The organism is Belnapia sp. F-4-1, from assembly GCF_000802185.1.
Classification (GTDB): Bacteria; Pseudomonadota; Alphaproteobacteria; order Acetobacterales; family Acetobacteraceae; genus Belnapia.
In genome coordinates this window covers 3105173-3322670 of the sequence record NZ_KN676113.1, presented here as the reverse complement: position 1 = coordinate 3322670, position 217498 = coordinate 3105173, and the positions used below count along the sequence as shown (strand labels likewise).

Here is a 217498-nt window from a genome sequence, read left to right as displayed (position 1 = left end):
GCGCAGCGCCGCCTCGGAATAATCGTCGCGCAGCCAGTCGAGGAAGGGCTTGCCCTCCCGCGCATGGGCTGCGGCATAGGCGAGGAAGAAGGCATCGAGGATGCCCGTGCGGCTTTGCCGGACATGGCCGTGCCGGAGAGAGAGTTGCGCCAGCGCCTCCGCCGGCGGCCGCCCCTGCAACAGGAGCCAGAGGCCGGCGGCGAGGCCGGTGCGGTCGGCGCCCGACTTGCAATGCATCAGCGCCGGCTCCTCCATGGTGCGGAAGATCTCGGCCAGACGAAGGATGCGGTCCTTGTGCGGGGCGCCACGGCTCTCGAAAGGGGCGTCGATATGCACGAGGCCGAGTTCCGCCGCCGCCGCCCGGCCAAGCCGGTCGGAGCCGCAGCCGGTGCGCTCGCCGCGCAGGTTGATCACCGTGCGCAGGCCGAAGCGGCGGGCGGCGGCCGCGAGCTGCCAGGGCATCGGGTGGTTGGAGCGGTAGAGCCGCCCGGCCTCCACCACCCCCCAATTCCGCCAGCCCAGGCGCAGCAGGGCGTGGTCCACGAACAGGCTGTTGAGCCAGAGCGGCGCGGTGCTGGAAGCAGGCATGGCGGGGGTATGCGGCGCGGCGCGGCGGATTACCAGGGGCGGGCGGCGGAACGCGCCGCGCCGGGGCGGCGTTGAGGGGGATCACACGCTAACAATGGGGGACGCCATGTCATCCAAGGCTCATCTGCCGCCGGTCCCGCCGGCCAACCGCAGCCCGCATGGCCCGGGGGCCCAGAGCCCCGAGGGCGACATGGGCGCCCAGCAAGCCGAGGCCACGAAGTCGAGCCGCGACCGCAACCTCGGCGAACAGGGCCGGCAGGGCGACATCAAGCAGAACACCACCCACCAGGGCTACCAGCAGGACCGGTAACCCCGGCGGAGCGGCGCCTCAGTCCATACGGGCGCCGGAGATGCGGACCATCTCCTTGAGCATCGGCCGCTGGCTCGCGGCGTGCTTCACCGCATCCTCCGGCGTGCTCCAGACGCAGCGGGCGCCGGTCTGCTCGAAGCGCCGCTGCATGGCGGGGTCCTCCGCCACCTCCTTCATCGCCGCATTCACCCGCTCGACGATCGGCCGCGGCATTCCCGCCGGGCCGACCCAGGCGCACCAGGAGGTGACGGTGAAGTCAGGTATACCGGCCTCGCCCATGGTCGCGATGTTCGGCAGGGAGGGCCAGCGCTGCGGGCTGGTCACGGCGAAGGCCTTCATCCGGCCTTCCTGGATCACCGGGATGTAGCTGGCCAAGTTGTCGATGGCGAAGGTCAGGTCGCCCGCCAGCATAGCCGGGATGATCTGCGCCGCGCCGCGGAAAGGGACATGCTGGCCGTCGATCTTCTGCCGGTCGCAGAACATGCTGCCGCAGAGATGCGCCGTGGTCCCGACCCCCGGGCTGCCGAAGGAGACGCCGTTCGTCCGGGCGCGGGCCCATTCGATGAATTCGCGGGCATTGTTGGCGGGGCAGAATTGCGCCGGCGCCACCAGCACGTTCGGCAGCTCCCAATGCATGGAGATGACCGAGAAGTCCTTCTCCGGGTCGAAGGGCAGCCGCGAGTAGAGGAATTGCGCGATGGAAAGGTTGGCGATGGTCGCCGGGCCCTGGGTATAGCCGTCCGGCGCGGATTTCGCGATCGCTTCCATGCCGATGTTGCCGCCGGCGCCAGGGCGGTTCTCCAGCACGTAATTCTGGCCGAGCTTCTGGCCGAGTTGCTCGCAGACCAGGCGTGCCAGCACATCGGTCGAGCCACCGGGCGGCCAGGGGATGATGGCTCGGATCGGCCGGTTCGGCCAATCGCCGAGGGGCTGGGCCAGGGCGGGGGCGGCGAGCAGGCCCGGTGCGCCCGCGAGCAGGGCGCGGCGGCGGATCATGTTGGTTCTCTCCCGGATTCGGTTTCGCCAGGGCAAGATGACCGCAGAGCCCTCGCCGGGAAAGGTGCCGCATGCTGATCTTCGAGACGGTCATCCTCCTGCTGCTGGCCGGCGCGTTGCTGGCGACGCTGGCGAAGCGGCTGCGCGCGCCCTATCCGGCGCTGCTGGCGCTCGCCGGCACCGGCGGCGCGCTGGTGCCCGGGCTGCCGGAGGTCACCCTCGATCCGGAGCTGGCGCTGGCCCTCTTCGTCGCGCCGACGCTGCTCGATGCCGCCTACGATGCCTCGCCGCGCGACCTGAAGGCCAACTGGCGGCCGGTCGGCGGGCTGGTGCTGGTCTGCGTGCTCTGCACCGCCTTCGCCGTCGCCTGGGTGGCGCGGCTGATCGAGCCGGGCCTGCCCTGGGCCGCGGCGATCGCGCTCGGGGCCATCGTGGCGCCGCCCGATGCCTCGGCCGCGGCGGCGGTGCTGCGGCAGCTGCGGCCACCGCACCGGGTGCTGGTGATCCTGGAAGGCGAGAGCCTGCTGAACGACGCGACGGCGCTGCTGCTGTTCCGCGTCGCGGTCGGCGCCGCCATGGGCGGGGCGGTAAGCGGCTGGCAGGTGGTGCCGCTGCTGCTGCTGACCTGCGGCGGCGGGGCGCTGTTCGGCATCGCCGCCGCCTGGGTCTGGCTCAGGCTGTCGATGCACAGGGAGGACCTGGCGGTTGCCGTGCTGGTGCAGTTCCTCGGCACCTTCGCGGTCTGGCTGCTGGCGGAGCGGCTGGGCCTTTCGGCCATCATCACCATGGTGGCCTATGCGATGACGATCGCCCGCCTGGCGCCGTCACGGATAGGGGGCAAGGAGCGAATCGCCAGCTATGCGGTCTGGGAGGTGGCGGTCTTCGTCCTCAACCTGCTGGCCTTCATCCTCATCGGGTTGCAGCTGCGCGGCATCCTCGACCGGCTGGGCGGGTGGCAGTGGCGCGATGTCGGCTTCGCCGCGGCCGCCTGCGCCGTCGTCATCCTCATGCGCTTCGCCTGGGTGATGGGCTATGTCTTCGTCGCCCGCCTGGGCAAGCGGACCGAGCGGTCACCGACCATAGCGGGCGGCATCGTCATATCCTGGTGCGGCATGCGCGGGATCGTCACCCTGGCCGCGGCGCTGGCCCTGCCGGAAGACTTTCCCTACCGCGACCTGATCCTGCTGACCGCCTTCGCCGTGGCGCTGGTGACCCTGGTGCTGCAGGGGCTCAGCCTGCGCTGGCTGCTGGAGCGGCTCGGCCTGCCGGATGACGGCGGGGTGGAGCGGGAGGTGGCGCTGGCCCGACAGGCGACGGCGCGGGCAGCACTCGAGGTGCTGCACGCCGCCCCACCGGGCCGGGCGGCGGAGGTGCTGCAGCGGGAATATCTCGCCCGGCTGAGCCCGGCGGAGGGCGGCGGCGAGGATCTCGCCGGCTTGCAACGCCAGGCGGTGGCGGCGCAGCGGCGGGTGCTGGCCGCGCTCCGCTCCTACGGGACGATCGGCGACGACGCCTTCCATGTCATCGAGGAGGAGATCGACCTCCTCGACCTCACCGCCGACCCGCGCATCCGCGACCTGAAGGCCCGGCCCGAGGGCTGACCGGCCTGGTCAGCAATCCAGCACGAGGTTGCCGATATAGGCGCCCTTCTCCACCGCATCCTGCGCCGCGGCGCAGTCGGCGAGCGGGGCATGGGCGGCGACCGCATGGCGGAGCAGGCCGCGCTCCAGCCAGGGGGTCAGCGCGCCGAGGGCGGTTGCGCGCTGGGCCGGGCTCAGCTCGTAGACGATGAAGAAGCGCAGCGCGATTCCGCGCAGGATGGCGGCGCCGAAATTGACCGCCGCCTCGGCGCCGTTCGCGCCATAGGCGGCGCAGACCCCGCCCGGGGCCATGAGGCGCGGCAGCAGCGGGGCGTTGCCGGTGACGTCGACCTCCACCACCCGGTCCACCCCCTGGCCGCCGGTCAGCGCCAGGACGCGGTCGGCGACATCCTCGCTGCGGTAATTCACCGCATGGTCGGCGCCGGCGGCCATGGCATGGGCCGCCTTCGCCTCGCCGCTGACGGTGGCGATGACCTGGGCAGCCCCGAGCAGCCGGGCGAACTGGATGGCGTAGTGGCCGACCGAACCCGCACCGCCGGTGACCAGCACCCGCTGGCCGGTGACCCCGCCATCGGTCAGCACGGCATGGAGGGCGGTCAGCGCCGGGATGCCGAGGCAGGCGCCCTCGGCGAAGCCGGTATGCTCGGGCAAGGGCACCGCCTGCTCCGACGGCAGGGCGATGTATTCCGCGGCGGTACCGAAGGGCCGCTTCCATTGGCCGTTCCAGATCCAGACCCGCTGGCCGATGCGCTGGCGCGGCACCCCCTCCCCCACCGCCTCGACATGGCCGGCGCCGTCGCTGTGGGGGATGACGCGGGGGAAGGCCATCGGCCGGCCGCGGCCGCTGCGGCTCTTCCAGTCGGAGGGGTTGACGCCGGAGGTGGCGAGGCGGACCAGCACCTCGCCCGGCCCCGGGCTCGGCGTCGGCAACTCGCCATAGGTCAGAACCTCGCCGGCTGGGCCTTGCCGGTCGTACCAGACTGCGCGCATCGGGCGTCTCCTCGGTATTCCGCCCCAGCCTGGACCAGGGCGGCGGGAGGCGGCAATGCGCCTGTCAGGGCCATTTCGCTTCCGGCGGCAGGGACATGAGGATCGCCTCCACATTCCCGCCGGTCTTCAAGCCGAACAGCGTGCCGCGGTCGTGGAGCAGATTGAATTCCACGTAGCGGCCGCGGCGGATGAGCTGATGCTCGCGCTCGGCCGGCGTCCAGGGCTCGCGCATCCGGTGGCGGATGATGGCCGGGTAGCTCTCCAGGAAGGCGAGGCCGACATCCTTGACGAACTCGAAGTCCCGATCCGCCCCATGGCCGGGCGTCCGGTCGCCGAGCCAGTCGAAGAAGATGCCGCCGAGCCCGCGCGCCTCGCCCCGGTGGGGGAGCCAGAAATACTCGTCGCACCAAGCCTTGAAGCGCGGGTAGTAGCCGGGATCGTGGCGGTCGCAGGCCGCCCGGTAGGCGGCGTGGAAGCGAACGGCGTCCTCCCCCGATTCGGGGGCGTCGAGCGCCATTGGGGTGAGGTCGCCGCCGCCGCCGAACCAGGCGCGGGAGGTGGAGAGGAAGCGGGTGTTCATATGCGCCGCCGGCACCCGCGGGCTGCGCATGTGGGCGACGAGGGAGATGCCGGTGGCGAAGAAGCGCGGATCCGCCTCGGCACCTGGGATCTGCTTGCGGAATTCCGGAGAGAACTCGCCATGGACGGTGGAGCAGTTGACCCCGACCTTCTCGAAGACCCGGCCCTTCATCACCGCCATGACCCCGCCGCCGCCGCCCTCCCGCGTCCAGGCGGTGCGCTCGAACCGGCCGGGCGGCATGCCGGCATGGGGGCCCGTGTCGCACTCCCGCTCGATCGATTCGAAATCGGCACAGATCCGGTCGCGCAGGCTCTCGAACCAGAGGCGGGCGGGCTCGGCCAAGCGATGCGCGGCGGGGTCCTGGCCGGGGGGCATGGTCTCGGTCACCGATTTCCTCTCCTTGGCGCCGGCGGGGCGAAACAATAGCCGGATGATTGCCCGCCCGGCGGATTGCCACCCTGCATAGCGTACCTTTATATGCGGCGCAGCGCGTCAGGGGGCACGATCCATGCTTGGCGGATCCTGTCCGACCCGACCGCAGCAATCGCATTCGGCCCTCCCCTCCCGCCCCGGGAGTAGGCGAGGGCCGCGATCAGGGACGATGAGGCATGGCCCATAGCATGGCGCAACCGGCGCCGCAGGAAGGCGAGACCCGCCGGGATTTCCTGCAACTCGTGGCGGGTTCCTTCGCGGCGGTCGGCGTCGGCGCGATCGCCTGGCCATTCATCAGCTCGATGAACCCGGCGCGCGACACGCTGGCAGTCTCCACCACGGACATCGACCTGAAGCCGATCGCCGCCGGCTCCGCCATCACGGTGGTCTGGCGCGGCAAGCCGGTCTTCGTGCGCAACCGCACCGAGGATGAGGTCAAGGCGGCCCGCAATGTGCCGCTCTCCGAGCTGAAAGACCCGCAACCGGACCAGACACGGGTCAAAAAAGATCAGTGGCTGGTCGTGATCGGCATCTGCACCCATCTGGGATGCATCCCGCTCGGGCAGAAACCCACCGACCAGCGCGGCCCCTTCGGTGGCTGGTTCTGCCCGTGCCATGGCAGCGCCTACGACACCTCGGGCCGCATCCGGCAAGGGCCGGCGCCGACCAACCTGGCTATTCCGAGTTACGCCTTCACCTCCGATACGCAGATCCGGATCGGCTGAGGAGCCCACCCATGGCCACTGGCCTTCACAAGAGCGACTTCCAGAACCCGGTCATCCGCTGGGTCGATGCCCGCCTGCCCGTCTTCACCATGATGCAGAAGGAGTACGGGACGTTCCCCACGCCCCGTAACTTCAACTACTTCTGGAATTTCGGCGCGCTGGCCATGGTCAACCTCGTGATCATGATCGCCACCGGCATCTTCCTGGCGATGAATTACACGGCGCATACCGGCATGGCCTTCGACAGCGTCGAGCGCATCATGCGGGACGTGAATTACGGCTGGCTGCTGCGCTATGCGCACGCCAACGGCGCCTCGATGTTCTTCATCGTCGTCTACATCCACATCTTCCGCGGGCTCTACTACGGCTCCTACAAGGCGCCGCGCGAGCTGCTGTGGATGATCGGCGTGGTCATCTTCCTGCTGATGATGGCGACGGCCTTCATGGGCTACGTGCTGCCCTGGGGCCAGATGTCCTTTTGGGGCGCGACCGTCATCACCAACCTGTTCAGCGCCTTCCCGCTGGTCGGCGAGAGCATCGTCACCTGGCTCTGGGGCGGCTTCAGCGTCGACAACCCGACGCTCAACCGCTTCTTCAGCCTGCACTACCTGATGCCCTTCATGATCTTCGGCGTCGTCTTCCTCCACGTCGCGGCGCTGCACATCACCGGCTCCAACAACCCGCTCGGGATCGACCCGAAGGGGCCGCAGGACACGGTGCCGTTCCACCCGTACTACACGGCGAAGGACAGCGTCGGCCTCGTCGTCTACTTCATCGTCTTCGCGGCGCTGGTGTTCTTCTTCCCGAACCTGCTGGGCCATGCGGACAACTACATCCCGGCGAACCCGCTGGTGACGCCGCCGCATATCGTGCCGGAATGGTACTTCCTGCCCTTCTACGCGATCCTGCGCGCGGTGCCGGACAAGCTCGGCGGCGTGCTGCTGATGTTCGGCTCCATCGCCATCCTCTTCGTGCTGCCCTGGCTCGACACCTCGCCGGTGCGTTCCATGCGGTTCCGCCCGCTGGCGCGGCCCTTCTTCGCGGTGTGGTGCCTCTGCTTCATCGTGCTGCTTTATGTCGGCGGCAAGCCGCCGGAGGAGCCCTTCGTCACCATCGCCCGGGTCGCCACGGCCTATTACTTCCTGTACTTCCTGGTGATCCTACCGCTGCTCGGGCGGCTGGAGCGGCCGCTGCCGCTGCCGGAGAGCATTGCCCGCCCGGTGCTGCGCGGCGGTGGGCCGCTGCCGGCGGGCGCCATGAGCAAGCCGATGGAGAAGGCCTGATATGCCTGCTTTCCCTAGCCTTCGGGCGCTGGTCCTCGGCCTCGGGCTGATGGCGGGGGCGACGCCCGCCCTCGCCGCCAGCGAATCCATCAGCTTGCCGGATACACGCTTCTCCTTCGACGGTCTGTTCGGGCATTTCGACCGCGCTTCGGCGCAGCGTGGCTTCCAGGTCTACAAGGAAGTCTGCTCAAGCTGCCACTCGATGCACCTGCTCGCCTACCGCAACCTTCGGCAGCTCGGCCTTTCCGAGGCCGAGGTGGCGGGCATCGCGGCGACGGTGCAGGTGATGGACGGGCCGAATGACGAGGGCCAGATGGTGGAGCGGCCCGGCCGCGCCTCCGACCGGTTCAGGAGCCCCTTCCCCAACGAGCAGGCGGCGCGGGCGGCCAACAACGGCGCCTACCCGCCGGATCTTTCGGTCATCACCAAGGCACGCGAGGGTGGGGCGGACTACATCCATGCCCTGCTGGTCGGCTATGAAGACCCGCCGGCCGGCATGCAGATCGCCGATGGCATGCACTACAACAAGTACTTCGCCGGCCATCAGATCGCCATGCCGCAGCCGATCAGCTCCGACGGGCAGGTTGAGTACCACGACGGCACACGGGCGACGGTCGACCAGATGGTAACCGACGTGACGCAGTTCCTGACCTGGGCGGCGGAGCCGGAGCTTGAGGAGCGGAAGGCGATGGGCGTGAAGATCATCCTCTTCCTCACCATCCTCGGCGGCCTCGCCTATGCGGTGAAGCGCAAGGTCTGGGCCGACGTGCATTGACCCCATGGCGGTGCCGCTGGGCGCCGGTTGCCACTCGATGACCGGGGCTTCGGCAGGGCTCGGGTTGTAGACAAGGAAAGGGCCGCCCTCGGGCGGCCCTTTGCAATTCAGGGGGTCGGCTTGGTGGGCAGGTCGGGCGGCGGCAGGGCGGTGCCGCGCTCGACGCGGTTGCTCTCCATCGGCGGCCTCGCGGGGCTGCAGGCGCCGAGCAGCAGGAGCAGGCAGGCAAGGCGGGCGGTCATCGGGCGACTCCGATCGGCGTTTTGCGGCACAGCATGGCCCGCCGCGTCCGGCCCGGCCACCGCCCGCGGTTGATCCCGCGACGCGGCTGGCCCAAAAGCCGCTCATCTTTCGGAGATGCACCCATGCCCGACATGATCGAACCCGTCATCGGCCTCATCGGCGGCTCCGGCCTCTACGACATCGACGGGCTGGAGGAGCGCGAGTGGCGCCGGGTGGAGACGCCCTGGGGCGACCCTTCGGACGAGCTGCTCTTCGGGCGGCTGGCCGGCGTGCGCTGCGTCTTCCTCCCCCGGCACGGGCGCGGCCACCCGACGCCGCCCTCGGCGCTGAACTACCGGGCCAACATCGACGCGCTGAAACGCTCCGGCGTCACCGAGATCCTGTCCCTCTCGGCTGTCGGCTCGCTGCGCGAGGACCTGCCGCCCGGGCATTTCGTCATCGTCGACCAGTTCATCGACCGCACCTTCGCCCGCGAGAAGAGCTTCTTCGGCCCCGGCTGCGTGGCGCATGTCTCGGTGGCGCATCCGGTCTGCCCGCGCCTCGGCGATGTGCTGGAGGGAGCGGCGCGCGGCCTCGGCCTGCCGGTGACGCGGGGTGGGACCTATCTCGTCATGGAGGGGCCGCAGTTCAGCACCAAGGCGGAGAGCGAGCTTTACCGGTCCTGGGGGTGCAGCGTCATCGGCATGACCAACATGCCGGAGGCGAAACTCGCCCGCGAGGCGGAGCTCTGCTACGCGACCGTCGCCATGGTCACGGATTTCGACTGCTGGCACCCGGACCATGACCATGTGACGGTGGACCAGGTGGTGAAGGTGCTGTTCGGCAATGCCGACAAGGCGCGGGCGCTGGTGAAGGCGGTGGTGCCGGAGCTCGGCCAGCCGCGCGGCCCCTGCCCGGCCGGCTGCGACCGTGCCCTCGACCATGCGCTGATCACCGCCCCCGAGAAGCGCGACCCCGCCATGCTGGCGAAGCTGGATGCGGTGGCCGGGCGTGTGTTGCGCGCGGCCTGAGGAGGATCCGAGGACCGGTGCACCCCACCGGTCGCACCGCGGGCTTTCGCCTTTGCAACGACCCGTGCGCCGTCTGGTAGGCGGCATGAAGGCAGCCCACCCTGGATGGATTGCTCACGACACCGTGCTTGCATAGTGCAGTACGAATCCGCAGAGTCCTGTCTTGAACCTGGGAGAACATCATTGGGCACTCCGGCCCCCCTTGCCGTGCGGCAGAGCCTGGCCTCCCTCTGCGGGAGCTGTGCCGGTTCCTTCCGCGGCCTGTGCCATGGGCTGGACGGGGCGGATCAATTCGCCCTGTCGGAAGCCTCGTCGCTCGTGCGGCTGCCGGCGCGGGGGGCGGTCTTCCGCGAGGGCGACCGGGCCAATGCGGTTTTCACTCTGGTCGATGGCGCCGCGAAGCTGCTGCGCACCCTGCCGGACGGGCGGCAGCAGATCATCGGCTTCCGCTTCCCGGGCGACCTGATCGGCTTCACCGCCCGCGAGCGCTACCCCTGCGATGCCGAGCTGGTCTGCGAGGCAACCGTCTGCCGCGTCGACCGCGGCAAGCTGGAGGCGATGAGCCGCGGCTGCTCCGGCATCAGCCATCGCCTGCTGCAGCTTTGCGCCGAGGACTTGGCGGCCGCACAGGAGCAACTGGCTGCCATGGCGCAACGCAGCTCGGAGGGCCGGGTCGCCGCCTTCCTGCTGATGCTGCGCGACGCCACCCGCCGCAATGGCGGCTCCGGCCTCGACCTCAGCCTGCCGATGACCCGGGCTGATATCGGCGACTATCTGGGCCTGACCATCGAGAGCGTCAGCCGGGTCTTCGCCGCCTTCCGCCGCGGCGGGCTGCTGCGCGAGCCCTCGCGCGGCGAGGTTCGGCTGCTGGACATGCCGGGCCTCGAAGCGCTCGCCACCGGCGAGGGTGCGCATTAGGGGCTCAGTAAGCCGCCTCGCGCTCGTCGAAATGCCGCTTGATGCAGCCGAACGCGAAGAAGGTGCCGAAGCCGAAGAGCCCGAGGCCGAAGGCCTGCAGGTAGTCATGCGCCGCGGCTGCGGCGAAGAGGCCGGTCACGGCGATCAGCACGGAAAGGACGAGGAAGAACGCGCGGCTCGGGATCATCGGGGCTGCCTTTCTGTGGGTCCGGTGTCGTCGAAGAGGATGCGGGCGCCGGCGCCGTCGAGATCCTCGTACTGGCCGCTGCGGAGCGCCCAAAGGAAGCCGAGAAGGCCGAGCAGCCCGAGCGCCAGGGCGACGGGAACGAGGGCGATCAGCGCATCCATCGGCCGGGCCTTTCCGCGCGCAATGCATTGAGGATCACGGCGATGGAGGAGCTGGCCATCACCGCCGCCGCGCCGAGCGGCGTCACCAGCCCGGCAACCGCCGCCGGCACCGCCACCAGGTTGTAGGCGAGGCTGAAGGCGATGTTCTGCCGTGCCAGTGCCTGGGCCCGGCGGGCGGCGCGGATCGCCTCCGGCAGGGCGAGCAGCGCCTCGCCGCGGAGGGCGAGATCGGCTGCGACCTGGGCCAGGTCCTGAGCCCCGGGAGCGGCGACGGCGGCATGGGCGAGGGCCAGCGCCCCGGCATCGTTGATGCCGTCGCCGACCATCAACGGGTGCCGGCCGGCGGCGCGCAGCTCGGCGATTCGGGCCCGCTTGGCCTCGGGGATGGCCCCGCCCTCCCAGGCCTCGATGCCCAGTTCCGCCGCGACGCGGGCGACCGTGGCGGGTGCATCGCCCGACAGCATCTCCACCGCTAGGCCGAGGCTGCGCAGTGCCTCGACCGCGGCCCGCGCATCCGGCCGCAGCGCATCGGCGAAGCGGAAGGCAACGGGCTCCGAGCTGCCATCGGTGAACCAGAGCACCGGCGTGTCGCCCTTCGCCGCCACGCCGCAGAAGCGGGCGCTGCCCAGGCGGGCGGCGCCGGCGGCCATGCCCTGGCCGGGATGCTCCACCGCATCGCGGCGCAGCGGCGCCTCGGGACAGGCGGCGAGCAGGGCGCGGGCCAGCGGGTGCCGGCTGCCGCGGGCGAGGCCGGCCGCGGCGGAGAGATCCTCGGGCGTCCAGTCGCCGGGCAGCAGGCACGGCCTGCCGCAGGTCAGGGTGCCGGTCTTGTCGAGCACGACATGGTCGATGCCGGCCAGCCGCTCGAGCGCGGTCGGCGAGGTCACCAGCACGCCGCGCCGGAACAGCGCCCCCACCGTCACCACCTGCACCGCCGGCACCGCGATGGCGAGGCCGCAGGGGCAGGTGACGATCAACGCCGCGACCGCCGGCACCAGCGCCGCCTGCCAGCCAAGCCCGGCGCCGAGCCACCAGCCGAGGAAGGTGCCGGCCGCGACGACCAGCACCGTCGGCACATAGAGCCGCGCCGCCTTGTCGGCCAGGGTGACGAAGCGCCCGCGCGCCGCCGCTGCCTGCTCCAGCAGCCGCGCCGTGGCGGCGAGCGAGCCCTCCGCGGCCGCCGCCGTCACCCGCAACACCGCCGGCGCGCCCATATTGACCGCGCCGGCCATCACCGCCGCGCCCGGGGCGACCGGCTGCGGCAGGCTCTCGCCCGTCGTCGCGGCGAGGTCGAAGAGGCCCGGCGCGTCCTCCAGCACCGCATCCAGCCGCAACCGCTCGCCGGCGGCGAGCAGGATGCGCTCGCCAGGCCGCACGGTGCCGGCGGGGACATCCTCGGCGCGGCCATCCGGCATCAGGCGGCGGACCATGCCGTCCTGCAGGGCAAGCAATTCGGCGACAGCCCGGCCGGCACGGCCGCGCGCGGTGCGGTCGAGCAGGCGCCCGGCGAGCAGCAGGGCGAGCAGCGTCGTCGCCCCGTCGAACCAGGTGAAGGGCCCGTTGCGCCAAGCCTCGGAGAGCGACATCGCCGCCGTCGCCAGCACACCGAGGCTGATCGCCACATCCATGTTGGTCCGCCGCGCCCGCAGCGCCGCCAGGGCCGAGCGGTAGAAAGGCAGGCCGGCGAGGGCTATGGTCGGCAGGCCGATCAGCGCGGCGAGCCAGTGCATGAAGCCGCGCGTCTCGGTGCCCATGTCGTCGCCCACCCAGACGGCAACGGAGACGAGCATGACGTTCATTGCCCCGAAGGCGGCGATGCCGAGGGCGCGGGTCAGGCTGCGCGTCTCGGCATCCTCGGCGGCGCGGAGGCAGGCCGGGGTGAAGGGCACGGCGCGGAAGCCGAGGCGGTCGAGCAGGGTGGCGAAATCCTCCGCCCTTTCCCGCTCGCCCCGCCAGCGCAGGGTGAGGCGGCGCGTCGTCAACGCGGCGCGGGCGGCGAGCATGTCCGGCTCGGCGGCCAGGGCCTGCTCCACCAGCCAGACGCAGGCGCCGCAGCGCAGGCCGGAAACCATCAGGTCGAGCCGCCAGAGCCCCGGCGCCTCCGCGACGGCTGCGGCGGCAAGCGGGACGGGCGGCGCGGCATCCGGCCGCAGCGCGCCATCGGCCGCGCTGCGCCGGCGGTAGAAGGCGTCGAGGCCGAGCCCCTCCACCAGCCCATGCGCCGCCTCGCAGCCAGCGCAGCAGTAGCGGGCATCGGCCGCCACCGTCCCGCCGCAATGGGCGCAGGCGGCGGTGGGGATGGCGATGCGGCCGATGACGCTCATGGCGCGATCACCCTCTGGCGGATGTCGAGATGCTGGCCGGCAGCGTCGAGCAGGGTAAGACGCGCCTCCCATTGCCCGGCGGCGGGCGGCTGGGCAGGGGCGGACCAGCGGCCTGGCGCCACCTCGGTGAAGTCGAGCGGCACGGTCCGGCCGTCGAGCGGGCGGAGCAGCAGGCCTGTGAGCGAGCCCTCGACCGGGGCGCCCACGCGGTCCGCCACGGCGACGGAGAGGGTGCCTTCCGCCAGCGTGACATGCGCCCGCCAGCCAAGCGCCGCCTGGCGCTCCGCCTCCGCGATGATGTGGTTGTAGGCGCGGCCCCGGTCATAGGCACGGCCGGTGGTGGTGCCGGTGAAGCTGCGCACGGCCGAGGTGATCAGCACGGCGTTCACGCCCACCACCAGCAGCATCATGCCGACGAAGACCCAGGGGATCCAGCGGCCACGGGCGGGGTCGAAGCTGCGGGCGGTCATGGTTGCGGTCCCAGGAAAACGCTCTCCGCCGCGGCGACGGGGACGCCGGTGGCATCGAGCAGGCGGAAGCGGATGGGCTGGCGCTCGGCCGCATGCGGGGCGGTGACGAGCGCGCGGAAGCTGGCGACGCCGTCGCCCTGCACCGGCAGCAGCGGCCGGCCGGCGGCATCCGTCGCCACGTCCTGCACCAGCAGCCGCAGGCTTGGCGCTTCCTCCAGCACCAGCGTGTAGCGGCCGCCCTCGCGGCTCTTATTGGCCAGCTTGAGCAGGTAGGCGTTACGGATGCCGCCATCGGAAAGGCGGACGAAGGGTGGGGCGCGCTCCGGCAGCACGGTGAGCGAGAGCGTCTCGCGCAGCAGCAGCGCGCCAAGCATGGTGGTGGCGACAACCGCAAGCACACCGGCATACATCAGCGTCCGCGGCCGCAGCAGGCGGAGAGGGCGCCGCGCGGCCATGCCGGCCGAGTGGCGCGCGGGGCCCGGCTCCAACGCCGCCGCCGCGGCGGTGCTGGCGGCGAGGTTGGCCAGGGTCTCGAAGCCGATCAGCCCCTGCGGCCGATGCAGCTTTCGCATGACGTCGTCGCAGGCGTCGATGCAGAGGCCGCAGCCGATGCAACCGAGTTGCTGGCCCTCGCGGATGTCGACCCCGGTCGGGCAGACCTGCACGCAAGCGCTGCAATCGACGCAATCACCGGAACCGGCATCGCGCGGCTTGCCGCGCGGCTCGCCGCGCCAGTCGCGGTAGGTGACGACCAGGCTATCGGCATCCAGCATCGCGCCCTGGAAGCGCGGCCAGGGGCACATATAGGTGCAGACCTGCTCGCGGGCGAAGCCGGCCAGCACATAGGTGGTCGCGGTGAAGAGCGCGAAGAAGAACCAGGTTTCCATCGAGGCGCCGAGGGGGGAGCGCATCAGCGTCGGCGCATCCTGGAAATACATCACCCAGGCTCCGCCCGTAGCCGCGGCGATGCCGAGCCAGGCGGCATGCTTGGCGAGGCGGCGCAGCGTTCGGTCGCGCGAGGGCGGGCCGGCATCGCGCTTCATCCGCGCGTTGCGGTCACCCTCGATGCGGCGCTCGACCCAAAGAAAAAGATCGGTCCAGACGGTCTGCGGACAGGCGAAGCCGCACCAGACGCGGCCGAAGAGCGAAGTCGCGGCGAAAAGGCCGATGGCGGCGAGGATGAGCAGCCCGGTGAGGAAGTAGACTTCCTGCGGCCAGAGCTCGATCCAGAAGAAGAAGAGGCGGGCATGCTGCATGTCCACCAGCACCGCTTGGTCCGGCACGCCCGGGCCACGGTCCCAGCGCAGCCAGGGCACCAGGTAATAGAGGCCGAGCAGGATGCCGAGCACCGCCCATTTGGCGCGGCGCACCCGGCCCTGTACCGAGCGCGGATAGATCTTCCGATGCGCGGCGTAGAGCGAGGCCGGGGGCGGTCCGATATCGGGCATGACGGGTCCCCTACTGCTCCCCGCCGCCGAGCGCGTGGACGTAGACGGTGAGCATGTTGATCATCGCCGCGTCGAGCCTGCCTTCCCAGGCGGGCATCACGCCGGCGCGGGAGTAGGCGATGCTGCGCGTCACCGAGGCCTTGTCGCCGCCATAGAGCCAGATGCGGTCGTTCAGCCGGGGGGCGCCGACCTGCCGGTTGCCTTCGCCGCGCTCTCCATGGCAGGCGGCGCAGTTATCGGCGAAGAGCGCGGCGCCCGCCGGATTGGCCGGGCCGGCGCCGGAGAGCGAGATGACGTGCTCGGCGAGGTCGCCGATCTGCGGCATGGTCAGCCCGGCTTGCAGGAAGGCGGGCATGGCAGTGCCGCGCGCCTCGGCAGCCTCGCCGTTGCGGACGCCGTGGCGGATGGTCGTGCGGATATCCTCGAGGCTGCCGCCATAGATCCAGTCGTCATCGGCGAGGCTCGGAAAGCCGCCCGGCGCGCCCTGCCCGCCCGCGCCATGGCAGCCGGCGCAGCTATTGGCGAAGGCGATGCGGCCGCCGGCCAGCGCGAAGGTGCGCAGCTCGGGCTCGGCGGCGATCGCCTCCGGCGTCGCGGCGCGGATGCGCGCCAGCATCGGCTCCGCCTTGGCCTGCTCGGTCGCCATCACCGCGGCCAGGTCGCCGCGCGCGGTGTTGCCGAGCAGCCCGCGGACGAAGGGAAGCGCCGGGTAGAACACCATCCAGACCAGCGCGAAGGCGATGCAGGCATAGAAGGTGTAGAGCCACCAGGAGGGCATCGGGTTGTCGAGTTCCCGGATGCCGTCCCATTCATGGCCGGTGGTGGCGACGCCGGTGACGGCATCGGTCTCGGTCTGCTTTGCCATGGTCCTGGCTTTCAGAGCTGACTGTCGCGGAGCGGGATGCTGGCGTGCCGATTGGCGGCCTCGCGGCTGCCGGGGCGCAGCACCCAGGCCAGGATCCCGGTGAAGAGGAGCACGAACCAGACCACCCAGATGGTGGAAAGGATCTCGTGCAGGCGCTGGATGTCCATCAGGCGCTCCTCAGGGCTGGCGCAGCTGGTCGGGCGTCACGTCCGAGAAGCGGACGAGGGTACCGAGCATCTGCAGATAGGCGACCAGCGCATCCATCTCCGTCACCACCTTCGGGTCGGCGTCGAAGGCCGCCTGGCGGGCATTCGGGTAGCGGCGGCTGAAGCCGGAGGCATCGGCCTCGGGCGTTGCCTGGGCGGCGAGGTCGTTCGCCGCCTCGGCGATCATTTCGTCGCTGTAGGGCACGCCGACGGCGCGCTGGGCGCGGAGATGGGCGCGGATCGCCTCGGCATCGAGCGGCCGGTCGAGGAAGGCGTAGGGCGGCATCACCGAGGCCGGCACGAGGTCGCGCGGGCTGCGGAGATGGGCGGCATGCCAGTCATCCGAGTAGCGGCCGCCGACGCGGGCGAGGTCCGGCCCGGTGCGCTTGCTGCCCCACTGGAAGGGATGGTCGTACATGCTCTCGGCCGCGAGGCTGTAATGGCCGTAGCGCTCCGCCTCGTCGCGGAAGGGGCGGACCATCTGGCTGTGGCAGAGGTAGCAGCCCTCGCGCACATAGATGTTGCGGCCCATCAGCTCGAGCGGGGTGTAGGGGCGGATGCCCTGCACGCGCTCGATCGTGGTTTCGACGAGGAAGAGCGGGACGATCTGCACCAGGCCGCCGATGGCGACCGTCAGCAGGGTGAGCACGCCGAGAAGGATGAGGTTCTTCTCGATCAGCGCATGGGTGAAGCGTTTCATGGCGCGGCCCCTCCTTACTCGGCGGCCATCGGCAGGGCGGCGGGGAGCGCGGCCGGCGCTTCCTCCTCCCTCGCCGTCACGGTGCGGTAGATGTTCCAGGCCATGATGAGTGCGCCGCTCAGGTAGAGCAGGCCGCCCAGCATGCGGATGACGTAGTAGGGATGCATCGCGGCGACGGTCTCGACGAAGGCGTATTGCAGGAAGCCGTGCTCGTCATAGGCGCGCCACATCAGGCCCTGCATGATGCCGCTGACCCACATGGCGGTGATGTAGAGGACGATGCCGAGGGTCGCGACCCAGAAGTGCCAGGAGACCAGGCGCTCCGAGTAGAGCTTCTTGTTCCACAGCACGGGGATCAGCCAGTAGAGCGCGCCGAAGATGATGAAGCCGTTCCAGCCGAGCGCGCCGCTGTGGACGTGGCCGATGGTCCAGTCGGTGTAGTGCGAAAGGCTGTTCACCGCGCGGATCGACATCACCGGCCCCTCAAAGGTGGCCATGGCGTAGAAGCCGACGGCGGTGACGGAGAAGCGCAGGCCTGGGTCGGTGCGCAGCTTGTCCCAGGCGCCGGAGAGCGTCATCAGCCCGTTGATCATGCCGCCCCAGGAGGGCATCCACAGCATGATCGAGAACACCATGCCGAGGGTCTGCGCCCAGTCCGGCAACGCGGTGTAGTGCAGGTGGTGCGGCCCGGCCCAGATGTAGAGGAAGATCAGCGACCAGAAATGCACGATGGAGAGCCGGTAGGAATAGACTGGCCGCCCCGCCTGCTTCGGGATGAAGTAGTACATCATCCCGAGGAAGCCAGCGGTCAGGAAGAAGCCCACCGCGTTGTGGCCGTACCACCACTGGATCATCGCATCCTGCACGCCGGAGGCGACGCCATAGGACTTGCCGATGCCACCGCCGACCGGCAGCGCCAGGTTGTTGACGATGTGCAGCATGGCGACGGTGATGATGAAGGCGAGCAGGAACCAGTTCGCCACGTAGATATGGGGCTCGCGGCGCTTGAGGATCGTGCCGCCGAAGGCGACCAGGTAGGCGACCCAGACGAGCGTCAGCCAGATGTCCACATACCACTCGGGCTCGGCGTATTCCTTGCCCTGCGTCACGCCGAACAGGTAGCCGACGGCGGCCGTCACGATGAAGAACTGGTAGCCCCAGAACAGGAACCAGCCCATCTCCTCACCGCCGAACAGCCGGGCGCGGCAGGTGCGCTGGACGATGAACAAGCTCGTCCCGATCAGCGCGTTGCCGCCGAAGGCGAAGATTACCGCGCTGGTGTGCAGCGGGCGGAGCCGCCCGAAGGTGGTCCATTCGAGGTCGAGGTTGAGCAGGGGGAAGGCGAGCTGCGCGGCGATCACCACGCCGGCGAGGAAGCCCGCGATGCCCCAGAACACCGTGGCGATGGCGAAGGCGCGGACCGGCGCCTCGACATCAAGCTCGGTGGGGGCGGGGGCGGCAAGCGCTGCCATGCGACACATCTCCGGGCCGGGGCGGTCGATGAGTCCCCGGCATTGACGCAAACTCGCCCGATCCAGGCGCCGCGTCCTTGATCCCGATCAAGGTCCCGGGGCGGCATCCATGCTTAGGCTCGGGCAGGACGCGGTTGAGGATGGAAGAATGCCGATCGAAGCGCTCAATGCCCCGCTGCGGAGCCGTGTGCGCCGCGTGGCGAGCGACCGGCCCTGGGTGTGGATCACCCTCGGCTGGCGGGACATGATGGCGCACCGGGCCATCAGCCTCGGCGCCGCCCTCGCCCTCTTCGGCTGGCTGCTGTCGCTGCTGCTGTTCGAGGCCGGGGCGCCATGGGCTATCCTGCCGGCGACGGCGGGCTTCTTCATCCTAGCCCCGCTGCTGGCCGCGCCGCTCTACGAGGTGTCGCGCCGCGCCGAGCAGGGCCAGGCGACGACGCTGGCGGAAGCGATGCGGGCCTTCCGGCCGCAGATCGCCATGATGGGCGTGCTGCTGCTCATTATCCACCTGTTCTGGGTGCGCGTCGCGGGGTTGCTCTTCGCGCTCTTCTTCGGCGGCGTGGCGCTGCCCTCGCTCGCGCAGCTGCCGATGGCGATGCTGCAGTCGGAGGCGCTGCTGCCCTTCCTTGTCACCGGCACGGGCTTCGGCTGCCTGTTGGCGGCGGGCAGCTTCGCCCTCACCGCCGTGTCGCTGCCGATGCTGATCGACCGCGACATCGCCTGGCTGGAGGCGGTGACGATCAGCGTCCAGGCGGTGATGGAGAACAGCCGCGCCATGGCGCTCTGGGCCGGGCTGATCGTGCTGTTCACCGGGCTGGCGCTGGTTCCATTCTTCCTTGGCCTTGTCGTGGCCATGCCGCTGATCGGGCACGCGACCTGGCATGCCTACCGGGACCTGGTCGTCCGTTAAGCCAGCCGCAAGGCGAGAGCCAGCAGCACCAGGGCGTTGAAGCCGTGGAGCAGCGGCGCGGCCCGACGCAGCAGCGGCTCCGCCCGCCGGCGGAAGAAGCGGCCGAGCAGGGCGAGCGCCACCAGCGCCGGCGCGGTGCCGGCCGCGAAGGCCAGCATGGCCAGGGCCCCGGCCAGCGCGCTGCCGCTCGCCGCGGCCGCCGCCAGCGCCGCATAGAGCAGCCCGCAGGGCAGGGCCGAGAGCATGAGGCCGAGCAGGAAGGCGCGGCTGGTTCCCGGCCCCTCCAGCAGCGGGCCGAGCCGCGGCGCGATCAGCCCACCGAATCCGCCGCGCGGCAGCCGCGCCGCGAGCGCCGGCACCGCCTGGGCCAGCATCGCCAGCCCCGCCAGGCCAAGCAGCAGGGGCGGCACCAGCCCGAGCCCCGGCAGACGCGCCGCTAGGGCCGAGCCCCCCCCCACCACGGCGCCGAGCGCTGCATAGCCCAGCCCGCGCCCGAGGTGATAGGGCAGCAGCAGCGCCCCGGAGAGCCGTGCCAGCCGCCCGCCGCCATGGCTGCCGCCCATTGCCATCTGCGCCAGCACGAAGGGCCCGCACATCGCCGCGCAATGGCTGGCGCCGCCGGCGAGGCCGGTGAGGAAGAGGGCGCCCATCAGCGCCGGCAGGCCGTCCGGGCCGAGGGCGTCGAGGGCGTGGAGACAGGATGCCAGCATGATCTCAGCCTGGGCCTTCGGCCGGCACCTGTCCTTGATCGGGATCAGTCCCTGGCCGGAGGACACAAGGGCGAGACTCCGCGCAGGCGTGATCCCCGCGCCGCGCCGTCCCGTGCCACGCGGTCAGCATGATGCGTGACCTCGCCACCCCTGCCCCCGCCGTCTCCATCCTGACGCCAGCCTTCGACGTCGCCCGCTATGTCGGTGCGGCGGTGGACAGTGCGCTCGCCCAGAGCTTTCCCGATTGGGAGATGCTGGTGGTCGATGACGGCTCCCGCGACGGCACGGCGGAGGTGGTGGCGGCGCGCGAGGACAAGCGCATCCGCCTGATCCGGCAGGAGAATGCCGGCGTCTCCGCCGCCCGCAGCCGGGCCATGGCCGAGGCACGGGGCGAAGCGGTGCTCTTCCTCGATGCCGATGACTGGCTCGCACCCGATGCGCTGGAGCGGCTGATGGTCGCCCTCGCCTCGGTGCCGGCCGCCATCGCCGCCCATGGCGCCTATGCGGTGATGGCCGAGGCGGCCAGGCCCGGCGACCCGCCGCTGCGCCTGAAGGGCGCCCCCGGCCTCTCCGGCGACCTGCTGGACCGGCTCCTGGTGCAGAACCTGTTCGTCAATGGAGGCCACCTGCTGGTCCGGCGCGAGGCGATCCAGGCGGCCGGACCCTTCCTGCCGCATCTCCGCTATGGCGAGGATTGGGAATACTGGATCCGCCTCGCCCTGCAGGGGCCTTTCGTTGCGGTGGAGGATGCGGAGCCGGTGCTTTTCGTCCGCGAGCGCCAGGGCAGCGCCTACCGGCGCATGGCGCGCGACCCGTCCGCCTTTACTCCGGCCATGGCGGCGATCTATGCCAACCCGCTGCTGGCGGAACGGCTCGGCCCGCAACGCCTGGCGCAGATGCGGCGGCGGGCGGAGGCCGAGAATGCCTGGATCGTCGGGCGGGAGCTGATCCGTCATGGCGACCGCGCGGCAGGGCTTGGGCGGCTGCGCGCCTCAGTGGCGGCGGCGCCCTCACCGAAGCGGGCTTTGCTGCTCGCCGCCGCCCATGCGCTGCCGCTGCTGCCGCGACCGCTGCACGGGCCTTTCGTCGCCTATCCGGGCTGATCGAGGCTCAGCCTTCCAGCGCCATTCGGAATCGGAGGCGTCGCACCAGCCGGTCCGCCAACGGCGGCGGCATCAGGGTTGACCGCATCTCAACAGGTTGACCGATCTGCGCGCTGGCCGCGGCAGGCCCCTCCGGCCGCCCATCCGGCCTTGTGCCGCCATCGATGCCGGCATTGGCGGCGATTGCTTCGATTTGCGCCGCCGCCTCGCGCACGTCGAGCGCGGCAGGCCCCCGCCGTCTCCTTGAGGCTTGCCACGCCCCGCGCGATCAGCCCCAGCTGCCGCCCCGGCCGCGCCAGCGCTGCACGAGCCTGCGCGATGCCCCGCTGATGACGGCATGGGTGATGCTTGCCTCGGCGGATATAGGTATCGTACTGTTTTCGTAACGTATAGTCGGGATGGTGGCGGAATGTCGGGCTTCGGTTAAGGCATCGTTTACAAACCCAAGGCTATAGGGGTGCGCCGGCCCGCCTGTCGCAGGAAGAATGCTTGTCCTTGGATGCCGCGAGGTGCTGGTCGGCTCCGGCCTGGGCGAGCGGGCCCGGCTGGTCTGCGGCGCCGAGGGCCAGTGGGCCGAGGCCCGGCCGCTACTTCGGGGCGGCGGCCTGCAACGCCCGTGAGCGGCGCCGCCCTGCCCGCGCCAGCCCGGCGCGGCACCCGGATGGGCGATGCCCTCGCCTGCCAGCTGCGCGTCATCGGCGCCTTGCTGCTGCGCGAGCTCAACACGCGGTTCGGCCGCGACAATCTCGGCTATCTCTGGCTCTTCGTGGAGCCGGCGCTGCTCGGCGGCGCGCTCGGCACCCTCCACTACTTCATCGCCCATGCCATGCCGGGCGGGCTGAACCCCTTCGAGTTCTGGGTGATCGCCTACATCCCCTTCTACCTGCTGCGCGGCGTAATCAACCGGGCACCCTTCGGCATTCCGTCCAACCAGTCACTGCTCTACCACCGCAACGTCACGATCCTCGACATCCTGCTGGCGCGGAACCTGCTTGAGGGTGCCGCGGTGCTCGGTGCGCTAGTCGTCTTTCTCGTTTTCTTCGGAATCGCCTTCGGCCACTGGCCGACCGACCCGTTCAAGATGCTCTTCGGCATGGTGCTGATGCTGCTGCTCTCGCACGGCGTCTCACTATTGGTCTCGGCCGGCGCCGTCTACACCGAGTTGTTCGAGCGGCTGGTCCATCTCGTCACCTACCTTTCCATGCCGCTGCTCGGTGCCTTCTGGATGGTGTTCTGGCTGCCCTATGACGCGCAGCGCCTCGCCCTCTGGATTCCGAGCGTCCATATCTTCAAGCTGATCCGCGACGGGCATTTCGGCGGCGCCGTGCCGACGACCTACGATATCGGCTATGTTTGCGCCTGGATCGCCGGCACCAACCTGCTCGGCATGGCGGCCATCCGCCGCGCCCGGCGCGACCTCGTGCTCTAGCCGATGATCCGCCTGCACGGCCTTCACAAGGCCTACAAAACCCATCTCGGGCCGCGGCCCGTGCTGCGCGGCATCGACGCCACCTTCCGGCCCGGCGAGAAGGTCGGCATCCTCGGCCGCAACGGCGCCGGCAAGACCACCCTGCTCCGCCTCATCGCCGGCGTCGAATACCCGACCAGCGGCAAGGTCGAGCGGCAGATGAGCGTCTCCTGGCCGCTCGGCTTCGCGGGTGCGATGCACTACAGTATCACCGGCGCCGACAATGCCCGCTTCATCGCCCGCATCTACGGCAAGCCGATCCAGGAGACGGTGGATTTCGTCGAGGATTTCTCCGAGCTCGGCGAATACTACCGCCTGCCGGTCAGGACATACTCTTCCGGCATGATCATGCGGCTCGGCTTCGCCCTGTCGCTCGCGGTCGATTTCGAATGCTACCTGGTGGACGAGGTGATCGCCGTCGGCGATTCCCGCTTCGGCGAGCGCTGCCGCAAGGCGCTGGCCGAACGCCAGGAAAGGAGCACCCTGCTCCTTGTCTCCCACCAGGCGGAAACGGTGCGGGCCTTCTGCACCACGGCCGCGGTCCTCAACGATGGTAGGCTGACCCGATATGACGATCTGGACCAGGCGATCGCCGTCTACCAAACTGTCTGACGCCGCCGCGCCGATCGACGGCACCGGCTGGTCCGGCCCCGTTGCGCGGCCGTCCCTCGGCGCCCGACTGCGCCGCTGGGCGAAGCGCCATGCCTACGGCCTCACCGTCATCCTGCCGACGGCGCTCGCCGGCACCTACCTGCTCGGCATCGCCGCCCCGCAATACGACAGCGAGGCGCGCTACCTGATCCGCGGACGCACTGCCGGGGCCCCGAGCATGGGCGGGCTCGGCGACATGATGTCCGGCGGCGGCCTCCGCCCCTCGGCCGAGGATGCGATGGGCATCCGGGACTACCTGCACTCCCATGACGCCGTCGCCTCGCTGCGCCGGAAGCTGCCGCTGGTCGACATCTTCCGCCGCCCCGAGGCCGACCCTGTCGCCCGCCTCTGGTGGGAGGAGCCGAATGCCGAGCGGCTGCTCGACTACGTCCGCCGCATGGTGACGGTCGAGTGCGACACGACCAGCGGCATTACCGCCCTGCACGTCCGCAGCTTCCGCGCCGAGGACTCGCGCGACATCGCCACCGCCCTGCTCGACCTCTCGGAGGCCATGGTCAACCGGCTGAATGAGCGCCTGCAGCAGGACAGCCTGCGCGTCGCCCGCGAGGAGCTGGTGCGGGCCGAGGCCCGGCTCACCGCCACCCAGCTCGCCATGAGCCAGTTCCGCGAGCGCGAGCGCGCCGTGGACCCGACCCGCTCCGCCGCCGTCGCCGCGGAAACCATCGGCAAGCTCGAATCCGCCCTCGCCCAGGCCCGTGCCGAGCTGGCCGAGGCCCAGCGCTTTGCCCGTGCCGACAACCCGCGCCTCACCACGCTCCGCAACCGCGTCGAGGCGCTGAATGCCCAGGCCCGCGAGGAACGGGAGCGCGTCAGCGTCGGCGAGTACGAGCGGCTGAACCTGGAGCGGGAGCTGGCCCGAGCCCAGCTTACCTCCGCCACCGCCTCCATCGAGAAGGCGCGGGTCGATGCCTAGCGCCAGCAGCTCTTCCTGCTACGCGTCGTCGAGCCGAACCTAGCGGAATATGCCCGCTACCCGAAGGCGACCCTCACCGTGCTCTACATCTTCCTCTCCCTTTCCGTCGCCTATGGGCTGGCCTGGCTGCTGGTCGCCGGGATGCGCTAACATGCGGCCTGATCGGATGCGCCCTGCCCTTCTCGCCGCCCTGCTCGCAAGCCTGCCGGCCGCGGCGCAGACCCCGCTGCAGGCCTGGCAGTCGAGCCAGCAACAGCAACTGCTGAACCAGTCGAATGCCAGCCTCGCCGCGCAGAACCGGGCCGGCATGGCGGCGCCGAGCAGCGGCGTGGTGCAGACCTTGCCGAACCTGCTGGGCTCGGAGCGCGTCGTCTCCCGTCCGGGCTAGGTGACTGAGTCGGAGGGCGGCCCGGTTGCCATCGGCCCGCTCGGAGACGGCCAGCGTGGCGCCGGCGTCACAGCCGTCTTCGGCGCCAGCCTCTTCACCCGGGAGGCGACCGCCGTCTCCGGCGCGCCCAACCCGAATTACGTCATCGTTCCCGGCGATCGCGTCTCCCTCCGCGTCTGGGGCGCCGTCGAGGCGGAGGCGGTGGGCGTCGTCGATCCTTCCGGCAATCTCTTTCTGCCGAATATCGGCCCGATCCGCGTCGCCGGCACCCGTGCGGGTGACATCCAGCGCGTGGTCGAGAGCGAGGTGCGGAAGGTCTACACCAGCCAGGTCCAGGTCTATGCCGTGCTGCTGTCCACGCAGCGCATCGGCGTCTTCGTCACCGGCTTCGTCCGCACCCCCGGCCGCTTCGGCGGCTCGGCGGCGGACAGCGTGATCGACTTCCTGGTCCGCGCCGGCGGTGTCGATCCCGGCCGCGGCTCCTACCGCGAGATCAGCATCCAGCGCGGCGGACGCAGCGTCGCCAATGTCGATCTCTACCGCTTCCTGATGGAAGGCACCCTGCCGCAGGTGCGGGTGCAGGAGGGCGACACCATCGTCGTCGCCCGCCAGCGCGCCGTGGTCGGCGCCGATGGCGCGGTGCGCAACAACTACTTCTTCGAGGTGCCCGGCCGCGCCATGACGGGGCGGGAGCTGATCGACTATGCCCGGCCCCTCCCCTCCGCCACCAATGCCGTGGTCCGTGGCAGCCGCAGCGGCCAGCCCTTCTCGCGCTATGCGACGCTGGCCGAGCTCGCCGGCCAGGTCCTGGCGGACCAGGACACCGTCACCTTCATCACCGACAGCCCGGCGCGGACGGTGCGCGTCAGCGTCGAGGGTAGCCGGATCGGCCCCTCGGTGCTGGTGGCCGAGCGCGACACCCAGCTCTGCCAGCTGCTCGACCACATCGCGGTGGACCCGGTGCTGGCCGATACCCGCTCCGTCTTGCTCCTCCGCCCCTCGGTCGCCCAGCAGCAGCGCCGCGCGATCGACGAGGCGCTTGATCGGCTCGAGCGGCAGCTCTTCCTCGCGGTCTCGCCGACCACCGGCGTCGCCGCGATCCGGGCGAGCGAGGCCAATCTCGTCTCCTCCTATATCCAGCGCGCGCGGCGCACCCAGCCGGAAGGCCGCGTCGTCGTCACCGACCGCGACGGCCGCTGCGCGCCGATCCGGCTGGAGGATGGCGATGTGATCGTCATCCCCGAGCGTTCGCAGACGGTGCTGGTGGCCGGCGAGGTCACGGCGCCGCATGCGGTCATCTGGCGGCAGGAGATGCGGCTCCGGGATTACGTCCGCGCCGCCGGCGGCTTCACCCCGCGCGGCAGCGAGGGTTCGATCATGATCCGCCGTGCCAGCGGCGAGCTCGTGCTGGACCCGCAGGAGGGCCCACGCCCGGGTGATGAGCTGATCGTCCTGCCCAGGCTCGATCCCAAGGCCTTCCAGATCGGCAGCGACCTGCTTGGCCTGCTCTACCAGATCGCCGTCTCGACCCGCATCTTCCTCTGAGCGGAGAGGGCTGACGAAAAACCCCTCCCGGGAGAGCGCCCGGGAGGGGTTTTTCATACCCGCGCGGCGAAGCCTGCCTCAGACGGCGACCATCCGCGGCAGCGTCGCGCGCTCCAGATAGTCGAGCCGCGCCACGACATCATCTCGCCGGCAGGCCCTGAGGCTGCGCAGGCCGATGGCGACCTGCCGCCCGTCCGGCAGCGTGACGCCGTGGTCGGACTCGATCTCCACCTCGATCTCGCCGCCGCGACCGCTTCGATTTCGAGCATGCAGAACAGCGCTTCGCCCGCCGCAGCGGCTACCTCGCGGAAGGCTCCCGGCGCGCCACCCCGCATCCCGGCTCGGATGCGGAAGGCCATGGCCTCCGGCGGCGCCACCAGTTCGAGATAGATCCGCAGCCGGCCGGCCTCGGCCTCCGCCTCCAGCGGCAGGCGCAGCAGGCTCTGCCCCGGGCTGGTCCAGACGCCCCAATCTTCCAGCCGATGCCAGGCTTCGCCCTCGCGCAGCACATCGGCGGTCGCCATGGCGAGGCTCGGCTCCGGCCCGGGCAGCAGGCGCAGCGCATGCACCTCGCCCAGGCGGCAGGCCAGGCGCTCCCGCGGCGGGGGCAGGCGCGTGCGCCCTGCCTCGCGGACCAGGGACTGAAGCTGGGCCGCGACCTCCGCCCAGCGCCGCGGCGGCGGAGCTTCGGCCAGCGCCGCCTCGCGCTCCGCCCGGAAGCCCGGCTCGAAGATCAGCTGCTCCAGCTTCGCCACCAGATCGGGCTCGCTCTGCGGAGTGAAATAGACGGCGCAATCCCGCCCCGCCTCGCGCAGCGAGGAGTGGTTCGGCACGAGCGGCACCTTCCGGGCTGCGAGGCTCTCCGTCACCGGCAGCCCCCAGCCTTCGTAGAAGCTGTTGTAGAGGGTGAAGAGGCAGCCGCGGTAGAGCGCGCCCAGTTCGCTGTCCGGCACGCCGTGCAGCAGATGCACCTTGGCCCGGAGCGCAGGCGAGTTGCGGTGGAGCTGCAGCGCCGCCTCGGCCAGCCAGCCCTGCTTGCCGACGCAGACGAGGTCCGGCACGGCCTCCGCCCCGTGCCGCCGCACCAGGCTGAGCCAGGCGTTGAAGGCGAGCAGGTGGTTCTTCCGCGATTCGATGGTGCCGACGAAGAGCACGTAGGGCCGGCCCGAGCGCAGCAGCGGCGGCAGGGCGCCCCCACCGGCCAGCGGATCGGCGGCGTCCAGCGGGACGGTGAAGGTGGGAATCTCGAGGCCCGGCAGCAGCCGCCGCTGCGCCCGCCGGAAATCCGCTCGCGTGCATTCGGAGTTGGCCAGCACCGCATCGGCATGCAGGCAGACCGAGGCGAACCAACGCGCGAATTCATCAACCAGTCCGCTCGAGCAATGCTCAGGCACCAGCAGGGGTATGCAGTCGTGGATGAAGGGGATGTAGCGCAGGCCGGAGCGCGCCAGGGCTTGGCGCACGACCCGCAGGTAGTCGGGAATCCACCAGGAGCTGCCGAGATTGACTAGGCTGGCCCCGGCGGGCGCCTCAAGCGGCCCGGCCTCCCGCAACGTCGCCTCGACCTCCCGCAGAGCCGCCTGCCAGGCCGGGTCCTCGACCGCGCTGCCTTCATGCGATAGCGCCGCGAGGCGCAGGAACAGCGCCGGCGCCAGCGGCTTCCACGTGCCGAGGCGAGCATCGAAGCCGACGATGGCGACGCCGCCCGGATCCGCTGCCGCCAGTGCCTCGCGGATGATGTTGAGCTGCACCCGTTGGATGTCGGTCGGGGCGCGGTTGTGCCGGAAATAATCGAGCAGGTCGGAGGCGTCGTAGAGCACCGACCCTGCGCCGGCCGGCATGTCCACCGGCACCACCGCCTGCGGCGCCACTGCGACCGGCGCCACTGCGACCGGCGCCTCAGCCTCCATCGGCTCTGCATGGAGTGCCATCAGCTCGGTCCGTGCGGCGTCACTGGCCGGGTCGAGAGTCAGTGTCCTGGCATATTCCTCAAGCGCTTCCTCCTGCCGGCCGAGCAGCTTGAACGCATGGCCGATCTGGAGATGGATGTCGGCATCCCCGGAGCACTGCCGCTCCGCCTCGCGGTAAGCGAGCAAGGCCGCGTGCGGATCCCCAGCATCCTTCAGGCAATGGCCGTACTGGACGCGGATCGGCCAGTCCCCGGGCGCAGGCGCAGGACGGCGGCGTAGGTGGTAGCGGCTTCGGCCCAGGCGCGGCTGTCGCGCAGGGCATCGGCCTGGCCAAGGATGTCGTCTGGGTCGGTCGCGGTGCCGGCAACACCGCTCCAGGCTACGATATCCACCCGAAGGCTCCCACCGCTTGCTCAAATCAGCCTACGGTTACCCGCTGCTGCGGGAGCGGTATCTCCTATTGGCGGCTTTCGCTCAAGAGAATGCGAGCAACAGAACGAAGATGGGCGACGTCAGCAACAGGACGGCGCTTGCGCGCAACAAGAGAACCGCGACATCCACCATCCCGACAGCCACCGCGCTGCGCAACGGGAGGGCGGCGTCAGCGGCCGCGAGGCCAATAACCCTTCCCGAGGACTGTGCCACATCAGGCTCCCGAACCAGCTGCGCGATAAGATACCCCACTTCAACGCGCCAAAAGGGATATCAGAGGGGAGATGAAGGTTTCGGAAATGCCAGGTCCCTTTATTCCTCTTCAACTTTCTGTGCATGTCGAAACCATGCCTCCGACCCGCAAGGCTTCCGCATGACATCCAAGCCCCAGCCCCGCCTCTTCCTCGACGGCTACAACCTCGCCCTCGGCCAAGGCACCGGAGTCGCTACCTATGCGCGCAACCTCAGCCTGGCCATGGGCGCGCTCGGCGCTGAGGTCGGCGTACTTTACGGCACTCGCGCCGCCCCCTCGCTCAACCCGCTGATTCGCGGGATCGCCTTCTTCGACGAGCGCGTCGGCGCCCCGCCGAAATGGCTGGTCGCCCTGCGCCGGGCGAAGCGCATGCTGCGCGCGCCCTTCGGTGAGGTGGCCGTGCCGGTGCCGATCACCGGGCAGGTCATCGCCACGACCTTCCGCGACCGGCTGCCGCATTTCGACGAGATCTGGAACACCCAGGACCTGTTCCAGCAAGCCCATGCGCATTTCCGCATCTTCGGCCGCGAATTGCGGGTGGCGATTCCTGACCGGCCGCAGCTGATGCACTGGATCTATCCGCTGCCGCTGCGTGCCCAGGGCGCACGCAACATCTACACGATGCACGACCTGGTGCCGCTGCATCTGCCCTACACCAGCCTCGACAACAAGCGCCGCTACTTCCGCCTGAACCGCCGCCTCGGTCAGCACGCCGACCATATCGTCACCGTCTCCGAAGCCTCGAAGCGGGACATCGTCAACCTCCTCGGGGTGCCGGAGGAGCGCATCACCAACACCTACCAGGCCGTCGATATTCCCCGTAAGTTCTCCGAGGTGCCGATGCATCAGGTGGCTGCCGAGGTGCAGGGCAGCTTCGGCCTCGAGGCCGGCAGCTACTGGCTCTTTTTCGGCGCCATCGAGCCCAAGAAAAATGTCGGACGGATGATCCAGGCCTTCCTCGCCAGCGGGGTCGAGGGCCCGCTCGTCATCGTCGGCAAGAAGGCCTGGAAGTCGGAGGAGGAGCTCCAGCTGATGTTCGACGACCACATCCGCTACCTGGTGCAGGAGGGCATGACGCTCCGCACCCCGCACAAGGTCATTCTGCTCGACTACGCCCCCTTCCGCCTGCTGGTGAACCTGATCCGTGGCGCGCAGGCAGTGCTCTTCCCCTCCCTCTACGAGGGCTTCGGCCTGCCCGCCCTCGAAGCGATGCTGTTGGGTACGCCGGTCATCACCTCGAACACCGCCTCCATGCCGGAGGTGGTGGGCGATGCCGCCCTGACCATAGACCCCTACGACATCTCGGCGCTGGTCCAGGCGATCCAGGCCATGGACCGGGACGAGCTGTTGCGTGCCCGCCTAGCCCAGGCCGGCCCAGACCGTGCCGCCCTGTTCAGCGCGGAGCGCTATGCCGACCGCCTTGCCGATCTCTACACGCGGCTCGGCGTCCCGCCAGCCAACGTGGAGCCACGGGCGAAGGAGTACCGGATGGCGGTCTGACCGCTTTCCCTACGCGTTGGCCGCTTGTCGTGGGTCCATCACATCCGAAGCTGAACTGGCGACCTCAACGGAACTTGAAGCCGCCGTCAGCGAGCTTGCTCTATATCACCGGTAGGCGTTCCGTCATCCCGGCTTCCATGCCAGGTTGAAACGTCGGTGAAACGAGGCGGCGATGGATCAGGCGCTGGAAGCACGCAACGGGATACGCGTCCTGGTGGCGGAGGATGAACCCCTCGCCGCCATGGTCGTCGAGGATGTCCTGACCGAACTCGGCTATGACGTGCTCCTCGCCTCGGATGGCGAGGAGGCCCTGCGCCTGGCGGAGGTCCATGGCTTCGACGTGCTGGTTACCGACCTGGCCATGCCGCGGATGACGGGGTGGGAGCTGATCCCCCGCCTCCGCACCCAGCGCCCGGACCTGCCCGTGGTGGTGATGACCGGCTTCCTCCCCTCCAACGGGCGAGAGGTCCTGCTTTCGGGCCAGACCGGCCCGCTCGCCCTGGTGCTGAAGCCTTTCGAGATCAATCACCTGGTACGGGCCATCGAGAAGGTCATGGATGGCCGCCTCCGGGCGAAGCCGCAGCCGGCTCTGCTGTCCATGTACTGAGGCAAGGGGGCGATCAGGCAGGCGGGCCGGGGGCGCGGGAGAGGGCGGCGTTCTGGTAGCGCGGGTCGTCGGTGACCTCATCACCAAGCCAGCCGGGGCGGTCGAAAGCTTGGTCGGCACTCGCCAGCTCGATCTCCACGAGGACGAGCCCCGCGAGGTGGCCGGCGAACTCGTCGATCTCCCAGGTCAGCCCGTCGCGGGCTATGCGATGCCGGGTCTTGTCGATGATCGGGGGCGCGCAGAGCGAGGCGAGCATCGCCTCCGCATCTTCGGGCGGGATCGGGTACTCGAACTCGGCGCGGGCGAGCAGCCCGGGCCCCTTGATGGTCAGGAAGGCCAACTCGCCGGCCTGGCGGATGCGCACCACCGGCGTGCCGGCATGGAGGTAGCCCTGGCGAAGGCGCGTGCCCGGGCCTGCCTCGGCGCGCCAGGCCTCGGAGGTGACCAGGAATTTGCGTTCGATCTCGGTGCCCATGCCCGTTCTTAGGGCATGGGACGACGAACGCTAAGTGGATTGGCGATCAGGCCGGCGGGATGCGGATCACCATGCCCGGGCCGGGCAGGCTGCCGCCGAGGATCGGGGCATTGGCGTCCAGCAGGCGGCGCTCGTCGCCGTTGAGGTGCCGGGCGGCGAGCGTCGCCAGGGTTTCGCCAGGCTGCATGGTATGGAAGAGGCTGCGGCCGGGGCCGAAGCGGGTGCCGGTTTCGATTTGCGCCTGGTGGATGGCGGTTTCCGCGGCTTCCGTGCTGGCGGCACCGGCCGGAAGCTTGGCGAAGGCGCCGAGGCTGTCGAGAAGGCCGGGCGTATGGGCCGGGGTCATCTTGTCCTCGACCCGGGCGACGCCTTGGAGGTTGCCGACGGCCAGCACCAGCAGTTCGGCAGCCTCGCCATCCGCGACCTGGCCCTCGAGCGTGACGCGGTCGCCCTGGCGCGCGACGCGGATGCCCTGATGCGGCAGGCCGATGCGGTCGAGATGGGAGGTGATCGCCTCGGCCGCAGTGCCCGGGGCGGGCAGGCCGGCCTCGGCCGGGAATTCATAGCTGGGCATCGGTCTCTCCTTCGGACCGGCAACGTATGGGAGGCAGGGCGGGTTGCGCCGGCGGCCAGGGCCCCTCACCTTCCGGCCATGGAACCGCCGCTTCTCGTCCAGCCCGATCCCGCCGATCCGCGCCTCACCCGCCGCGTCGCGGGCACCGACCAGACCGGGGCGCGGGTCGAGGCGAGCGTCACCGTGGAACGGCCGCTGACGCTCTTTCTGAACGGGCAGGAGATCGTCACCATGATGACGATCCTCGACCGCCCGGAGGATCTGGCGCTCGGCTACCTGCTGAACCAGGGGATGCTGCGGCGGGACGACGTGGTGCAGGGCGTCGAGTATGACGAGGATCTCGGCGTGGTTGTCGTGCGCACGGAGCGGCGCACCGACTACGAGGAGAAGCTGAAGAAGAAGACGCTGACCAGCGGTTGCGCCCAGGGTACCGCCTTCGGCGACCTGCTCGAGGATTTCGCCGCGCGGCGGCTGCCGCCGGCGGAGCTGCGCACTTCCTGGCTCTACCGGCTGCTGCACCGGATCAACACGCTGCCGACGCTCTACCTGGAAGCCGGCGCCATCCATGGCTGCGCGCTCTGCGAGCGGGACCGGCCGCTGGTCTATATGGAGGATGTCGGCCGGCACAACGCGGTGGATAAGATCGCGGGCTGGATGTTCCGCGCCGGCTGCGCGCCGGAGGACAAGATCTTCTACACGACCGGGCGCCTCACCTCGGAGATGGTCATCAAGGCGGTGCGGATGGGCATCCCCATCCTCGTCTCGCGCAGCGGCTTCACCGCCTGGGGGGTGGAGCTGGCGCGGGAGGCGGGCGTGATGCTGATCGGGCGTTGCAAGGGCCGGCGCTTCACCGCCCTCGCGGGGGAGGAGCGGATCGTCTTCGATGCCGACCTTGCCTATGTCGAGGAAGAGAGCGCGAGGCACTGGCGGAAGAACAGCCGGGATGAGTAGCACCGTCGCGGTGGTGCTGGCCGGCGGGCTGGCGCGACGGATGGGGGGTGGCGACAAGCCTCTCCGGCTGCTCGGCGGGCGGCCGTTGCTCGACCATGTGCTGGCGCGTATCCGGCCGCAGGTGGCGGGCCTCGCGCTCAGTGCGAATGGCGACCCGGCGCGCTTCGCCGCCTATGGGCTCCCGGTGGTGGCCGACCCGCTGCCCGACCATCCGGGGCCGCTGGCCGGGGTGCTGGCCGGGCTCGACTGGGCGGCGTCCACGCGGCCTGGGGCCGTCGACGTTCTCTCCGTGCCGGGCGATTGCCCCTTTCTGCCGGGCGACCTGCTCGTGCGGCTGGAGGCGGCGCGGCGGGCAGCGGGGGTGCCGATGGCCTGCGCCGCCTCGGGGGGCTGGACCCATCCGCCGGTGGCGCTCTGGCCGATCGCGCTGCGGGACCAATTGCGTGCGGCGCTGCTGGCCGGCGAGAAGAAGATCGATCGCTGGACGGCGCGCTTCGGCTGCGCCAGTGCGGAATGGCCGGCCGTGTCGGTCGATCCCTTCTTCAACGCCAATGCGCCGGAGGACTTGGCGGAGGCGGAGCGGCTCTTGTCTTCGGCCTCCAGCGGACCCATAGGACCCGCAAGCGCAATCAACCCGGGAGATTCGCCGTGAAAGCCTTCCTCGCCGGCCTCGTCGCGGCCGCCGCCCTCGCCATCGCCGCGGCAGTGGTGCTCGACACCGAGTTCCAGCGCAGCGCCGCCGACCACTTCCAGACCGAGGCGGTGCGGCTTTAGCTTCCCCTCCTCTCACGGGCGCCGCAGGATGCGTGCGCTACATGGGAGGAACGATCATGAACGGTACCTATCACGGGGCCTGCTTCTGCGGCGCCGTCGAGTTGCGGGTCAGCGGGGCGCCGCAAGCGATGGGCTACTGCCACTGCCGCTCCTGCCGGTCCTGGTCGGGCGGGCCGGTCAATTCCTTCACCATCTGGGCACCGGAGGCGGTCGAGGTGGTGAAGGGGGCGGAGCATGTCGCCACCTTCGCCAAAACGGAGATGAGCCACCGGCAGTATTGCCGGCTCTGCGGCGGGCATCTCATGGCGCGGCACCCGCCGCTCAATGCCATCGACGTCTTTGCGGCCACTCTGCCGGAGTTGCCCTTCGCACCGCAGCTGCACGTGAACTATGCCGAGACGGTGCTGCCGATGCGGGACGGGCTGCCGAAGCTGCGCGACTTCCCCAAGGAGTTTGGCGGCTCCGGCGAGATGGTCGCCGAATAGGACGAATGGCGCGATGATGGATGCGACGCATGATCCCGCGCTGCGCTCCTGGGTGGCGGCGTCGGAGGGCACGGAATTCCCGATCCAGAACCTGCCTCTTGGGACCTTCTCCCGGCCGGGGGACATGCCGCGCGCAGGCGTCGCCATTGGTGACCAAGTGCTCGACCTCCGGGCGGCCGGAGAGTTGGGTCTGCTGCCGGAGGATCTCGCCGGGCTGGTGGCGGGGCCGGTGCTCAATCCGCTGATGGCGCGGGGGCGGGCCGCCTCGGCGCGGCTCCGGGCGGCGGTCTCGGCCCTGCTCGCCGCCGGCGGCCGGGGACAGGCGGAGGCCACGCGGCTGCTGGTGCCGATTGCGGAGGCGCGGATGCACCTGCCGGCGGCGGTCGGCAATTTCACCGACTTCATGGTGTCGCGCGACCATTCGGCGCGGCTCGGGGCGCGCAAAAATCCGGCGGCGCCGCTGCCGCCGGCCTTCGCCCATCTGCCGGTCGCCTATCACTCGCGCGCCTCCTCGCTCTCGATCAGCGGGGCGCCGGTGGTCAGGCCGAACGGGCAGCGGGGCGAGGCGGATGGCACCGTCAGCTTCGGCCCGGAACGGCGGCTCGATTTCGAGCTGGAGCTGGCGATCTGGATCGCCGGCGAGAATGCGCTCGGCCGGCCGGTGCCGATGCGGGAGGCTGGCGACCGGCTCTTCGGCTATGGGCTGCTGAACGACTGGTCGGCGCGGGAGATCCAGTTCCTGGAAATGGTCCCGCTCGGTCCCTTCCTCGGCAAGAGCATGGCGACGACGGTCTCGCCCTGGGTGGTGACGGCCGAGGCGCTGGCGCCCTTCGCCGCGGAGCCGGCGGCGCGGCCGGGCGAGGATGGGCCGGTGCCGGCGCATCTGCGGGGCGCGGGGCGGCACGGCCTCGCCATCGCCATGGAAGTCTGGCTGGAGACGGCAGCGATGCGGCGGGCGGGAGATGGGCCGGCGCGGATCACGGCCACCGATTTCGCCGGTATGTACTGGACGCCGGCGCAGATCGTCGCGCATCACGCCTCCAATGGCTGCAACCTGCTGCCGGGCGACCTGCTCGGCAGCGGCACCTGCTCGGGGCCGGAGCCGGGGGCGCGGGCCTGCCTCGCCGAGATCATGCTGGAGGGGCCGCTCACCCTGCCGAATGGGGAAAGGCGCGGCTTCCTCGAGGATGGCGACGCGGTGATCTTCCGGGCGCGGGCGGAGGCGCCGGGGGCGGTGGCCATCGGCTTCGGCGAGTGCCGGGCCGAGGTGGTGCCGGCGCCGGAGTGGCCGCAATGAGGGCGCTGCTGGCGGCGCTCGCCCTGCTGGCCGGATCCGGCGCGGCGTGGGCGGAGTATCCGGAGCGGCCCATCACCATGGTGATGCCCTATTCGCCGGGCGCGGCCGATGTGCTGATCCGGGCGATGGGGGAGCATGTCCAGCGCGCGCTCGGCCAGGCGCTGGTGCCGACGACGCGGGACGGCGCCTCGGGCGTGGTCGGCATGCGGGTGGTCGCGGGGGCGGCGCCGGATGGCTACACCCTCGGCCACACGCCAATGACGGCGATCGTCGTGCAGCCCCACCTGCTGCGCGATGCCGGGATCGGGCCGGAGAGCTTCGAAGGCGTCTGCGGGACGAACGAGAACGTCATCACCGTCGCGGTGCGGGCGGACAGCCCGATCCGCGACCTGCCCGGCCTGGTGGCGGAGGCGCGGCGGCGGCCGCTGAGCTTCGGCAGCCCGGGGCCGAATTCGCTGCCGCAGCTGGCGGTCTGGCGGGTGCAGCGCGCGGCGGGGGTGGAGATGAACCACATCCCCTATCGTGGCGAGGCGCCGCATGTGAACGACACGCTGGCCGGGCGGATCGACTTCTCGGCGGCCATCGTCAGCTCGGTTGCCGAGCTGGTGCGGGCGGGGCGGATGCGGATGCTCGCGGTCTTCTCGGAGAACCGGCATCCGGGCTTCCCCGAGGTGCCGACGGCGCGCGAGCAGGGGATCGACGCGCTGCAATTCTCCCAGGTCGGCATCTATGCGCCGCGGGGGACGCCGGCGCCGGTGCTCGACCGGCTGGAGGCCGCCTGCCGCTCTGCGCTCGACGAGCCGGCGGTGCAGCGGGTGCTGGCGAGCAGCGCCAGCCCGGTGCGCTTCCTGCCGCGGCAGGCGCTGACGCAGATGATCCGGGAGGAACACGCCAATTACGGGCGGATCCTGCGGGAGCTCGGCGTGGAGCCACAATAAGGGTCAGCGCACCAACACCTGCGCCGCCTGCTTGGTCTTGCCGACGGCAGCGCTGGCCTCCTGCACTGCATCGGTGATCTCGCCCATGCTGTCGGAGACGCTCGACACGGTCTCCGTCGCGTTGCGCATGGTCTCGGCCATGCTGCGTGTCACGGCATTCTGCTCCTCGACCGCGGCGGCAGTCAGGGTGACGCTGTCGAGCACCGTCGCCACCGCCTCGCGGATGGCCTCCAGCGCGCCGGCGACGCTGGTGGAGGTGGACTGGATGCCGTCGATCTCGGCCGAGATCTGCTCGGTCGCCTTGGCGGCCTGGACGGCGAGGTTCTTCACCTCGCTCGCCACCACGGCAAAGCCCTTGCCGGCCTCGCCGGCGCGGGCGGCCTCGATCGTCGCATTGAGCGCGAGGAGGTTGATCTGGCTGGCGATGGTGCGGATCAGCCCGACGATGCCGCCCATGGCCTGCGCCGCCTGGGCAAGGCTGCCGGTGGTTTCGGCCAGGCTTGCGGTCTGGTCCGAAGCGCGTTCGGTGGCGGCGCGGGAGCGGGTCATGCTTTCGGCGATTTCGTTGATGGAGGCTGCAAGCTGCTCCACGCCGCCGGCTGCCAAGCTGACCTCCTCGGCGGTACGGCCGGCGGCACTGGTGGCGGTACGGGCGCTGTCGGTCGAGCGCGCGATGGCGTTGTCGATCTCGGCGAAGTTGCGGTCGATGAGCAGTTTGAGGTCGGCGAGGAGGCGCATCTGCACGGTGATGTCGGTGGCGAATTTCACCACCTTCGCTACCTTGCCATGGATATCGAGGATCGGGTTATAGGCCCCCTCGATCCAGACCTCGCGCCCGTCCTTGCCGACGCGGCGGAATTGCGCCGCCACATACTCGCCGGCGCGGAGCTTCCCCCAGAAGGCAATGTAGTCGGGGCTGTCGCGCAGCGCCGGCTCGACGAACATGCTGTGGTGGCGTCCGCACACCTCCTCCAGCGTGTAGCCCATGGCGCGAAGGAAGTTCTCGTTGGCGTTGAGGATGGTGCCGTCGACGCTCAATTCGACGACTGCCTGGGAGCGGCCGAGCGCCGTCATCTGCCCGGCATAATCGAGGTTGAGCAGGCGCTCCCGCGCATCGGCCCACTCGACCACGAATCCGATGCGCGTCCCGCCATCGAAGAGCGGCGTGACCAGCAGGTCGAGCACGCGGGAGCCGACGCGGATGGTGGCGGCATGGGGCTTGTCCAGCGCGGCGAGCATGCGGCGCTGGTGGCCGGGATTGCGGTGGAATACGTCGATGTTGCTGCCGATCAGCTGGTCGACGCGGAAGCGGGGGAGTTCCTTGCGCAGATCGGCCTCCGCCTCCCGTATCAGCGCCATGACCGCCGGATTCATATAGACAATGGTGAGATCCTGGTCGGCGACCATGACATTGGCCCGCAGGGCGTCGAGTGCCGCGATCTGGGTGGCGAGCTCGCGCGAGCGGCGGAAGGGATGGCGCATCGGCTGATCCTGGTTACAACAATCAACCATCGCCGAGTTTCGTTACGAAATCCTTGCATTCTTCGTTGCGCTGGCGCGGGCGCTGCGCTTCCGGCATGGTCGCAGGGCCATGGACGGACTGGTCGGGATTCGGGATTGGGAAGAGATGCTGGAGGTGCGCGCGAGCGGCGCGCCACCGCCGCCCGGCACTCTCGGCGCGCTGTTCGGGCCGCTGCTGGCGCCGCCCCAGGCAGCCGATGGCTGCATGGTAGTCGGGAGGCTGGCGCAGACCCTGGACGGGCGGATCGCCACCGCCTCCGGCTCCTCGCAATGGATCGGGGGCGAGGGAGACATCCTCCACACCCACCGGCTGCGGGCGCTCTGCGATGCCGTGGTGGTGGGCGCCGGGACGATCCGCCATGACGATCCGAGGCTGACGACGCGGGAATGCGTCGGGCCCGACCCGGTACGGGTCGTGCTCGACACCGAACGGCGGCTGTCCCCGAAGTACCGCGTGTTCCGGGAGGGGCCGCCGACCCTGCTGCTGGTGGCCGGGGATGCGCCGGGGGGCGACAGGCTGGGCATCGCCGAGGTGGTCCGGCTACCGCGCGACCCGGCGCATGGCGGGCTGAGTGTGCCGGCCGTCCTCGCGGCGCTGGCGGCGCGGGGCCTGCGGCGGATCTTCGTCGAGGGCGGCGGGGTCACGGTCAGCCGCTTCCTGGCGGCGGGCTGCCTCGACCGGCTGCACGTGACGGTGGCGCCGGTGCTGCTGGGCTCCGGCATCCCCGCCTTCACCCTGCCCGAGGCGGCGCGCATCGCCGACGGGCTCCGCTTCGGCTGGACGGTGCATGCCCTGCCGCCGGACGTGCTGTTCGACATCGCGCTCGACCGGGCGCGGCCCGGGGTCTGCCGGTGACGGCCGGGACCATGGCGCGGGCCCTGTGGTACGTCGCGCCAGGCCAGGCGGCGCTGCGCGAGGAGCGGGTGCCCCCGCCCGGGCCGGGCGAGGCGCTGGTCCGGATGTCGGCGAGCGGGCTCTCCCGCGGGACGGAGCGGCTGGTGCTCGGCGGCCGGGTACCGGAGAGCCAGTGGGGGGCGATGCGGGCGCCGCTGATGGCGGGTGGTTTCCCCTTCCCCGTCAAGTACGGCTACGCTGCCATCGGCGTGGTGGAGGCCGGGCCGGCGGCGCTGCTCGGCCGGCGGGTCTTCTGCCTGCACCCCCACCAGGAGCGCTTCGTCGCGCCGGCCCCGATGTGCATCCCCGTCCCCGATGGCGTGCCGGACCTGCGCGCGGTGCTGGCGGCCAACATGGAAACGGCGCTCAACATCCTCTGGGATGCGCGGCCGGTGCTGGGGGAGCGGGTGCTCGTCATCGGCGCGGGCGTGGTCGGGCTGCTGGTGGCGGCGCTGCTCGGGCGCATCCCCGGGGTGGAGGCCGTGCTTTGCGATACCGATCCGGCGCGGGCGGGGCTGGCGGCCTCGCTCGGGGCCGGCTTCGCGGCACCGGAGGCCGTGGCCGAGGGATGGGAGCTCGTCATCCATGCCAGCGGCAACCCGGCCGGGCTGCGGCTCGGGCTGGAGCGGGCGGCCTTCGAGGCGCGTATCGTCGAGGCAAGTTGGTATGGCGACCGGCCGGTGAGCCTGCCGCTCGGCGAGGCCTTCCATGCGCGGCGGCTCTCGCTCGTCTCGAGCCAAGTCGGGCAGGTGGCGCCGGCGATGCGCGGCCGCAGGACCCATGCGGAGCGGCTGGCGCTCGCCCTCGCCTTGCTGGAGGATGCGCGGCTCGACGCGCTGCTGGCGCCGCCGGTCCGCTTCGACGATTTGCCGGAAGCCCTGCCCGGGCTGCTGGAGGGGGAGGCCATCTGGCCCTGCCCGACGATCCTCTATGGTGAGTGACCCGACATGTTCAGCCTGACCGTCTGCGACCACATCATGGTGGCGCACAGCTTCCGCGGGGCGGAATTCGGCCCGGCGCAGCGGCTGCACGGGGCGACCTTCGCGGTGGAGGCGGAGTTCCGCGCCGAGCGGCTCGATGCGCTGCACCTGCTGGTCGATATCGGGCTCGCCAAGGTGGAGCTGCGGCGCGCGCTGGACGGGCTCGACTACCGGAACCTGGATGCGGAGCCGGAATTCGCCGGGCTGAACACGACGACCGAATTCCTCTGCCAGCACATCCATGGGCTGCTGGTGGCGGCGCTGAGGGCGGGAAAGCTTGGGCCGCAGGCGGCGAATGTGACGGGGCTCAAGGTGCTGCTGCGGGAAAGCCCGAATGCATGGGCGGCCTATGAGGGGCCGGTGGCGTGAACGGGCCCGATGCGCGGAGGGCGGAACCGGAATCGAGCACCGAAGCGCTGAATCGGTCCGGCAATCCGTCCATCGCCCTGCTGGTGCCAGGGCCGTTCGGGACGGTCTCGGGCGGGTACGGCTACGACCGGCGGCTGGTCGAGGGCTTCCGGGCGCTCGGCGAGACGGTCGAGGTGGTGGAGCTGGCGGGCCGGCATCCGCTGCCGGATGCCGAGGCCGAAGCGTCGGCGCGGGCAGCGCTCGATGCGCTGCCGCAGGGCGCGCGGATCATCATCGACGGGCTGGGCCTGCCGGCCTTCGCGCCATTGGCTGATACCCTGGTGGCGCGGCGGGCGGTGGCGCTGATCCATCATCCAACCGCGCTCGAGGGCGAAACGGCGCAGCGGGAGGCGCTGCGGGCCATCGAGGGTGGGCTGTTCCCGCGGATGGCGCGGCTGGTGGCAACCTCGCGGCTGACGGCGGACCGGCTGGTGCGGGATTTCGCGGTGGAGGCCGGGCGGGTCGGCGTGGTCGAGCCGGGGACCGACCCGGCGCCGCGGGCGCGGGGCTCGGGTGGGCCCGGGGTGGCGGTGCTCTCGGTCGGGACGCTGATCCCGCGCAAGGGGCATGACCTGCTGCTGCGCGCGCTGGCCGGCATCCCGGATGTGGATTGGCGGCTCACCATCGTCGGGGCGGCGCGGGATGCGGTCCATGCCGCGGGGCTCGGGGCGCTGGCCGAGGAGCTGGGGCTCGCGGAGCGGGTCGAATTCGCCGGCGAGGTGACGGGGGCGGCGCTGGAGGCGCTCTACGACCGGACGGATGTCTTCGCCCTCGCCTCGCGGTGGGAAGGCTATGGGATGGCGGTGGCCGAGGCGCTGGCGCGCGGCCTGCCGGTCTCCGTCACCGCGGGCGGCGCGCTTGGCGATCTCGTGCCGCTGGAGGCGGGAAGCGTCTCGCCGCCGGGGGACGCCGTCTCGCTGACCAAGGCGCTGCGGCGGGTGCTCTTCGACACCGAGCTGCGCCAGGCGATGGCGGAAGCGGCCTGGGCGGCGGGGCAGCGCCTGCCGCGCTGGGATGACCGGGCGGCGGCCTTCCTCAGCGAGGTGGGGCGGGCATGACCGAGGCCTTCGATCTCGACTGGCTCGACCTGCGTGAGCCCTTCGATGCCATGGCGCGCAACGAGGCATTGGTGGACCGGCTGCTGGCGCGGCTGCCGGCACGGCCGCGCTTCCTCGACCTCGGCGCAGGCACGGGCAGCCTGCTGCGCTTCATCGCGCCCCGGCTCGGGCGGGCCCAGGCCTGGACCCTGGTGGATGCGGATCGGGAGCTGCTGGAGGCGGCCTACGACACCATCGCCGACCGGGCGGAGGCCGTGGGCTACACCGTTTCCTTCCCCAACAAGCGGACGCTGCTGGTCCACGCGCCGGGCGGGGCCTGGCGGGTGGAGACGGTCATCGCCGACCTGGCCGAGGCGCCGCGCGGGCTGCCGCTCGCCAATGCCGATGCGGTGGTCTGCTCGGCGCTGGCCGATCTCGTCTCGCGCGGCTGGGTGGAACGGATGGCGGGGGCGCTGCGGGTGCCCTTCTACGCCGCGCTCTGCGTCGACGGGCGGGAGCGCTTCCTGCCGCCGCATCCGGCCGATCATGTGGTGGCAGCAGGGTTCCGCCGCGACCAGGGGCGCGACAAGGGTTTCTCCGGGGTTGCGCTCGGGGCGAGGGCGCCGGGGGTGATCGCGGAGGCGTTCGGAGCGCACGGCTTCGAGGTCCGGAGCGCCTCGAGCGACTGGATGGTGCGTGGGCGCGGCGTCGCGCCGATGCCGGGGATGCGCGAGGCGGCGGGGCGATTTCTTTCCGAGCTCGTGATGGGGCATGCGGAGGCGGCGCGGCAGCAGGACCGGCGCGGCGACCGGCGGATCGAGGCCTGGATGGAGGCGCGGCTCGACCAGGTGGCGGGGCGGAACCTCGCCGTGCGTATCGGGCACCGGGACGTGCTGGCGCTGCCGAAGGGACGGGGCTGAGCCATGGCGAAGCGACTCATCGCCATCAAGGCCAGCGAGGCGCCGGTGCCGCCGCGGGCGGCGGGCTTCCCGCCCGGCCTCGCGGTGAAGCTGGAGGGGCGGGAGAAGCGGCCGCTCAGCGATTTCTTCGGCCTCGGCAACTTCGGGGTGAACCTGACGCGGCTGGCGCCGGGCGCGGCCTCCTCCATGCGGCATGCGCACTCAAGGCAGGACGAGTTCGTCCACGCGCTGGAAGGCCGTCCGGTGCTGGTGACGGAGGTGGGGGAGACGCAGCTCTCGCCCGGCATGTGTGCCGGCTTCCCGGCCGGGACAGACGATGCGCATCGGCTGGTGAACCGGACGGCCGAAGATGTGCTTGTGCTCGAGATCGGGGACCGCACGGCGCTTGACCGCGTGACCTACCCGGAGGACGACCTGATCGGCGAGGCCGATGAGGCCGGCCGGTTCCATTACCGTCGGAAAGACGGAACCGCGATCTGAGGGAGGATTCCATGCCGCTGCTCGGCTGCATCGCCGATGATTTCACCGGCGCCACCGATCTCGCCAATACGCTGGTGAAGGGCGGCATGACGGCGGTGCAGGTGATCGGCGTCCCGGACGGCCCCCTGCCGGAGGCGGATGCCGTCATCGTCGCACTGAAGTCGCGGACGGCACCCGTCGCCGAGGCGGTCGGCGAGAGCCTCGCCGCCTGCGAGGCGCTGCTGCGGGCGGGCGCGCGGCAGATCTTCTTCAAGTACTGCTCGACCTTCGACAGCACCGATGCGGGGAATATCGGCCCGGTCGCGGATGCGCTTGTGCGGCGGCTGGATTGCGGCTTCGCCCTGGCCAACCCGGCTTTCCCGACCAATGGGCGGACGGTCTACCAGGGGCACCTCTTCGTCGGCGGCGCGCTGCTGAACGAGAGCGGCATGGAGAACCATCCGCTGACGCCGATGCGGGATGCCAACTTGGTCCGCGTGCTGTCGCGGCAGACGGATGGGACGGTGGGGCTGGTGCCCTTCGCCACGGTCGAGCAGGGCGCGGTGGCGATCCGCCGCGCCATGACCGGGCTGAAGGAGGGCGGGCGGCGCTATGCGATCGTCGATGCAGTGACCGACGCCCATCTCCTTGCCATCGGCGAGGCGGCGGCGGGGCATGCGCTGATCACCGGCGGCTCCGGCGTGGCGATGGGGCTGCCGGCGAATTTCCGCCGCGAGGGGCTGCTGCCGGAGCGCGGCGCCGGGGCGGCGGAGCTGCCGCCGATGCGGGGGCATGCGGTGGTGCTGGCCGGCTCCTGCTCGCGGGCGACGCTCGGGCAGATCGGCTATGCGCGGGATCATGCGCATACGCTGGAGCTCGACGTGCTCGCCACGCCGGATGTCGCGGCCTTGCAACGGCAGGCGCTGGACTGGGCGGGGGACAAGCTCGGCGAGGCGCCGGTGGTGATCGCGGCCTCCGCGCCGCCCGAGAAGGTGCAGGCCTTGCAGGCCCGGCTCGGTCGGGAGAAGGCGGGGGCGCTGGTCGAGGAGGTGCTGGCCGGCATCGCCGAGGCGCTGGTGGCGCAGGGCGCCGGGCGGCTGGTGGTCGCGGGGGGCGAAACCTCGGGGGCCGTCGTGTCGCGCCTCGGAGTGCGGAGCCTCCGGATCGGGGCGGAGATTGACCCGGGCGTGCCCTGGACCTTCGCCGAGGTGCCGGGGCTGCATCTCGCCCTGAAGTCGGGCAATTTCGGCGCGCGGGACTTCTTCCTAAAGGCATTTGGCCAATGAGCGAGCAGGAGATCCGCGAGGCGATCGCGGCGCATGGGCGGCTGCTCTTCGGGCGCGGCTTCTCGGTGGGATCGGCGGGGAACATCAGCGTCCGCCTGCCGGACGGCTTCCTCATCACTCCGACCAATTCCTGCCTCGGCCGGCTCGACCCGGCGCGGATCAGCAAGCTGGACCGGGAGTACCGGCATGTCTCCGGCGACAAGCCGTCGAAGGAGGTCTTCATGCACCGCGCCTTCCTCGAGGCGCGGCCGGAGGCGGGGGCGGTGGTGCATCTGCATTCGACCCATGCGACGGCGATCGCCTGCCTCGCCGCGCCCGGCGAGGCGGCGCCGATCCCGCCGCTGACGCCCTATTTCGTCATGCGCATCGGGCGGGTGCTGCCGGTCGTGCCCTATTACCGGCCGGGCGACGCGGCGATGGAACCCGCCATCGCCGCGGCCGCCCGGGACGCGCGGGCCGTGCTGCTGGCCAATCACGGGCCGGTTGTCAGTGGCAAGACCCTCGACGATGCGGTCTATGCGGCGGAGGAGCTGGAGGAGGCCGCCAAGCTGGCCCTCACGCTGCGCGGGCAAGGTGCGCGCGAGCTGACCGCAGCGCAGGTGGAGGATCTGCTCGGGACCTTCGGGTAGCGGTTGACCCTCCCGGCCGGCTTTGCTTGGCTCTCCCGGCAACGAAACGAGGCGCCTGGCGCCCGGGGGGAGTCCCGTCCATGTTCCAGCGCCCTTTGGGGCGGCGTGCCGTGCTCGCCGGCGCGGCCGCCCTCCCCTTCCCCGCCCGGGCCGCGCTGCCCGACCGGCCGCTGCGCATCCTGCTCGGCTTCCCGGCCGGGACGGGGCCCGACCTGCTCGGGCGGCTGCTGGCGGAGGGGATGAAGGAGGCCTGGCCGGCCGGCATCGTCGTCGACAACAAGCCAGGCGCGGGCGGGCTGATTGCGGCGCAGGAAGTGGCGAAGACGGCGCCCCCCGACGGCTCGACGCTGCTGCTCGGCGAAGTGGCGCAGCTCGCCATGGCGCCGAGCACCTATGCCCGGCTGCCCTATGATCCGGCGCGGGATTTCACCGCCGTCGCCGAGCTGGCCTCGGTGGATTTCGCCCTGGTCGTGCCGCCGGGGCTGCCGGCCGCCGATCTCGACGGCTACCTCGCCTGGGGAAAGGGTCAGAGGGCGCTCTACATGGGCACCTTCGGCGCGGGCAGCCCCGGGCATTTCGCCGCCGCCATGCTCGGCCAGGCGGCGGGGGTGACGGTCGAGGCGGTGCATTTCCGCGCGACGGCGGATGCTGTGGCCGCGCTGCTGAACGGCAATGTGCAGGGCATGTTCGGCAGCATCGCCGCGGTCGCACCGCATGTGCAGGCAGGGCGGATGAAGGCGCTGGCGGTGACCGGGCCGGAGCGCTCCCCCTTGCTGCCCGGCGTGCCCACGATGGCGGAGCTGGGGCGGCCGGCGCTCTCGATCAGCGCCTGGTTCGGGCTGGTGGCCCCGGCAGCGACTCCCGGCTCCCTTGCCGCCGAGATCGAGGCGGCGGTGCTGCGGGCCATGGCGGCGCCGGCGCTTCGCATCCGCCTGCAGGAGGCCGGGTTCCGCCTCTCGCCGGCCGGGCGGGGGGACTTCGCCGCGCTGATGCGGGCGGAGACGGCGCGCTGGGCGGAGGTGGTGCGGGCGACGGGGTTCCGGGCGATCGAATAGCCTGTCAGGCGGCGTAGACACGGATGACGACGGCGCTCGGCTGGCGCTCGCCATAGCCGAGAAAGACCTGGCGGTGCAGCCAGGCATGGGCGGGCACGGCAGTCTCGAAGACCGGCGTCGTGCGGAAATAGACGCGCTCGGGCGGCACCGGCTCGCCCCGCAGCAGGCGGGCCATGTCCTCCGGCGCCGCGTGGCGGAGGCCGCTGTTGACCACATGAACCAGCGCGCCATCGACAAGGCGGAGCGTGTAGCGGGCGACGATCTCGGTCACGCCGTCCGAACGGATGAGCTGGTGGTCGGTGCCGCCCGGAAGCACCTCCCCCTCGAGCCGCGGCCCGGCGATGCGGCCGCCGAGGATCGGGACGACGCGCCGCTCGCCCTGCGGGCCGGGGCCAAGGATGATGGGGGCGGCGACGTCGAAGCGGGCTTCGGCGATGAAGTCGAGGCTGGGCGGCATGGTGAGGGCATCCTCCGGGCGAAGAAGGTTACCCCTTCGCCCGGGACTCCAACACCGCCACCGCCTCGGCCGGGAGGGCGATGGCGTGGCGGAGGGCCTCCTCCTCAATCATTGCGGATGCCCATGGCGCGGACGGCGGCGCCGATCGTGTTCACCTGCTCGGCGACATAGGCGGCGAAGTCCGGCTGGGTCCTGGTGCCGGTGATGATGCCGACGCCGGCCAGGCGCTCCTGGATCGCTGGGGTCTGGAGCAGGAGGTTGAGCTCGTCATGCAGGCGCACGGTGACCTCCGGCGGCAGGTTGGCGGGGCCGGTCAGACCGAGCCAGTTCTGCGCGAGGAGGTTCGGCAAGCCGGCCTCGCCGACGGTCGGCACCTCGGGGACGCTCGGGGCGCGGGTCGGCGCTGTCACGGCATAGGCACGCAGCCGCCCGGCGCGGATGTTCTCGACATTCTCCGGCAGGGTGTCGAAGGAAAGGGGAATGGAGCCGCCGAGCAGGTCGGCCTGCATCGGCTGCGAGCCGCGATAGGGCGCATGGTTCAGCGGGATGCCGGTCTGCTGCGTGAACATCGTCCCCACCACATGGCCGACCGAGCCGGCGCCGGAGGTGCCGTAGGTGACCGGCTGCGGCTGGGCGCGCATCCAGGCCAGCAGCCCCTTCAGGTCCTGCGCCGGCACCTGGAGGTTGGTGACGACGACCATCGGCGTCGCGCCGATATAGGCGATATGGGTGAAGGAGGTCAGCGGGTCATAGCCCGGCCGCGAGTAGAGCGGGGGCGAGGTGACGATGGGAGCGGTGTTGCTCAGCATGAGCGTATAGCCATCGGCCGGTTGCTGGGCGACATGGGCGGCGGCGAGCGTCCCGCCGGCGCCGGGCCGGTTGTCGACGACGACGCGCTGGCCAAGGCGCGGGGCGAGCGCCTCGCCGAGGACGCGGGCGGCGATGTCGGAGGCGCCGCCCGGCGGGAAGACGACCACGATGCGGATGGGGCGGGCGGGCCAGCCCTCCGCCTGCGCCGGATGAACCCATTGCCCGAGGGCGAGGCAGAACCCTGCTGCCAAAACCTGCAAACCGCGCTTGAGCATGGCAAATCCTCCGGACCACCGGCGAGTGAGCAAGGGGCGGACCAGCGGCAGCGCCCCCCCCGTGACACCAGGCGCCGGCGCGGGTAGAAGCCCCCTGTCCCGACCGGCGGGGGAGCCATCATGCTGACCACCTACACCGTCGAGGCCGGGCGTCTCGTCGTGCGCGAGGGTGCGCAGGCCGCCGAGAGCCTCGGCCGCGCAATCTGGATCGATCTGCTGACCCCGACGCCCGAGGAGGAACGTCAGGTTCAGGACGCACTGCGCCTCGAGATCCCGACCCGGGAGGAGATGCAGGAGATCGAAAGCTCCTCCCGCCTCTACAAGGAGGACGACACGCTCTTCCTCACCGCGCCGTTCCTCTACGGCGTCGAGGGGGGCGAGCTCGGCTCGACCGCCATCACCTTCGTCCTCGGCAATGCGGTGCTGGTGACGGTGCGCTATGCGACGCCGAAGGCCTTCGCCGTCTTCTCCGCCCGCTGCCAGCGGACGCCCGTGCAGCTGCTGACCACGCCGGACGGGGTGATGCTGCATCTCTTCGAGCAGGTGGTGGACCGGCTGGCGGACATACTGGAGCGCATCGCCGCCGACATGGACCGCGCCAGCCAGGCCGCCTTCCGTACGGCCCGCGCCAAGGTGAAGGCGAGCGCCAAGGATGCCGACCTGAAGGAGGCGCTCATCACCCTGGGCCAGGTGGGTGAAGTGACGACGCGTGCGAGCGAGACGCTGCTCGGCCTGTCGCGCATCCTCACCTTCGTCGGCGCGGAGAAGGCGACGGCGGTGCGGCGCGAGAACCAGCCGCTGATCAAGACGCTGGTGCGCGACGTGCGCTCACTCGTCGAGCATGCGAATTTCCTGAACAGCAAGGCGAACTTCCTGCTCGATGCGGTGCTTGGCATCATCAATGTCGAGCAGAACGCCATCATCAAGACCTTCACCGTGGCCTCCGTCGCGCTGATGCCGCCGACGCTGCTGGCCAGCATCTACGGCATGAATTTCGAGGTGATGCCGGAGCTGAAATGGAGCCTCGGCTACCCCATGGCGCTCGGGCTGATGGTGATCTCGGCGGTGCTGCCGATCATCTACTTCAAGCGCAAGGGCTGGCTCTGAGCACGGGGCGGCTTGCGGCGGGGCTACTGCTGCTGGCCGGAGCGGCGCAGGCCGAGGGGGTGCCGCCCTGCCCGGCCGGCCGGCCGGAGATCCGCATGACCGTCTCGGATCCGGCGCCGGTGGTGAGCCAGGCGCTCGGCGTCGACGCCTTGCATGTCGAGACGGGCGAGAAGCGGAGCCCGGGCCTGCATCACCTGGCGCTCACCACCTCCCGCGTCGATTGGCAGAGCGAGATCGAGACGCGCTACCGCGAGGATGCCGGCGGGGTCTGCGCGCGGCCGGCGAGGATCGTGCTCGGCCTCGTGCAGAGCGAGCATCTGGTGCGCATCGCCGGCGAGATTCCGCGCGGCAGTTGCCTGTGGCGCGAAGTGCTGGCGCATGAAAGGCGGCATGTGGCGGTGAACCGGCGGACGCTGCGCGCCGCGGCGGCGCAGGCGCGGGCGGCGACCGAGGCCTGGGCGCTGCGCGCCGAGGGCCGGGACGCGACCTTCGACGTGGCCATGGCGGGGCTGCAGGAGGGGCTGCGGCAGGCGATCGAGCCGGCGCTGGCCGGGATGCGGGAGGCGCGCGAGGCGGCGCACCGGCGGATCGACAGCCGGGCCGAGTATGAGCGGCTGGGCCAGGTCTGCCCGTCCGACCAGCGGCGGCTGCGGGAGGTCTTGCAGGCAGCCAGCACGCCGTGATGCCATGCCGGCTTCCGACCGTGGAGGACTCCGGCTTGCCTGCGACGCATCACATCGAACCGACGATCGAGAACATCCGCTGGGGCGGGTTCGACGCCGCCTTCTCGCCGGTGAAGACGGTCGATCCGGGCGATCTCGTCATCCTCGAATGCGTCTCGGGCGCGCCGGACGTGATGCCGCCGGCGGGCAGCGGGCTTGCCATCCCGGACCGGCTGGCGGCGATCCATGCGGCGGGCGTGACGCGGCATGGGCCGCACATCCTGACCGGACCCGTCGCGGTGAAGGGGGCCGAGCCAGGGGATTGCTTGCGGGTCGATATCGAGCGGATCGATCTCGGCTGCGACTGGGGGTTTTGCGGCTTCCGGCCGCTGGTGGGCACGCTGCCGGAGGACTTCCCCTATCGGCGCGTGCTGCACATCCCGGTCGACAGGCAGGCGATGACCTGCACCGTGCCGGTGGGGCCGGGCATCACTCTGCCGCTCGCACCCTTCTTCGGGGTGATGGGCGTCGCGGGGCCCGAGGAATGGGGCACCATCTCCACCAAGGAGCCGCGCGCACATGGCGGCAACCTCGACAACAAGGAGCTGGTGGCGGGGACGACGCTCTACCTGCCGGTCTTCGTGCCAGGCGCCAATTTTTCCGCCGGGGACGGCCATGGCGTGCAGGGTGACGGCGAGGTCTGCATTAACGCGCTCGAGATCTGCCTGACCGGGCATTTCCGCCTCGGCCTCGAGAAGGGCGGTGGGACGCGCGACCCGGTGCTGCGCTTCCCCCGCGCCGAGACGCCGACGCATTTCATCAGCATGGGGATGCATGAGGATCTCGACCTCGCCATGAAGCAGGCGCTGCGCGAGATGATCGCCTTCATCGTCTCGCGCACCAACCTTTCGGCTGCGGATGCCTATCAGCTCTGCTCGCTCGCCGTCGATTTCCATGTGACGCAGACGGTCAATGGCGAGAAGGGCGTGCATGGGATGCTGAAGAAGGGCCTGCTGTTCTGAACGCCCCGCGCGCTGGCGGATGACGTTTCGGGTGCACGCATTGGCAATGTCCTGGTCGGGTGCAAAACTTGGCACGGAACAAGGAGCTTGAGCCATGCCAACGGTCACCGCCAAGGACGGCACCGAAATCTTCTACAAGGACTGGGGCAGCGGACAGCCGATCGTGTTCCACCATGGCTGGCCGCTGACCGCCGACGACTGGGACGCGCAGATGCTGTTCTTCCTGCAGCAGGGCTTCCGCGTCATCGCGCATGACCGGCGCGGGCATGGCCGATCGGCGCAGGTGTCGAGCGGGCACGAGATGGATACCTATGCCGACGATGTGGCGGCCCTCGCCCTCGCCCTCGACCTGCGCGATGCGGTGCATGTCGGGCACTCCACCGGCGGCGGCGAGGTGGCGCGCTATCTCGGGCGGCATGGCTCGGCGCGCGTCGCCAAGGCCGCGCTGCTCGGCGCGGTGCCGCCGATCATGCTGAAGACGGAGGCCAACCCGGGTGGCCTGCCGATCGATGTCTTCGACGGCTTCCGCAAGCAGCTCGCGGCCAATCGCGCGGAGTTCTACAAGGAGGTGCCGATCCCCTTCTACAATTTCAACCGCGACGGGGTGAAGCGGCTGGACGGCGTGATCGAGAATTGGTGGCGCCAGGGCATGATGGGCTCCATGCAGGCGCATTACGAATGCATCAAGGCCTTCTCGGAAACGGACTTCACCGAGGACCTCAAGAAGATCGACGTGCCGGTGCTGGTGATGCACGGCGATGACGACCAGATCGTGCCGGTCGCCGACGCCGCCATGCTTTCCATCAAGCTGCTGAAGCAGGGCACCTTGAAGATCTATCCGGGCTTCCCGCACGGCATGGCGACGACCCATGCGGATGTCATCAACCGCGACCTGCTGGCCTTCATCCGGGGCTGAGAACCGAGCCGGGGCGTGGCCGCGACACAGGCGGCCATGCCCCGGCTGCCGTGCCATGATCGCACTCGTCGCCTTCCCGGCCCGCCGCTCCGGGATGGGTACTTACAACAGGGAGACTGCGGGATGGGCCAGTATTCACCTCGGGAATTCCAACCGCTGCGTTGGTACGATTCGACCGCGCGCTTCGCCGCGGGTCCTGACTCGCCGCGCGCCTATCTGGAACGCTGCCTCGAGACCATCGCGGCGCGGGAGCCGGTGGTGCACGCTTGGGCGGCGCTGAACGAGGCAGGCGCCCGGGCCGCGGCTGATGCCAGTACCGCCCGCTGGCGCGAGGGGCGGCCGCTCTCGCCCATCGACGGGATGCCCATCGGCATCAAGGATCTGCTCGAGACGCGCGACATGCCGACCGAGATGGGCTGCGCTGGCACCCGGGGCAATTTCCCGAAGCGCGACAATGCCGCGGTTTGGGCGTTGCGCCAGGCCGGCGCGGTGGTGCTCGGCAAGACGGTGACGACCGAGCTCGGCGGTTCCCATCCCGGGCCGACCACCAACCCCTTCGACCCGGCGCGGACGCCGGGCGGCTCCTCCTCCGGCTCGGCGGCGGCCGTCGCGGCGCGGATGGTGCCGGCGGCCATCGGCACCCAGGTCGGCGGCTCCATCATCCGCCCCGCGGCCTATTGCGGCAATGTCGCGCTGAAGCCGACCCAGGGCGGCATCAACCGCGGCGAACGCCAGGCGACGAGCCAGAGCACCCATGGCCCGCATGCCGGCTGCATCGAGGATATGTGGCAGGTGGCGATCGAGATCGCGGCCCGCTGCGGCGGCGACCGCGGCTCGCCCGGCCTGACGGGGCCGATGACCCTGCCGGCCGCCATCCGGCCCGAGCGGCTGATCGTCATGGAGACCGAGGGCTGGGCCGGGCTCGACGCCGCCAGCCGCGCCGCCTTCGAGACGCTGCTGGAGCAGCTGCGCAGCGCCGGCATCACCCTGCTCCGCCGTGCAGACCATCCGCTGATCGAGGCCTTCGAGGGCGGCATCGCCGAGGGACGGGCGATCAGCGGCGCCATCACCGGCTGGGAAAACCGCTGGACGCAGCGCAATCTGCTCGACCAGGACCCGGAGGCGCTGAGCCCGCGCGCCAAGGCCATCCTCGCCCGTGCCGAGGCGATGTCCCCGTCGGATTACGAGGCCGCCCTGGCCCGGCGGGAGGAGGCGCAGGCGCGCTTCGCCCGCATCGCGCCCCTTGCCGATGCGGTCATCGCCCTCGCCTGCCCGGGCCCGGCGCCGCTCTGGTCCGGCGACCGGCCGGGCGAGCCGCTGGCCCCACGCCCGACCGGCGACTTCGTCTTCAACGCCCCCTCCTCCATGCTTTTCGCCCCGGCCGTCACCATGCCGTTGCTGGCCGTCGCAGGCATGCCGGTCGGGGTGCAACTGATGGGACAGATGCACCAGGATGCCCGCATCACCGGCTTCGCCCGATGGATGCTGGGCGCAATCGATCCGGTCCTGGCCTGAACCGCCGACCGTTTCGGGTGTTCCGCTTCTGTCAAACGGGAGCAGGAACGATGCGGTATCACGGACTCATCCTGGCAGGGCTTGTCCTGGCGGGAAGCGCGGCGGCACAGCAAGCGCCATCGCTGATGTATAGCCAGCCGCTCGCGCCGGCGGCGGTGGCGCAGGTGCAGGAGCGGCTGCGCCAGGCCGGGCTCTATAGCGGCCGGCCAGATGGCGTCTGGGGTCCGGACAGCCAGGCGGCGCTGGAGCGTTTCCAGCAGGGCCGCGGGTTGCAGGTCTCCGGTCAGCTGAACCAGGCAACGGCGGCGACGCTCGGCCTTGGCCCTTCGGAGCTGCTGGCCGCCGGCCCGACCGCCGGCCCCGCCCCCGGCACGCCGGCCGCCATGGCGACCGACCCGCTGAGCCCGGCGGCGGTGCGCAACATCCAGAGCCGGCTCCGGGCGATGAATTTCTACCGCGGCCCGATCGACGGCGCCTGGGGTGCCGGTACGCAGTCGGCCATCGAGCGCTTCCAGCAGGGCCGTGGCCTGCAGGCGACCGGCCAGGTGAACCCGGCGACGGCCGCCGCCCTCGGCCTCGACCCGAACAACCTGGCGGCGCCGGTCCGGTAGGGATTTCTTCGCTGTTGGCCAGCTAGGCTGCCGCCTTCCGCTTGGATGACGGCAGCCGCATGTCCAGATCGATCGCCGAGGTGAAGAACTGGATGACCATGTTCCGTTGGATCGTGAAGGTCATCCGCGACGATTACGGCATCGAGGAAGCGCGGCTGACGCGGCATGCGCAGCTCGAGACGGAGCTTGGCCTCGGCATCGAGCAGGTGGAGGAGGTGGTCGGCATCATCGGCCGGAGCTTCGACATCCGCTTCCCCGAAGGGACGCTGGACGAGATCCTCCGGCTGGAGGAGCTCTGCATGCTGGCGAGCTGGCTGAAGGGATTCTACAAGCAGCCAGAGTTCATCTCGGAAGGCTTCGCGGCGCAATGCCGCGCCGCGAACCCGGGCATGCCCTAGGGGGCAGGGCGGACGCCCATGGCGATGGTCCGTTCATCCATGCGCGGCTCGTGCCGCAGCCCGCGGCGATGGGCCCAGGTGTTGATGTACTGCACGAGCTGGATCATCGGCTCCCCCTCGGCATAGAGCGCCACCGCCTCCCGCCAGATTGCCTCCCGTGCGGCATCATCCATCGTCGCGGCACCGCGGGCCAGCAGCGCGTCGAAGCGCGGGTCGGAGTGGCGGGTCATGTTCGAAGGACCTGTGAGTTTCTGCCGGTCATAGGTCGAGACGATGGCCAGCAGGTAGTTCGATCCCTCCCCGGTCGAGCTGCCCCAGGCGCCGAGCTGCATCGCATGCTCCTGGCGGGATCGGCGCGGCACGAAGGCAGCAAAAGGCATGGCATCCACCTGGGTCCGCACGCCGATCCGCGTCCACATCTGCGCCACGGCCTGCGCGAGGCGGCTGTCATTCGGCCAGCGGTCGTTGGGCGTCGCCAGCACCAGGCGGAAACCCTCGGGGAAGCCGGCCTCGGCCAGCAGGCGGCGGGCTCCCTCCGGGTCGAAGGCGCGCGGCTGCATGTCGGGGTTGAAGCCGAAGGCGCCACGCGGCAGCCATTGGGCGGTGGCCTCGGCCGCACCCTCCATCACGCGCTCCACCAGGGCCTCCCGGTTGATCGCCATGGAGAGGGCGCGACGGATGCGAGCATCGTGGAATGGGTTGGCCGGCAGGGGCTGGCCCGCATTGTCGGTCAGCAGCGGCGTCGGGCCGGTGCGGGAATAGTCCGGCGAAAGGAAGACGGTGCGGGTGCTGGGGCTTTCCGTCACCACGAGCTTCGGGTCGCGCCTCAGCCGGGCCAGGTCGCTGGTCGGGATCTGCTCGATCAGGTCCACGTCGCCCGAAAGCAGCGCCGCAGTCCGCGCCCCGTCATTGAGCAGGAAGCGAATTGCGACCCGCGCCCAGGGCTCCCGCTCGCCCCAATAGGCCTCGTTCCGCACCAGCTCCACCCGGTCGCCGGAGCGGTAGGAGGCCAGGCGGTAGGGCCCGGTGCCGATGGCGGCGCGGCCGGTGTTGTAGTCCTCGGTCTGGGCACCCTCGGCCGCGTGACGCGCGATGATGCTGACCGAGGCGAGGTCGAGCGGCAGCAGCGGGTGCGGCTGGCGGGTATGGATTCGGATGGTATGCGCATCGACTACCTCGGTCCGGGCGATGGCGCGCAGAAAGCCGCCGAAGCCACCTGGACTGTTCGGCACGTCGGGCGCGCGGGCGAAGGTGAAGACGACATCGTCGGCGGTGAAGGGCCGGCCGTCATGCCAGGTCACGCCACGACGCAGCCGGAATTCCCAGAGCGTGTCGCTGATCGCCCGGTAATCCTCGGCCAGCGATGCATAGGGCCGGGCCTGTCCGTCCCGGTCCACCAGGCGGTCGAAGACCTGCATCCCGAGCGCGTTGTTCGGGCCCAGATTGTGATAATGCGGGTCGATGGTGGTGACCACGGCGGCATAGCCGATGGTCAGGCTCTGGGCAGCGGCGCCCTGCGCCCAGAGGGCGCAGGCCACCAGCGCAAGCAGGCTTCGCATAGGACGCTCCCGGGCTTTTGCCCGGGAGCCTACATCAGGTCTCGCGCTCGACCATCATCTGCTTGATCTTGCCGATGGCGGCCGCCGGGTTCAGCCCCTTCGGGCAGGTCCGGGCGCAGTTCATGATGGTGTGGCAGCGATAGAGCCGGAACGGGTCCTGCAGATTGTCCAGCCGCTCGCCCGTCGCCTCGTCACGGCTGTCGGCGATCCAGCGATAGGCCTGCAGCAGCACCGCCGGGCCAAGATACCGGTCGCCATTCCACCAGTAGGAGGGGCAGGCGGTCGAGCAGCAGAAGCAGAGGATGCACTCCCACAGCCCATCGAGCTTCGCCCGCTCGTCCTTGCTCTGCAGGCGCTCGCCATCCGGCGGCGGCGGCGTCTCGGACTTCAGCCAGGGCTCGACGCTGCGAAGCTGGGCGTAGAGCTGCGACAAGTCGGGCACCAGATCCTTCACCACCGGCAAATGCGGCAGCGGGTAGATCTTCACCTCGCCCGAGACATTGTCGTCGATCGGCTTGAGGCAGGCCAACGTGTTCAGCCCGTCGATGTTCATCGAGCAGGAGCCGCAGATGCCCTCGCGGCAGGAGCGCCGGAAGGTCAGCGTGGTGTCGACCTCGTTCTTGATCTTGATCAGCGCGTCGAGGACCATCGGCCCGCACTTCTCGAGATCGATCTCATAGGTGTCGGTGCGCGGGTTCTCACCGCTATCCGGGTCCCAGCGGTAGATCTTGAAGGCCTTGACGTTCTTCGCCCCGGCCTCGACCTTGTGGGTCTTGCCGGGCTGGATCGTCGAGTTCTTCGGCAGCGTGAAAGTAGCCATCGGGGGTGCGGTCCTTTAGTACACGCGCGCCTTGGGGGGGAAGACCTGGACCTCGTTCGTCAGGGTCCGCATCTTCACGTCGCGGTAGTCGAGCTTGACCTCGCCATTCTCGCCGACCCAGGCCAGGGTGTGTTTCATCCAGTTGGCGTCGTCGCGCTCGGGATAGTCCTCCTGCGCATGGGCGCCGCGGCTCTCCTTGCGGGCATCGGCGCTGACGACGGTGGTGACGGCATTACCGATCAGGTTGTCGAGCTCCAGCGCCTCGACCAGGTCGCTGTTCCAGATCAGGCTGCGGTCCGCGACGCGGATATCCGCGTAGGCGGCCTGCACCTTCTTCATCTTCTCGACGCCCTCGGACAGCAGCTCCGAGGTGCGGAAGACGGCCGCATGGGTCTGCATCGTCTTCTGCATGTTGCCGCGCAGCTCGGCGACGGCGGTATTGCCCTTCGCGTTGCGGACACGGTCGAAGCGGTCGAGCGCCTTCTCGCCGGCGCGTGACGGCAGCGCCGGCTGGGAGGCACCCGGCTTGATCGTCTCCGCTGCCCGGTGCGCCGCGGCGCGGCCGAATACGACGAGGTCGAGCAGCGAGTTGGTGCCGAGCCGGTTGGCGCCATGGACGGAGACGCAGGCCGCCTCGCCCACCGCCATCAGGCCGGGGACGGTGCGGTCCTGGTCCTGCGCCGTCGGGTGCAGCACCTCGGTGTGGATGTTCGTCGGGATGCCGCCCATGTTGTAATGGACGGTGGGCAGCATCGGGATCGGCTCCTTCGTCACATCCACGCCGGCGAAGATCTTCGCCGTCTCGGAGATGCCGGGCAGCCGCTCATGCAGCAGGTCGGCACCGAGATGCTCGAGATGCAGGTGGATGTGGTCCTTCTGCGGCCCGACGCCGCGGCCCTCGCGGATCTCCATCGACATGGCGCGGGAGACGACGTCGCGCGAGGCGAGGTCCTTCGCCGTCGGCGCATAGCGCTCCATGAAGCGCTCGCCCTCGGAGTTGGTCAGGTAGCCACCCTCGCCCCGCGCGCCCTCGGTGACGAGGCAGCCGGAGCCATAGATGCCGGTCGGGTGGAACTGGACGAATTCCTGGTCCTGCAGCGGCAGGCCGGCCCGCAGCACCATGCCGCCGCCATCGCCCGTGCAGGTATGGGCGGAGGTGCAGGAGAAATAGGCCCGGCCATAGCCGCCTGTCGCCAGCACCGTGGTCTGGGCACGGAAGCGATGGATCGAGCCATCCTCGAGGCACCAAGCGGTGACGCCGCGGCAGGCGCCCTCATCGTCCATGATGAGGTCGAGAGCGATGTACTCGACGAAGAACTCGCAGTTGTGCTTCAGCGACTGCTGGTAAAGCGTATGCAGGATCGCGTGGCCCGTCCGGTCAGCGGCGGCGCAGGCACGCATCGCGGGCGTCTTGCCGTAGTTCTGCATGTGGCCGCCGAAGGGCCGCTGGTAGATCTTGCCGTCCTCGGTGCGGGAGAACGGCACGCCGTAATGCTCCAGCTCGATGATGGCGGGGATCGCCTCGCGGCACATGTATTCGATGGCATCCTGGTCGCCGAGCCAGTCCGACCCCTTCACGGTGTCGTACATGTGCCAGCGCCAGTCGTCCTCGCCCATGTTGCCGAGCGCGGCGCCGACGCCGCCCTGTGCGGCGACGGTGTGCGAGCGGGTCGGGAAGACCTTGGTGATGCAGGCGGTCTTCAGCCCCGCCGCGCCCATGCCGAAGGTGGCGCGCAGCCCGGCCCCGCCGGCCCCGACCACCACCACGTCATAGGTGTGGTCAACGACCCGGTAGGCGCCGCGGGAAGGCATCGTGATGGCGTTCATCGCATCGATCCATTCATCTCGGTGGGCCCGCCTCAGACCGCGATCCGGAGGACCGCGAGCGCCGAAGCCAGGGCCAGCAGTACACAGATGGCCTTTACCGCCAGAATACCACCCATCTTCAGCCATTCCTGATTGGCATAGTCCTCGATGATCACCTGCACGCCGGAGGCGGCGTGCTGGAAGCTGATCCCGATGGTGACGAGCAGCAGCACGGCATTCCAGGGTCGGGCGATCCAGGCGACCGTGGTTTCGTAGGACGCGCCGGCCAGCGAGGCGGCCGACAGGGCGAACCAGATCGTCAACGGCAAAAGGGCCGCCGAGCTGACCCGCTGCATCCACCAGTGATGTGTCCCGCCCTTGGCGGAGCCGAGCCCGCGCACCCGACCGAGCGGGGAGCGCATGGTGGTGTTGTCGGCATAGTCGTTCGACATGGGAATGCGCTCCTCAGGCCCAGGCGATGATGGCGATGAGCCAGGTCAGCACGGTGGCGACGGCGGTGCCGATCAGCACCCAGCGGCCGGTCCGGTAGGTGTCCTGGATCTGGTAGCCGTAGCCCGCATCCCAGGCGAGGTGCCGGACGCCGTTCAGCGTGTGGTACCAGGCGGCCGCCGTGAGGCCGAAGAGGCCGAGCAGGCCGAGCCACGAGGACATGAACCACTGCACCGTGGCGAAGGCGGAGGGGCCGGAGGCTGCGGCCAGCAGCCACCAGACCATCAGCACCAGGCCAACCGTCCAGGCCGCGCCGGTGATGCGACCGGCGATCGACAGGGCGCTGGTCAGCTGCCACATGTCATAGACCTGCAGGTGCGGCGACAGCGGACGTTTCACGGGCGAGCCATCCGATCGGCGGCCAGCCATGGTCGCCTCGCGCGAGTCCTGCATGATGGGCATCGGGTCATCCACTCCGGGGGTGCCTGCGACGCTCGGGCCGCGCCGCAGGTCGATTACGGGTATTATTGTGCTCTGCGGCATAGCGTCAATTCCACGAGACGGGTGCGGAATGCATGCCTGCCCATGGTATAGGAATGTTATCCTTTTTCCATGGCCGATTCGCAGCACCCCGACCCCACCCGGCGTCCGCTTTCCCAGCGGCTGCAGCCATTCGCAGAGTTCCTCTACAAGGCAATCCTCGCCACCTCGGCGCTGGTCGCCATCTGGAGGGCCCTGCATTGAGCAACGCGGCGCCGCTCAACTCGTCGCCTTCAGCCCGGCGACTCCGGCGAGGATGAGCGCAAGGCAGAGGATGCGGGCGGCGCTCGCCGTCTCCCCCTCCATCGCCATGCCCCAGAGCGCGGTGCCCGCCGCGCCGATGCCCACCCAGACGGCATAGACCGTCCCCATCGGCAGCACCTGCAGCGCACGGGACATGCAGTAGAAGCTGACGCCCAGGCAGGCGACGGTGGCGAGGCTCGGCAGGAGCCTCGTGAAGCCCTCGGTATATTTCAGCAGCACTGCCCAGACGATCTCGAGCCCCCCGGCGATGACGAGCCAGGTCCATGCCATCACTCCGCCTCCACCGGCGCAGGACCGAATTGGGTATGCACCAGCCGGGCGTACAGCCCGCCCTCGGCCATCAGCGCCGCATGGCTGCCCTGCTCCACCGCGCGCCCCCCTTCCATCACGACGATCCGGTCGGCGTCGCGCACCGTCGCCAACCGATGGGCGATGACGAGGGTCGTCCGCCCCTGGCGCAGCCGGGCGAGCGCGGCGGACACCAGCGCCTCGTTCTCCGCATCGAGGGCGCTGGTCGCCTCGTCGAGCAGCAGCACCCGCGGGTCGCGCAGCAAGGCGCGGGCAAGGGCCACGCGCTGCTTCTGCCCGCCCGACAGCCGCCCGCCCCCCGGCCCGAGCGGCGTCGCATAGCCATCCGGGAGGGCAGCGATGAAGTCATGCGCCGCGGCGGCGCGAGCGGCGGCCTCCACCTCCGCCTGGGCCGCCCCCGGCCGACCACAGGCGATGTTGGCGAAGGCGGTGTCGTCGAAGATCACCGCATCCTGTCCGACATAGGCGATGGCGTCGCGCAGCGAGGCGAGCGTCACCGCCCGGACATCGGCGCCATCGATGCGGACGGCACCGCTCGTCGCGTCATGCAGCCGCGGCACCAGGGCCAATGCGGTGGACTTGCCCGCGCCCGAAGGTCCGACCAGCGCCACGGTCTCGCCCGGCGCGGCGCTGAAGCTCAGCCCCTCCAGCGCCGGCTCGGCCGTGCCCGCGTAGTGGAAGCCGACATCCAGGAATTCGACGCGCCCCCGTCCGGCCGGCAGCGCCCCTGCCCCCGGCGCCTCCACCACCAGCCGCGGCCGGTCCATCACGGCGAAGACGCGGGAAAGGCCGGCCAGCCCCTCCTGCAGGGCGGCATTGAGCGAGCCGAGCGCGCGCACCGGCCGCGAGGCGATCAGCAGCGCCGCGACGAAGCCGGTGAATTCGCCGACCGTCCCCTCGCCCTGCGCCACCCGCCAGCCGACGAAGGCGAGCACGGCGGCGACGGCGATGCCGCCCAGCGCCTCGAGCATCGGGTCGAGGCTCGCCCGCGTCCGGGCAATGCCGAGCAGCGCCGCCCGCAGCCCGCCGAAGGTGCGGGCGGCGCGCGCCTCCTCCTGCTCCTCCAGCCGGTAGGCGCGGACGACGCGGGCGGCGCCGAAGCTCTCGGTGAGTTGCGCCGCCGTCTCGCCCATCCGCTCCTGCATGCCTCCCGAGGCGCGGCGGATGCGCTTGCCGAGGCGGAGGATCGGCACCACCGCGATCGGGTACATCACCGCGGCGATCAGCGACATCTGCCAGTCGAGCCAGACCATGGAGGCGACCAAGCCGATGACGGTGAGCACGTCGGCGCCACCGTTGATGGACTTGGTCAGCGCCTCGCGGATCGCCGCCGCATCCACGGTGAAGCGGCTGGCATGCCGCGCCGGCGCATCGGCGGAGACGGCGGCGAGGTCGGCCCGGGTCAGCGCGTGGAACAGGTCGTTCTGCAGTCGCTCGATCACCCGCAGCACCACCGCCTGCACGGCCACCGCCTGGCCGTACTGCGCCAGCGCCTTCAGGCAGGTGACGGCGACGATGACGGGCGGGACCACCCAGGCGATGGCGACATCGCCCGACGAGAAACGGTCGAAGCCCTGCTGGATGACGATCGGGTAGAGTGCCGTCAGCCCCGCCAGCAGCAGCGTGCAGAGGATGGCCAGCGCGATGCCCCGCCGGTGATGGCCGAGATAGTCCCGCACCAGACGGGCGACGAGGACACGGGAGGACGGGTCGATGGCGGCCATGCGCGGGGGTTTTAGCCCTCGGGCCGCCCGGCGGCCAATTCCCGCAGCCGGGCAAGGCAGGCCTCGCGGCCGGCGGTGCAGCCATCCTCCAGCCACCAGCCCCGCAACGCCGCCAGCAGGCGCCCGACCGAGGGGCCCGGCGCGAGGCCGGCCGCCAGCGCATCCCGGCCCTGGAGCGGGAAGACCGGCCGCTCCAGCGCCTCAATCCGCTGCCGCAGCGCCGTCCAGCCCTCGCCGCCCTGCTCGGCCTCGCCCATCCAGGCGCGGTTCAGCACGGAGGCGTGATCGCAGACGGCCAACAGCCGTCGCAGCACCGCGTCCCCGTCGCCAGGCTTGGGGCGCGGCAGGCGGAGCAGGTCGGCAAGCCCCTCGCGCTCCTCGCCCGAGAGGCGCAGCCGTCCGGCCACCGCCTCGGCCGCCCCTGCTGGCAGCAGGGCGGCGATGCGCAGTAGAGGCTCCACTGGTGCGCCGTTCCCGATGAGCCGCCCGAGCCGAGTGAGGTCCAGCGCCTCCGGCAGCACCGCCGCCAGCACGCCCGTCTCCGCCATCAGCGCCAAGGCCTCGCGCGGGTCGGGCGCCTGCATCAGCCGCTTGAGCTCCATCCAGACCCGCTCGGCCGAGAGCCGCGCCAGCCCCGGCACCGCCGCGCGGATCGCCGCCACCGCCGCCGCATCCGGCGCGCCCGTGCCGTAGCGGGCCTGGAAGCGGAAAAAGCGCAGCGCCCGCAGGTAGTCCTCCTGCAGCCGCGTCGCCGGCTCGCCGACGAAGCGGACCCGCCCGGCCGCCAGATCCGTCCGGCCGCCGAAATAGTCCCAAAGCGCGCCCTCGGCCGAGAGCGACATGGCGTTGATGGTAAAGTCGCGTCGCGCCGCATCCTGGCGCCAGTCGGTGGTCCAGGCGACCTCGGCGTGGCGGCCGTCGGTCGCCACGTCGCGGCGGAGGCTCGTCACCTCCACCGGCTCCCGGTCAAGCACGGCGGTGACGGTGCCGTGGGCCAGACCGGTCTCGAAGACCTTGAGGCCGGCGGCACGCAGCCGCGCGGCGATCTCCTCCGGCGGCAGCGGCGCCGCTACATCCACGTCATGCACCGGCCGCCCGGCCAGCGCATCCCGCACCGCGCCGCCCACGGCCCGTGCCCCCGGCAGCGCGGCCAGCACCGCGGCCGGCGCCCCGCGCCGCAGCAGCCCGGGCGGCGCGAGCCGGTCGGCGGGCGGGTCGTCGCTCATCGCCGCGGTTCCACCCGGTGCGGCACCACCTGACCATCCGGTCCGAGTTGCGCCGGCACATAGACGGTTCCCGGCGCGATGCTCACCGAGAGCCCGTACCAGACCGCTCCGCCGATGCCGCAGACGATTGCGATGGCCAGGGCCCAGACCAACCCGGTCGGCACCGCCTGGCCGGGATTCAACCGGCGCCAAAGCAGGAAGCCGCCCAAAGGCGCCAGGAACAGCAGCAACTCGATCAGATAGAACAAGGATTACCCGCGCAGGACCCGGGCGAGGTTGACCAGAATGGCCGCCGTCGCCCCCCAGATATAGTGTCGCTCGTGCGGCCAGACCCAGAATTCCCGCATCCGGCCACGGAACTCTGCATTCCGCCGCTCCGGCGCCTGCGGGTCGAGCACCACGGAGAGCGGCAGCTCGAAGGCCTCCTCCACCTCGCCCGGCTCGGGGGTGAGGTTCAGCGGCGGCGGCACCAGCCCGACCACCGGGGTGATGCGGAAGCCCGTCCCCGTGGCGTGGTGCGGCAGGCGCCCGAGCAGCTCCGGCAGGCGGGGATCGAGCCCCACCTCCTCCGCCGCCTCGCGCACCGCGGCCGCTTCCGGCGTCTCGCCCGTCTCGATCCGGCCGCCGGGGAAGCTCACCTGGCCGGCATGGGAGGACATCTTCGCTGCCCGCAGCGTCAGCAACACGCTCGGCTGCGGGTGGAGGACGATGGGCACCAGCACCGCGGCGCCGATCATGCGGGCCGGGCTCAGCCCCTCGGAGTCGTCGGAGGCGGTGACGCCGGCACGGGCCAGCGCCACGGGGTCGGCCATGCGCGCCGCGATCTCAGCGGCGGTCATCGCAAGCCGGTCACTCGGCGGCCTGCTCCAGGGCCCGGACCTCGTCGATCGGGAAGAAGACGCCTTCCGACCAGACGCCCAGCATCTCGCGCCCATCGACCATCTCGGTCTGGCCCAGCGCCACCAGTTCATAGAAGACGGCGCGGTTGATCTTCGCCTCGAGGCCGGGGCGGATGGTCACATAGGGCCGCGGCTCGCGGGTTCGCGGACAGAGATGCACCCGGATCGGGTGCTCGGCATTGGCGGTGACGATCTCGTCAAGATTGGTGCGGAAGGTCAGGCACTGCTTCGGCGCGCAGCCGTCGCCGCAGTCGCAGTCGCGCCAACACATCTCGACGGCGATGAAGGGGGCGTCCTCGACCTCGATCCGGCCGCGCTCCACCGGCGTCTCCAGCCAGTAGCTGCCATCGGCCTCGCGTCGCAACACGCTGGCGAAGAGGCAGACCAACTCCTTCCGGTTGATCGGACTGCCCTGGTAGTACCAGGTGCCGTTGCGGTCGATCCGCATCTGGAAGTTCTGGGGCTGGGGCCTTGGCCGCGCCGGTTTGCACGCCGGGGCCTGCGTCGCGGCCCGGCCGATCACTCCGTCCTGCACGCCGCATTCTCCATTCACCGCTTTGTCCATGCCCTGCGAGGCCATAGGCTACTGCCGCTCCCTGTCCCGTGACGCGATCCGTCCCCGGGGCGCCTCGAATAGGAAGCGCTGGGGGTCATATAGGGATCGAGCCTGGGATGGTTGAAGTGGCGGATACAGGATTGGGTAACTCTTCGGCAGATGCCGCAACATTGGTCGCCGAGGTCGAGGCGCTCGGCGACCGGTTGCGCCAGGTCCGCGACGCCATCGGCCGGGTGATCTTCGGCCAGCAGGCGGTGGTGGACCATACCCTCATCACCCTGCTCTCCGGCGGCCATGCGCTGCTGGTCGGCCTGCCCGGCCTCGGCAAGACCAAGCTGGTCGAGACCCTTGGCGCCGTGCTCGGGCTGGATGCCAAGCGGGTGCAGTTCACCCCGGACCTCATGCCGGCCGACATCATCGGCTCCGAGGTGCTCGAAGAGAGCGAGGGCGGCCGCCGCGCCTTCCGCTTCCTGCAGGGCCCCGTCTTCTGCCAGCTGCTGATGGCGGATGAGATCAACCGCGCCAGCCCGCGGACCCAGTCCGCCTTGTTGCAGGCGATGCAGGAGCAGCGGGTCGCCGTCGCCGGCGTCGTCCACCCCCTTCCCGCCCCCTTCCATGTGCTGGCGACGCAGAACCCGATCGAGCAGGAAGGCACCTACCCGCTGCCCGAGGCGCAGCTCGACCGCTTCCTGCTCGAGGTCGAGATCGGCTACCCGGACGAGGCCGCCGAGCGTGCCATGCTGCTGGCCACCACCGGCGCGCGGGAGGCGAAGCCGCTCCAGGCCCTCGGCGCTGCCGAGCTGATGGCGGCCCAGGCCCTGATCCGCCGCATCCCGGTCGGCGAAACCGTGCTGGATGCCATCCTCACCCTCGTCCGCACCGCCCGGCCCGAGGGCTCGCCCATCGAGGAGCTGCGCCGCCAGCTCGCCTGGGGTCCCGGCCCGCGTGCGGCCCAGGCGCTGATGCTGGCAACCCGCGCCCGCGCCGTGCTGGATGGCCGCCTCGCCCCCTCGGTCGAGGATGTGCTAGCGCTGGCCGAGCCGGTGCTGCGCCACCGCATGGCCCTCACCTTCTCCGCCCGGGCCGACGGCGTGCAGCTCGGCGACGTCATCGCCCGGCTGAAGGACCGCATCGCCTGAGCGCCCCGGCCAAGACGCTCCAGGCCGAGGCGCTCGGCGCCCGCCTGCCGCCGCTGGTGGTCGCCGCCGACCGCGTCGCCGCCACCGTGCTGCAAGGCGTCCATGGCCGGCGCCGCAGTGGCCAGGGCGATGCCTTCTGGCAATACCGCCCCTTCCTTCCCGGCGATTCCGCCACGCGCATCGACTGGCGGCAGAGCGCCCGTTCCGACCGGCTCTTCATCCGCGAAACGGAGTGGGAGGCGGCGCAGACTGTCGCCTTGTGGAGCGATGCCTCCCGCTCCATGGAGTGGACCTCCGGCCCCGGCCGCCCCTCGAAGCGGGAGCGGGCCGACCTGCTGCTCGCCGCACTCGCCTCCCTCGTGCTGCGCGGCGGCGAGCGGGTGCGGCTGATCGGCGGCGGCGGGCGCAGCCATGCCGGGCGGGCGGGGCTCAACTCGGTCGTCGAAACCGTCTCGACCGTCGTCAAGTCACGCTCCCTGCCGCCTACCGATCCCGGCCTGCCGCGCCATGCCCGCTGCGTGCTGATTGGCGATTTCCTTGCCCCACTCGAGGAGATCCATGCCGCGGTCGCAGCACTCGCCGCCCGGCCGGTGCGCGGCCATATCCTCCAGGTGCTCGACCCGGAGGAGGAGACGCTCGGCGAGAGCAACCGGCACTACAGCGGCCGCGTCCTGTTCGAATGGGCCGGCGATGCCTCGGTTCTGGTGCCGCGAGTGGAGACGGTGCGCGGCCTCTATGCCGAGCGGCTACGGCAGCACCGCGCCGGGCTCGCCGCCATCGCCGCGGCGGCAGGCTGGACCTTCCTCACCCATCGCACGGACCAGCCCCCGGCACAGGCCTTGCTGGCGCTCTGGCAAGCCCTCGCGCCAGACTGAATTCATCCCAATCTAGGTGGAGTGACGCTTTGCCCCACTCCTTGAGGGCCCGATGCTGAACCTGGGCCCCATCGCCTTCGCCGCTCCCTGGCTGTTGCTGGCGCTGCCGGCGCTGCCCGTGCTGTGGTGGCTGCTGCGGGTGACGCCGCCGGCGCCGCGCCGCATCGCCTTCCCCGCCCTCCGCCTGTTGCGCGACCTGCCCGTCGCCGAGGAGACGCCCTCGCGCACGCCCTGGTGGCTGCTGCTGCTGCGGATCGCCGCCGCCGCCCTGCTGATCCTGGGCCTGGCGCGACCGGTGCTGGGGCCGGGCGCGGGGACCGCCGGCGAAGGCACGCTGCTGCTCGTCATCGATGACGGTTGGGCGTCCGCCGAGGACTGGCCGGCACGCATGGCGGCCGCCGGGGGTGCGCTCGACCGCGCCGGGCGCGAGGGCCGCCGCGCCGCCCTGCTCGCCACCGCGCCGGCCGAGACCGCGGAGCCGCCGCGCGTCATCGGCCCCATGCCGGCCGAGGATCTCCGCAGCCGCCTTGCTGCCCTGCGCCCGAAGCCCTGGGCGCCCGACCATGCCGCCGCGCTTGTTGCCTTCCGCGCCTGGCGCTCCGCCAATCCCGGGCCCATCGCCAGCCTCGACCTCAGCGACGGGGTGGAGCACGCGCCTTCCGCCCTCGCCGAGGCGCTTGCCGGCGCCGGCGCCCTCACCCTGGCCCGCGCCGAGGCCCGGCCCCTGCGCCTGCTGCTGCCGCCCGCGGCGGAAGCCGACCGGCTGCGCCTTCGCCTCCAGCAGCTGCCGCTGCCGGTGGCGAGCGAGGCGGTGGTCCTGGCGCGCACCGGCGACGGGCGCGCCCTCGGCCGGGCGACGATTCCGCTCGCTGCCGGGGCAATGGAGGGCGAGGCGGCGCTCGAACTGCCGGTCGAGATCCGCAACCAGGTCGTGCGGTTGGAGATCGAGAACACCGCGGGCCCAGGCGCCGTCACCCTGCTCGACGAGCGCTTCCGCCGGCGCCCGGTCGGCCTGCTGCCGGGCGTCGAGGAAAGCGCCGATGCGCCGCTGATCGGCGACCTCTTCTACCTGGACCGTGCGCTGGCCCCCTTTGCGGAGCTGCGCCGCAGCCCGCTCGACCGGCTGCTGGCCCGCCCCATCGCCGTGCTGGCGCTCGCCGACCGCCCCGTCGCCGAGGGGCCGGAGCGGGAGGCGCTGACGCGCTGGGTGGAGGCCGGCGGCACGCTGATCCGCTTCGCCGGACCGCGCCTCGCCGATCATCCGGACAGCCTGCTGCCGGTGCCGCTGCGGGCCGAGCGCCAGCTCGGCGGCTCGCTGTCCTGGGAGCAGCCGCAGCACCTCGCCCCCTTCCCTGAGGGATCGCCCTTCGCCGGCCTCGCCATCCCGGCCGAGGTGACGGTGGAGCGACAGGTCCTCGCCGAGCCTTCGCCCCGCCTCACCGAGCGCAGCTGGGCGCGGTTGAGCGATGGCACACCGTTGGTCACGGCCGAATCGCGTGGCAGCGGGCGGATCGTGCTGTTCCACGTCACCGCCAATGCCGAATGGTCGAACCTGCCGCTCTCGGGCCTGTTCGTGCAGATGCTGCGGCGGATCGTGGCGCTCTCGGCCGGTGTCCAGGGCGCCGAGGGCGAGGCACCATTGGCCCCGATCGAGACGCTGGACGGCTTCGGCCGGCTCGGCCCGGCGCCGCCCGCGGCAGCGGCCATCCCCGCCTTGCAGGTCGAGACGACGGCGCCCTCGCCGCGCAACCCACCCGGTTGGTACGGCACGCCGGGGCAGGACCCATCGGCCATCGCCTACCGGCGGGCACTCAATCTCGGCGGCGCCATCCCCGCCCTGCGCGCCGCGCCGCCGCCGCCGCCCGGGACCGGGCTGATGGACATCGGAGGCGTACCGGCCGAGCGCGACCTGGGCCCCTGGCTGCTGGCCGCAGCGCTGCTGCTGCTCGCCGCCGACCTGCTGATCGGCCTGCGGTTGCGCGGGCTGCTCCGTCCCGGCTTTGCCCTGTTTGCGGTCCTGGCGCTGGCGCAACCGGCCGCGGCGCAGGGTCCAGACCCGTCGCCCGCGCTCGCCACCCGCCTCGCCTATGTCGCCACCGGCGATTCGGGGCTCGACGACGTGCAGCGGATGGGCCTCGTCGGCCTGTCCGACTTCATCAACCGCCGCTCCGCCACCGCCCTCGCCGACCCGGCGGCCGTCACACCGGGATCGGACGACCTTTCCTTCTATCCGCTGCTCTACTGGGTGGTGACGGCTGAGGCGCCGCAGCCGGATGCCGCGGCCGTCGGCGCCCTGAACGAGTTCATGCGCAACGGCGGCATCATCCTCTTCGACACGCGCGACGACGGCTCGGGCGAGGGCTTCGCCCCCGGCGCCCGCGCGGCGCTGCGGCGGGTGACGCGCGACCTCGCCATCCCGCCCCTCGCCCCGATCGGCGAGGACCATGTGCTGAAGCGCTCCTTCTACCTGCTGCCCGACCTGCCCGGCCGCTTCGCCGGCGGCCAGGTCTGGGTGGCGCGCGACCAGGACCGGGCGAATGACAGCGTTTCGCCCGTCATCATCGGCGGACATGACTGGGCCAGCGCCTGGGCGATCGATGCCCGCGGGCAAAACCCCTTCGCCACCATCCCCGGCGGCACGCGGCAGCGGACGCTGGCCTACCGCTTCGGCATGAACCTCGTCATGTACGCCCTCACCGGCAACTACAAAGGCGACCAGGTGCATGTGCCGGCGATCCTCGAAAGGCTCGGCAACTGATGCAGCAGGCGCTCTCGGGCATCGACTTCGCCCCCGTCCTGCCGGCCTGGCTGATCGCGGCCCTCGCCGTGCTGGCGGTGCTGGCGCTGGTCCCGGCCTTGCTGCGGCGGGCCCGCGGCGTGGCGCTGCGGGCGCTTACCTTCGCCCTGCTGCTGCTGGCGCTGGCCAATCCGCGCCTCGTGGAGGAAACGCGGGAGACGCGGCCCGATGTCGCCCTCCTGGTCGTGGACCGCAGCGACAGCGCCCGCATCGGCAGCCGCGCCCAGCAGATCGAGGCGGCGCGCGCCGGCATCGAGGCGCGGGCGGCGAAGCTCCCCGATCTCGAGCTCCGCACCGTCGAGGTGCCGGAAGGCGGCAACCAGGGCACGCGCCTTTTCACCGCGACCGAGCGGGCGCTCGCCGACATCCCCCGCGCCCGCCTCGCCGGCGTCATCGCGCTGACCGACGGGCAGGCGCATGACGTGCCGGCCGCGTCTCCCATCGAGGCGCCCTTCCACGCCTTGCTGCCGGGCCGCCCGGGCGAGACCGACCGCCGGCTGCGGATCGTCGAGGCGCCGGGCTTCGGGATTGTCGGACGCTCGGTCGAGCTGCGCGTCGCGGTCGAGGATCTCGGCATCCCGAATGCGGCGGGCGCCGCCCGCCTTTCCATCCGCCGCGATGGCGCGCCGGCCCGCATCGAGAGCGTCCCCGTCGGCCGCGAGCATCGCATCGAGGTGCCGATCGAGCGCGGCGGCCCGACCGTTGTCGAGCTCGCCGCCGAGGCGCGTATGGGCGAGGTCTCGGAACTCAACAACCGTGCCGTGGTCACCATCACCGGCGTGCGCGACCGGCTGCGCGTGCTGCTCGTCTCGGGCGAGCCGCATGCCGGCGAGCGCACCTGGCGCCGCCTGCTGAAGGCCGATCCGGGCGTCGACCTCGTCCACTTCACTATCCTCCGCCCGCCGGAGAAGGACGACCTGACCCCGCTCAACGAGCTGGCGCTGATCGCCTTCCCGGTGCGCGAGCTGTTCCAGGTGAAGCTGCGCGAATTCGACCTTGTCGTCTTCGACCGCTTCGCCAATCGCGGCATCCTGCCGCCGGCCTATCTGCGCAACATCGCCGATTACGTCCGTGGCGGCGGTGCGCTGCTGATGTCGGTCGGCCCGGAATTCGCCGGTCCGACGAGCCTCGCCAATACGCCGCTCGGCGCCGTGCTGCCGGCGCGGCCGGCTGCCGGGGCGGGGCAATCCGCCGTCGCCGAGGGCGCCTTCCGCCCCAGCGTGACGACGGTCGGCGCCCGGCACCCCGTCACCGAAGGGCTTACCGGCGCCAACCCGGACGAGCGGCGGGCGGCAAGCTGGGGCCGCTGGTACCGCAGCCTCCGCGTCGACCAGCGCGGCGGCACGGCGGTGATGGACGCATCCGACGGCGCCCCGTTGCTGCTGCTCGACCGCGTGGGGGAAGGCCGCGTTGCGCTGCTGCTGTCCGACCATATCTGGCTGTGGTCGCGCGGCCATGACGGCGGTGGACCGCAGGCGGAACTCCTCCGCCGCGCCGCGCATTGGTTGATGCGCGAACCCGAGCTCGAGGAGGAAGACCTGACCGCCCGGATCGAAGCCGGCCAGCTCGGGATCCAACGCCGCAGCCTGGAGGCCGGCCCGCCGCCCGAGGTGACCATCACCGCGCCCGATGGCAGCACGCAGCGCCGGCCGCTCGAAGCCGGACCCGGTGGCCATGCCGCGGCTCGGTTGCCGGCCGAACAGCCGGGCGTCTGGCAGGTCTCGGACGGGCGGCGCAACGCCTTCGCTGCGGCGGCGGCGGCCAACCCGGCGGAAGTTGCCGATCTCCGTGCCGACCCGGCTCGCCTCGCCCCGATCCTCGCCGCGACCGGGGGCGCCGCCCGCTGGCTTGGTACAGCGGCCGAGCCTGCCCTGCCGGAGCTGCGCCGCGTTAGCCCCGGGCGGGATGCGCGCGGCGGCGATGCGCAGACCGGCTGGATCGGCCTCCGCCGCAACGGCGACCATACGGTGACCGGCATCTCCGCCATGCCGCTGCTGCCGCCCTGGCTGGCCCTGCCGATGGTGCTCGGCCTCGCCGTCTTCGCCTGGCGGCGGGAGGGACATTGATGCGCCGGCTGCTGCCCCTGGTCCTGCTCGCAGGCTGCGCCACCGGCCCGAGTCTCGAAAGCCGCCTTGCCGCCACCATCGGCCAGAGCGAATTGCAGGTCGTCGAGACCTTCGGCGTCCCCAACCGCACTTATGACACCGGCGGCCTCCGCTTCCTGCAATATGAGGAGCGGCGCCAGGTGCTGCATCAGCTGGACCCCTATTGGGGGGGCTACCCCTATGGCCGCTTCGCACCCTATCCGCTCGCCAGCCCGGTGCTGCTGACCCGCTCCTGCGACATCACCTTCGCCTTGAAGGAGGGCCGGGTGCAGTCCTTCACCACGCGCGGCGACGACTGCCGCTGAGGCATCGCTGGCGGCGGCAGGCGGGATTGGGTATGGGATGGGCATGCGCTCCCCTGCCCTGCTCCCGCTCCTGGCGCTTGCCGCGCTCTTCGCCCTGCCGGTTCCGGAGGCCGCGGCCCAGTTCGGCCGCAATGGCCGCGCCGGCGGGTTGACCGATGCGCCGAACGAGGCCAGCCGCCCACCGCCGGCCGCCTTGCCTGGCCTGCAATACCGCCGGGCACCGGATCCGATCCCGGCCGAGCCGGGCCAGAACCTCGGGCCGAACGCGGCGCTCTTCGACGCCATCAACCGTGGCGACATCGCGGCGGCGCGCGAGGCGGTGGGGCGCGGGGCCGATATCGGCTCACGCAACGTGCTCGGCCTCTCGCCCATCGACGCCGCGGTGGATCAGGGACGAAGTGAGATCCTCTTCTTTTTGCTCTCGGTGCGCGGCAGCAGCGGCAGCCAGGGCGCCCCGCCACCGCCCGCGGAGCCGGTGACGCCCGCTGCCGCCCCGCGCCCGGCGCCGCGTCGGAACGGTGCGCCGTCGGCCGAGCGGCCGGTGGCGAACCCGGTGCAGCGCATCGCCAATCCGCGGCTCTGGGCCGGGGATGGCGGCTCGCCCAACCCGGCGATCGGCTTCCTCGGCTTCGATGCCGGACGTCCGGCGGGCGCGGCGCCGCCCGAGCTCGCCACCGGCTCGGCCCCGCGCCGCAACGGCCGGAGCTGACCCTTCAGCCGCGCGGCAGGGATGCCAGCGCGGCCTCGAAGGCCTCCAGCGTCTGCGCCTCGTCTCGCGCGTCATGCGCGGTGGAGAGGTAGTATTTGCTTTCGCCCTTCAGGATGCCGCGCTCGCGCAGCACGGCATTGACATGCCGCTGCACCGCGGCGTCGGCCCGCAGCGTGCCGCGGTAGTCGCGCGGAGCCTCCTCGGCGAAGACGATGTCGAAGAGCGGCGGCTCGCCGACGGCACGGCCCGGCACGCCATGGCGGCGCAGCATCCCCTCCATCTCCGCCATCAGCCGCCGGCCCATGGCGAAGACGCCATCATAGGCGCCGGGCCGGCGCAGCACCTCGAGCGTGGCGAGGCCGGCCGCCGAGGCGACCGGATTGCCGGAAAGGGTGCCGACCTGCATGAGGAAGCCGCCATCGCCGACGATTCCGCGATCGAAATGCGCCATGATGTCGGCCCGGCCGGCGATGGCCGCGAGCGGGAAGCCGCCGCCGATGATCTTGCCGAGGGTGCAGAGATCGGGCGTCACGCCGTAGTAGTCCTGGGCCCCGCCGTAGCAGAAGCGGAAGCCCGTCACGACCTCATCGAAGATCAGCGGGATGCCGTATTGCGTGGCCAGCTCCCGCATTCCCTGCAGGAAGCCGGGCGCCGGCGGGATCAGCCGCTGAAAGGGCTCCAGGATGATGGCGCCGAGTTCGTCATGATACTCGGCGAGCAGGCTGCGGGCCGTTTCCAGGTCGTTGAAGGGGGCGACCAGCACCTCGTCCTGGACGCTCCGCGGGATGCCGGCGGAATCCGGCACGGCGACGGGGAAATTGGCGAGCTGCTTCGGCGCCAGGCTCATCAGCCCCCAGTCGGACATGCCATGGTAGCCGCCCTCGAATTTCAGGATGCGGTCGCGCTTGCGGAAGGCCCGCGCCACCCGCAGCGCATACATGTCGGCCTCCGACCCGCTGGAAACGAAGCGGACCTGCTCCGCGCAGGGCAGCGCCGCGACGAGTGCCTCGGCGAGGCGGATGCCGGGCTCGCTGGTGGCGAAGAAGGTGGTGCCGCGCGGCAGCTGCGCCTCGACCGCCGCCAGCACCTCCGGATGGCCATGGCCGAGGAACATCGGGCCGGAGCCGAGCAGGTAGTCGACATACTCCCGCCCGTCGACATCCCAAGCCCGCCCGCCGCGCCCCTCGCGGAGGATGACCTCGGGCGCGAAATTGCCGAAGCCTCCCCCGGGCAGGACGCGCCGGGCCGCCTGCGCCAGCGCCGATTCGGTATCGCTCGGGGAGAGGCTGTCCATCGCCATCGGTCCTTGGGCTGGGGTTGGCCGTCAGCCTAGGGCATCATCTCCCGGGACCGGAAGCCGGCGCCATGGATCATCTGGCAAGGCGCCAGCCCGGAGGGCGATCCGCGATTCAATGGCGTGGACGGATCCTCAGGACTTCGCCGTCCCCGCGATGATGCCGCCGGCCAGCGTCGCCGGGTTGCGCTCCCACCAGCGGCCGGCATCGACCCAGGTGATGAAGTCGAGCACGGCGCGGTTGAAGGCGTCCGGGTCCTCGATATTCATGGTGTGGCCGCAGCGGGGCATCACCATGAGGGCGCTGGTCGATATGGCGCGCTTGAGGAAGAGGCCGGGCTCCAGCGTGGGGTCGTCCTCGTCGCCGCAGACGATGAAGGTCGGCAGCTTCATCTGGCGGAACTCGGCTTCCAGTTCGAACAGGCTCGGGCGCTCGCGCTGGACGCCGCGCATGGTCAGCACGGCGCCGTCGGTGTCGTGCTCGGCGAGCTGGGACATGAACTCGGCGTAGCCGTGCGGATCCTTCTCCTCGAAAACCAGGCGGGTCGGGCCGCGGCCATAGGTCCTGGCCATTTTCCACATGCCCTCTCCGGCGATGCGGTCGGCGGTCGCGTCCACCTCGGCGCGGAACTGGTCGCGCTTGCCCGGGGCGGCGCCGTAGCCGACGCCGGCGGCGGTCAGGCTGCGCGCGAGCCATGGGTAGCGGAGGCCGAGATGCAGGGTGGCGAAGGCGCCCATCGAAAGCCCGACCACATGCGCCGGCGCCAGGCCAAGCTGTCCGATCACCTGGGCGATGTCGTCCGCGGCGCGGTCCTGGGAATAGGCGGCCGGGTCCTGCGGCACGGCGGAGGGCGGGTAGCCGCGGGCGTTGAAGGCGATGCAGCGGTAGCGCCTGGCGAAGAAGCGCATCTGCGGCTCCCAGCTCCGCGCATCGCCGGCGAATTCATGGACGAAGACCAGCGGCGTGCCGTGGCCGGCCTCCTCATAGTGCAACTCCACCCCGTCATCGGTGGTGATGGTCGGCATCGGTCCCGTCCCCCTCCTGAGCGAGGCAAGGCTAGCCGGGGCTCGGGAAAGGGAGAAAGGGGGGCTTCAAAGAGGACCCCCATGGTCCTATTTAGGCTGCATGAGGGATGCGCCGTGTTGAGGCTCTCGAAGCTGACTGATTATGCCGTGGTCGTCATGGCCCGCCTTGCGCGCGATGGTGCCCTGCCGGAAGGCCGGGTGCAGACCGCGCCGGGTCTCGCCCTGGCCACCGGCATCGCCGAGCCGACCGTCGCCAAGGTGCTCAAGATATTGGGCCAGGCGGGGCTGGTGGAAGGGCTGCGGGGCGCCCGTGGCGGCTACCGGCTGACCCGGCCGCTCGCCGCCGTGCCCTTGTCCGAGGTGATCGTCGCCATCGACGGCCCGATCGCCCTCACCGCCTGCGTCGATGGCGGGCAAGGGCAGTGCGAGGCGCAGGGCATCTGCGCCGTGCGCGGCCGCTGGGACCCGGTCAACGACGCCATCCGCCGGGCCTTGTCCGACATCACCCTTGCTGACCTGGCCGGCCCCACACGCTGCGCCCCCGCGACCCATTTCGCTCAGCTCGTCGCCGAGTAGGAACCCGATATGCCCGCAGTCGCCGAGACCCTCGACACCGTCCAGTCCGTCACCGAAGGCACCTACAAGTGGGGCTTCGAGACCGAGATCGAGATGGATTTCGCCCCGAAAGGGCTGAACGAGGACACCGTCCGCTTCATCTCCGCCCAGAAGAAAGAGCCCGAGTGGCTGCTCGAGTGGCGGCTCAAGGCCTTCGCCACCTGGCAGAAGATGCAGGAGCCGCGCTGGCCGGCGGTGAAGTATCCGCCGATCGACTATCAGGACGCCTACTACTATGCGGCGCCGAAGAAGAAGGACGGCCCGAAGTCGCTCGACGAGGTCGACCCTGAGCTGCTGAAGACCTATGCCAAGCTCGGCATTCCGCTGAAGGAGCAGGCGATCTTGGCCGGCGTCGAAGGCGCGGGCGACAGCCCCGCCGAGGGCGGCCGCATGCCGATCGCCGTCGACGCGGTGTTCGACAGCGTCTCCGTCGCCACCTCCTACAAGGAGCGGCTGGCGAAGGACGGCATCATCTTCTGCGCCATCTCCGAGGCGGTGCATGAGCACCCCGAGCTGGTGAAGCAGTACCTCGGCACCGTGGTGCCGCCGGGCGACAACTTCTACGCGGCGCTGAACAGCGCGGTCTTCACCGATGGCAGCTTCGTCTACATCCCGAAGGGCGTGCGCTGCCCGATGGAGCTGAGCACCTATTTCCGCATCAATGCCAAGAGCACCGGCCAGTTCGAGCGGACGCTGATCATCGCCGACGAGGGCGCGGTCGTCTCCTATCTCGAGGGCTGCACGGCGCCGATGCGGGACGAGAACCAGCTGCACGCCGCGGTGGTTGAGCTGGTCGCGCTCGATGACTCTCAGATCAAGTACAGCACGGTGCAGAACTGGTACCCCGGCGATGCCGAGGGCCGGGGCGGCATCTACAACTTCGTCACCAAGCGCGCGCAGTGCCGCGGCAAGCGCAGCAAGGTGAGCTGGACGCAGGTGGAGACCGGCTCGGCCATCACCTGGAAGTACCCGTCCTGCGTGTTGCTCGGCGATGACAGCGTCGGCGAGTTCTACTCGGTGGCCATCACCAACAACCACCAGCAGGCCGATACCGGCACGAAGATGATCCATGTCGGCAAGCGCACGACATCGACCATCGTCTCCAAGGGCATCTCGGCCGGCAAGGGGCAGAACACCTACCGCGGGCTCGTGCGGGTGGCACCGACGGCCTCGGGCGCGCGCAACTTCACCCAGTGCGACAGCCTGCTGATCGGCGACCAGTGCGGGGCGCATACCGTGCCCTATATCGAGAACCGCAACATGTCGGCCAAGGTCGAGCATGAGGCGACCACGAGCCGCATCGCCGAGGACCAACTGTTCTACTGCCGTCAGCGCGGCCTGTCGGAAGAGGATGCGGTCGGGCTGATCGTCAACGGCTTCTGCCGCGAGGTGCTGAAGGAGCTGCCGATGGAATTCGCCGTCGAGGCCCAGAAGCTTCTGCAGATTTCGCTCGAAGGGAGCGTCGGTTAAATGCTGCGTATCGAAGGACTGACCGCCGAGGTCGATGGCAAGCCGATCCTCAAGGGGATCGACCTGGAAGTGCCCGCCGGCGAGGTGCATGCCATCATGGGCCCGAACGGCTCCGGCAAGTCGACCCTGTCCTATGTCCTCGCCGGGCGCGAGGGCTATGAGGTGACGGGCGGCAGCGCGACGCTCGACGGCGTCGACCTGCTCGGCATGGAGCCGGAGGAGCGGGCGGCAGCCGGCGTCTTCCTCGCCTTCCAGTACCCGGTGGAGCTGCCCGGCGTCGGCAACGCCAATTTCCTCCGCACCGCGCTCAACGCCATCCGCCGCGGCAAGGGCGAGGCGGAGCTGGATGCGATGCAGTTCCTGAAGCAGGCGCGTGCCCGGCTGAAGGAGCTGCAGATGTCGGAGGATATGCTGAAGCGCGGCGTCAATGTCGGCTTCTCCGGCGGCGAGAAGAAGCGGAACGAGGTGCTGCAGATGGCCCTGCTCCGCCCCTCGCTTGCCATCCTCGACGAGACCGATAGCGGCCTCGACATCGATGCGCTGAAGATCGTGGCCGATGGCGTGAACGCGCTGCGGGCCCCCGACTTCTCCGCCCTCGTCATCACCCACTACCAGCGGCTGCTCGACTACATCGTGCCCGACAAGGTGCATGTGCTGATGCAGGGGCGCATCGTGCAGACCGGCGGGCCGGAGCTGGCGAAGCAGCTCGAGGCCTCGGGCTACGCCTCGGTGCAGGCCGCGGCATGAACACCGTCGTGCATAGCGGCGCCGAGGGCTTCCTGCACCGTTTCGAGGGGCTGCGGGCGCGCCTCCCGGGGCAGCGGCTGGCCTGGGTGCAGGCGCTGCGCGAGGCCGCCGCCGCGCAGTTCCGCGCGGCCGGCTTCCCGACCCGCCGGGTCGAGGCCTGGAAATACACCGACCTCCGCCCCGTCTCCGATGCAGCCTTCGACGAGGCGCTTACCATCCTCGGCGATGGCGACACGCTGCCGGCGCCGCGCGGCGAGCGCCGCGCCGTCTTCGTCGACGGCCGCTTCCGCGAGGAGCTTTCGCAGATCGAGGGCGCCGGCTTCGCGGTCGGCAGCCTGGCGGAGGAGCTGCCGCGGCTCGAGGGGCGTCTCGGCGCCCTGGCCCGCCCGGCGGAGGAGCCGCTGGTTGCGCTCAACACCATGCTGTTCGAGGACGGGCTGGTGGTGACGGTGCCGGCCGGCGTCGCCGGCGGCGTGCTGGAGCTGCGCTCGCTGGCCAGCCGGAGCGAGCGGCCCTCCGCCTTCCATCCGCGCCATCTCATCCGCCTCGAAGCCGGCGCCAGCCTCACCATCGTGGAAGAGGCGAGCGGGCCGGAGGATACGCGCTACCTGCACAACCCGGTCTTCGAGATCGATCTGGCGGAAGGCGCCGTGCTGACCCATGCCCGCATCCAGCGCGAGGGGGTGAAGGGCTTCCAGCTCGGCACCGTCTATGCGCGGATCGAGTCCGGCGCGACCTATGACAATTTCACCCTGAATGCCGGCGCGCGCCTGGTGCGGAACGAGATCCATGCTGTGCTCGCCGGGCCGAAATCCGCCTGCCACATGAACGGCGCGCAGCTGCTGCGCGGCGGCCAGCATGCCGACACCACCACGGTGCTCGACCATGCGGCGCCCGACTGCGCCAGCCGGCAGACCTACAAGACCGTGTTGCAGGGCAAATCGCGCGGCGTCTTCCAGGGCAAGATCCATGTCCACCAGGTTGCGCAGCGCACCGACGGCTACCAGATGAATCAGGCGCTGCTGCTGAGCCCGGATGCCGAGATCGACAGCAAGCCGCAGCTCGAAATCTATGCCGACGACGTGAAGTGCAGCCATGGCGCCACCGTGGGCGCCCTGGATGCCGACCAGCTCTTCTACCTGCGGGCCCGCGGCATCCCCGAGGCCAAGGCACGCAGCATCCTGGTCGAGGCCTTCCTGCAGGAAGCGATCGAAGGCGTCACCGACGAGACCGCCCGCGCCGCGCTGGAAAGCGCCGTCGCCGGCTGGTGGGAGAAGGAAGCCGCATGAACGCGCCGGTCCAGCCGGGCTTCGATGTCGAGCGCATCCGCGCCGACTTCCCCGTCCTGGCACAGCAGCACCGTGGCAGGCCGCTCGTCTTCCTCGACAGCGGCGCCTCGGCCCAGAAGCCACGCCAGGTGATCCAGGCGATGGTCCGCAGCATGGAGGAGCGCTATGCCAATGTGCATCGTGGCGCCTACCGGCTGAGCGAGGCCGCCACCGCGGATTACGAGGCGGCGCGCGCCGCCGTCGCCCGCTTCATCAATGCCGCCGACCCGCGCGAGGTGATCTTCACCACCAACAGCACGGCGGCGATCAACCTTGTCGCCCATAGCTGGGGCCGCGGCGTGATGCAGCCGGGACAGGCGGTGCTGGTCTCCGAGATGGAGCACCATGCCAACCTCGTCCCCTGGCACATGCTGCGGGACGACAACCGGGGCATCGAGCTGCGCATCTGCCGCGTGACCGATGCCGGGGAGCTCGATCTCGAGGATCTCGAGGCCAAGCTCGCGGACGGCAAGGTGGGTCTCGTCGCCGTCACCCATATGTCGAACGTGCTGGGGACGGTGACGCCGGCCGCTCGGATCGTCGCCATGGCGCATGCCAAGGGCGCCAAGGTCCTGCTCGACGGCAGCCAGGCCGCCGTGCACCGCCGTGTCGACATGCAGGCGCTGGGCGCGGATTTCTACGCCTTCACCGGGCACAAGCTTTATGGCCCGACCGGCATCGGCGTGCTCTGGGCGCGGCTCGAGCACCAGGAGCGCATGCCGCCCTTCCTCGGCGGCGGCGACATGATCGCGAGCGTGACGCTCGAGGGCAGCACCTGGGCGGAGCCGCCGGCCAAATTCGAGGCCGGCACGCCGCCCATCGTCGAGGCGGTCGGGCTGCATGCGGCGATCGACTACGTCTCCGCGATCGGCATGCCGGCGCTCGAGGCGCATGAGCATACCCTCGTCGACCACGCCATGCGGCGGCTCTCCGATATCGAGGGGCTGACGCTGCTCGGCCGGGCGCAGGACCGCGGCGGGGTCTTCTCCTTCGCGCTCGACAATGCCCATCCGCACGACCTGGCGACGCTGCTCGACCGGGCCGGCATCGCGGTGCGTGCCGGGCGGCATTGCGCCGAGCCGCTGCATGCGCGTTTCGGCCTCGAAGGCGGCACCTGCCGGGCTTCCTTCGGCCTCTACACGACCGAGGGCGAGATCGACTACCTCGCCGAGGCTTTGACGAAAGCCAGGGAGTTCTTCGCCTGATGTTCGACGACCTCCGCGACCTCTACCAGGAGGTCATTCTCGACCATGGGCGGAAGCCGCGGAACTTCCGCCGGCTGGAGGATGCCGACCGCTCTGCCCGCGGCGACAACCCGATGTGCGGCGACCGGATGGAGCTGTTCGTGAAGCTCGCGCCGGACGGCTCGATAGCCGATGCCGCCTTCCAGGGCCGCGGCTGCGCCATCTCCATGGCCAGCGCATCCCTGATGACCGAAACCGTCAAGGGAAAGTCCCCCTCCGAGGCCCATATGCTCGGCGACCGGTTCCGCAACCTCGCCATGACCGGCACCTGCCCCGAATGCGGTGCCGAGCTGGAGGAGGAGATGGAGCGGCTGCAGCCCCTCTCGGGCGTGCATGAATTCCCGAGCCGGGTGAAATGCGCGACGCTGGCCTGGCATACGCTCAACGCCGCCCTCGATGGCGGCGGCAAGGAGGCGACGAGTGAGTGACGAAGCCACCGCCACGCATGGCGCCTGGACACCCGAGGGCGAGGTCCCGCCGCCGGCGCCGAAGATCAGCGAGGACGCCGTCATCAGCATGCTGAAGACGGTCTTCGACCCCGAGATCCCGGTCGACATCTACGAGCTCGGCCTGATCTACGCCGTCGAGATCGAGGATGACGGGCAGGTGAAGGTGGAGATGACGCTCACCACTCCCTCCTGCCCCTCGGCGCAGGAGCTGCCGAGCCAGGTGGAGGAAAGCATCCGCATGGTGCCGGGCGTGACCGACGTGAAGGTCGAGGTCGTCTGGGATCCGCCCTGGGATCAGGGGCGGATGAGCGAGGATGCTCGCCTCGCAATGAACATGTTTTGAGGGCGGCACCATGAGCATCACGACCGAAACCAAGCGCCCCCGACGCGCCCTGCCGCCGCTGATGCAACTGACCGACGCTGCGGCCGAGCGCTTGCGCGCGCTCTATGCCGCCGGCGAGGCCGGGCGCCTGCTCCGCATCGGGGTGAAGACCAAGGGCTGCTCCGGCCTGTCCTACGACCTGTCCTGGGTCGATGCGGCGGAGCCGACGGACGAGCGCGTCACCGACAAGGAGGTGACGGTGCTGGTGGACCGCAAGGCGAGCCTGTTCCTGATCGGCACCACCATGGATTACGAGCAGAAGGCGATGTCCGCCGGCTTCACCTTCACCAACCCGAACGAGAAGGGCCGGTGCGGCTGCGGGGAGAGCTTCCACGTCTGAGGCCACGCCCGCACCGCAGCCGCTGGTTTTTTCTCGTCCCGCCACCCCGTTGCGCTAGGCTTCCCTGAAAGGACGGTACGGTCCTGACCAGGGAGGCCTCAGCATGAACGTCATCACGCGTGACTTATCGGCCGGCACGCCGCTCTCGCGCCTCAACCCGAGCGACCCCGCCCTCTACCAGAACGAGGCCTGGGGGCCGCTCTTCGCCCGCCTCCGCTGCGAGGAGCCGGTGCATTTCTGCGCCGAGAGCCGCTTCGGCCCCTACTGGTCCGTCACCCGCTACAAGGACATCATGGCGGCTGAGGTGGACCATGCGGCCTTCTCCTCCGAGACCGGCGGCATCCAGCTCATCGACCAGCCGAAGGACCTCGCCCGGCCCAGCTTCATCCGCATGGACCCGCCGAAGCATGACGAGCAGCGGAAGGTCGTCCAGCCCATCGTCGCCCCCGGCAACCTCGCCAACATGGAGGTGCTGATCCGCGAGCGGACCTGCCGTGTCCTCGACGCCCTGCCGCGCGGCGAGCCATTCGACTGGGTCGAGCGGGTCTCCATCGAGCTGACGACGATGATGCTGGCGACGCTCTTCGACTTCCCCTTCGAAGAGAGGCACAAGCTCACCTACTGGTCCGACGTGGCGATCTGCGACGTCAACGCCCCCGACCCGCTGGTCCCGACCGAGGAGGCGCGCTTCGCCGAGCTGAAGGTCATGGCCGAGACCATGGCCGCCCTCTTCAACGCCCGGCGCGACGGCCCGCCGCGCTTCGACCTGCTCTCCATGCTGGCGCAGGGGCCGGCGACGCGGGACATGCCGCTCCGCGAGTTCATGGGCAACCTCGCCCTGCTCATCGTCGGCGGCAACGACACCACGCGCAACTCGATGACCGGCGGCCTGCTCGCCCTGCACCAGAACCCGGCCGAGTTCCGCAAGCTCCGCGAGAACCCGGCCCTCATCCCGAACATGGTCTCCGAGATCATCCGCTGGGTGACGCCGGTCATTCATATGCGGCGCACCGCGACGCGGGATGTGGAGCTGGGCGGCCGCACCATCCGCGCTGGGGACAAGGTCGCCCTCTGGTATGTTTCCGGCAACCGGGACGAAGCGGCGATCGAGCAGCCGGACCGCTTCCTCATCGACCGGCCGCGCGCACGCCAGCACCTTTCCTTCGGCTTCGGCGTGCATCGCTGCGTCGGCAACCGCCTGGCGGAACTCCAGCTCCGCATCCTCTGGGAGGAAATCCTCGTCCGCTTCCCGGCGATCGAAGTGCTGGGGCCGCCGCGGCGGATCTACTCCAACTTCATCCACGGCATCGCCGGCCTGCCGGTGAGGATTCCCGCCTGACCCCCGGCTTCACGCCGGGACCGGACGGGTCTAGAAATAGATAGCCACCTATGGAGAGGGAACGCCAAATGGGCATGCTGGATGGTAAGGTTGCGGTCGTCACCGGCTCGGGCGGCGGCGTCGGCCGGGAGATCGCGCTGCAAATGGCCGAGGCCGGGGCCAAGGTCATCATCAACGACATCGGCGCCAGCCTGACCGGCGAGGGCCAGTCCGCCACCCCGGCGCAGCAGACCAAGCAGATCATCGAGCAGAAGGGTGGCCAGGCCGAGATCAACACCGACAGCGTCGCCTCCTGGGAGAGCGCCGGGAAGATCGTCCAGTCGGCGCTCGACCATTTCGGCCGCATCGACATCGTGGTGAACAACGCCGGCATCCTGCGCGACCAGATCTTCCACCGCATGTCGGCGGAGGAGTGGAACGCCGTTATCGACGTCCACCTCAACGGCTCCTTCTACATGTCGCGCCACGCGGCGACGCATTTCCGCAAGCAGGAGAGGGGCGCCTTCGTCCACATCACCTCGACCTCCGGCCTGATCGGCAATTTCGGCCAGGCGAACTACTCGGCGGCGAAGCTCGGCATCGTCGCGCTGTCGAAGTCGATCGCGCTCGACATGAAGCGGTACAACGTCCGCTCCAACTGCCTAGCCCCCTTCGCCTGGAGCCGCATGACCAGCTCCATCCCGGCCGAGACGCCGGAGCAGAAGGCGCGCGTCGAGAAGATCATGCGCATGGGCCCGGAGAAGAACGCGCCGCTCGCCGTCTTCCTTGCCTCCGACGCGGCTAAGGAGGTCAACGGGCAGATCTTCGCTCCGCGCATGAACGAGCTCTTCCTGTTCAGCCAGAACCGTCCGATCCGCAGCATCCACAGCGGCGATGGCTGGACGCCGGAGAGCCTTGCCGAGCACGCCCTGCCGGCGCTCAAGAGCTTCTTCGTTCCGCTTGAGCGCTCGGGCGAGGTCTTCTCCTGGGATCCGCTGTAACATCCCCACAGCACCGCTTCGCGGCGTCAGGCGGCCTCGGTGGGGCCGACTGACGCCGGAGGCTTCGGCTAACCCTTCCGTGGAAAAGCCATGAAAGGGCTCCATCCGCTGACAAGGAGAGGCCGTGACGCCCGAGAGCCTGATTCGCGGCCGCTACGGCCTCAAACCTGAAGCGCCGCTGCCCTTCACCCCGCCGAACGAGGTCCCGCCTGCCCTCGCGGCCCTGCTCGATCGCCGCGTCACCCGTCGCTACGCCGCCGGGCCGGTGCCGGAAGCGCTGCTGCACACCGTTCTCGCCGCCGCCCAGTCTGCGCCGAGCAAGTCCGACCTGCAGCAATACTCGGTCATCCTGATCCGGACGCCCGGAAAGATCGCCCGCATCGCCGACTGGATCGGCGGCATGGACTGGATCAAGCAGGCCCCCGTCTTCCTGCTCTTCTGCGGCGATGTCCGCCGGGGCCGCCGCGTCGCCGCGCTCCATGGCCGGCGCCACGCCAACGACAACGTCGACACCTTCATCAATGCGACGGCCGATGCGGCGCTCGCCCTCGGCTTCACGGTGATGGCCGCCGAGGCCGCTGGGCTCGGCGCCTGCCCCATCTCCTATGTCCGCAACCATGTCGAGAAGATCGGGCCGATGTGCGGCCTGCCGGAGGGTGTCTTCCCCGTTGCCGGCCTGACCCTCGGCTGGCCCGAAGGACCCCGCAACTGGCTGTCCCCCCGCCTGCCGCAGGCGCTGGTCGTGCATCACGAAACCTATGACGACGGCGAGCTGGAGGCGGCGCTGCCCGCCTATGACGCCGCCCGCCCGCCGGCCCGGCCGCGCTATCCGGAGATCCATGGCCCGAAGCCCGAGGGCTGCGGCTGGAGCGAGAATGCCGCCCGCCAACTCTCCGTCCCGGAACGCTTCGGCCTCCGCACATGGCTGAAGCTGCAAGGCCTCTCGCTTGACTGAAGCCCCGACTGCCGACAACCCCGGTGGCGTGGAGGAGGCGAAGCGCAGCGCCCGCTCCGTCACTCCGCGCCATGCCGCCAGCCTCATCCTCTGGCGCGAGGGGCCGCAAGGGGTGGAGGTGCTGATGGGCCTCCGTCATGCCTCGCACCGCTTCATGCCGAATGTCCTGGTCTTCCCCGGCGGCAGGGTGGACCGCGCCGACCACCGTGCCCCGGCCCTTGGCGACCTGCCCGCCTTCACCCGCGCCTGCCTGGAGCGCCAGGCCCCGCCATCGCTCGCACGGGCCATTGGAATCGCCGCCGCGCGCGAGCTGCATGAGGAAACCGGCCTCGTCCTCGGCCGGATGGAGGACGGGCGGCTGCTGCCCGACCTCCCCACGCTCCACTATCTCTGCCGCGCGGTGACGCCGCCCAACCGCTTCCGCCGTTTCAACGCCCGCTTCCTCATCGCCAGGGCCGAGGCGGCCCATGGCGCGCTCCGCGGCAACGGCGAGCTGGAGGAGCTGCGCTTCTTCGGCATCGAGGAGGCTGCGGGGCACAAGATCGCCAGCATCACCGGCAAGGTGCTACGGGAATTCGTCGCCTGGCTCGCCCTCAGCCCCGCCGAGCGGGAAGCACGGGAGCTGATCTGCTTCCGCGGGATGGACAGCAGGCTGCCGGAGCGTTGAACCCGCCTCCCGCTGCGGTCGTCACGGCCGGCCCGGATGCGATTGATCGGCCAGGACATTCTCGCTGCCGATCGCGGCCCGCGGCGGCCTGGCCTCCTCTTCGATGACCATCGTCACCATGGACTGCGCCCGCCGTGCGAGGACGCGCACATCCTCGAACATGGTGGTGAACTGGTAGGCGAGCATGACCAGCGCGATGCCGAAGATCGTGGCGTGCCGACGCTCTGCCCGCTCCGTGACGCGGATGGCAAAATCCGTCAATCGATGCCACCGGCCCACCAGGATGGTGGCGACGATCCCGATCATGGCGCCGGCGAGCAGGTCGCTCATGTAGTGGAGCCCGCAATAGAGGCGCGGGAAGCAGACGATGACGGCCGACCAGGCGAAGGCTGCCGCGCCGAGGCGCCGGTCGGCCCGCCACAGCGCGAAGGACAGGGCGAAGGAAAGTGCCGCCGTGTCGCTCGGGAAGGATCCCCAGTCCCGGAGCACATCGGCAGGCCGGTCAATCGGCACGACGAAATCGCTGATGGCATACAGCGGCCGGGGCCTGTTGGGCCCCAGATTCTGAATCAGCCGCGACGCGACCAGCGCTGCGAAGCCGCCGAAGATGCCCTGAAGAAACAGGCGCCGCCCCTGCCCCGTCTTCTGCGCACCCAACCAAAGAGCGAAGAAGGCCGCCACGATAGGCAGCATCTTGACCGAGTTGTAGAAGCAGATCTGACCGATGAATTGATCGAGGACAACGGACTGGCCTGCATAAGCATTGACAGACTTCGTCACCCAAAGGTCAAATCGTTCCATCATCAGCACGGCATCCGGCAGTCATCGTTGTTGCTGCCGCGCAAGATGGCATGCCGACTTAATTAAAATGACACACATTATTCATAAATCAGTCACTTTGCCGGGACTCGGATGCTGCTCCAGGCGTCCCGTTGCCGTCGGAGGCGGAAGCCCGGCCTGGCCGGACGGGCCCCGGGGCATAGACCGGCCTAGACCGCCATCCATCGCTCCCCGTCTCGCGCCGCCCGGCCCTCGCCCTCCAGCTTGAGGAGGTGGCTAAGCAGGCTGCGCCCCGCAGGCCCCACCAGCCGCGCATCGAGCGGCCCATAGACCGGCGGCACCAGCTCCGCCGGGGTCGCTTGCCCCACCGCCCGCAGCGCCGCCAGCACCTTCGCCTCCCGCTCCTCCCGATGGGCCTTGAGCGCGGCGAGAAAGGGCTTCGGTTCGGTGAGCGGCGCTCCATGGCCCGGCAGCAGCAGCCGGTCGTCCCGCGCCATCACCCGCTCGAGGCTCCGCATGTAGTCCGCCATGTCGCCATCCGGCGGGCTGACCACGCTGGTGGACCAGCTCATCACGTGGTCGGCGCTGAACAGGATGCCCGTCCCTTCCAGCGAGAAGCAGAGATGGTTGGCGCAATGCCCCGGCGTGTGCAGCGCCCGCAGCCGCCAGCCCTTGCCCTCCAGCACCTCGTCATCCGCGAGGCGCACATCCGGGTGGAAGCCGTGGTCGCCCCCCTCCCCGCCTGCCTCGGGCGGCGTCACATGCGGGCCGAAGCCAAAGGTCATCGCCCCGGTCCGCGCCACGAGCGGCCGCGCGCCGGGCGAATGGTCCCGGTGAGTATGGCTGACCAGCACCCGGGTGATTGTCTCCCCTTCCGTCGCCCGCAGGATCGCGGCCAGCTGCGCCTCGTCCTCCGGCCCGGGATCGAGCACCGCCACCTCGCCCTGGCCGATCAGGTAGGTGTTGGTCCCGCGGAAGGTGAAGGCGGAGGGGTTGTTGCAGACCAGCCGCCGCACGCCGGGCGCCACCTGCTCGACCGCGCCGTGCGCCAGGCCGTCGCTGGTCAGGAAGGGGATGCTCATGCCTTAGGTTCCTCCGCGGCCGGCACCGCTTTCCGGCGCACCAGCTCCCGGTGGAGGATGTACAAGCCGGCGGCGACGATCAACACGCTCCCCGCCAGCATGGCCGGCCCCGGCAGGTCGCCGAAGGCGAGGAAGCCGAAGAGCATCGACCAGAGCAGCGCCGAATAGGAATAGGGCGCCAGCGCCGAGACCTGCGCGCTGGCCCAGGCCTCGGTCAGCAGCCACTGTGCCGCGCCGCCGACCAGCCCCATCAGGATGAGCAGCCCGAGTTCGAGCGGCGTCGGCGTCACCCAGAAGAAGGGCAGCAGCAGCAGGGCGAAGCCGCCCATCAGCAGCGACTGCCAGAGGGTGATGGTGGTGGAGCTCTCGGTCGCCGAGAGCTGCCGCACCAGCAGCGTGGTCAGCGCCGAGAACATCCCCTGCGCGACGGCGGTGGCGATGCCCATCACCGGCGCGCCGGCGACGCCGCCCAGCGCCCCCTGCGCCGCCGCGATCACCAGCACGCCGCAGAAGCCGATCCCCACCGCGGACCAGCGGTGGATGCCGACCCGCTCGCCGAGGAAGGGGATCGCCAGCATGGTGACGAAGAGCGGCTGGGTGTAGCCCAGCGCCGTCTGCTCTGCGAGCGGCAGCAGGGTCAGCGCGAAGAAGCCGCAGGACTGCGCCGCGATGCCGCTCCCGGCCCGCAGCGCATGCCCGCCGAAGCGCCGCGTCCGCAGGCTGCCGAGGCCGAGGCCGGAGCGCATCAAAATCACCATCAGCACCGGCAAGGCGAAGACGCTGCGGAAGACCATCAGCTCCACGACCGGGATGCGCCCGCCCAGCTCCTTCACCAGCACGTTCATGGCGGTGAAGAGGGCATGCGAGGCGAGCATGCAGAGCGCGCCCCGCCGGATGTCGTGGCGGAAGGCCATCAGCCTGCCCCGGTGCGGCGCTCGGCCGCCCGCCGCACCCGCTCGCGGTGGACGTTGTAGAGCCCCGCCCCGATCACCACCGCGGCGCCGCCGAGCGTCGTCCAGGCCGGCACCTCGCCCCAGATAAGGAAGCCGAGGCCGATGCCCCAGAGCAGCGGCGTGTATTCGAAGGGTGCGATCGCCTGGATCGGCGCCAGGGCGAAGCCGCGGGCGAAGAGCATCTGCGCCACCGCATTGGCGAGGCCGAAGGCAACCAGCGCGGCCACGCCGAGCAGGCTCGGCAGCAGCGGCGGCGGCCCGCCCGCTGCCGGCCAGAGGAAGGGAAAGGGCAGTCCCAGCAGCCCAACCGGCACATGCGCCAGCAGCAGCCAGAAGGCGATGGCGTAGGGCCCATCGGTTCGCGTCAGGATGCGCGTCCAGATGCGGGTCAGCGCCATCACCGCCGTCGCCACCAGCAGGATGAGCGACTCAATGCGCCACAGCTCGCCCCCGGGCTGGAGCATGAAGAGGACGCCGCCGAAGCCGACCATGGTGCTGGTCCAGCGCCGCCAGCCAACCCGCTCGCCGAGCAGCGGGATCGCCAGCAGCGTCATCAGCAGGGGCGAGGCGCTCGCCACCGCATAGCTGTCGGCCAAGGAGACGCCGGCGGCCCAGCAGTAGTACCAGGTGATAGAGACGCAGCAGTGCAGCAGGCTCCGCACCGCGAGCAGCCGCCGGTTGACCGGGATGAGCCCCCGCCCGCGCGCCAGCAGGAAGACCAGCAGCGCCCCGATCAGGCCGCGCCAGATCAGCGCCGCGGCCGGCCCGATCTCCGGCATCACCCATTTCACCGTTGCATCGGCCAGCGAAACCACCCCGTAGCCGAGGCCCACGATGGCGAGGCCGCGCATCGCCTCCTCGCCGGTGGGCGCGGCGCGGAAGCTGGGCGCAAGCGGCAGGGCCGCGGTGCGCATCAGCCGGGCCTCCCGGGTCTGGAGGACGGCAGGCAGCAGGCAGGCTCCGACACGGCAAACTCCTTGCCGCCCCGCGCGGCCAAGGGGCGGAGGGGGCGGGCGATCAGCAGAGGGACAGGTGGCGCCTTACCCCTGCCTGGAATAACCGAAGGTGCATGCTTCGCAAGGCAGAACGGAATGCCGCCACGGCTGCGCCTTGTTTTCGCCGTGCCTTGTCGTCAGAAGCGCCGTGTGGAACCCGCCGAATACGACCTGATGGATGCCGCCGAGCAGGGCATGTGGTGGTACCGCGCCCTGCACGCCCACGCCATCGCCGCGCTCCAGCCGGTACGGATCGGCCCGGGCGGCCTGCTCGATGCCGGCTGCGGAACCGGCGGCTTCCTCGCCCGGCTGCGCGATGCCCGGCCCGGGTTGAAGGCGACCGGCCTCGAATACTTCCCCGCCGCCGCCGCCCGCGCCCGGGCCAAGGCTGGCGTGCCGGTCGCCATCGGTTCGGTGAACGCCATGCCCTTCGCCGCTGGCCGCTTCGGCGCCGTCGCCAGCCTCGACGTGCTCTCCCACGCCGCGGTCGAGCCGGATGCGGCGCTGGGCGAGATGGCCCGCGTCCTCGCCCCCGGCGGCCTGCTGCTGCTGAACCTGCCGGCCTATGATTGGCTGCGCTCGGCCCACGACCTCCGGGTCCGCAACATCCGCCGCTTCACCGCCGGCGGGGTCCGGCGCCTGCTGGGAGCGTCGGGCTTCACTGCCATCCGCACCCGCTACTGGAACGCGCTGCTGCTGCCGGTGATGGCCGCCCAGCGCAAGCTCCTGGCCAGCGCGCCCCATCATGGCTCCGATGTTGCCCCGTTTCCGCCTTGGCTCGATCGTAGCCTGCATGCGGTGACGGTGCTGGAACGCCGGCTGATGCGGCTCGGCCTCCCTTTTCCCGCCGGCGGCTCCATTCTCGCCACCGCCATCCGCGCATGAGGTTTCCCGCTATGGGTTTCGAGGACCTGAAGCTTTCCCAGGCACTGCCGGAGGTTTCCGGCCGTCCGGTCGGCCTGTCGATCGTCGTCCCGGTCTATCGCGGTGCCGCGACGGTCGGGCGCTTGGTCGAGGCGCTTTCCGCGCTCCGCCCCGCCGGCGGGCTCGAGGTGGTGCTGGTGAACGACGGCAGCCCGGACAATTCCGGCGAGGTGTGCCGCGCGCTGGCCGCGACGGCGACGATCCCGCTGACCTATGTCGAGCATGCCCGCAACTTCGGCGAGCACAACGCGGTCATGACCGGCCTCCGCCATGCCCGCGGCGCCTACGTCATCACCATGGATGACGACCTGCAGAACCCGCCGGAGGAGGTGCTGAAGCTCTACGACCACGCCCGCCTGGGCGGCTGGGACGTGGTCTACACCCGTTATGCCGAGAAGAAGCACGAGGGCTGGCGCAACCTCGGCAGCCGCTTCGCCAATGGCGTCGCCGACATGCTGCTCGACAAGCCGAAGGGGCTCTACCTCTCGTCCTTCCGCTGCATGAGCGCCCTCGTCGTCGCCGAGGTCGCCCGCTACAGTGGCCCCTACCCCTATGTGGACGGGCTCGTCATGCAGGTGACGCAGCGCATCGACAGCATCGAGGTGATGCATCTCGCTCGCGCCGAGGGCCGCTCCAACTACACGCTGAAGCGCCTGGTCCTGCTCTGGCTGAACCTCGCCACCAACTTCTCCATCCTGCCGCTCCGCCTCGCCATCCTGGCCGGCGTGGCGATGGGCATCCTTGGCCTGCTCGGCGCCATCGCCGTGGTGGTGGAAGCGCTGATAGGCAGCGGCACGCCCTCCGGCTGGGCCTCTTCCATGACGACGACGCTGCTGCTGGCCGGCGTGCAGTTCCTCATCCTCGGCGTGCTCGGCGAGTATGTCGGCCGCGCCTTCCTTTCGGCCAACGGCAAGCCGCAGGGGGTGGTGCGCGAGGTGGTGCCGCCCCGCATCCCGGAGGAACGCGGCCAGTGAGCGCCTATTGGGCCGCGCTGGCGCTGGCCATCGCAACCTCGCTTGTCGGCCAGGTCATGCTGAAGGCCGGCGCGGTGTCGGAGGGGCATTTCCTGTCCCAGCTCTTCCGCCCGATGACGATCATCGGCCTTGCCACCTATGGCGGTGCGGCGCTGCTCTACATCGTGGCGCTGCGCCGCATCCCGATGAGCATCGCCCTGCCCTGCACCGCGGCCAGCTACGTGGCCGTCGCCGTGATCGGCCACCTGATGTTCGGCGAGAGCCTCGGGCCCCAGAAGATGGCGGCGATCGGGTTGATCTGCGGCGGCGTCCTGCTGCTCGCCAGCGCCCCCGGTTGACCCGCCGGCGCGGCGGGGAAACAGTGCCGCCGCCTCGCACCAGGAGCCCCGCATGACCGAACTCTGGCGGCTGACCGCCACCGACCTCGCCGCCCGCATCCGCCGGCGCGAGGCCTCGGCCCGCGAGGCCACCGCCGCTGCCCTCGCCCGGCTCGATGCGGTCAACCCCAGGATCAACGCCGTCATCGCCCATGACCCGGCCGCGGCGCTGGCCGCCGCCGATGCGGTGGACGCCGCGCTGGGCCGCGGCGAGGACCCGGGCTCGCTCGCCGGCGTGCCGGTCACGGTGAAGGTGAATGCGGACCAGGAGGGTTGGCCCACCACCAACGGCCTCCGGCTGCAGGAGGGGCTGGTGGCCACGCAGGACAGCCCCGTCGTCGCCAATCTCAGGCGGGCCGGCGCCGTCATCCTCGGCCGCACCAACACCCCGGCCTTCTCGCTCCGCTGGTTCACCCGCAATTCGCTGCACGGCGCGACGCGCAACCCGCGCGACCCGGCGCTCACTCCCGGCGGCTCCTCCGGCGGCGCGGCAGCGGCCACCGCGGCGGGCGTCGGCGCCATCGGTCATGGCACGGATATCGGCGGCTCCATCCGCTACCCGGCCTATGCCTGCGGCATCCATGGCCTGCGCCCGACCCTCGGCCGCATCCCCGCCTGGAATGCCTCCGCGGCCGACCGCTTCATCGGCGGCCAGCTGATGGCCGTTTCCGGCCCGCTCGCCCGCAGCATCGCCGATCTCCGCCTCGGCCTCGCCGCGATGAGCGCCGCCGATGCGCGCGACCCCTGGTGGACCCCGGCGCCCCTCGAAGGCCCGGCCTATCCGAAGCGCGCCGCCCTCTGCATCGCCCCCGAGGGCATGCCGGTCGATCCGGCCATCGTCCGGGCCTTGCACGACGCCGCAGCCCGCCTCGTCGCCGCCGGCTGGCAGGTGGAGGAGGTGGATGCCCTCCCTCCGCTCGGCGAATGCGCCCGCCTCCAGGCGACGCTATGGCTCGCCGAGATGCGCCGCGGCGGCAACACGGCCATTGCCCGCGAGGCCGATCCGGATGCGCTTGCCGTCTACGGCTTTATGGAGCGGCTCAGCCCCGCCCCCGATCTCGACGCCTTCCAGGACGCGCTCCAGCGCCGCCTCACCCTGCTGCGCGAATGGCTGCTCTTCCTCGAGCGCTACCCGGTGGCGCTGATGCCCGTCTCCGGCGCCCTGCCCTTCCCCGACCATGCGGATGTGGAGAGCTTCGAGGGCTTCCAGCGCGTCATCGCCGCCCAGCTCCCCCAGGTGGGCCTGCCGGTGCTGAGCCTGCCCGGCCTCGCCGTCAGCACCGGCCTCGCGGGCACGGCGCCGGTCGGCGTGCAGCTCGTCGCCGGCCGCTACCGGGAGGATATCCTGCTCGCCGCCGCCGAGGCGATCGAGGCCGGCGGCACCCCGCCCTCCCCCATCGACCCGGCCTGATGCGCCACCTTGCGACCCTCGCCCTGCTGGCGGCGCTGGCGGGCTGCACCGGCGGCGGGCGCGCCTGCGGGCCGGCCGGGGCGGCGGTGGAGAACGCCTCCTCCCTCGCCATCGAGCAACTCTTCCTCGCCTCCGGGCCGGACTGGGGCCCGGACCTGCTCGGCCAGGCGCCCGCCCTGGCGGCCGCAGGGCGGATGCCCCTCACCTTCGACGGCCCCGGCCCCTGGCGGCTGCGGGCGGTCTGGGTGACCGGCCGGGCGATCGAGCTCGGCGGCATCAATGGCTGTCACGCCCGCCGCATCATCATCCGGGACGACGTAGCAACCGCAGATTGAAGCATCGCTTGCCGCCGCCCGGTCCACCAACGTATCGTCGCGGCCTCCATTGAGGACCCGCCGGCATGCCGGGACGCGCCCTGGCTTCCATCACCCTCGCCCTCGGCCTTGCCGCATGCTCCCCGCCGCCGGACCGAAGCATGGCCGAGGCGCCGGCCCGAGGCGGCTGCGCGGGCGAGATGCAGGTCGTCAACGTTTCCTCCCGCACGGTGGACCGCCTGTTCCTCGCCCGGCTTTCGCTGGAAGGCTGGGGCAGCGACCGGCTCGGGCAGGAGGTGCTGCGCCCCGGCCGCAGCGCCCGCTACCGCCCGACCGCCCCGGGAGCACAGGATCTGCGCGTGGTCTGGGCAGATGGCCGCACCGCCGAGCTGCGCAGGGTCGATCCCTGCACCACCGGCACCATCCGCGTGGAGGATGCGGGGCTGAAGGCCGGCTAGCCCTGCTTCAGCCGAAAAAGGCGCTCTGCCGCCTCCTCCGGGGCCATGTCGAGCGCCGCCTCCGCCACATCCCGCCCAAATCCGGCCCGCGCCAGCGCGCCCATCGCCTTCAGGCGCGCCTCCCGCTCCATCGGCGCCGGCGCGAAGGGGCCGATGCGCCGGCGCCGGCACTGCGCCAGCGCGGCGTCCAGCTCCTCCTCCGGCAGTGCCGCGGCCGCCACCTCTCGTGCCACACCCTTGCCGGCGAGATGCGCCGCGATCGCGCGCCGCGACCGGCCCGCCTTGGCCAGCCGCCGCGCCCGCGCCATGGCGAAGGCTGCGTCGTCCACGGCGCCGAGCGTCACCATCTGCCGCGCTACCTGCGCCGCCAGCGCCCGCGCCCCGGCTGCGAGCGTGGTGTCCAGTCCCTCCGCCTCGGCCCGCCGCGCCCAGCGGTCCACCTTGCGCTCCAGCACCCGCCGCAGGCCGACCTCCGTTGCGGCGAAGCGGGCGAGATGGACGAGCGCCGCCTCGCGTAACTTGGCCTCGTCCGGCGGCGGTCCGGCGGGGATGGGCTGGCGCCTGGCCTTCTCCTTCGTCATGCGCGGCACTCTGCCACGATCCCGCCGGGGCTGGCGAACCTCCCTCCGGCCGGGCATAGGCAGGGGCGACCACGACCGGAGAACCCCAACATGGCCCGCTACCCGACCAATGGCCTCACCCTCGCCCAGGCCAATGCCATCATCGCCGCAGCCCTGGCCAAGGGGCGGGAACTGAACCTGCTGCCGCTCACCGTCGTCGTCCTTGATGCCGGGGGCCAGGTGAAGGCGGTGCAGCGCGAGGACGGCGCCTCCCTGCTCCGCCTCGAGATCGCCGAGGGCAAGGCCCATGGCACCCTGGCGCTGGGCCTCGGCGGCCGTGAGCTGGCCCGCCGCGCCCAGTCGATGCAGGGCTTCATGAATGCCCTGTCGGACCTCTCCGGCGGCAAGGCCGTGCCGGTCCAGGGAGGCGTGCTGGCCTGCGATTCCTCCGGCCTCATCCTCGGCGCGGTCGGCATCAGCGGCGACGTCTCCGCCCAGGACGAGGTCTGCGCAGTCGCCGGCATCGAGGCCGCCGGCCTGGCCGCGGAAACCGGCGACCCGGTCTAAGCCGGATCGCAGCCCCGGCCATCACAGCCCTGGGTTGTCACCGTCGCGGCTGCGCCACCGAGGCAACCACGTCTCGTTCGGCGGCGTTTCCCTGGCCCAACCCGGTCCGCCGGGCCAAGCAAAAAAGGTGACGCCGCCCATGCGAACGACCCGTGATTCCCTCCTCGCCATGACCGCCGCCGCCGCGCTGCTCGCCCTCCCGGTGCTGGCCCAGGGCCAGACCCTGGGCGAGCCGCGCAATGCCTCCGGCGGCCTGCTCGCCCAGGCGGCGCCGCGCGACGGCACGCCCGGCAATCCGCCGAGCACCGCCACCCAGCGCAGCACCGATGCCGTCACCGGCAACCGCACCCCGGCCGACGGCACGCCCGGCAACCCGCCCGGCACCGCCGCCGGCCGTGCGGTGGACCGCGCCCTCGGCACCAACACCACCGGCGCCCAGCCGGAGAACAACCGCCCCGCCGCCGCGCCCTCCACCACGGCCGGCGCCAGCACGGGCGCGCTTGCCGTCGACAGCAGCGCGCTGCGCAGCGGCCGCCGCGCCAGCAAGGTGATCGGCTCCGCCGTCTACAACGAGAACAACGAGAGCATCGGCGAGATCGACGACATCCTGATCCCGCCCGGCGGCAGCGCCCCGGTGGCCGTGATCTCGGTCGGCGGCTTCCTCGGCATCGGCGCCAAGCTCGTCGCGGTGCCCTATGACCGGCTGAACATGGCCGCCAACAGCAATGGCCGCTGGACGCTGGCTGGCGCCACCAAGGAGAGCCTCGGCAGCCTTCCGACCTTCACCTACGAGGGCCAGCCCGAACGCCGCGGCTGACCGGCCTGCGGGCGGGGGAAGCCAATTCCCCCGCCATGGCTGCAAATTTCATCCAGGACGGTTTGACGGCGCGGCCCGATTGCGGCCAAATCCGCGGCTTCTCTCCAAAGGGCACGCGATCCGCGCGGGCCAGGGGAGAAGTCTGGAGTCGATGACCTCGTGATCCCGTCCCTGATGCCCACCTACAACCGCGCCGACCTCGCTTTCGAGCGGGGCGAGGGCGCCTGGCTGTGGACCGGGGACGGCCGACGATTCCTCGATTTCGGCTCCGGCATCGCCACCGCCTCCATCGGCCATGCCCATCCGCACCTGGTGCAGGCCATCGCCGAGCAGGCGGCGCGGGTGATGCACACCTCGAACCTCTACCGCATCCCGCAGGCCGAGAAGCTGGCGTCGCGGCTGGTCGAGACCTCCTTCGCCGACAGCGTCTTCTTCTGCAACTCGGGCGCCGAGGCGAACGAGGGGATGATCAAGGCCGTCCGCAAATACCATGCGGAACAGGGCCATCCGGAGCGCTTCGTCACCATCTGCTTCGAGGGTGCATTCCACGGCCGCACCCTGGCGACGCTCGCTGCGACTGGCAACGAGAAGTACCTCGCCGGCTTCGGCCCCGCAGTGCAGGGCTTCAGGCACGTGCCCTTCGGCAACATGAACGCGCTGCGCGACGCCATCGACGGCACCACCGCGGCCATCATGGTCGAGCCGATCCAGGGCGAGGGCGGCGTGCGCCCGGCCTCGCTCGACTTCCTCCGCCAGCTCCGCGCCGCGGCCGACGAGTTCGGCATCCTCCTCGCGCTCGACGAGGTGCAGACCGGCATGGGCCGCTCCGGCAAGCTCTGGGCCCATCAGTGGGCCGGGATCGAGCCGGATGTCATGTCCTCGGCCAAGGGCATCGGCGGCGGCTTCCCGCTCGGCGCCATCCTGGCGAAGGAGCGGGTCGCGCAGTACCTCAAGCCCGGCACCCATGGCAGCACCTATGGCGGCAACCCGCTGGCCTGCGCCGCCGGCAATGCGGTGCTGGACGTCATCCTCGCCCCCGGCTTCCTCGACGGCGTGGACCGCGTGGCCCGGCACCTGTGGCGCGGCCTTCTCGAACTCGCCCATCGCCACCCGGCGGTGGCCGAAGGCGTCCAGGGCGCCGGCCTGCTGGTCGGCCTCAAGCTGCGGCCGGAGGTCAGCAACGGCGAGATGCAGAACGCCGCGGCCGCGGAAGGCCTGCTGACCGTCGCCGCCGGGATGAACGTGCTGCGCCTCGCGCCGCCGCTCATCATCACCGAGGCGGAAGCCGACGAGGCGCTGCGCCTGCTCGACCGCGCCTGCCTGCGCTGCACGCCGAGCAAGGCCCGGGACGCCGCGAAATGAGTGCTGCCTTGAAGCCCATGGCCGGCGGGGGGGAACAGGCCCCCCGCCACTTCCTCGAGCTAATGGATTTCGAGCCGGCGACGCTGCGCCGCATGCTCGACCTCGCCGCCCAAACCAAGCGCGGCCTCGGCGCCCGGCCGCTCGCCGGCAAGACCGTGGCGCTGATCTTCGAGAAGCCCTCGACCCGGACCCGCGTCAGCTTCGAGGTCGGCATCCGCCAACTCGGCGGCGACGTCGTCTTCCTCAATGCGCGGGACATGCAGTCCTCCCGCGGCGAGGAGCTGAGCGACACGGCGAAGGTCCTTTCCCGCTATGTCGACGCCATCATGATGCGCACGCATGACGTGAACCGCATCCGCGAGATGGCGGCGCATGCGACCGTGCCGGTGATCAACGGGCTGACGGACATTTCGCATCCCTGCCAGCTCATGGCCGATGTGCTCACCTTCGAGGAGCATCGCGGCCCGATCGCCGGCCAGGTCGTGGCCTGGGTCGGCGACGGCAACAACGTGGCGCAAAGCTTCATCCAGGCCGCCGCCCGCTTCGGCTTCACCCTGCGCCTGGCGACGCCGCCCGAGCTGCGTCCGCCGCAATGGGTGGTCGACTGGGCCCGCGCCCAGGGTGCGGCCATCGAGCTCACCGACGACCCAGTGGAGGCCGTCCGCGGCGCCCGCTGTGTCGTCACCGATGCCTGGGTCTCGATGAATGACGAGACTGGCGATGACGGCGCCGGCCCCAATCGCCACAACCTCCTTTCCCCCTACCAGGTGACACCGGAGCTGATGCGCCATGCGGCGCCGGACGCGATCTTCCAGCATTGCCTCCCCGCCCACCGCGGCGAGGAGGTGGCGGCGGAAGTGATCGACGGGCCGCAGAGCGTCGTCTTCGACGAGGCAGAGAACCGGCTCCACGCCCAGAAGGGCGTGCTGCTCTGGGCGCTCGGCGCAGGCTGATCGGCGCGGCGGGTGGGCGTGGCCCATCCGCGCCCCTATCTATGGGGCCGAAGCACCAAGGTTCCCGACGTTGCCTGACCCGACCCAACCCTCCTCGACGCCCGACTTCCTCCAGCATGACCGGCCCCCGGTGCCGGATATCATCGTCCCGCGCGGCATCCTGCCCTTCCACTTGGTTGACAAGCCGGTGCGTGGCCGGCTGATCCGCCTCGGCCCGCTCGCCGATGCGCTGCTGACCCGGCACGAGAATCACCCCACCGTCACCCGCCTTGCAGGGGAGGCGCTGGCGCTGACCGCCGGCCTCGCCGGTGCGCTGAAATTCAAGGGCAGCTTCTCGCTCCAGGCCAAGGGCGACGGCCCGGTCTCCATGCTGCTCGCCGACTGCACCGAGGCCGGCGCGCTGCGCGGCTATGCCCGCGCGGACATGACCGCGCTGACGAAGCTGCTGGCCAAGGACCCGGTCGGCGATGCCGCGGCGCTGCTCGGGCGCGGCTACCTCGCCTTCACCGCGGACCAGGGGCCGGACATGGACCGGTACCAGGGCATCGTCGAGATCCATGGCCTGACCCTTGCGGCGATGACCGGCCACTACTTCGAGACCTCGGAACAGCTCCGTGCCCATGTGCGCCTCGCCTGCGACCGCACCGAGGCGGGCTGGCGCGCCTCCGCGCTCATCATGGAGAAGGTCGCCGGCACGGGCGGCATCGGCCCCGAGCTGGACGAGGCAGCGCAGGAGGAAGCCTGGCGCACCGCCCTCGCCCTGGTCGGCACCCTCACCGATGCCGAATTGCTGGACGACGCCCTGCCCTCCCAGACCCTGCTGCATCGGCTCTTCCACCTGGAGGGGCTGGAGGTGGACCGTCCGCGGCCTCTCTCCTATGGCTGCCGCTGCTCGCGCTCGCGCCTGGCTGGCGTGCTTTCCCGGTTCGGCCAGGAGGATCTGGATCACATGGCGCAGGAGGATGGCGCGATCACCATGACCTGCGAGTTCTGCAACCTCGATTTCCGTTTCGACCGCACGGAAATCCAGGGTAGCGGCACGGCCGGATGAGCCGTACCACCCATGGTGTCCATTCGGCTGGAGGTCCCCCGATGCCCGACCGGCGCAGCATCCTGCTGCTCCCCCTGCTCGCCGCCGCCTGCGCGGGCCGGCCGGAGCCGGTGCCGCTGCCATCCGGTCCGCTCGGCTACAAATACCTCTCGCCGCTGCCGCTGAACGTCACCGGCATCGATATCGCCGAGGAGGCGCCGTCCCCGGTGCCCGGCGATGTCGGCGCCCGGCTCACCCCCTCGGCGCCGGAGGCGGTGCGGATCATGGCCCGCGACCGGCTGATCGCTACCGGTACCACCGGCCAGGCCCGCTTCACCGTCAGCCAGGCGCAGGTGATCCAAAGCCAGGACGCGCTCACATGCCTTCTCGGCTGCCGGCTGGAGATCCTCTCCGGCCTCGGCAGCCGGGTCGGCTTCGCCGAGGCGGCGGTCACCCGCTCGGTCAGCGGGCCGGAAGCCAAGCGGCCGAACGCGCCCGAGGCCCTGCTGCGCCGCGCGATGGACGACCTCAATGTGGAGTTTGAATTCCAGCTTCGGCGCGCGCTGAAGGACTGGATCTCGCCGATCGCCTCCGATGCGGATGGCGGCATGGCGGCGCCCGGCCCCGGCCAGGTGGGCGTCGAGGATCTCGCGCCCGGATCCGCCCCGAGGCGTGAGACCCTGCCCTGAGCGCCGGAGGCGGAACCTTCCACCTTGTCACGCGATGGGGCAGCATGAGAAGCCTCGTCCTGCCCCTCGCCGCCCTGTCCCTCACCGCCTGCATGGTCCGCGTCCCAGTCAGCGAGCAACAGCCGCCGCCGGCGGTCTATTCGCAGGCTCCATCCTACGCCGCGCCGCTGCCGCCTACCGGCTATGCGACCCAGGCTCCGGTCGATCCCTATTGCGCCGAAGCGGTGGGCGAGGCGCAGGATGCGGCCGCCGTCGCCTCGACCACCGGCCGTGGCCGCGACATGGGCCGCGCCGCACGCGCTGAGCGCTACGCCCGGCGCGACTGCCGCTAGAGCAAGCTCCAATCAGATGGAATTCATCTGACTGGAGTAATTTGCCCGCAAATCAATAGATTAGAGCGGGCTCCATGAGCCAGTGCGAACGGAAACCGCCCTAGCCCTCGGCGGAGACGCGCGGCCCGCCGATCATCGCCAGGAACTCTCGGCGGGTGGAGGCATCGTCGCGGAAGGCCCCGAGCATCCGGCTCGTCACCATGGTGACGCCCGGCTTGTGGATGCCGCGGGTCGTCATGCACTGGTGCGCCGCCTCCACCACCACGGCGACGCCCTTCGGCTTCAGCACGTCGTTGATGCAGTTGGCCACCTGCGCGGTCAGCTTCTCTTGGATCTGCAGCCGTTTGGCATAGACTTCCAGCACCCGCGCCAGCTTGCTGATGCCGACCACGCGCCCCGCCGGCAGGTAGGCGATATGCGCCCGGCCGATGATTGGGACCATGTGGTGCTCGCAATGGCTCTCGATGCGGATGTCGCGTAGCACCACCATCTCGTCGTAGCCGTCCGTCTCCTCGAAGGAGCGGGCAAGCAACTCCACCGGGTCGACGGCGTAGCCGGCGAAGAATTCCTCATAGGCGCGAGCGACGCGAGCCGGGGTATCGACCAGTCCCTCGCGGTCCGGGTCGTCGCCAGTCCAGCGCAGCAGGGTGCGGACGGCGGCCTCCGCCTCCTCCCTGCTCGGCCGGCCCTCCAGCGAAGCCTTGGCGTCGATGATGTGATTCGGCGTCTGGATGTTCACGATGCGGTTTCCCAAGGCTCGTAGGTGATGACCCAGCTACGCGCTCGGAGATGGGCCCGCCTTGCGGGACTGCAATGGTTCGAAATGCCTTTATCAACCTGACGGTGGGCCGGATGGCGCCCCTGCCGGGGGCGGCTGGCGGGGCGGCGGCGGGGGCGGGCTGAAGGCGGTCGCCCGCATGTCCCGCAACAGGCTCGTCGCCCCCCGCCCGAGCGTCACCTTCCGCTGCAGCAGGATGCCGGAAACGCCCTCCAGCCAGTAACGCACGGTGAAGCTCTGCTGCGCATTGGCGCCGGTGCCGTTCGCCATCCGCTCCAGCACCACCGTGTCGAAGCGTCCCGCTGGCCCCTCGAGCTTCTCGAAGCCGACGACCCGCCAGCGCGTCTCAAAGGGGTATTGGATGCCGCTGCCGGGATAGGAGACGGTCGCGGTGTAGCTCGCATTCGCTCCCGTCTTCGCCGGGAAGAGGCTCTGCATCCCCGCCGGGTGGCCATGCCCCTCGCTGCTGGCGTCCTCGACCATGCCCCAGATCAGCCGCACTGCCCCATCGCTCGCCGTGCGCGCGGTGCAGACCGAGGGATCCGCCGGGTCCGTCCCGGTAAAGGTAAGGCTACGGCCGTCATCCTCGGTGACGCGGCTTTCGGGCTCCGGACAGGCGAAGATCCAGTCCTTCTCGGCCTGCGGCGTCGGCGTCTTGCAGCCCAGCAGCGCCAGGGCGAGCAGCGGCAGGGCTTTGCCGGGGGAAAGGCTCATGCGGAAGGTCCTGGCCTGTCTGGAGCGCGGCAGCACGCTTTAACCAATCGTTCAGTCCGACGAGACAAAATCCCATTTATTGAGACTGCGGAGACGATAGTGGGACGATCTCTAGAAAGGCGATGTTTCCTCTCAGCCGTCCTCGCCGGAGGTGGGTCATGATGCGCTCGGGTTTCGACGCGCGGTCAAGCGCCCATGATGATCTCTGGGACGAAGTCTGGGCCGGCTACGACGCCGTTCATCATCCCACGCGGCGCCAGGCGCTGGCGCCAACTCGCGCCCGGCGGCGCAATGGGCGCGTCCTGTTGGTGCTCATGACCATCCTCGCCCTGCTCGCCATGGCGGCCACTGCTTTTGCCGCCCCACGCCAAGCGGCGCGGGAGGTGGCGGTGGCCCTCCGCGCTGCGGACCGGGCCAGCCTCACCGCCCTGGTGGACTGGGAGGCACTTCGACACGCTGCTCCGCCGCGGGCGGGGCCGGACATCGCCTTCCTCGCCAGCCTCAGCCGCAGCGTGCAGCAGCACCGGGCGACGCCGGAAGGCTTGGCGGCACTGGTCCAGGCACGGGTCGGGCCGGGCTGGCCCGACCCCGCGATCGAAACCACGGGCCTCGCCACGGCGCGGCTGGTGCTCGCCTCCACCAGCCAGCCCGGCTACGGAGTAGTGCTGTCCCTCGCCCTCCAGGAATACTTGCCGCCGCGCTGGCGCGTCGTCGCGGTCGAACCCTTCGGCTGACACGAGCCTGCCGCTTGCCCTGGCCGCCCGAGGCGGTCTAGCTGCGACGGTGCTTACATCCTTTCTCGCGCACCTCGTCGCGTTCCCCTGGCGGCGGCAGCTGGCGGCGGCCTTTAGCCTCGGGCTGCTCTCTGCCCTCGCCCTGCCGCCCGTGCATGCCGTGCCGGTGCTGCTGATCGGCATCCCCGGCCTGCTGGCCCTGGTCGTGGCGGCGCCGAGCGGCCGGCGCGCCGCCTGGCTCGGCTTCGCCTGGGGCTGGGGCCATGGCCTCGCCGGCATCTACTGGGTCACCCATGCCATCCTGACCGACGTGGCGGATTTCTGGTGGCTCGTGCCGCTGGCGGCGCCGGCCATCGCCATTCCGCTCGCCCTGTTCGTGCTGCCGCCGGTGCTGGTCGCCCGTGCGCTGCCGGCGGGGTGGCCGAGGCTGCTCGGCTTCGCCGGCGCCTGGGTGCTGGCGGAGCTCGCCCGGGGCTTCCTCCTCACCGGTTTCCCCTGGAACCTGATGGGCACGGTCTGGGCCTTCGCCGCCCTGCCGATCCAGCCGGCGGCGCTGATCGGCGTCCATGGCCTCTCGTTGCTGACGATGCTGCTGGCCGCCCTTCCGCTGCTGCCGGGCTGGCGGCCCTGGGCCGGGGCGGCGGCCGTGCTCGCCGCGCTGGCCGGATTCGGCGCCTGGCGCCTCGCGCAGCCAGAGCCGCCGGCCCCCGGGGTGCAACTTTTGCTAGTGCAGGGCAACATCCAGCAGGAGGTGAAGTGGCGTCCCGAACAACGGATGCCCAATTTCCAGCGCTACCTGCAGTTGACCGCGGAGGCCGCGTCGCACGCCACTCCCGGGAGCAAGCTGGTGGTGATCTGGCCGGAAACCGCCAGCCCCTTCCTTCTCGCTCAGGATCCGGAGGTGCAGCGCCTGGCCGCCGCCGCCCTCCCGCCCGGCGCGACGCTCCTCGCCGGCACGGTGCGCGGCGAGTGGTCGCCGGACGGGCAGCTGCAGCGCGTCTTCAACAGCCTCGTCGCCCTCGATTCGGAAGGCCGGGTGGAGGCGATCTACGACAAGTCCCACCTCGTCCCCTTCGGCGAGTACATGCCGCTTTCCGGCCTGCTGCCGATCCGCTTGGTGACGGGGGGGATGGACTTCACCGCCGGCCCCGGCCCGCAGCGCCTGGCGCCGCCCGGCCTGCCGTCCTTCGGCGCGCTGATCTGCTACGAAGTGATCTTCCCCGCCGCGGTCACTCCCGCGCCGCGGCCGGACTGGCTGGTCAACATCACCAATGACGGCTGGTTCGGCATCTCCACCGGGCCTTGGCAGCACCTCGCCGCCGCGCGGCTGCGCGCGGTGGAGGAGGGCCTGCCGCTTGCCCGTGCGGCGCAGACCGGCATCTCCGCCCTCTTCGATTCGCGCGGACGGCGTCTGGTGGCAATCCCGCTCGGCAGCATGGGTACCGCGGAGGTCGCGCTCCCGGGGCCCGATGCGCCGCCGCCCTTCGCCCGCTTCGGGCTGGCGATTCCCCTCGCCCTCGCCCTGCTCGTCCTGGGTCTGGCCTGGGGTTTGCGGCCCAGGGTTGTATCCCATACGGTCTCGACGCCCGCGCCGCGAGCGTGATCTTTATTGAGAAATCTCGAAAGTATTGACGCTCCCCGACGCTGCGCGTAAAAGAGTCATTAAGGAACGGCCGCTGCTGGTGCAGCCCGTGCCTGGGCCGCAGCCTTGGGCTGCCGGACGACCGGCGCCTCGGATTGGGATGAGACAGGAATGCCGAGCGACGAACCCCTGGACCGCATCGCGCGTGAGCCCCGCCCAAGCCCGATCGACGTGCATGTCGGCACACGGGTCCGCCTGCGCCGCACCCTGCTCGGCATGAGCCAGGAGAAGCTCGGCGAGGCGCTCGGCCTTACCTTCCAGCAGGTGCAGAAATACGAGCGCGGCGTGAACCGCATCGGCGCCAGCCGCCTCTTCGACCTCGCCCGCGTCCTCGACGTGCCGATCGGCTTCTTCTTCGACGACATGCCCGATGCCGTCGGCGGCTCGATGAACGGCGTCCGCCGCGCCATGGGCTTTGCCGACAGCCAGGACGCCTTCGAGGACGATACCCTCCATCGGCGCGAGACGCTGGAGCTGGTGCGCGCCTATTACCGCATCACCGATCCCTCGGTCCGCAAGCGCGTTTTCGACCTCATCAAGAGCCTGACCCCGGCCGAATAGCGCCCTCTTGATCGCGCAGCTGCGGGTTGTCGAAGACCGGCTCCCGTAGCCGCCGCAACGCCTGATCGAGGGCGCCGGCCAGGCTCCGCTTCTGCTCATCGCCCAGCAGACGGCCGATCTCCACCTCGCTGCCGCGCTGCCGCAGCACCAGCAGGCTGACACGCCCCGGCCGCTCCTCCAACCGCAGCCGCGCCCAATAAGGGTCGATGGAGATCTCCTCCCGCCGCCCGCGCCCGTCGGTGCGGTGGATGGTCAGCCGCTCTCCGGTGAGGACCAACACCTCCATCGCCCGGGCGCTCCAGCGCCGATGCATGGTCATCAGCCCGAGCACGAGCAGCGCCTCGATCCCGGTAAAACCCAGGATCGGCCAAGCCCCGAGCGCCAGGAACAGCCCCCCCGTGGCCGCCGAGAGCCCGAGCAGGGCGACGCTCAGCACGCGCATCCCGCGCCGCCCGAGGCTGCGCGCCGGGGTACAGATGGCCTCGAACAGGACGGGCTGTGGTGCGCTGTCGGGCGGGGCTGGCATAACGTCCACGAAGATGGGATGGCCCGTGCAGACTGCCATGGATTGAATCGCCCCCGATGCCCCGCCTCGCAATCAGGACGCCGCTCCACGGCACCGCCACCCAGCCCCGCCGCGCCCGCCGCATGTCGGCCGCCCAGGCCGGCGACTTCCTCCGCGCGCTGGCCATGCACAACCCGACGCCGGAAACGGAGCTGCTCTACGCCACGCCCTTCACCCTGCTGGTTGCCGTCGTCCTTTCAGCCCAGACGACCGATGCCGCGGTCAACCGATGCACCCCCGCGCTCTTCGCCGCCGCCCCTGGCCCGGCCGAGATGGCCGCCCTCGGCGCCGAGGGCATCGCCCCCTTCATCCGCACTATTGGCCTTTGGCAGGGCAAGGCGAAGAATGTCGCGGCCCTCTCCAGCCTGCTGGTCGAGCGCCATGGCGGCGAGGTTCCCACCGACCGCGCCGCGCTCGAGGCGCTGCCCGGCGTCGGTCGCAAGACGGCGAATGTCGTCCTCAACGTCGCCTTCGGCGAAAGCACCATGGCAGTCGACACCCACATCTTCCGCCTCGGCAACCGCACCGGCCTCGCTCCCGGCAAGACGCCGCGCGAGGTGGAGGATGGGCTGGTCAGGCGATGCCCTCCCGAACTGCTGCGCGACGCCCATCACTGGTTGATTTTGCACGGCCGCTACATCTGCAAGGCGAGGCGCCCCGAATGCTGGCGCTGCCCGGCCGCAACCCATTGCAATTACGGCGACAAAGTGGCGGAACCGGGTTGAACCGTTGCGCATGGGCCAGGTTTCCCGACGGGAACCTCCAGCCGCTTCGCTGCGTTGCAATGCCATAACCGATCCATAGGCTCAAACCGCATAACCCGCGGCTTGCAGCTTGGTTCGGACTCCACCGGCGGGTTCCCGTTGGTGATCTCACGGCGACTGCAATTGAAGGGACCCCCCATGACCGATGTCCTGCCGGGCAGCGCTGCCCCGCGCGTGGCCACCGCGCGCCCGATGCCGTCGACGCTGCTGCTCTGCCTCTCCCACCTTCGTTGGAATTTCGTTTTCCAGCGGCCGCAGCACCTGCTGACGCGGGCCGCCCAGACTTATGACGTGATCTTCCTTGAGGAGCCGCTCTACCAGCCGGGCGTCACCCCGCGCCTCGACCTGCACCGGACGCCCGAAGGCGTCACCGTCGCGGTCCCCCTGTTGCCGGAAGGCATCCCGGCCGCCGCCGCCATCGCCGCCCAGCGCAGCATGCTGAACGACCTGCTGGCGCCCGAGGCCGGCCGGCCGATGATCGCCTGGTACTACACCCCGATGGCGCTGGAATTCTCCGCCCACCTGCGACCGGACATCACCGTTTATGACTGCATGGACGAGCTTTCCGCCTTCCGGGGCGCCCCGCCCCGGATGCTGGAGCTGGAGCAGGCGCTGCTGAACCGCGCCGACCTGGTCTTCACCGGCGGCCGCAGCCTTTACGAGGCGAAGCGCAACCGCCATGCCCGCGTCTCCTGCTTCCCCTCTTCGATCGACACCGCCCATTTCGCCGCCGCGCGCAACGGCGCTGCCGAGCCGGCCGACATGGCCGGGCTGGCCCGCCCGCGCATCGGCTTCTTCGGCGTGATCGACGAGCGGATGAACCCTGCCCTGGTCGGGGAACTCGCCGCGCTCCGGCCCGATTGGTCCTTCGTCATGATCGGCCCGGTGGTGAAGATCGACCCGGCCGAGCTGCCCCGTCTGCCGAACATCCAGTGGGTCGGCGGTCGCGACTACAAGCAGCTGCCGGGCTATCTCGGCGCCTGGGATGCAGGCTTCATGCCCTTCGCCCGGAACGAGAGCACCCGCTTCATCAGCCCGACCAAGACGCCGGAATTCCTGGCCGCGGGCCTCCCCGTGGTGTCCACGCCGATCACCGACGTGGTGCGCGACTGGGGCCCGAAGCCGGATGGCAGCGCGGGCCTGGTCGAGATCGCCGATGATGCCGAAGGCTTTGCCCGTGCCCTCGACATGATGCTCGCGCGTCCCCGCGCGCCCTGGCTGAAGCAGGTGGACAGGCGCCTCGCGCAGATTTCCTGGGATCGCACCTGGTCCGAGATGCGTGGACTCATGGAGACCGCTCTTCGCGCGGCGACGCGCACTGCCAGGACCCGCGCGGCGGCGGAGATGGTCAAGCGGGCGGCCGCGGGCGACTGAGGCCATACGGGGGCTTCGCCCCCGTGGGCTTCCGCCGGGGCCAAGGCTTGTTCCCGGACCCCGCCATCAGCGAAGCGTGAACAGGCGGCCCAGCTGGGCCGCCCTGCCCATGTCCACGCCCAAAGCATGAAGGCCGGCCCAGACGCCGATCGAGGCAGAATCCAGCACGGGCACGCCAAGCTCCGCCTCCAGCGCCGGCACCAGCGCGAGCCCCGGCAGGTTGGTGCTCCAGATCAGTACTGCCTCGGCCCCCGCCGCCGCCTCGCGTACCAAGCCGGCGATGGTCCCCGGCTCCACCGCACTCGCCGACGCATTGTCGCGGATGCCGAGGCCCCTCAGCCCCACGACCGCCACCGGCAGGCCGGCCGCATGTGCCGCCGCTTCCTCCATCGGCCCCTGTGCCACCATCCCGACCCGCCCGACGCCCAGCCGCTCCAGCACCCGGATCGTCGCCATCACGGTGGTGATGCCGGTGCATCCCGCCGCCTCCCCCATCGCCGCAGCCAGCGCCCGGTCCTGCGCGAGGCCGAGCGCTGCGCCGCGCGTGCCGTTCCAGCACACCACCCCGACGCCGGCATGGCCCAGCAGCCGCGCCGCCTCGCAGAAGCTGCCGAGATCGTAGCCATCGGCCGGCTGTCCCATGCCCTGCCCCCAATAGGGGATGCGCGCCACGCAGCCATCGACCTCGGGGAAGAAGGGCAGGATGGTGCCGAGCACCCGCTCCACCATCCGGTTCGAGGAGGGCAGCACGGTGCCGATGGCGAGGCGGGGCATGTGATGGCTCCTTTCGGCCGAGGCCGCTTCGCGCTTAGCTTCCCCGATGGACACGCCCGGCACCAGCACCGTCCGTCACGCCGTCATGCAGATGCTTCGCGACTGCGGGATGACGACGGTCTTCGGCAACCCTGGCTCGACCGAGCTGCCCTTCCTCGACCGCTGGCCGAACGACCTTCGGTACGTCCTCGGCCTGCAGGAATCGTCAGTCGTCGCCATGGCGGATGGCTATGCCCGCGCGACTGGCCGGGCCGCCTTCTGCTCGCTGCATTCGGCGGTCGGCGTCGGCCATGCCGCGGGCAGCATCTTCACCGCCTACCGCAACCAGGCCCCGCTGGTGATCACCGCCGGGCAGCAGGCCCGTAGCCTGCTGCCGCTGAACCCCTTCCTCGGCGCCACCGAGGCCGCGAACTTCCCCAAGCCCTACATCAAATGGTCGATCGAGCCGGCGCGGGCCGAGGACGTGCCGGCCGCCCTCGCCCATGCCTGGCATGTCGCCCTGCAGCCGCCCTGCGGCCCGACCTTCGTTTCCATCCCGATGGATGACTGGTCTGCCCCGGCCGACCCCCTCCCGCCCCGCCGCATCGGCCGCGACACAGCGCCCGACCCCGCGTTGCTGGAGGAGGCCGCCGCGGCGCTCGCCGCCAGCCGCAACCCCGTGCTCGTCATCGGCCCGGAGGTGGATGCCGCCGGCGCCGGCCCCGCTGCCGTGGCGCTGGCCGAGCGCCTCAACGCCCCGGTCCTCGCCAGCCCCTTCTCCAGCCGGGCCAGCTTCCCCGAGAGCCATCCGCTCTTCGCCGGCTTCCTGGCCGCCGCGCCGAATGCAGTGACCGCCAGCCTCGCCCCCCATGACCTCGTCCTGATCCTCGGCGCCCCCGTCTTCACCTTCCATGTCGCCGGCAAATACCGCCTGCCGCCGCTCATCCAGATGACGGCGGATGGCGAGGCCATCGCCGCCGCGCCGTCCGGCACTGGCATCCTCGGCGGGCTTCGCCTCGGCATCCCCGCCCTGACCGCGCTGCTGCCGGGATGCCACCGCCCTGCCCCGCCGCCCCGCCCGCGGCCGCCGGCCCCCGCGGCGGCCACACCTATCCCCGTCGAATACCTGCTCCACAGCCTCGCCGCGGCACGCCCCGGGGACTCGGTCATCGTCGAGGAGGCGCCCTCCCATCGCCCGGCGATTCAGCAGCACCTGCCGATCCCCGACTGGGGCGGCTTCTTCACCATGGCGAGCGGCGGCCTCGGCTACGGCCTGCCCGCTGCGGTCGGCGTTGCCCTCGCCCATCCCGGCCGCCGCGTCATCGCCGTCATCGGCGACGGCTCGATGATGTACTCCATCCAGGCGCTCTGGACCGCGGTCCGCGAAGCCCTTCCCCTCACCGTCATCGTGCTGAACAACGGCGGCTACGGCGCCATGCGCTCCTTCAGCCGCGTCCTCGGCGTGGAAAACGCCCCGGGCATCGACCTCCCCGGCATCGACTTCCCGAGCCTCGCCGCCGGCATGGGCTGCCCCGCCCGCCAGGTGGCCGACCCGGTCGACCTCGACGCGGCACTGTCCGCGGCCCTTGCCTCGCCCACCCCCATGCTGATCGACGTCGCGCTCGACCCGGCCATCCACACCCTGTACCGCAAAGGGTGACAACCTTTAGGCTTGCCTCGTGAGCGTCCCAGCCAAGGGTCGCCGAAGGGAGCCTCGTCCATGCATCTCACCCGCCGCGCTGCGCTCGGCGCCAGCGCCAGCCTGCTCGCCGCCCCGGCCCTTCGCGCCCAGCCGGCCGATGTCATCCGCATCGGCGTACTGACGGACCTCGCCGGCCCCTACCGCGACGTGACCGGCCCGACCTCTGTCGCCTGCGTCCGGCAGGCAGTCGAGGAGTACACGGCCGCGCATCCCTCTTTGCGCGTCGAGATCATCACCGCCGACCACCAGAACAAGCCGGATGTCGGCATCAACACCGTCCGCCAGTGGTTCGACCAGCGCGGCGTCGATATCGTCACCGACGTGGGCAACAGCGCCATCGCCCTCGGCATCAACCCGATCTGCGTGGAGAAGGACAAGCTCCACCTCAACGCCTCCGCCGGCACCTCGGACCTGACCGGCCGCGCCTGCACGCCCAACTCGATCCACTGGGCCTACGACACCTACTGCCTCTCCAACACCTCCGGCACCGCGCTCACCAAGGCGGGCGGCGACCGCTGGTACTTCGTCACCGCCGACTATGCCTTCGGCCATGCCATCGAGCGCGACACGACGCGCTTCATCGAGGCCGCCGGCGGCAAGGTGCTCGGCGCCTCGCGCTACCCCTTCCCGCAGACCACGGATTTCTCCGCCTTCCTGCTTCAGGCGAAGGCGTCCGGCGCCAAGGTCCTCGGCCTCGCCATGGCCGGCGACGACCTGATCAACTGCGTGAAGCAGGCGCAGGAGTTCGGCCTGACCCGCAGCATGAAGCTGGCCGCCATCATCGGCTCCATCACCGCCGTCGTCGCCTCGGGGCTGCAGACGATGCAGGGGATGTACATCGCCGAAACCTTCTGGTGGGACCTCGACGACCGCACCCGCGCCTTCACCCGCCGGGTGCAGCAGAAGCTGCCCGCCGGCATCTTCCCCAATTACGTCCACGCTGCCAACTACAGCGGGGTGCTGCACTACCTGAAGGCCGTCGAGGCGCTCGGCATCGCCCGCGCCAAGGCGAGCGGCCGCGAGGTCGTGGCGCAGATGAAGCGCATGCCGACCGATGACGATGCCTTCGGCCAGGGCTCCATCCGCGAGGATGGCCGCAAGCTCCACCCTTCCTACCTGCTCGAGGTGAAGAAGCCCGGCGAGAGCCGCTATACGGGCGATGTCTATCGCCTCGCCGCCACCATCCCCGCCGACCAGGCCTTCCGCCCGCTCTCGGAGGGCGCCTGCCCGATGATTCGCAGCTAGCCCGGATGGATGAAGCCATAGGCCGGATAGGCCGTGGCGCCGTAGCCGTTCACCGGCGGATACCAGACCCGCACCACGGACCAGTCGTTGCCCGGCGAGATGTCGAGCACCGGCTGGTCCCGCGCCACGCGGCCCTTGCCGCGCCCCGAGGCCCAATTCGCATGATCCACCCGGATCTCCCGCGACGAGACCACCCGCGCGACGACGGAAACATGACCCTGCGGCAGCCGCGAGGTCCGCATCATCACCAGGACGCTTCCGGCCCGCGGCACCCGGCTCCGAGCAAAGGCGGCGCCGCCCTCCCACCATTCCCAGGCATCGCCGCGAATCGGCAGGCCGGTCCGCGCCCGCACATAGGGCACGCAGCTCCAATCCCCGGCCGCCTCGGTGCCTGTCCGCGGCGCGCGCGCCGTGCCGCAGGCGCCGAGCGCGAGCAGCGCCACCAGCAAAACCCATCGCATCGCGGCGAATCCGGCCCTCCAACCCGGGCAACATAGCCGAAACCGCCGGTCGAGCCAGCCGGAAAGCTCGCCCCATCAAGGGTTTGCAGCGTATTACTGGAACGCCATCATCAACCTCTCGCCCAAACCCGCCATTTATGCGAAACACGGCGCGCATGCGGGGGGAAATGCTCCAGCCGCGCCGGCAACTCCGGCGGGAGGGACAAGGCCCGCAATTGCTCAGGAAGGGCCAGGTGATGACCGAAACCAACAGGCGGCCGCGTCGCCGCCCCGCTGCCGCGCCGGTTGCGCTGCTGATGGCCGGCGTGCTCCTTGCCGCTCAACCCGCAAGCGCCTTGCCGCGCTGCGCCGCCGAGACGGACCAGACCGTCTTCGAGATCGAGGCGCTGAAGACCGAGCTGATGGTGGTCGCCACCACCTGCAAGCAGGAAGACCGCTACAACGCCTTCGTCCAGAAGTACCAGCCGGCCCTGGCGCAGAACGGCCGCGCCTTCGGCCAGTACTTCATCCGCACCCATGGCGGCACCCGCCCCGGCCAGCGGCAGAACGACATCTACATCACCGAGCTCGCCAATGTGCGCTCGAACGTCGCCCGCTCGCTCGGCAGCGATTTCTGCTCGCGCAATGGCGGCCTGTTCGACGAGGTGATGGCGCTGCAAAGCTCGGACGACCTGCCCGGCTACGCCGCCGGCAAGGACCTGCTCTCCTCCGGCGCCACCGCCTGCCAGGGCGCGCCCGCCCCTCGCGCGGCCACCCCGGCCCGCCGCACCGCTGGAACCCATCACCGATGAGCCTCCGCCTCCCCCTCGCCGGCCCGCTCGCGCTGGCCGCCCTGCTCGCCGCCTGCGCGCCGCAGCAGCAGGCCCGCCAGGCCGCGCCGGGCGCCCGCCTCTATGCGAACGACCTTGCCGGCGGCGCCAAGACCTGCACCGTGCCGCAGGCTGCCGTGCTTTCCGCCGGGCAGCAGGTCGAGAGCACCATGACCGTCGACAATGATGGTGGCTGGTGCGGCATCACCGTCGCCCAGGCGGGGCCCAAGCCCTTCGCCTACGGCACGGTGCAGAGCCGTCCGCAGAACGGGCGGGTGCATATCCACACGGTCGGCGACAACACGCGCGTGGACTACATCCCGAACGCCGCCTTCGGCGGGACGGACAGCTTCGCCGTCCAGCTGAAGCCGGGCAATGCGACGATGCGCGTGGCGGTCAACGTGACCTACACGCCGCCGCCGGCCCCGCTCGCTCCGCCCGCCCAGCCGCCGCGGCAGAACCGGGCGCCGGCGCGGCGCCGCTAGGGCAAACTCCGATCAGATGAATCATCTGATCGGAGCAATTGCTCGCGAAAACAAAAGGCTAGAGCGGGTTCCGTAAGCCAGTGCGAACGGAAACCGCTCTAGCAGCTTGTCGGATTCCCATCTGGCCTGAAATGGGCGAATCTGGCGGGCATGACAGGGTTCATTCCGTTCAGCCGCGAGCAGGCCTTTCTGCTGCCGCCGGATGCCAAGGACTGGTTGCCGGCGGACGACGTGGCGCACTTCGTAGTGGCGGCGGTGGACCGGGTGCCGCTCGGCGCCTTTGCGGTGCGGCCGATCCCGGGCGGCAAGGCGCAGTATCACCCGCGCCTGCTGCTGGCGCTGCTGATCTACTGCTATGCGAACGGCATCTTCTCCTCGCGGCGGATCGAGCGGGCGACCCACCGCGACATTGGGGTGCGCTACGTGGCGGCGAACCTGCACCCCGACCACGACACCATTGCCGCCTTCCGCCGGGCCAACCGCGCTGCCTTCGAGGCGGCCTTCCTGCAGGTGCTGCTGCTGGCGCGCGAGAGCGGCCTGCTGCGGCTCGGGACGGTTTCGATCGACGGCACCAAGCTCGACGCCAACGCCTCCAAGATCCGCTCGGTGCGGTATGACCGCGCCAAGGCGCTGCGCGTCAGGCTCGCTGCCGACATCACCGACCTGACCAACCGCGCCGAGGCGGCCGACGCTGAGGCCCAGCCCGACCCGCAGGCGCTGCCCGCTGAGATCGCCAGGCGCGAGGCGCTCAAGGCCAAGCTCGATGCCGCCTGCGCCCGGCTGGAGGCCGAGGCCCGTGCCGAAGCCGAGGCCGCCCGACCCGAGTATGACGCCAAGCGCGCCGCCTACGAGGCCAAGACGGGCCGGCGGGGCCGCCCGCCCAAGCCGCCCAAGGACGATCCGCCGCCCGAGCGGCAGTCCAACCTCACCGACCCCGACAGCGCGCAGATGCGCCTCTCCGACGCCCATGAGTACCGCCAGGCCTACAACGCCCAGGCTGTGGTCTGCGCCGAGGGCTCGCAGCTGATCCTCGCCACCGGCGTCGTCGCCACCTCGGCCGATGCGCCGAGCTTTGCCGCAACCATCCTCGGCATGGAGGGCGGCATCGGCCTGCCACAGACCGTCCTCGCCGACACCGGCTTCGCCTCAGGCGAGGCAGTTGCCGCCCTCGAGGCGCACGGGATCGAGCCGCTGGTCGCCATCGGCCGGACCCAGCCGCACCGCGCCTACGACTTCCGGCCGCCACCCCAGCCCAGGACGCCACGCCGCATCACCGAGCCCTGGCGCCTCGCCATGGTGGCCAAGCTCGAAACCCCTAATGCCAAAGCCCGCTACGCCCGTCGCAAGCAGACCGTCGAGCCCGTCTTCGGCACCATCAAGTCAGCCCTCGGCTTCACCCGCTTCCACCTCCGCGGCCTCGCCAAGGTCACCAGCGAGTGGACCCTCGTCGCCCTCGCCTACAACTGCCGCAGGCTCCACAACCTGCGGCTCGCAGCCTGATCGCGCCTCAACCCTCGGCCTGACACCAAGTGCAAATCCGACAGGCTGCTAGAACGGGTGGGTCCGGGGGAAGGCGCTTCCCCGGACCCCTTTCGCTGTCTCCCGGCTACGCCGCCCTGCGGACGGCGGGGACGCGGCGCATCGCACCGCCGGGGATGGCGCCCGGCACGGCAGCCGCCATGTCCGCGGCGACGAGCAGGCGGTCCCAGGCGACGCCCGTCTCGATGCCCATCCGGCCGAACATCCAGGCGACGTCCTCCATGGCCACATTCCCCGTCGCCCCCGGCGCGAAGGGGCAGCCGCCGATGCCGCCCGAGGCCGCGTCCATCACCCGCACCCCCGCCTCATAGGCCGCGACCACATTGGCGACGCCCATCCCATAGGTGTCGTGCCCATGGAAGGCGAAGCGTTTGCCCCAGGCCGCGATGGCACGCTCGAAGATCCGCCGCACCTGGTCGGGCGCCGCATTCCCCGTGGTGTCGCAGATGGCGACCTCCATCTCCGGGTCGAGCGCCACCACCTGCTCCACCAGGTCGAGCGTCGCCTGCTCCGGCACCACGCCCTCGAAGGGGCAGTGGAAGGCGCAGGAAAGGTTGAAGCGGATCGGCGTGCCCTTCGGCGCCTCCCGCACGATGGCCGAAAGGTCGGCCAGGCTCTCCGCCCGGCTGCGGTTCAGGTTCGCCTTGTTGTGGCTCTCGGTCACCGACATGAACAGTCCGAGCCGGTCGGCCCCGGCCGCCATGGCCGCCTCGAAGCCACGCCGGTTCGGCACCAGCACGGTGCATTCCAGCCCCTCGAGCTGCTTGGCGAATTGCAGCACGGCACCGGTATCCGCCATCTGCGGGATGGCCTTGGGCGACACGAAGCTGCCCACCTCCATCCGCCTGAGGCCCGCCTCGTAGCAGGCGCGGACCAGCCCGATCTTCGTCTCCGTCGGCACGAAGGCCCCGATGGATTGCAGCCCGTCGCGCGGCGCGACCTCCGACAATGCGACCCCGCTCATCCTTCGCCCTCCTTCAGCAATTCTTCAAAGACATGCCGGTTGTGCGCCCCCGCGGCCGGCCCCGTCCAGCGCACCATCTCGCGCGGCGCGACGCCGTCGAAGCGGAAGGGCGCCGCCGGGTGCAGCACCGGCCCGAGCAACGGGTCCTCGACCTGCATCACCAGCGCACGGGCGCGGAAATGCGGGTCCTCGGCGCAGTCGCGCATGTCGTAAAGGCGGGAGCATGGCACCTCGGCCCGTTCCAGCACCGCCTCGGCCTCGGTGGCGGGCAGGGTCCGCGTCCAGTCGGCGATCATCGCGTCCAACTCGGCGACATGCTCGCAGCGCAGCCCGTTGGTGGCGAAGCGCGGGTCGGTGGCCGCTTCGGGCCGGCCGATCGCCGCCATCAGCCGGCGGAAGATGAGGTCCGAATTGCCGGCGATGCAGAGCCACTTGCCATCGGCGCAGGGATAGGTGTTGGTCGGCGCCGCCGTCTTGATCGCCGCGCCCTGCGGCTGCCGCACCCAGCCGAACAGCCCGTATTCCGGCAGCATCCCCTCCATCAGCGAGAAGACGCTGCTGACCAGGTCCACGTCGATGACGCGCCCGCGCGCCTCCGGGTTGCCCTTCACCTGCCAGCAGGCCGAAACCAGCCCCATCGCCGCATACATGCCCGCCAGGTCGTCGCTGATCGACACGCCGCAGCGCGGCGGCGGCAGCTCCGTCTGCCCCGGATTGGCGGTGAGGTGCCGCAAGCCGCCCATCGCCTCGCCGATCGCCCCGAAGGCCGGCTTGTCGCGGTAGGGCCCGTCCTGCCCGTAGCCGCTGATGCGGGCAATGACGAGACGCGGGTTCACCGCATGCAGCGCCTCCGGCCCGAGGCCGTAGCGCTCGAGCTGGCCGGGGCGGAAATTCTCGACGAGCCCGTCGGCCCGCGCCACCAGCCGGCGGAGCTTCGCCTTGTCCGCCTCGCTCTTCAGGTCGAGCGTGACCGAAAGCTTGTTCCGCCCGTGCACGCTGAACCACACGGGATGGCCCTCGACGGCGGAGCCCCAGCCGCGCACCGGGTCGCCCTCCGGCGGCTCCACCTTGATGACCTCGGCTCCGAGATCGGCCAGCAGCCGGGTGGCGAAGGGCGCCGCGATGTAGTGCCCCAGCTCGACGATCCTGAGGCCCGCGAGCGGCAGGCCCTGCGGCGATTCCTGTGGCGATCCCTGTGGCGACGGCATTGCTTCCTCCCGCTTGGCGCTGCCCATCCTGCATAGACCCCGCCCGGCGGCGAAAAAAGCGGCCATTGCCGCAACGATATCTTCACCCTCGCGGGCGCATCCTCACCTCAGGCCAGAGATGGTCTTTCGCGCCGCAGCGTCCTGTCCTTTCCCCCCCAATGAAGGCAGGCGTCCTCCCCTCCCGGCGGTGCGCAAACTTGGGGGCGGCGCCTGCGAGGGTTCCGCCCCCTCTTCTTTTGCACCACCATCCCCGCCGCAGCGAGAGGGGGTGCAGGATGACGGACCGGACCAAGACCTTGGCGGAGGCCGCCGGCCTCGACCGCGCCTGGCAGGACCACCGCGCCGATGTGGAGGAAGCGATCGCCCTCGCCGCCCGCTTCCGCGACGCCTTCACCCGTCCGACGAGCTCAGCCGCCGAGCCCACCCCGCCCTACCGCGCGCCGGTGCAGCCCAAGGGCGCCGCATGACCGCGCCGCACGCCCTGCCGTTGGCCGAGGCCGCCGCCCTCATCGCCGCACGCCGCCTTTCGCCGGTCGAGCTGCTGCAATCCTGCCTCGACCGCATCGCCGCAGCGGAGCCGCGCCTCGATGCCATCATCCGCCTCGCCGCCGAGGAGGCGATGGGCGATGCTCGCGCCGCCGAGGCCGAGATCGCGCGGAACGGTCCGCGCGGCCCGCTGCACGGCATCCCGGTCGGGCTGAAGGACATCATCGACCTCGCCGGCCACCCGACAACCTGCCACTCGAAGCTCCAGCTCGACCGCATCGCAGCGGAGGATGCCCATGCGACGGCCCGCCTGCGGGCCGCCGGCGCCCTCTTCCCGGCCAAGTTGGCGACGCATGAGTTCGCCATCGGCGGCCCGGCCTTCGACCTGCCCTTCCCGCCCGCCCGCAACCCCTGGAACCCGGCGCACCACCCGGGCGGATCCTCCTCCGGCTCCGGCGCCGCAGTCGCCGCGCGGATGCTGCCGGCGGCGCTCGGCACCGATACCGGCGGCTCCGTCCGCCATCCGGCCAGCCATTGCGGCCTGGTCGGGCTGAAGCCGACCTATGGCCTCGTCTCCCGCCGCGGCGTCTTCCCGCTCTCCTTCACCCTCGACCATGTCGGGCCGATGACCCGCACGGTGCGCGACAATGCCCTGCTGCTGAACGCCATCGCCGGCCACGACCCCGCCGACCCCGGCAGCGCCCCGCATCCGGCCGAGGACTACGCCCGCGACCTGCATCTCGGTCTGAAAGGCCTCAGGATCGGCTTCGTCCGCCATTTCCACGAGCACGACCAGCCGGCGACGCCCGAGATGGCCGCCGCACTCGAGGCCGCCGCCATGCTCCTCGCCGCCGAGGGTGCGCGGGTGACGACGGCGATCCTGCCGCCGCTCGGCGAATTCGCCGGCGTCAACCGCACCATCATGCTGCCCGAGGCGACCGCCATCCACGAGGCCTGGCTGCGCGAGCGTCCGGGCGACTATGCCCACATCACCCGCCGACGGCTGCTGCCGGGGATGTTCGTCACCGGTGCCGACTACGTGCAGGCCCAGCGCCGCCGCCGCGAACTCGTCGCCGCCGTGGAGGCCGCATTCGCGGAGGTGGACCTGCTGCTCTGCGCCAGCTCCATGGACCCGGCCTGCCGCATCGACGACGCCGCGGAGGTGGAGCGCACCTACCCTCGCCAGGCCCGTACGCCCTTCAACGTCACCGGCCACCCGGCGATCAGCGTGATGTGCGGCCTGAGCCGCGAGGCGGGCCTCCCCCTCGGTCTGCAACTCGTCGCCCCGAGCTTCCGGGAGGCCCTGCTCTATCGCGCCGCCGCCGCCTATGAGCGCGCCGCCCCGTGGAAGGACATGGCGCCGGCGGTATAGGGCCCGTCAGGCGGCGCCGGCCCAGCGGCGGAGATTGCCGCAGAAGATCTCGGCCACGCGCTCGGCCAGCCCCTCCCCGGCCGCCGCGCTGTGCGGCGAGACGATGACGTTCGGGAGGTCCCAGAACGGGCTCCCGGCCGGCAGGGGCTCTTCGGTGAAGACGTCGAGGAAGGCGCCGCATAGGTGGCCCGACTGCAGGGCGGCAAGCAGCGCCCCCTCCTCCACTACGCCGCCGCGGGAAACGTTCACCAGCCCGCTGCCGACCGGGAGCAGGGCCAGGGCCGCGGCGTCGATCAGGTTCCGGGTCGTCTCGGTCAGCGGGCAGGCGAGGATCAGCCAGTCGGCACGCGGCAGGAGCCGTGGCAGGGCGGTATAGGGATGGGCCTCGGCGAGGTGCGGCGGCGGCGGCGCGGCGCCGTCGCGCCGGATGCCGATGGGGCGCAGGCCGAAGGCGGCGGCGAGGCGGGCGATCTCCTGCCCGATCGGCCCGGTGCCGACGATGAGCGCGGTCTGGCTGGCGAGGTCCGGTGGCTCACCCTCGCCGTAGATCGGCTCCCAGGCGTGGCGGGCTTGGGCCTCCATCACCCGCGGCAGGCGGCGGGCGAGCGCGAGCAGCCCGGCGATGGCCGCCTGCGCCACGGCCGGGGCGCTGGCGCCGCTGGCACCGACCACCTCGATGCCGCGCGCCCGCATCGCCTGGTAGGGCGCCATGTCGGTGCCGGCGGAGAAGGTCTGCACGCGGCGGATGTCGGGCGCGGCGAGGACCAGGTCGACGAAGCGCTGGAAGCGCGCGGTGAGGCGGAAGCGGGTGCCGCCGAGGAAGAGGTCGCGGGAGATGAAGGCCATCCCGATGCCTGCGGTACCGGGCAAGGGGCCTTCGGGCGCGACGGGCACCAGCGCCACGCCCGGCAAGGCGGCACGGATGCGCGCGCCGTGCCGGGCCTCGGCGACATCCGAGAGCAGGACGCGCATCAGGTCCGGTAGCTGGGGTCGATGCGGTCGAGCTTCCGCAGCAGGGCCGGCCAGTCGAGCAGGCCGAAGGGCCGGCGGACCTGCGGCTGGTAGTTCATGTAGGTCTTCTCGACGATGTCGTCGGCGACCTTGACCATCGGCGTGTTGCAGGACATCGCCGCGATCTGGGTCTTGCAGGACAGTTCGAGGCGATGGAGGGCATTGAAGGCCTCCGGGATGGTGGTGCCGACGGTCAGCAGGCCGTGGTTGCGGAGGATCATGGCGTTGTTGTCGCCGAGGTCGCGCACCAGCCGCTCCTGCTCGGAAAGGTCGAGCACCACGCCGTTGAAGTCGTGGTAGCTGATCTTGGCGAAGCGCATGCTGGTCTGGGTGTTCGGCAGCAGCCCGCATTCGAGGGTCGAGACCGCCATGCCGGCCCAGGTATGGGTATGCGCGACGCAGGCCAGGTCGTGCCGCGCCTTGTGCACCGCCGAGTGGATGACGAAGCCGGCGCGGTTCACGCCGTAATCCTGGTCGGGGAAGTCCGGCTTCAGCAGGATGTTGCCGTCGTAGTCGACCTTCATCAGCGAGGAGGCCGTGATCTCCTCGTAGAGCAGGCCATAGGCATTGATGAGGAAGGCATCCTCGCCCGGGACGCGGACGGAGACGTGGTTCGCGATCAGGTCGCTCATATGGTAGAGGTCAACCAGCCGGTAGCAGGCGGCGAGGTCGATGCGAGCCTGCCATTCCTCCGGGCTGACCTTATGGCGCAACGAGGGGATGCGGTATTCGGTGCCGTCGAGCATCGCTCTCTTCCTTTCCTGGACGCGGGAAGTATCCCGCACCCGATCCGGAGCTTTGTCCAGCAGCGGCAGCCCTGCGCAATGGATGGAACCTCGCCTGTTCTGACGCCATGCAATTCCATGCCAGCTTAGTATGTTTTCGTAACAAAATGGAACGTTAACGTCTTTTCAATCGTAGTAAAAGATAGTAGGTCAGATAATAATCTAACGGTTGCAAACACCATGCCGCGGATTACCCCGATGCCATCTCCTCCCCTTCCGCAGGAAGGGGAAGCACCGAGGACCAGGCAGAATGCCGAGCCGATCCACCACCGGCTGAAGCAGGCTCGCCTCGATGCCGGCGTAACCCTGGCGCAGGTGGGCGTGGCACTCGGCGTCAGCCCGCAGCAGGTACTGAAATACGAGCGCGGACTGAACCGCCTTTGCGCCGACCGGCTGCCGGTCTGGGCAGCGCTTTGCAACACCTCCGTCGAAGAATTGCTGGGCCATCCCGGGCGGCATGCGCTCACCCATCTCGCCGGCGACGGCGTGATGAACCTGGTCCGGGCCTTCACCGCCATCGGCGACCCCTCGGTCCGGCAGGCGCTGATCGAGACGGCACGGGCCCTGGCCGTGGCCGACCGGCAGCGCCGCGAGAAGCCGGCGCTGCCGCTGGCCGGGGATTGAACCGCCCAGCGGTGCTACCGCCACTTCAAAGGATCGGCTTGCCGCCGGTGACGGCAACCGTCGCGCCCGATACATAGCTCGCCTCGTCCGAGGCCAACATGACATAGACGGGCGCGAGTTCCGCCGGCTGGCCCGGACGTCCAATCGGCACCTCGGAGCCGAAGCTCTTCACCTGCTCGACCGGCATGGTGGCGGGGATCAGCGGCGTCCAGATCGGGCCGGGGGCGACGCAATTGGCGCGGATCCCCCGCTCGGCCAGGAGCTGCGCGAGGCTGCCGGTGAAATTCTGGATCGCCGCCTTGGTCGCCGAATAGGGGATGAGCTTCGGCTTCGGCGTATCGGCATTCACCGAGACGGTGTTGATGATGGCGGCACCGGCCTTCATGTGCGGCAGCGCCGCCCGGGTGATGCGGAACATCGCGTTTATGTTGACGTTGAAGGTGTAATCCCACTCCTCGTCGCTGATCTCGTCGAGGGATTCGCGCGTCATCTGGTAGGCGGCGTTGTTGACCAGCACGTCGATCTTGCCGAAGGCCTTGGCCGTCTCCTCGACGATGCGGCGGCAGACGGCCGGGTCGGCGATGTCGCCTCCGATGAGCACGGCGCGGCGGCCGGCGGATTCGACGAGCCGGGCGGATTCGCGCGCATCCTCCTCCTCGTTCAGGTAGGCGATGGCGACATCGGCACCCTCGCGCGCGAAGGCGAGGGCGACGGCGCGGCCGATGCCGCTGTCGCCGCCGGTGATGATCGTCGCCTTGCCGGCAAGGCGGCCGGAGCCGCGGTAGCTGGCCTCGCCGTAATCGGGCGGCGGGTCCATCGGCGCGTTGCGGCCGGGCACCTGGTCCTGGTGCTGCTCGGGCAGCGGCGGGCGGTGGTCGTCGGGCATGCGCTGGTCCTCCTCGTATGAAGGGCCAACGCGGGGCGCGGGGATGGTTCGGGCGAAGCCGCGGAACGAGGGGCGGTTATTTCCCGCGGAAGACGGGTTTGCGCTTCTCGGCGAAGGCGGCCGTGGCCTCGCGGTGGTCCTCGGTCGCGCTGACGACGCCGACGCAGCTGGCAGCGAAGGCAAGGCCGTCGCGGAAGCTGCTGTTGAGCCCCTGCATCACCATGCGCTTCATCAGCCGGATGCCGACCGTGGGGCCCGAGGCAAGGCGTTCGGCGACGGAATAGGTATGCGCCATGAGCTGGTCGTCGGGCACCGTCCTGTTGACCAGGCCGATGCGCTCGGCCTCGGCGGCGGAGACGAAGTCGCCGAGCCACAGCATCTCCAGCGCGCGTGGCAGGCCGACCAGCCGCGGCAGCATCCAGGCGCCGCCATCGCCGGCGACGAAGCCGACCTTGATATAGGTCTCGGCGAAGCGCGCGCTTTCGGCGGCGAAGCGGAGGTCGCCCATCAGCGCCATGTCCATGCCCGCCCCGGTCGCGGCGCCGTTGACGGCGACGAGGTAGGGCTTGTCCAGCTCCATCAGCGTCAGCGGGATGCGATGGACATGGTCGGTGAGGTACTTGGCGCGGTCCCAGGGCTGTTGGCCGCCGGCGGTGTTCGCCGCCATGCGCTTCACGTCGCCGCCGGAGCAGAAGATGCGGCCGGCGCCGGTCAGCACCACGCAGCGGATGGCATCGTCATGGATGCATTCGCGCAAGGCCTGTTCCCATTGCGCCAGCATCTCGGTGGTGAAGGCGTTGCCGCTGTCGGGCCGGTTCAGGGTGATGGTGGCGATGCCGCCGGCCTTCTCGAAGAGCAGTTCACTCATCGTCCGTTTCCTCCGTCTCGTCCGGCATCCTGCCCGGATCGGCGATGAGGGGCCACAGCCCCGCGGCCCCGGCCCGGCGGGCGCGTCGGCCAAGCCAGCGCGCCCAGCCGGATTCGGTGCCGAATTCGCCCGACCATGCGGCGATGCGGCGGGCGAGCGCCGGATCCTGCCCAGGGATGGCAAGGGCGGCCTCCGCCGCGGCATGGACGCGGAGGCGGGCGCAGGCGATGGCGAAGCGGCCCGGCGCCCGTGCGGCCCGGCGCAGGGCGAAGCGCGCCGCGGCCGCCAGCGCCCGGCTGCGGCGATGGCCGGCCAGGCGCCCGGTCGCACCCAGCATCGCGGCGGCGCGGAACACGGCGCCGAGGGCGCGCAGCTCCCCCGGGCCCAACCCCGTGCCGGGCTCGCCGGCGGCGAGGACGGGCATCTCCTCCAGCAGCACCAGGTCGCGCGGCTCGCCGGCACCGTTGCGGCCCTCGGCGCCGATGGCGGGGCGGCCGGCGAGCACGGTGCGTCGCCCCTCCAGCACGATGACGGCGGCGCTGGCATGCCGGGCCCAGGGCAGGCGATGCAGCCGGCCGGCGAGCAGGCCCTGCCCGAAGCCGGGCGAGTCGCCAGGCAGGACCGGGCCGAGGGTCAGCGGCCCGATGGGTGGGGCGAGCCCCGCCAGGGCCAGGACGTGATGGCCGAGCAGCGTCTCGGCGATGGGCAGCGGCGCCCCGGCGGCGCCGGCCGCCTCGGCGATGGCGAGCAGGCCGGGCAGCCCTTCCCCATCCCCACCGAGTTCCGGCGGCAGGGCGGCACGGAGCACGGGCCCATCCTCCAGCGCCGCCCAGAGATCGGGATCGAAGCCGGAGGAGAAGCGTCCGTCGAGCAGCCGCGCCGTCTCGGCGGCGAGAGGATGAGGAGGGCGGGCAGGGCGGCGAGGGCCGGGAACGGGCGGCAGGAGGGGTGGCGGCTCGGCCGGGACGGGACGGGCCTCATCGGGCAGCAGGCGGTGCAGGGCGGCGGGGATGGCCTCCGCCTCCGCCGCGGCCAGGGCGGCAAGGCCGGGCGCGGCGCGGCCGGCACGGGCCAGGCCCATGGCCTGCAAGGTGGCGCACCCGGCCAGGAGGCGGCCGAGCACCGGCTCCGCCTCAGCCGGGCCGTCGGCGGCGGCGAGCGCGGCCAGCAGCGGCAGGTGGCGCAGCCAGCCGCCGGGCGCTCCCCGGGCGATGCCGGCAACCTCCCGCCAGATCGCCAGCCCCGCCTCGGGCGGCCCGAGCAACCGGTCCCCGGCAAGGAAAACGCCGTCGAAGGCCAGCAGGTCGGCGCCGAGCGGGGCGATGCCGGGCAACGCCAGGTCGACAAGGAAGAGGCTGAGGCCGGGCCCCTGGTCATCGCCGGTCCGGGCGAGCAGGACCAGACGGCCGAGCGGGTCGCCGACCAGCCGGCAGCGGCCGCCAAGGCGCCAGCCGCCGCGGTCCGGCCGCGCCAGGCAGCGCGGCGCGCCGCTGCCGGGCAGGGCGGCTTCGGTGGCGGCTTCGGTGAGGCCGATGCAGGCGGAAAGGCGTCCGGCTGCGAAGCGGGGCAGCAGCTCCCGCTGCTGCTCCGGCGTCCCGGCGGCGAGCAGCAGCGGGCCGGCGAGCCATTCCGCGACCCAGCTCGCCCGCAGCGGGGCGCCATGGGCGATCAGCTCCTCGGCAATGACATGTCGGTCGAGGGCGCTGCCCTCCTGGCCGCCGAGGGCGCGTGACCAGCAGGTGCCGAGCCAGCCCCGTGCGCCGAGCCGAGCGGCGAAGCGGGGATCGGCCGGCCCGAAGCTGCCAGCTGCCGGATCGTACTCGCCCGCGGCGATCGCGGCCGAAAGGAAGCCGCGCAACTCACGCCGCAGTTCCGCCGCCTCGGCCTGCCTCATCCCTGCCCCTCCGCCATCGCGGCGAGGTTACCCGAGCCGGGCGGCCTTATCGATCTGAGGTGCTGGCCTGCGCGGCGCGAACGGCGCGGCGCAGCTTGGCGATGCCGACCCGCACATGACCGTTGCCACAAAGCCGCATGCCTTCGGCGGCAAGCCTGCGCGAGGGCTCCTGCGCAGCGGCGGGCATGTCGGCCAGGCGGGCGGCGAGGCTGCCGCAATACTCGACGGTGTCGGTGGTCACGCGCGGGCCCGGCTCGGCCGAGGCGGACATCGCCAGAACCAGGAGCAGCGCAGGCGGCGTGACGAGGCTTTGCATGGCTTGCCACAATGGGGCCGGTCGCCTCATCCGGTGATGGGCGGAGGATGACGCTTCGGTCATGGCGGCTCAGGGCTTCGGCAGACGCAGCACGACGCGGAGCCCGGGCGGCGCGCGGCCGGGGGCGGCATCCTCGAGCCGCAATTCGCCGGCATGCAGATGAACGACCGCCTGGACCAGGGAAAGGCCGAGGCCGGAGCCGGGCGTCGCGCGAGCCTTGTCGGCGCGGAAGAAGCGCTCGCCCGCATGGGCACGGTCCTCGGGCGAGAGGCCGGGCCCGTCGTCGCAGACCGCGACCTCGATCGCCGCCGGCAGGGTATGGGCCATCAGCCGCACCGTGCCGCCGGGCGAGGTGAATTTGATGGCGTTGTCGAGCAGATTGGCGATCGCCTGCAGCAGCAGGTCGCGGTCGCCGACGAGGTCGAGCCGTTCAGGCAGCTCGGTGGCGAGCTGCTGGTTACGCGCCTCGGCGGCGACCTCGTAGATCTCGGCGGCATCGGCCAGGACCGGGACGAGGTCGAAGGGGGCGAAGGCGGCGCGGCGGGCGCCCGCCTCGGCCTCCGCGATGCGCAGCAGGGCCTGGAAGATGCGGCTGATGCCGTCGAGATCGGCGATGCCCTGCTCGATGGCGGCGCGAAGCGTCGCCTCGTCCGGCGGGACGCCGGGCCGGGCCCCTTCCGGCGCCTCGGAGACCGCATCCTCCAGCTTGGCGCGGGCGCGGGCGATGGGCGTGCGGAGGTCGTGGGCGATGGCGTCCGAGACGCCGCGCACGCCCTCCATCAGGGTCACGATGCGCTCCAGCATGATGTTCAGCGTCTGCGCCAGCCGGTCGAATTCATCGCCGCGGCCGGAAAGGGCGACCCGGGAGGAGAGGTCGCCGCCGGCGATCGCCGCCGTGGTGGCGAAGACCGGGCTCATCCGCGCCTGCAAGGCATGGCGCAGCAGCCAGGCACCGAGCAGGGCGAAGAGCACCACCGCACCGGAAGCCCAGAACACCCCCTCGGTCAGCAGGCGGCGGAGCTGCTCGCGTTCCGACTCGTCGCGGCCGACGATGAGGCGGAGGCCGGGCAGGTCGATACGATGCAGCCGCGCCTCGGCGGCGATGCCGTCATGCAGGACGCGGGTGCGGAACCAGGACCCCTCGTCGGGGGGAGCGTTCGGCCAGCGGTCGAGATTGCCGGCGAGGCGGCGAGTGCCCTCCGCCTCCATCAGCAGGTAGATCGACTCGTTCTCCACATCGACGGCGAGCCGTTCCTCGATCGCCTCGGCAAGGCCGGTAGCGCCCGCCTCGCGCCAGCGTTCGGCGAGTGCGATGGCGTCGGCGCGGACGGCGGCATCGGTCTGTCGGTCGAGCGCCCCCGCCGTAGCCCACCAGAGCACGGCAACGAGGGCGATGGCGGCGGACGCGAACATCGCCGCGAAAAGCAGAGCGAAGCGGAAGCCGGCACTGCGCAGCAGCCGCGGCGGCCCGAGGGCGAGGCTTGGGGCGAGGCTTGGCGACAGCGGCTGATCGCCGCGGCGATTGGCGGCCCGCTTCAGGGCTCGGCCCGGATCATGTACCCGGCGTTGCGCACCGTATGGATCAGCGGCTTGTCGAAGCCTTTGTCGAGCTTCTGGCGCAGCCGGGAGACATGCACGTCGATGACGTTGGTCTGCGGATCGAAATGGTAGTCCCAGACCTTCTCGAGCAGCATGGTGCGCGTCACCACCTGGCCGGCATGGCGCATCAGGTGCTCCAGCAGGCGAAACTCGCGCGGTTGCACGTCGATGCGCTTGCCTGCGCGCGTGACGGTGCGGGAAAGCAGGTCGAGTTCCAGGTCGGCAACCCGGAGCTTGGTCGCCGGCGCATCGACCGAGGGGCGGCGGCCGAGCGCCTCCACCCGGGCCAACAATTCGGCGAAGGCAAAGGGCTTGGTGAGATAGTCGTCGCCGCCGGCCTTCAGCCCCTTCACCTTCTCATCCACCGCCGAGAGGGCGGAAAGGAAGAGCACCGGGGTACGGTTGCCCTGGCTGCGCAGCGTCTCCACCAGCCGCACGCCGTCGACGCCGCCGGGCAGCATGCGGTCGAGCACCAGCATGTCGAATTGCTCGGAAGCCGCGAGGAAGAGGCCGTCGCGCCCATTGGTCGCGTGCTCGACGGTATGGCCGGCCTCCTGCAACCCCTTCTTCACGAAGCGGGCGACCTCGGCATCGTCCTCGACCAGCAGAATGCGCATGGCGGCGGGTGTCCTTGTGGATGCGGTATGTTAACCCTGACCCGGGCGACGGCCAACCTGGACGGGCAGCTCGCGCTCCCGGCCCTCGCGCAGCACCGTGAGGCGGACGGTCTGGCCGGGCGGCACGGCGGCGACGGTGCGGACCAGGGCGCGCGAGGTCTCGACCCGGTCGCCATTGATGGCGACGACGATGTCGCCCTGGCGTAGCCCGGCGCGGCCGGCCGGGCTGGTGCGCTCGACCCCGGCGATGAGCACGCCGCGGCGGGCGGGGCGGCCATCCTCCGGCACCAGGTCCTGCACCGAGACGCCGAGCCAGCCGCGCTCCACCCGCCCGTCGCGGCGGAGCTGCTCGATCACCGGCCGGGCGAGGTCGGAGGGCGTTGCGAAGCCGATGCCGGCCGAGGCGCCGGAGGGCGAATAGATCGCCGTGTTGATGCCGATCACTTCCCCCTGGGCGTTGAACAGCGGGCCGCCGGAATTGCCCGGGTTGATGGCGGCATCGGTCTGGATGAAGTCGTCGAAGGGCCCGGCGCCGATCTCCCGCCCGCGCGCCGAGACGATGCCGGAGGTGACGGTGCCTCCGAGGCCGAAGGGATTGCCCGCCGCCAGCACCCAGGAGCCGACCCGCGTCGTCCCCGAACTGCCCCAGGACACGGCGGCGAGGCTGTGCGGAGTCTCCACCTTCAGCAGGGCGAGGTCGGTCAGCTCGTCGGAGCCGACGATGCGCGCGGTCAGCTCCGTGCCGTCCTGCAGGGCGACCACGACGCGGCTGGCGCTGCCGATGACGTGGTTGTTGGTGACGATGAAGCCGGCCGGGTCGATGATGAAGCCGGAGCCGGCGCCCGAGACCTCCTGCCGCCGGTTGCGCAGGCGGTCGCGGAAATAGCGCTCGAGCGGGGTGCCGCGCAGCTCGGGCGGAAGCTGGGCGACGGTGGTCTCGCCGGTGACGGCGATATTGACCACGGCGGGGAGGACGCGCTCGGCGAGATCGGCGAAGTCGGGCAGCAGGCCGCGCTGGGCGCTGGCCGGCCACGGCCTGGTGGCGCAGCCGGTCAGCAGGGTGGCGAAGGCGAGGCCGGCATGGCGGCGCGGCAAGGTGGCGGGCATCAGGGGGACGCGGTCCTCGGGGGAAGGGCGTGGCGGTACTCGTTCGACCCCACTTTGGGAAGATGGATGCGGTCCTTCAACCTCTTCGCGGGTGACGGTCGCTTCATCCGCCGCGGCCGGGCCGGGGCGGGTCGGCGGCGGCGCCGGCCGGATCCTCGGGCCAGTTGTGCTTCGGGTAGCGGCCACGCATCTCCTTCCGCACCTCCAGCCAGCCGCCGCGCCAGAAGCCGGCGAGGTCCCCGGTGACGGCGATCGGCCGGCCGGCAGGGGAAAGCAGCGCGACCTGGAGGGGGATGCGGCCTTCGGCGAGCGGCGGCAGGCGGGTCAGGCCGTAAAGGTGTTGTGGGCGGGCCTCGAGCGTCGGGGTTTCGCCTGCATAGTCGATGGCGGCGCTGCGCCCGGCGGGCAGGTCGAGGCGGGCGGGGAGCGCCGCGTCGAGGCGCCGGCGGCGCTCCCATGGCAGATCCGCCAGCAGCATGTCGGGCAGGTTCAGCCCGGCGAGGTCGGCGAGGCGGGAGCGGCCATGGAGGTGCGGGGCGAGCCAGTCCCCCGCGGTTGAGATGAGCGCGGCATCCGTGGCGTCCGGCCAGCCCTCGCCCTCGACCTCGCGCATCCAGCGGAGACGGGCCTGGAGCTGGCGGGCGGCCGGCGTCCAGGGCAGGTCGCGCAGCCCGCGCTCCGCCACCGCCTCGGCCAGGGCCGCGGCGACCAGCGCGGGGTCGGGGTTCGGCAGGGGCTGCTCCTCCAGCACCAGCGGGCCGAAGCGGAGGCGGCGGCGGGCCAGCATCGCGCCGGCGCGCTGGTCGAAGGCCGCGCCCTCCTCGCGGCGGAAGCGTCCCGGGAAGCGGGCCTCCAGCAAGGCGCGGTCGAGCGGCGCGGCCATGCGGATGCGCGCCTCGGTGCCCTGCAATTCGAGGTCCGCGACGGCGAGGAGCGGCGACTTCGCCAGCGGGTCCGTCGCCCCGAGCCGGGCGCCCTGCCCCGAGGCCAGGCGGAAGGCACCGATCATGACGCCGCGCATGGCGGCGATGCGGTCGGGGAAGCCGGCGGCGAGCAGCGCGCCCGGCTCGCCCTCGGGCGAAGCATTGCCATGCAGGCCGAGCCGGCGCCGGTGCAACGCGGCGGCACGGCGGATGCGGTGGATGGTCGCCCGGTCGGCATTCGGGTGGTCGCCGCCATGCAGCAGGTCGAGCCGGAGGGTGATGTCGCTCGGCACCTCGCGGCCCCGGATCGGGTCGCGCTCCTCCAGCAGGGCGGCGAGGTCGGCGGCCAGCGCCCCCTCCCCCTCCCCTTCGGCTGCCGCCAGCATGCGGGCAAGGCGCGGATGGGTGCCGAGCCGGGCCATGCGGCGGCCGGTCGCGGTGATGCGCCCCTCGGCATCGAGCGCATCGAGGTCGCGGAGCAGGCTGCGGGCGGCGGCGAGCGCGCCGGCGGGCGGCGGGTCGAGCCAGGCGAGGTCGGCGGGCTCAGCGCCCCAGCTGGCCAGGTCGAGGGCGAGGCCGGACAACTCCTCCTCCAGGATCGCCGGCCGGTCCTGCGGGGCGAGGCCGCGATGCAGCGCCTCCGACCAGAGGCGGATGGCAACGCCCGGCGCCGTGCGGCCGGCGCGGCCGGCACGCTGCTCGGCGGCCGCCTTGCTGATGCGCACGGTGACGAGCCGGGCGAGGCCGGTCGCCGGGTCGAGCCTTGGGGTGCGGCGGAAGCCGCCATCGACGACGATACGGACGCCGGGGACGGTCAGCGAGGTTTCGGCGATGGAGGTGGCGAGCACGACCTTGCGCCGCGGCCCGGGCGTCAGGGCCCGGTCCTGCTCGGCGGGAGGCAGCTCGCCATGGAGCGGCAGCACATCCGCCGCGATGCCGGAAAGCCGCTCGGCGGTGCGGCGGATCTCGCCCCAGCCAGGGAGGAAGGCAAGGACATCGCCCTCATGCTCGCGCAGCGCGGTGCGGATGGCGCCGGCCATGGCCTCCGGCAGGTCCCGCGGGTCCGCGAGGTCGCGGGGGCGGTGCTCCACCGAGACCGGCCAGGCACGGCCGAGGGACTCGATCGTCGGCGCCGCGCCCATCAACCCCGCGAAGGCCGTGCCGTCGAGGGTGGCGGACATCGCCAGCAGCCGCAGTTCCGGGCGCAGGCCGCGTTGCAGGTCGAGGCAGAGGGCGAGCGCCAGGTCGGTGTCGAGGTTGCGCTCATGCGCCTCGTCGAACAGCACGGCGGCGACGCCCTCGAGTCCCGGGTCGGATTGCAGGCGGCGGACGAGCAGGCCCTCGGTCACCACCTCGATCCGCGTCGCCGCGGAAACGGCGCGGTCCAGCCGCGTCGAGAGGCCTATGGTGCCGCCCGGGGCGGCTTCGCCCAGAAGTTCCGCCATCCGGCGGGCGGCGGCGCGGGCGGCAACGCGACGGGGCTCCAGCACCAGCAGCTTGCCGCCCTCGGCCCAGGGCTCCTCGCGCAGGACGAGCGGGACGAGCGTGGTCTTGCCGGCACCCGGCGGGGCGATGAGCACGGCATTGGGGCTGGCGCGGAGGGCGGCGGTCAGCGCCGGCAGGGCCTCGGCGACGGGGAGGTCGAGGGGAAGCATGGCAGGGGCATAAGGCCAAAGCGGCGGGTTTGACACCGGCGCGCGACAATTCCCCGGGGTGGCGACATGCGGGTGCGACATGGCCGCGCGAGAACATGCCGCTTCCTCGCGTTCGCGGCACGGACGCCAGGAATCGAAGGGTGTCGATCTGCCGCGAGAAACACGCCCAGGTTGCGAAAAAGGCTTTGCTCGCGGTGCCGTGAAGTGTATACCAAATCCCATCGCGCAAATGTGAGGATGGCCATGCAGACCAAACTCCCCGCTGGCAAAACCCGTCGCCTGCCCGCCGCCACCGCCGATGCCGCCGATACCCGCCGCCGCTCGCTGAGCGCGATGATCGCCCACAAGCGCCGTTGCCGCGATGCCGGCACGCCGGACAGCGCCACGATCTCCAGCATGGTCGACGCTTTCCTCGCCGCTGGCGGTGCGATCACGGCCTGCCCGCCCGCCTATGTCCTGCCGGTGCAGAACGGCGCCGGACGCCAGGGCTGACCCACCCGGCCAGCCCGGACCCGGGCCAGCCTCGCCACCCCGCCAACGGATCACGCCCCCATGTCCGAGATCATCGTCTTCCCGCTCGCCCGCCCGCCTGCCCCCGGGACGCCTCGTGGCGGCGAGGAGGTCGTCACCCTGGCGGATCGGCTCAGCAAGATCGAGCGCAGCGAGAGCGGGGACGAGGCGATCATGGAGTTGCTGGTCGATGCCGAGCTGGCCGCGCTGAACGCCCTCGCCGCCGCGCCGGCCCGTAGCCATGCCGACGTGACCCTGAAGCTCGCCACCCTGCTCCGCCGGGTCGAGGCGGAGGACGAGGGGCTGATGCCGGAGGGCGAAATCGCGCTGCTGCGCTCCGCCCTGCGCGACATGCGGCGGCTGGCCCGGCGCCCGGTGGCGGCGCGGGCCTAAGGGAAGCCTCGCCGCAGGATTGGCGGCGAGGGAAGCATTTCAGCGATGGTTTGAGACCGGCCGGGGGCCGGGGGCGCATCCGGCGTCCCCGGCCCTCCTTTCATTGGGGGCTTGCGGTCGGGGCGGCCCTCCCCCCTTTATCCGGTCATGCGCCGCCTGCCTGCCTTGCTGCTCCTGCTGCTCCTGCTGCCCGGCGCCGGCTGGGCGGCGGAGAGCGCGGCGCAGCGCTCGCCGCGGGCCGAGGCGACGTTGGTGGCGGACCGGGTGGCGGTCGCGCCGGGCGAGAGCGTCCGGCTCGGCCTCAGGCTGAAGCTGGCGCCGGGCTGGCATACCTATTGGCGTCATGCGGGCGATGCCGGCGCGGCGCCCGAGATTGCCCTGACCCTTCCCGAAGGCGCCACGGCGGGCGGCATCGCATGGCCGGCGCCGCGGCGCATCCCGACCGGGCCGCTGATGAGCTTCGGCTACGAGGGCGAGGTGCTGCTGCCGCTCCCCGTCACCGTGCCGGCCAATGCCAACGGCCGCTTCACGGTGGAGGCGGAGGCGAGTTGGCTGGTTTGCGCCGAGCTCTGCATCCCGGAGGAGGGCCGGTTCCGCCTCGACCTGCCGGTCACCGACAGGGGCCGGGCCGACCCGGCGCTGGCGCCGCTCTTCGCCGCCGCGGAGGCAGCGGTGCCGCGGCCTTCGCCCTGGGTGGCGCGGGCGGCGCTGGAGGGCCGGCGGGGCAGCCTCACCCTCAGCGGCGAAAGCCTTTCGGCGGCTGCCCTGCGCGAGGCGGAGTTCTTTCCCGACGAGGCCGGGCTGATCGAGAATGCCGCGCCGCAGCGGCTTGCGGCGCGGGATGGCGCGCTGACCCTCGGCCTCGCCCGGCCGGAGGGAGCTGCGCTGCCGCAGCGCCTCACTGGCGTGGTGGCGCTGGTCGATGCGGCCGGGGTGCGCTCGGCCTATGAGGTGACGGCGCCGGTCGGCGGGGCGGTGGAGGGCGAAGCCCTTCCGCTCTGGCAGGTGCTCGGCTCGGCGCTGCTCGGCGGGCTGCTGCTGAACCTGATGCCCTGCGTCTTCCCCATCCTCGCCATGAAGGCGATGGCCCTCGCCCGGCTGTCCGGCGCGGCACGGCGCGAGGTGCGCACCCATGCGGCGAGCTACACGGCAGGGGTGCTGGCCTGCTTCCTCGGCCTGGCCGGGCTGCTGATCGGGTTGCGCGCGGCCGGGGTCGCGGCGGGATGGGGCTTCCAGTTCACCGCGCCGGCCTTCGTTGCCGGCCTCGCCTGGCTGATGCTGGCGGTCGGGCTGAACCTTTCCGGCGTCTATGCGCTCGGCGGGCCGGCGGGGGCCGGGGCCGGGCTGGCCGCGCGGAGCGGCCATGCGGGCAGCTTCTTCACCGGGGCGCTCGCCGTGCTGGTGGCGACGCCCTGCACCGCGCCCTTCATGGCAGCGGCAGTCGGGGCGGCGCTGGCGATGCCGCCGGCCGGGACGCTGCTGGTCTTTGCCGCGCTTGGCCTGGGGCTGGCGGCGCCCTATGCGCTGCTCGGGCTCTTCCCGGGCCTCGCCGGGCGGCTGCCGCGGCCGGGCGGATGGATGGAGGCGCTGCGCCAGGGCCTCGCCTTCCCGATGTATGGCGCCGCCGCCTGGCTGGCCTGGGTGCTGGCGCAGCAGTCGGGGCCGGACGGGCTGCTGCTCCTGCTCGGCGGGGCGGTGCTGATCGGCTTCGCTGCCTGGGCGCTCGGGCTGGCGCAGCGCGGCGGCGGGCGGATCGGGCGGGTGCTGGCCGGGGCGGCGGCGATCGGCGCCCTCGCCCTGCTGCCGGGTCTTGCCGCCGCACCGCCGGCCGCTGCCGGCACCGAGGCGCGGGCGGAGGCTTGGTCGGCTGCGCGCGTCGCCGCCTTGCAGGCCGAGGGGCGTCCGGTCTTCGTCAACCTCACCGCCGCCTGGTGCATCACCTGCAAGGTCAACGAGCGGCTGGTGCTGCAAAGCGGCACGGTACGGGCCGCCTTCGCCGGGCGCAACCTCGCCACCCTGACCGGCGACTGGACCCAGGGCGACCCGGTGATCGGCGCCCTCCTGCGCGATCATGGACGGGAGGGCGTGCCGCTTTACCTGCTCTATCCGGCCGGTGGCGGGGCGCCGCAGGTGCTGCCCCAGGTGCTGACGGAGGGCATCGTGCTGCGGGCGCTGGCCGAGGCAGGGTGATTCGGCACGCCGCTTGCTGCGAGGACACCGCAGCATCGGCGAGGCGGGACCCATGAGCGACATCTATGCGGCACGCGGCTATGGCAGCCGGCCCATCGGCTTCGGCACCCGGATCGGCGTCGTGGTGGTGGACTTCCAGCGCGGCTTCACCGATCCCGCCTTTCCCATGGCCGGGGCGCCGATGGTGGAGGCTGCCGTCGCGGCCACGGTCCCGCTGATGCAGGCGGCGAAGCGCGCCGGCCTGCCCGTCATCGCCTGTGTCAACGGCTATGACAGCCCCCGCGCCGCGCCGTACTGGAAGGCGGCGCCGGTCTTCGATCTGCTGGCCGGGACGCCGGCGGTGGAGCTGGACCCCCGCATTGCCGCCGCCGCGCCCGATGTGGTGCTGATGAAGTCGGCGCCTTCGATCTTCTTCGCCACGCCCGCCGCGGCCATCCTGACGAAGGAGCGGGCCGATACGGTGGTGATAGCCGGCTGCATCACCTCGGGCTGCGTCAGGGCCAGCGTGATCGATGCCTTCTCGCTCGGCTTCCGGGTGATGGTCGCCCGCGACTGCGTCGGCGACCACGACCTGGCGGCGCATGAGCAGAACCTGAAGGATGTCGAGCGGCGTTATGCCGATATCATCCACGCGGCCACGGCGATCGGCGAGATCGAGCGCTGGGCCCGCGCCAACGACAAGGGATAGGGGACATGCCCAAGGAAATTCTTTGCGCCTTCAGCATCCATTGCGATGCGGTGGCGGGCTGGCTCGGCAGCTACATGGGCGAGGACAGCCCGGGCGACATCAGCCGCGGCGTCTTCGCGGCCGAGGTCGGCATGCCGCGCATCCTGCGGCTATTCGAGCGCTTCGGCCTGACGCAGAGCTGGTTCATCCCCGGCCATACCATCGAAAGCTTCCCCGCGCAGACCGACATGGTGGCGAAGGCCGGCCATGAGATCGGCCTGCATGGCTACAGCCATGAGAACCCCCTCGCCCTCAGCCGCAAGCAGGAGGAGGCGATCTTCGACAAGTGCATCAGCCTGATCGAGAAGCACTGGGGGCGGAAGCCGGTCGGCTATGTCGCGCCCTGGTGGGAGGTGAGCGCGACCAGTATCGAGATCCTGGTCGAGCGCGGCATCGCCTACGACCATTCGCTGATGCACCACGACTGCACGCCCTACTACGTCCGCACCGGCGACGGCTGGACGCCTATCGACTATGCGCAGCCCGCCGAAAGCTGGATGCGGCCCTTCACGAAGGGCCAAACCACCGGACTCGTCGAGATTCCCGCCTCCTGGTACCTCGACGACCTGCCGCCGATGATGTTCATCAAGAAGTTCCAGAACAGCCACGGCTATGTCTCGCCCCATGCGCTGGAGCAGATCTGGCGCGACCATTTCGACTTCATCTACCGCGAGTACGACTATGCCGTGGTGCCGATGACCATCCACCCGGATGTCTCGGGCCGGCCGCAGGTGCTGATGATGCTGGAACGCCTCATCGCCCATATGCTGAAGCACCCGGGCGTGCGCTTCGTCACGCTGGAGGAGATGGCGCAGGACTTCCGGCGCCGCTCGCCTCAGCCCGCCTGAGCGAGGAGGTGGCGGGCGATCGCCAGCCATTCCTCCTCGAGCGTGCCGGCCGGCTTCACCCGGCCGGCACGATTTTACCAGTAACCGGCATTGGCGAGGTCGCCCTCCTTGCGGTGCAGGTAGGCATGCACCCAGGCGCTTTCCGCATCCTCGCCGTCCTGGGCGAAGGCGTGCGCCCCATCCCAGTCGCCGCGGGCATCGGCGGCAAGGGCCTGCAACGGCCCGCTGAGCGGCGGCAGCGCGTTGCCTTCGCGGGCGGCGCGCAGCAACTCTTCCGCCGTCATCCGAGCACCCGCTTCGCCGCCCGCCGCCGGGCCATGGAGACGCCGAGGAAAGCCAGCGCGATCACCAGCACCGAGACGCCGGTGACGACGGTGCCGAGCGCGTAGATCTCCGGCGTCGTCACCGTGCTGGTGAGGCCCTGGAGCTCCAGCGGCAGGGTATTGGCATCGCCGATCGCCTGGCTGGTCCGCGCGATCTCGTCCCAGGACAGGGTGAAGCCGAAGAGCGCGACACCGACCAGGCTCGGCGCCACCAGCGGCAGCACCACATGCTGGAAGACCTGCCAGGGCGAGGCACCGAGGTCGCGCGCCGCCTCCTCGAGGTTGTTGGGAAATCGGTTGAACACGGCGAACATGATGAGCAGGCCGAAGGGCAAGGTCCAGGTGAGATGTGCGCCCAACCCGGATGTGAAGAGGCCCATCGCCGTGGCATAGCCCTCGCTCAGCCACTCGACCCCGTTTTCCTCCGCAAAGGCCTTCACCGCATCGTCCAGCAGCCGGAATTCGAGCGCAATGCCGAGCGAGACGACGATGGAAGGCACGATCAGGCTGGCGATGGTCAGGTTGAACAGCAGCCCCTGGCCAGGGAAGCGCCGGCGGAAGGCATAGCCGGCCAGCAGCGAGATCACCGTCGTCAGCACCATGACGACGATGCCGAGCCTGAGCGAGCGGCGGAAGGAGGCCCAGATGTCGATGACGCCGGCGCCGCGCCACAGCATCTCGTACCAATGGGTCGAGACGCCGCGCAGCGGGAAGGTCAGCCCGCCCTCCGGCCCCTGGAAGGAGAGCACGAGGATCGTCAGCGTCGGGCCGTAAAGGAAGACGACGAAGAGCAGGAAGAAGGCCCCGAGAAGCCAGAAGGAGAGCGGGCGGCGATCCTCGTCCATCACAGCTCCCGCCGGATATCGATGAGCTTCGTCATGACCGCGATCACCAGCAGCACCAGCCCGAGCAGCACCACCGCTTGCGCCGCGGCCGCCGGGAATTGCAGGTAGGACATCTGCACCTGGATTACCTTGCCGATGGAGGCGATCTGCTGGCCGCCCATCACGCCGATCGTCACGAAATCCCCCATCACCAGCACGATGACGAAGATGGAGCCGATGACCAGGCCCGGCTTGGTCAGCGGGATCACCACATGCCGGAGCGTCTGCCAGCCGCTCGCCCCGGCATCCTGCGCGGCTTCCAGCAAGCGTCGGTCGATCCGCATCATGCTGTTGAAGACGGGGACGGTGACGAAAAGCGTGTAGAGGTGGACGAAAGCGAGGACGACAGAGAAGTCGGAGAAGAGCAGCCAGTCCTGCGGCTGATCGACGAGGCCGGTTCCGACGAGGAATTGGTTCACCACCCCCTCCCGCCCCAGCAGCGGCAGCCAGGAGATCATGCGGATGACGTTGGAGGTGAGGAAGGGCGCCGTGCAGACCAGGAAGAGCGCCATCCGCACCGTGTCCGAGCGGATATGGAAGGCGAGGAAATAGGCGATGCCGAAGCCGAAGAGCGTGGTCACCGCCCAGACGATGGCGCAGAGCCGGAGCGTCGAGAGATAGGTGCCGAAGGTCGTGCAAAGCCCTTCCGAGAAGTCCGAGCAGCCCTCGAACATCTCGACGTAATTGCGCGACGTGACGTCCGGCACCAGCGAGTACTCGGTGTAATTCCACAGGCTGACGACCGCGGTGGCCAGCAGGGGAAATACAAAGAAGAGCAGCAGCACCAGCGCCAATGGCGCCGCCTGGAGCAGCGGCGCCACCGGACGGCCCATTGGGCGGCGGTCAGGCGGCGATGAACTCATTCCATTTCCTGACCATGTAGTCGTTCTCGTCCATTACGGCGTTCCAGCAGACGACGGCGCCCATGCGCGCATCGAAGCTGCCGCCGTCGCGCACGCTGCCGGCCTTCTCCATCACCGTGCCGTCGGGCGCCTTGATGTCCTGCGCCGCCGGCTTGCCCATCATCCAGAAGTCCCACTCATAGGCTTCCATGCTCTTCTGGGCGGTCGAGAGCACGGCGGAGTAGTAGCCCTGCCGATTGAGGAAGGCGCCGGCCCAGCCGGAAAGGAACCAGTTGATGAACTCGTAGGCGGCATCGAGCTTCCGCCCGCTCAGCGTCTTCGGCAGGCCGAAGCCCGCGGCCCAGGCGCGGTAGCCCTCCTTCAGCGGCTGGTAGGTGCAGGGGATGCCGCGGCTGCGCACCGCCGTCACCGCCGGCGACCACATCGATTGGATCACGGTCTCGCCCGAGGCCATCAGGTTGACGCTCTCGTTGAAGTCTTTCCAGAAGGCGCGGAACTGCCCGGCGCGCTTCGCCTCGGTCAAGACCCGCATCGTCAGGTCGATCTCGGCGCGGGTCATGTTGCCCTTGTCGGCGTATTTGTGCCGGCCCATCGCCTCCACCGCCATCGCTGCGTCCATGATGCCGATGGAGGGGATGTTGAGGATGCTCGCCTTCCCCTTGAATTCCGGGTTCAGCAGCTCCGCCCAGCTCTCGATCGGCCGGCCCACGCGGTCCGGGCGGATGCCGAGCGTATCGGCATTGTAGGTGGTCGGGATCAGCGTCAGCCACTGGGTCTGGCCGGGGGCAAAGGTCTTGGCATCGCGCGCCGGCATGTAGCTGACCTTGATCGGCGCCGTGCCCTGGTCGCCGATCTTCTTCCCCGCTACCTCGCCCTTCGTGAAGACGGTGCTGATCTCATCGACCAGCTTGATGCGGCTGGCATCCATGCCCATCAGGTTGCCCGAGGGGATGATTTTCTTCAGCATCCAGTATTCGGCATCGAGGATGTCGAGGCTGTTCGGCTGCGTCACCGCGCGCCGCACCACGTCGTCCGAGGTGACGGGGATGTATTCGAGCGTGATGCCGAGATCCTGCCGTACCTTCTCCTTGATGCCGGCGTGCTGGTTCACCGCCGTGCCGACATAGCGGAGCGTCACCGCACCCTGCGCATGCACCGCGGGGGCGGCGAGGCCGGCCGCGGCGAGGCCTGCCGCGCCTTGCAGAAGCTGGCGGCGGCCAGCGCGAATGGGCTTGTCCATGCCTGGATTCTCCTTGTCCGTCATGTCCCGTCCGCCAGATAGCGGAGATCCTGCTCGTCCCAGCCGAGGCCGACCGCCTCGCCGGCCTCGAGCGGCCTGGCGCGCAGCGCGGATTCGCCGACCAGCGCCTGCCAGTCCTCACCGGCGGGGCCGGCCAGCGCCACGGCGAAGCCCGTGCCGGTGTATTCGACGCCGCGCACCGTCGCCCGCACCACGCCCTCGCCGGCCGGCCGCAGCTGCGTCCGGTCCGTCCGCACCGCGACCAGCCCGTTGGCAGGCAGCGCGATGACGTTGTGCCCGCCCATGAAGCGCGCGGCGAAGGCGGTGCGCGGGGCGTCGAACACCTCGAAGGGCGTGCCCTGCTGCTCGATCCGCCCGTCCTTCATCAGCACGACGAGGTCGGCCAGCGCCAGCGCCTCGTCCTGGCTATGGGTGACATGGACGAAGGTGATGCCGAGCTCGCGCTGGAAGCGCTTCAACTCGGCCCGCACCCGGCCGCGGAGGAAAGGGTCGAGTGCCGAGAGCGGCTCGTCCAGCAGCAGCGCCGCAGGGTTCGTCACCAGCGCGCGGGCCAGTGCCACGCGCTGCTGCTGCCCGCCCGAAAGCTGCGCCGGCAGCCGGTCCGCCAGTGCCTCCAGCTCGACGAGGCGCAGCATCTCGCGCGCCTTGGCATGGCGCTCCGCCTTCGCCACGCCGCGCATGCGGAGCGAGAAGGCGACGTTGTCGAGGCAGGAAAGATGCGGGAACAGCGCGTAGGACTGGAACATCATCGCCGTGCCGCGCCTCGCCGGCGGCAGGCCGCTGACCTCGTGATTGTCGAGCAGGATGTCGCCACCGCTCTGCCGCTCATGTCCGGCGAGCATCCGCAGGCTCGTCGTCTTGCCGCAGCCGGAGGGGCCGAGCAGGCAGCAGTAGGTGCCGGCGGCGATCTTCAGGTCGAGCGTATCCACGGCGACCGAACCGCCGAAGCGCTTGGTCACCTTGATGAATTCGATGGCGCCGCGGCTGGTCTGGCCGGTGCGCAGGAGCATGGCATCAGGCAGGCGAAGGTCCCCCTCGCCCTGGAGCCTGCGGCAGAAACGCCCCCTGCTTCAAGCAGCCGCGAGGGGGATTCAGGCCGCAGCCAGACCGAACCTGCCCAAGGAGGTATCATGCCGCCGCTCTTTTGTGCGTCTCAGCGGACCACCGCCCCGGTCCGTGGGCCGCAAGGCCCCGCCGGCCTCCAGGGTCGCGGCAAGACGGCACGCGTCCCAGCGCATGGCGGAAGGCACCGTCGTCGGTGATGAGGTGCCAACCGGTCCCGCCTTTCCGGTCGGCCGGTATGACCTCCATGACCGGACCGGCCCTGAACCCTCCGCCGCCTGCCCACGGCGGCGGCCGGGGCGATGCTGCCGGCGACGAGGTCGCGGCGGGTGACGGCTGGCGCGCATGCTCCTCCTGTTCCGCTTGCCAGCCGCGGTGCCGAGCCGTAATCCGCCATGGTCATGGCCTTTGCCTGCTTCGGCGGGATGAACGGCAGGACTTCGGGCCTTGCCGGGCACGCCTCCCCTTGCAGGGCATTGTTATGAAGCAGAACAAAGCGACGCAGGCAGTCTCGCCGTGACCACGCCCGGCCGTGCCCATGCCGAACCGAGAAGCGCCGCCTTGCCTGCCGCCCCCGGCGAGCGGCCGGAGCGCACGGTGGAGCGCGAGGCATTGCGGCGCCTGTCGCGCGACAACCGCCGCGCCATGGACGGCCTCCGCGTCATCCTGGCGAGCCGCGAGACGCTGCATGCCAGGGCAGACCTCTTCATCGACACGGCCGGCCCGGCGCCGGAGGCAAGCCTCGAGGCACTGCTCGGCGGGCTGCCACGGGAAACCACCGCATGAGCCCCGCGCCGCCCGGCTATCTCCGCCTGCCGGAGCATGCGCTGCCCATCTTCAACAGCCTGGTCGGCCCCTTCTGGGTGAAGCCGGAGGGCGAGGGCATCCTGCTCGGCTTCCGCGTCGAGCTGCGCCACTGCAACCCGATGGAGCTCTGCCATGGCGGCATGCTGGCCGCCTTCGCTGACATCGTGCTGACCGGCGGCTGCAACCACATGGCGCGGCTGAGGAGGTTCCTCGTCACCGTCAGCCTGGCGACCGATTTCATCGGCCCGGCGCGCATCGGCGCCTGGGTGGAAGCACGGCCGGAGGTGCTGAAGGTGACGCGCGGCATGCTCTTCGGCCAGTGCCTGGTGACAGCGGAGGGCGAGCCGGTGCTGCGCGCCAGCGGCACCTTCCGCCATTCCGGCGACCCGGACCCGCGCTTCGACCGGATCGCGCGGCTGCTGGACGCTCAGCCGATTGCGGCCTCCGCCTCCAGCGCGGCGCGGTAGCGCTCGGGCGCCGGGATCGGCTTCATCCGCGCGGTGTCGACGAAGGCGCAGACCAGCTCCGCCTCATAGGCCAGCCGCTCGCCGACGCGGCCGGTGACCGCGAAGCGGAGGGATGAGCCGCCGAGGCGGGCCAGCCGCACCGTGCTCGCCAGCGTGTCGCGCGGCGTGACCGGGCTGCGGAAATCCATCTGCACATGGACGAAGGGCGTGCCGATGCCCTCATCGACATTCATCTCGTACCAGCCGGTGCCGAGCCGGTCCTGGAACCAGCGCTCCACCGCCTCCATGGCGAAATCGAGGAAGCGCGCGGTGTAGGCGATGCGCGCCGCATCCGTCTCGCCCCAGGTGACGCGGCGGGTATGGGTGAAGGCCTCGGTAGGTCTCAACGTGATAGCGTCCCTGCTCGCGCATCTGGCCGCGCAGGGAGGGCCAGTCGATGCCATGTTCGCGCCCGAGCGCCCTGGGCGCCTCCTCCACGCCGGCCTCCAGCCCGCGCGACCCGCAGGCATGGATATGGGTGGGAGGCTTGCTGGAGCAAAGCGGCAAGTGCCGGCCCCATGCCCTGCTGCACCATGCGCTGCTCCGCCTCGCGGCGCAGGCGGTGGCCTGTATGGCGGCCTGGGCGCCCGGCAGCCTGCGGCGGAGGGGGTGGTTCCTCGCGCCGGGTCGTCCGTGCGATGGTGCTGCTGGAGCCGCCCTCCCTCGACGCTGGGGAGGCGACGGACAAAGGGTTCGCCCAATAGCCGGACCGCCGATCTCGAGCGGCCCCGGACAACAACGATGCGGAGGTGCTGACGCCATGAATGCTCCTGTTTCCGTCTCCGAGGCGCCCGACTGGGCGCGCTACGCCGCCGGCGCCATGGTCGAGACCTTCGCCGACGCCGTTCTCGCCGGCGGGGCGCGGACGCCCTTCACCGACCTCAACGGGGCGCTGGCCGCCATCTCGCCGACCGATCTCGGCATCCATGCGGCGCGGGCGGCGATCGCGCGGGCGGGGATCGACCCGAAGCGCATCGGCACCACCGTCGCCGGCAACTGCACGCAGGCGAGCTTCGACGCGCTCTTCTTCGCCCGCCATATCGGCCTTTATGCCGGGATGGCGGACGACCGGCCGGCGCATGGCGTGCAACGGCTCTGCACCACCGGCTTCGAGGCCATCGCCCAGGCGGCGCGGGCGACCAGCACGGGGCAGGTCGATGTCGCACTCGCCGTAGGGACAGAAAGCATGAGCCGGGCGCCGGTCGCCAGCTTCACCTCGCGCGGCGGGTTCGGGCTCGGGCAGGTAGAGTTCAAGGACTTCCTGTGGGAGGCGCTGTACGACACGGGCTGCTCAACCGCGATGGGCGGGACGGCGGAGAACCTGGCGCGGCTCCACGGCATCAGCCGCGAGGAGACGGATGCCTATGCGGCGGCGAGCTTCGCGCGGGCGCTGGAGGCGCAGAAGGCGGGGCGGTTCGGCGACGAGATCGCGCCCGTCACCGAGGCCGTCTTTGATGGGCCGGGGCTGAAGCCGCGACGGCTGAAGCTGCCGAAGAAGGTCGATGCCGTCTCGGCCGACAGCCATGTCCGGCCGACGCCTATCGAGGTGCTGGCGAAGCTCCAGCCCGTCTTCGGCGGCGTGCAGACGGGGGGCAACAGCAGCGCCATCGTCGATGGGGCGGCGGCGGTCGTCGTCACGACGGCCAAGGCGGCGGGCGAAGGCGGGGCGGTGCCGCTCGGGCGCGTCGTGGCCGCCGCGGCGGCGGGGGTGCCGGCGGAGGTAATGGGCATCGGGCCGGTGCCGGCGGCGATCGCGCTCACGCGGAAGCTCGGGCTCAGCATCGCGGATATCGACCTGTTCGAGATCAACGAGGCCTTCGGGGCACAGGCCGAGGCGGTCCGGCGCGCGCTCGGCGTCTCGCATGACCGGTTCAACGTGAATGGCGGGGCGATCGCCTTCGGGCATCCGCTGGCGGCGACCGGCGTGCGCTGCGTGCTGTCGCTGGCGATGGAGCTGAAGCGGCGGGGACTGAAGCGCGGCATCGCCGGCGCCTGCGCGGGCGGTGGGCAGGGGATGGCGGTGCTGGTCGAAGTCGCTTGAGCGAGTTCACCCGAAGCTTCCTCGTCCATTGGAATGATTGCGATCCGGCGCGGATCGTCTTCCATGCCAATTTCATCCGCTGGATGGATGAGGGCTTCACCGACATGGCCCGGGCGGGCGGCGTGGATTTCGCCGCGATGGCCGAGGCCGATCCGCATTTCCGCGGCTCGCCGCTGGTGGATCTGCGCTGCACCTTCCGGGCGCCGGCACGCTTCGCCGATATGCTGACGCACAGCATCGCGCCGCCCGCCTTCACGGGCGGGCGGGCCTTCCGGCTGGCGCATCGGTTTCTCCTGGCGGATGGGACGTTGGTCGCCGAGGGCGAGCAGACGCGCATCTGGGGGCGGGATGAGGGCGAGGGGCTGAGGGCGGTGACGATGCCGGAGGAGGTACGCCTGAAGCTACAAGGTTAGTGTTGGGGAAGGCGCTGCCTTCCCCAAGCTCCATCCGCCAGGCCGGAACCCGGCCTGGACCGGTATCAGTTCAGGAAATTTAAAAACTTGATGCTGGCTCAGGCCAAGTCTCTGGAAAGACTGGGCCAAGCGCCAGAATTTTAGGGTTTCAGGGGTTGAGGCGGCGTTGCTGGTGCAAGGCGCGGCTTGGGATTAGGCGGGCAATCCTATATCCCGAAGCGCACCGAAATGCAACGACTCAGCCGGCGATGACCCAGGGCATCTCCAGGACGCCGAGGCCCAAGGGGCGATCGCCCTCGATGCGGACGCGCTGCAGAGCATCGGCCGGGGCGCCGGTGTGGAGCACCGTGCGGTTGTCCCAGAGGATCAGGTCGCCGGGCTGCCACGCATGACGCCAGGTGACGGCGGGCGCGGTCGCGGCGGCGAAAAGGGCAGCAAGCAGCCGGGCGCTCTCGCCGGCGGGCAGGTTCAGAATGCGGCGGGTGAAGGCCGGATTGACGAAGAGAGCCCCCTCCCCCGTCACCGGATGGCTGCGGACGACCGGGTGCTCGGCGAGGCGGCCGTGATGGGCGTGCTCGGCGCGCAGCTCCTCGGCGCGGCGGCGGAGGCCGGCGGGAAGCAGCGAAAGGGCGGCGCGCTGGTCGGCGAAGGCGATCCCGGTGGCCTCGGCCGCGGGGGCATGGGCGAGGCAAGCGAGGCTCGGCTCCGCCTCGTGGGTGTGGTCGGCGTGCCAGGCGGCGCCGGGAGGGGCCTCTCCCTCGGGGATGCCGGCAACCACGCGAAGCGCGGGCGGCAGGAGCATGCTGCGGCGGTCGAGGAGAGGCGCTTCCACCGCTGCGAGGCCGGCAGCGAAGCCAGCCTGCGCCTCGGGGCTCAGACGCTGGCCGCGGAAGAGCAGCACGGCATGCTCGAGGAAGGCATCGTGCAGGACTTCGAGCGTCGGCGCGTCGAGCGGAGCGGCAAGGTCGAGGCCGGTCACTTCGGCGGCGAAGGCGGGGTGAAGCGGGGTGATCTGCATGGCGGGCGTCCGGGTGTAGGGGTCAGTGGGATGGGTGCGCGTCAGCCTCGACAGCGCATTCGCCCGCATCCCTGGCTTTGGCCCCGCTGCATTCCACGCTCTCTCTTGTCGGCCATGGCGATTATCCACGATCCATGATGGATATAATGGACATTGCACGACGGGACGCAAGGATGATTCCGTCACGATGAAGCGTTCAACCTGGCAGAAGCTGGTTGAATTCACCGATCAGAGATTGTTAATCATGGGCCAGACATCAGCCGGAGGCCGCCATGTCCGTCCGTCTTGCCCGCCGGGTGCTGCCCGGCCTCGCCCTGGGGCTCGCCGCGCCGGCGCGGGCGCAGGGCGGGGGACCGCTGCTGAATGTCAGCTACGATCCGACGCGGGAATTCTACCGGGCCTATAACGGCGCCTTCGCACAGTGGTGGCGGGAGAAGTCGGGCCAGGCGGTACGGGTAAACACCTCGCACGGTGGGTCGGGGCGGCAGGCGCGGGCGGTGATCGACGGGTTGGCGGCGGATGTCGTCACCCTCGCCCTGGCCTACGACATCGACGCGATTGCCGAGCGGGGGTTGATCGCGCGGGACTGGCAGCGGCGACTGCCGGACAACAGCGCGCCTTATGCGAGCACCATCCTGTTCCTCGTGCGGCGCGGGAATCCGAAGGGCATCCGCGACTGGGGCGACCTGGTGAAGCCGGGGGTCGGCGTCGTCACGCCCAACCCCAAGACCTCCGGCGGGGCGCGGTGGAATTACCTGGCGGCCTGGGCCTGGGCGCGGCGGCAGGGCGGCGATCAGGCGGCGGCGGAGTATCTCGGGCGGCTGCTGCGCAATGTCCCGGTGCTCGATGCAGGCGCCCGCGGCTCGACCACCAGCTTCGCCCAGCGGGCACAGGGCGATGTGCTGCTGGCCTGGGAGAACGAGGCGCATCTGGCCTTCGCGGAATTCGGCGAGGGGCAGTTCGAGATCGTGGTGCCGAGCCTGTCCATCCTCGCCGAGCCGCCGGTGGCCGTGGTGGACCGCAATGTCGACAGGCGGGGAACGCGGGCGGTGGCGGAGGCCTATCTGCAGCATCTCTATTCGGCCGAGGCGCAGGCGCTGGCGGCGCAACACCATTACCGGCCGCGCGACCGGGCGGCGCTGGCGACGGCGCGGGCCAGCTTCCCCGACCTGCCGCTGGTGACGGTGGATGCCGAGTTCGGCGGTTGGGCGGAGGCGCAGCGGGCGCATTTCGCCGATGGGGGCAGCTTCGACCGGCTGTACCAGCCGGGGCGATGAGGCGGCGGTCAGCGCTGCCGGGGCTTGGCCTCGCGCTCGGGGTGACCTGGCTGTGGCTGGGGCTGATCGTGCTGGTGCCGCTGGCGGCGCTGGTGCTGCGGCCCTGGGAGCTGGGGCTGGCCGGCGTCTGGGCAAGCGTGACGGAGCCGCGGGTGGTGGCGGCGCTCGGCCTGTCCTTCGGGGCGGCGCTGGGGGCGGCGCTGGTCGACCTGCCGCTCGGGCTGCTGATCGCCTGGGTGGTGGTGCGGTACCGCTTTCCGGGGCGAAGGGTGCTGGATGCGGCGATCGACCTGCCCTTCGCGCTGCCGACGGCCGTCGCCGGGCTGGCGCTGACCGCGCTGTATGCGCCGAACGGGTGGCTGGGGGCGCCGCTGGCGGCGATGGGGGTGACGGTGGCCTTCACCCCGCTCGGTGTCGCGGTGGCGCTGGCCTTCGTCGGCCTGCCCTTCGTCGTCCGGATGGTGGAGCCGGTGCTGCGCGACCTGGGGCCTGAGGCGGAGGAGGCCGCCGCCGTGCTGGGGGCGACGCGGTGGCAGGCCTGGCGGCGCGTGGTGCTGCCGGCGCTGGGGCCGGCGCTGGTCTCGGGGGTGGCGCTCGCCTTCGCGCGCGCCGTGGGCGAGTATGGCAGCGTGATCTTCATCGCCGGGAACCGGCCGATGGAGAGCGAGATCGCGCCGCTGCTGATCGTCGCTCGGCTGGAGCAATACGACTATGCCGGTGCGGCGGCGCTGGGGCTGGCGATGCTGCTCCTCTCCTTCGCCTTCCTGCTGGTCTTCGGGGTGATGCAGCGCAGGCTGCGGCGGGGGGTCATGTGAGGCGGCCAACCGAGGAGGCGCCGTGGCTGCGCTGGGTGTTGTGCTTGGCGGCGGTGGGGGTCGCCCTGCTGTTTCTCGTGCTGCCGCTGGTGGCGGTGTTCGCCGAGGCCTTCCGGCGGGGGTGGGGGCCGGTCGCTAAGTCGCTTAGCGATCCGGATGCGCTGGCGGCGGTCAGGCTCACCCTGCTGGTCGCGGCGATCGCAGTGCCGGTCAACCTGGTGGGTGGGGTGGCGGCGGCCTGGGCGATCGCCAAATTCGACTTCCCCGGCAAGCGGCTGCTGACGGTGCTGATCGAGCTGCCCTTCTCGGTGTCGCCGGTGATCTCGGGGCTCGTCTATGTACTGGTCTTCGGGGCACAGGGGTGGCTCGGGCCCTGGCTCGAGGAACGCGGGGTGCAGGTGGTCTTCGCCCTGCCGGGGATCGTGCTGGCGACGATCTTCGTCACCTTCCCCTTCGTGGCGCGGACGCTGATCCCGCTGATGCAGGACCAGGGACGGACGGAGGAGGAGGCGGCGGCGACGCTCGGCGCCGGGGGCTGGGCGATGTTCCGGCGGGTGACGCTGCCGAATATCCGCTGGGCGCTGCTCTCGGGCGTGCTGCTCTGCAATGCACGGGCGATGGGGGAGTTCGGGGCGGTGTCGGTGGTATCGGGGCATGTGAGGGGGGAGACCAACACCATGCCGCTGCATGTCGAGATCCTCTACAACGAGTACCAATTCGTCGCGGCCTTCGCGGTGGCGGGCTTGCTCGCGCTGCTGGCGCTGGTGACGCTCGGCGCCAAGGCGGTGCTGGAGCGGGCTGGGTGATCGAGGTTCGGGGGTTGCATCTGCGCTATGGCGGGGTGGCGGCGTTGGATGGGGTGGATCTCGCCCTGCGCGCGGGGGAGTTCGTCGCGCTGCTGGGGGCTTCGGGGAGCGGGAAGACGACTCTGCTCAGAAGCCTTGCGGGGCTTGAATTCCCAGATGCGGGCCAAGTGCTGATCGAGGGGCGGGACATGGCCGCCGTGCCGGCGCGGGAGCGCGGGGTTGGCTTCGTCTTCCAGAATTATGCGCTGTTCCGGCACATGACGGTGTTCGAGAACATCGCTTTCGGGCTGCGGATCAGGCCGCGGGGGCAGCGGCCGGGACGCACGGAGATCGCGCGGCGGGTGGAGGAGCTGCTGGCGCTGGTGCGGCTGCCGGGGATGGGGGAGCGGCATCCCGATCAGCTTTCGGGTGGGCAGCGGCAGCGGGTGGCCCTCGCCCGGGCGCTGGCGATCGAGCCGCGGGTGCTGCTGCTCGACGAGCCCTTCGGCGCGCTGGATGCGAAGGTGCGCAAGGAGCTGCGGCACTGGCTGCGCGGGCTGCATGACCGGCTGGGGCTGACGAGCCTCTTCGTCACCCATGACCAGGACGAGGCGCTGGAGCTGGCCGACCGGGTGGCGGTGATGCGCGACGGGCGGGTGGTGCAGTTCGACACGCCGGAGGCGCTGCTGGCGGCGCCGGCCGATGCGGGGGTGGCGGGCTTCCTCGGCGATGCGGTGCCGGTCGACTGCGTGGTGCGGGAAGGCAGGGCCTGGTTCGAGGGGCTGCCGCCGGTCGAGGTCGCGGGGGTGAAGGGGGGGAAGGCGGTGGCCTTCCTGCGGCCGGTCGATCTGCTAGCGGAGGCGGGGGCGGGCGAGGCCAGGGTTGCGGCGGCGCGGCAAGATGGGCGGGGAGTGCGGCTGACGGTGGAGGTGGCGGGGATGCTGCTGGAGGCGACGCCCACGCCCGGCTGGGCGCCGCGGCGGGGGGAGGCCTGCCGCGTCACGGTGCTCGCGGCGCGGGTGTTTCCGGCCTGAAGCCGGGCAGCGCCAGGGCGGCGCAGAGCAGGGCGAGGCCGGTCATCCCATAGACCAGGGCGGGCGGCAGGACCGGCAGCAGCAGCCCGGCCGCCAGCGGGCCGGCGCCGGCGCCGAGGTCGCGCCAGGTGGCGAGGCGGGCCAGGGCCGGGACGCGCTCGGCGCCCGGGTTCCGGGCGGCGACGACCGGGGCCGGGAGCGGCTGGAGCAGGCCGCGCAGCAGGGTGACGAGCAGGGCGCCGATCCAGAGCCCCGCGCCGCCGAGCCCGATGGCGGCGAGCGCCAGGGCGGAGGCGGCGGAGAGCAGGATCATCATCCGTGCGGCGCCGAAGCGGTCGGCCAGCGCGCCGCCGGCGGGGCCGAGGGCGATCTCGGAGGCGTAGCGGAGCGCCAGGGCCAGGCCGGCGGCGAGGGCGGCCCCCTGCCCTCCCATGGCGAGCGCGGCGAGGACCGAGAGGCCGAGGACGAAGACACCGTCAAGCGCCATTCCCTGCACGAAGGACCAGACATCGATCCGCGCAGGCAAGCCGAAGCGTGGGGCGCCGCGCACCGGCTCGCCATGGCCGCCGGGGAGGCGGAGGGCGAAGGGCATGGCGCCGAGGGCGATGCCGGCAAGCAGGAGGAAGACGAGCCGGGGGCCATGGGCCTCGGCGATGAGGGCGCCAGCGACGAGGCCGGTCATCGGGCCGGTGGCGATGATGGCACGCGACCGGCCGCTGCGGCGGGCGGCGCCCCCTGCCTCGGCGGTGGCGAGGGCCTGGGTCGCGATGTTCAGCGCGGCGAAGGAAAGGCCCCAGAGCAGCCGCGCCGCCAGCAGCCACCAGAGGCCGGGCAGCAGGGCGTAGCCGAGCGAGGAGCCCGCGGCGCCGAGCACGGCGAGGGCGCAGGCGATGCGCGGGCCGCGCTGCTCGTAGAGCCGGGCAATCCAGCCATAGCCGGCGATGCGGACCAGGCGGTTGGCGGCAAGCAGGAGGCCGGCCTCGGCGAAGGTGACGCCGAAGGCGGCGGCGTGGAGCGGCAGCAGCAGGTAGAGGACGGTATCGGTCGGCAGGGTCAGGCCGAGGGCGATGGAGGCATCGCGGGAGGCGCGGTCGGCGGCAGGGGCGTCCATGCCGCGAGGCTGCGCCCCACGGCATGGTTAGACAACCGGATGACTAAGCCCTTTGTTGGTGCAGGCTCAGCCCTTCACGTCCATCGCCTGGCGCAACCCGTCGCTCAGCAGGTTGAAGCAGATGGAGGTGACGAAGATGCAGGCGCCGGGCAGCACCGCGACCCAGGGCTGGACATAGATGGCGGTGCGCAGCGTGTTCAGCATGAGCCCCCATTCCGGCTCGGGCGGCTTGGTGCCGAGGCCGAGGAAGCTGAGGCCGGAGGAGAGGATCATGCAGACGCTGATGAGGCCCGTCGCATAGACGAAGATCGGGCCAAGCACGTTGCCGAGCACATGCACGCGGACGATGGTGAAGCCCGAGGCGCCTGAGGCCCGTGCCGCATCGACGAAGTCGAGGCTGCGGACGCCCTGCGTCACGCTCTCGGCCACGCGGATGATCTGCGGCACGAAGACCAGCGTCAGCGACAGGATGGCGTTGAAGATGCCGGCGCCGAGCGCGCCCGAGATGGCGACGGCGAGCAGCACCGAGGGAAAAGCATAGAAGACGTCGGTGACGCGCATGATCGCCATGTTCACGCGGCCGCCCATGAAGCCCGCCGTCACGCCGAGCGTGGTGCCGATGACGAAGGCGAAGGCCACGGGCACGATGCCCATGAACCAGGAGAGGCGGCCGCCATAGAGCAGGCGCGTCAGGATGTCGCGGCCGAGCTCGTCGGTGCCGAGCAGGTAGTTCGGCGTGCCGATGGCGCGGAGGCGGCGGATCATGCTGCCCTGGTAGGGGTCGTGCGGCGCCAGCAGCGGGGCGAAGACGATCGCCAGCAGCATCAGCAGCAGGATGGCGGCGCAGGCGATCGTCACCGGGTCTCGCCGCAGGCGCTTGAAGACGCCGGCCCAGTAGCCTTGCGAGCGGACGGGGGCCTGGCGGGCCTGGACGGCGAGTTCCGCTTCCGCAGCGGTCGGGGTGGTGGCCGTGCTCATCGATGCAGGCTCCTCAGGCGCGCTTGATGCGGGGGTCGAGGGTGGTCTGGACCAGGTCGACCAGCAGGTTCAGGGCGACGAAGAACATCGCCAGCACCAGGATCGTCCCCTGCAGCACCGGCAGGTCGCGCTGGAAGATGGCGCTGTTCAGCAGCAGGCCCGTCCCCGGCCAGGAGAAGACGGTCTCGACCAGGATGGAGCCGCCCATCAGGTAGCCGAGCTGCAGGCCCATCACCGCCAGCGCGTTGGGCGCGGCGTTCTTGACGACATGGAGGAAGATGCCGCTGCGCGTCATCCCCTTGCCCCGCAGCGCGGTGATGAATTCCTGGTTCATGATCTCGGCGACGATGCCGCGCACGGTGCGCGTCACGATGCCCATGGGGATGACCGAGAGGGTGATGGTCGGCAGGACGAGATGCTTGATGTGCTCCCAGTCCCAGCCCCAGTCGGAGGAGCCGCCGGGGCCAGCGCCCATCGCCGGCAGCCAGTTGAGCTGAACGGAGAAGATGACGACCATCACCATCCCCAGCCAGTAATGCGGGACGGAAACGCCCGCGACGGCGATGCCCGTCGCGCCGCGGTCGATGGCGGAGCCGCGGAAGGTGCCGGCGAGGCCGCCCAGGATGCAGCCGAGGACGAAGCCGAGGCCGGAGGCGCAGAAGGCCAGCATCAGCGTGTTGCCGATGGCGCTGCGGAGATCGGCCCAGACCGGACGGCCGGTGGCGAGCGAACGGCCGAGATCGCCGACCACGACCTTCGAGAGCCAGAGGCCGAACTGCACCGGCAGCGGCTTGTCGAGGCCGTAGTCGCGGCGGACCTGCTCCACCACGTCGGCGGGCGCGTCGGGCGGGACGATGGCGTTGATCGGGTCGCCGGGGGCGATCTGCACCAGCATGAAGCAGACGAAGCCGACGGCGAGGGCGATCGGGATCGCGTAGACGATGCGCCGCGCCAGATAAAGGATCATGCGGTGGTTCCCAGGTCTCTGCCGGGGCTGTGACGCAAGGCGCGTGCCAGGATGGCGCGGGCACCGGCGGCGGTGGCAGGGCCGGAGCTGCCCAGGGAGGCGGCAGAGTGCCCGTGGCGTGGGCTTAGGCGGAAATTAAGGGGAGGTGGGGGAGAGTGCCGCCATCGGAGCGCAGGCATGGCGGGCAAGGGCAAGAAGGGCGGCGTCACCATCGTCATCCGCAAGGAGGAAGGCGGCGAGCACGGGCATCATGGCGGCGCCTGGAAGGTCGCCTATGCCGATTTCGTCACGGCCATGATGGCCTTCTTCCTGCTGATGTGGCTGCTGAACGCCACCTCCGAGGAGCAGCGGCGCGGGCTCGCCGACTTCTTCTCGCCGAACAACGTGCTGGCGCGGGCCAATTCGGGCAGCGGCCAGCCCTTCGGCGGAAGGACGCCGCATGCGGAGGGGGCCTCGGTTTCCGACAGCGGCGCGGTGCGCGTGGAGCGGGGGCAGGCACCCTTCCTCCTCGACATCGAGGAGGATGGCGACACGCCGGCGGCACCGCCCTCCCCTGCCCTTCCGCCACAGCCGGACCAGACCGAGGTGCCGCATGCGGCGCAGCCGGACACCGCCGCCATCCCCGATGCGGCGCTGCGCGAGGAGCTGGCGCGGCGCGAGCGGGTGGCGCTGGAGCGCGCCGCCGAGGATATCCGCGCCGCGGTGCGCGACGACCCGGCGCTGGCGGAGCTGGCGCGCCAACTCGTCGTCGAGCAGGTGCCGGAGGGCCTGCGCGTCCAGATCCTCGATGCCGAGCGGCGGCCGATGTTCGCCGTTGGCAGCGCGGCGCCGAACGAGCGGGCGCGGGCGCTGCTGCAACAGGTGATCCGGGTGGCGGCACGGCTGCCGAACGGCCTTGCCATCGCCGGCCACACGGATGCGACGCCCTTCCGCGGTGGCGAGCGCGGCAATTGGGAGCTTTCGGCCGAGCGGGCCAATGCGGTGCGGCGCCTGATGGTGGAGGGCGGCATCGCCGAGAGCAGGCTGCAAAGCGTCACCGGCCATGCCGAGCGCGACCTGCTGATGCCAGGCGATCCGACCAATGCGGCGAACCGGCGTGTCGCCATCACCCTGCTGCGGCAGCTGCCGGAGAGCGCCGCGCGATGACGACGATCGGCGGCTTCGTCTTCCTGCTGGCCATGGTGTTCGGCGGCTACATCATCGCCGGCGGCAAGTTCGGCATCATCCTGCACTCGCTGCCCTACGAGATGATGATGATCGGCGGCGCCGCCGTCGGCTCCTTCGTCATGTCCAACAGCATGCACGACATCAAGCACGTGCTCGGCGGCTTCGGGAAGATCATCAAGGGCGCGCGCTTCCACAAGCACGAGTATTCCGATCTCCTCGCGCTGCTCTACTTCTTCGTCCGGCTCGCCCAGCAGAAGGGCGCCATGGCGCTGGAGCCGCATATCGAGAAGCCGGAGGAGAGCGCCGCCTTTCAGAAATTCCCCAAGATCGCGGCCGACAAGGTCGCCACCACCATGATCTGCGACTACCTGCGCATGGTCGGCATGAATGCCGACGACCCGCACCAGATCGAGGACATCATGGCGCGGGAACTCAAGAAGGTGGCGAACGAGGAGATGCACGCGGCGCATGCCATGCAGGCCATCGCCGATGCGCTGCCGGCGCTCGGCATCGTTGCCGCCGTGCTCGGCGTCATCAAGACCATGGCGAGCATCGACCAGCCGCCCGCGGTGCTCGGCGGGATGATCGGCGGCGCGCTGGTCGGCACCTTCCTCGGCATCCTGCTGGCCTATGGGATGATGGGGCCGATGGCGGCGCGGCTGAAGGGCGTGGTCGAGGAGGAGTGCAAGTTCTACGAGGTGATCCGCGCCGTCCTCGTGTCCCACCTGCACGGCAATGCGCCGCAGGTGGCGGTGGAAGCCGGCCGCAAGACCGCGCCGAGCCATTCCATGCCGACCTTCCAGGAGCTGGAGGCGGCGCTGCAGGAGGTGCAGATCGCTTGACCGGGGCGGGCGGCGCGGGCATCGGTGCGGCCATGGACACCGCGCATTCGCCCTATCATGAGCATCTCGGCATCACGGTCGAGGAATGGCGGGAGGGCTATGCGCGGCTGGTCTGCGAGACGGAACCCTTCCACGCCAACCGTTCGGGCATCGTGCATGGCGGGCTGCTGCTGTCGATGATCGACCAGGCCGCCGCCTTCGCCGGGCTGTTCTGCCCGGTGCCGGGGCGGGTGCGGCGGGCGGTGACGCTCGACCTCGATTGCCGCTTCACCGGCCAAGCGGCGATCGGCGGCAGGCTGGTGGCCGAGGGGCGGGTGATGACGGGCGGGCGCAACGTCTTCTTCGCCCGCACCGAAGTGTTCGATGCGGAGGGGCGGATGGTGGCCTTCGGCGCCTCCACCCATCGCTACCGGGCGGGAAGCGGGGACCCCGAGGGCGTGCCTATTCAACCCTGAGCGCGGCGCGGCGCTCGGCGCGGCCGGCGGGGTCGGTCAGCGCGGAAAGGCGCTCTGCCGCCAGCATGGCGAAGCGGTGCAGCAGGGCGCGGCGGCGGGCGGGGGCCAAAGGGTGGGCCGGGGCGGGGCGAAGCTCGGCCATCTCAAGCCCATCGGCGACGAGCAGGCCGGCATCCTCCGGCAACAGCGCCTGCGGGAAGTCGAGGTCCACCGCGAAATAGAGCCGGTCGCAATACTCGCGGTAGTCGGGCCATTTCAGGTCCGAGAGGAAGTCCCGGGCGCAGGACTTCACCTCGACGATAACGAAGCCGCCGTCGGGCAGGAGGGCGAGCAGGTCCGCCCGGCGGCCGTTCGGCAGCGGCATCTCGGCGAGGCTGGACCAGCCGCGAAGGCCGCAGAAGCGCTGCGTGGCCCGGCAGACGAGGCTGGTGCGTTCCGCAGGCGTCAAGGTGCATCCCGGGGCCAAGTCCGGCGTTGATGGGAGAATGGTCACAAATTCACGGCTCCGGTGTCAGCGAAACGATGGAAGGGACCCCGGCGACCCGGGCCGGCCTGCCCTACCCAATGATAAATCATGATAGCGACTCGCTTTTCCGTCGGCCTCCATATCCTCACCATCGTCGCCAGCGATCCCCCGGGCGGGGCAACCAGCCTGCGCCTCGCGGCCAGCATCGGCACCAACCCCGTGGTGGTGCGGCGCATCGCCGGGCAGCTCTCGCGGGCCGGGCTCATCACCGTGCAACGCGGGCCGGGCGGCGCGATGCTCACCAGGCCGCCGGAGGCGATCAGCCTCAAGGATGTTTGGCGGGCCATCCACCCGGCGCCGGAGGCGATGCTGCGCGTGCACCGGCGGGGCCCGCAGGCCTGCCCGCTCGGCCAGCGCATCCCGCCGCTGCTGCGGCGCCGCTTCGACCAGGCGGAAGCGGCGATGCTGGCCGATCTCGACCGGACCAGCTTGGCCGAGCTGGTGCAGGCAGCACGGCAGGAGACGGCCGAGGCGGCGGATTAGCGTCAGCCGAGCAGCGCGTCGATCGCCTGGGCCAGGCGGAGGTCGCGGGCGGAGAGGCCGCCGGCGTCGTGGGTGGTCAGCAGGATCTCCACCCGGTTCCAGACATTCAGCCATTCCGGATGATGGTCCTGCGCCTCGGCCAGCAGGGCGACGCGGGCCATGAACCCCCAGGCTTCGGAGAAGTCGCGGAAGCGGAATTCGCGGCGGATGGCGTCCCGGCCCGCCACCGGTTGCCAGGCGGGCAGCGTGGCGGACAGGGCGGCACGGGCGGCGGCATCGAGCGGTTCGACCATGGATGTCATCTCCTGGCGGCTTGACCTGGGGGCGGCATGAGCTTCCGCTAGGGGGATGCGCCACAACACCCCGCCAAGCCTCGAGGATATCCTGGAGCTGGCCGAGCAGGCCCTCGCCGCCATGCCCGCCGTGCTGCGCGAGCAGGTGCGCGGCACGGCGATCATCGTCGAGGACATGCCGGATGACGAGACGCTGGAGGAGATGGGGATCGAGGAGCCCTGGGAGCTCACCGGCCTCTACCGCGGCGTGCCGCTGACGCAAAAGAGCGTGCTCGATACGCCGCGGGAGCCGGACACGATCCTGCTCTACCGCGAGCCGATCCTGCTGGAATGGATCGAGACGGGGGAGGACCTGTTCGGGCTGGTGCGGAACGTGCTGATCCATGAGATCGGGCACCATTTCGGCCTGTCAGATGCCGATATCGACCGGCTGGAGAAGGAGAATTAGGGCCTGATCGCCGAGGCGGGGACGGCAGCGCCAAGGGCCGCGGAGGCGGCGACGCGGGAGGCGATGCCGTTCGGGACGCAGCCGCCCCATAGGGCTGCCCGTGCCGGCCGGCTTGGTGGGAAGGTGGGCCGGCGCCGCCATGGAGGATGCGCCGGCCGGGCCCTCAGTGATGGGCCGGCCCGCGGGCGCCGGCGGCGCCGACATGCAGCATCACCTGCGTCTCGCCCGCCCGCTCGAAGCGGAGGGTGAGCGGGACGTCGCTGCCCGCGGCCAGCGGCTGCGCCAGGCCGATCAGCATGACGTGGAAGCCGCCGGGCCGGAGGGTGACGGTGGCGCCGGGCGGAATGGGGATGCCGCCTTCGGCCTGTCGCATGCGCATCACCTCGCCATCGCGGACATGGGTGTGCAGCTCGACGCTGCGGGCGATGGACGAGGCGGCGGAAAGCAGGCGGTCGGGCTGGGTGCCGGCGTTGCGGATGGTGAGGAAGCCGGCGCCGGTGCCGTTCGCCCCGGCGGCGCGGGACCAGGGCTCGGTCACCTGGATGTCGCCGATGGTGACGGCCTCATGCGCGAGGGCCGGGAGGGGGGCGAGGCAGGCCAGGGCCAGCAGGCTGCGGCGAAGGATGGGCATGGGGTTCTCCTGAATCCGGTATGGCGTGAAGGGGGATCAGGAGAGCCAGGGCGGCGCGCGGGCGCCGCCGGGCGGGCCGTAGCGGACGCGCGGGATCGAAGCCGGGAAGGCGGTGGCGACCGGCCTGCCGATGAGGCTCCATGACGGGTCCGGCAAGGGCGGCGGGTCGAGCGCGGCGCCGGCCGGCAAGGCATGGCAGGCTAGGCAATCGGCAAGATGCGGCAGGGCGGCAGGGCCGCCGCCGGCCGCGCCGGTGCCATCGGCCTTGCAGAAGGCAAGGGGCAGGCCGCGGCCGGCCGTCGCCAGACCATGCGCCGGGGCGAGGATCGCCTGCAGCAGCAGGGCGGCGATCAGCAGGAAGGACGGCCGGCGTGTCACCGGCCGGACCCTAGACGGGGCCGCAAGGAAAGTCGATGCGGGTGCGCCCCCCTGCCCCGCCTCAGGCGGCGAGGGCGTATTCGACCTCGGGCACGTAGAAGGCCTGCTCCTTGCCGAGCAGGCTGGAATAGAGGGTGAAGCTCTCGACCGGGACGGGCGGGGCGCGGAACAGGTTATGCGCCTGGACGAACTGGATCAGCTTGTCCGGCGCGGCGCGGTCGGTGCGGGCCAGGGTGACATGCGGAGCGAAGCGCTTGCGCTCGGGCTCGAGGCCGACGCGCTGCAGGGCGGTCTCGACCTTGGCCTGGAGGAAGGCCAGCGCCTCGGTCTTCTCGACGCCGACCCAGAGGGCGCTAATGCGGCCGGCCTTTTCAAAGGTGCCCAAGCCCCGGAGCGAGAGTTCGAAGGGGCGGGCGCGGATATTGGCGAGGGCATCGTCCACGTCCTGGGCCTGCCAGGACTCGACCTCCCCGATGAAGCGGAGGGTGAGGTGGTAGTTCTCCGGCGGCACCCAGCGGGCGCCGGGGATGCCGCCCGAGAGCTCCGCGAGCTGGTCCTTGATGGCGGGCGGCAGGGCCAGGGCGACGAAGAGGCGGATCATCGGGGACACTCCTTCAGGCAGGGGTGACTCGGTCCAGCAGGGTCTCGACCGCGGGCAGGATGCGGGCAACCAATCGCTCTACGCCGCGGGGGTTGGGGTGGATGCCGTCCGCCTGGTTCAGCGCGGCGTCACAGGCGATGCCTTCGAGGAAGAAGGGGTCGAAAACGAGGCCGGGCCGCTCGCGCGCCAGGTCGTGGAAGACCGCCTGGAACTCCCGGCCATACTCGGCGCCAAGGTTGGGTGGGGCGAGCATGCCGGAGAGCAGCACCGGGATGCGGCGGGCGGCCAGGCGGTCGAGGATGGCGGCGAGGTTGCGGCGGGTCTCGGCGGGGGGCAGACCGCGCAGCCCGTCATTGCCGCCAAGCTCGACGATCGCGGCCTGCGGGTTGTCGGCGAGGGCCCAGTCGAGCCGGGCGAGGCCGCCGGCCGTGGTGTCGCCGGAGACGCCGCCATCGATCACGCGCACCTCGCGGCCGCGGGCCTGAAGCGCCGCCTGGAGGCGCGGGACGAAGCCCTCGCCGGGGGGCAGCCCGTAGCCGGCGGTCAGGCTGTCGCCGAGGGCGAGGAGGCGGACCGGACCGGCCGCCCTGGCCGGCGTCGCGCCCATCCGTAATACTCCGATACCCGATAGCGCTAGGCCGATGGCACTTCTGCGCCCATATCGGCTGGCATCCCGGAACCCGCATGGCACCATGGACACCATCGCAAGCCACTCCCGCTCCCTGACCGGCGACAAATCGGACGAATCGCTCATTGCCGCCAGGGGCCTCGCCTTCAAGGTGGCGGGGGCGGCCGGTGCGGTCAACATTCTCCGCGGGGTCGATCTCAGCATCGGGAAGGGCGAGGTGGTGGGGCTGGTCGGTCCCTCCGGTTCGGGGAAGACCTCGCTGCTGATGCTGCTGGCGGGGCTGGAGCGGCCGACTTCCGGCAGCCTCATCGTCGCCGGGCGCGAGCCGGGGCGGATGGACGAGGATGCGCTGGCGCGCTTCCGGCGGGAAACCATCGGGATCGTGTTCCAGGCCTTCCACCTGATCCCGACCATGACGGCGCTCGAGAATGTCGCGGTGCCGCTGGAATTCGCCGGGCGGCGGGATGCCTTCGCCCGCGCGACCGAGGCCCTGCAGAATGTCGGGCTCGGGCACCGGCTGGGGCATTACCCGGGCGAGCTGTCGGGCGGCGAGCAGCAGCGGGTGGCGCTGGCGCGGGCGACGGTCGCCGAGCCGCCGCTGCTGCTGGCCGATGAGCCCACCGGCAATCTCGACCGTGGAACGGGCGCTCAGGTGATGGAGCTGCTGTTCGGGCTGCGCGCGCGGCTCGGCACGACGCTGCTGCTCATCACCCATGACCCGGTGCTGGCCGGGCGCTGCGACCGGGTGCTCCGGATGGAAGACGGGCTGATCCAGCCGGGCTGAACGGAGCCGGGCCGAATGCGTTCGGGCGGCGAACGGAGAAGGAGGGACTGATGCGCGTGTTGATGCTGGTGCTGGCGGCGGTCTCGCTGTCCGGCTGTGGGCTGGTGGCACTGCCCTTCCGGGTGACGGGGGATGTGATCTCCGTCGTGCCGGTGGTGGGCAAGCCGCTCGGGGCGCCGATCCATGCCGTGGGCGATGTGATCGACTAGGATCCCCAAGACGCTGCTTCGAGGTGTGAAGGTCGAGGAGGGCAGCGCCTTCCTCGACCGCAGTCCCTACAGGCCCGCGCCGCGGCGGCGCTCGATCTCCCGCCAGCGGGCGACGTTGCGGTTGTGCTCCTCCAGCGTCCGGGCGAAGGCATGGCCGCCGCTGCCATCGGCGACGAAGTAGAGGTCCTCCGTCGCGGCAGGGCGGGTCACGGCGCGCAGGGCGGCGACGCCCGGCGCGGCGATGGGAGCGGGCGGCAGGCCCCTTACCTTGTAGGTGTTGAAGGGGTGGTCTCGGTCGAGGTCGGCGCGGCTCAGCGGACGGTCGAGCGGGGCGCCGTCGGCGGCGGCATAGGCGACCGTCGGGTCCGATTGCAGGGGCATCCCCGCGCGGAGGCGGTTGAGGAAGACGGCGGCGACGCGCGGCCGCTCCTCCGGCACCGAGGTTTCGCGCTCGACGATGCTGGCGAGGACCAGCGCCTCGCGCGGCGTCGCAAGCGGCAGGTTGCCGGCGCGGGCGGACCAGGCTTCGGCCAGCGCCTGGAGCATGGCGGATTCAGCACGGCGGAGCAGGCCGGAGCGGTCGTCGCCCCAGTTGTAGGCGTATGTTTCCGGAAGGACGGTGCCCTCGGCGAAGGCGGGAGGTTCGCCGGTGAGGCCCTCGGTGCGGGCAAGGAGGGCGGCGATCTGGCGGGCGGTGAGGCCCTCGGGGATCGTCACCCGGCGCTGCGCCGGGCGGGCATGGCGCAGGATGTCGAGCACCTGCGCCATCGAGGCGCCGGGGGGAAAGGCGAATTCGGCGGCGCGCAGCGGACCATCGCCCCGCGTCGCCAGGGTGGCGAGGGTGAAAAGACGGGGCTCCTCGATCACCCCGGCGCGGCGGAGGGCGGCGGCGATGGCCTCCGTCCCGCCGCGGGGGATGACAAGCTGGGCCTGTTCAACCAGCGGGCCGGGGGACTGGAAGCGATGCCAGGCCCAGCCCGCGCCGGCCGCGGCAAGGAGAACCAGGGCGACGAAAGCCGCCCCGGCAATGCGGAGAAAGCGCCTCAGGGCGCCGCGCGGAAGACGATGCTGGCGTTGGTGCCGCCGAAGCCGAAGCTGTTCGACAGCGCCACCTCGATCTTCCGCTCCTGCGCCACCTTGGCGACCCGGTCGATCGGGCTCTCCTTCGACGCCTTCTCGAGGTTCAGCGTCGGCGGGGCGATGCCGTCGCGGATAGCGAGGATGGAGAAGATGCCCTCCACCGCGCCGGCCGCGCCGAGCAGGTGGCCGATGGCGGACTTGGTCGAGGACATCGCCAGGCCGCGGGCGTCGTCGCCCCACAGGCGCTCCACCGCGCCGAGCTCGAGGTCGTCGCCGAGCGGCGTCGAGGTGCCGTGGGCATTGACGTACTGCACCTCGGCCGGGGCGACGCCGGCGCTCCGCAGCGCGGCGCGCATGGAGCGGAAGGCCCCGTCGCCGGTATCCGACGGGGCGGTGATGTGGTGGGCGTCGCCCGACATGCCGTAGCCGATGACCTCGGCATAGATCTTCGCGCCGCGCTTCTTCGCGTGCTCGTACTCCTCGAGCACGACGACGCCGGCGCCCTCGCCCATGACGAAGCCGTCGCGGCCCTCGTCCCAGGGGCGGGAGGCCTCGGCCGGGTTGTCGTTGTAGGCGGTGGAGAGGGCGCGGGAGGCGCAGAAGCCGGCCATGCCGATCTCGCTGACCGCGGCCTCGGCGCCGCCGGCGACCATGACATCGGCATCGCCGAAGGCGATCAGCCGGGCGGCGTCGCCGAGGGCGTGCACGCCGGTGGCGCAGGCCGTCACCACCGCATGGTTCGGGCCCTTGAAGCCGTAGCGGATGGAGACATGGCCGGAGGCGAGGTTGATCAGCGCGCTCGGGATGAAGAAGGGCGAGACGCGCTTCCCCTTGCCCTGGGCGATGAGCTGGGAGCTTTCGTAGATGGTGGTGAGGCCGCCGATGCCGGAGCCGATCATCACGCCGGTGGCGCAACGGCCTTCCTCATCCTCCGGCATCCAGCCGGAATCCTCGACCGCTTCCACCGCCGCCACGAGGGCGAGCTGGATGAAGCGGTCCATCTTCTTCTGATCCTTGACCGAGATCCATTCGGCGAGGTCGAGCCCGCCTTCGGCCTTGGTGCCGACGGGAACCTGGCCGGCGACCTTGGCCGGCAGGTCTTTCACGTCGAAGGACTGGATGGCGGCGATGCCGCTCTGCCCCTCGACGAGGCGCTTCCAAACCCGCTCGACGCCGAGGCCGAGCGGGCTGGCGATGCCCATGCCGGTGACGACAACGCGCCGCGGCGCGGCAGCCTGTGCGAACACGCTACACCCTCTTCCCAGTCTCGGTCGTGGCGGAGAAGGGCCTCAGCCCTTCTGGCCGTCGATATAGGCGATGGCGTCCTTCACCGTGGTGATCTTCTCGGCCGCATCGTCCGGGATCTCCACGCCGAAGGCCTCCTCGAAGGCCATCACCAGCTCGACGGTGTCGAGGCTGTCGGCGCCCAGGTCGTCGATGAAGGAGGCGTCCTCGGTCACCTTGGCCTCGTCCACGCCGAGGTGCTCGACGACAATCTTCTTAACCTTCTCGGCGGTCTCGCTCATCGCGTGCCAGTCTCCAAATCAACAGTCATGCCCCCGGCGTCGACCAGCCCATGCCCGGAATCGCGGCGTGCCGCACGGAGGCGGGGGGTGGTTAACGCGGAACCCGGACGGGGCGTAGGCGGTGTTGGCGGCGCTGGCAAGTCCCTTTGGTGGCTTCGGCGTGACCTGCGCGGATGACGCGGCGCAGCATCAACGCGGCGGGGCAGCCAGCTGGGCGAGGCGGGCGACGCCCATCATCGCCTCGATCGCGGCCGAGGGCGAGACGAGGCAGGCGAGGCCGGCGGCGACCGCCAGATGCAGGTCGGCACCCTGGGCGAACACGGCAAAGGGGGCGGCGAGCGCGGCGGCGCCGAGCAGCCACCAGGGCCCGTCGGGCCAGGGCCCGACCAGGGAGTCCGGCGGAAGTCGGGGCGGAGTGAGACGCACCATCGCTGCCTCGGCTGCTGCGGCTGAAGCGGGCCAGGCAGTCTCGGGTTGCGCGGGCGATGGCGCAACAAAAAGCGATGGGCCGGACCATGGATGCCGGAGGCCGGGACGGACGGGCCTCCCGTGCCCGCGGCTACTGGCGCCGGGAGGCGTTGCGGGGTTTAGTCGGTCCACAAGCAAGAACGGGCCCCTCGCAGGCCCAGGAGGAAGCGGCATGTCGGTCTTTCGCCGGGCGTTCCTGATCGGCAGCGGCGCGGCCGCGCTCGCGCCCGCCCCGTTGCGCGCGCAGCCGGGCCGGCCGATCCGCTTCGTTGTCGGCTTCCCGCCGGGCGGGTCGGGCGACCTCGTGGCGCGGGTGCTCGGCGAGGCGGTCGGGCGGGAGCTGGGCCAGGCGGTCGTCGTCGACAACCGGCCCGGCGCGGGCAGCAACATCGCCACCGAATACGTGGCCCGCAGCGAGCCGGATGGCACATCCGTGCTGATCGGCGGCAATTTCAGCCACGCGGTCAACCCGGCCCTCTACCGCCGCGTGCCCTTCGACCCCGTCGCCGATTTCACACCGATCACCGAGATCGCCGACTACCCGACGATCATCACCGTTTCGCCCGCGACCGGCATCACCTCCCTGCGCGGGTTGATCGAGCGGGCGCGGGCCGAGCCGGGGCGCCTGGCCTATGCCACGCCGGGCAACGGCACCCCGTCGCACCTCGCAGGCGCCATGCTGGAGAAGGTGGCGGGCATCGAGTTGACCCATGTGCCCTTCCGCGGCGGAGCGCCGGCGCTGCAGGCGGTGCTGGCCGGCGACGTGCCGCTCACCATCGGCACCCCGCCGGTGGTGCTGCCCTTCATCCGTACCGGGCAGCTAAGGGGGCTGTCGCTCACCACCCGCCGCGCCTTCCCGGTCATCCCCGAGGTGATCGGCACGGAGGAGGCCGGCCTGCCGCAGCTCGACATCGGAGGCTGGTGGGGGATGTGGGGGCCGGCGCGCCTGCCGGCGCCGGTGGTGACGCGCCTCCACGAGGCGACGCTCCGGGCGCTGGGCCAGCAGGGCGTCGTGGCGAAGCTGGCCGGCGAGGGGTTGCAGGTCGTGACCTCGCCCTCGCCCGAGGAATTCGGCGCCTTCATCCGGCGCGAGATCCCCTTCTGGACCGGGGTCGTCAAGGCGGCGGGGGCGGTGGTCGACTAGGGAGCCCCCTGCCCCGGTCAGATCATCGCCATGCCGCCATTGACGTGGAGGGTCTGGCCGGTGACCCAGGCGGCCTCGGCGCTGGCGAGGTAGACGACGGCGGCGCCGATGTCCTCGGGCGTGCCCATGCGGCCGGCGGGGATGCGCTCCATGAGCTTGGTCCGCGCTGCTTCGGGCAGGGCGTCGGTCATCGCTGTCTTGACGAAGCCGGGGGCGACGACGTTCACCGTCACGCCGCGCGTCGCCACCTCCTGCGCCAGCGACTTGCTCATGCCGATCAGCCCGGCCTTGGCGGCGGCGTAGTTCGCTTGGCCGGGATTGCCGGTGACGCCGACGATCGAGGCGATGGAGACGATGCGCCCGTGCCGGCGCTTCATCATCCCGCGCAGCGCGGCGCGGGCGAGGCGGAAGGGGGCGGTAAGGTCCACCTCCAGCACTGCGGCCCAGTCGGCGTCGCCCATGCGCAGCGCCAGCATGTCGCGGGTGAAGCCGGCATTGTTCACCAGGATGTCGAGGCTGCCGAAGGTGCCCTCCACCTGCTCCACCAGCGCGGCCGGTGCGGCGGGGTCGGCGAGGTCGGCGGGAGCGACGAGCACGCCCTCCCCGCCCAGCTCGGCGGCCAGGGCCTCCAGCTCGGCGGCTCGGCGGCCGGTGAGTGCCAGCTTCGCGCCGCGGGCATGGAGGGCGCGGGCGGTGGCGGCACCGATGCCGCCCGTGGCGCCGGTGACGAGGGCGGTGCGGCCGGTCAGGTCGAACATGCTGGGGTTCCCGTCATGGGTTGAGGCCGCGGGCGGCCGGGTCGAGGGGGGGGGGCGGCACCGGCCTCGCCGATGCCGCCCAGCGCGAAACACCGGCCGATCCGGGTCCGGGTCGCTGGCGGGGGTCTTCCGCCGGCCATGGGAGGCGTTGCGCCGTCGGTAGCCTTCGACCTCCCTGCGGAGGGTGCTGCTGCGGTGCCAGTTCCCGTCCACAAGGGTGGGAGGCCTCGGGCGCTTGCGTGACCCACGGCTGAACATGCCGCCCTGGCTGCGTGATCGAGCTCCACGTGATCGGGGCGGCAAAGGTTCAGAGAGTCTTGAGAAAGGCCTCGACCTCGGCCGGGGTGCCGATGGCGCTGGCCGTGGCGTCGGGCGCATTGCGCTTCATCAGGCCGGTCAGAACCTTGCCGGCGCCAAGCTCGACGAAGCGGTCGCAACCCATCGCCGCCATGCTGGCGACGCAGTCGCGCCAGCGGACGGTGGCCGTCACCTGCTCGACCAGCAGGCGGCGGACCTCGACTGGGTCGGTTGCCTTGGCGGCGGTGACATTGGCGATGACAGGCACGAGCGGCGCCTGGATCGCGGCTTCGGCCAGGGCCTCCGCCATGGCGTCGGCGGCGGGGGCCATCAGCGCGCAATGGAACGGGGCGGAGACGGGCAGCGGCAGGGCGCGCTTGATACCGTGGGACGGCGCGGCGGCGATGGCGCGCTCGACGGCGGCTTTGGCGCCGGAGATGACGACCTGGCCGCCGCCATTGTCGTTGGCGATCTGGACCACCTCCTCCTGGCCGGTTTCGGGGTCGGCCTTGGCGGCGTCGCAGATCGCCTGGGCCTGGGCGAGTTCGGCGCCGAGCAGCGCGGCCATGGCGCCGGTGCCAGGCGGGGTCGCCTTCTGCATCGCCTCGCCGCGGAGGCGGAGCAGGCGGGCCGCGGTCGGGAGGTCGAAGGCGCGGGCGGCGGTGAGTGCGCTGTACTCGCCAAGGGAATGGCCGGCGACGAGGGCGACGCGGGCGGGAAGCTCGAAGCCCCCCTCCCCTTCCAGCACGCGGAGCACGGCGACGGAATGGGCCATCAGCGCGGGCTGGGCATTGGCGGTGAGGGTGAGCTCCTCCGCCGGGCCCTCGAACATCAGGCGGGAAAGGTGCTGCTTCAGCGCCTCGTCCACTTCCTGGAAGACCTCGCGGGCGACGGGGAAGGCGGCGGCGAGGTCGCGGCCCATGCCGGGGGCCTGGCTGCCCTGGCCAGGGAAGACGAAGGCCATTGCCATGGACGGTTTCCTCGGAGCGTGCGCGGTTGGCGGCGGGGCCTACCGGCCTGTCACACGCCTGTCAATCACCGGAGGGACTGCCTCAGGGCGAAGCGGTGACGCCACGGGCAACGCCCTGCGCCACCGGCGGGAGCTGGGAGGTCAGGGCATTCTGCGCCGCCTGGGCGGGGCCGGACTGCGCCGGGGCTTGCGGAGCGGGGTCGGCCGCGGCCTCGGCGGGTGGGGCGGGCGGTGGCGGGACGACGACCGGCGGGGGTGGCGCGGGCGGCAGGGCGGCCTCGCCGCCGGGAGGGGGCGTGGCGGCCGCCGGCCGGGGCTGCGGGGTGGCGGTGGCCGCCGCCGCGGCGGCGGCAGCCGGGGTGGCGGGCGGCTCGGTGGTGTAGTCGGGGACGATGCGGGCCTGGTTGCCGGCGATGACCAGCACGCGCTGGCCGACGACCAGCGGCGTCTGGTCGCGCTGCGTCACCGAGATCAACTCGTTCTTGCCGGTGGTGCGGACGACGTATTCAAAGGCCTTGGTGTCGCCCGCCACATGCTCGGCAGTGGTGCCGATGAGGCCGCCGAGCAGCGCGCCACCGACGCCGCCGAGTGCCGAGCCGAGGCCGCCGCCCGGTGCCTGGGCGCCGAGCACGCCGCCGGCGGCGGCACCGGTGGCGGCGCCGGTGCTGCCCTCGGCGGTGACGCTCACTTCGCGCCGGCCGACCACCATCCCCTGCTCCACCTTGTTCGCCTGCTGGACGGCGCGCGTGGCGTAGGTGTCCGGCGAGTAGTCGGCACCGCAGGCGGCGAGCAGCAGCAGGAGAAAGGGCGGAAAATGTCGCAAGGGCGGGCCACCGTTCCGGGTTGGAGGGATTTGCGGCGCTGCATAGTGCGGATGGGGGGTGTTTGTCATCCCGTGCCGCGATGGCCTAGGCTCGGCGCCGGGGAGCAAGGCCGGGCCGCACGCCACGTTGGGGGCAAAGAGCCATGGATATCCGCCTGAACCGTCGCACCGTGCTGGCCGGGGCGGCCGGCCTCGCCATGCCGCGGCTCGCCGCCGCGCAAGGGTCGCGGGTGCTGAAATTCATCCCGCAGATCGACCTGGCCTTCCTCGATCCGCACTGGACCACGGCCTATGTCACGCGCGGCCATGGGCACATGGTCTTCGACACGCTCTATGGGCAGGACGGCAGCTTCAAGGCCTCGCCGCAGATGGTGGAGGGGCATGTCGTCGCGGATGACGGGAAGCTCTGGACGCTGACGCTGCGGCCGGGGCTCCTTTGGCATGACGGGGAGCGGGTGCTGGCGCGGGACTGCGTCGCCAGCATCCGGCGCTGGGCGAAGCGGGATGCGCTGGGCGGGGCGCTGATGGCGGCGACCGAGGAGCTGTCGGCGCCGGATGACCGCACCATTCGCTTCCGCCTGTCGCGGCCCTTCCCGCTGCTGCCGGAGGCGCTGGGCAAGGTCAGTTCGCCGATGCCGGCGATGATGCCGGAGCGGCTGGCGAATACCGACCCGTTCAAGCAGGTGACGGAGATGGTGGGCAGCGGGCCCTTCCGCTTCATCGCCGACGAGCGCGTCGCGGGCTCGCGCAACGTCTATGCGAAATTCGAGAAGTATGTCCCCCGCGAGGGGCAGCGGGCGAGCTGGAATGCGGGACCGAAGGTGGTGCATCTCGACCGCGTCGAGTGGACCACCATCCCCGATGCGGCGACCAAGGTGGCGGCGATCCAGCGAGCCGAGCAGGACTGGTGGGAGAACCCGACGCATGACCTGATGCCGCTGCTGCGGCGGGACCGGCGCATCCGAATCGAGGTGACGAACGCGACGGGCACGGTCTGCATGATGCGGCCCAACCACCTGCAGCCGCCCTTCGACAAGCCGCAGGCGCGGCAGGCCCTGCTGCATGCCTTCGACCAGACCGCTTTCATGCAGGCGATCGTCGGCGAGGATGCGGCGATGTACCATGTGCCGCACGGCATCTTCTGCCCCGGCACGCCGATGGCAAGCGAGGCCGGGCTCGACCCGCTGCAGGGGCCGCGCGACTACGAGAAGGCGCGCCGGCTGCTGGCGGAGGCAGGGTATGGCGGCGAGACGGTCGCCCTGCTGGTGGCCGCCGACTACACCCACCTCAAGGCGATCGGCGAGGTGATGGCGGACGCGATGGGCAAGATCGGCCTGAAGGTCGACTACATCGCCACCGACTGGGGGACCATGCTGCAGCGGCGGAACAACCGCGGGCCCGTCGCGCAGGGCGGGTGGAGCTGCCTCAACACCAGCTGGGAGGGGGCGGACCACATGGACCCGGCGAGCCACTATGCCATCCGCGGCAATGGCGCCGAGACCGGGGCCTGGCCGGGCTGGAGCGTCAGCGAGCGGCTTGAACAGCTGCGGGACGCCTGGTTCGCGGCGCCGGACCTGGCGGGGCAGCAGGCGGCCTGCCGGGAGATGCAGGTGCAGGCGATGCGGGACGTCCCCAGCGTGCCGCTCGGGCAGTACATTCAGCCGACGGCCTACCGGGCCAACATCACCGGCGTCGCCAAGGGGTTTCCGACCTTCTGGGGGGTGCAGAAGGGGTAGGTGGCCTCTCGCCCGCTGTCCGTGGCCCTCGGTCGGGGGCCGGCTATCCGGGCATGGGCGGGGTGTGACGCTGGCGGCGGCGCTGGCTGATAGGACGATGCGGCGGAGGGCAGGTCCAGGCTCCGCCGCAAAGCGGCCGCATGCCGGCTGACCGAAGGCGGCTCCCCCATGCGGCGCCTTCCCCAGACCCTGCACGACGCCAAGCCGCAACCCCCCGCATCCCAGCTAGAAACATTGCCGACCCGGGACGGGAAGGGTTGCAGAGCTGTAAGCTTATGATAATGAGAGGCATTCGCAGGCATCGTTCAGGTTAAGGATTGGCACCGTTGAGTCGACATCACCGCAAGGCCGTTCCGGGCCGGCTCGTTCAGCCTGCGGGCAGATTGCAGCATCCTGGGGAAATCCCCGCTCCTGGCCTGAAGGCCTGTGCCCCGACAGCGTTCGTCGCCACCACGATGCTCTCCTGCGGCCTCCTGCTCGCGCCGGCGGCCCAGGCCCAGCAGGCACCGTCCGCGGACCCTTCCAGCCCCGCCGTACTGCCGGCCACCCCGGCCGACTCGTCATCGGTCAGGTTGCCGATGATGGAGATCACCGGTTCCGCTGGCCAGGCGCCGGGGGCGCTGCCCCCGCCTTACGCCGGCGGCCAGGTGGCAAGGGGCGGGTCGCTCGGGCTGCTCGGGACCAGGGGCGTACTGGACGTCCCTTTCAGCACGACCAACTTCACCTCGCAGCTGATCGAGGACCAGCAGGCGCGCACCGCGGCCGACACGCTGGTCAATGATTCCTCGGTGCGCACGACCACCGGCAGCAACGGCTTCGACGATACCTTCCAGATCCGTGGCTTCCCGGTTCAGGCCCAGGATGTCGGGCTGAACGGGCTGTATGGCTTGGTTTCCTCCAATCGCGTGCAGGCTCAGCTCATCGAGCGGATCGAGCTGCTGCGGGGGCCTGGCGCGCTCATCAACGGCATCGCGCCTGGCGGCAGCATCGGCGGGGGCATCAACATCATCAGCAAGCGGGCCGGGGACCTGCCCCTGACCCGGCTGACGACGACCTATGTCGGCAGCGCCAATTTCGGCCTCCATGCCGACGTCGCACGCCGCTACGGGCGGAGCGGCGAGTGGGGCATCCGCTTCAACGGCCTGTACCGCGACGGCGAGGCCTCGATCGACCGCGGCAACCTCCGCAGCGGCTTCGGCGCGCTGGGGCTGGACTACCGGGGCGAGCGCCTGCGCTGGTCGCTCGACGGCATCTTCCAGCGCGACGACACCCGGAATTTCCGGCCGCAGGTCACCCTGCTGCCCACCATCGCCACCATCCCCTCCCCGCCCGATGCGCGCAGCAACTGGTATCCGGGGACGCGGCTCTCGCAGCAGGATGCGACGGTCGCAACGCGCCTCGAATACGACGTGACGGACTGGCTGACCGCCTATGCCGCCGTGGGCTACCGCGACGGCTGGAACGAGCAGACCTTCCCCGATTCCCGCCCGGGCGGCGTGGACGCCCTCGGCAATTTCCGGGTCACCAACGCTTTCTACGACAGCTATTCGAGGACTGTCAGCGGCACCGCCGGCGCCAACATACGGTTCAACCTGCTGGGCGTGGGCCACACGCTCAACCTCGCCTATACCGGCTTCCAACAGGAAACCGGCAACGCCTACGTCACCTCGGGCATCGGCTTCCCGTCCAGCATCTACAACCCGGCGCGGCTTCCCGGCATCACGGCGGCGCGGACCGACCCCCGGCGGGCTTCCGACACGACGCTCAACAGCTTCGCCGTGGCCGACACCCTGTCCTTCGCCAATGACCGCGTGTTGCTGACCCTCGGCGTGCGGCAGCAGGATGTCCGGGTGATCGGCTACAGCACGACCACGGGCGGGCGGACGAGCAGCTACGACGCCAGCGCGACCACGCCGCTGGCGGGACTGGTCATCAAGCCGCGGGAAAACATCTCCCTCTACGCGAACTACGCCGAAGGGCTGACGCGCGGCGACATCGTCGGAGCGGGTTATTCCAATGTCGGCGCGGTGCTGGCCCCGTTCAAGTCGCAGCAGGTCGAGGCCGGGGTGCGGGTGGACTGGGGCGGCGTGACGACGACCGCCTCCGTCTTTCAGATCACGCGGCCGAGCGCCATCCGGACGGCCTCGAACGAGCTCGCCTATGACGGCGAGCAGCGCAACCGGGGGCTGGAGCTCTCGGCCTATGGCGAGATCGTGCCTGGGCTGCGCGCCCTCGCCAGCGCCACCTTCATCAAGCCAGAGCTCACCAACCCCACCATCGCCTCCGAGCGCGGCAACGACGCGCCCGGGGTGCCGGACACGACCGTCTCGGCCGCGCTGGACTGGGACGTGCCCTGGGTGCCCGGCCTCGCCCTCAACGGGCGGGTGATCTATACCTCTGGCTCCTACCTCACCACCGCCAACGCGCTGCGCTTCGACGGCTGGACGCGCACCGATATCGGCGCGCGCTACCGCACCGAGATCGCCAGGAAGCCGGTCGTGTTCCGCGCCAGCCTCGAGAACGCCCTCGACGAGAACTACTGGCTCACCACCGGCAACTTCGTGACCGTCGGCTCGCCACGCACCTTCGTCTTCTCGGCGTCCTTCGACTTCTAGGACGGGGTCCGTGAACCAGCGCGACCGGAAACCGATCCGGCAGACGACCGTGCGGCCTGCCTCCCAGGGCAGGCCGCGGTGGCGCCTCGGTGGAAAGGCTCCAGGCCCCTTGCGCCGCCACCCCCAACCGTGCTTTACGCCCCGCTTCCCTGCCGCCGCGGAGGCATCGCGCGCGGCTATGCCCATTTGCGCGCCCGGCATCCTGCCTGTCGCCTCGGGCTGAGACAGCCAGAGGGGTTCCACATGCCGTTATATGAAAGCGTGTTCATCGCACGCAACGACGTCACCCAGCAGCAGGTCGAGGCGATCGCGGAGCTGGTCGCCGGCATCGTCGCCGAGCAGGGCGGCGAGGTGAAGAAGCGCGAATACTGGGGCCTGCGCGGCCTCGCCTACCGCATCAAGAAGAACCGCAAGGGGCATTACATGCTCCTCGGCATCGACACGGCCCCGGCCGCGATGCAGGAGGCCGAGCGCCAGCTCGGGCTGAACGAGGACGTGCTCCGTGTCATGACGCTGCGCGTCGAGGCGATCGACGAGGCGCCCTCGGCCATCCTTTCCCGCCGAGGCGAGGAGCGCGAGCGTGACCGCGGCTTCCGCGGCCCCCGCCCGCCGGGGCGCTTCAGCAGCGGCCGCCGCGAGCGCGGCGACGAGCGCGAGGAATTCCGTGCCCGCCCGCGGGACGAAATGGCCGATCCCTCCATGGGCGGCGAGGAGTAAGCCATGTCCGACGAGATCCCCGCTTCCGACATGACGCCGGCGGCGCGCCGCCCGGCCGTCGGCGCTCGCCGGCCCTTCTACCGGCGCCGCAAGTCCTGCCCCTTCTCCGGCCCGAACGCGCCGAAGATCGACTACAAGGACGTCCGCCTGCTGAGCCGCTTCCTTTCCGAGCGCGGCAAGATCGTCCCCAGCCGCATCACCGCGGTTTCGGCGAAGAAGCAGCGCGAGCTGGCCAATGCCATCAAGCGGGCGCGCTTCCTCGCCCTGTTGCCCTACGTCATCAACGACTGAGGGCGGGACCCGAGGTAGTGAGGCTTGGCGGCGGTGACGGCATCAGCACCACTCGGCCGGCCCCGTGAGGGCCTGATGGCGGCGGCGGCCGCGGCACTGGCCGCGACCGTCTGCGCCATGTGGGCCTTTCGCGGCTTGCCCGGCGGCACGGTGCTGTTCTGGCTGACGTCGTTTCCGCTCTTCGCGGCGGGGCTCGGCTTCGGCCTCGGCAGCGTCGTGATGGGCACAGTTCTGGCGGCGGTGCTGCTGGCGCTGGTCGGCGGCAGCGTGCCACTGCTGGTCTTCCTGCTGCTCTTCGGCCTGCCGGTGCCGCTGCTGCTGGCGGCGGCGCTGCGCAGTGGCGGGCCCGGCCTGCCGCTCGCCCTGCTCGGGTTGTGGCCGGTCTCCGTGCTGCTCGGCGCCGCGCTCTTCCTCGCCGATGACGGCGGAGTGGAGCCGGCGATGCGGCGTGCGGTGGAGATCGCCCTCGCCCGGCTCGGCCTGCCGGCACAGGAGATGCTGGTCGCCGAGCTGGTGCGGGTGAAGGCGGCGGCGATCGGCTTCTGGGCCGGTATCGCCCTGCTGGCCAATGCGGCGGGGGCGGAGCGCTTCCTCGCCCGGCGCGGGCTGCTGCCGATTCCGCGCATGCCGTGGAGCGCAGTGCGGCTGCCGGGGTGGTACCTGCCGCTGCCGGCCATCGCCGCGGGCTTCTTCCTGGCGGCGCCGGAGGATGGGGATGCGGTCGCGCTCTCCGCCCTGCTGCTGCTGCTGGTGCCGTTCTTCCTCCAGGGTTGTGCCGGCGTGCATGCGCGGCTGCGCGGCCGGCGGGGTGCCACGGCGATGCTGGCGGGCTTCTACCTGCTGATGCTGCTTTTCCTGCAAATCATGGGCCCCGGCCTCGTCGGCCTCGGCCTCTACGACCAAATCCGGCGGCGCCCGGCGCCGCGCAACAGCTGACGAGAGAGTTTTCCCCATGATCGACATCATCCTGATGCAGCGCGTCGAGAAGCTCGGCCAGATGGGCGAGGTGGTGAAGGTGAAGCCGGGCTACGCCCGCAACTTCCTCCTGCCCCTCGGCAAGGCGATCCGCGCCAACAAGGCCAATCTCGAGAAGTTCGAGTCGCAGCGCGCCCAGCTCGAGGCACAGAACCTGAAGCGCCGCGAGGAGGCCGAGCGCGTGGCCGAGCGGATGGACGGCCTCACCGTCACCATCATCCGTCAGGCGGGCGAGAGCGGCGGCCTCTATGGCAGCGTCTCGGCGCGCGACATCGCCGATCTCTGCAAGGAGGGTGGCCTCACCGTCTCGCGCAGCCAGGTGCTGCTGGAGCAGCCGATCAAGACGCTGGGGCTCACCAAGGTGCGCGTCGAGCTGCACCCGGAGGTGCATATCCCGGTGACGGTCAACGTCGCCCGCAGCCAGGAGGAGGCCGAGCGCCAGGCCCGTGGCGAGGAGATCGTCCGCGAGGAGGAGCCGAGCCTCGAGGACGAGCTGCGCGCCGAGATCGGCGCGGCGATGGACGACCGGTAAATCCCCGCTTCATATTCCCTACGACAACGCTGCGCGTTGCCGCGGCCCCCCCGATTTAAGGGCGCCTGGTGAGCAACGTCGAGGCATCCTTCCGTGGCGAAGCCACGGAAGGCGCAGACCGGAAGGGAGCCGCAAGGCTCCCTTTTTTCGTTATGAGCGGGGGAAGTCGTAGAGGCGGGCGGGGTTGTCGACGAGGACGCGCTGGCGCTGGCCCGCATCCGGCACCCAGGTGGTGAGCAGGTCGAAGAGGATGGCGTCGTCGGGCTTGTTGTCGGGCTTCTCGGTCGGGTGGGGCCAGTCGCTGCCCCAGACCATCTTGTCCGGCGCGATCTGGGCAAAGGCGCGGGCGACGGCGCTGCTATCGGCATAGGCAGGCGGGCCGGACTTGGTGTCGGCATAGGCGCCGGAGAGTTTCATCCAGACATTCCCCTTCTCCAGCAGCGACTTCATGAAGGCGAAGGCGGGATCGCCGGTGCCGGCGGGCTGCGGGACATGGGCGAGATGGTCGAAGACCAGCGTGGCATCGATGCGCTGGAACAGATCCCGCTGGACCATGATGACCGAGGCCGGCGCATTGATCTGGATGTGCCAGCCCATCGGTTTGATGCGGCGGGCGAGCGGCTCCATCATCTCGGGCGTCGTCGCGCCGGCCTGGGCGAGGTTGAAGCGGGTGCCGCGGATGCCGGCGGCGTGGAGGCGCTGCAATTCGGCGTCCTCGACCTTGTCGTTGACCACGGCGACACCGCGGAAGTTGAGGCCGAGCGCGGCCATCCCCTCCAGCGTCGGGCTGTTGTTCGTGCCGTAGAGCGAGGGCTGGACGACGACGCCGCGCGTCGTGCCGATGCGGCGCTGGAGCGCGTGGTAGTCGTCGGGCGAGGCGTTGGGCGCGGGCAGGCCGCCGGGCGCCGGCGGGTACTTGTCGTTGTAGATGTGGAAGTGGCAGTCCGTCGCGTTGGGCGGGGCCTGGAGCTTGGGCTTCTCCGTGCCGACCGAGAATGGGACGGACTGCGCAAGGGCGGGCGTGGCGAGCAGCCCGGCGCCGGCGGCCAGCAAGGTGCGGCGCGTCGCGGTGTGTTGGGTCATGGCATTCCTCCCGCGGCCTCTGCGGGCCGCGAGGGGAGGCTAGGCCGGCATCCGCACAAGGAAAAGGGCGCAGCCCCTGCGGACCGCGCCCTCCTTCCCTACCCGGACTGTGCGATGGGCGGCTTACGCCGCCTTCGCCATGCCGCGCAGCACGTAGTGCAGGATGCCGCCGTTCTTGTAGTACTCGACCTCGTCCGCGGTATCGATGCGGCTGAGGACCTTGGTGCGGGTCTCGGTGCCGTCGGCGCGGCGGATGACCAGCTCCAGCAACTGGCGCGGCGAGAGCTGCTCGAGGCCGAGGATGTCGATCACCTCGTCGCCCTGGATGCCGAGCGACTTGCGGTCCTCGCCATTCATGAAGACCAGCGGCAGGACGCCCATGCCGACGAGGTTCGAGCGGTGGATGCGCTCGAAGCTTTCGGCGATGACGGCCTTCACGCCGAGCAGGAAGGTGCCCTTCGCCGCCCAGTCGCGCGACGAGCCGGTGCCGTATTCCTTGCCGCCGAACACCACCAGCGGCACGCCCTCGGCCTTGTACTTCATCGCCGTGTTGTAGATCGGCGCGACCTCGCCCGAGGGGTAGTGCTTGCTGACGCCGCCCTCGGTGCCGGGGACCATCTCGTTCTTGATGCGGATGTTGGCGAAAGTGCCCCGCATCATGACTTCATGGTTGCCGCGGCGGGCGCCGTAGCTGTTGAAGTCGTCCTGCCGCACCTGGTGCTCCAGCAGGTACTCGCCGGCCGGGCTCGACTTCCGGATGTTGCCGGCGGGCGAGATGTGGTCGGTGGTGATGCTGTCCGCCAGCTCGGCCAGGACGCGGGCGCCGTGGACCGAGGTCACCGGCTTGATGTCGGCCGACATGCCTTCGAAATAGGGCGGGTTCTGCACGTAGGTGGAGCCGCTGTTCCAGCGATAGGTGTCGCTGTCCGCATCGACGCGGATGGCCTGCCACTGCTCCGGGCCCTTGAAGACGTCGCCGTAGCGCCCCTGGAACATCTCGCGCGTCACGCAGGCATGGACGGTGTCGTTCACCTCCTTCTGCGTCGGCCAGATATCCTTCAGGTAGACGGGCTGGCCATCGCTGCCGGTGCCGATCGGCTCCTTGGTGATGTCCTTAGTGATGGTGCCGGCCAGCGCATAGGCGACGACGAGCGGCGGCGAGGCCAGGTAGTTGGCGCGCACATTGGCATGCACGCGGCCCTCGAAGTTGCGGTTGCCCGAGAGCACCGAGGCGGCGACCAGCTTGTTGTTCTCGATGGCGTCCACGATCGGGTCCGGCAGCGGGCCGGAGTTGCCGATGCAGGTGGTGCAGCCATAGCCGACGGTCTGGAAGCCGATGGCATCCAGATCGGCCTGCAGGCCGGACTTCTCGAAATACTCGGTGACCACCTGGCTGCCGGGGGCGAGCGAGGTCTTCACCCAGGGCTTCGGGGCGAGGCCCTTCTCGCGCGCCTTGCGGGCAACGAGGCCGGCGGCGACCATCACATAGGGGTTCGAAGTGTTGGTGCAGCTGGTGATCGCGGCGATGACGACATCGCCATGGCCGAGATCGTAATTGGCGCCCTCGACGGGGACGCGCTTGGTCGCCTCGTCACCGGGCACGCCCATGGTGCCGGCGGCGAGGTCCTTGGCGAAGCTGGTCGCGGCGTTGGACAGCGCCACGCGGTCCTGCGGCCGCTTCGGGCCGGCGAGCGAGGGCTCGACCGTCCCCATGTCGAGCTCGAGCGTGTCGGTGAAGACCGGGTCGGGCGTGGAGCTGTCGCGCCACATGCCCTGGGCCTTGGCATAGGCCTCGACCAGCTTGATGCGGTGCTCCTCGCGGCCGGACAGGCGGAGATAGCCGATGGTGACGCTATCGACCGGGAAGAAGCCGCAGGTGGCGCCGTATTCGGGGGCCATGTTGCCGATGGTCGCGCGGTCGGCGAGCGGGAGGTCGTCGAGGCCCGGGCCGAAGAACTCGACGAACTTGCCGACGACGCCCTTCTTGCGGAGCATCTGCGTGACGGTCAGCACGAGGTCGGTCGCGGTGACGCCCTCGCGCAGCCTGCCGGTCAGCTTGAAGCCGATGACATCCGGGATGAGCATGGCGATCGGCTGGCCGAGCATCGCGGCCTCCGCCTCGATGCCGCCGACGCCCCAGCCGAGCACGCCGAGGCCGTTGACCATCGTCGTGTGGCTGTCCGTGCCGTAGCAGCTATCGGGGTAGACATAGGTGTCGCCGATGTCCTGCGCGGTCCAGGCGACCTGGGCGAGGTATTCGAGGTTCACCTGGTGGCAGATGCCGGTGCCGGGCGGGACGACGCGGAAATTGTCGAAGGCGGCCTGGCCCCAGCGGAGGAACTCGTAGCGCTCGCCGTTGCGCTGGAACTCGATGTCGACGTTGCGCTGCAGGGCTTGCGGCGTGCCGGAGACATCGACCATGACCGAGTGGTCGATGACGAGGTCGACGGGGACGAGCGGGTTCACCTTCCGTGGGTCGCCGCCCAGGGCGATGATCCCATCACGCATGGCCGCCAGATCGACGACTGCGGGGACGCCGGTGAAATCCTGCATCAGGATGCGGGAGGGGCGAAACGGCACCTCCTTGTCGGAATGGCCGGCGGGGAGCCAGCCGGCGATCGACTTCGCGTCCTCCACCGTGTAGCTGCGGCCATCCTCGTAACGGAGGACGTTCTCAAGCAGCACCTTCAGGCTGTAGGGCAGGCGCGCGATGTCGCCGATCGTGCGGGCCGCCTCGGGCAGGCTGAAATAGTTGTAGGTCTTGCCGTCCACCTCAAGGGTGCGGCGGGTCTTCAGGCTGTCCTGCCCGATCATGCGCATGGTGCGGGGGCCCCTTTCTTGAACCGCATCGGCTATGCTGCGATGCGGGGCTGGCGGTTTTAACCACGCTGCCGCGGGCTGGTCCATGGGCCGTGCAATTGTCAAGGCCAGATGAGAGGGATTCGCAACTGGCCATGCTGCAAGCGGAAAACCTGGCCTGCCGGCGAGGTGAAAGAGTCGTCTTCGCCGGGCTTTCCTTCAAGGTGGAGGCGGGAGCGGCAGTCTTGCTGACGGGTGCGAACGGCGCCGGGAAATCGACCCTGCTGCGGCTGCTGGCCGGGCTGCTCGCGCCCGAGGAGGGACGGCTGCTGTGGGAGGGGGCGGATGCCTTCGCCGATCGGGCGGCGCATGCGGGACGGCTGCGGTATTTGTCGCATGCGGATGCGCTGAAGCCGGCGCTGACGGCGCGGGAGAATCTGGGTTTCTTTGCCCGGCTCTGGGGCGGGGATGCGGGGGCGGCGCTCGATCAGCTTGGGTTGGGGCCGCTGGCTGAGCTACCGGCGCGGGTGCTGTCCTCGGGGCAGAAAAGGCGGCTGGCCCTCGCCCGGCTGGCCCTTGCCCCGGCGGCAATCTGGCTGCTGGACGAGCCGACGGTGGGGCTGGATGCGGCGTCCGTGGAGCGACTCGGCGGGCTGCTGGCGCGGCATCGCGCGGCGGGCGGGATGGTGCTGGCGGCGACGCATCTGCCGCTGCCGCTGCCGAGCGCCCGGGAGCTGCGGCTGTGAGGGGGTTCGGGGCGCTGCTCGGGCGGGAGATGCGACTGGCCATTCGGCATCCGGCGGATTCGCTGGCGGCGGTGCTGTTCTTCGTGCTCGTCGCGGCGCTGTTCCCCTTCGGCATCGGGCCGGCGCCGGAAGCCCTGGCGCGGCTGGCGCCGGGGGCCTTGCTGGCCGCTGGCCTGCTCGCGGCGCTGCTGCCGCTCGACCGGCTGTTCGGGGCGGATGCGGAGGATGGGACGCTCGACCAACTTTTGCTGTCGGGGATGGGGGCGGCGGTTGTCGCCCTGGCCAAGGCGCTGGCGCATTGGCTGGTGACGGGGCTGCCGCTGCTGGTGGCGACGCCGGTCGCGGGCGCCATGCTCAACCTGGCGACGGAGGCTTGGCCGGCGGCGATGGCGGCGCTCGGGCTGGCGACTGCCTTCCTGTCGCTGCTGGGGACGGCGGGGGCGGCGCTGACGCTGGGGGCGCGGCGGGGGGGCGTGCTGCTGCCGCTGCTGGTGCTGCCGCTGGCGATCCCGGCCGTCATCTTCGGCGCGGCGGGGATCGAGGCGGCGGCGGCGGGGCTGGAGGCGCGGCCCTATCTGCTTCTGCTGGGCGCGCTGGTGGCGGCGGCGCTGCCGCTGGCGCCGCTGGCGGCGGGGGCGGCGCTCCGGGTGGAGTAGCGGGGACGGCGGGGCCGCCTATGTCATCCGGGCCATGAGGGAGTTTCCGCCATGCTCGGCCGCCTGCTTTCCGCCGCCTCGGGGCTGCTGCTCGGGGCCTGTTCGGTCGTCGGCGTGAGGTCGGGGACGGAGGAGCCGCGCTTCGCCGTGGTGGAGCGGGTAGGCGAGGTGGAAATCCGCGACTATGCGCCGCGGGTCGCGGCCGAGACGCTGGTCGAGGCCGGCAGCGAGGAGGCGGCACGGCGGGAGGGGTTCCGGCGGCTGGCCGGCTATATCTTCGGCGGCAACCGGGGGCGGGTGCGGATCGCCATGACGGCGCCCGTGGCGCAGGACTCGGTGCGAATCGCCATGACGGCCCCGGTCGGACAAGCGGCGGCGCCGGGGGGATGGGTGATCCGGTTCTTCCTGCCGGCGGAGATCGCCAGCGCCGAGGCGGCGCCGGTGCCGGAGGATGGGCACGTCGCCATCGTCACCATTCCCGGCGAGCGGGTGGCGGTGCTGCGTTACGCGGGCGTGCCGGGAGCCGAGGCCGCCGCCGCGGCGCGAGTGCGGCTGCTGGCGGCGCTCGCCGTGGGGCCGTGGCGGGCGGAGGGGGAAGCCTTCGACTGGTTCTACGATCCGCCCTGGACCTTGCCGCCGCTGCGGCGGAACGAGGCGGTGGTGCGGGTTAGCCGCCAGACGGAGGGGTAGCGAGGCCGATCGCCACGCGCTCCAGCACGGCGAGGCAGGCGGCGAGGTCGTCCTCCGGGATGCCGGCGAGGATCTCGGCGCGGACGATGGTCGCGGCGGCCTCGATGCGCTGGATGAGCGGCAGGGCGCGCTCGGTCAGGTGCAGGGTCTTGGCGCGGCGGTCCTGGGCGGAGCTGCGGCGCTCCACCAGCCCCTCCCCTTCCAGCCAGTCGAGGGTGCGGACCAGGGTCGGGCCCTCGATCAACAGGCGGTTGGCCAGTTCCTTCTGGGTAATGCCGTCGCCGCTGCGGGAAAGGGTGAGCAGGGCGAGCCAGCGCGCCTCGGTCAGGCCGAAATCGGCGATGCGTGCGTCCAGCCGCCCGCGCCATCGCCGCGCGATCTGCGCGATGCTCATGCCGAGGCGCCACTGGGTATGGGCAAGCGTCGAGCCGTCCCGCATCGGCGCAGGCTAGACCGGAGCGGGATAGCTAGGAAGCTAGATGTTTGACCTGCCTGGGCGCCGGCAGGCGCGCGGGCCCGCGTCAGCGGCGCCTCCACCGCGACATGCAGCAGCCAGGCGACGGGGATGGCGATCGCAAGGGACAGGAGGGCGAGGGCCATACCTGCCCGGCGGTACCGGCCGGCATCGCCAGCGGCGCCGCCAAGGCCAGGCCGAGGCTGTGTAAGAGGTAGAAGGGGTAGCTGATCCGGCCGAGCGCGAGCAGCGCCGGGTGCAGCAGCCAGGCCAGCTGGCGATGCGCGACGGCGGCCACCACCAGCACGGCGCCGAGCGACTCGACGGCGCGGCCGGCGCCGCCACAGCCGAGGAGGCCGCCGAGCAGCAGGGCGGCGAGGCCGAGCCAGGGGATCGCGCCGAGCCGGAGTGGGCGGGGCATGTCGGCGATCAGGGCGCCGGCGAGGAAGATGGGGAAATAGACCGCCATCGGCAGCACCCCGCGCAGCAGCGGCAGCAGCAGGACCGACAGGGCGAAGGTGATGGCGAGGCCCCTGCCCTGCCCGCTCACCAGCTGGTGGACGAGGAAGAGGCCGAGCCTCGCCACCATCTCCACCTGCAGCGAACAGGCGGGGCCGTCCAGGTCATAGCGGGGCAGCAGCATGTTGCCGATCAGCCGCTCCGCCTCGGCCTCGGCGAGCAGGCCGAGCGAGAGGGCGTTCGCCATGGCGACGGGCAGTAGGCGGTAGAGGCGGGCCAGCACCCAGTCCGGCAGGCCGGTCAGCAAGCCGCCCGGGTGACGGGCGCAGGCGGATCAGAGCACATGGCCGCTGAGGGCGAAGAAGACCAGCACCGCGGCATCGGCCGGGAAGAGGGCATGGCCGAGGCGGGCGAGGATGGCGGGGGCGTCGGCGTCCGGGAGGTCGGCGAGGCGCAGCGTCCAGGCGCCATGGCCGGTGACGGCGAGGACGCAATGGCCGAGGGCGACGGCCAGCGCCGCCAGCCCGCGCAGGCTGTCGAGGGCGTGGTTCCGGCTCATCCCCGCCTATTGCAGGTAGCGGCTGCGGAGATGCGCCATGAAGTCGGCCGGGTCGAGCGGCTTGCCGGTGGCCGCCCGCAGCAGGTCTTGGAAGCCGAGGCGGGAGCCCTGGCCGTGGACATTCGCCCGGAGCCAGCCGAGCAGCGGGGCCATGTCGCCGGTGGCGAGCGACCCGTCGAGGTCCGGCAGGGCGCGGCGGGCGGCACCCATCAGCTGGGCGGCGGCCATGGCGCCGAGGGTATAGCTCGGGAAATAGCCGAAGGCGCCGTCATGCCAGTGGATGTCCTGCAGGCAGCCATGGGCGTCGTCGGGCGGGGCGAGGCCGAGCAGGCGGGTGAAGCCCTCGGCCCAGGCGCCGGGGAGGTCGGCGACGGCGAGCTCGCCGCCGATCAGCGCGCGCTCCAGGCGGAAGCGAAGGATGACATGGGCGGGGTAGGTCAGCTCATCGGCATCGACGCGGATGAAGCCGCGGGAGACGCGCCGCCAAAGGCGGGCGAGGTTGGCCGTCGCATAGGGGGCCGGGTCGCCGCCGAAGGCCCCGTGCAACTCGCCGCCGAGGAAGGCGAGGAAGGCATCGGAGCGGCAGGCCTGCATCTCCATCAGCAGGCTCTGCGACTCGTGGGCGGCCATGCCGGCGGCCTCGCCGACCGGCTGGCGGGCCCAGGCGGCGGGGAGGCCGGCCTCGTAGAGGGCGTGGCCGGTCTCGTGGATGACGCCCATCAACGCCTTCCCGACCTCCGCCTCGCTGTAGAAGGTGGTGATGCGGATGTCGGTCGGCGTGCCGCCGCAGAAGGGGTGGAGGCTCTCGTCCAGCCGCGCATGGTCGTAGTCGAGGCCGAGGCGGGTGGAGATCGACCCGCAGAGGCGGCGCTGGATCTCCACCGGGAAGGGGCCGGGCAGCGGCTGCGGCGTGCCGCGGGCGGCCTGCAGGGCCTCGGCACGCGGCAGGGCTTCGGCGAGGAAGGACTCGTAGGCGGCGAAGACGGGCTCGACATCGGCGGCGGCGATGCCGGGCTGGAAGCCGTCCATCAGCGCGTCATAGGGGGAGAGGCCAAGGGCGTCAGAGAGGGCGGCGGCGGTCTCGCGCTGGAGGCGGACGACCTCCGCCAGATGGGGGCGGACCAGCGCGAAGTCGGACCGGGCCTTGGCGGTGCGCCAGACCTTCTCGCAGGCGGCGTTGGCGCGCTCGGCGGCCTCGACGAGGTCGGTCGGGAGGGCAGTGGCGCGGCGATGGGCGCGGCGCATCAGGGCAAGGTTGGCCTCCTCCCACTCGCCCTTGGCGGAGGCGGCAGCGAGGTCGTCGGCGACCTCGGGGGTGGTCAGCAGCTCGTGGCGAAGGCCGGCCAGCGTCGCCAGCTGCTCGCCGCGCGCCGCGCCGCCGCCTGGGGGCATCATCGCGCTGGCATCCCAGTGCAGCATGGCGCTGGCCTCGCCAAGCGTCGCGATGCGGGCGAAGCGGGTGGCGAGGCGGCCATAGGCGGCGTGGCTCATGCGGCGTGCTCCCGGCGGCTGCGGAGGAGGAAGGAGGCCACGACCCCGACCAGGGCGGCGGCAAGGCCGTACCAAGTGATGGCATAGCCGAGATGCGGGTTGTCCGGCCGCGGCAGGCTGCGGGCGGCGGCGGGGAGCGCCATGGGGCCCGTACCCTGTGCGGCGAGGGCGACGAGGCCGAAGGGGGCGGGCGGCGGCAGGCCGAGGGCGGCGCCGATCACGTCCGGGTCGAAGACGTAGAAGCGGCGGGCGGCCAGGTCGTCGCGCGGCGAGTTCCAGTCGCGCGTATCGACCTGCCGCACATAGCCGGTGACGGCGACCTCGCCCTCGGGCCGGTCGATGCCCTGGCCGCGCTCCATCGGCACCCAGCCGCGATCGACCAGCAACGGCGGGGCATCGGCGCGCAGCAGCGGGGTGACGAGGCGGGCGCCGAGGGTGGTGCCGCGCAGCTCGATGCCGAGCATCACCTCCCGCCCATGGTCGAAGCGACCAGTGGCGACGACCTTGCTGTAGGGCGACGGGGTGCCGGCGAGCGGCACCGGGGGGGCGGCCTCGGCAGCCGCGATGCGGCCGAGGATGTCGAGCTTCCAGTGCAGGCGCTGGACCTGCCAGGTGCCAAGGGCGATCAGCGCGGCCAGGACCGGCAGGCTGGCGAGGACGGGGAGGAGGAGGCGGCGCATCGCTCACCGATATGGGGCGGAAAGCGGTCTGCCAAAGAGAAAGGGCCGCCACCGCGTCTGCGATAGCGGCCCTGGCGGAAGAGGCCGGAGGCTCAGTGCTCGGCGATCTCGCCGGCGCCGAGGAAGTAGATGCAGACGAAGAGGAAGAGCCACACCACGTCCACGAAGTGCCAGTACCAGGCCGCCGCCTCGAAGCCGAAATGGCGCTGGGCGCTGAAGTGGCCCTTGATGGCGCGGACCAGGCAGACCGCCAGGAAGATGGTGCCGACCATCACATGGAAGCCGTGGAAGCCGGTCGCCAGGAAGAAGGTCGAGGGATAGATGCCGCCGGTGAACTTGAAGGGTGCCTCGGCATACTCGACCACCTGGAAGGCGGTGAAGGAGAGGCCGAGTGCGACGGTCAGGGCGAGGCCGGCGATCAGCGACTTCCGGTCGTTGTGAAGCAGCGCGTGATGGGCCCAGGTCACCGTGCAGCCGGAGAGCAGCAGGATCATCGTGTTCAGGAAGGGCAGGCCGAAGGGGTCGAAGGTGAGGATGCCCTTGGGCGGCCAGATCGCCTCCACCGCGCCGGAGACATGCTGCGGGTAAAGAGCGTAGTGGAAATAGGCCCAGAAGAACGCGACGAAGAACATCACCTCGGAGGCGATGAAGAGCATCATCCCGTAGCGCAGGCCGATGCGCACGACGGGCGTGTGCATGCCCGGGGTGCGGGACTCGCGGATGACGTCGCGCCACCAGAAGAACATGGTCGCCAGCACGCTGGCGACGCCGAGGTAGAGCATCCAATGGATGCCGTAATGCGCCAGTAGCACGATGCCGAGCACCAGGGCGCCGCCCGCGAAGGCGCCGGCCAGCGGCCAGGGCGAGGGATCGACCAGGTGGTAGGGGTGCTTGTGAAGCGGCGCGGGTTCCGCGGTCGCCGTCATATCGGTGGAACTGGCCATTGCGCGTCCTGATCTCTGCGGGAGGAGGCCCGCCGGTCGGGGCGCATCAATCCCCAAAAACCGGCCGTTATCAAGCCCTGAGGCGGCTACTCGGTGGTCGTGCGGGCCGGGCCCACATGCGGGCCGGCATTGGCCAGCGCGCCGGTGCGGGCGGCATCGTCGAGGCTGCGGAAGAAGGTATAGTTGATGGTGATGGTGCGGATGCCGCGCGTGTTCGGGTCATCGGCGATGGCCGGATCGATCCAGAAGGTGAGCGGCATGTCGACGCGCTGGCCCGCCTCCAGCGTCTGCTCGTTGAAGCAGAAGCAGGCGGTCTTGTGGAAATACTTGCCCACTACCTCGGGCGTCACGTTGTAGGTGGCGACGCCGGTGACGGGGCGGTCGGCGAGGTTCTCGGCCCGGTAGAAGCCCATTCCTTCCTCCCCGAGGCGAAGCGAGACATTCGGCGCCTCCGGGGTGAAGCGCCAGGGCAGGCCGGGATGGGTATTGGCGTTGAAGCGGACGGTCACCGCACCGGCATTGGCGGCGGCGCCGGGCGCAGCGGGACCACCGGTCTGTACGGTGCCGTTATAGCCGGTCGCCCGGCAGAACATGTCGTAGAGCGGCACGGAGGCGAAGGCGAGGCCGACCATGCAGGCGACGCCGCCGCCGACCACGAGGCCAAGGCGGCGGTTGCGGCGGCGGAGGGTCTCGGCGGGCGTCATTGGATTAACCTCTCAACACGCGGGCGGTGCTGATGGCGAAGAACAGCACCACGAGCAGGACCAGCACGCCGAGCACCGCCCAGTTCTTCTGGCGGCGCCGGCGGTCGAAATCGAGGCGCTGCTCGGGTGTCATCACCCGAGCACGGCCTTGTCGGCGGCAAGCGCCACGAAGAGCAGAGCAAGGTAGAGCAGCGAGTAGCGGAAGGCCTTCTTGGCCGGGCGGTCGCCGGTGAGGCTGCGGCCGGCCTCATCCTGCTCGTCGCGCCAGACGGCGATGGCGTGGCGGAGGAACTCCGCGCCGAGCAGGACGGCGGCGGCGGCGTAGAGCCAGCCGGCGAAGCCGAGCAGCGTCGGCAGCAGCGTCAGCGGCAGCAGGAGCAGGGTATAGACGAGGACCTGCTTCCGCGTCTCGCGCGCGCCATGGGTGACGGGGAGCATCGGCACGCCGACCTTCTCGTAATCGGCATGGGCGAAGAGACTGAGCGCCCAGAAATGCGGCGGCGTCCAGAAGAAGATGATGGCAAAGAGGATCATCGGCGCCAGCGTCACGTCGCCGGTGACGGCGGCCCAGCCGATCACCGGCGGGAAGGCGCCGGCGGCGCCGCCGATGACGATGTTCTGCGAGGTCCGCCGCTTCAGCCAGGCGGTGTAGACGAAGACGTAGAAAGCGATGGAAAGCGCCAGCACGCCGGCCGCGACCCAATTCGTCGCCAGGCCCATAATGAGGACGGAGGCAACGGCGAGGCCGACGCCGTAGGAGAGCGCCGCCCCGGGCTCGATCCGCCCGGCGGGGATGGGCCGGTTCTGGGTGCGGCGCATGACCGCATCGATGTCGCGGTCGTACCACATGTTGATGGCGCCCGAGGCGCCGGCGCCGAGCGCGATGCAGAGCACGGCGGCGATGGCGAGCGTCGGGTGCAGGTGGCCCGGGGCGACGAGCAGGCCGCAGATGCCGGTGAGGACCACCAGCGAGATGACGCGCGGCTTGAGGAGGGTGACCCAGTCCTTGACCTCGGACAGGTCCTGCGGCGGTGCGGCTGCGGTGACGTCGCTCATGGGGGCGATGTAGGCCCTCCCCATGAAAAACGCCACACCCCGGCCTACGGGATGTGGCGCTTTCTCGGTGACCTGACGCAGGCTTAACGGACCTGCGGCAGCTCCTCGAAGGTATGGAAGGGCGGCGGGCTGCTGACCTGCCACTCGAGGGTGGTCGCCCCCTCGCCCCAGTAGTTGTCGGCCAGATGCTCCTTCGAGGCGAAGGTCTTCCAGCAGACATAGAAGAAGACGAACATCGAGGCGGTGGAGATGTAGGCCCCGGCCGAGGAGACCAGGTTCCAGCCCCAAAAGGCGTCAGGATAGTCCGGATAGCGGCGCGGCATGCCCTGGGCACCCAGGAAGTGCTGCGGGAAGAAGACCAGGTTGGCGCCGATGAAGAGCATCCAGAAATGCACCTTGCCCCAGAACTCGGGGTAGGGCTTTCCGCTCATCTTGCCGATCCAGTAATAGAAGCCGGCGAAGATCGAGAAGACGGCGCCGAGCGACAGCACGTAGTGGAAGTGCGCCACGACGTAGTAGGTGTTGTGCAGGATGACGTCGACGCTGGCATTGGCCAGCTTCACGCCGGTCACGCCGCCGACCGTGAAGAGGAAGATGAAGCCGATGGCGAAGAGCATCGGCGTCCTCAGGTCGAGCGAGCCGCCCCACATGGTGGCGATCCAGGAGAAGATCTTGATGCCCGTCGGCACGGCGATGACCATGGTCGCAGCCATGAAGTAGGCCCGCGTGTCCACGTCGATGCCCGAAGTGAACATGTGGTGCGCCCAGACCACGAAGCCGACCACGCCGATCGCCGTCATCGCGTAGGCCATCCCGAGATAGCCGAAGACGGGCTTGCGGCTGAAGGTCGAGATGACGTGGCTGACGATGCCGAAGCCCGGCAGGATCATGATGTAGACTTCGGGGTGGCCGAAGAACCAGAACAGGTGCTGGAACAGCACCGGGTCGCCGCCGCCCTCAGGCTTGAAGAAGGCCGTGCCGAAGTTGCGGTCGGTGATCAGCATGGTGATGGCGCCCGCCAGCACCGGCACCGCCAGCAGCAGCAGGAAGGCGGTGATCAGCATCGACCAGACGAACAGCGGCATCTTGTGCAGGGTCATGCCCGGCGCGCGCATGTTGAAGATGGTCGTGATGAAGTTGGCCGCGCCCATGATGGAGCTGGCGCCCGCGAGGTGCAGGGCGAAGAGGGCGAGGTCCATCGCCGGGCCCGGGTGGTAGGCGCTGTCCGAGAGCGGGGTGTAGATCGTCCAGCCCGCGCCCGCGCCCTCGCCGATGAACAGGCTGGCGCCGAGCAGCAGGAAGGCCGGGACCAGCAGCCAAAAGCTGATGTTGTTCATCCGCGGGAAGGCCATGTCCGGCGCGCCGATCATCAGCGGGACGAACCAGTTGCCGAATCCGCCGATCAGCGCCGGCATGACCACGAAGAACACCATGATGAGGCCATGGGCGCTCACCACCGTGTTCCAGGACTGGCCGCTGCCGAAGAACTGCAGGCCGGGCTGCTGCAGCTCCATCCGCATCAGCATCGACAGGGCGACGCCGATCACCGAGGCGAAGATCGAGAAGATGAGGTAGAGGGTGCCGATATCTTTGTGGTTGGTGCTGAACAGCCAGCGCGCGACGAAGCCGGGGGCGTGGTCGTGGTGGCCGTCGTGATGTGCGTCTGTGGCGTGCGCCATGGGTCCGCCTCTGGATGAAAAGGGTGGCCGGTTACCGGCTCAGCTCGGCAATGCGGGTGCTGGCCTGGGCCGGCGTGCCGTCATTCGCCGCGTATTTCTTCTTGGCCTCCTCGACCCAGGCCTGGAACTCGGCCTGCGGCACGGCGCGGACCATGATCGGCATGAACCAGTGGTTGGTCCCGCAGATCTGGTTGCACTGGCCGTAATAGACGCCCGGCTGGTCGGCCCGGAACCAGGTCTCCAGCGTCCGGCCCGGAATCGTGTACTTCTGCACGCCGAGCGAGGGGACGAAGAAGCTGTGGATCACGTCCTGGCCCGTCGTCAGCACCCGGATATTGGCGCCGACGGGGATGACCAGCGGCTCGTCCACCGCGAGGTTGCGGGGCTGGTCCGGCTTCAGGTCCTCATCCGGGATCGGGCGGCTGTCGAAGGCGAAGTCGCCGTTGTCCGGGTAGGCATAGTGCCAGTACCACTGCCGGCCCTGGACGTTGATCGTCAGGTCCGCGTCGCGCGCCCGGTCTTCGTAATAGATCAGCCGGAAGGAGGGGATGGCGATGATCAGCAGGATCAGCACCGGCACGACCGTCCAGGCGATCTCGAGGACGGTGTTGTGGCTGGTGCGGGACGGATTCGGGTTCACCGAGGCGCGGAAGCGCCAGATGCAGTAGCCCAGCAGCGCCATGACGAAGATGGTGATGGCGATGATGATCCACAGCACCAGGGTGTTGAAGTCGTGGATCGCCTCCTTCACCGGGCCGCCGGCCGGCTGCAGGCCGAGGCCCCAGGGGATCGGGGCGCCGAGGGACGAATGCGTTTCGCCCACCGTGCCGCCGGAGCTGCGATTATCCTGCGCCAGGGCCGTCCCCATCGCGCCACCCAGGGCGAGCAGGCCGGCCAGCGCCAGCCTCGATGCCCACCCGAACCCCTGACCAATCACCCGCTGCATTCCGTGTCCCGCCCGCCGCGCGCGGTGCGCGCACCGCCTGAGAAAGGTCCTGCCGTCCGGGCTTGCCGGCCGACGCGCCGCCGCGCCCTGGGGGCGCTGAGGCGACGCGGCCGGACCATAGTCGCCCAGCACCGCACCGCACAAGTGAGGGCCGGCGCGCGAAGCGCAAGTCCGGCCGGGAGAGGGCAATTCAGGGGGCGGCTTCGGCCTCGGCATCGACCTCGGCGACATGGTCCACCATGTCGGACAGCATGGAGCGGATATGCTCGTCCATCACCGCGTAGAAGACCTGGCGGCCGCGGCGGTCGGCCTGGAGCAGCCGGGCGGCGCGCAGCAGGCGCAGGTGGTGCGACACAAGGGAGGCGGAGATGCCCAGGCGCTCCGCCATCTCGCCCACCGCCGCCGGGGCATCGAGGCAGGCGAGGATGATCTTCAGCCGCGTCGGGTCGCTCATCAGGCGGAACATTTCCGCCAATTCGACAACCTGGTCGTCACCGATCCGCATTCGTGCGCGCATCTGCCCCTACCCCTGCCCCATGCCTTGACAGGAAAGCATCGCGAGCGCAACTAGACCATAATGAATAAACCACTGAAAAACAAGGAACCTTTCAACAGTTGAAGACCTGTTCAGCCATCCGCCGGGGAATGGCCGCATGCTGAGGCCGCCGCCCTCCGACCTCAGCCTGGCCGAGATGCATGCCAGCGTCCGCATCCCCCATGCCGCGGGCTGGCTGCGCCGGCTCGGCGCCTTCGTGGGGCCCGGCTACCTCATCGCCGTCGGCTACATGGACCCGGGCAACTGGGCGACGGCGCTCGCCGGCGGCTCGGCCTTCGGCTACACGCTGCTCGCGGTGGCGCTCGCCTCCTCGCTGATGGCGATGCTGCTGCAGGCGCTCTGCGCCCGGATCGGCATCGCCACGGGTCGGGACCTGGCGCAGCTTTGCCGGGACCGCTTCCCCCGGCCGGTGAACCTGGTGCTCTGGGCGCTGGCGGAGGTGGCGATCTGCGCCACCGACCTCGCCGAGCTGATCGGCACGGCGATTGCCCTCAACCTGCTCTTCGGCATCCCCCTGCTGGCCGGCGTGGTGCTGACGGCGCTCGATGCGCTGCTGATCCTCTGGCTCCAGCACCGCGGCGTGCGCTGGCTGGAGGCGCTGGTGGCGGGGCTGATGATGCTCGTCTTCGGCTGCTTCGCGGTGCAGATGGTGCTCGCCCAGCCGGACTGGGCGGCGGTCTTCGCCGGCTACGTGCCGAGCGCCTCGATCCTGACGAACGAGAACCAGCTCTACATCGCCATCGGCATCCTCGGGGCGACGGTGATGCCGCACAACCTCTACCTCCATACGGCCGTGGTGCAGTCGCGGGCCTATGGCGAGGGGGTGGAAGACCGGCGCGAGGCGATCCGCTTCGCCACCATCGACAGCTCGGTGGCGCTGACGCTGGCCCTGTTCGTCAACTCGGCGATCCTCATCACCGCGGCGGCGGTCTTTCATGCCGGCGGGCAGACCGAGGTGGCGGAGATCCAGGAGGCCTATGAGCTGCTGGCGCCGATGGTCGGCACGGCGATGGCCGCCACCCTCTTCGCCGTGGCATTGCTGGCCTGCGGGCTGAACGCGACCGTCACCGCGACGCTGGCCGGGCAGGTGGTGATGGAGGGGTTCCTCGGCTTACGGCTTTCGCCGGTGGTGCGGCGGCTGGTGACGCGGCTGATCGCCATCGTCCCGGCGGTGATCGTGACCTGGCTCTATGGCGAGAGTGGAACGGCGGAGCTGCTGGTCTTCTCCCAGGTGGTGCTCTGCCTGCAACTGCCCTTCGCCGTGGTGCCGCTGATGCTCTTCGCCGGGGACCGGGAGCGGCTCGGGGCGCAGGCGGCGCCGCGCTGGCAGGTGGTGCTGGGCTGGGCCTGCACGGTGGTGATCGTGGCGATGAATCTGAAGCTGCTCTGGGACTTCATGGCCTAGGCTCGGGCCATGCGCTGGCTCGGACTCGGCCTCCTTCTCCTTCTTGCCGCCGGGCCCGCCCAGGCGCAGGACGACGCCTGGACGGCCTGCCGCCGCGCCATCGCCACTGCCGAGCGGGGCTCGGGGCTGCCACCAGGACTGCTGCTGGCGATCGCGCTGGTCGAGACCGGGCGGGGCGATCCCCGCTCGGGCCGCTTCGAGCCCTGGCCGTGGAGCTGGAATGCCGGGGGCGAGGGCCATGCCGAGCCGACGCGGGAGGCGGCCTTGGCCGCGGTGGCGGGCCTGCTGGCGAGGGGGCAGCGCTCGGTCGATATCGGCTGCATGCAGGTGAACCTGCTCTACCATCCGGAGGCCTTTCCCGGCGTGGCGGAGGGCTTCGATCCGGCGACCAATGTGCGCTACGCAGTGCGCTTCCTGCTGGAGCTGCGGGGGCGCACGGGGAACTGGGCGGATGCCATCGCGCAATACCATTCCGGTGATCCGGAGCGCGGGGCGGGCTACCAGCGGCGGGTGGTGCTGGCGCGGCTCGGGGCGGCCTGGGCCAGGGGCGGCAGCGTCCCCCTCCCCGCCCGGAGCCTGGCCGGGCTCTGCGCGCCGGGGCGGCAGCCGGCGCTCGTCATCCGGCGGGGCGGCGGCGGGGTGCGGCCGCGGGTGAGCTGCGGCGGGCGCTGACCGGCGCCGGGCTCAGGGCGAGGCGAATTGCGCGTCGTGCAGCGAGCGGTAGGCGCCCCGGCCGGCGAGCAGCTCGGCATGGGTGCCCTGCTCGGCGATGCCCGTCTCGGTCACCACCAGGATGCGGTCGGCCCCCCGGATGGTCGCCAGGCGATGGGCGATGACGAAAGTTGTCCGTCCCTCCGCCAGCTCGGCGAGCGAGGCCTGGATGGCGCGTTCCGTCTCCGTGTCGAGGGCGCTCGTCGCCTCGTCGAGGATCAGCACGGGCGGGTTGCGCAGGAAGACGCGGGCGATGGCGAGGCGCTGCTTCTGCCCGCCGGAGAGCCGCACGCCGCGCTCGCCGACCGGGGTGTCGAGCCCCTGCGGCAGTTCGGCGACCAGCCCGTCAAGCCTCGCGCGACGCGCCGCCTCGGCGATCGCTGCATCGGTGGCGCCGAGGCTGCCATAGGCGATGTTCTCGCGGATGGTCCCGGCGAAGAGGAAGACATCCTGCTGCACGATGCCGATCTGGCCGCGCAGGCTGGCGAGCGTGATGTCGCGGATGTCGATGCCGTCGATGGTGATGCGCCCGCTCCAGGGCTCGTAGAAGCGCGGCAGCAGGGCGCAGAGCGTGGTCTTGCCGGCGCCTGAGGGCCCGACCAGCGCGACGGTGGTGCCTGGCGCGACGTCGAGGTCGATGTTGCGCAGCACCGGCCGGCCCGGCGCGTAGCCGAAACTCACCCCCTCGTAGCGGATGGCGCCGCGGAGGCCAGGGGCCGGGCGGGCGCCGGGGCGGTCGGCGATCTCGGCTGGCTGCGCCATCAGCTCCAGGTAGCTGCGGAAGCCAGCGATGCCCTTTGGATAGGTCTCGATCACCGCGTTGATCTTTTCGAGCGGCCGGTAGAAGACGCCAACCAGCAGCAGGAAGGCAACGAAGTCGCCGACCGAGAGTGCGCCACGGGTGATCAGCACCGCGCCGGCCAGCATGACGGCGAGTTGGACCAGGCGCATGCCGAGGTAGTTGAGCGTCTGGCTCGCCGCCATGATGCGGTAGGCGTCGAGCTTGGTCTGCCGGTAGCGGTCGTTGTCGGCGGCGAACAGGGCGCGCTCATGCGCTTCGTTGGCAAAGGCCTTGACCACGCGGATGCCGCCGACGGCCTCCTCGATCCGGGCGTTAAAGGCGCCGACCCGGCCGAACTGCGCCTGCCAATTCTGCGTCATCCGCCCGCCATAGCGCGCGACGACGAAGCCCACGGCGGGGACGATCAGCGCCGTCAGCAGGGCGAGCGTCGGGCTGACCCAGATCATGAGGGCGAAGGCGCCGAGGAAGGTCAGCAGCGCGATCAGCAGGTCCTCCGGACCGTGATGCGCGACCTCACCGATATCCTCGAGGTTCTTGGTGAGCTGGCCGACCAGGTGCCCGGTCTTTCCCTCGTCGAAGAAACGGTGCGAGAGGCCGAGCAGGTGGTCGAAGGCGCGGCGGCGCAGCTCCGTCTCGATGGCGATGCCGAGCACATGGCCCCAGTAGGTGACGATCGCCATCAGCGCGGCGTTCGCCGCATAGACCGAGAGAAGCGCCAGCACGGCCAGCAGGATCAGCTGCATGTCGCCGACCGGGAGCAACCGGTCGATGAAGGCGCGCACGGCGATGGGGAAGCCGAGTTCCAGCATCCCCGACAGCGCCGCGCAGCCGAAGTCGAGCGCCACCAGCCGGAGATGCGGCCGGTAGCAGGCGAGGAACTGGCGAAGCACGGGCGAGCCTCAGCCCTGGTTGGGCACGCGCACCAGGGTGAAGAGGCCGAAGGGCGGGCAGGACTCGATCTCGGCGGCCTGGCGCGGGTCGTCCAGCAGGTCGGTCAGGGCGAAGTCGGGATGCCAGCCGAGCACGCGGGAGAGCGGCGCGAGCGTCCGCTCGGCCCACCAGCGGAGGCCGCCCTCGGCGGCGAAGTGGTTGACGAAGAGCAGCTCACCGCCGGGCCGCACCACGCGGCGCATCTCGCGGAACAGGCGGCGCGCATCCGGCACCACGGTCGCGGTGAACATGGCGACGGCGATGTCGAAGCTGCCATCCTCGAAGGCCATGGATTCGGCGTCCATCTCGAGCAGGCCGGTGACGTTGCCGAGCCGTTCCTTCGCCACGCGGTCGCGGGCGCGGCGCAGCATGTCGCTCGAGAGGTCGATGCCGACGACCTGCTTGCGCCGCTCGTAGAGCGGCAGGGCGAGGCCGGTGCCGACGCCCACCTCCAGCACGCGGTCGCCCGGCAGGCGGTTGGCGGCGGCGACGGCGCGGCGGCGGCCGGCGCCGGAGACGCCGCCGAAGACCTCGTCATAGACGCCGGCCCAGCGGCGATAGGCGTCCCGTACCGCGCCGGCGTCCAACGCCGCCCGCGGATGCGGGTCGCGGTCGATCTGCTTGCGGTGGGGCTGTTCCAGCCTGGCGTGAGAAATGACCCGGCTCTCCTCGGTCGTGGCCCATGCGCTAGACCAAGCGGGGCTATGACGCAAGCCGGGGCGGGGGCCAAGGTTCCCGAAGAAACCGCTGTTGATCGGTCAGGCTGGCTTCCGGTCCGGCAGGGCGACGAGGATGCCGCCCAGGGCGATGACCAGGCCGCCGAGCAGGGTCCAGCCATCCGGCCAGTCGCCGAAGACGAGGATGCCGGAGAGGCTGGCCCAGAGCAGCTGGGTATAGGAGAGCGGCGCCAGCAGGCTGACCGGGGCGCGGGCATAGGCCAGCACCAGCAGCCCGTGGCCGAGCGCGCCGAACAGGCCGAGCAGCACCAGCAGCGGCCAGTCGAGGGCGGGTGGCCAGGTCCAGAAGAAGGGCTGGACCAGCGTCGTCACCACGCAGCCGGCGAAGCCGGTATGCAGGATGGTGGTGCGCGGGTCGTCGATCGAGGCCAGCTTGCGCGTCAGGATCTGGTAGACGGCGAACATGCAGGCGGTGCCGAGCGGCAGGACGGCGGCCCAATGCGGCGGTTCGGCGCCGGTGAGGAAGGGCGGCCGCAGCGCCACCATCACCCCGGCGAGGCCGATGGCGACGCCGGCCCAGCGGCGCGGACTCACCCGCTCGCGCAGCCAGACGGCGGCCAGCGCCACGGTCAGCAAGGGCGAGGCGAAGCCGATGGCGGTCGCATCGGCGAGCGGCAGGTAGGGCAGCGCCGAGGAGAACATCAGGTTGGCCCCGGCCAGCATCAGGCTGCGCCAAGCCTGGAGCCAGGGGGCGCGGGAGCGCCAGGGCAGCCGCCCCATGGTCAGGCGGAAGAGCAGGGCGACGGCGATGAGGCTGAAGAGGAAGCGGGCCCACATCAGCTGCGGCACGGCGTAGAAGGCGGTCAGCACCTTCAGCAGCGTGTCCATGCAGACGAAGACGGCGAGCGCCGCGACCTGCAGGAGAAGCCCGGCGAGCCAGCCGCTCATCGGCCGGCGGGTAGGATGAACATTTCGTCAGGATCGCCCTGGTGCCGCCCGCTGGCAACCCACCGGAACCCTGCCGCGGCTCTGCCGTGACAGGGATGCGAGGCGCAGGGCAGTAGGCGCCCTTACCGGCCCCCCCGCGGCAACGCGCAGCGTTGTGGTGGGGATTTACGCCGCATCCTCGCGCCGGTCGCGGGCCTTCACATAGGCGACGGCCGCATGTTCCTGGCAGTAGGGCTTGCCGGTCAGCGCATCGCCCGAGCAGAAGCGGAATTCGGGCGTGCCCGGCTCGCCGAGCGGCCAGCAGCAGGTCCGCGCCGAGACACGCTGGAACGGGCGGACGACCGCGGCGGGCTGCGCCATGGGCTGGTCCAGGCGACGGAGCGGGGCACCATCGCGCACCGGCGGCGTGGCGCGGCGGGGCTGCGCGGCGGGACGCTCGCCGCCCTCGGCCTCGCGGCGGATCGGGCTGGGGCGCGCGTCGAGGTTGAGGCGGTGGGCCTTGCCAACGACAGCATTCTTGGAGATGCCCATCCTTCGGCCGATTTCGGCGGTGGAATGGCCTTCCGCCCAGAAGGCCCGGAGTTGGTCGATAGCCTCTGCCGTCCACTCCATGTGGTTCTCCCCTGCCTTGGCCTACCAGATATTGTCGCCTACTAGATACGGTAGGATATCGCGCAAGGGCACCACAAGTTCTGGCAGATCGTCGCGCCTGTGAATCCTGGGGAAAAGCACTGTTTTCGCCTCAACCAGCGAGCGCATGCCACAGCAGGGGCAGCAGGAGGGCGCTGGCGAGGGCGTTCAACCCCATCGCCAGGCCGCTGAAGGCGCCCGCCGCGGCGCTGACCGAAAGTGCGCGGGCGGTCCCGATGCCATGCGATGCAGTCCCCATGGCGAGTCCCCTCGCCCGCATATCCTCGACTCGCGCCAGATTCAGGACCAAGGGGCCGAGCGCCGCACCGGTGATGCCGCTGGCGATGACGAGGGCGGCCGTCAGCGAGGGCAGGCCGCCGATCCGCTCGGCGATGCCCATGGCGACCGGCGTGGTGACGGAGCGCGGGGCGAGCGAGGCGACGACCTCCGGCGCAGCACCCAGGGCGAGCGCGATGGCGACGCCGACCGCCGCGGCGAAGAGGCCGCCGGTGACGACGGAGAGGGCGGCGAGCAGCGCGGAGCGGCGCACCGCCTCCCATTGCCGGTGCAGCGGTACAGCCAGCGCGACGGTGGCCGGGCCGAGGAGGAAGTGGACGAACTGCGCGCCCTCGAAATAGCTGCGGTAGTCGATGCCGCTCAGCAGCAGCCCGGCGGCCAGGATCAGCACGGCGAAGAGCACGGGATTGGCCAGCGGGTGCCGTCGGCAAAGACGTTGCAGCCGGAGCGCGCCGAGCCAGGCGAGCAGCGTGGCGGCCAGGGCGGCCAGCGGCTCCCGCGCCAGGTAGACCCAGATCTCGCCGAGTTCGCTCATCGGCCGCGCAGCAGCCTCTGCGCGAGGCGGCCGGTGAAGGCGATGGCGGCCAGCGTCCCGGCCAGGACGCTGAGGGAAAGCGGCGCCCAGTCCCGCGCCAGCACCGGCAGGTAGAGCATCACCCCGACGCCGGCCGGGACGAAGAGCAGGCCGAGATTGCCGAGCAACGCATCGGCCGTGGCGTGCAGGGCGGGCGGCGCCTCGCGGCCGCGCAGGAGCAGGCCCGTGAAGAGCAGCGCCATGCCGATCACCGGGCCGGGGACGGGAAGGTGCAGCGCGCGGGCGAGGACCTCGCCGGCGAGCTGGCATGAGAGCAACGTGGTGAGGGCGCCGATCATGCGCGGCGCCCTTCCTTCGGCAGCAGGGTCATGGCGACGGGCCTCCTTCCCACCGCCATGATCCGCCCTGGCCTATTGAAGGTCCACCGTCACCAGATCCTGGAACCAGGACTGTGCGGAGGTGAACCCGCGCACGCGACGAGACATCGCCCGCGGGTTGAGGTCGTGGACGATGTAGAGCCAGGGCGGGTTGTCCACCAACCGCTCATGCGCCTTCGCATAGGCGGCGTCGTAGGCCGCCGGGTCGCGGGCATTCTCGAGGGCGGCGAAGGCCTCCTCGAACTGAGGGTCGTTCCACTGGCCCCAGTTGAAGCCGTTCGGCGGGGCGAAGGCCTGCAGGAAGTAGCGCGCCGCGACCGCCGGGTCGGAGGAAGGCGAGGAGGGATTGACCGAGGTGGAGCCGTTCAGAATCGGCGCGTCGGGCGCCTGGCGCACCGCGGTCAGCAGCGTGTTCCACTCCGTCACCTCAAAGGAAACCTCGACGCCGCAGGCCTCCTTCAAGGCCTGCTGCATGTACTCGTTCATCGGCAGCGGCAGCATCTGGCCGGAGCCGCTGGCCGAGATCATCACCTTGAAGCGCAGCGGGTTCTGCGCAGTGAAGCCCGCCGCCGCCAGCAGCGCCCTGCCCTTCGCCGGGTCGAAGCCGTAGCGATTCTGCGGCGTGCCGAAATGTGGGTCGGATGGCTTCAGCCAGCCGACCGAGGGCTCGGCGGTGCCGTTCAGCAATTCCACCAGCCCAGCGCGGTCGACGCAGTAATTGAGGCCCTGGCGGACGCGCACGTCGCGGAAGGGGGTGGTGCTGCCGCCCATCTGGAAGAACCACGGCCAGACATGCGGATAGCTGTTGGTAACGACCTGGAAGCCGGCCCCCTTCAGGCTCGGGATGGCATCCGGCGGCGGCACCTCGACCCAGTCGACCTGGCCGGAGCGCAGCGCGGCAAGGCGGCTGTTCGCCTCCGGGATGGGCAGCAGCAGCACGCGGTCTAGCTTCGGGACGCGGGCCTGGTCCCAGTACTCGGCGTTCTTCGACAGCTCCGCCGAGACGCGGGGGGTGAAGCGGGAGAGGCGGAAGGGCCCGGTGCCGGCGGGCGGCAGCGCCGCGACCTTGGCCCAGTCGCGGCCGCCCTGCTCGAAGCTCTGCGGGCTCGTCATCAGGATGTAGACCGCCATGTAGGGGAAGTAGCTGGCGACCCGGGTGGTGGTGATCGAGACGGTGAAGTCGTCGATCTTGCGGTAGCTGGCGAGGATCGGGATGCGGGCGCGGGCGATGCCGCTGCCGGCTGCGTCGAATTGCGGGCTGTCGTTCTTCCAGAAGCGGTCGAGCGTCCAGATCACGCTGTCGGCGGTGAAGGGCGCACCGTCATGGAACTTCACCCCGCGGCGGAGGTGGAAGACCCAGGTCTTCGGGTCGGCCGGGTCCTGCTCGTAGCGCTCGGCGAGGCCGGGGCGGAGCGTCGCCGGCCGGTCGCCGCGGGAAAGGTCCCAGAGGACCAGCCCCTCGAAAGCCGGGTAGCCAAGGAAGCGAACGCCCTCGAAGCCGTTGTTCGGCGCGCCGGTGGTGGTTGGCACGTCGGCGGCGGTCATGGCGATGCGCAGCACCTTCGGCTGCTGCGCATCGCCCGGCGAGGCGCCGAGCAGGCCGGCAAGGGCGAGCGCCCCGATCAGTCCCAGCCTCTTCATGCCCAGTCTCTTCATGCCCAGTCTCGTCATCACTGGTCCCATCCCCGGATTGGTTCGGGACCGGCAATGCAAGCGGCGTGCAAGCGGGGGGGCCGGCCGCCGCCGCGGATCCTGCCTAAATCCGCGGCAGCGGACGCGTCACTGCACGTCCACCCGCGTCAAATCCTGGTACCAGGACTGGGCGGAGGTGAAACCGCGCACGCGCCGAGTCATGGCCCGCGGGTTGAGGTCGTGGACGATGTAGAGCCAGGGGGCGCCGTCCACGAGGCGCTCGTGGGCCTTCCGCAAAGCGGCGCGGATGCGCTCCGGGTCACGCTCGGTCTCCACCGCGGCGAAGGCGGCGTCGAATTCGGCGTCGCGCCAGTGCCCGGCATTGGAGCCGACCGGCGTCGCGTTGGAGGAAAGGAACCAGCGCGCCATCTGCGAGGCGTCGGAGGAGACGAGGCTGATGTTCAGCGCATCGGCGCCGAGCCATTGCGGCGCGCCGGGCTCGGCCCGCAGCCCGGCCAGCAGCGTGTTCCACTCGACCACCTGGAAAGCGACCTCGACGCCGCAATTCTCTTTCAGCGACTGCTGCATGTACTCGTTCATCGGCAGCGGCAGCATCTGGCCGGAGCCGCTGGTGGAGATGCCGACGGTGAGCTTCAGCGGCCGCTGCTGCCCGTAGCCGGCCTCGGCGAGCAGCGCCTTGCCGCGGGCGGCATCCAGCCGGTAGCGGTTCTGCGGCTGACCGAAGAGCGGGTCGTTCCCCTTGTAGAAGCCGATCGAGGGCTCGGCCGTGCCGTTCAGCAGGGTGGTCATGCCGTCGCGGTCGAAGCAGTAGTTGAGCGCCTGCCGGACGCGCACGTCGGCGGTCGGGCTGCCCGGCTTGCCGGCGGCGAAGATCCAGGGCCAGACATGCGGGTAGGAGTTCATGATGACCTGGAAACCACCTTGCCGCAGCGAGGGAATGGCATCCGGCGGCGGCACCTCGATCCAGTCGACCTGCCCAGAGCGCAGCGCGGCGAGGCGGGTATTCGCCTCCGGCATGGGCAGCAGGAGGATGCGGTCGAGCTTCGGCCGGCGCTCCGGGTTCCAGTAGGCGTCGTTGCGCGAGATTTCGGCCGACTGGCGCGGGACGAAGCGGCTGATGCGGAAGGGCCCGGTGCCGGCGGCGCCGGCGGTCGCCACCTTCGACCAGTCGCGGCCATTCGCCTCCCAGCTCTGGGGCGAGGTGAAGAGGATCCAGGTGAGGAGGTAGGGCAGGTAGGAGACGGGGCGCGAGGTTTCGAGCTCGACCGTGCCGTCGTCGATCCTGCGGTAGCCCGTCATGATGGAAACGCGGCCACGGGCGAGCGCGGCGCCGGCCGCATCGAATTGCGGGCTGTCGTTGCGGTAGAAGCGGTCGAGGTTCCAGATCACCGCATCGGCGTTGAAGGCGCTGCCATCATGGAAGCTGACGCCCTGGCGCAGGGTGAAGCGCCATTTGCGCGGATCGGCGGCATCCTGCTCCCAGGCGGTGGCGAGGCCGGGGCGGATATCGGCGGGCTTGTCGGCGCTGGTGAGGTCCCAGTCGACCAGCGGCTCGAAGACCGGGAAGCCGAGGAAGCGCATGCCCTCCGAGCCGTTGTTCGGCATGCCGGAGGTTGTCGGCACGTCGGAGGCGGTCATGGCGATGCGCAGCACCTTCTGCTGCGCGGCGGGCTGCTGCGCGGCGGCGGGAAGCGGCAGGGCGAGGGCGGCCCCCAGGGCAAGGGGGATGGCGAGGCGGGTGGCGAGGCGCATGGCGGGCTACTCCGATGGATGCCTGCCCTGGCCTTGCAAGGATCGTGCTCAGCGCGGCCGCTGCAGCAGCTCGACCATCACCCCCTCCGGGCCGCGGATGAAGGCGAGGCGGAAGGCGCCGGCCGCGAGCGGGCCGATGGCGATGTCGGCGCCGAGGCTTTCCAAGTGGGCGCAGGCGGCATCCACGTCATCAACGCCGAGGCCGATATGCTCGAGCCCGAGATGCGGGAAGCCGGGGGCGGGTTCGGCCGGGAAGTCCGGGTTGGAGGGGGCGATCAGCAGGAGCTGGCCGTCGAGGGTCACCTCGTAGCGGCCGTCGCGGCCTTCCGGGTGCGCCTCGGCGCCGAAGAGGTCGGTGAAGAAGCGGGCCATCGCCGCCGGGTCGCGGGCGCGGAGATGGATGTGGTCGTAGCGGAAGCGGGGTGTGGTCATGCGGGGAAGCATAGCGCCCCCTCGCCTTCCCCGCGCGCCGGTGCTACCCCGCGCGGCATGAACCGTCCCTCTGGTCGCGCGGCCGATGCGCTGCGCAGCGTCACCCTCGAGCCCAATGTCGCCCGTCATGCGGAGGGCTCCTGCCGCATCCGCATGGGCAATACCGAGGTGCTCTGCACCGCGAGCGTCGAGAGCCGGGTGCCGCCCTTCCTGCGCGGCACCGGCCAGGGCTGGGTGACGGCGGAATACGGCATGCTGCCGCGGGCGACCCATACCCGCTCCGACCGCGAGGCGGCGCGGGGCAAGCAGTCCGGCCGGACGCAGGAGATCCAGCGGCTGATCGGGCGCTCGCTGCGGGCGGTGACCGACCTCAAGGCGATGGGCGAGATGTCCATCACCGTCGATTGCGACGTGCTGACGGCCGATGGCGGCACCCGCTGCGCCAGCATCACCGGCGGCTGGGTCGCGCTGCATCTCGCCTTCCGCCACTGCATGAAGATGAATGTCATCGGCACCGTGCCGCTGCGCGACCAGGTGGCGGCGGTGTCCTGCGGCATCTGGCAGGGCGCGCCGGTGCTCGACCTCGACTATGACGAGGACAGCAAGGCGCAGACGGATGCCAATTTCGTCCTCACCGGCAAGGGCGGCATGGTCGAGGTGCAGGGCACGGCCGAGGGCGAGCCCTTTTCCGAGGCGGAGCTGCTGGCGCTGCTGAAGCTGGCGCGGCAGGGGACGGACGAGTTGTTCCGGCGGCAGCGGGCGGCCGTCGGCATTGGCTAGGCGTCTCGAGCGCGGGCGGCTCGTGATCGCCACCCATAACGAGGGGAAGCGGCGCGAGGTCGCCGAGTTGCTGGCGCCCTACGGCATGGATGTCGTGGCGGCCGGGGCGCTTGGGCTGCCGGTGCCGGAGGAGACCGAGGACAGCTTCCTCGGCAACGCGCGCATCAAGGCGCTGGCGGCGGCTCGGGCGACGGGGCTGCCGGCCTTGGCGGACGACAGCGGCTTCTCCGTCGCCGCGCTCGGCGGCGATCCGGGGGTGAGGACGGCGGACTGGGCCGAGTTGCCGGATGGCGGGCGGGACTATGCCATGGCGATGGCGAAGGTCGCCGCGCTGGCCGCGCGCTTCCCCGACCGCCATGCCTGGTTCTCCTGCGCCCTGGTCCTGGCCTGGCCGGATGGGCATAGCGAGGGCTTCCTCGGCGAGGCGCATGGCGCCTGGGTGCATCCGCCGCGTGGCGAGCGGGGCTTCGGCTACGACCCGATGTTCCTCCCCGAAGGCGGCAGCGAGACATTCGGCGAGATGGAGCCGGCGGCGAAGCATGCCATCAGCCACCGGGCGCGGGCCTTCGCGCTGCTGCGGGAGGCCTGCCTCACCGCTTAGGCCTACCCGGCGATCCGGATGGCTCCATGCTTCAGCGCATCGGCAGGGCGTAGACGAGGCCGCCCTGGGTCCAGAGCCGATTCGGCCCGCGCGGCAGGTCGATATTCGTCTCGGGACCGAAGGAGCGGTCGTAGAGCTCGCCGTAATTCCCCAAGGCGCGGACGACGTTGTAGGCCCAGTTGCGGTCGAGCTTCAGCGCCTCGCCGAGCTCGGGCGTGACGCCGAGCAGGCGGCGGGTGTTGGGGCTCGGGCTGGTGCGGCGCATCTCCTCGGCATTGGCCTGGGTGACGCCCTGCTCCTCGGCCTCGATCAGCGCGGTCGTGTACCAGCGCACAACGTCGAACCATTGCTGGTCGTCGCGGCGGATATAGGCGCCGTAGGGCTCCTTGCTGAAGCGCTCGGGCAGGATGGTCCAGTCGGCGGGCTTCGCCATGGTGGAGCGGACGCCGGCGAGCTGCGAGGCGTCGGTGCCGAAGCTGTCGCAGCGGCCGGCCTGGAGCGCCGCCGTCGCCTGGTCGGTGCGCTCGAAAAGCAGCGGGCGGAAAGGCGTGTTGATGCTGCGGAAGTAGTCGGCCGTGACCTGCTCGTTGGTCGTGCCCTGGACCAGGCAGATGGTGGCGTCGCGCATCTCGGCCACCTTCTGCACCGAGTTGGCGCGGACGATGAAGCCGTGGCCGTCATAGAAATAGGTGACGACATGGCGGAGGCCGAGCGTCACGTCGCGCAGCATGGTCTGGGTGCTGGTGCGGAACAGCACATCGACCTCGCCGGCGCCGAGCGCAGTGAAGCGCGTCGAGGAGGAGAGCGGGACGAAGCGGACCTTGTTGACGTCGTTGAAGATGGCGACGGCGAGGCCGCGGCAGAGGTCGACATCCATGCCCTGCCACACGCCGCGGCTGTCCGGAAGGCCGAAGCCGGCGACGCCGGTGCCGATGCCGCAGACAAGCTGGCCGCGGGCCTTGATCGCCTCCAGCGTCTGCTGGGCGCGGGCGGTGGCGGGGCCGAGGAGCGCGCAAGCGAATGCGGTCGCGGCGACGATGCCTCGTGTCAGCATGTTGGTTGGCCTGCCCTGTTTGAAGCTGACGCGATGCTCGCGGGCGCGGCTTCGCCCTGTCAACGCGAAGCAGCGGGCGATTTAGGGCGCTGAGACCGGATTTGCCTCATTTGCGGGCAGGATCCGCCCATCTTCCATCGCGACGATGCGGTCCGCGATGTCGAGGATGCGCGGATCGTGCGTCACCATCAGGATCGGCACGCCGCGGCGGCGAGCAAGGTCGCGCAGCAGGCGGACCACATCGCCACCCGATTGCCGGTCGAGCGCCGCGGTCGGTTCGTCGGCGAGGATGAGGCCGGGCTGCCCGGCGAGCGCGCGGGCGACGGCGACGCGCTGGCGCTGGCCGCCGGAGAGCTGGTCCGGCCGGCTTTCGCATTTGTCGGCGAGGCCGACGGCGGCGAGCATCTCCCCGGCGCGGGCGAGGCGGTCGCGCTCGGTGGTGGCGGGGTCGAGCTCAAGCGCCATCGCCACGTTCTGCCGGGCGGTGAGGAAGCCGAGCAGGTTGTGCTGCTGGAAGATGAAGCCGATGCGGCGCCGCAGCGCGGTGCGCTCGCGCTCCGAGGCGCCGGCGAGCTGCTGGCCGAGCACGGTGGCGCTGCCCTGCTGGAGGGCGCGGAGCGCACCGATCAGCGTCAGCAGCGTGGTCTTGCCGCTGCCGGAGGGGCCGGTCAGCAGCATCACCTCGCCGGGCGCGACGCTGAGATCGACATCGCGCAGGACGGGGCGGGCGAGGTCGCCGGTGCCGTAGGCATAGGTGACGCCGCGGAGGGCGACCGGCGGCGCTGCCATCAGAACATGTCGGCCGGGTTGGCGTCGCGGAGCTTGCGCATCGCCAGCAGGCCGGCCGCCCCGCACATGGTGAAGATCATGGCGAAGACGCTGAGCGCGCGCGAGAGGTCCATCTCGAGCGGCAGGAAGGTCCCCCTCCCCACCACGTCGTAGAGCAGCGTGGACAGCGCGAGGCCGGGGAGGAAGCCGAGCACGGCGAGGATCAGCGCCGCCGAGAGCACGGAGCGGCGGAGGAAGCCGTTGGAATAGCCGATGGCCTTCAGCGTGGCGTATTCGCGCAGGTGGCTGGCGATGTCGCTGAAAAGAATCTGGTAGACGATCACCATGCCGACGACGAGGCCCATCAGGCTGCCGAAGGCGAAGATGAAGCCGATCGGCGTCGCCGTCTCCCAGTAGTTGCGCTCATGGGCAACGAGCTCGGGCTGGCTCATCACCATGACATCGGCGGGGAGCAGGGCGCGGAGGCGGGCGACGGCGGCCTCGCGGTCGGCGCCGGGGCGGAGCTTGATGGCGACGAGGTCGACCTGGCTGGCCAGGCGCTCCTTCATGATGCGGCGGAAATTCACCTCCGACATGACGACATTGCCGTCGGCGCCGAAGGAGGGGCCGATCTCGACCAGTCCCGCGACCTCCATCTGCCGGTTGCCCACCTGCACCCGGAAGGGGCCGCGCTCCGCCAGTAGGCGGGGGACGGGGCCGAATTCGGGGCGGGAGCGGCGGTCGAAGGCCATGGTGTCGGGGCGCTTCAGCGTCTCGATCAGCGGGGCGAGGCCCGGGAAGTCCATCACCCCGGACTCCGTATCGAAGCCGACGAGCTGGACGGGGCGGCGGGTACCGTTCTCCGGGTTCCGCCAGGTGGCCTGGGCCAGGTAGACGGGGACGGCGGCCTGCACCTCGGGCAGCGCCATGGCCTGGCTGGCGCGGATGCGGGGCAGCATCTCCGGCTTGAAGCTCACCGTGGTCAGCGGGTGCATCAGGAAGATGTCGGCGCGCATGGCCGAGAGCAGGGCGGTGGCGCTGTCGAAGAGCGCGGAGCGGAAGCCAAGCTGCATGAAGACCAGCACGCAGGCGAAGAGCACGCCGGCGATGGCCGAGGCGAGGCGGGCGCGCTCCGCCCGGAGCTGGCGCCAGGCGAGGCGGAGGGGGAGCCAGAGCGCACCAAGGACGGGCGTGGCACGTGGCGGCGGCGGGGGCGCGGCCGTCGTGGTATCGCCGGTGAGTTCGGGGGCCCAGGGCAGCAGGGCGGCGTCGGCGGCCGGCGCAGCGCGGGGGACGGCATTCATGGCTGGATCGAGACCTGCACCTGCATCCCGGCGCGGCGCTCCAGCGCGGCGCGGCCCTCGGGCGAGAGGGTGAGGCGGACTTCGACCGTGCGGGCATCGACGGCGGCCACCGGGTCCGTCCCAGCCTGGGTGGTGCGGCGAACCAGCCAGCCGATCTCGCGCAGCTCCGCCGGGTAGCGCCGTGGGTCGCCGGGGACGATGACCTCGGCCGGGGCGCCCTGGCGGAGGCGGGGGACATCCGTCTCGTAGACATCGGCAACGACGTCGAGGCGGGTGAGGTCGGCCATGTCGAGCAGCCCGTCGCTGCCGACCTGGTCGCCGGGGCGGGCATAGATCTTGAGGATGGTGCCGGCGATGGGGGCCGTCACGCGGGAGAGAGTCGCATCGGCCCGGGCCTTGGCGAGGACGGCCTCGGCGGCGGCGAGCTCGGCCTCGGCGACGGCCAGATCCTCGGGACGGGGCACCAGCAGGCGTTGCAGCGTGGCCTCGGCCTCGGCGCGCTCGGCGGCGGTGCGGGCCGCGGCGAAGCGGGCACGCTCGGCAGGCGCCACGCCGCCGGCGCCCGAGGGAACCAGCGCCTCGGCCCGCTCGGCATCGCGGCGGGCGCTCGATTCGGCGAAGCGGAGGGCGTCGATCCTGGCGCGCTGGGCGGCGATCTCCTCCGGCCGGCCGGCGGCGCGGATGCGGGCCAGCTCGGCGCGGGATTGGGCCAGCTGCGCCTCGGCCTGGGCGATGGCAGCCTCCTTCTGCGCCAGGTCGCCGAACTCGGCGATGAGCTGGCTGGCCTCGACCTGGTCTCCCTCGGTGACCAACAGCCGGTCGAGGCGGGTGACGGCCATGCCGCCCGGCGGGTTGAGGCGGCGGATGCGGCTGGCGGGCTCCACCCGGCCAAGGGCGCCGACGCCGGGCGGCGCCAGGGGCGCGGCCTCGGCGGACGCGATGGGGGCGGCCTCGCGGGCGGTGAAGCGGACCCAGGCGAGGCCGGCCCCGGTCAGGGCGACCAGCAGCAGGCCGAGCAGGGCCGCGCGGCGGTTCACTGCGAGGGCGCCTCCGCCTCGAGCAGGGCCTGGAATTCCGCCTCGTCCAGCACGTCGAAGGCGAGCAGCGCGCTGTCCGGCGAATCGCCGCGCAGGCAGTTGCCGATCAGGCCGAAGAAGCTGGGCATGACGGGGTGGTACTGCGTGCCGGCGGCGGCGCCGGCCGCCAGCATGGTGAGGAAGGCGCCGGCGAGCGCGGTGGACAGCCTCATGGCAGGGCCTCCTCGATTAGGCGCGAGAGGGTGGCGTGCATGGCATCCAGCTCCTCGGGCGACGGGGTGTAGGTGCCGAAGATACGAGCGACGAACAGCCCATCCCCCACGGCCATGACGACGCCGCCGATGCCGGGGGGCAAGCCGTCCTCAGCAACCTGCCGGCGCATGCCGGCGATGACGGCACGCACGGGGTCGAGCAGGGCCGGGTCGTGATGGAAGGTGGCGAGGAAGACGGCGGCGGCGCGGTCGCAGCGCTCGTTCATCGCTTCCGGCGTCTGGCCGAAGCCCCAGGCGAGCATGGCGCGGGCGACACGGCCTGGGCCTTCCGGCTGGGCGGCGACGCCGGCGGCGAAATCCTCCGCCATGAACTCGGCCATGCGGGCGATGAGGCCGGTAAGCAGCGCCTCCTTGGAGGCGAAATGGTAGAGCAGCCCGCCCTTCGAGACGCCGGCGAGGCGGGCAACGGCCTCGAGGGTGAGGCCGGCGACGCCCTTGGCGCGGACCAGCGATTCCGCCGCATCGAAGATACGGGTGCGGGCATCGACCGGCATTGGGTGAATCGAGCCATCCATCATGGTGACAACACTATACCGGCTGGACGGTTCGTCAAGCAAACCGTCCAGCCGGTACAGTCACACCGCCGTCAGGCCGGCCAGCGGCGGTGCAGCCAGAGCCATTCGGCCGGGCGCTCGGTGATCCAGGCGGAAAGCCGGTCGTTGACCGCCGTGGTCAGTGCCAGGATCTGCGCCTGGCGGTCCTCGCCCGGCGGCACCGGCAGGGGCGGCTCCACCACCAGGCGGAAGCGGCAGGGGCCGAGACGCTCGACATGGCCGGGGATGATCGGGCAGCCGAAGCGCAAGGCCAGTTGCGCCGGCGCCGGGGCGGTCATCGCCGGCAGGCCGAGCAGCGGGACGGCGATGCCGTCGTTCAGCTTCTGGTCGGCGAGCATGCCGAGGACGCCGCCCCCCGACAGGTAGCGCAGCGCGGCGCGGGCGCCGGCAGAGCCCTTCGGGAAGAGCGGCAGCGGGTCGCCGGCCACGGCCTCGGCGCGGCAGGCGGCAATGAGGGCATCGACCTCCGCATTGTCGGCGGCGCGGTACACGCTGCCCATGCGGATGCCCATGGTGGCGAGCGCGGGGGGCAGCACCTCCCAATTGCCGATATGGCCGGAGACGAGGATGGCCGGGCCGCCGCGCTCGGCGATGGGCTCCAGGTACTCCCTCCCTTCCATCTCCCACTCGAGCGCCGGCAGATGCGCCAGCTCGGCGGCGGTACGGCCGAGATTGTCCCACATGGCGCGCACCACGCGGTCGCGCTCGGCGGCGGCGAGGCCCGGCAGGGCGCGGGTCAGGTTGCGGCGGGCGGTGCGGGTGACGGGCAGCAGCGGGCCGATGCTGCGCGCCAGCCAGCCGCCGAAGTCGGAGGCGCGGCGGGGGCCGAGCCGGCGCGAAAGGCCGAGCAGCAGCCGGGCGGCTGCGGTTTCGAGCCGATGCTGGAAGCGCGCCATGTCAGGCCGGGATCGGCACCCGCTGGGCGAGCGGGTCGAGCAGCGCCTCGATCGCTGCCGTGTCCTCCCATTCCAGGCCGATGTTCACCACCGTCACCCGGCTGCGGAAGGCGGCCGGGATGCGCACGAAGTCCTTTCGGGTGGTGACGGGGATGGCGCGCAGCCTGTCAGCTTCGGCCAGGATCTCGCGCATGTCGCCCTCGTCGAAGGGGTAGTGGTCGGCGAAGGGCGCGCGGCCGGCGACGACGGCGCCGACCTCGGCCAGGGTGGCGAAGAATTTCCGCGGGTTGCCGATGCCGCAGAAGGCATGGACCGGCTGGCCGGCGAGCATCGATGCCTCGGGCGCGGGGCGCTGGTGGGCGCGGAGGATGCGGGTGCCGGGTGGGAGCAGGCTCTCCGCACCGGCCTCGTCCTCGCCGATAATGATGGCGGCGCGGCAGCGGGCGGCGGCGGCGGCGACCGGCTCGCGCAGCGGCCCGGAGGGGATGATGCGGTTGTTGCCGAAGCCGAAATTGCCGTCGACGATAAGGAAGGAAAGGTCCTTCTCCAGCGTCGGGTTCTGCAGCCCGTCATCGAGGATGATGGCCTGGGCGCCGGCAGCAATGGCGGCACGGGCGCCAGCGGCGCGGTCGGCCGAGATCCAGGCCGGGCGGTCGGCGGCGAGCAACAGGGCCTCGTCGCCGACCGCCTGGCTGTCATGGATGGCGGGGTCGACGCGGACGGGGCCGCGCAGCTTGCCGCCATAGCCGCGGAGGAGGAAATGCACGGCGATGCCGCGATTGGCCAGGCGCTGGCCGAGATCGAGCGAAACGGTGGTCTTGCCGGCGCCGCCCGCGGTGGCGTTGCCGCAGCAGATCACCGGCACCGGGGCCTGCCAGCCGGGCTTCGCCATACGCCGCGCCGTTGCCGCGCCGTAGAGGGAGGCAATGGGGGAAAGCAGCAGCGGCAACAGGCCGGAGCCGTCGCCGCCCCAGAAATCCGGGGCGCGCATCAGGCGGTCGTCATCGCGTCACTGGGCATCGGGCGTCGATCGGTCCTCATCCCCGGCGGCTGGCAGCAGGTGCAGCAGCGCCTCGGCCACCTGGTCCGGCAAGGTGGCGGCCGGCGCGATGGCGGCGGCGGCGGCCTTTGCCAGATTTCGGCCATGATCCGGGTTGGATAGCACGGCGCGGATGGCCGCGGCCAGCGCCCCCGGCTCAGGCGGGGTGACGAGGCGGGCGCCGCCGGCGGCCAGCAACCGCGCCGCAATATCGGTGAAATTGCCGGTGTGCGGGCCGAGCAGGATGGGGCAGCCGAGCCGGGCTGGCTCCAGCGGGTTCTGCCCGCCATGCGGCACGAGGGAGCCGCCGACCAGGGCGACATGGGCCAGGCGGTAGAAAAGGCCGAGTTCGCCCAGCGTGTCGGCGATGTAAAGCGCCGTCCCCGGCCCGGGGAGGGCGCCGGCGCTGCGGCGGATGGTTGGGAGGCTGCCGGCTTCGGCGGCGATGGCTGCGCCGCGCTCGGGGTGGCGAGGGACAAGGATGGTCAGCAGGCCTGGGAATTCGGCTGCGAGCTGGCCATGGGTGGCGATCAGCATCGCCTCCTCGCCCGGATGGGTGGCGGCGCCGAGCAGAACCGGGCGGGGGCCGATGGCATCCCGCAGCGCTGCGAGGGCGGTGGGGTCGGCCGGAAGCGGAGGCGCGGCCTCCTTCAGGTTGCCGGGGGCATGGACATCGCGGGCACCGAGGGCGGCGAAGCGGGCGGCGTCGGCCCCGCTTTGCGCCAGGATGAGGGTGAAGGCCGCCATCAGCTCCCGCCCCAGCGCCGGGGCGAGGCGCCAGCGGGCGGCGGAACGGGCGGAAAGACGGCCGTTGATCAGCACCAGCGGCAGGCGGCGGATGCGGGCGGCCCGGATCAGGTTCGGCCAAAGCTCCGATTCGACAAGGCCGGCCGCGTCGGGGCGCCAGGCGTCGAGGAAGCGGGCGACCCAGGCGGGGACGTCGAGCGGGACGAAGCGATGGATCACCTGCGGGCGAAGCGCGTCGGGCAGGCGGCGTTCGAGCAAGGCGGCGCTGGTGACGGTGCCGGTGGTCAGCAGCATGGTGAGGCCCGGGGCGCGGGCGGCGAGCGCATCCAGCACGGGCAGCAGCGAAAGCGTCTCGCCGATGCTGGCGGCGTGCAGCCAAAGCAGTGGTCCGGGCGGGCGAACGGCGGCGAGGCCGCGGCGCTCCGGCAGGCGGCCAGCGATCTCCTTGCCGCGGCGCCGGCGGAGGCGCAGCCAGAGCGGCAGCAGCGGGGAGGCGAGCGTCGCGCCGCATCGCCAGGCGAGGCCGGCAAGGCTCATCCTGCGGCGACCCAGGCATCGGCAGCGTCGCAGGCCGCGGTGAGCGCGGCCTCGATCGCCGGCAGGGCGGCGAGCGGGGCGGCACGCTCCACCGGGACGGGCGGGCCCATCACCAGCACGCCGCGGGCGAAGGGCAGCGGCAGCACCATCCGGTCCCAACTGCGCAGCAGGCGGGCGCGGCTGCTGCGGGCGGCGCAGGGCAGGACCGGGATGCCGGCGAGCGCCGCAAGCTGGGCGACGCCGGGGGCGGCGCGGCGGCGCGGGCCGCGGGGACCATCCGGGGTGATGACGACCATATCCCCCTGCCCCAGCACCCGCAGCAGCTGGCGCATGCCGGTGGCGCCGCCGCGCGAGGTGGAGGCATGCACCAGCTCCAGCCGGAAGCGCCTGACGATGTCGCCGATGAAGCGGCCGTCGCGGTGGCGGGAAACCAGTACATGGGCATGGACGGCGGCGAGGCGCGGCTCCGCGGCGCGGGCTCGCAGCCAGAGCATCGGCATCATCGGCAGCCGTTCATGCCAGAAGGCGGCGAGGATGGGGCGCCCCTCGGTGCCGAGAGCGGCGGCGAGGTGAGGTTCGCCCAGCAAGGTCCAACGCGTGGTGCGGAAGACCAGGGCCAGATAAAGACCGAGCGCCTTGGCGAAGGCCGCCTGGGTGGTGGGATGCCGGATCAGGCGGCGGAACATGGCGGGCGGGGCATGGGCCCGCCGCCCTAGCATGCCCCGTGCGGAGCCGGAATAGGGAGGGCGAGGCGCGCCTTCATGGCTGCGCCAGGAACGCCAGGAAAAATCCAGATCCCCCGAAGCCGCCAGGCGGTCTTGCGGAGCGGGTTAGGCGAAGACGCTCTTCCGGCGCAGCGCCAGCACGGCGGCGGCGAGGCCGCTGGCGAGGGAGACGAGGCCGAGCACGGGCGCGGCCAGCAACAGGATGGAGGCGGCTGCAGTGCCGAGGGCGAGGCCGACGGCGGCGAGGCCACCGACGGCGGCGAGGACGGCCAGGAAGCAGAGCGGGATCATAACGGGCCTCCGGCGAAGGGGACAAGGTCTGCCATGGTTATGCCATGATTTGGTCCCAGCCGGCCACAATTACGACTGCGCCGCCACTCCTAACCGGAATGGCGGCGCGTTTGTGACGGAATGTTGAAAATTCTCAGCCGGTCTGCTGGATCGCCGAGAGCATCCAGGGACCACCCTGCACCCGCATGAAGGTCCAGACTTCCGTCGCCTCGGTGCGGCGATTCGGGTCGCCCTCGACCACCGTGCCGTCGCTGACCCGGCGGGTCACGTCGATCATCGAGAAGCGCATGGCGACCGTGGCGAACTCCCGGCTGCCCTCGCGCCAGGCCTCGGCGAGGTCGCCCTGCTCCAGCTTGACGTCGCGGGTCTCGTTGCGGAGGCCGCGGCGGTCGAGATCGGCCAGGTCGTCACCGAAGTAGCGCAGCATCTCGGGCGTGGCGACGGCGCGCATCCCGGCCTCGTCATGGCTGTTCCAGGCCGCGTTGATGCGCTGGAGGGCCGCTTCGAAGGCCTGGAAGTCGGCCGGCGTGACCTGGATGGCGGCGGAAGGCGCGCCGCCGGCGCCGCCCATCGGCCGCGGGCCGTCCATCGCCTCGCGGGCCATGCCCTGCGGCATGCCAGCCATGGCCGGCTGCGGCTGGCGGCGGCGGATGAAGCCCATCACCAGCCGGACCAGGAGGAAGATCAGCCCGATCTGCAGCAGCAGGCCGAAGATGGAGCCGATGCCGGTGAAGCCGCTGAACAGCCCATTGCCGAAGAGCAGGCCGCCGAGGCCGACTCCGATCAGGCCGCCCATCATCCCGGCCATGAAGGGCGAGCGGGAGAAGAAGCCGCCGGCCAGGTTGGGTTGGCCGATCGGCGGGCGGGTGGCCTGCTGGCCAGCGGTCGCAGCCGGGCGGCCGGCGTCCATCGAGCGCTCCATCGGCCGGGCGGTATTGGGCGCCGTGCTGGTGGCCGGCGGGGCGCTGTAGGTGCGGCTGCCGCGGCTGCCGGTCGAGGTGCCGCCACCCGGCCGCGCATCCGCGAACGCGGGGGCCAGCGCCAGGACGGCGGCGGCGAGGAAGAGGGTGGGGCGACGCATCAGGACCGAATCTCCGTGTTTCTGAATTATCGGCAATATAGGGAGGCGCATCGCCAATTGCATCATCCGCCTGCCATGGTCAGGCCCTCGACGCGGACGGTCGGGCTGTCGGTGCCGCGGCGGAATTCGAGGTCGTCCGCCGGCGTCATGTGGAGCAGCATGTCCTTCACGTTGCCGGCGATGGTGACCTCGGAGACCGGCTCGGCCAGGGCGCCGTCGCGGATCATGAAGCCGGCGGCGCCACGGCTGTAGTCGCCGGTGACGCCGTTGACGCCCATGCCGATCAGCTCGGTGACGTAGAGCCCTTCGCGGATATCGGCCATCAGCGCGGTCGGCGTCAGGCTGCCCGGGGCGAGGTAGAGGTTGGTCGGCGCCGGGCCGGGCGGGCCGCCGGTGCCGCGGCTGGCATGGCCGGTGGAGGCCATGCCGAGCTGGCGGGCGCTGCGCCAGTCGAGGATCCAGGTGGTGAGCACGCCGTCCTCGACGATGCTGCGGCGGATGCCCTGCATTCCCTCGCCGTCGAAGGGCCGGCTGCGGAAGCCGCGGCGGCGTGTCGGGTCGTCGATCACCGAAAGGCCGGCGGCCATGACCCGCTGGCCGAGCCGGTCGCGGAGGAAGCTCGTGCCGCGCGCCACGGCGGCGCCGTTGATGGCGCCGGCGAGGTGGCCGAGCAGCGAGGTCGCCACGCGCGGGTCGTAGACGACGGGCAGGCGGGCAGTCTTCGGGCGGGTCGGGTTGAGGCGGGCCACCGCCTTTTCCCCGGCACGGCGGCCGATGGCCGCGGCATCCTCGAGGTCGGCGAGGAAGACGGCGCTGGAGTAATCGTAGTCGCGCTCCATCCCCGTCCCCTGCCCGGCCAGGGCGGTGGCGGAGATGGAATGGCTGGTACGGGCATACTCGCCAGCGAAGCCGTTCGAGGCGGCGAGCGCGATGGTGTAGCGGGAGAAGCCGGCCTCGGAGCCCTCGGAGTTGGTCACGCCGGCAATGGCGAGCGCCGCATCCTCGGCGGCGGCACAACGGGCGATGAGCTCCTCGGCGCCCGGTTCCGTGGGGTCTTCCAGCTCGAGGGCGGACGCGATCAGCCCGTCCGGCGCCTCGGGCAGGCCGGCGAAGGGATCTTCCGGCACGACGCGGGCCATGGCGACGGCGCGCTCGGCAAGCGCCTGGAAGCCGCGCGGCGAGGGGTCGGTCGAGGAGACGATGGCCTGGCGCTGGCCGAGGAAGACGCGGAGGCCGAGGTCGAAGCCTTCCGCCCGTTCCAGCTGCTCGATCTTGCCGAGGCGGCGCTGGACGGAGAGCGAGGCGGAAGCGACCAGCAGCGCATCCGCGGCATCGGCGCCGGCATGGCGGGCGGCGGCGACGAGGTCCTGGAGGAGTTCGGCATGGGAGGTCATGGCCGCACCCTAGACCATGCCGGCGAGGGGCGAAGCAGGAGAATGCCCCCTCCCCTCACCTGCGCAGGCGCAAGGCCTACGCGGCGCCCCCCTGCAAGGCGGCCCAGACCCGGGGCGGCGTCAGCGGCATCTGCAGGCGGTCGGCCGCCGCCGCATGGCCGGCGCGGGCCAGCGCATCGGCGATGGCGCTGACCACGGCCGGCGTCGCGCCGATGGTGCCGAGCTCGCCGACGCCTTTCACCCCGAGCGGGTTGGTGCGGCAGGGAATCGACTGGTCGAGCTCCGTCACGTAGCCATGGGCGAGGTCGGCGCGCGGCATGGCGTAGTCCATGAAGCTCGCCGAGAGCGGCTGGCCCGTCTCCGGGTCGTAGGCGACCTGCTCGTAGAGCGCCTGGCCGATGCCTTGCAGCGCGCCGCCGACGATCTGGCCCTCGACGATCAGCGGGTTGACGACGCGGCCCGCATCATTGGCGGAGACATAGGAGAGCACCTCCACCCCGCCGGTCTCCGGGTCGACCTCCACTTCGCAGACATGGCAGCCGTTCGGCCAGGTGGGGCCGGAAACGGAGTGGCTGATGTCGACGAGGATGCGGCCCTCCGGCTGGCGCGCGGCGAGGTCGAAGAGGCCGATGCGGCGGTCGGTGCCGGCGACGCTGATGATGGCGTCGCGGTATTCGAGGTCGGTGGCGGCGGCCTCCAGCGCCTCGGCGGCGAGGTCCTTTGCCGTATCGACCGCCTTGTCGGAGGCGACCCTGATCGCCGAGCCGGCGGTGAAGAGCGAGCGCGAACCGGCGCTGCCGAAGCCGCTGCCGCGGTCCGAATCGCCGAGCACCACCTTGATCTGCTCGATCGGCACGCCGAAGACGTCGACGGCGAGCTGGGCGTAGCTGGTGGCGATGCCCTGGCCCATGGCCTGGGTCGTGGCATAGACCTCGATCTCGCCCTCACCCTTGACGGCGACGGTGACGCGCTCCTCGAAGACGTTGCCGCCGGTCCATTCGAGGAAGGTGGCGATGCCGCGCCCGCGCAGCTTGCCCTGCGTCCCGGAATCATCGAAGCGGGCGGGAAAGCCGGTCCAGTCGGCAGCCTTCAGTCCCTCGTCGAGAATCCGCGCGAAGCTGCCGCTGTCATAGGTCTGGCCCATGGCATTGGTGTAGGGCATCTGCTCCGGGCGGATCATGTTGCGGCGGCGCAGCTCGGCCGGGTCCATGCCCATCGTCCGAGCGGCGGCATCCATCAGCCGCTCGATCAGGTAGATCGCCTCCGGCCGGCCGGCGCCGCGATAGGGCGCGGTCGGCGTCGTGTTGGTCAGCAGCGCGGTGAAGCGCAGGTCGATGGTGGTGATGTCGTAGATGCTGGTCGAGACCCAGGGGCCGATCATCAGCTGGATGGCGACGCCGGAGGCGCGCTGGTAGGCGCCCATGTCGGCGAGCGTCTTCACCCGGAGGGCCAGGATCTTGCCCTCCCCGTCGAGGGCCAGCTCGGCGCGGCTCTCGGTGTCGCGGCCATGGGTCGCGGAAAGGAAGTCCTCAAGTCGGGTCGCGGCCCATTTCACCGGGCGGCCGAGCTTGCGGGCGGCGAAGGCGACGACGCCGTCCTCCGGGTAAAGGCCGGTCTTCATCCCGAAGCCGCCGCCGACATCGCCGACGAGGACGCGCACCTGCGCGGGGTCGATGCCGAGGATCTCCTTCGCCAGCGTGTCGCGCGCGCCGGATGGCATCTGGCTGCTGAGGCGGAGGGTGATGCGGCCGTTCCCTGCATCGTAGTCGGCGAGCGCCATGCGCGGCTCCATGGAGGCCGGGGCGAGGCGCTGGTTGACGAGGTCGAGCGAGACGGTGTGCGCGGCGCGGGCGAAGGCGGCCTCGGCGGCGGCCGTGTCGCCGTAATGCGTCTCGGCGACGACATTGCCGGTGGCCGCCGGCCAGACCAGCGGCGCCCCGGGGGCGCTGGCGCGGGCAAGGCCGATGACGGCGGGCAGCTCCTCATATTCGACCTCGACGGCTTCGGCGGCGTCGCGGGCCTGGCCGGGGCTCTCGGCGATGATGGCGGCGACCGCCTCGCCGGCGAAGCGGACCGTGTCGGTCGCCAGGATCGTCCGCGGCGGGGCAGCGAGCGGGGAGCCGTCCGGCCGCTTGAAGGGCAGCGCGACGCCGAGCGGCTTCACCCCGGCCTCCTTCAGCTCGGCGCCGGTGATGACGGCCAGCACCCCCGGCATGGCGAGAGCGGCCGCCGTGTCGAGGCCGGTGATGCGGGCATGGGCATGGGGCGAACGAAGGAAAACGAGATGCGTCTGGCCGGGGAGGGAGAAATCATCGGTGAAGCGGCCGGTGCCGGAGAGCAGCGCCTCGTCCTCGATGCGCCGCACCTTCTGGCCGCTGCCGAAGCGGCCGAACCCGGCCTCCATGCCATCCGCCACCATGTTGTCGCTCCACCAAGGGGTATCGTCGGCGCCGAGCTTAGCAGGGGCGGCGGGGGGCGACAGCCCCGGCGGGGCGATGTAGCCTCGCCGGACTTTGCCGCAATGGAAGGACAGGATGCCTCGATCCGCCATCGTGCTCGGCGCCGGGATGGTCGGCGTTTCCGTCGCGCTGCATTTGCGGCGGCGCGGCTATGACGTGGTGCTGGTGGACCGGCGGGAGCCAGGCGAGGGCGCCTCCTTCGGCAATGGCGGGCTGATCCAGCGCGAGGCGGTCTTTCCGCATCCCTTCCCGCGCGAAGCGAGGGAGATCGGGCGGGTGGCCTGGAACCGCTCCATCGATGTCCGCTACCATCCGCTCGCCATGCCGGGCTTCATGGCGCCGCTGCTGCGCTACTGGTGGCATTCCGAACCCGCGCGCTACGCGGCGGCGGTCGAGGGCCATGCGGCGCTGATCCGCACCTGCCTCGACGAGCATCTGGCGCTGGCGCGCGGCACCGCGGCGATGGCGCTGCTGCGGCCGATCGGCTGGATGCGGCTCTACAGCTCCGCCCCGATGCTGGAGGCGGCGCTGGCGCAGGCGGAGCAGGCGCGGCGGGAGTACGACGTCAACTATGTCGCGCTCGACGGCGCGGCGCTGGCGGAGGCGGAGCCGCACCTGCTGGCGGCGCGGGCGGGGGCGATCCATTGGACCGACCCGCTCTCGGTCAGCGACCCGCATGCGCTGGTGCTCGCCTATGCGGGTTTCTTCCTGCAGGAGGGCGGCGCCTTCCGCATCGGCGACGCCATGACGCTGCGGCGCGCGGGGTCGGGCTGGGCGGTGCGGACGGCCGATGGCGAGGTGGAGGCCGGGGAGGTCGTCGTCGCCCTCGGCGCCGCGGCGGGCGAGGTGACGCGGCCGCTCGGTTATGCGCCGCCGCTCTTCGGCAAGCGCGGCTACCACATGCATTACGGCCTCAAGGGCAATGCCGTGCTGCACCGGCCGGTGCTGGATACCGAGAGCGGCTTCCTGCTCGCGCCGATGCGGGCCGGCATCAGGCTGACGACGGGGGCGGAATTCGCCCGGCCCGGCGCGCCGGCGACGCCGGTGCAGCTGGAGCGGGCGGAGCCGGTGGCGCGCGGGCTGCTGCCGCTCGGCGAACGGGTGGAGGGGGTGCCCTGGATGGGCGTCCGGCCCTGCACGCCGGACATGCTGCCGGTCATCGGCCGGCTGCCCGGGCAGGCGGGGGCGTGGTGCGCCTTCGGCCATGCGCATCAGGGGCTGACGCTCGGGCCGACGACGGGGCGGATGCTGGCCGAGATGATGACGGGCGAGCAGCCCTTCGTCAGCCCGGCGGCCTACCGGGCGGAGCGGTTCCTGCGCGCCGGGGGCAAGGCGGCCTGAAGACAGCGGAGAGGGGTCATGGCGCGGTCGATTCTGGTCTTCTACGGCTCCTATCGCTCGGACCGCACTGGCATCCGGCTGGCGCGCTACGTGACCGAGGGCTTCGCCGCCCGCGGGGCCGAGGCGGAGCTGATCGACGCGCAGGCCGTCGGCCTGCCGATGCTCGACCGGATGTACAAGGAGCATCCGAAGGGCGAGGCACCGGAGGCGATGGAGACGCTGGCGGGCAAGCTGCGCCGGGCCGATGGGTTCGTCTTCGTCACCGGCGAGTACAATTGGGGCGTGCAGCCGGGGCTGAAGAACCTCACCGACCATTTCCTCGAAGAGTGGTTCTGGCGGCCGGCGGCGATCGCCAGCTACTCCGCCGGGCGGCTCGGCGGGGCGCGGGCCAACCTCGTCTGGCACGGGACGCTGTCGGAGATGGGGATGCTCGTCATCTCGAGCACGCTGATGGCTGGGCCGATCACCGCAGCGCTGGATGCGGAGGGCAAGCCCACGGGCGACGGCGGGGCGGCACTGGAGCGGGCCTTCCCGCGCTTCGCCGCCGACCTCGAATGGTGGGTGGACGCGGCGCGCGGGCAGCGGGAGCGGCAGGCGCCGCCCTACTGAGCCGCCCGGCACTGTCACCGAACTGAGATAGACGCCCCTTCCCCGCCCCGCGCAACTGCGCCCCTCTGCCCAGGGGAAGCGCATCGCATGGAATATGCCCGCCGGTTCAAGCTGCTGGTCTGCGCGCCGGCCTTCGACGAGTCGGACCTGGAAGGGGCGCGGCTGCGCCAGATCCTCACCGAGGTGGAGGGCATGGGCTATGCCGTCACCCGCGCCCGGCGGGACGACGATGCGGAGTTGGTGATCCGCACCGACAGCGCCATCGGCTGCGTCATCGTGGATTGGGGCAAGAAGGGGCTGCAGGGCAAGTCGGCGCAGCTCATCCACCTGGTGCGCAAGCGCGGGCTCGACGTACCGATCATCGTGCTGGTGCGGCGGCACCGGCTGGAGGACATCCCCGTCGAGGTGCTGGACGATGTCGACGGCTTCATCTTCCTCGCCGAGGAGACGCCGGGCTTCGTCGCCAAGAACCTGGTCTCGCAGCTGCGGCAATATGCCGAAAGCCTGAAGACGCCCTTCTTCGGCGCGCTCGTCGACTATGCCGAGCAGGGCAACCAGCTCTGGACCTGCCCCGGCCACAACGGCGGCATCTTCTACAGCCGCAGCCCGATCGGGCGCATCTTCGTCGAGCACCTGGGCGAGGCGGTGTTCCGCGACGACCTCGACAACTCCGTGCTGCAGCTCGGCGACCTGTTGACGCATGAGGGGCCGGCGCTCAAGGCGCAGAAGGAGGCGGCGGCGATCTTCGGCGCCGAGCGCACCTATTTCGTGCTGAATGGCACCTCGACCTCGAACAAGGTGGTGCTCTCCGCCCTGCTGGCGCCGGGCGACCTCGTGCTGTTCGACCGCAACAACCACAAGGCGGCGCATCATGGCGCGCTCTTCCTCGGCGGCGCCGTGCCGGTCTTCGTCGAGACGGCGCGCAATCCGCATGGGCTGATCGGGCCGATGCGGCAGGAGGCGCTGGAGGAGGAGCGGCTGCGCGCCGCCATCCGCGACAACCCGCTGGTGCAGGACCCCGAGGCCTGGCGCCGGCCGCGGCCCTTCCGCGCCGCCGTCATCGAGCAATGCACCTATGACGGCACGATCTACTCGGCCGAGGCGGTGCTGGAGCGGATCGGGCACCTCTGCGACTACATCCTCTTCGACGAGGCCTGGGCGGGCTTCATGAAGTTCCACCCGCTCTTCCGTGGCCGCTACGGCATGGGGTTGCGCAACCTCGGGCCGGAGAGCCCCGGCATCTTCGTCACCCAGAGCACGCACAAGCAGCTGGCGAGCTTTTCCCAGGCCTCGCAGATCCATGTGCGGGACGCGCACCTCAAAGGGCAGCGGCGGCAGGTGCATCACCGGCGCTTCAACGAGTTCTTCCTGCTGCATGCCTCGACCAGCCCCTTCTACCCGCTCTTCGCCTCGCTCGATGTCGGGGCGCAGATGATGAAGGGGCGGCAGGGCGAAATCCTGTGGGACGACACGATCCGCCTGGGCATCGAGATCCGCAAGAAGCTGCGGCTGACCCAGCGCGAATATGCCGAGCGCGAGGCCGACCCGGCGCGGCGCTGGTTCTTCGAGCCCTTCGTGCCGAAGGTGGTGCGGCGGCCGGAGGGCGGCACCCTCCCCTGGGAGGACATGCCCACCGATGCGCTGGCCGCCGACCCGGCGCATTGGGAGCTGCGGCCGGGCGAGGACTGGCACGGCTTCGGCGAGGTCGCGCCGGGCTGGGCGATGACCGACCCGAACAAGCTCACCCTGCTGACGCCAGGCTTCCGCGACGGCGCCTATGACGCGCATGGCGTGCCGGCGCCGGTCGTCGCCGAATACCTGCGCGAGAACCAGATCGTGCCGGAGAAGAACGACCTCAACAGCCTGCTCTTCCTGCTGACGCCGGGGGTGGAGAGCAGCAAGGCGGGCACGCTGCTCTCCCACCTCGTCACCTTCAAGAAGCTGCACGACGAGAACGTGCCGCTGGAGCAGGCCATCCCCGGCTTCGTCGCCCGCCGGCCGGAGCGCTACCGCGGCGTGCGGGTGCGCGACCTTTGCGCCGGGATGCATGCCCTGTTCCGCGAGGAGAACGTCAGCGC

At 71.1% G+C, this 217498-nt stretch carries 238 protein-coding genes (2 of these 238 cut by a window edge); 121 read left to right on the top strand and 117 right to left on the bottom strand.

Annotated elements, in window-relative coordinates; genetic code table 11:
- A protein-coding gene (locus tag LH62_RS15700) for a tyrosine-protein phosphatase (protein ID WP_043362818.1) crosses the window boundary here: on the bottom strand, positions 1–588 show its 5' portion. It extends 63 nt beyond the left edge of the window; only the first 588 of its 651 coding nucleotides appear in the window; it begins with the start codon at positions 586–588; its stop codon lies beyond the left edge, outside the window.
- Positions 589–694: 106 nt separating this feature from the next.
- Between LH62_RS15700 and LH62_RS15695 the strand changes: the two genes are divergently transcribed.
- Positions 695–898 carry a hypothetical protein gene (locus LH62_RS15695; protein ID WP_043365928.1) on the top strand — a complete coding sequence of 68 codons (204 nt, stop codon included), beginning with the start codon at positions 695–697 and terminating at the stop codon, positions 896–898.
- A gap of 18 nt (positions 899–916) precedes the next feature.
- On the opposite strand, the gene LH62_RS15690 is transcribed toward LH62_RS15695, so the two are convergent.
- Complete coding sequence (locus LH62_RS15690; RefSeq protein WP_043362816.1) at positions 917–1894, bottom strand: tripartite tricarboxylate transporter substrate binding protein; 978 nt, start codon at positions 1892–1894, stop codon at positions 917–919.
- A 71-nt stretch (positions 1895–1965) separates the two neighbouring features.
- Here LH62_RS15690 and LH62_RS15685 point away from each other — a divergent pair, with 71 nt between their 5' ends.
- Complete coding sequence (locus tag LH62_RS15685) at positions 1966–3495, top strand: sodium:proton antiporter (RefSeq protein ID WP_043362812.1); 1530 nt, start codon at positions 1966–1968, stop codon at positions 3493–3495.
- 9 nt (positions 3496–3504) lie between these two features.
- Here LH62_RS15685 and LH62_RS15680 read toward each other — a convergent pair whose 3' ends face one another.
- Together LH62_RS15680 and hemF are read right to left on the bottom strand one after the other, a co-directional pair.
- Positions 3505–4485 carry an NADPH:quinone reductase gene (locus tag LH62_RS15680; RefSeq protein WP_043362811.1) on the bottom strand — a complete coding sequence of 327 codons (981 nt, stop codon included), beginning with the start codon at positions 4483–4485 and terminating at the stop codon, positions 3505–3507.
- 64 nt (positions 4486–4549) lie between these two features.
- Complete coding sequence (gene hemF / locus LH62_RS15675; protein WP_043365927.1) at positions 4550–5440, bottom strand: oxygen-dependent coproporphyrinogen oxidase; 891 nt, start codon at positions 5438–5440, stop codon at positions 4550–4552.
- 245 nt (positions 5441–5685) lie between these two features.
- Here hemF and petA point away from each other — a divergent pair, with 245 nt between their 5' ends.
- From petA to LH62_RS15660, 3 genes are read left to right on the top strand one after another with little or no spacing between them, the layout of a single operon-like run.
- On the top strand, positions 5686–6222 hold the full coding sequence (gene petA / locus LH62_RS15670) for a ubiquinol-cytochrome c reductase iron-sulfur subunit (protein WP_236552560.1): 537 nt from the start codon (positions 5686–5688) through the stop codon (positions 6220–6222).
- Positions 6223–6233: 11 nt separating this feature from the next.
- Positions 6234–7505, top strand: coding sequence for a cytochrome b N-terminal domain-containing protein (locus tag LH62_RS15665; RefSeq protein ID WP_043362806.1), 1272 nt, complete (start codon positions 6234–6236; stop codon positions 7503–7505).
- Position 7506: 1 nt separating this feature from the next.
- On the top strand, positions 7507–8280 hold the full coding sequence (locus tag LH62_RS15660) for a cytochrome c1 (protein WP_043362803.1): 774 nt from the start codon (positions 7507–7509) through the stop codon (positions 8278–8280).
- A 107-nt stretch (positions 8281–8387) separates the two neighbouring features.
- On the opposite strand, the gene LH62_RS32405 is transcribed toward LH62_RS15660, so the two are convergent.
- On the bottom strand, positions 8388–8522 hold the full coding sequence (locus tag LH62_RS32405; protein ID WP_255359998.1) for a hypothetical protein: 135 nt from the start codon (positions 8520–8522) through the stop codon (positions 8388–8390).
- Between the two features lie 123 nt (positions 8523–8645).
- Between LH62_RS32405 and LH62_RS15655 the strand changes: the two genes are divergently transcribed.
- Positions 8646–9533 carry an S-methyl-5'-thioadenosine phosphorylase gene (locus LH62_RS15655; protein ID WP_043362802.1) on the top strand — a complete coding sequence of 296 codons (888 nt, stop codon included), beginning with the start codon at positions 8646–8648 and terminating at the stop codon, positions 9531–9533.
- Between the two features lie 183 nt (positions 9534–9716).
- A complete protein-coding gene (locus tag LH62_RS15650) occupies positions 9717–10451 on the top strand; it encodes a Crp/Fnr family transcriptional regulator (RefSeq protein ID WP_160299841.1) in 735 nt (244 codons plus the stop codon).
- 4 nt (positions 10452–10455) lie between these two features.
- On the opposite strand, the gene LH62_RS15645 is transcribed toward LH62_RS15650, so the two are convergent.
- Genes LH62_RS15645 through ccoN form a run of 9 tightly spaced genes read right to left on the bottom strand, consistent with a single transcriptional unit; the run spans position 10456 to position 18284 of the window.
- Positions 10456–10638, bottom strand: coding sequence for a hypothetical protein (locus LH62_RS15645; protein WP_043362800.1), 183 nt, complete (start codon positions 10636–10638; stop codon positions 10456–10458).
- Complete coding sequence (ccoS, locus tag LH62_RS29360; protein WP_082012596.1) at positions 10635–10799, bottom strand: cbb3-type cytochrome oxidase assembly protein CcoS; 165 nt, start codon at positions 10797–10799, stop codon at positions 10635–10637. Before ccoS ends, LH62_RS15645 begins: the two co-directional genes overlap by 4 nt.
- A complete protein-coding gene (locus LH62_RS15640; protein ID WP_043362797.1) occupies positions 10787–13123 on the bottom strand; it encodes a heavy metal translocating P-type ATPase in 2337 nt (778 codons plus the stop codon). Before LH62_RS15640 ends, ccoS begins: the two co-directional genes overlap by 13 nt.
- Positions 13120–13593 (bottom strand): FixH family protein, encoded by a 474-nt coding sequence (locus LH62_RS15635; RefSeq protein WP_043362793.1) that lies wholly within the window; start codon positions 13591–13593, stop codon positions 13120–13122. The genes LH62_RS15640 and LH62_RS15635 overlap by 4 nt, the downstream gene beginning before the upstream one ends.
- Positions 13590–15041 carry a cytochrome c oxidase accessory protein CcoG gene (ccoG, locus tag LH62_RS15630; RefSeq protein ID WP_043362791.1) on the bottom strand — a complete coding sequence of 484 codons (1452 nt, stop codon included), beginning with the start codon at positions 15039–15041 and terminating at the stop codon, positions 13590–13592. The genes LH62_RS15635 and ccoG overlap by 4 nt, the downstream gene beginning before the upstream one ends.
- Before the next feature lie 10 nt (positions 15042–15051).
- Positions 15052–15906 (bottom strand): cytochrome-c oxidase, cbb3-type subunit III, encoded by an 855-nt coding sequence (gene ccoP / locus LH62_RS15625; protein ID WP_043362787.1) that lies wholly within the window; start codon positions 15904–15906, stop codon positions 15052–15054.
- A gap of 11 nt (positions 15907–15917) precedes the next feature.
- Positions 15918–16073 (bottom strand): cbb3-type cytochrome c oxidase subunit 3, encoded by a 156-nt coding sequence (locus tag LH62_RS29355; RefSeq protein ID WP_082012595.1) that lies wholly within the window; start codon positions 16071–16073, stop codon positions 15918–15920.
- Between the two features lie 10 nt (positions 16074–16083).
- Positions 16084–16812, bottom strand: coding sequence for a cytochrome-c oxidase, cbb3-type subunit II (gene ccoO / locus LH62_RS15620; RefSeq protein ID WP_043362777.1), 729 nt, complete (start codon positions 16810–16812; stop codon positions 16084–16086).
- 14 nt (positions 16813–16826) lie between these two features.
- Positions 16827–18284, bottom strand: coding sequence for a cytochrome-c oxidase, cbb3-type subunit I (ccoN, locus tag LH62_RS15615; RefSeq protein ID WP_043362775.1), 1458 nt, complete (start codon positions 18282–18284; stop codon positions 16827–16829).
- Positions 18285–18432: 148 nt separating this feature from the next.
- Here ccoN and LH62_RS15610 point away from each other — a divergent pair, with 148 nt between their 5' ends.
- Positions 18433–19194, top strand: a complete 762-nt coding sequence (locus tag LH62_RS15610; protein WP_144404503.1) for a DUF2189 domain-containing protein — start codon at positions 18433–18435, stop codon at positions 19192–19194.
- Here LH62_RS15610 and LH62_RS15605 read toward each other — a convergent pair.
- Positions 19191–19904 carry a sulfite exporter TauE/SafE family protein gene (locus tag LH62_RS15605; RefSeq protein WP_082012859.1) on the bottom strand — a complete coding sequence of 238 codons (714 nt, stop codon included), beginning with the start codon at positions 19902–19904 and terminating at the stop codon, positions 19191–19193. The genes LH62_RS15610 and LH62_RS15605 overlap by 4 nt on opposite strands.
- 128 nt (positions 19905–20032) lie before the next feature.
- Here LH62_RS15605 and LH62_RS15600 point away from each other — a divergent pair, with 128 nt between their 5' ends.
- From LH62_RS15600 to LH62_RS15570, 7 genes are all read left to right on the top strand, one after another.
- Positions 20033–21007, top strand: coding sequence for a glycosyltransferase family A protein (locus LH62_RS15600; RefSeq protein WP_052214555.1), 975 nt, complete (start codon positions 20033–20035; stop codon positions 21005–21007).
- Positions 21008–21492: 485 nt separating this feature from the next.
- On the top strand, positions 21493–21627 hold the full coding sequence (locus LH62_RS32400) for a hypothetical protein (protein WP_255359997.1): 135 nt from the start codon (positions 21493–21495) through the stop codon (positions 21625–21627).
- On the top strand, positions 21624–22436 hold the full coding sequence (locus LH62_RS15590) for an ABC transporter permease (protein ID WP_052214554.1): 813 nt from the start codon (positions 21624–21626) through the stop codon (positions 22434–22436). Before LH62_RS32400 ends, LH62_RS15590 begins: the two co-directional genes overlap by 4 nt.
- Positions 22437–22439: 3 nt before the next feature.
- Entirely contained in the window at positions 22440–23087 is a 648-nt protein-coding gene (locus LH62_RS15585) for an ABC transporter ATP-binding protein (RefSeq protein WP_043362767.1), read from the top strand.
- Complete coding sequence (locus LH62_RS15580) at positions 23044–24060, top strand: hypothetical protein (RefSeq protein ID WP_052214553.1); 1017 nt, start codon at positions 23044–23046, stop codon at positions 24058–24060. Before LH62_RS15585 ends, LH62_RS15580 begins: the two co-directional genes overlap by 44 nt.
- A 151-nt stretch (positions 24061–24211) precedes the next feature.
- Positions 24212–24448 carry a hypothetical protein gene (locus LH62_RS32030; RefSeq protein WP_043362765.1) on the top strand — a complete coding sequence of 79 codons (237 nt, stop codon included), beginning with the start codon at positions 24212–24214 and terminating at the stop codon, positions 24446–24448.
- Positions 24449–25993: a polysaccharide biosynthesis/export family protein gene (locus tag LH62_RS15570; RefSeq protein ID WP_052214551.1), complete on the top strand. Its 1545-nt coding sequence runs from the start codon at positions 24449–24451 to the stop codon at positions 25991–25993.
- A gap of 53 nt (positions 25994–26046) precedes the next feature.
- On the opposite strand, the gene LH62_RS28470 is transcribed toward LH62_RS15570, so the two are convergent.
- Positions 26047–28089: a glycosyltransferase family 1 protein gene (locus LH62_RS28470; protein WP_052214550.1), complete on the bottom strand. Its 2043-nt coding sequence runs from the start codon at positions 28087–28089 to the stop codon at positions 26047–26049.
- Between the two features lie 26 nt (positions 28090–28115).
- Positions 28116–28295, bottom strand: a complete 180-nt coding sequence (locus LH62_RS15560; protein ID WP_043362762.1) for a hypothetical protein — start codon at positions 28293–28295, stop codon at positions 28116–28118.
- Positions 28296–28708: 413 nt separating this feature from the next.
- Between LH62_RS15560 and LH62_RS15550 the strand changes: the two genes are divergently transcribed.
- Together LH62_RS15550 and LH62_RS15545 are read left to right on the top strand one after the other, a co-directional pair.
- Positions 28709–30088: a glycosyltransferase family 1 protein gene (locus LH62_RS15550; RefSeq protein ID WP_043362756.1), complete on the top strand. Its 1380-nt coding sequence runs from the start codon at positions 28709–28711 to the stop codon at positions 30086–30088.
- Positions 30089–30260: 172 nt separating this feature from the next.
- A complete protein-coding gene (locus LH62_RS15545) occupies positions 30261–30695 on the top strand; it encodes a response regulator (protein ID WP_052214549.1) in 435 nt (144 codons plus the stop codon).
- Between the two features lie 13 nt (positions 30696–30708).
- Here LH62_RS15545 and LH62_RS15540 read toward each other — a convergent pair whose 3' ends face one another.
- Together LH62_RS15540 and LH62_RS28465 are read right to left on the bottom strand one after the other, a co-directional pair.
- Positions 30709–31170, bottom strand: coding sequence for a CYTH domain-containing protein (locus tag LH62_RS15540; RefSeq protein WP_043362754.1), 462 nt, complete (start codon positions 31168–31170; stop codon positions 30709–30711).
- Positions 31171–31216: 46 nt separating this feature from the next.
- On the bottom strand, positions 31217–31744 hold the full coding sequence (locus tag LH62_RS28465; protein ID WP_052214548.1) for a BON domain-containing protein: 528 nt from the start codon (positions 31742–31744) through the stop codon (positions 31217–31219).
- A 78-nt stretch (positions 31745–31822) separates the two neighbouring features.
- Between LH62_RS28465 and fdhD the strand changes: the two genes are divergently transcribed.
- From fdhD to LH62_RS15510, 6 genes are read left to right on the top strand one after another with little or no spacing between them, the layout of a single operon-like run.
- Entirely contained in the window at positions 31823–32695 is an 873-nt protein-coding gene (gene fdhD / locus LH62_RS15530; RefSeq protein ID WP_043362752.1) for a formate dehydrogenase accessory sulfurtransferase FdhD, read from the top strand.
- A complete protein-coding gene (gene mobA / locus LH62_RS15525; RefSeq protein ID WP_052214547.1) occupies positions 32688–33347 on the top strand; it encodes a molybdenum cofactor guanylyltransferase MobA in 660 nt (219 codons plus the stop codon). Before fdhD ends, mobA begins: the two co-directional genes overlap by 8 nt.
- Positions 33344–33469, top strand: coding sequence for a hypothetical protein (locus tag LH62_RS32395; RefSeq protein WP_255359996.1), 126 nt, complete (start codon positions 33344–33346; stop codon positions 33467–33469). Before mobA ends, LH62_RS32395 begins: the two co-directional genes overlap by 4 nt.
- Before the next feature lie 56 nt (positions 33470–33525).
- Positions 33526–33954: a GFA family protein gene (locus LH62_RS15520; RefSeq protein WP_043365913.1), complete on the top strand. Its 429-nt coding sequence runs from the start codon at positions 33526–33528 to the stop codon at positions 33952–33954.
- Between the two features lie 13 nt (positions 33955–33967).
- Positions 33968–35251 (top strand): fumarylacetoacetase, encoded by a 1284-nt coding sequence (gene fahA, locus LH62_RS15515; RefSeq protein ID WP_043362738.1) that lies wholly within the window; start codon positions 33968–33970, stop codon positions 35249–35251.
- Positions 35248–36189, top strand: a complete 942-nt coding sequence (locus LH62_RS15510; protein WP_052214546.1) for a tripartite tricarboxylate transporter substrate binding protein — start codon at positions 35248–35250, stop codon at positions 36187–36189. Before fahA ends, LH62_RS15510 begins: the two co-directional genes overlap by 4 nt.
- A 3-nt stretch (positions 36190–36192) precedes the next feature.
- On the opposite strand, the gene LH62_RS15505 is transcribed toward LH62_RS15510, so the two are convergent.
- The gene (locus tag LH62_RS15505) at positions 36193–37671 is read right to left on the bottom strand and encodes a PAS domain-containing methyl-accepting chemotaxis protein (RefSeq protein WP_043362735.1); all 1479 of its coding nucleotides are present in this window, start codon (positions 37669–37671) and stop codon (positions 36193–36195) included.
- Positions 37672–37816: 145 nt separating this feature from the next.
- On the opposite strand from LH62_RS15505, the gene LH62_RS15500 reads away from it, so the two are divergent.
- The 9 genes from LH62_RS15500 (at position 37817) to LH62_RS15460 (ending at position 45379) form a co-directional block, all read left to right on the top strand.
- Positions 37817–38566 carry a RibD family protein gene (locus tag LH62_RS15500; RefSeq protein ID WP_043362732.1) on the top strand — a complete coding sequence of 250 codons (750 nt, stop codon included), beginning with the start codon at positions 37817–37819 and terminating at the stop codon, positions 38564–38566.
- A gap of 11 nt (positions 38567–38577) precedes the next feature.
- Positions 38578–39546 carry a zinc-binding alcohol dehydrogenase gene (locus LH62_RS15495; RefSeq protein WP_043362730.1) on the top strand — a complete coding sequence of 323 codons (969 nt, stop codon included), beginning with the start codon at positions 38578–38580 and terminating at the stop codon, positions 39544–39546.
- Positions 39547–39552: 6 nt separating this feature from the next.
- On the top strand, positions 39553–39954 hold the full coding sequence (locus tag LH62_RS15490) for a 6-carboxytetrahydropterin synthase (RefSeq protein ID WP_043362728.1): 402 nt from the start codon (positions 39553–39555) through the stop codon (positions 39952–39954).
- On the top strand, positions 39951–41051 hold the full coding sequence (locus LH62_RS15485) for a glycosyltransferase family 4 protein (RefSeq protein WP_236552559.1): 1101 nt from the start codon (positions 39951–39953) through the stop codon (positions 41049–41051). Before LH62_RS15490 ends, LH62_RS15485 begins: the two co-directional genes overlap by 4 nt.
- Positions 41048–41950, top strand: a complete 903-nt coding sequence (locus tag LH62_RS15480; protein ID WP_043362726.1) for a class I SAM-dependent methyltransferase — start codon at positions 41048–41050, stop codon at positions 41948–41950. Before LH62_RS15485 ends, LH62_RS15480 begins: the two co-directional genes overlap by 4 nt.
- A gap of 3 nt (positions 41951–41953) precedes the next feature.
- Positions 41954–42430 carry a cupin domain-containing protein gene (locus LH62_RS15475; RefSeq protein ID WP_043362724.1) on the top strand — a complete coding sequence of 159 codons (477 nt, stop codon included), beginning with the start codon at positions 41954–41956 and terminating at the stop codon, positions 42428–42430.
- 11 nt (positions 42431–42441) lie between these two features.
- Positions 42442–43695: a 3-oxo-tetronate kinase gene (otnK, locus tag LH62_RS15470; protein WP_043362721.1), complete on the top strand. Its 1254-nt coding sequence runs from the start codon at positions 42442–42444 to the stop codon at positions 43693–43695.
- Entirely contained in the window at positions 43692–44324 is a 633-nt protein-coding gene (locus tag LH62_RS15465; protein WP_043362719.1) for an aldolase, read from the top strand. The genes otnK and LH62_RS15465 overlap by 4 nt, the downstream gene beginning before the upstream one ends.
- 80 nt (positions 44325–44404) lie before the next feature.
- A complete protein-coding gene (locus tag LH62_RS15460; protein ID WP_043362717.1) occupies positions 44405–45379 on the top strand; it encodes a tripartite tricarboxylate transporter substrate binding protein in 975 nt (324 codons plus the stop codon).
- Positions 45380–45383: 4 nt separating this feature from the next.
- Here the strand turns inward: LH62_RS15460 and LH62_RS15455 are convergent, their stop codons facing one another.
- The gene (locus tag LH62_RS15455) at positions 45384–45836 is read right to left on the bottom strand and encodes a DUF3237 domain-containing protein (RefSeq protein ID WP_043362714.1); all 453 of its coding nucleotides are present in this window, start codon (positions 45834–45836) and stop codon (positions 45384–45386) included.
- Between the two features lie 104 nt (positions 45837–45940).
- Positions 45941–46921, bottom strand: coding sequence for a tripartite tricarboxylate transporter substrate binding protein (locus LH62_RS15450; protein ID WP_043365908.1), 981 nt, complete (start codon positions 46919–46921; stop codon positions 45941–45943).
- Positions 46922–47041: 120 nt separating this feature from the next.
- On the opposite strand from LH62_RS15450, the gene corA reads away from it, so the two are divergent.
- From corA to LH62_RS15415, 7 genes are all read left to right on the top strand, one after another.
- Entirely contained in the window at positions 47042–48028 is a 987-nt protein-coding gene (gene corA, locus LH62_RS15445) for a magnesium/cobalt transporter CorA (protein WP_043362712.1), read from the top strand.
- A 95-nt stretch (positions 48029–48123) separates the two neighbouring features.
- The gene (locus tag LH62_RS15440) at positions 48124–48711 is read left to right on the top strand and encodes a hypothetical protein (RefSeq protein ID WP_043362710.1); all 588 of its coding nucleotides are present in this window, start codon (positions 48124–48126) and stop codon (positions 48709–48711) included.
- Between the two features lie 35 nt (positions 48712–48746).
- On the top strand, positions 48747–49712 hold the full coding sequence (locus LH62_RS15435; protein WP_043365907.1) for an acetamidase/formamidase family protein: 966 nt from the start codon (positions 48747–48749) through the stop codon (positions 49710–49712).
- 94 nt (positions 49713–49806) lie between these two features.
- Positions 49807–50628, top strand: coding sequence for an alpha/beta fold hydrolase (locus LH62_RS15430; RefSeq protein WP_043362708.1), 822 nt, complete (start codon positions 49807–49809; stop codon positions 50626–50628).
- Positions 50629–50751: 123 nt separating this feature from the next.
- Positions 50752–52143, top strand: coding sequence for an amidase (locus tag LH62_RS15425; RefSeq protein ID WP_043362705.1), 1392 nt, complete (start codon positions 50752–50754; stop codon positions 52141–52143).
- Between the two features lie 125 nt (positions 52144–52268).
- The gene (locus tag LH62_RS15420) at positions 52269–52754 is read left to right on the top strand and encodes a peptidoglycan-binding protein (protein ID WP_052214543.1); all 486 of its coding nucleotides are present in this window, start codon (positions 52269–52271) and stop codon (positions 52752–52754) included.
- 59 nt (positions 52755–52813) lie between these two features.
- Complete coding sequence (locus LH62_RS15415; RefSeq protein ID WP_043362702.1) at positions 52814–53152, top strand: hypothetical protein; 339 nt, start codon at positions 52814–52816, stop codon at positions 53150–53152.
- On the opposite strand, the gene LH62_RS15410 is transcribed toward LH62_RS15415, so the two are convergent.
- The 5 genes from LH62_RS15410 to sdhC are packed head-to-tail and all read right to left on the bottom strand — an operon-like array spanning position 53149 to position 58186.
- On the bottom strand, positions 53149–54711 hold the full coding sequence (locus LH62_RS15410) for an ABC transporter substrate-binding protein (protein WP_043362700.1): 1563 nt from the start codon (positions 54709–54711) through the stop codon (positions 53149–53151). The two genes, LH62_RS15415 and LH62_RS15410, sit on opposite strands and share 4 nt — an antisense overlap.
- 34 nt (positions 54712–54745) lie before the next feature.
- Positions 54746–55531, bottom strand: a complete 786-nt coding sequence (locus tag LH62_RS15405) for a succinate dehydrogenase iron-sulfur subunit (RefSeq protein WP_043362697.1) — start codon at positions 55529–55531, stop codon at positions 54746–54748.
- A gap of 15 nt (positions 55532–55546) precedes the next feature.
- Positions 55547–57358: a succinate dehydrogenase flavoprotein subunit gene (sdhA, locus tag LH62_RS15400; protein WP_043362695.1), complete on the bottom strand. Its 1812-nt coding sequence runs from the start codon at positions 57356–57358 to the stop codon at positions 55547–55549.
- Between the two features lie 32 nt (positions 57359–57390).
- A complete protein-coding gene (gene sdhD, locus LH62_RS15395) occupies positions 57391–57789 on the bottom strand; it encodes a succinate dehydrogenase, hydrophobic membrane anchor protein (protein WP_043362692.1) in 399 nt (132 codons plus the stop codon).
- Positions 57790–57802: 13 nt separating this feature from the next.
- Entirely contained in the window at positions 57803–58186 is a 384-nt protein-coding gene (gene sdhC, locus LH62_RS15390) for a succinate dehydrogenase, cytochrome b556 subunit (protein ID WP_369796781.1), read from the bottom strand.
- A 213-nt stretch (positions 58187–58399) separates the two neighbouring features.
- Here sdhC and LH62_RS32390 point away from each other — a divergent pair, with 213 nt between their 5' ends.
- The gene (locus tag LH62_RS32390; RefSeq protein ID WP_255359995.1) at positions 58400–58531 is read left to right on the top strand and encodes a hypothetical protein; all 132 of its coding nucleotides are present in this window, start codon (positions 58400–58402) and stop codon (positions 58529–58531) included.
- Between the two features lie 15 nt (positions 58532–58546).
- On the opposite strand, the gene LH62_RS15385 is transcribed toward LH62_RS32390, so the two are convergent.
- The 6 genes from LH62_RS15385 to LH62_RS15360 are packed head-to-tail and all read right to left on the bottom strand — an operon-like array spanning position 58547 to position 63197.
- On the bottom strand, positions 58547–58861 hold the full coding sequence (locus tag LH62_RS15385) for a multidrug efflux SMR transporter (protein ID WP_043362690.1): 315 nt from the start codon (positions 58859–58861) through the stop codon (positions 58547–58549).
- Positions 58861–60624 (bottom strand): ABC transporter ATP-binding protein, encoded by a 1764-nt coding sequence (locus LH62_RS15380; RefSeq protein WP_043362686.1) that lies wholly within the window; start codon positions 60622–60624, stop codon positions 58861–58863. The genes LH62_RS15385 and LH62_RS15380 overlap by 1 nt, the downstream gene beginning before the upstream one ends.
- A gap of 11 nt (positions 60625–60635) precedes the next feature.
- A complete protein-coding gene (locus LH62_RS15375) occupies positions 60636–61850 on the bottom strand; it encodes a CCA tRNA nucleotidyltransferase (RefSeq protein WP_082012591.1) in 1215 nt (404 codons plus the stop codon).
- A complete protein-coding gene (locus tag LH62_RS15370; protein WP_043362685.1) occupies positions 61847–62098 on the bottom strand; it encodes a hypothetical protein in 252 nt (83 codons plus the stop codon). The genes LH62_RS15375 and LH62_RS15370 overlap by 4 nt, the downstream gene beginning before the upstream one ends.
- Before the next feature lie 3 nt (positions 62099–62101).
- On the bottom strand, positions 62102–62689 hold the full coding sequence (locus LH62_RS15365) for a CoA pyrophosphatase (RefSeq protein ID WP_043362683.1): 588 nt from the start codon (positions 62687–62689) through the stop codon (positions 62102–62104).
- A gap of 10 nt (positions 62690–62699) precedes the next feature.
- Positions 62700–63197: a DUF1285 domain-containing protein gene (locus LH62_RS15360; protein WP_043365903.1), complete on the bottom strand. Its 498-nt coding sequence runs from the start codon at positions 63195–63197 to the stop codon at positions 62700–62702.
- 224 nt (positions 63198–63421) lie between these two features.
- Here LH62_RS15360 and LH62_RS15355 point away from each other — a divergent pair, with 224 nt between their 5' ends.
- Genes LH62_RS15355 through LH62_RS28460 form a run of 6 tightly spaced genes read left to right on the top strand, consistent with a single transcriptional unit; the run spans position 63422 to position 71235 of the window.
- Positions 63422–64444: a MoxR family ATPase gene (locus LH62_RS15355; RefSeq protein WP_043362680.1), complete on the top strand. Its 1023-nt coding sequence runs from the start codon at positions 63422–63424 to the stop codon at positions 64442–64444.
- A 56-nt stretch (positions 64445–64500) separates the two neighbouring features.
- Positions 64501–65319 carry a DUF58 domain-containing protein gene (locus LH62_RS15350; protein WP_369796780.1) on the top strand — a complete coding sequence of 273 codons (819 nt, stop codon included), beginning with the start codon at positions 64501–64503 and terminating at the stop codon, positions 65317–65319.
- Positions 65320–65371: 52 nt separating this feature from the next.
- Positions 65372–68077: a DUF4159 domain-containing protein gene (locus LH62_RS15345; protein WP_043362676.1), complete on the top strand. Its 2706-nt coding sequence runs from the start codon at positions 65372–65374 to the stop codon at positions 68075–68077.
- Entirely contained in the window at positions 68077–70182 is a 2106-nt protein-coding gene (locus tag LH62_RS15340) for a membrane protein (RefSeq protein WP_043362672.1), read from the top strand. Before LH62_RS15345 ends, LH62_RS15340 begins: the two co-directional genes overlap by 1 nt.
- Positions 70182–70526, top strand: a complete 345-nt coding sequence (locus LH62_RS15335) for a hypothetical protein (RefSeq protein WP_043362670.1) — start codon at positions 70182–70184, stop codon at positions 70524–70526. The genes LH62_RS15340 and LH62_RS15335 overlap by 1 nt, the downstream gene beginning before the upstream one ends.
- Before the next feature lie 43 nt (positions 70527–70569).
- The gene (locus tag LH62_RS28460; protein WP_144404502.1) at positions 70570–71235 is read left to right on the top strand and encodes an ankyrin repeat domain-containing protein; all 666 of its coding nucleotides are present in this window, start codon (positions 70570–70572) and stop codon (positions 71233–71235) included.
- 4 nt (positions 71236–71239) lie between these two features.
- Here LH62_RS28460 and LH62_RS15325 read toward each other — a convergent pair whose 3' ends face one another.
- Entirely contained in the window at positions 71240–72529 is a 1290-nt protein-coding gene (locus LH62_RS15325; RefSeq protein WP_052214998.1) for an aspartate aminotransferase family protein, read from the bottom strand.
- Positions 72530–72664: 135 nt separating this feature from the next.
- The gene (locus LH62_RS15320) at positions 72665–73555 is read right to left on the bottom strand and encodes an alpha/beta fold hydrolase (RefSeq protein ID WP_043362668.1); all 891 of its coding nucleotides are present in this window, start codon (positions 73553–73555) and stop codon (positions 72665–72667) included.
- A 114-nt stretch (positions 73556–73669) separates the two neighbouring features.
- Between LH62_RS15320 and LH62_RS15315 the strand changes: the two genes are divergently transcribed.
- The 12 genes from LH62_RS15315 (at position 73670) to LH62_RS15260 (ending at position 84071) form a co-directional block, all read left to right on the top strand.
- Positions 73670–74131, top strand: coding sequence for an SUF system Fe-S cluster assembly regulator (locus LH62_RS15315; protein WP_043362666.1), 462 nt, complete (start codon positions 73670–73672; stop codon positions 74129–74131).
- 9 nt (positions 74132–74140) lie between these two features.
- A complete protein-coding gene (sufB, locus tag LH62_RS15310; RefSeq protein WP_043362664.1) occupies positions 74141–75640 on the top strand; it encodes a Fe-S cluster assembly protein SufB in 1500 nt (499 codons plus the stop codon).
- Complete coding sequence (gene sufC, locus LH62_RS15305) at positions 75641–76387, top strand: Fe-S cluster assembly ATPase SufC (RefSeq protein ID WP_043362662.1); 747 nt, start codon at positions 75641–75643, stop codon at positions 76385–76387. It abuts the gene before it with no gap.
- The gene (sufD, locus tag LH62_RS15300) at positions 76384–77676 is read left to right on the top strand and encodes a Fe-S cluster assembly protein SufD (protein WP_043362660.1); all 1293 of its coding nucleotides are present in this window, start codon (positions 76384–76386) and stop codon (positions 77674–77676) included. The genes sufC and sufD overlap by 4 nt, the downstream gene beginning before the upstream one ends.
- Positions 77673–78920 (top strand): aminotransferase class V-fold PLP-dependent enzyme, encoded by a 1248-nt coding sequence (locus LH62_RS15295; protein WP_043362658.1) that lies wholly within the window; start codon positions 77673–77675, stop codon positions 78918–78920. Before sufD ends, LH62_RS15295 begins: the two co-directional genes overlap by 4 nt.
- Positions 78920–79387, top strand: coding sequence for a Fe-S cluster assembly sulfur transfer protein SufU (gene sufU / locus LH62_RS15290; RefSeq protein WP_043362655.1), 468 nt, complete (start codon positions 78920–78922; stop codon positions 79385–79387). Before LH62_RS15295 ends, sufU begins: the two co-directional genes overlap by 1 nt.
- Positions 79356–79751 (top strand): SUF system Fe-S cluster assembly protein, encoded by a 396-nt coding sequence (locus LH62_RS15285; protein WP_052214540.1) that lies wholly within the window; start codon positions 79356–79358, stop codon positions 79749–79751. The genes sufU and LH62_RS15285 overlap by 32 nt, the downstream gene beginning before the upstream one ends.
- Before the next feature lie 10 nt (positions 79752–79761).
- Positions 79762–80130 carry an iron-sulfur cluster assembly accessory protein gene (locus LH62_RS15280; protein WP_043362652.1) on the top strand — a complete coding sequence of 123 codons (369 nt, stop codon included), beginning with the start codon at positions 79762–79764 and terminating at the stop codon, positions 80128–80130.
- Between the two features lie 103 nt (positions 80131–80233).
- Positions 80234–81469, top strand: a complete 1236-nt coding sequence (locus LH62_RS15275; protein ID WP_043362649.1) for a cytochrome P450 — start codon at positions 80234–80236, stop codon at positions 81467–81469.
- Positions 81470–81543: 74 nt separating this feature from the next.
- A complete protein-coding gene (locus LH62_RS15270; protein ID WP_082012857.1) occupies positions 81544–82449 on the top strand; it encodes an SDR family NAD(P)-dependent oxidoreductase in 906 nt (301 codons plus the stop codon).
- 124 nt (positions 82450–82573) lie between these two features.
- Positions 82574–83404, top strand: coding sequence for a nitroreductase family protein (locus tag LH62_RS15265; protein ID WP_052214539.1), 831 nt, complete (start codon positions 82574–82576; stop codon positions 83402–83404).
- Entirely contained in the window at positions 83397–84071 is a 675-nt protein-coding gene (locus tag LH62_RS15260; RefSeq protein WP_236552558.1) for an NUDIX hydrolase, read from the top strand. The genes LH62_RS15265 and LH62_RS15260 overlap by 8 nt, the downstream gene beginning before the upstream one ends.
- A 21-nt stretch (positions 84072–84092) precedes the next feature.
- Here the strand turns inward: LH62_RS15260 and LH62_RS15255 are convergent, their stop codons facing one another.
- The 4 genes from LH62_RS15255 to LH62_RS15240 form a co-directional block, all read right to left on the bottom strand.
- Entirely contained in the window at positions 84093–84875 is a 783-nt protein-coding gene (locus tag LH62_RS15255) for a phosphatase PAP2 family protein (RefSeq protein ID WP_052214537.1), read from the bottom strand.
- A gap of 185 nt (positions 84876–85060) precedes the next feature.
- Positions 85061–85933 carry an MBL fold metallo-hydrolase gene (locus LH62_RS15250; protein WP_043362645.1) on the bottom strand — a complete coding sequence of 291 codons (873 nt, stop codon included), beginning with the start codon at positions 85931–85933 and terminating at the stop codon, positions 85061–85063.
- Positions 85930–86847: a DMT family transporter gene (locus LH62_RS15245; RefSeq protein WP_043362642.1), complete on the bottom strand. Its 918-nt coding sequence runs from the start codon at positions 86845–86847 to the stop codon at positions 85930–85932. Before LH62_RS15245 ends, LH62_RS15250 begins: the two co-directional genes overlap by 4 nt.
- Positions 86847–87800 (bottom strand): DMT family transporter, encoded by a 954-nt coding sequence (locus LH62_RS15240; RefSeq protein ID WP_236552557.1) that lies wholly within the window; start codon positions 87798–87800, stop codon positions 86847–86849. Before LH62_RS15240 ends, LH62_RS15245 begins: the two co-directional genes overlap by 1 nt.
- A gap of 231 nt (positions 87801–88031) precedes the next feature.
- Between LH62_RS15240 and LH62_RS15235 the strand changes: the two genes are divergently transcribed.
- From LH62_RS15235 to LH62_RS15210, 6 genes are all read left to right on the top strand, one after another.
- Positions 88032–88766, top strand: coding sequence for a class I SAM-dependent methyltransferase (locus LH62_RS15235; RefSeq protein ID WP_052214996.1), 735 nt, complete (start codon positions 88032–88034; stop codon positions 88764–88766).
- An 11-nt stretch (positions 88767–88777) separates the two neighbouring features.
- Positions 88778–89779 (top strand): glycosyltransferase family 2 protein, encoded by a 1002-nt coding sequence (locus LH62_RS15230; RefSeq protein WP_052214536.1) that lies wholly within the window; start codon positions 88778–88780, stop codon positions 89777–89779.
- On the top strand, positions 89776–90117 hold the full coding sequence (locus LH62_RS15225; protein WP_043362640.1) for a multidrug efflux SMR transporter: 342 nt from the start codon (positions 89776–89778) through the stop codon (positions 90115–90117). The genes LH62_RS15230 and LH62_RS15225 overlap by 4 nt, the downstream gene beginning before the upstream one ends.
- Before the next feature lie 52 nt (positions 90118–90169).
- A complete protein-coding gene (locus LH62_RS15220; RefSeq protein ID WP_043362638.1) occupies positions 90170–91567 on the top strand; it encodes an amidase family protein in 1398 nt (465 codons plus the stop codon).
- Complete coding sequence (locus LH62_RS15215) at positions 91567–91902, top strand: hypothetical protein (RefSeq protein WP_043362636.1); 336 nt, start codon at positions 91567–91569, stop codon at positions 91900–91902. Before LH62_RS15220 ends, LH62_RS15215 begins: the two co-directional genes overlap by 1 nt.
- A gap of 65 nt (positions 91903–91967) precedes the next feature.
- A complete protein-coding gene (locus LH62_RS15210) occupies positions 91968–92339 on the top strand; it encodes a hypothetical protein (protein ID WP_043362634.1) in 372 nt (123 codons plus the stop codon).
- On the opposite strand, the gene LH62_RS15205 is transcribed toward LH62_RS15210, so the two are convergent.
- Positions 92336–92920, bottom strand: a complete 585-nt coding sequence (locus tag LH62_RS15205; RefSeq protein WP_043362633.1) for a RecX family transcriptional regulator — start codon at positions 92918–92920, stop codon at positions 92336–92338. The genes LH62_RS15210 and LH62_RS15205 overlap by 4 nt on opposite strands.
- Before the next feature lie 90 nt (positions 92921–93010).
- Between LH62_RS15205 and LH62_RS15200 the strand changes: the two genes are divergently transcribed.
- The 7 genes from LH62_RS15200 to LH62_RS15170 all read left to right on the top strand — a co-directional run bounded on the left by LH62_RS15200 (position 93011) and on the right by LH62_RS15170 (position 98649).
- Positions 93011–93466 carry a heme-binding protein gene (locus LH62_RS15200; RefSeq protein ID WP_043362631.1) on the top strand — a complete coding sequence of 152 codons (456 nt, stop codon included), beginning with the start codon at positions 93011–93013 and terminating at the stop codon, positions 93464–93466.
- A 139-nt stretch (positions 93467–93605) separates the two neighbouring features.
- Positions 93606–94283, top strand: a complete 678-nt coding sequence (locus LH62_RS28455; RefSeq protein WP_052214535.1) for a PRC-barrel domain-containing protein — start codon at positions 93606–93608, stop codon at positions 94281–94283.
- 159 nt (positions 94284–94442) lie between these two features.
- The gene (locus LH62_RS15190) at positions 94443–95645 is read left to right on the top strand and encodes an aspartate aminotransferase family protein (protein ID WP_043362629.1); all 1203 of its coding nucleotides are present in this window, start codon (positions 94443–94445) and stop codon (positions 95643–95645) included.
- On the top strand, positions 95642–96598 hold the full coding sequence (gene argF / locus LH62_RS15185) for an ornithine carbamoyltransferase (RefSeq protein WP_043362626.1): 957 nt from the start codon (positions 95642–95644) through the stop codon (positions 96596–96598). Before LH62_RS15190 ends, argF begins: the two co-directional genes overlap by 4 nt.
- A gap of 70 nt (positions 96599–96668) precedes the next feature.
- Positions 96669–97649 carry an Hsp33 family molecular chaperone HslO gene (locus tag LH62_RS15180; protein ID WP_043362624.1) on the top strand — a complete coding sequence of 327 codons (981 nt, stop codon included), beginning with the start codon at positions 96669–96671 and terminating at the stop codon, positions 97647–97649.
- A 41-nt stretch (positions 97650–97690) separates the two neighbouring features.
- Positions 97691–98317 carry a hypothetical protein gene (locus tag LH62_RS15175; protein ID WP_043362621.1) on the top strand — a complete coding sequence of 209 codons (627 nt, stop codon included), beginning with the start codon at positions 97691–97693 and terminating at the stop codon, positions 98315–98317.
- Positions 98318–98361: 44 nt separating this feature from the next.
- Positions 98362–98649: a hypothetical protein gene (locus LH62_RS15170; protein WP_043362619.1), complete on the top strand. Its 288-nt coding sequence runs from the start codon at positions 98362–98364 to the stop codon at positions 98647–98649.
- 100 nt (positions 98650–98749) lie between these two features.
- Here LH62_RS15170 and folE read toward each other — a convergent pair whose 3' ends face one another.
- Both folE and LH62_RS31165 read right to left on the bottom strand, forming a co-directional pair.
- Positions 98750–99388 (bottom strand): GTP cyclohydrolase I FolE, encoded by a 639-nt coding sequence (folE, locus tag LH62_RS15165; RefSeq protein WP_043362617.1) that lies wholly within the window; start codon positions 99386–99388, stop codon positions 98750–98752.
- A gap of 93 nt (positions 99389–99481) precedes the next feature.
- Positions 99482–100141 (bottom strand): hypothetical protein, encoded by a 660-nt coding sequence (locus tag LH62_RS31165; RefSeq protein ID WP_043362615.1) that lies wholly within the window; start codon positions 100139–100141, stop codon positions 99482–99484.
- A gap of 158 nt (positions 100142–100299) precedes the next feature.
- On the opposite strand from LH62_RS31165, the gene LH62_RS15155 reads away from it, so the two are divergent.
- The 3 genes from LH62_RS15155 to LH62_RS15145 all read left to right on the top strand — a co-directional run bounded on the left by LH62_RS15155 (position 100300) and on the right by LH62_RS15145 (position 103078).
- The gene (locus LH62_RS15155) at positions 100300–100875 is read left to right on the top strand and encodes a hypothetical protein (RefSeq protein WP_043362611.1); all 576 of its coding nucleotides are present in this window, start codon (positions 100300–100302) and stop codon (positions 100873–100875) included.
- Positions 100876–100924: 49 nt separating this feature from the next.
- Complete coding sequence (gene lnt / locus LH62_RS15150; RefSeq protein ID WP_043362608.1) at positions 100925–102478, top strand: apolipoprotein N-acyltransferase; 1554 nt, start codon at positions 100925–100927, stop codon at positions 102476–102478.
- Between the two features lie 150 nt (positions 102479–102628).
- On the top strand, positions 102629–103078 hold the full coding sequence (locus LH62_RS15145; protein WP_043362605.1) for a helix-turn-helix domain-containing protein: 450 nt from the start codon (positions 102629–102631) through the stop codon (positions 103076–103078).
- On the opposite strand, the gene LH62_RS15140 is transcribed toward LH62_RS15145, so the two are convergent.
- Positions 103053–103643, bottom strand: a complete 591-nt coding sequence (locus LH62_RS15140; protein WP_052214534.1) for a DUF2244 domain-containing protein — start codon at positions 103641–103643, stop codon at positions 103053–103055. The two genes, LH62_RS15145 and LH62_RS15140, sit on opposite strands and share 26 nt — an antisense overlap.
- Positions 103644–103660: 17 nt before the next feature.
- Between LH62_RS15140 and nth the strand changes: the two genes are divergently transcribed.
- Entirely contained in the window at positions 103661–104368 is a 708-nt protein-coding gene (gene nth / locus LH62_RS15135; RefSeq protein ID WP_052214533.1) for an endonuclease III, read from the top strand.
- A 177-nt stretch (positions 104369–104545) separates the two neighbouring features.
- Positions 104546–105781, top strand: a complete 1236-nt coding sequence (locus LH62_RS15130; RefSeq protein WP_082012589.1) for a glycosyltransferase — start codon at positions 104546–104548, stop codon at positions 105779–105781.
- Positions 105782–105847: 66 nt separating this feature from the next.
- On the opposite strand, the gene LH62_RS15125 is transcribed toward LH62_RS15130, so the two are convergent.
- Positions 105848–106555, bottom strand: coding sequence for a hypothetical protein (locus tag LH62_RS15125; RefSeq protein WP_052214532.1), 708 nt, complete (start codon positions 106553–106555; stop codon positions 105848–105850).
- 46 nt (positions 106556–106601) lie between these two features.
- Between LH62_RS15125 and mdlC the strand changes: the two genes are divergently transcribed.
- A complete protein-coding gene (gene mdlC, locus LH62_RS15120; RefSeq protein ID WP_043362603.1) occupies positions 106602–108194 on the top strand; it encodes a benzoylformate decarboxylase in 1593 nt (530 codons plus the stop codon).
- A gap of 60 nt (positions 108195–108254) precedes the next feature.
- On the top strand, positions 108255–109481 hold the full coding sequence (locus LH62_RS15115; protein ID WP_043362602.1) for an ABC transporter substrate-binding protein: 1227 nt from the start codon (positions 108255–108257) through the stop codon (positions 109479–109481).
- Here the strand turns inward: LH62_RS15115 and LH62_RS15110 are convergent.
- The gene (locus LH62_RS15110; protein WP_043362599.1) at positions 109478–109942 is read right to left on the bottom strand and encodes a CHAP domain-containing protein; all 465 of its coding nucleotides are present in this window, start codon (positions 109940–109942) and stop codon (positions 109478–109480) included. The two genes, LH62_RS15115 and LH62_RS15110, sit on opposite strands and share 4 nt — an antisense overlap.
- Before the next feature lie 236 nt (positions 109943–110178).
- Between LH62_RS15110 and LH62_RS15105 the strand changes: the two genes are divergently transcribed.
- The 3 genes from LH62_RS15105 to LH62_RS15095 all read left to right on the top strand — a co-directional run bounded on the left by LH62_RS15105 (position 110179) and on the right by LH62_RS15095 (position 112736).
- A complete protein-coding gene (locus LH62_RS15105; RefSeq protein WP_052214530.1) occupies positions 110179–110733 on the top strand; it encodes a hypothetical protein in 555 nt (184 codons plus the stop codon).
- A complete protein-coding gene (locus tag LH62_RS15100; protein ID WP_043362597.1) occupies positions 110730–111236 on the top strand; it encodes a hypothetical protein in 507 nt (168 codons plus the stop codon). Before LH62_RS15105 ends, LH62_RS15100 begins: the two co-directional genes overlap by 4 nt.
- Positions 111237–111386: 150 nt before the next feature.
- Positions 111387–112736: an IS1182 family transposase gene (locus LH62_RS15095; RefSeq protein ID WP_043362595.1), complete on the top strand. Its 1350-nt coding sequence runs from the start codon at positions 111387–111389 to the stop codon at positions 112734–112736.
- 106 nt (positions 112737–112842) lie between these two features.
- On the opposite strand, the gene LH62_RS15090 is transcribed toward LH62_RS15095, so the two are convergent.
- Positions 112843–113739 carry a hydroxymethylglutaryl-CoA lyase gene (locus LH62_RS15090; RefSeq protein WP_043362593.1) on the bottom strand — a complete coding sequence of 299 codons (897 nt, stop codon included), beginning with the start codon at positions 113737–113739 and terminating at the stop codon, positions 112843–112845.
- Positions 113736–114947, bottom strand: a complete 1212-nt coding sequence (locus LH62_RS15085) for a CaiB/BaiF CoA-transferase family protein (protein WP_043362590.1) — start codon at positions 114945–114947, stop codon at positions 113736–113738. Before LH62_RS15085 ends, LH62_RS15090 begins: the two co-directional genes overlap by 4 nt.
- Before the next feature lie 275 nt (positions 114948–115222).
- Here LH62_RS15085 and LH62_RS15080 point away from each other — a divergent pair, with 275 nt between their 5' ends.
- Together LH62_RS15080 and LH62_RS15075 are read left to right on the top strand one after the other, a co-directional pair.
- Positions 115223–115414 carry a hypothetical protein gene (locus tag LH62_RS15080; RefSeq protein WP_043362588.1) on the top strand — a complete coding sequence of 64 codons (192 nt, stop codon included), beginning with the start codon at positions 115223–115225 and terminating at the stop codon, positions 115412–115414.
- Positions 115411–116805: an amidase gene (locus LH62_RS15075; protein ID WP_043362586.1), complete on the top strand. Its 1395-nt coding sequence runs from the start codon at positions 115411–115413 to the stop codon at positions 116803–116805. The genes LH62_RS15080 and LH62_RS15075 overlap by 4 nt, the downstream gene beginning before the upstream one ends.
- Positions 116806–116811: 6 nt before the next feature.
- Here LH62_RS15075 and LH62_RS15070 read toward each other — a convergent pair whose 3' ends face one another.
- On the bottom strand, positions 116812–117777 hold the full coding sequence (locus LH62_RS15070) for an NAD(P)-dependent oxidoreductase (protein WP_043362584.1): 966 nt from the start codon (positions 117775–117777) through the stop codon (positions 116812–116814).
- Positions 117777–118562: a class II aldolase/adducin family protein gene (locus tag LH62_RS15065; RefSeq protein WP_043362572.1), complete on the bottom strand. Its 786-nt coding sequence runs from the start codon at positions 118560–118562 to the stop codon at positions 117777–117779. Before LH62_RS15065 ends, LH62_RS15070 begins: the two co-directional genes overlap by 1 nt.
- Before the next feature lie 237 nt (positions 118563–118799).
- Here LH62_RS15065 and LH62_RS15060 point away from each other — a divergent pair, with 237 nt between their 5' ends.
- Entirely contained in the window at positions 118800–119225 is a 426-nt protein-coding gene (locus LH62_RS15060; RefSeq protein WP_043362570.1) for a helix-turn-helix domain-containing protein, read from the top strand.
- A gap of 25 nt (positions 119226–119250) precedes the next feature.
- On the opposite strand, the gene LH62_RS15055 is transcribed toward LH62_RS15060, so the two are convergent.
- The 8 genes from LH62_RS15055 to hrpB all read right to left on the bottom strand — a co-directional run bounded on the left by LH62_RS15055 (position 119251) and on the right by hrpB (position 129090).
- Entirely contained in the window at positions 119251–120111 is an 861-nt protein-coding gene (locus LH62_RS15055) for a glucose 1-dehydrogenase (RefSeq protein WP_043362567.1), read from the bottom strand.
- 76 nt (positions 120112–120187) lie between these two features.
- On the bottom strand, positions 120188–120979 hold the full coding sequence (locus LH62_RS15050; RefSeq protein WP_043362566.1) for an enoyl-CoA hydratase/isomerase family protein: 792 nt from the start codon (positions 120977–120979) through the stop codon (positions 120188–120190).
- Positions 120972–122873: an acyl-CoA dehydrogenase family protein gene (locus tag LH62_RS15045; RefSeq protein WP_043362564.1), complete on the bottom strand. Its 1902-nt coding sequence runs from the start codon at positions 122871–122873 to the stop codon at positions 120972–120974. Before LH62_RS15045 ends, LH62_RS15050 begins: the two co-directional genes overlap by 8 nt.
- A gap of 46 nt (positions 122874–122919) precedes the next feature.
- Positions 122920–123189, bottom strand: coding sequence for a hypothetical protein (locus LH62_RS15040; protein WP_043362560.1), 270 nt, complete (start codon positions 123187–123189; stop codon positions 122920–122922).
- Positions 123190–123258: 69 nt separating this feature from the next.
- On the bottom strand, positions 123259–124602 hold the full coding sequence (locus tag LH62_RS15035; RefSeq protein ID WP_043362558.1) for a HAMP domain-containing sensor histidine kinase: 1344 nt from the start codon (positions 124600–124602) through the stop codon (positions 123259–123261).
- 122 nt (positions 124603–124724) lie between these two features.
- A complete protein-coding gene (locus tag LH62_RS15030; protein WP_043362555.1) occupies positions 124725–125405 on the bottom strand; it encodes a response regulator transcription factor in 681 nt (226 codons plus the stop codon).
- Between the two features lie 30 nt (positions 125406–125435).
- Positions 125436–126512, bottom strand: coding sequence for a trypsin-like peptidase domain-containing protein (locus LH62_RS15025; protein ID WP_043362553.1), 1077 nt, complete (start codon positions 126510–126512; stop codon positions 125436–125438).
- A gap of 103 nt (positions 126513–126615) precedes the next feature.
- Positions 126616–129090, bottom strand: coding sequence for an ATP-dependent helicase HrpB (gene hrpB / locus LH62_RS15020; RefSeq protein ID WP_043362550.1), 2475 nt, complete (start codon positions 129088–129090; stop codon positions 126616–126618).
- Between the two features lie 243 nt (positions 129091–129333).
- On the opposite strand from hrpB, the gene LH62_RS15015 reads away from it, so the two are divergent.
- The 5 genes from LH62_RS15015 to LH62_RS14995 all read left to right on the top strand — a co-directional run bounded on the left by LH62_RS15015 (position 129334) and on the right by LH62_RS14995 (position 133758).
- The gene (locus LH62_RS15015) at positions 129334–129582 is read left to right on the top strand and encodes a hypothetical protein (protein ID WP_144404500.1); all 249 of its coding nucleotides are present in this window, start codon (positions 129334–129336) and stop codon (positions 129580–129582) included.
- 60 nt (positions 129583–129642) lie between these two features.
- Positions 129643–129993, top strand: a complete 351-nt coding sequence (locus LH62_RS15010) for a hypothetical protein (protein ID WP_043362547.1) — start codon at positions 129643–129645, stop codon at positions 129991–129993.
- A 147-nt stretch (positions 129994–130140) separates the two neighbouring features.
- Entirely contained in the window at positions 130141–132183 is a 2043-nt protein-coding gene (locus LH62_RS15005) for a protein-disulfide reductase DsbD (protein WP_043362545.1), read from the top strand.
- 52 nt (positions 132184–132235) lie between these two features.
- Positions 132236–132871, top strand: a complete 636-nt coding sequence (locus LH62_RS15000) for an isochorismatase family protein (protein WP_043362544.1) — start codon at positions 132236–132238, stop codon at positions 132869–132871.
- Between the two features lie 5 nt (positions 132872–132876).
- On the top strand, positions 132877–133758 hold the full coding sequence (locus tag LH62_RS14995; protein WP_043362541.1) for a polysaccharide deacetylase: 882 nt from the start codon (positions 132877–132879) through the stop codon (positions 133756–133758).
- Between the two features lie 74 nt (positions 133759–133832).
- On the opposite strand, the gene LH62_RS14990 is transcribed toward LH62_RS14995, so the two are convergent.
- Genes LH62_RS14990 through LH62_RS14970 form a run of 5 tightly spaced genes read right to left on the bottom strand, consistent with a single transcriptional unit; the run spans position 133833 to position 138099 of the window.
- On the bottom strand, positions 133833–134042 hold the full coding sequence (locus LH62_RS14990) for a hypothetical protein (protein WP_201445508.1): 210 nt from the start codon (positions 134040–134042) through the stop codon (positions 133833–133835).
- Positions 134039–134926, bottom strand: a complete 888-nt coding sequence (locus tag LH62_RS14985; RefSeq protein WP_201445507.1) for an ABC transporter permease — start codon at positions 134924–134926, stop codon at positions 134039–134041. Before LH62_RS14985 ends, LH62_RS14990 begins: the two co-directional genes overlap by 4 nt.
- On the bottom strand, positions 134926–135828 hold the full coding sequence (locus tag LH62_RS14980; RefSeq protein WP_043362536.1) for an ABC transporter permease: 903 nt from the start codon (positions 135826–135828) through the stop codon (positions 134926–134928). The genes LH62_RS14985 and LH62_RS14980 overlap by 1 nt, the downstream gene beginning before the upstream one ends.
- Entirely contained in the window at positions 135809–137068 is a 1260-nt protein-coding gene (locus tag LH62_RS14975; protein WP_144404499.1) for a PotD/PotF family extracellular solute-binding protein, read from the bottom strand. Before LH62_RS14975 ends, LH62_RS14980 begins: the two co-directional genes overlap by 20 nt.
- A 20-nt stretch (positions 137069–137088) precedes the next feature.
- On the bottom strand, positions 137089–138099 hold the full coding sequence (locus tag LH62_RS14970) for an ABC transporter ATP-binding protein (RefSeq protein ID WP_052214524.1): 1011 nt from the start codon (positions 138097–138099) through the stop codon (positions 137089–137091).
- 568 nt (positions 138100–138667) lie between these two features.
- Here LH62_RS14970 and LH62_RS14965 point away from each other — a divergent pair.
- Complete coding sequence (locus LH62_RS14965; protein ID WP_043362533.1) at positions 138668–138937, top strand: hypothetical protein; 270 nt, start codon at positions 138668–138670, stop codon at positions 138935–138937.
- Positions 138934–139425 (top strand): PaaI family thioesterase, encoded by a 492-nt coding sequence (locus LH62_RS28450; RefSeq protein ID WP_052214522.1) that lies wholly within the window; start codon positions 138934–138936, stop codon positions 139423–139425. The genes LH62_RS14965 and LH62_RS28450 overlap by 4 nt, the downstream gene beginning before the upstream one ends.
- Here the strand turns inward: LH62_RS28450 and LH62_RS14955 are convergent.
- Entirely contained in the window at positions 139386–139811 is a 426-nt protein-coding gene (locus LH62_RS14955) for a thioesterase family protein (protein ID WP_052214520.1), read from the bottom strand. The two genes, LH62_RS28450 and LH62_RS14955, sit on opposite strands and share 40 nt — an antisense overlap.
- A 413-nt stretch (positions 139812–140224) precedes the next feature.
- Between LH62_RS14955 and LH62_RS14950 the strand changes: the two genes are divergently transcribed.
- Both LH62_RS14950 and LH62_RS14945 read left to right on the top strand, forming a co-directional pair.
- On the top strand, positions 140225–141505 hold the full coding sequence (locus LH62_RS14950) for a thiolase family protein (protein WP_082012586.1): 1281 nt from the start codon (positions 140225–140227) through the stop codon (positions 141503–141505).
- Positions 141502–141918 carry a thioesterase family protein gene (locus LH62_RS14945; protein WP_052214517.1) on the top strand — a complete coding sequence of 139 codons (417 nt, stop codon included), beginning with the start codon at positions 141502–141504 and terminating at the stop codon, positions 141916–141918. Before LH62_RS14950 ends, LH62_RS14945 begins: the two co-directional genes overlap by 4 nt.
- A gap of 238 nt (positions 141919–142156) precedes the next feature.
- On the opposite strand, the gene LH62_RS14940 is transcribed toward LH62_RS14945, so the two are convergent.
- The gene (locus tag LH62_RS14940) at positions 142157–142936 is read right to left on the bottom strand and encodes a TauD/TfdA family dioxygenase (protein WP_160299840.1); all 780 of its coding nucleotides are present in this window, start codon (positions 142934–142936) and stop codon (positions 142157–142159) included.
- A gap of 272 nt (positions 142937–143208) precedes the next feature.
- Here LH62_RS14940 and LH62_RS14935 point away from each other — a divergent pair, with 272 nt between their 5' ends.
- The 4 genes from LH62_RS14935 to LH62_RS14920 are packed head-to-tail and all read left to right on the top strand — an operon-like array spanning position 143209 to position 146847.
- A complete protein-coding gene (locus LH62_RS14935) occupies positions 143209–144213 on the top strand; it encodes a sulfate ABC transporter substrate-binding protein (RefSeq protein ID WP_082012585.1) in 1005 nt (334 codons plus the stop codon).
- Positions 144210–145028, top strand: coding sequence for a sulfate ABC transporter permease subunit CysT (gene cysT, locus LH62_RS14930; RefSeq protein ID WP_043362531.1), 819 nt, complete (start codon positions 144210–144212; stop codon positions 145026–145028). Before LH62_RS14935 ends, cysT begins: the two co-directional genes overlap by 4 nt.
- On the top strand, positions 145025–145834 hold the full coding sequence (cysW, locus tag LH62_RS14925) for a sulfate ABC transporter permease subunit CysW (RefSeq protein ID WP_052214513.1): 810 nt from the start codon (positions 145025–145027) through the stop codon (positions 145832–145834). The genes cysT and cysW overlap by 4 nt, the downstream gene beginning before the upstream one ends.
- Complete coding sequence (locus LH62_RS14920; protein ID WP_043362528.1) at positions 145831–146847, top strand: sulfate/molybdate ABC transporter ATP-binding protein; 1017 nt, start codon at positions 145831–145833, stop codon at positions 146845–146847. Before cysW ends, LH62_RS14920 begins: the two co-directional genes overlap by 4 nt.
- Here the strand turns inward: LH62_RS14920 and LH62_RS14915 are convergent.
- The 3 genes from LH62_RS14915 to LH62_RS14905 form a co-directional block, all read right to left on the bottom strand.
- Positions 146813–147958, bottom strand: a complete 1146-nt coding sequence (locus LH62_RS14915) for an MFS transporter (RefSeq protein ID WP_043362526.1) — start codon at positions 147956–147958, stop codon at positions 146813–146815. The two genes, LH62_RS14920 and LH62_RS14915, sit on opposite strands and share 35 nt — an antisense overlap.
- Positions 147959–148024: 66 nt before the next feature.
- Positions 148025–148936, bottom strand: coding sequence for an ABC transporter permease (locus LH62_RS14910; RefSeq protein ID WP_043362523.1), 912 nt, complete (start codon positions 148934–148936; stop codon positions 148025–148027).
- A 13-nt stretch (positions 148937–148949) separates the two neighbouring features.
- On the bottom strand, positions 148950–149903 hold the full coding sequence (locus tag LH62_RS14905) for an ABC transporter permease (RefSeq protein ID WP_043362522.1): 954 nt from the start codon (positions 149901–149903) through the stop codon (positions 148950–148952).
- A gap of 177 nt (positions 149904–150080) precedes the next feature.
- Between LH62_RS14905 and LH62_RS14900 the strand changes: the two genes are divergently transcribed.
- From LH62_RS14900 to LH62_RS14890, 3 genes are read left to right on the top strand one after another with little or no spacing between them, the layout of a single operon-like run.
- Positions 150081–151049: a flagellar motor protein MotB gene (locus tag LH62_RS14900; protein ID WP_043362520.1), complete on the top strand. Its 969-nt coding sequence runs from the start codon at positions 150081–150083 to the stop codon at positions 151047–151049.
- Positions 151046–151912 carry a flagellar motor stator protein MotA gene (gene motA / locus LH62_RS14895; protein ID WP_043362518.1) on the top strand — a complete coding sequence of 289 codons (867 nt, stop codon included), beginning with the start codon at positions 151046–151048 and terminating at the stop codon, positions 151910–151912. Before LH62_RS14900 ends, motA begins: the two co-directional genes overlap by 4 nt.
- Positions 151909–152367 carry a PaaI family thioesterase gene (locus tag LH62_RS14890; protein WP_236552556.1) on the top strand — a complete coding sequence of 153 codons (459 nt, stop codon included), beginning with the start codon at positions 151909–151911 and terminating at the stop codon, positions 152365–152367. The genes motA and LH62_RS14890 overlap by 4 nt, the downstream gene beginning before the upstream one ends.
- Here the strand turns inward: LH62_RS14890 and LH62_RS14885 are convergent.
- Complete coding sequence (locus tag LH62_RS14885; protein WP_052214511.1) at positions 152354–152815, bottom strand: MmcB family DNA repair protein; 462 nt, start codon at positions 152813–152815, stop codon at positions 152354–152356. The genes LH62_RS14890 and LH62_RS14885 overlap by 14 nt on opposite strands.
- A 126-nt stretch (positions 152816–152941) precedes the next feature.
- On the opposite strand from LH62_RS14885, the gene LH62_RS14880 reads away from it, so the two are divergent.
- A complete protein-coding gene (locus LH62_RS14880) occupies positions 152942–153376 on the top strand; it encodes an Rrf2 family transcriptional regulator (protein WP_043362513.1) in 435 nt (144 codons plus the stop codon).
- Between the two features lie 2 nt (positions 153377–153378).
- Here the strand turns inward: LH62_RS14880 and LH62_RS14875 are convergent, their stop codons facing one another.
- Positions 153379–153669 carry a 4a-hydroxytetrahydrobiopterin dehydratase gene (locus tag LH62_RS14875; protein WP_043362510.1) on the bottom strand — a complete coding sequence of 97 codons (291 nt, stop codon included), beginning with the start codon at positions 153667–153669 and terminating at the stop codon, positions 153379–153381.
- 55 nt (positions 153670–153724) lie between these two features.
- Here LH62_RS14875 and LH62_RS14870 point away from each other — a divergent pair, with 55 nt between their 5' ends.
- Positions 153725–154117 (top strand): metallopeptidase family protein, encoded by a 393-nt coding sequence (locus LH62_RS14870; protein ID WP_043362507.1) that lies wholly within the window; start codon positions 153725–153727, stop codon positions 154115–154117.
- Between the two features lie 163 nt (positions 154118–154280).
- Here LH62_RS14870 and LH62_RS14865 read toward each other — a convergent pair whose 3' ends face one another.
- From LH62_RS14865 to LH62_RS14850, 4 genes are all read right to left on the bottom strand, one after another.
- A complete protein-coding gene (locus LH62_RS14865) occupies positions 154281–154748 on the bottom strand; it encodes a copper chaperone PCu(A)C (protein WP_043362504.1) in 468 nt (155 codons plus the stop codon).
- 36 nt (positions 154749–154784) lie between these two features.
- Positions 154785–155126, bottom strand: a complete 342-nt coding sequence (locus LH62_RS14860) for a hypothetical protein (RefSeq protein ID WP_043362501.1) — start codon at positions 155124–155126, stop codon at positions 154785–154787.
- Positions 155127–155187: 61 nt separating this feature from the next.
- Positions 155188–155727: an RNA 2',3'-cyclic phosphodiesterase gene (gene thpR / locus LH62_RS14855; protein WP_144404497.1), complete on the bottom strand. Its 540-nt coding sequence runs from the start codon at positions 155725–155727 to the stop codon at positions 155188–155190.
- A gap of 13 nt (positions 155728–155740) precedes the next feature.
- Entirely contained in the window at positions 155741–156334 is a 594-nt protein-coding gene (locus LH62_RS14850; RefSeq protein ID WP_236552555.1) for an arylesterase, read from the bottom strand.
- An 85-nt stretch (positions 156335–156419) separates the two neighbouring features.
- Here LH62_RS14850 and LH62_RS14845 point away from each other — a divergent pair, with 85 nt between their 5' ends.
- Complete coding sequence (locus LH62_RS14845; protein ID WP_052214509.1) at positions 156420–157139, top strand: ABC transporter ATP-binding protein; 720 nt, start codon at positions 156420–156422, stop codon at positions 157137–157139.
- A 50-nt stretch (positions 157140–157189) separates the two neighbouring features.
- On the top strand, positions 157190–157348 hold the full coding sequence (locus LH62_RS30350) for a DUF6726 family protein (RefSeq protein WP_201445506.1): 159 nt from the start codon (positions 157190–157192) through the stop codon (positions 157346–157348).
- Between the two features lie 66 nt (positions 157349–157414).
- On the opposite strand, the gene mltG is transcribed toward LH62_RS30350, so the two are convergent.
- From mltG to LH62_RS14825, 4 genes are all read right to left on the bottom strand, one after another.
- The gene (gene mltG, locus LH62_RS14840) at positions 157415–158353 is read right to left on the bottom strand and encodes an endolytic transglycosylase MltG (RefSeq protein ID WP_369796826.1); all 939 of its coding nucleotides are present in this window, start codon (positions 158351–158353) and stop codon (positions 157415–157417) included.
- A gap of 38 nt (positions 158354–158391) precedes the next feature.
- Positions 158392–159675 (bottom strand): beta-ketoacyl-ACP synthase II, encoded by a 1284-nt coding sequence (fabF, locus tag LH62_RS14835; RefSeq protein ID WP_043362499.1) that lies wholly within the window; start codon positions 159673–159675, stop codon positions 158392–158394.
- A gap of 42 nt (positions 159676–159717) precedes the next feature.
- Positions 159718–159954, bottom strand: coding sequence for an acyl carrier protein (locus tag LH62_RS14830; protein ID WP_043338033.1), 237 nt, complete (start codon positions 159952–159954; stop codon positions 159718–159720).
- 189 nt (positions 159955–160143) lie between these two features.
- Positions 160144–160383, bottom strand: coding sequence for a hypothetical protein (locus LH62_RS14825; protein WP_043362497.1), 240 nt, complete (start codon positions 160381–160383; stop codon positions 160144–160146).
- A gap of 211 nt (positions 160384–160594) precedes the next feature.
- On the opposite strand from LH62_RS14825, the gene LH62_RS14820 reads away from it, so the two are divergent.
- Complete coding sequence (locus LH62_RS14820) at positions 160595–161566, top strand: tripartite tricarboxylate transporter substrate binding protein (RefSeq protein WP_043362494.1); 972 nt, start codon at positions 160595–160597, stop codon at positions 161564–161566.
- Between the two features lie 17 nt (positions 161567–161583).
- Here the strand turns inward: LH62_RS14820 and fabG are convergent, their stop codons facing one another.
- The 3 genes from fabG to LH62_RS14805 all read right to left on the bottom strand — a co-directional run bounded on the left by fabG (position 161584) and on the right by LH62_RS14805 (position 164414).
- On the bottom strand, positions 161584–162324 hold the full coding sequence (gene fabG, locus LH62_RS14815) for a 3-oxoacyl-[acyl-carrier-protein] reductase (RefSeq protein ID WP_043362491.1): 741 nt from the start codon (positions 162322–162324) through the stop codon (positions 161584–161586).
- Positions 162325–162631: 307 nt separating this feature from the next.
- Positions 162632–163591 carry an ACP S-malonyltransferase gene (fabD, locus tag LH62_RS14810; protein ID WP_043362489.1) on the bottom strand — a complete coding sequence of 320 codons (960 nt, stop codon included), beginning with the start codon at positions 163589–163591 and terminating at the stop codon, positions 162632–162634.
- An 82-nt stretch (positions 163592–163673) separates the two neighbouring features.
- On the bottom strand, positions 163674–164414 hold the full coding sequence (locus LH62_RS14805; protein ID WP_201445505.1) for a hypothetical protein: 741 nt from the start codon (positions 164412–164414) through the stop codon (positions 163674–163676).
- Between the two features lie 143 nt (positions 164415–164557).
- On the opposite strand from LH62_RS14805, the gene LH62_RS14800 reads away from it, so the two are divergent.
- From LH62_RS14800 to rplI, 6 genes are all read left to right on the top strand, one after another.
- Complete coding sequence (locus tag LH62_RS14800; protein ID WP_144404495.1) at positions 164558–166150, top strand: ABC transporter substrate-binding protein; 1593 nt, start codon at positions 164558–164560, stop codon at positions 166148–166150.
- Positions 166151–166728: 578 nt separating this feature from the next.
- Positions 166729–168765: a TonB-dependent siderophore receptor gene (locus LH62_RS14795; protein WP_043362486.1), complete on the top strand. Its 2037-nt coding sequence runs from the start codon at positions 166729–166731 to the stop codon at positions 168763–168765.
- A 243-nt stretch (positions 168766–169008) separates the two neighbouring features.
- Entirely contained in the window at positions 169009–169482 is a 474-nt protein-coding gene (rpsF, locus tag LH62_RS14790; RefSeq protein WP_043362483.1) for a 30S ribosomal protein S6, read from the top strand.
- Between the two features lie 3 nt (positions 169483–169485).
- Positions 169486–169773 (top strand): 30S ribosomal protein S18, encoded by a 288-nt coding sequence (gene rpsR / locus LH62_RS14785; protein ID WP_043362479.1) that lies wholly within the window; start codon positions 169486–169488, stop codon positions 169771–169773.
- A 75-nt stretch (positions 169774–169848) separates the two neighbouring features.
- Entirely contained in the window at positions 169849–170709 is an 861-nt protein-coding gene (locus LH62_RS14780; protein ID WP_043362477.1) for a DUF2232 domain-containing protein, read from the top strand.
- A 16-nt stretch (positions 170710–170725) separates the two neighbouring features.
- Positions 170726–171280, top strand: a complete 555-nt coding sequence (gene rplI / locus LH62_RS14775) for a 50S ribosomal protein L9 (RefSeq protein WP_043362475.1) — start codon at positions 170726–170728, stop codon at positions 171278–171280.
- A 150-nt stretch (positions 171281–171430) separates the two neighbouring features.
- On the opposite strand, the gene LH62_RS14770 is transcribed toward rplI, so the two are convergent.
- Positions 171431–172363: an amidohydrolase family protein gene (locus LH62_RS14770; RefSeq protein ID WP_043362471.1), complete on the bottom strand. Its 933-nt coding sequence runs from the start codon at positions 172361–172363 to the stop codon at positions 171431–171433.
- Between the two features lie 123 nt (positions 172364–172486).
- Positions 172487–175183 (bottom strand): aconitate hydratase AcnA, encoded by a 2697-nt coding sequence (acnA, locus tag LH62_RS14765; RefSeq protein WP_043362469.1) that lies wholly within the window; start codon positions 175181–175183, stop codon positions 172487–172489.
- A 134-nt stretch (positions 175184–175317) separates the two neighbouring features.
- Between acnA and ccmA the strand changes: the two genes are divergently transcribed.
- From ccmA to LH62_RS14750, 3 genes are read left to right on the top strand one after another with little or no spacing between them, the layout of a single operon-like run.
- Positions 175318–175908: a heme ABC exporter ATP-binding protein CcmA gene (gene ccmA / locus LH62_RS14760; RefSeq protein WP_043362467.1), complete on the top strand. Its 591-nt coding sequence runs from the start codon at positions 175318–175320 to the stop codon at positions 175906–175908.
- Positions 175905–176564, top strand: a complete 660-nt coding sequence (ccmB, locus tag LH62_RS14755) for a heme exporter protein CcmB (RefSeq protein WP_043362464.1) — start codon at positions 175905–175907, stop codon at positions 176562–176564. The genes ccmA and ccmB overlap by 4 nt, the downstream gene beginning before the upstream one ends.
- A 51-nt stretch (positions 176565–176615) precedes the next feature.
- Positions 176616–177254 carry a heme-binding protein gene (locus LH62_RS14750; RefSeq protein ID WP_052214507.1) on the top strand — a complete coding sequence of 213 codons (639 nt, stop codon included), beginning with the start codon at positions 176616–176618 and terminating at the stop codon, positions 177252–177254.
- On the opposite strand, the gene LH62_RS14745 is transcribed toward LH62_RS14750, so the two are convergent.
- The 12 genes from LH62_RS14745 to LH62_RS14695 all read right to left on the bottom strand — a co-directional run bounded on the left by LH62_RS14745 (position 177232) and on the right by LH62_RS14695 (position 186743).
- Positions 177232–177693 (bottom strand): MarR family transcriptional regulator, encoded by a 462-nt coding sequence (locus LH62_RS14745; RefSeq protein WP_043362462.1) that lies wholly within the window; start codon positions 177691–177693, stop codon positions 177232–177234. The two genes, LH62_RS14750 and LH62_RS14745, sit on opposite strands and share 23 nt — an antisense overlap.
- Positions 177694–177775: 82 nt before the next feature.
- Positions 177776–178474, bottom strand: a complete 699-nt coding sequence (locus LH62_RS14740) for a hypothetical protein (protein WP_043362460.1) — start codon at positions 178472–178474, stop codon at positions 177776–177778.
- Between the two features lie 27 nt (positions 178475–178501).
- Positions 178502–178726, bottom strand: coding sequence for a hypothetical protein (locus LH62_RS14735; protein ID WP_043362457.1), 225 nt, complete (start codon positions 178724–178726; stop codon positions 178502–178504).
- 6 nt (positions 178727–178732) lie between these two features.
- A complete protein-coding gene (locus LH62_RS14730; protein WP_043362455.1) occupies positions 178733–180217 on the bottom strand; it encodes a carboxypeptidase M32 in 1485 nt (494 codons plus the stop codon).
- A complete protein-coding gene (locus LH62_RS14725; protein WP_043362453.1) occupies positions 180214–180897 on the bottom strand; it encodes an SURF1 family protein in 684 nt (227 codons plus the stop codon). The genes LH62_RS14730 and LH62_RS14725 overlap by 4 nt, the downstream gene beginning before the upstream one ends.
- Before the next feature lie 92 nt (positions 180898–180989).
- Positions 180990–181841: a cytochrome c oxidase subunit 3 gene (locus LH62_RS14720; protein ID WP_082012583.1), complete on the bottom strand. Its 852-nt coding sequence runs from the start codon at positions 181839–181841 to the stop codon at positions 180990–180992.
- An 86-nt stretch (positions 181842–181927) separates the two neighbouring features.
- Entirely contained in the window at positions 181928–182545 is a 618-nt protein-coding gene (locus tag LH62_RS14715; protein WP_043362451.1) for a cytochrome c oxidase assembly protein, read from the bottom strand.
- 4 nt (positions 182546–182549) lie between these two features.
- The gene (locus tag LH62_RS32385) at positions 182550–182678 is read right to left on the bottom strand and encodes a hypothetical protein (protein ID WP_255359994.1); all 129 of its coding nucleotides are present in this window, start codon (positions 182676–182678) and stop codon (positions 182550–182552) included.
- Positions 182678–183601, bottom strand: coding sequence for a heme o synthase (locus tag LH62_RS14710; RefSeq protein ID WP_043362447.1), 924 nt, complete (start codon positions 183599–183601; stop codon positions 182678–182680). Before LH62_RS14710 ends, LH62_RS32385 begins: the two co-directional genes overlap by 1 nt.
- An 83-nt stretch (positions 183602–183684) precedes the next feature.
- Positions 183685–185280, bottom strand: a complete 1596-nt coding sequence (ctaD, locus tag LH62_RS14705) for a cytochrome c oxidase subunit I (RefSeq protein WP_043362445.1) — start codon at positions 185278–185280, stop codon at positions 183685–183687.
- A 31-nt stretch (positions 185281–185311) separates the two neighbouring features.
- The gene (coxB, locus tag LH62_RS14700) at positions 185312–186226 is read right to left on the bottom strand and encodes a cytochrome c oxidase subunit II (protein ID WP_043362441.1); all 915 of its coding nucleotides are present in this window, start codon (positions 186224–186226) and stop codon (positions 185312–185314) included.
- Between the two features lie 190 nt (positions 186227–186416).
- Positions 186417–186743 carry a metalloregulator ArsR/SmtB family transcription factor gene (locus LH62_RS14695; RefSeq protein ID WP_043362438.1) on the bottom strand — a complete coding sequence of 109 codons (327 nt, stop codon included), beginning with the start codon at positions 186741–186743 and terminating at the stop codon, positions 186417–186419.
- Between the two features lie 136 nt (positions 186744–186879).
- Here LH62_RS14695 and LH62_RS14690 point away from each other — a divergent pair, with 136 nt between their 5' ends.
- Together LH62_RS14690 and LH62_RS32025 are read left to right on the top strand one after the other, a co-directional pair.
- Entirely contained in the window at positions 186880–188187 is a 1308-nt protein-coding gene (locus LH62_RS14690) for an Nramp family divalent metal transporter (RefSeq protein ID WP_043362435.1), read from the top strand.
- A 9-nt stretch (positions 188188–188196) separates the two neighbouring features.
- On the top strand, positions 188197–188859 hold the full coding sequence (locus tag LH62_RS32025; RefSeq protein ID WP_052214504.1) for a lytic transglycosylase domain-containing protein: 663 nt from the start codon (positions 188197–188199) through the stop codon (positions 188857–188859).
- Positions 188860–188871: 12 nt separating this feature from the next.
- Here the strand turns inward: LH62_RS32025 and LH62_RS14680 are convergent, their stop codons facing one another.
- The 9 genes from LH62_RS14680 to LH62_RS14640 form a co-directional block, all read right to left on the bottom strand.
- Positions 188872–190590 (bottom strand): ABC transporter ATP-binding protein, encoded by a 1719-nt coding sequence (locus tag LH62_RS14680; RefSeq protein ID WP_043362434.1) that lies wholly within the window; start codon positions 190588–190590, stop codon positions 188872–188874.
- A 9-nt stretch (positions 190591–190599) separates the two neighbouring features.
- Positions 190600–191286 (bottom strand): class I SAM-dependent methyltransferase, encoded by a 687-nt coding sequence (locus tag LH62_RS14675; RefSeq protein WP_369796825.1) that lies wholly within the window; start codon positions 191284–191286, stop codon positions 190600–190602.
- Positions 191287–191388: 102 nt separating this feature from the next.
- The gene (locus LH62_RS14670) at positions 191389–192255 is read right to left on the bottom strand and encodes a DMT family transporter (RefSeq protein WP_043362432.1); all 867 of its coding nucleotides are present in this window, start codon (positions 192253–192255) and stop codon (positions 191389–191391) included.
- A 165-nt stretch (positions 192256–192420) separates the two neighbouring features.
- The gene (locus LH62_RS14665) at positions 192421–192867 is read right to left on the bottom strand and encodes a GcrA family cell cycle regulator (RefSeq protein ID WP_043362429.1); all 447 of its coding nucleotides are present in this window, start codon (positions 192865–192867) and stop codon (positions 192421–192423) included.
- 130 nt (positions 192868–192997) lie between these two features.
- Positions 192998–193717 carry an LrgB family protein gene (locus tag LH62_RS14660; RefSeq protein ID WP_043362427.1) on the bottom strand — a complete coding sequence of 240 codons (720 nt, stop codon included), beginning with the start codon at positions 193715–193717 and terminating at the stop codon, positions 192998–193000.
- Complete coding sequence (locus LH62_RS14655; protein ID WP_043362425.1) at positions 193714–194055, bottom strand: CidA/LrgA family protein; 342 nt, start codon at positions 194053–194055, stop codon at positions 193714–193716. The genes LH62_RS14660 and LH62_RS14655 overlap by 4 nt, the downstream gene beginning before the upstream one ends.
- A 72-nt stretch (positions 194056–194127) precedes the next feature.
- On the bottom strand, positions 194128–195735 hold the full coding sequence (locus LH62_RS14650) for an ABC transporter substrate-binding protein (protein ID WP_043362423.1): 1608 nt from the start codon (positions 195733–195735) through the stop codon (positions 194128–194130).
- 138 nt (positions 195736–195873) lie between these two features.
- Positions 195874–197499, bottom strand: coding sequence for an ABC transporter substrate-binding protein (locus LH62_RS14645; RefSeq protein WP_043362421.1), 1626 nt, complete (start codon positions 197497–197499; stop codon positions 195874–195876).
- 48 nt (positions 197500–197547) lie between these two features.
- The gene (locus LH62_RS14640; RefSeq protein WP_160299839.1) at positions 197548–197931 is read right to left on the bottom strand and encodes a VOC family protein; all 384 of its coding nucleotides are present in this window, start codon (positions 197929–197931) and stop codon (positions 197548–197550) included.
- Positions 197932–197988: 57 nt separating this feature from the next.
- Between LH62_RS14640 and rph the strand changes: the two genes are divergently transcribed.
- Together rph and LH62_RS14630 are read left to right on the top strand one after the other, a co-directional pair.
- Positions 197989–198711, top strand: a complete 723-nt coding sequence (rph, locus tag LH62_RS14635; protein ID WP_043362416.1) for a ribonuclease PH — start codon at positions 197989–197991, stop codon at positions 198709–198711.
- Positions 198704–199312 carry a non-canonical purine NTP pyrophosphatase gene (locus tag LH62_RS14630; RefSeq protein WP_043362413.1) on the top strand — a complete coding sequence of 203 codons (609 nt, stop codon included), beginning with the start codon at positions 198704–198706 and terminating at the stop codon, positions 199310–199312. The genes rph and LH62_RS14630 overlap by 8 nt, the downstream gene beginning before the upstream one ends.
- A gap of 31 nt (positions 199313–199343) precedes the next feature.
- Here the strand turns inward: LH62_RS14630 and LH62_RS14625 are convergent, their stop codons facing one another.
- From LH62_RS14625 to LH62_RS14560, 14 genes are all read right to left on the bottom strand, one after another.
- A complete protein-coding gene (locus LH62_RS14625; protein WP_052214502.1) occupies positions 199344–200366 on the bottom strand; it encodes an amino acid ABC transporter substrate-binding protein in 1023 nt (340 codons plus the stop codon).
- An 81-nt stretch (positions 200367–200447) separates the two neighbouring features.
- Positions 200448–201155: an ATP-binding cassette domain-containing protein gene (locus LH62_RS14620; RefSeq protein WP_043362411.1), complete on the bottom strand. Its 708-nt coding sequence runs from the start codon at positions 201153–201155 to the stop codon at positions 200448–200450.
- Positions 201155–202438, bottom strand: coding sequence for an ABC transporter permease DevC (gene devC, locus LH62_RS14615; protein WP_082012581.1), 1284 nt, complete (start codon positions 202436–202438; stop codon positions 201155–201157). The genes LH62_RS14620 and devC overlap by 1 nt, the downstream gene beginning before the upstream one ends.
- Positions 202435–203475 carry an HlyD family efflux transporter periplasmic adaptor subunit gene (locus LH62_RS14610; RefSeq protein WP_043362409.1) on the bottom strand — a complete coding sequence of 347 codons (1041 nt, stop codon included), beginning with the start codon at positions 203473–203475 and terminating at the stop codon, positions 202435–202437. Before LH62_RS14610 ends, devC begins: the two co-directional genes overlap by 4 nt.
- Positions 203472–203687, bottom strand: a complete 216-nt coding sequence (locus LH62_RS14605) for a hypothetical protein (protein WP_043362407.1) — start codon at positions 203685–203687, stop codon at positions 203472–203474. The genes LH62_RS14610 and LH62_RS14605 overlap by 4 nt, the downstream gene beginning before the upstream one ends.
- Complete coding sequence (locus LH62_RS14600) at positions 203684–204241, bottom strand: TetR/AcrR family transcriptional regulator (protein WP_043362405.1); 558 nt, start codon at positions 204239–204241, stop codon at positions 203684–203686. The genes LH62_RS14605 and LH62_RS14600 overlap by 4 nt, the downstream gene beginning before the upstream one ends.
- A 92-nt stretch (positions 204242–204333) precedes the next feature.
- The gene (locus LH62_RS14595; protein WP_043362402.1) at positions 204334–205197 is read right to left on the bottom strand and encodes a lysophospholipid acyltransferase family protein; all 864 of its coding nucleotides are present in this window, start codon (positions 205195–205197) and stop codon (positions 204334–204336) included.
- Between the two features lies 1 nt (position 205198).
- Complete coding sequence (gene lpxK / locus LH62_RS14590; protein WP_043362400.1) at positions 205199–206188, bottom strand: tetraacyldisaccharide 4'-kinase; 990 nt, start codon at positions 206186–206188, stop codon at positions 205199–205201.
- A gap of 18 nt (positions 206189–206206) precedes the next feature.
- Positions 206207–207520 carry a 3-deoxy-D-manno-octulosonic acid transferase gene (locus LH62_RS14585; protein ID WP_052214500.1) on the bottom strand — a complete coding sequence of 438 codons (1314 nt, stop codon included), beginning with the start codon at positions 207518–207520 and terminating at the stop codon, positions 206207–206209.
- Positions 207517–208206: a lysophospholipid acyltransferase family protein gene (locus LH62_RS14580; RefSeq protein ID WP_043362397.1), complete on the bottom strand. Its 690-nt coding sequence runs from the start codon at positions 208204–208206 to the stop codon at positions 207517–207519. Before LH62_RS14580 ends, LH62_RS14585 begins: the two co-directional genes overlap by 4 nt.
- Before the next feature lie 144 nt (positions 208207–208350).
- Complete coding sequence (locus tag LH62_RS14575; RefSeq protein WP_043362395.1) at positions 208351–208536, bottom strand: hypothetical protein; 186 nt, start codon at positions 208534–208536, stop codon at positions 208351–208353.
- A gap of 133 nt (positions 208537–208669) precedes the next feature.
- Entirely contained in the window at positions 208670–209617 is a 948-nt protein-coding gene (locus LH62_RS14570; RefSeq protein ID WP_043362391.1) for a TIM44-like domain-containing protein, read from the bottom strand.
- A 62-nt stretch (positions 209618–209679) separates the two neighbouring features.
- Positions 209680–211011: a TldD/PmbA family protein gene (locus LH62_RS14565; protein WP_043362389.1), complete on the bottom strand. Its 1332-nt coding sequence runs from the start codon at positions 211009–211011 to the stop codon at positions 209680–209682.
- Positions 211012–211087: 76 nt separating this feature from the next.
- Positions 211088–213562 (bottom strand): xanthine dehydrogenase family protein molybdopterin-binding subunit, encoded by a 2475-nt coding sequence (locus tag LH62_RS14560; RefSeq protein WP_236552554.1) that lies wholly within the window; start codon positions 213560–213562, stop codon positions 211088–211090.
- Between LH62_RS14560 and LH62_RS14555 the strand changes: the two genes are divergently transcribed.
- The 3 genes from LH62_RS14555 to LH62_RS14545 all read left to right on the top strand — a co-directional run.
- On the top strand, positions 213546–214811 hold the full coding sequence (locus LH62_RS14555; protein ID WP_043362387.1) for an FAD-binding oxidoreductase: 1266 nt from the start codon (positions 213546–213548) through the stop codon (positions 214809–214811). The two genes, LH62_RS14560 and LH62_RS14555, sit on opposite strands and share 17 nt — an antisense overlap.
- A gap of 18 nt (positions 214812–214829) precedes the next feature.
- The gene (locus tag LH62_RS14550) at positions 214830–215420 is read left to right on the top strand and encodes an NADPH-dependent FMN reductase (RefSeq protein WP_043362384.1); all 591 of its coding nucleotides are present in this window, start codon (positions 214830–214832) and stop codon (positions 215418–215420) included.
- An 87-nt stretch (positions 215421–215507) separates the two neighbouring features.
- Positions 215508–217498: the 5' portion of an Orn/Lys/Arg decarboxylase N-terminal domain-containing protein gene (locus tag LH62_RS14545; protein ID WP_043362381.1), read on the top strand. 343 nt of this gene lie beyond the right edge of the window; 1991 of the gene's 2334 nt are visible here — the first part of the coding sequence; its start codon is at positions 215508–215510; its stop codon lies off the right edge, out of view.

Bases quoted from the DNA above. Each gene is read 5' to 3' on its own strand.
- LH62_RS15215 (WP_043362636.1), top strand. From the start codon at position 91,567: ATGCGCCACCTTGCGACCCTCGCCCTGCTGGCGGCGCTGGCGGGCTGC.
- LH62_RS15405 (WP_043362697.1), bottom strand. From the start codon at position 55,531: ATGGCTACTTTCACGCTGCCGAAGAACTCGACGATCCAGCCCGGCAAG.
- petA (WP_236552560.1), top strand. From the start codon at position 5,686: ATGGCGCAACCGGCGCCGCAGGAAGGCGAGACCCGCCGGGATTTCCTG.
- sufD (WP_043362660.1), top strand. From the start codon at position 76,384: ATGAACACCGTCGTGCATAGCGGCGCCGAGGGCTTCCTGCACCGTTTC.
- LH62_RS15010 (WP_043362547.1), top strand. From the start codon at position 129,643: ATGTCCGAGATCATCGTCTTCCCGCTCGCCCGCCCGCCTGCCCCCGGG.
- ccoP (WP_043362787.1), bottom strand. From the start codon at position 15,906: ATGGCAAAGCAGACCGAGACCGATGCCGTCACCGGCGTCGCCACCACC.
- sdhA (WP_043362695.1), bottom strand. From the start codon at position 57,358: ATGAACGCCATCACGATGCCTTCCCGCGGCGCCTACCGGGTCGTTGAC.
- LH62_RS14980 (WP_043362536.1), bottom strand. From the start codon at position 135,828: ATGAGTTCATCGCCGCCTGACCGCCGCCCAATGGGCCGTCCGGTGGCG.
- thpR (WP_144404497.1), bottom strand. From the start codon at position 155,727: ATGATCCGCCTCTTCGTCGCCCTGGCCCTGCCGCCCGCCATCAAGGAC.
- LH62_RS31165 (WP_043362615.1), bottom strand. From the start codon at position 100,141: ATGAGCCTTTCCCCCGGCAAAGCCCTGCCGCTGCTCGCCCTGGCGCTG.
- LH62_RS14985 (WP_201445507.1), bottom strand. From the start codon at position 134,926: ATGGACGAGGATCGCCGCCCGCTCTCCTTCTGGCTTCTCGGGGCCTTC.
- LH62_RS14550 (WP_043362384.1), top strand. From the start codon at position 214,830: ATGGCGCGGTCGATTCTGGTCTTCTACGGCTCCTATCGCTCGGACCGC.
- LH62_RS15695 (WP_043365928.1), top strand. From the start codon at position 695: ATGTCATCCAAGGCTCATCTGCCGCCGGTCCCGCCGGCCAACCGCAGC.
- LH62_RS15585 (WP_043362767.1), top strand. From the start codon at position 22,440: ATGATCCGCCTGCACGGCCTTCACAAGGCCTACAAAACCCATCTCGGG.
- LH62_RS14770 (WP_043362471.1), bottom strand. From the start codon at position 172,363: ATGACCCAACACACCGCGACGCGCCGCACCTTGCTGGCCGCCGGCGCC.
- LH62_RS15035 (WP_043362558.1), bottom strand. From the start codon at position 124,602: ATGTTCGCGTCCGCCGCCATCGCCCTCGTTGCCGTGCTCTGGTGGGCT.
- lpxK (WP_043362400.1), bottom strand. From the start codon at position 206,188: ATGCGCGCCCCGGATTTCTGGGGCGGCGACGGCTCCGGCCTGTTGCCG.
- LH62_RS15480 (WP_043362726.1), top strand. From the start codon at position 41,048: ATGACCGAGGCCTTCGATCTCGACTGGCTCGACCTGCGTGAGCCCTTC.
- LH62_RS15690 (WP_043362816.1), bottom strand. From the start codon at position 1,894: ATGATCCGCCGCCGCGCCCTGCTCGCGGGCGCACCGGGCCTGCTCGCC.
- LH62_RS29355 (WP_082012595.1), bottom strand. From the start codon at position 16,073: ATGGACATCCAGCGCCTGCACGAGATCCTTTCCACCATCTGGGTGGTC.
- LH62_RS14570 (WP_043362391.1), bottom strand. From the start codon at position 209,617: ATGCGTCGCCCCACCCTCTTCCTCGCCGCCGCCGTCCTGGCGCTGGCC.
- LH62_RS14565 (WP_043362389.1), bottom strand. From the start codon at position 211,011: ATGACCTCCCATGCCGAACTCCTCCAGGACCTCGTCGCCGCCGCCCGC.
- LH62_RS14995 (WP_043362541.1), top strand. From the start codon at position 132,877: ATGCCCAAGGAAATTCTTTGCGCCTTCAGCATCCATTGCGATGCGGTG.
- devC (WP_082012581.1), bottom strand. From the start codon at position 202,438: ATGAATGCCGTCCCCCGCGCTGCGCCGGCCGCCGACGCCGCCCTGCTG.
- LH62_RS15610 (WP_144404503.1), top strand. From the start codon at position 18,433: ATGCCGATCGAAGCGCTCAATGCCCCGCTGCGGAGCCGTGTGCGCCGC.
- LH62_RS15140 (WP_052214534.1), bottom strand. From the start codon at position 103,643: ATGGCAGTCTGCACGGGCCATCCCATCTTCGTGGACGTTATGCCAGCC.
- ctaD (WP_043362445.1), bottom strand. From the start codon at position 185,280: ATGGCGCACGCCACAGACGCACATCACGACGGCCACCACGACCACGCC.
- LH62_RS14620 (WP_043362411.1), bottom strand. From the start codon at position 201,155: ATGGCAGCGCCGCCGGTCGCCCTCCGCGGCGTCACCTATGCCTACGGC.
- LH62_RS14735 (WP_043362457.1), bottom strand. From the start codon at position 178,726: ATGAGCCGGAACCACGCCCTCGACAGCCTGCGCGGGCTGGCGGCGCTG.
- LH62_RS14625 (WP_052214502.1), bottom strand. From the start codon at position 200,366: ATGCTGACACGAGGCATCGTCGCCGCGACCGCATTCGCTTGCGCGCTC.
- LH62_RS28455 (WP_052214535.1), top strand. From the start codon at position 93,606: ATGCGAACGACCCGTGATTCCCTCCTCGCCATGACCGCCGCCGCCGCG.
- LH62_RS15240 (WP_236552557.1), bottom strand. From the start codon at position 87,800: ATGCGCACCGCGGCCCTGCCGCTTGCGCCCAGCTTCCGCGCCGCGCCC.
- LH62_RS14585 (WP_052214500.1), bottom strand. From the start codon at position 207,520: ATGAGCCTTGCCGGCCTCGCCTGGCGATGCGGCGCGACGCTCGCCTCC.
- LH62_RS15360 (WP_043365903.1), bottom strand. From the start codon at position 63,197: ATGCGGATCGACCGCAACGGCACCTGGTACTACCAGGGCAGTCCGATC.
- LH62_RS15685 (WP_043362812.1), top strand. From the start codon at position 1,966: ATGCTGATCTTCGAGACGGTCATCCTCCTGCTGCTGGCCGGCGCGTTG.
- LH62_RS14880 (WP_043362513.1), top strand. From the start codon at position 152,942: ATGATAGCGACTCGCTTTTCCGTCGGCCTCCATATCCTCACCATCGTC.
- LH62_RS15495 (WP_043362730.1), top strand. From the start codon at position 38,578: ATGGCGCGGGCCCTGTGGTACGTCGCGCCAGGCCAGGCGGCGCTGCGC.
- LH62_RS14555 (WP_043362387.1), top strand. From the start codon at position 213,546: ATGCCTCGATCCGCCATCGTGCTCGGCGCCGGGATGGTCGGCGTTTCC.
- argF (WP_043362626.1), top strand. From the start codon at position 95,642: ATGAGTGCTGCCTTGAAGCCCATGGCCGGCGGGGGGGAACAGGCCCCC.
- LH62_RS14580 (WP_043362397.1), bottom strand. From the start codon at position 208,206: ATGTTCCGCCGCCTGATCCGGCATCCCACCACCCAGGCGGCCTTCGCC.
- motA (WP_043362518.1), top strand. From the start codon at position 151,046: ATGACGACGATCGGCGGCTTCGTCTTCCTGCTGGCCATGGTGTTCGGC.
- LH62_RS14865 (WP_043362504.1), bottom strand. From the start codon at position 154,748: ATGCCCATCCTTCGCCGCAGCCTGCTGGCCCTGGCCTGCCTCGCCCCC.
- coxB (WP_043362441.1), bottom strand. From the start codon at position 186,226: ATGCAGCGGGTGATTGGTCAGGGGTTCGGGTGGGCATCGAGGCTGGCG.
- mdlC (WP_043362603.1), top strand. From the start codon at position 106,602: ATGGACACGCCCGGCACCAGCACCGTCCGTCACGCCGTCATGCAGATG.
- LH62_RS28465 (WP_052214548.1), bottom strand. From the start codon at position 31,744: ATGCCCAGCTATGAATTCCCGGCCGAGGCCGGCCTGCCCGCCCCGGGC.
- LH62_RS14870 (WP_043362507.1), top strand. From the start codon at position 153,725: ATGCGCCACAACACCCCGCCAAGCCTCGAGGATATCCTGGAGCTGGCC.
- LH62_RS15640 (WP_043362797.1), bottom strand. From the start codon at position 13,123: ATGAGCGTCATCGGCCGCATCGCCATCCCCACCGCCGCCTGCGCCCAT.
- LH62_RS15645 (WP_043362800.1), bottom strand. From the start codon at position 10,638: ATGATCCCGAGCCGCGCGTTCTTCCTCGTCCTTTCCGTGCTGATCGCC.
- hrpB (WP_043362550.1), bottom strand. From the start codon at position 129,090: ATGCTTCCCCTCGACCTCCCCGTCGCCGAGGCCCTGCCGGCGCTGACC.
- LH62_RS14970 (WP_052214524.1), bottom strand. From the start codon at position 138,099: ATGCTCCTGCGCACCGGCCAGACCAGCCGCGGCGCCATCGAATTCATC.
- LH62_RS15255 (WP_052214537.1), bottom strand. From the start codon at position 84,875: ATGATGGAACGATTTGACCTTTGGGTGACGAAGTCTGTCAATGCTTAT.
- LH62_RS15080 (WP_043362588.1), top strand. From the start codon at position 115,223: ATGACGGACCGGACCAAGACCTTGGCGGAGGCCGCCGGCCTCGACCGC.
- LH62_RS30350 (WP_201445506.1), top strand. From the start codon at position 157,190: ATGCGCGTGTTGATGCTGGTGCTGGCGGCGGTCTCGCTGTCCGGCTGT.
- LH62_RS15105 (WP_052214530.1), top strand. From the start codon at position 110,179: ATGACCGAAACCAACAGGCGGCCGCGTCGCCGCCCCGCTGCCGCGCCG.
- LH62_RS15345 (WP_043362676.1), top strand. From the start codon at position 65,372: ATGCTGAACCTGGGCCCCATCGCCTTCGCCGCTCCCTGGCTGTTGCTG.
- LH62_RS15015 (WP_144404500.1), top strand. From the start codon at position 129,334: ATGCAGACCAAACTCCCCGCTGGCAAAACCCGTCGCCTGCCCGCCGCC.
- LH62_RS14845 (WP_052214509.1), top strand. From the start codon at position 156,420: ATGGACACCATCGCAAGCCACTCCCGCTCCCTGACCGGCGACAAATCG.
- LH62_RS15475 (WP_043362724.1), top strand. From the start codon at position 41,954: ATGGCGAAGCGACTCATCGCCATCAAGGCCAGCGAGGCGCCGGTGCCG.
- LH62_RS15415 (WP_043362702.1), top strand. From the start codon at position 52,814: ATGTCCAGATCGATCGCCGAGGTGAAGAACTGGATGACCATGTTCCGT.
- LH62_RS15285 (WP_052214540.1), top strand. From the start codon at position 79,356: ATGGCGGCGGCAAGGAGGCGACGAGTGAGTGACGAAGCCACCGCCACG.
- LH62_RS14750 (WP_052214507.1), top strand. From the start codon at position 176,616: ATGCTCGGCCGCCTGCTTTCCGCCGCCTCGGGGCTGCTGCTCGGGGCC.
- LH62_RS14600 (WP_043362405.1), bottom strand. From the start codon at position 204,241: ATGCCGGTCGATGCCCGCACCCGTATCTTCGATGCGGCGGAATCGCTG.
- LH62_RS14640 (WP_160299839.1), bottom strand. From the start codon at position 197,931: ATGACCACACCCCGCTTCCGCTACGACCACATCCATCTCCGCGCCCGC.
- fabD (WP_043362489.1), bottom strand. From the start codon at position 163,591: ATGGCAATGGCCTTCGTCTTCCCTGGCCAGGGCAGCCAGGCCCCCGGC.
- LH62_RS14875 (WP_043362510.1), bottom strand. From the start codon at position 153,669: ATGGTCGAACCGCTCGATGCCGCCGCCCGTGCCGCCCTGTCCGCCACG.
- LH62_RS15130 (WP_082012589.1), top strand. From the start codon at position 104,546: ATGACCGATGTCCTGCCGGGCAGCGCTGCCCCGCGCGTGGCCACCGCG.
- LH62_RS15520 (WP_043365913.1), top strand. From the start codon at position 33,526: ATGAACGGTACCTATCACGGGGCCTGCTTCTGCGGCGCCGTCGAGTTG.
- LH62_RS32025 (WP_052214504.1), top strand. From the start codon at position 188,197: ATGCGCTGGCTCGGACTCGGCCTCCTTCTCCTTCTTGCCGCCGGGCCC.
- LH62_RS15295 (WP_043362658.1), top strand. From the start codon at position 77,673: ATGAACGCGCCGGTCCAGCCGGGCTTCGATGTCGAGCGCATCCGCGCC.
- LH62_RS15075 (WP_043362586.1), top strand. From the start codon at position 115,411: ATGACCGCGCCGCACGCCCTGCCGTTGGCCGAGGCCGCCGCCCTCATC.
- LH62_RS15220 (WP_043362638.1), top strand. From the start codon at position 90,170: ATGACCGAACTCTGGCGGCTGACCGCCACCGACCTCGCCGCCCGCATC.
- LH62_RS15375 (WP_082012591.1), bottom strand. From the start codon at position 61,850: ATGAGCGACGACCCGCCCGCCGACCGGCTCGCGCCGCCCGGGCTGCTG.
- LH62_RS15280 (WP_043362652.1), top strand. From the start codon at position 79,762: ATGAGCATCACGACCGAAACCAAGCGCCCCCGACGCGCCCTGCCGCCG.
- LH62_RS28460 (WP_144404502.1), top strand. From the start codon at position 70,570: ATGCGCTCCCCTGCCCTGCTCCCGCTCCTGGCGCTTGCCGCGCTCTTC.
- LH62_RS15355 (WP_043362680.1), top strand. From the start codon at position 63,422: ATGGTTGAAGTGGCGGATACAGGATTGGGTAACTCTTCGGCAGATGCC.
- LH62_RS32385 (WP_255359994.1), bottom strand. From the start codon at position 182,678: ATGACACCCGAGCAGCGCCTCGATTTCGACCGCCGGCGCCGCCAGAAG.
- LH62_RS14715 (WP_043362451.1), bottom strand. From the start codon at position 182,545: ATGACGCCCGCCGAGACCCTCCGCCGCCGCAACCGCCGCCTTGGCCTC.
- LH62_RS14695 (WP_043362438.1), bottom strand. From the start codon at position 186,743: ATGCGCGCACGAATGCGGATCGGTGACGACCAGGTTGTCGAATTGGCG.
- LH62_RS15025 (WP_043362553.1), bottom strand. From the start codon at position 126,512: ATGCCCGCCACCTTGCCGCGCCGCCATGCCGGCCTCGCCTTCGCCACC.
- LH62_RS32400 (WP_255359997.1), top strand. From the start codon at position 21,493: ATGCTTGTCCTTGGATGCCGCGAGGTGCTGGTCGGCTCCGGCCTGGGC.
- LH62_RS14990 (WP_201445508.1), bottom strand. From the start codon at position 134,042: ATGACGGCGGAAGAGTTGCTGCGCGCCGCCCGCGAAGGCAACGCGCTG.
- LH62_RS15450 (WP_043365908.1), bottom strand. From the start codon at position 46,921: ATGCTCAAGCGCGGTTTGCAGGTTTTGGCAGCAGGGTTCTGCCTCGCC.
- LH62_RS14725 (WP_043362453.1), bottom strand. From the start codon at position 180,897: ATGCGCCGCCTCCTCCTCCCCGTCCTCGCCAGCCTGCCGGTCCTGGCC.
- LH62_RS15030 (WP_043362555.1), bottom strand. From the start codon at position 125,405: ATGCGCATTCTGCTGGTCGAGGACGATGCCGAGGTCGCCCGCTTCGTG.
- LH62_RS15540 (WP_043362754.1), bottom strand. From the start codon at position 31,170: ATGGGCACCGAGATCGAACGCAAATTCCTGGTCACCTCCGAGGCCTGG.
- rpsF (WP_043362483.1), top strand. From the start codon at position 169,009: ATGCCGTTATATGAAAGCGTGTTCATCGCACGCAACGACGTCACCCAG.
- LH62_RS28450 (WP_052214522.1), top strand. From the start codon at position 138,934: ATGAGCCCCGCGCCGCCCGGCTATCTCCGCCTGCCGGAGCATGCGCTG.
- sufU (WP_043362655.1), top strand. From the start codon at position 78,920: ATGTTCGACGACCTCCGCGACCTCTACCAGGAGGTCATTCTCGACCAT.
- sdhD (WP_043362692.1), bottom strand. From the start codon at position 57,789: ATGTCGAACGACTATGCCGACAACACCACCATGCGCTCCCCGCTCGGT.
- LH62_RS15505 (WP_043362735.1), bottom strand. From the start codon at position 37,671: ATGCGCCATCCCTTCCGCCGCTCGCGCGAGCTCGCCACCCAGATCGCG.
- LH62_RS15660 (WP_043362803.1), top strand. From the start codon at position 7,507: ATGCCTGCTTTCCCTAGCCTTCGGGCGCTGGTCCTCGGCCTCGGGCTG.
- LH62_RS14905 (WP_043362522.1), bottom strand. From the start codon at position 149,903: ATGATCCTTTATCTGGCGCGGCGCATCGTCTACGCGATCCCGATCGCC.
- LH62_RS15090 (WP_043362593.1), bottom strand. From the start codon at position 113,739: ATGAGCGGGGTCGCATTGTCGGAGGTCGCGCCGCGCGACGGGCTGCAA.
- LH62_RS15270 (WP_082012857.1), top strand. From the start codon at position 81,544: ATGCTGGATGGTAAGGTTGCGGTCGTCACCGGCTCGGGCGGCGGCGTC.
- LH62_RS15335 (WP_043362670.1), top strand. From the start codon at position 70,182: ATGCGCCGGCTGCTGCCCCTGGTCCTGCTCGCAGGCTGCGCCACCGGC.
- LH62_RS14745 (WP_043362462.1), bottom strand. From the start codon at position 177,693: ATGCGGGACGGCTCGACGCTTGCCCATACCCAGTGGCGCCTCGGCATG.
- nth (WP_052214533.1), top strand. From the start codon at position 103,661: ATGCCCCGCCTCGCAATCAGGACGCCGCTCCACGGCACCGCCACCCAG.
- LH62_RS15060 (WP_043362570.1), top strand. From the start codon at position 118,800: ATGCCATCTCCTCCCCTTCCGCAGGAAGGGGAAGCACCGAGGACCAGG.
- LH62_RS14935 (WP_082012585.1), top strand. From the start codon at position 143,209: ATGTCCGTCCGTCTTGCCCGCCGGGTGCTGCCCGGCCTCGCCCTGGGG.
- ccoO (WP_043362777.1), bottom strand. From the start codon at position 16,812: ATGAAACGCTTCACCCATGCGCTGATCGAGAAGAACCTCATCCTTCTC.
- LH62_RS15460 (WP_043362717.1), top strand. From the start codon at position 44,405: ATGTTCCAGCGCCCTTTGGGGCGGCGTGCCGTGCTCGCCGGCGCGGCC.
- LH62_RS14690 (WP_043362435.1), top strand. From the start codon at position 186,880: ATGCTGAGGCCGCCGCCCTCCGACCTCAGCCTGGCCGAGATGCATGCC.
- LH62_RS15205 (WP_043362633.1), bottom strand. From the start codon at position 92,920: ATGACGAAGGAGAAGGCCAGGCGCCAGCCCATCCCCGCCGGACCGCCG.
- LH62_RS15245 (WP_043362642.1), bottom strand. From the start codon at position 86,847: ATGGCCTTCCGCCACGACATCCGGCGGGGCGCGCTCTGCATGCTCGCC.
- LH62_RS15455 (WP_043362714.1), bottom strand. From the start codon at position 45,836: ATGCCGCCCAGCCTCGACTTCATCGCCGAAGCCCGCTTCGACGTCGCC.
- LH62_RS14650 (WP_043362423.1), bottom strand. From the start codon at position 195,735: ATGAAGAGGCTGGGACTGATCGGGGCGCTCGCCCTTGCCGGCCTGCTC.
- ccoS (WP_082012596.1), bottom strand. From the start codon at position 10,799: ATGGATGCGCTGATCGCCCTCGTTCCCGTCGCCCTGGCGCTCGGGCTG.
- LH62_RS15050 (WP_043362566.1), bottom strand. From the start codon at position 120,979: ATGAGTGAACTGCTCTTCGAGAAGGCCGGCGGCATCGCCACCATCACC.
- LH62_RS15070 (WP_043362584.1), bottom strand. From the start codon at position 117,777: ATGCGCGTCCTGCTCTCGGATGTCGCCGAGGCCCGGCACGGCGCGCGC.
- LH62_RS32390 (WP_255359995.1), top strand. From the start codon at position 58,400: ATGGCCGATTCGCAGCACCCCGACCCCACCCGGCGTCCGCTTTCCCAG.
- LH62_RS15385 (WP_043362690.1), bottom strand. From the start codon at position 58,861: ATGGCATGGACCTGGCTCGTCATCGCCGGGGGGCTCGAGATCGTCTGG.
- LH62_RS14560 (WP_236552554.1), bottom strand. From the start codon at position 213,562: ATGGCGGATCGAGGCATCCTGTCCTTCCATTGCGGCAAAGTCCGGCGA.
- LH62_RS15065 (WP_043362572.1), bottom strand. From the start codon at position 118,562: ATGCTCGACGGCACCGAATACCGCATCCCCTCGTTGCGCCATAAGGTC.
- LH62_RS14850 (WP_236552555.1), bottom strand. From the start codon at position 156,334: ATGGGCGCGACGCCGGCCAGGGCGGCCGGTCCGGTCCGCCTCCTCGCC.
- acnA (WP_043362469.1), bottom strand. From the start codon at position 175,183: ATGCGCATGATCGGGCAGGACAGCCTGAAGACCCGCCGCACCCTTGAG.
- LH62_RS14910 (WP_043362523.1), bottom strand. From the start codon at position 148,936: ATGAGCACGGCCACCACCCCGACCGCTGCGGAAGCGGAACTCGCCGTC.
- LH62_RS14975 (WP_144404499.1), bottom strand. From the start codon at position 137,068: ATGGACAAGCCCATTCGCGCTGGCCGCCGCCAGCTTCTGCAAGGCGCG.
- LH62_RS15420 (WP_052214543.1), top strand. From the start codon at position 52,269: ATGTATAGCCAGCCGCTCGCGCCGGCGGCGGTGGCGCAGGTGCAGGAG.
- LH62_RS15410 (WP_043362700.1), bottom strand. From the start codon at position 54,711: ATGCGAAGCCTGCTTGCGCTGGTGGCCTGCGCCCTCTGGGCGCAGGGC.
- LH62_RS15040 (WP_043362560.1), bottom strand. From the start codon at position 123,189: ATGCAAAGCCTCGTCACGCCGCCTGCGCTGCTCCTGGTTCTGGCGATG.
- LH62_RS15175 (WP_043362621.1), top strand. From the start codon at position 97,691: ATGCCCGACCGGCGCAGCATCCTGCTGCTCCCCCTGCTCGCCGCCGCC.
- LH62_RS15275 (WP_043362649.1), top strand. From the start codon at position 80,234: ATGAACGTCATCACGCGTGACTTATCGGCCGGCACGCCGCTCTCGCGC.
- LH62_RS15000 (WP_043362544.1), top strand. From the start codon at position 132,236: ATGAGCGACATCTATGCGGCACGCGGCTATGGCAGCCGGCCCATCGGC.
- LH62_RS14780 (WP_043362477.1), top strand. From the start codon at position 169,849: ATGGCGGCGGCGGCCGCGGCACTGGCCGCGACCGTCTGCGCCATGTGG.
- fahA (WP_043362738.1), top strand. From the start codon at position 33,968: ATGATGGATGCGACGCATGATCCCGCGCTGCGCTCCTGGGTGGCGGCG.
- LH62_RS15115 (WP_043362602.1), top strand. From the start codon at position 108,255: ATGCATCTCACCCGCCGCGCTGCGCTCGGCGCCAGCGCCAGCCTGCTC.
- LH62_RS14595 (WP_043362402.1), bottom strand. From the start codon at position 205,197: ATGGCGCGCTTCCAGCATCGGCTCGAAACCGCAGCCGCCCGGCTGCTG.
- LH62_RS15465 (WP_043362719.1), top strand. From the start codon at position 43,692: ATGAGCGAGCAGGAGATCCGCGAGGCGATCGCGGCGCATGGGCGGCTG.
- LH62_RS15085 (WP_043362590.1), bottom strand. From the start codon at position 114,947: ATGCCGTCGCCACAGGGATCGCCACAGGAATCGCCGCAGGGCCTGCCG.
- LH62_RS14830 (WP_043338033.1), bottom strand. From the start codon at position 159,954: ATGAGCGAGACCGCCGAGAAGGTTAAGAAGATTGTCGTCGAGCACCTC.
- LH62_RS14795 (WP_043362486.1), top strand. From the start codon at position 166,729: ATGATGGAGATCACCGGTTCCGCTGGCCAGGCGCCGGGGGCGCTGCCC.
- LH62_RS15545 (WP_052214549.1), top strand. From the start codon at position 30,261: ATGGATCAGGCGCTGGAAGCACGCAACGGGATACGCGTCCTGGTGGCG.
- otnK (WP_043362721.1), top strand. From the start codon at position 42,442: ATGCCGCTGCTCGGCTGCATCGCCGATGATTTCACCGGCGCCACCGAT.
- LH62_RS15170 (WP_043362619.1), top strand. From the start codon at position 98,362: ATGAGAAGCCTCGTCCTGCCCCTCGCCGCCCTGTCCCTCACCGCCTGC.
- LH62_RS15425 (WP_043362705.1), top strand. From the start codon at position 50,752: ATGGGCCAGTATTCACCTCGGGAATTCCAACCGCTGCGTTGGTACGAT.
- LH62_RS15145 (WP_043362605.1), top strand. From the start codon at position 102,629: ATGCCGAGCGACGAACCCCTGGACCGCATCGCGCGTGAGCCCCGCCCA.
- LH62_RS15005 (WP_043362545.1), top strand. From the start codon at position 130,141: ATGCGCCGCCTGCCTGCCTTGCTGCTCCTGCTGCTCCTGCTGCCCGGC.
- LH62_RS14820 (WP_043362494.1), top strand. From the start codon at position 160,595: ATGTCGGTCTTTCGCCGGGCGTTCCTGATCGGCAGCGGCGCGGCCGCG.
- ccmA (WP_043362467.1), top strand. From the start codon at position 175,318: ATGCTGCAAGCGGAAAACCTGGCCTGCCGGCGAGGTGAAAGAGTCGTC.
- LH62_RS15550 (WP_043362756.1), top strand. From the start codon at position 28,709: ATGACATCCAAGCCCCAGCCCCGCCTCTTCCTCGACGGCTACAACCTC.
- LH62_RS15600 (WP_052214555.1), top strand. From the start codon at position 20,033: ATGATGCGTGACCTCGCCACCCCTGCCCCCGCCGTCTCCATCCTGACG.
- corA (WP_043362712.1), top strand. From the start codon at position 47,042: ATGCTGACCACCTACACCGTCGAGGCCGGGCGTCTCGTCGTGCGCGAG.
- sufC (WP_043362662.1), top strand. From the start codon at position 75,641: ATGCTGCGTATCGAAGGACTGACCGCCGAGGTCGATGGCAAGCCGATC.
- LH62_RS15155 (WP_043362611.1), top strand. From the start codon at position 100,300: ATGATGCGCTCGGGTTTCGACGCGCGGTCAAGCGCCCATGATGATCTC.
- sufB (WP_043362664.1), top strand. From the start codon at position 74,141: ATGCCCGCAGTCGCCGAGACCCTCGACACCGTCCAGTCCGTCACCGAA.
- LH62_RS15510 (WP_052214546.1), top strand. From the start codon at position 35,248: ATGAGGGCGCTGCTGGCGGCGCTCGCCCTGCTGGCCGGATCCGGCGCG.
- LH62_RS15440 (WP_043362710.1), top strand. From the start codon at position 48,124: ATGACCGTCTCGGATCCGGCGCCGGTGGTGAGCCAGGCGCTCGGCGTC.
- LH62_RS14645 (WP_043362421.1), bottom strand. From the start codon at position 197,499: ATGCGCCTCGCCACCCGCCTCGCCATCCCCCTTGCCCTGGGGGCCGCC.
- LH62_RS15580 (WP_052214553.1), top strand. From the start codon at position 23,044: ATGACGATCTGGACCAGGCGATCGCCGTCTACCAAACTGTCTGACGCC.
- LH62_RS15500 (WP_043362732.1), top strand. From the start codon at position 37,817: ATGCTGGAGGTGCGCGCGAGCGGCGCGCCACCGCCGCCCGGCACTCTC.
- LH62_RS15200 (WP_043362631.1), top strand. From the start codon at position 93,011: ATGGCCCGCTACCCGACCAATGGCCTCACCCTCGCCCAGGCCAATGCC.
- LH62_RS15365 (WP_043362683.1), bottom strand. From the start codon at position 62,689: ATGACCGCCGCTGAGATCGCGGCGCGCATGGCCGACCCCGTGGCGCTG.
- LH62_RS15635 (WP_043362793.1), bottom strand. From the start codon at position 13,593: ATGACCGCCCGCAGCTTCGACCCCGCCCGTGGCCGCTGGATCCCCTGG.
- LH62_RS15430 (WP_043362708.1), top strand. From the start codon at position 49,807: ATGCCAACGGTCACCGCCAAGGACGGCACCGAAATCTTCTACAAGGAC.
- LH62_RS32030 (WP_043362765.1), top strand. From the start codon at position 24,212: ATGCGGCCTGATCGGATGCGCCCTGCCCTTCTCGCCGCCCTGCTCGCA.
- rph (WP_043362416.1), top strand. From the start codon at position 197,989: ATGAACCGTCCCTCTGGTCGCGCGGCCGATGCGCTGCGCAGCGTCACC.
- LH62_RS14940 (WP_160299840.1), bottom strand. From the start codon at position 142,936: ATGCAGATCACCCCGCTTCACCCCGCCTTCGCCGCCGAAGTGACCGGC.
- LH62_RS15250 (WP_043362645.1), bottom strand. From the start codon at position 85,933: ATGAGCATCCCCTTCCTGACCAGCGACGGCCTGGCGCACGGCGCGGTC.
- hemF (WP_043365927.1), bottom strand. From the start codon at position 5,440: ATGCCCCCCGGCCAGGACCCCGCCGCGCATCGCTTGGCCGAGCCCGCC.
- LH62_RS14915 (WP_043362526.1), bottom strand. From the start codon at position 147,958: ATGGACGCCCCTGCCGCCGACCGCGCCTCCCGCGATGCCTCCATCGCC.
- LH62_RS15665 (WP_043362806.1), top strand. From the start codon at position 6,234: ATGGCCACTGGCCTTCACAAGAGCGACTTCCAGAACCCGGTCATCCGC.
- LH62_RS15100 (WP_043362597.1), top strand. From the start codon at position 110,730: ATGAGCCTCCGCCTCCCCCTCGCCGGCCCGCTCGCGCTGGCCGCCCTG.
- fabG (WP_043362491.1), bottom strand. From the start codon at position 162,324: ATGTTCGACCTGACCGGCCGCACCGCCCTCGTCACCGGCGCCACGGGC.
- LH62_RS15655 (WP_043362802.1), top strand. From the start codon at position 8,646: ATGCCCGACATGATCGAACCCGTCATCGGCCTCATCGGCGGCTCCGGC.
- LH62_RS15380 (WP_043362686.1), bottom strand. From the start codon at position 60,624: ATGGCCGCCATCGACCCGTCCTCCCGTGTCCTCGTCGCCCGTCTGGTG.
- LH62_RS15605 (WP_082012859.1), bottom strand. From the start codon at position 19,904: ATGCTGGCATCCTGTCTCCACGCCCTCGACGCCCTCGGCCCGGACGGC.
- LH62_RS15110 (WP_043362599.1), bottom strand. From the start codon at position 109,942: ATGCGATGGGTTTTGCTGGTGGCGCTGCTCGCGCTCGGCGCCTGCGGC.
- LH62_RS32405 (WP_255359998.1), bottom strand. From the start codon at position 8,522: ATGACCGCCCGCCTTGCCTGCCTGCTCCTGCTGCTCGGCGCCTGCAGC.
- LH62_RS15230 (WP_052214536.1), top strand. From the start codon at position 88,778: ATGGGTTTCGAGGACCTGAAGCTTTCCCAGGCACTGCCGGAGGTTTCC.
- LH62_RS14665 (WP_043362429.1), bottom strand. From the start codon at position 192,867: ATGGAGTGGACGGCAGAGGCTATCGACCAACTCCGGGCCTTCTGGGCG.
- LH62_RS14825 (WP_043362497.1), bottom strand. From the start codon at position 160,383: ATGGTGCGTCTCACTCCGCCCCGACTTCCGCCGGACTCCCTGGTCGGG.
- LH62_RS15210 (WP_043362634.1), top strand. From the start codon at position 91,968: ATGCCGGGACGCGCCCTGGCTTCCATCACCCTCGCCCTCGGCCTTGCC.
- LH62_RS15045 (WP_043362564.1), bottom strand. From the start codon at position 122,873: ATGAGGCAGGCCGAGGCGGCGGAACTGCGGCGTGAGTTGCGCGGCTTC.
- LH62_RS15095 (WP_043362595.1), top strand. From the start codon at position 111,387: ATGACAGGGTTCATTCCGTTCAGCCGCGAGCAGGCCTTTCTGCTGCCG.
- LH62_RS14710 (WP_043362447.1), bottom strand. From the start codon at position 183,601: ATGAGCGACGTCACCGCAGCCGCACCGCCGCAGGACCTGTCCGAGGTC.
- cysT (WP_043362531.1), top strand. From the start codon at position 144,210: ATGAGGCGGCGGTCAGCGCTGCCGGGGCTTGGCCTCGCGCTCGGGGTG.
- LH62_RS14660 (WP_043362427.1), bottom strand. From the start codon at position 193,717: ATGAGCGAACTCGGCGAGATCTGGGTCTACCTGGCGCGGGAGCCGCTG.
- rplI (WP_043362475.1), top strand. From the start codon at position 170,726: ATGATCGACATCATCCTGATGCAGCGCGTCGAGAAGCTCGGCCAGATG.
- LH62_RS14730 (WP_043362455.1), bottom strand. From the start codon at position 180,217: ATGAGCCACGCCGCCTATGGCCGCCTCGCCACCCGCTTCGCCCGCATC.
- LH62_RS14950 (WP_082012586.1), top strand. From the start codon at position 140,225: ATGAATGCTCCTGTTTCCGTCTCCGAGGCGCCCGACTGGGCGCGCTAC.
- LH62_RS14720 (WP_082012583.1), bottom strand. From the start codon at position 181,841: ATGGCCAGTTCCACCGATATGACGGCGACCGCGGAACCCGCGCCGCTT.
- LH62_RS14575 (WP_043362395.1), bottom strand. From the start codon at position 208,536: ATGATCCCGCTCTGCTTCCTGGCCGTCCTCGCCGCCGTCGGTGGCCTC.
- ccoN (WP_043362775.1), bottom strand. From the start codon at position 18,284: ATGGCAGCGCTTGCCGCCCCCGCCCCCACCGAGCTTGATGTCGAGGCG.
- LH62_RS15325 (WP_052214998.1), bottom strand. From the start codon at position 72,529: ATGGACAGCCTCTCCCCGAGCGATACCGAATCGGCGCTGGCGCAGGCG.
- LH62_RS14900 (WP_043362520.1), top strand. From the start codon at position 150,081: ATGGCGGGCAAGGGCAAGAAGGGCGGCGTCACCATCGTCATCCGCAAG.
- LH62_RS14670 (WP_043362432.1), bottom strand. From the start codon at position 192,255: ATGAGCGGCTGGCTCGCCGGGCTTCTCCTGCAGGTCGCGGCGCTCGCC.
- LH62_RS15320 (WP_043362668.1), bottom strand. From the start codon at position 73,555: ATGCCGACCATCACCACCGATGACGGGGTGGAGTTGCACTATGAGGAG.
- fdhD (WP_043362752.1), top strand. From the start codon at position 31,823: ATGGAACCGCCGCTTCTCGTCCAGCCCGATCCCGCCGATCCGCGCCTC.
- LH62_RS15340 (WP_043362672.1), top strand. From the start codon at position 68,077: ATGCAGCAGGCGCTCTCGGGCATCGACTTCGCCCCCGTCCTGCCGGCC.
- rpsR (WP_043362479.1), top strand. From the start codon at position 169,486: ATGTCCGACGAGATCCCCGCTTCCGACATGACGCCGGCGGCGCGCCGC.
- LH62_RS14800 (WP_144404495.1), top strand. From the start codon at position 164,558: ATGGATATCCGCCTGAACCGTCGCACCGTGCTGGCCGGGGCGGCCGGC.
- LH62_RS14605 (WP_043362407.1), bottom strand. From the start codon at position 203,687: ATGAGGCTGTCCACCGCGCTCGCCGGCGCCTTCCTCACCATGCTGGCG.
- ccoG (WP_043362791.1), bottom strand. From the start codon at position 15,041: ATGCCCGATATCGGACCGCCCCCGGCCTCGCTCTACGCCGCGCATCGG.
- mobA (WP_052214547.1), top strand. From the start codon at position 32,688: ATGAGTAGCACCGTCGCGGTGGTGCTGGCCGGCGGGCTGGCGCGACGG.
- LH62_RS15490 (WP_043362728.1), top strand. From the start codon at position 39,553: ATGTTCAGCCTGACCGTCTGCGACCACATCATGGTGGCGCACAGCTTC.
- LH62_RS14655 (WP_043362425.1), bottom strand. From the start codon at position 194,055: ATGATCGGCGCCCTCACCACGTTGCTCTCATGCCAGCTCGCCGGCGAG.
- LH62_RS15125 (WP_052214532.1), bottom strand. From the start codon at position 106,555: ATGCCCCGCCTCGCCATCGGCACCGTGCTGCCCTCCTCGAACCGGATG.
- LH62_RS15680 (WP_043362811.1), bottom strand. From the start codon at position 4,485: ATGCGCGCAGTCTGGTACGACCGGCAAGGCCCAGCCGGCGAGGTTCTG.
- LH62_RS15055 (WP_043362567.1), bottom strand. From the start codon at position 120,111: ATGCCCGACGACCACCGCCCGCCGCTGCCCGAGCAGCACCAGGACCAG.